Source organism: Geobacter sulfurreducens PCA (genome assembly GCF_000007985.2).
Taxonomy (GTDB): Bacteria; Desulfobacterota; Desulfuromonadia; order Geobacterales; family Geobacteraceae; genus Geobacter; species Geobacter sulfurreducens.
The window spans coordinates 1,230,001-1,460,686 of sequence record NC_002939.5 but is presented as its reverse complement, the minus strand read 5'-3'; the positions used below and the strand labels follow the sequence as shown (position 1 = coordinate 1,460,686).

The 230,686-nt window shown below is 61.4% G+C and carries 187 protein-coding genes, 1 pseudogene and 1 riboswitch (2 of these 189 running past the window's edge); of the genes and pseudogenes, 45 read left to right on the top strand and 143 right to left on the bottom strand.

Features of this window, described 5'->3' with window-relative positions; translation table 11 throughout:
• The 7 genes from GS_RS06630 to recG all read right to left on the bottom strand — a co-directional run.
• A protein-coding gene (locus tag GS_RS06630; protein WP_010941986.1) for an efflux RND transporter permease subunit crosses the window boundary here: on the bottom strand, positions 1-2,904 show its 5' portion. 234 nt of this gene lie to the left of the window's left edge; 2,904 of the gene's 3,138 nt are visible here — the first part of the coding sequence; it begins with the start codon at positions 2,902-2,904; its stop codon lies beyond the left edge, outside the window.
• Positions 2,905-2,914: 10 nt separating this feature from the next.
• On the bottom strand, positions 2,915-4,270 hold the full coding sequence (locus tag GS_RS06625) for an efflux RND transporter periplasmic adaptor subunit (protein WP_010941985.1): 1,356 nt from the start codon (positions 4,268-4,270) through the stop codon (positions 2,915-2,917).
• Between the two features lie 23 nt (positions 4,271-4,293).
• A complete protein-coding gene (locus GS_RS06620) occupies positions 4,294-5,574 on the bottom strand; it encodes a TolC family protein (protein ID WP_010941984.1) in 1,281 nt (426 codons plus the stop codon).
• 228 nt (positions 5,575-5,802) lie between these two features.
• Positions 5,803-6,747, bottom strand: a complete 945-nt coding sequence (gene gluQRS / locus GS_RS06615) for a tRNA glutamyl-Q(34) synthetase GluQRS (RefSeq protein ID WP_010941983.1) — start codon at positions 6,745-6,747, stop codon at positions 5,803-5,805.
• Positions 6,748-6,783: 36 nt separating this feature from the next.
• Positions 6,784-7,098 carry a pyrimidine/purine nucleoside phosphorylase gene (locus GS_RS06610; RefSeq protein ID WP_010941982.1) on the bottom strand — a complete coding sequence of 105 codons (315 nt, stop codon included), beginning with the start codon at positions 7,096-7,098 and terminating at the stop codon, positions 6,784-6,786.
• Positions 7,099-7,134: 36 nt separating this feature from the next.
• Positions 7,135-8,091 (bottom strand): homocysteine S-methyltransferase family protein, encoded by a 957-nt coding sequence (locus GS_RS06605; protein WP_010941981.1) that lies wholly within the window; start codon positions 8,089-8,091, stop codon positions 7,135-7,137.
• Between the two features lie 11 nt (positions 8,092-8,102).
• The gene (gene recG / locus GS_RS06600; protein WP_010941980.1) at positions 8,103-10,406 is read right to left on the bottom strand and encodes an ATP-dependent DNA helicase RecG; all 2,304 of its coding nucleotides are present in this window, start codon (positions 10,404-10,406) and stop codon (positions 8,103-8,105) included.
• A 355-nt stretch (positions 10,407-10,761) separates the two neighbouring features.
• Between recG and GS_RS06595 the strand changes: the two genes are divergently transcribed.
• Positions 10,762-11,085 carry an RNA recognition motif domain-containing protein gene (locus GS_RS06595; protein WP_010941979.1) on the top strand — a complete coding sequence of 108 codons (324 nt, stop codon included), beginning with the start codon at positions 10,762-10,764 and terminating at the stop codon, positions 11,083-11,085.
• 432 nt (positions 11,086-11,517) lie between these two features.
• Here the strand turns inward: GS_RS06595 and GS_RS06590 are convergent, their stop codons facing one another.
• The 7 genes from GS_RS06590 to GS_RS06560 form a co-directional block, all read right to left on the bottom strand.
• Complete coding sequence (locus tag GS_RS06590) at positions 11,518-11,961, bottom strand: VOC family protein (RefSeq protein ID WP_010941977.1); 444 nt, start codon at positions 11,959-11,961, stop codon at positions 11,518-11,520.
• A gap of 1 nt (position 11,962) precedes the next feature.
• Positions 11,963-12,691: a cytochrome c biogenesis CcdA family protein gene (locus GS_RS06585; protein WP_010941976.1), complete on the bottom strand. Its 729-nt coding sequence runs from the start codon at positions 12,689-12,691 to the stop codon at positions 11,963-11,965.
• Between the two features lie 25 nt (positions 12,692-12,716).
• Positions 12,717-13,223: a TlpA disulfide reductase family protein gene (locus tag GS_RS06580; RefSeq protein ID WP_010941975.1), complete on the bottom strand. Its 507-nt coding sequence runs from the start codon at positions 13,221-13,223 to the stop codon at positions 12,717-12,719.
• Entirely contained in the window at positions 13,220-14,602 is a 1,383-nt protein-coding gene (locus GS_RS06575; protein WP_164930426.1) for a sigma-54-dependent transcriptional regulator, read from the bottom strand. Before GS_RS06575 ends, GS_RS06580 begins: the two co-directional genes overlap by 4 nt.
• A 19-nt stretch (positions 14,603-14,621) precedes the next feature.
• The gene (locus GS_RS06570; protein ID WP_010941973.1) at positions 14,622-15,725 is read right to left on the bottom strand and encodes a two-component system sensor histidine kinase NtrB; all 1,104 of its coding nucleotides are present in this window, start codon (positions 15,723-15,725) and stop codon (positions 14,622-14,624) included.
• Between the two features lie 170 nt (positions 15,726-15,895).
• Entirely contained in the window at positions 15,896-16,156 is a 261-nt protein-coding gene (locus GS_RS06565; RefSeq protein WP_010941972.1) for a hypothetical protein, read from the bottom strand.
• A gap of 153 nt (positions 16,157-16,309) precedes the next feature.
• Entirely contained in the window at positions 16,310-17,278 is a 969-nt protein-coding gene (locus GS_RS06560) for a polyprenyl synthetase family protein (RefSeq protein WP_010941971.1), read from the bottom strand.
• A 186-nt stretch (positions 17,279-17,464) separates the two neighbouring features.
• Here GS_RS06560 and GS_RS06555 point away from each other — a divergent pair, with 186 nt between their 5' ends.
• The 7 genes from GS_RS06555 (at position 17,465) to GS_RS06525 (ending at position 24,893) form a co-directional block, all read left to right on the top strand.
• Positions 17,465-18,439 carry a response regulator gene (locus GS_RS06555; protein ID WP_010941970.1) on the top strand — a complete coding sequence of 325 codons (975 nt, stop codon included), beginning with the start codon at positions 17,465-17,467 and terminating at the stop codon, positions 18,437-18,439.
• Between the two features lie 113 nt (positions 18,440-18,552).
• A complete protein-coding gene (locus tag GS_RS06550; protein WP_010941969.1) occupies positions 18,553-20,070 on the top strand; it encodes a mercuric reductase in 1,518 nt (505 codons plus the stop codon).
• An 88-nt stretch (positions 20,071-20,158) separates the two neighbouring features.
• A complete protein-coding gene (locus GS_RS06545) occupies positions 20,159-20,839 on the top strand; it encodes a TVP38/TMEM64 family protein (protein ID WP_010941968.1) in 681 nt (226 codons plus the stop codon).
• Positions 20,839-21,171, top strand: a complete 333-nt coding sequence (locus tag GS_RS06540; RefSeq protein WP_010941967.1) for an arsenosugar biosynthesis-associated peroxidase-like protein — start codon at positions 20,839-20,841, stop codon at positions 21,169-21,171. The genes GS_RS06545 and GS_RS06540 overlap by 1 nt, the downstream gene beginning before the upstream one ends.
• 11 nt (positions 21,172-21,182) lie before the next feature.
• Positions 21,183-22,148, top strand: a complete 966-nt coding sequence (gene arsS / locus GS_RS06535; protein WP_164930425.1) for an arsenosugar biosynthesis radical SAM (seleno)protein ArsS — start codon at positions 21,183-21,185, stop codon at positions 22,146-22,148.
• Between the two features lie 58 nt (positions 22,149-22,206).
• Positions 22,207-23,796 (top strand): glucose-6-phosphate isomerase, encoded by a 1,590-nt coding sequence (locus tag GS_RS06530; RefSeq protein WP_010941965.1) that lies wholly within the window; start codon positions 22,207-22,209, stop codon positions 23,794-23,796.
• Complete coding sequence (locus tag GS_RS06525) at positions 23,793-24,893, top strand: FAD-dependent oxidoreductase (RefSeq protein WP_010941964.1); 1,101 nt, start codon at positions 23,793-23,795, stop codon at positions 24,891-24,893. The genes GS_RS06530 and GS_RS06525 overlap by 4 nt, the downstream gene beginning before the upstream one ends.
• A gap of 40 nt (positions 24,894-24,933) precedes the next feature.
• On the opposite strand, the gene GS_RS06520 is transcribed toward GS_RS06525, so the two are convergent.
• The 4 genes from GS_RS06520 to GS_RS06505 all read right to left on the bottom strand — a co-directional run bounded on the left by GS_RS06520 (position 24,934) and on the right by GS_RS06505 (position 28,865).
• Positions 24,934-26,163: a hypothetical protein gene (locus GS_RS06520; RefSeq protein WP_010941963.1), complete on the bottom strand. Its 1,230-nt coding sequence runs from the start codon at positions 26,161-26,163 to the stop codon at positions 24,934-24,936.
• A gap of 280 nt (positions 26,164-26,443) precedes the next feature.
• Positions 26,444-26,662 (bottom strand): DUF1450 domain-containing protein, encoded by a 219-nt coding sequence (locus tag GS_RS06515; RefSeq protein ID WP_010941962.1) that lies wholly within the window; start codon positions 26,660-26,662, stop codon positions 26,444-26,446.
• Between the two features lie 83 nt (positions 26,663-26,745).
• On the bottom strand, positions 26,746-27,267 hold the full coding sequence (locus GS_RS06510) for a ferritin (protein WP_010941961.1): 522 nt from the start codon (positions 27,265-27,267) through the stop codon (positions 26,746-26,748).
• Between the two features lie 71 nt (positions 27,268-27,338).
• The gene (locus tag GS_RS06505; protein ID WP_010941960.1) at positions 27,339-28,865 is read right to left on the bottom strand and encodes a phosphotransferase; all 1,527 of its coding nucleotides are present in this window, start codon (positions 28,863-28,865) and stop codon (positions 27,339-27,341) included.
• Positions 28,866-29,193: 328 nt separating this feature from the next.
• Between GS_RS06505 and gdhA the strand changes: the two genes are divergently transcribed.
• Positions 29,194-30,546 carry an NADP-specific glutamate dehydrogenase gene (gdhA, locus tag GS_RS06500; protein ID WP_010941959.1) on the top strand — a complete coding sequence of 451 codons (1,353 nt, stop codon included), beginning with the start codon at positions 29,194-29,196 and terminating at the stop codon, positions 30,544-30,546.
• A 169-nt stretch (positions 30,547-30,715) separates the two neighbouring features.
• Here the strand turns inward: gdhA and GS_RS06495 are convergent, their stop codons facing one another.
• The 35 genes from GS_RS06495 to pyrR form a co-directional block, all read right to left on the bottom strand.
• Positions 30,716-32,416, bottom strand: coding sequence for a methyl-accepting chemotaxis protein (locus GS_RS06495; protein ID WP_010941958.1), 1,701 nt, complete (start codon positions 32,414-32,416; stop codon positions 30,716-30,718).
• Positions 32,417-32,652: 236 nt separating this feature from the next.
• Positions 32,653-34,137, bottom strand: a complete 1,485-nt coding sequence (locus tag GS_RS06490; protein ID WP_010941957.1) for a methyl-accepting chemotaxis protein — start codon at positions 34,135-34,137, stop codon at positions 32,653-32,655.
• Between the two features lie 356 nt (positions 34,138-34,493).
• Positions 34,494-37,022 carry a c-type heme family protein gene (locus GS_RS06485; RefSeq protein ID WP_235044992.1) on the bottom strand — a complete coding sequence of 843 codons (2,529 nt, stop codon included), beginning with the start codon at positions 37,020-37,022 and terminating at the stop codon, positions 34,494-34,496.
• Positions 37,023-37,316: 294 nt separating this feature from the next.
• On the bottom strand, positions 37,317-37,811 hold the full coding sequence (locus GS_RS06480; RefSeq protein ID WP_010941955.1) for a chemotaxis protein CheW: 495 nt from the start codon (positions 37,809-37,811) through the stop codon (positions 37,317-37,319).
• A 9-nt stretch (positions 37,812-37,820) separates the two neighbouring features.
• The gene (locus GS_RS06475) at positions 37,821-39,512 is read right to left on the bottom strand and encodes a methyl-accepting chemotaxis protein (RefSeq protein ID WP_010941954.1); all 1,692 of its coding nucleotides are present in this window, start codon (positions 39,510-39,512) and stop codon (positions 37,821-37,823) included.
• A gap of 419 nt (positions 39,513-39,931) precedes the next feature.
• Entirely contained in the window at positions 39,932-40,426 is a 495-nt protein-coding gene (locus GS_RS06470) for a chemotaxis protein CheW (protein WP_010941953.1), read from the bottom strand.
• Between the two features lie 9 nt (positions 40,427-40,435).
• Entirely contained in the window at positions 40,436-42,142 is a 1,707-nt protein-coding gene (locus GS_RS06465; RefSeq protein WP_010941952.1) for a methyl-accepting chemotaxis protein, read from the bottom strand.
• A gap of 473 nt (positions 42,143-42,615) precedes the next feature.
• Complete coding sequence (locus GS_RS06460) at positions 42,616-43,701, bottom strand: IS5-like element ISGsu2 family transposase (RefSeq protein ID WP_010941225.1); 1,086 nt, start codon at positions 43,699-43,701, stop codon at positions 42,616-42,618.
• 62 nt (positions 43,702-43,763) lie between these two features.
• Complete coding sequence (locus tag GS_RS06455; protein ID WP_010941951.1) at positions 43,764-45,944, bottom strand: ATP-binding protein; 2,181 nt, start codon at positions 45,942-45,944, stop codon at positions 43,764-43,766.
• 4 nt (positions 45,945-45,948) lie between these two features.
• Positions 45,949-46,668, bottom strand: a complete 720-nt coding sequence (locus GS_RS06450; RefSeq protein WP_010941950.1) for a substrate-binding periplasmic protein — start codon at positions 46,666-46,668, stop codon at positions 45,949-45,951.
• 202 nt (positions 46,669-46,870) lie between these two features.
• Positions 46,871-49,759: a methyl-accepting chemotaxis protein gene (locus GS_RS06445; RefSeq protein ID WP_010941949.1), complete on the bottom strand. Its 2,889-nt coding sequence runs from the start codon at positions 49,757-49,759 to the stop codon at positions 46,871-46,873.
• A gap of 293 nt (positions 49,760-50,052) precedes the next feature.
• The gene (locus tag GS_RS06440) at positions 50,053-50,703 is read right to left on the bottom strand and encodes a response regulator (protein ID WP_010941948.1); all 651 of its coding nucleotides are present in this window, start codon (positions 50,701-50,703) and stop codon (positions 50,053-50,055) included.
• 255 nt (positions 50,704-50,958) lie between these two features.
• Entirely contained in the window at positions 50,959-52,131 is a 1,173-nt protein-coding gene (locus GS_RS06435; RefSeq protein WP_235044991.1) for a PAS domain-containing sensor histidine kinase, read from the bottom strand.
• Between the two features lie 5 nt (positions 52,132-52,136).
• A complete protein-coding gene (locus GS_RS06430) occupies positions 52,137-52,508 on the bottom strand; it encodes a response regulator (RefSeq protein WP_010941946.1) in 372 nt (123 codons plus the stop codon).
• A gap of 217 nt (positions 52,509-52,725) precedes the next feature.
• Positions 52,726-54,831: a chemotaxis protein CheA gene (locus GS_RS06425; RefSeq protein WP_010941945.1), complete on the bottom strand. Its 2,106-nt coding sequence runs from the start codon at positions 54,829-54,831 to the stop codon at positions 52,726-52,728.
• A complete protein-coding gene (locus GS_RS06420) occupies positions 54,831-55,196 on the bottom strand; it encodes a response regulator (RefSeq protein ID WP_010941944.1) in 366 nt (121 codons plus the stop codon). Before GS_RS06420 ends, GS_RS06425 begins: the two co-directional genes overlap by 1 nt.
• Positions 55,196-55,558: an STAS domain-containing protein gene (locus GS_RS06415; protein ID WP_010941943.1), complete on the bottom strand. Its 363-nt coding sequence runs from the start codon at positions 55,556-55,558 to the stop codon at positions 55,196-55,198. Before GS_RS06415 ends, GS_RS06420 begins: the two co-directional genes overlap by 1 nt.
• Positions 55,559-55,574: 16 nt before the next feature.
• On the bottom strand, positions 55,575-57,431 hold the full coding sequence (locus GS_RS06410) for a methyl-accepting chemotaxis protein (RefSeq protein WP_235044990.1): 1,857 nt from the start codon (positions 57,429-57,431) through the stop codon (positions 55,575-55,577).
• 157 nt (positions 57,432-57,588) lie between these two features.
• Positions 57,589-57,984: a response regulator gene (locus tag GS_RS06405; RefSeq protein ID WP_010941941.1), complete on the bottom strand. Its 396-nt coding sequence runs from the start codon at positions 57,982-57,984 to the stop codon at positions 57,589-57,591.
• A gap of 36 nt (positions 57,985-58,020) precedes the next feature.
• On the bottom strand, positions 58,021-60,339 hold the full coding sequence (locus GS_RS06400; protein WP_010941940.1) for a PAS domain-containing protein: 2,319 nt from the start codon (positions 60,337-60,339) through the stop codon (positions 58,021-58,023).
• A gap of 199 nt (positions 60,340-60,538) precedes the next feature.
• A complete protein-coding gene (locus GS_RS06395) occupies positions 60,539-61,006 on the bottom strand; it encodes a cytochrome P460 family protein (RefSeq protein ID WP_010941939.1) in 468 nt (155 codons plus the stop codon).
• Between the two features lie 48 nt (positions 61,007-61,054).
• Complete coding sequence (locus GS_RS06390) at positions 61,055-61,561, bottom strand: nitrous oxide reductase accessory protein NosL (RefSeq protein ID WP_010941938.1); 507 nt, start codon at positions 61,559-61,561, stop codon at positions 61,055-61,057.
• A 186-nt stretch (positions 61,562-61,747) separates the two neighbouring features.
• Positions 61,748-63,340 carry an alginate export family protein gene (locus GS_RS06385; RefSeq protein ID WP_010941937.1) on the bottom strand — a complete coding sequence of 531 codons (1,593 nt, stop codon included), beginning with the start codon at positions 63,338-63,340 and terminating at the stop codon, positions 61,748-61,750.
• A gap of 23 nt (positions 63,341-63,363) precedes the next feature.
• Positions 63,364-64,113: an energy-coupling factor ABC transporter ATP-binding protein gene (locus GS_RS06380; RefSeq protein ID WP_010941936.1), complete on the bottom strand. Its 750-nt coding sequence runs from the start codon at positions 64,111-64,113 to the stop codon at positions 63,364-63,366.
• Positions 64,110-64,922, bottom strand: a complete 813-nt coding sequence (cbiQ, locus tag GS_RS06375; RefSeq protein ID WP_010941935.1) for a cobalt ECF transporter T component CbiQ — start codon at positions 64,920-64,922, stop codon at positions 64,110-64,112. The genes GS_RS06380 and cbiQ overlap by 4 nt, the downstream gene beginning before the upstream one ends.
• Positions 64,923-64,949: 27 nt before the next feature.
• Positions 64,950-65,981, bottom strand: a complete 1,032-nt coding sequence (locus tag GS_RS06370) for an energy-coupling factor ABC transporter permease (RefSeq protein WP_010941934.1) — start codon at positions 65,979-65,981, stop codon at positions 64,950-64,952.
• 182 nt (positions 65,982-66,163) lie between these two features.
• Positions 66,164-66,361: a DUF1858 domain-containing protein gene (locus GS_RS06365; protein WP_010941933.1), complete on the bottom strand. Its 198-nt coding sequence runs from the start codon at positions 66,359-66,361 to the stop codon at positions 66,164-66,166.
• A gap of 72 nt (positions 66,362-66,433) precedes the next feature.
• Positions 66,434-66,910 (bottom strand): transcription elongation factor GreA, encoded by a 477-nt coding sequence (greA, locus tag GS_RS06360; RefSeq protein WP_010941932.1) that lies wholly within the window; start codon positions 66,908-66,910, stop codon positions 66,434-66,436.
• Positions 66,911-66,995: 85 nt separating this feature from the next.
• Entirely contained in the window at positions 66,996-70,241 is a 3,246-nt protein-coding gene (carB, locus tag GS_RS06355; protein WP_010941931.1) for a carbamoyl-phosphate synthase large subunit, read from the bottom strand.
• A gap of 40 nt (positions 70,242-70,281) precedes the next feature.
• Positions 70,282-70,611: a DMT family protein gene (locus GS_RS06350; RefSeq protein WP_010941930.1), complete on the bottom strand. Its 330-nt coding sequence runs from the start codon at positions 70,609-70,611 to the stop codon at positions 70,282-70,284.
• Between the two features lies 1 nt (position 70,612).
• Positions 70,613-71,515, bottom strand: coding sequence for a radical SAM protein (locus GS_RS06345; protein ID WP_193360266.1), 903 nt, complete (start codon positions 71,513-71,515; stop codon positions 70,613-70,615).
• Between the two features lie 59 nt (positions 71,516-71,574).
• Entirely contained in the window at positions 71,575-72,699 is a 1,125-nt protein-coding gene (carA, locus tag GS_RS06340; protein WP_010941928.1) for a glutamine-hydrolyzing carbamoyl-phosphate synthase small subunit, read from the bottom strand.
• 90 nt (positions 72,700-72,789) lie between these two features.
• Complete coding sequence (locus tag GS_RS06335) at positions 72,790-74,067, bottom strand: dihydroorotase (protein ID WP_010941927.1); 1,278 nt, start codon at positions 74,065-74,067, stop codon at positions 72,790-72,792.
• Between the two features lie 51 nt (positions 74,068-74,118).
• The gene (locus GS_RS06330) at positions 74,119-75,054 is read right to left on the bottom strand and encodes an aspartate carbamoyltransferase catalytic subunit (RefSeq protein WP_010941926.1); all 936 of its coding nucleotides are present in this window, start codon (positions 75,052-75,054) and stop codon (positions 74,119-74,121) included.
• Positions 75,055-75,119: 65 nt separating this feature from the next.
• Entirely contained in the window at positions 75,120-75,653 is a 534-nt protein-coding gene (pyrR, locus tag GS_RS06325) for a bifunctional pyr operon transcriptional regulator/uracil phosphoribosyltransferase PyrR (protein WP_010941925.1), read from the bottom strand.
• 591 nt (positions 75,654-76,244) lie between these two features.
• On the opposite strand from pyrR, the gene GS_RS06320 reads away from it, so the two are divergent.
• Both GS_RS06320 and GS_RS06315 read left to right on the top strand, forming a co-directional pair.
• Positions 76,245-79,670 carry a carboxypeptidase regulatory-like domain-containing protein gene (locus GS_RS06320; RefSeq protein WP_010941924.1) on the top strand — a complete coding sequence of 1,142 codons (3,426 nt, stop codon included), beginning with the start codon at positions 76,245-76,247 and terminating at the stop codon, positions 79,668-79,670.
• A 156-nt stretch (positions 79,671-79,826) separates the two neighbouring features.
• Entirely contained in the window at positions 79,827-80,834 is a 1,008-nt protein-coding gene (locus tag GS_RS06315; RefSeq protein WP_010941923.1) for a LysR family transcriptional regulator, read from the top strand.
• Here the strand turns inward: GS_RS06315 and lepB are convergent.
• Genes lepB through GS_RS17700 form a run of 3 tightly spaced genes read right to left on the bottom strand, consistent with a single transcriptional unit; the run spans position 80,827 to position 83,444 of the window.
• Positions 80,827-81,495, bottom strand: coding sequence for a signal peptidase I (gene lepB, locus GS_RS06310; RefSeq protein ID WP_010941922.1), 669 nt, complete (start codon positions 81,493-81,495; stop codon positions 80,827-80,829). The genes GS_RS06315 and lepB overlap by 8 nt on opposite strands.
• A 24-nt stretch (positions 81,496-81,519) precedes the next feature.
• Complete coding sequence (gene lepA / locus GS_RS06305) at positions 81,520-83,322, bottom strand: translation elongation factor 4 (RefSeq protein WP_010941921.1); 1,803 nt, start codon at positions 83,320-83,322, stop codon at positions 81,520-81,522.
• Complete coding sequence (locus GS_RS17700; protein ID WP_268741944.1) at positions 83,319-83,444, bottom strand: hypothetical protein; 126 nt, start codon at positions 83,442-83,444, stop codon at positions 83,319-83,321. Before GS_RS17700 ends, lepA begins: the two co-directional genes overlap by 4 nt.
• A gap of 83 nt (positions 83,445-83,527) precedes the next feature.
• On the opposite strand from GS_RS17700, the gene GS_RS06300 reads away from it, so the two are divergent.
• The 3 genes from GS_RS06300 to yhbY all read left to right on the top strand — a co-directional run bounded on the left by GS_RS06300 (position 83,528) and on the right by yhbY (position 85,568).
• Entirely contained in the window at positions 83,528-84,865 is a 1,338-nt protein-coding gene (locus GS_RS06300) for an ATP-binding protein (protein WP_010941920.1), read from the top strand.
• 12 nt (positions 84,866-84,877) lie between these two features.
• Positions 84,878-85,192, top strand: coding sequence for an Hpt domain-containing protein (locus GS_RS06295; RefSeq protein WP_010941919.1), 315 nt, complete (start codon positions 84,878-84,880; stop codon positions 85,190-85,192).
• Positions 85,193-85,271: 79 nt separating this feature from the next.
• Positions 85,272-85,568 carry a ribosome assembly RNA-binding protein YhbY gene (gene yhbY, locus GS_RS06290; RefSeq protein ID WP_010941918.1) on the top strand — a complete coding sequence of 99 codons (297 nt, stop codon included), beginning with the start codon at positions 85,272-85,274 and terminating at the stop codon, positions 85,566-85,568.
• A gap of 72 nt (positions 85,569-85,640) precedes the next feature.
• Here the strand turns inward: yhbY and GS_RS06285 are convergent, their stop codons facing one another.
• The 14 genes from GS_RS06285 to GS_RS06220 form a co-directional block, all read right to left on the bottom strand.
• Positions 85,641-86,636 (bottom strand): hypothetical protein, encoded by a 996-nt coding sequence (locus GS_RS06285; RefSeq protein WP_010941917.1) that lies wholly within the window; start codon positions 86,634-86,636, stop codon positions 85,641-85,643.
• Entirely contained in the window at positions 86,633-87,316 is a 684-nt protein-coding gene (locus GS_RS06280) for an ABC transporter ATP-binding protein (RefSeq protein ID WP_010941916.1), read from the bottom strand. The genes GS_RS06285 and GS_RS06280 overlap by 4 nt, the downstream gene beginning before the upstream one ends.
• A gap of 1 nt (position 87,317) precedes the next feature.
• On the bottom strand, positions 87,318-88,451 hold the full coding sequence (locus GS_RS06275; RefSeq protein ID WP_010941915.1) for an ABC transporter permease: 1,134 nt from the start codon (positions 88,449-88,451) through the stop codon (positions 87,318-87,320).
• The gene (locus GS_RS06270; RefSeq protein WP_010941914.1) at positions 88,438-88,743 is read right to left on the bottom strand and encodes a hypothetical protein; all 306 of its coding nucleotides are present in this window, start codon (positions 88,741-88,743) and stop codon (positions 88,438-88,440) included. Before GS_RS06270 ends, GS_RS06275 begins: the two co-directional genes overlap by 14 nt.
• Before the next feature lie 5 nt (positions 88,744-88,748).
• Positions 88,749-89,231 carry a nitrous oxide reductase accessory protein NosL gene (locus GS_RS06265; protein ID WP_010941913.1) on the bottom strand — a complete coding sequence of 161 codons (483 nt, stop codon included), beginning with the start codon at positions 89,229-89,231 and terminating at the stop codon, positions 88,749-88,751.
• Between the two features lie 90 nt (positions 89,232-89,321).
• Entirely contained in the window at positions 89,322-90,938 is a 1,617-nt protein-coding gene (locus tag GS_RS06260) for a cytochrome c/ABC transporter substrate-binding protein (protein ID WP_235044989.1), read from the bottom strand.
• A gap of 5 nt (positions 90,939-90,943) precedes the next feature.
• Positions 90,944-91,567, bottom strand: coding sequence for an SCO family protein (locus tag GS_RS06255; RefSeq protein ID WP_235044988.1), 624 nt, complete (start codon positions 91,565-91,567; stop codon positions 90,944-90,946).
• 17 nt (positions 91,568-91,584) lie between these two features.
• Complete coding sequence (locus tag GS_RS06250) at positions 91,585-92,169, bottom strand: SCO family protein (RefSeq protein ID WP_010941910.1); 585 nt, start codon at positions 92,167-92,169, stop codon at positions 91,585-91,587.
• A gap of 20 nt (positions 92,170-92,189) precedes the next feature.
• The gene (locus GS_RS06245) at positions 92,190-93,533 is read right to left on the bottom strand and encodes a hypothetical protein (RefSeq protein ID WP_010941909.1); all 1,344 of its coding nucleotides are present in this window, start codon (positions 93,531-93,533) and stop codon (positions 92,190-92,192) included.
• 3 nt (positions 93,534-93,536) lie between these two features.
• Entirely contained in the window at positions 93,537-95,576 is a 2,040-nt protein-coding gene (locus GS_RS06240) for a YncE family protein (RefSeq protein ID WP_010941908.1), read from the bottom strand.
• Positions 95,577-95,614: 38 nt separating this feature from the next.
• Complete coding sequence (locus GS_RS06235; RefSeq protein WP_010941907.1) at positions 95,615-100,573, bottom strand: multicopper oxidase; 4,959 nt, start codon at positions 100,571-100,573, stop codon at positions 95,615-95,617.
• 26 nt (positions 100,574-100,599) lie between these two features.
• Positions 100,600-106,848: a choice-of-anchor D domain-containing protein gene (locus GS_RS06230; RefSeq protein WP_010941906.1), complete on the bottom strand. Its 6,249-nt coding sequence runs from the start codon at positions 106,846-106,848 to the stop codon at positions 100,600-100,602.
• A 375-nt stretch (positions 106,849-107,223) separates the two neighbouring features.
• Entirely contained in the window at positions 107,224-108,633 is a 1,410-nt protein-coding gene (locus tag GS_RS06225) for a sigma-54-dependent transcriptional regulator (protein ID WP_010941905.1), read from the bottom strand.
• A 27-nt stretch (positions 108,634-108,660) separates the two neighbouring features.
• Positions 108,661-110,235: an ATP-binding protein gene (locus GS_RS06220; RefSeq protein ID WP_010941904.1), complete on the bottom strand. Its 1,575-nt coding sequence runs from the start codon at positions 110,233-110,235 to the stop codon at positions 108,661-108,663.
• 185 nt (positions 110,236-110,420) lie between these two features.
• Here GS_RS06220 and GS_RS06215 point away from each other — a divergent pair, with 185 nt between their 5' ends.
• On the top strand, positions 110,421-110,759 hold the full coding sequence (locus GS_RS06215) for a transposase family protein (protein ID WP_041914004.1): 339 nt from the start codon (positions 110,421-110,423) through the stop codon (positions 110,757-110,759).
• A 199-nt stretch (positions 110,760-110,958) separates the two neighbouring features.
• Here GS_RS06215 and GS_RS06210 read toward each other — a convergent pair whose 3' ends face one another.
• Positions 110,959-111,525, bottom strand: coding sequence for a hypothetical protein (locus GS_RS06210; protein ID WP_010941903.1), 567 nt, complete (start codon positions 111,523-111,525; stop codon positions 110,959-110,961).
• Positions 111,526-111,615: 90 nt separating this feature from the next.
• Positions 111,616-111,691: riboswitch (cyclic di-GMP riboswitch) on the bottom strand.
• Positions 111,692-111,775: 84 nt separating this feature from the next.
• Positions 111,776-112,933: a deoxyguanosinetriphosphate triphosphohydrolase gene (locus tag GS_RS06205; protein WP_010941902.1), complete on the bottom strand. Its 1,158-nt coding sequence runs from the start codon at positions 112,931-112,933 to the stop codon at positions 111,776-111,778.
• Positions 112,934-113,090: 157 nt separating this feature from the next.
• On the opposite strand from GS_RS06205, the gene GS_RS06200 reads away from it, so the two are divergent.
• From GS_RS06200 to GS_RS06150, 11 genes are all read left to right on the top strand, one after another.
• The gene (locus GS_RS06200; protein WP_010941901.1) at positions 113,091-114,185 is read left to right on the top strand and encodes a class II fructose-bisphosphate aldolase; all 1,095 of its coding nucleotides are present in this window, start codon (positions 113,091-113,093) and stop codon (positions 114,183-114,185) included.
• Complete coding sequence (gene rsmD / locus GS_RS06195) at positions 114,173-114,736, top strand: 16S rRNA (guanine(966)-N(2))-methyltransferase RsmD (protein ID WP_010941900.1); 564 nt, start codon at positions 114,173-114,175, stop codon at positions 114,734-114,736. The genes GS_RS06200 and rsmD overlap by 13 nt, the downstream gene beginning before the upstream one ends.
• Positions 114,737-114,742: 6 nt before the next feature.
• Entirely contained in the window at positions 114,743-115,237 is a 495-nt protein-coding gene (gene coaD / locus GS_RS06190; RefSeq protein ID WP_010941899.1) for a pantetheine-phosphate adenylyltransferase, read from the top strand.
• A 41-nt stretch (positions 115,238-115,278) separates the two neighbouring features.
• Positions 115,279-116,478 (top strand): pyridoxal phosphate-dependent aminotransferase, encoded by a 1,200-nt coding sequence (locus GS_RS06185; protein ID WP_010941898.1) that lies wholly within the window; start codon positions 115,279-115,281, stop codon positions 116,476-116,478.
• Positions 116,479-116,645: 167 nt separating this feature from the next.
• Positions 116,646-116,849: a DUF1858 domain-containing protein gene (locus GS_RS06180; protein ID WP_010941897.1), complete on the top strand. Its 204-nt coding sequence runs from the start codon at positions 116,646-116,648 to the stop codon at positions 116,847-116,849.
• Positions 116,846-117,844 carry a PilZ-like domain-containing protein gene (locus GS_RS06175; protein ID WP_010941896.1) on the top strand — a complete coding sequence of 333 codons (999 nt, stop codon included), beginning with the start codon at positions 116,846-116,848 and terminating at the stop codon, positions 117,842-117,844. Before GS_RS06180 ends, GS_RS06175 begins: the two co-directional genes overlap by 4 nt.
• A gap of 308 nt (positions 117,845-118,152) precedes the next feature.
• Positions 118,153-119,682 (top strand): glutamate synthase-related protein, encoded by a 1,530-nt coding sequence (locus tag GS_RS06170; protein ID WP_010941895.1) that lies wholly within the window; start codon positions 118,153-118,155, stop codon positions 119,680-119,682.
• A 4-nt stretch (positions 119,683-119,686) separates the two neighbouring features.
• Positions 119,687-120,136 (top strand): 4Fe-4S dicluster domain-containing protein, encoded by a 450-nt coding sequence (locus tag GS_RS06165; RefSeq protein ID WP_010941894.1) that lies wholly within the window; start codon positions 119,687-119,689, stop codon positions 120,134-120,136.
• Positions 120,133-121,443: an NAD(P)/FAD-dependent oxidoreductase gene (locus GS_RS06160; RefSeq protein WP_010941893.1), complete on the top strand. Its 1,311-nt coding sequence runs from the start codon at positions 120,133-120,135 to the stop codon at positions 121,441-121,443. Before GS_RS06165 ends, GS_RS06160 begins: the two co-directional genes overlap by 4 nt.
• 47 nt (positions 121,444-121,490) lie before the next feature.
• Positions 121,491-122,615 (top strand): class II glutamine amidotransferase, encoded by a 1,125-nt coding sequence (locus GS_RS06155; RefSeq protein ID WP_010941892.1) that lies wholly within the window; start codon positions 121,491-121,493, stop codon positions 122,613-122,615.
• A 65-nt stretch (positions 122,616-122,680) separates the two neighbouring features.
• Positions 122,681-123,427: a hypothetical protein gene (locus GS_RS06150; RefSeq protein WP_010941891.1), complete on the top strand. Its 747-nt coding sequence runs from the start codon at positions 122,681-122,683 to the stop codon at positions 123,425-123,427.
• 81 nt (positions 123,428-123,508) lie between these two features.
• Here the strand turns inward: GS_RS06150 and sppA are convergent, their stop codons facing one another.
• Positions 123,509-124,390 carry a signal peptide peptidase SppA gene (gene sppA, locus GS_RS06145; RefSeq protein ID WP_010941890.1) on the bottom strand — a complete coding sequence of 294 codons (882 nt, stop codon included), beginning with the start codon at positions 124,388-124,390 and terminating at the stop codon, positions 123,509-123,511.
• Between the two features lie 129 nt (positions 124,391-124,519).
• Between sppA and GS_RS06140 the strand changes: the two genes are divergently transcribed.
• Positions 124,520-125,005: a metallophosphoesterase family protein gene (locus GS_RS06140; protein ID WP_235044987.1), complete on the top strand. Its 486-nt coding sequence runs from the start codon at positions 124,520-124,522 to the stop codon at positions 125,003-125,005.
• A gap of 10 nt (positions 125,006-125,015) precedes the next feature.
• Here the strand turns inward: GS_RS06140 and GS_RS06135 are convergent, their stop codons facing one another.
• From GS_RS06135 to GS_RS06090, 10 genes are all read right to left on the bottom strand, one after another.
• A complete protein-coding gene (locus tag GS_RS06135) occupies positions 125,016-125,408 on the bottom strand; it encodes a hypothetical protein (RefSeq protein WP_010941888.1) in 393 nt (130 codons plus the stop codon).
• A gap of 16 nt (positions 125,409-125,424) precedes the next feature.
• Positions 125,425-125,820: a response regulator gene (locus GS_RS06130; RefSeq protein ID WP_010941887.1), complete on the bottom strand. Its 396-nt coding sequence runs from the start codon at positions 125,818-125,820 to the stop codon at positions 125,425-125,427.
• A 33-nt stretch (positions 125,821-125,853) separates the two neighbouring features.
• Complete coding sequence (locus tag GS_RS06125; protein WP_010941886.1) at positions 125,854-126,816, bottom strand: ABC transporter substrate-binding protein; 963 nt, start codon at positions 126,814-126,816, stop codon at positions 125,854-125,856.
• Positions 126,817-126,837: 21 nt separating this feature from the next.
• Positions 126,838-128,949, bottom strand: coding sequence for an outer membrane channel lipoprotein (locus tag GS_RS06120; protein ID WP_010941885.1), 2,112 nt, complete (start codon positions 128,947-128,949; stop codon positions 126,838-126,840).
• Between the two features lie 31 nt (positions 128,950-128,980).
• Positions 128,981-129,994, bottom strand: coding sequence for a DmsE family decaheme c-type cytochrome (locus GS_RS06115; RefSeq protein WP_010941884.1), 1,014 nt, complete (start codon positions 129,992-129,994; stop codon positions 128,981-128,983).
• 42 nt (positions 129,995-130,036) lie between these two features.
• Positions 130,037-130,897 (bottom strand): ABC transporter ATP-binding protein, encoded by an 861-nt coding sequence (locus GS_RS06110; protein WP_041914047.1) that lies wholly within the window; start codon positions 130,895-130,897, stop codon positions 130,037-130,039.
• A gap of 109 nt (positions 130,898-131,006) precedes the next feature.
• On the bottom strand, positions 131,007-131,453 hold the full coding sequence (locus tag GS_RS06105; RefSeq protein WP_010941882.1) for a hypothetical protein: 447 nt from the start codon (positions 131,451-131,453) through the stop codon (positions 131,007-131,009).
• Between the two features lie 141 nt (positions 131,454-131,594).
• A complete protein-coding gene (locus GS_RS06100; protein WP_010941881.1) occupies positions 131,595-132,554 on the bottom strand; it encodes a hypothetical protein in 960 nt (319 codons plus the stop codon).
• The gene (locus tag GS_RS06095) at positions 132,551-133,420 is read right to left on the bottom strand and encodes a hypothetical protein (RefSeq protein ID WP_010941880.1); all 870 of its coding nucleotides are present in this window, start codon (positions 133,418-133,420) and stop codon (positions 132,551-132,553) included. The genes GS_RS06100 and GS_RS06095 overlap by 4 nt, the downstream gene beginning before the upstream one ends.
• Positions 133,398-134,555: an acetoin utilization protein AcuC gene (locus GS_RS06090; protein WP_010941879.1), complete on the bottom strand. Its 1,158-nt coding sequence runs from the start codon at positions 134,553-134,555 to the stop codon at positions 133,398-133,400. Before GS_RS06090 ends, GS_RS06095 begins: the two co-directional genes overlap by 23 nt.
• Before the next feature lie 296 nt (positions 134,556-134,851).
• Between GS_RS06090 and GS_RS06085 the strand changes: the two genes are divergently transcribed.
• Together GS_RS06085 and GS_RS06080 are read left to right on the top strand one after the other, a co-directional pair.
• Positions 134,852-136,072, top strand: coding sequence for an ammonium transporter (locus tag GS_RS06085; RefSeq protein ID WP_010941878.1), 1,221 nt, complete (start codon positions 134,852-134,854; stop codon positions 136,070-136,072).
• Positions 136,073-136,343: 271 nt separating this feature from the next.
• Positions 136,344-137,177 carry a response regulator gene (locus GS_RS06080; protein ID WP_010941877.1) on the top strand — a complete coding sequence of 278 codons (834 nt, stop codon included), beginning with the start codon at positions 136,344-136,346 and terminating at the stop codon, positions 137,175-137,177.
• A gap of 112 nt (positions 137,178-137,289) precedes the next feature.
• On the opposite strand, the gene gltX is transcribed toward GS_RS06080, so the two are convergent.
• From gltX to GS_RS06055, 6 genes are all read right to left on the bottom strand, one after another.
• A complete protein-coding gene (gene gltX, locus GS_RS06075) occupies positions 137,290-138,690 on the bottom strand; it encodes a glutamate--tRNA ligase (RefSeq protein WP_010941876.1) in 1,401 nt (466 codons plus the stop codon).
• Positions 138,691-138,700: 10 nt separating this feature from the next.
• Positions 138,701-138,880: a DNA gyrase inhibitor YacG gene (locus GS_RS06070; protein ID WP_010941875.1), complete on the bottom strand. Its 180-nt coding sequence runs from the start codon at positions 138,878-138,880 to the stop codon at positions 138,701-138,703.
• Positions 138,881-139,009: 129 nt separating this feature from the next.
• Positions 139,010-139,177 carry a hypothetical protein gene (locus tag GS_RS17410; RefSeq protein WP_010941874.1) on the bottom strand — a complete coding sequence of 56 codons (168 nt, stop codon included), beginning with the start codon at positions 139,175-139,177 and terminating at the stop codon, positions 139,010-139,012.
• Positions 139,178-139,236: 59 nt separating this feature from the next.
• A complete protein-coding gene (gene cydC, locus GS_RS06065) occupies positions 139,237-140,883 on the bottom strand; it encodes a thiol reductant ABC exporter subunit CydC (RefSeq protein WP_010941873.1) in 1,647 nt (548 codons plus the stop codon).
• The gene (gene cydD / locus GS_RS06060) at positions 140,880-142,601 is read right to left on the bottom strand and encodes a thiol reductant ABC exporter subunit CydD (RefSeq protein WP_010941872.1); all 1,722 of its coding nucleotides are present in this window, start codon (positions 142,599-142,601) and stop codon (positions 140,880-140,882) included. Before cydD ends, cydC begins: the two co-directional genes overlap by 4 nt.
• Before the next feature lie 14 nt (positions 142,602-142,615).
• On the bottom strand, positions 142,616-143,617 hold the full coding sequence (locus GS_RS06055; protein WP_010941871.1) for a methyltransferase: 1,002 nt from the start codon (positions 143,615-143,617) through the stop codon (positions 142,616-142,618).
• 307 nt (positions 143,618-143,924) lie between these two features.
• Between GS_RS06055 and GS_RS06050 the strand changes: the two genes are divergently transcribed.
• Both GS_RS06050 and GS_RS06045 read left to right on the top strand, forming a co-directional pair.
• A complete protein-coding gene (locus GS_RS06050) occupies positions 143,925-145,241 on the top strand; it encodes a DUF3300 domain-containing protein (protein ID WP_010941870.1) in 1,317 nt (438 codons plus the stop codon).
• Between the two features lie 63 nt (positions 145,242-145,304).
• Positions 145,305-146,282: a DUF2950 domain-containing protein gene (locus GS_RS06045; protein WP_010941869.1), complete on the top strand. Its 978-nt coding sequence runs from the start codon at positions 145,305-145,307 to the stop codon at positions 146,280-146,282.
• Between the two features lie 93 nt (positions 146,283-146,375).
• Here GS_RS06045 and GS_RS06040 read toward each other — a convergent pair whose 3' ends face one another.
• Together GS_RS06040 and GS_RS06035 are read right to left on the bottom strand one after the other, a co-directional pair.
• Positions 146,376-146,711: a YajD family HNH nuclease gene (locus GS_RS06040; protein WP_010941868.1), complete on the bottom strand. Its 336-nt coding sequence runs from the start codon at positions 146,709-146,711 to the stop codon at positions 146,376-146,378.
• Position 146,712: 1 nt separating this feature from the next.
• The gene (locus GS_RS06035) at positions 146,713-147,624 is read right to left on the bottom strand and encodes an MBL fold metallo-hydrolase (RefSeq protein ID WP_010941867.1); all 912 of its coding nucleotides are present in this window, start codon (positions 147,622-147,624) and stop codon (positions 146,713-146,715) included.
• A 119-nt stretch (positions 147,625-147,743) separates the two neighbouring features.
• Between GS_RS06035 and GS_RS06030 the strand changes: the two genes are divergently transcribed.
• A complete protein-coding gene (locus GS_RS06030) occupies positions 147,744-148,475 on the top strand; it encodes a DUF4197 domain-containing protein (RefSeq protein ID WP_010941866.1) in 732 nt (243 codons plus the stop codon).
• A gap of 19 nt (positions 148,476-148,494) precedes the next feature.
• Here the strand turns inward: GS_RS06030 and GS_RS06025 are convergent, their stop codons facing one another.
• The 11 genes from GS_RS06025 to serA form a co-directional block, all read right to left on the bottom strand.
• A complete protein-coding gene (locus GS_RS06025) occupies positions 148,495-149,139 on the bottom strand; it encodes a trimeric intracellular cation channel family protein (protein ID WP_010941865.1) in 645 nt (214 codons plus the stop codon).
• A 15-nt stretch (positions 149,140-149,154) separates the two neighbouring features.
• Positions 149,155-149,442 carry an iron-sulfur cluster biosynthesis family protein gene (locus GS_RS06020; protein ID WP_010941864.1) on the bottom strand — a complete coding sequence of 96 codons (288 nt, stop codon included), beginning with the start codon at positions 149,440-149,442 and terminating at the stop codon, positions 149,155-149,157.
• Position 149,443: 1 nt separating this feature from the next.
• Entirely contained in the window at positions 149,444-150,040 is a 597-nt protein-coding gene (locus tag GS_RS06015) for an HD domain-containing protein (protein WP_010941863.1), read from the bottom strand.
• A complete protein-coding gene (locus GS_RS06010; RefSeq protein WP_010941862.1) occupies positions 150,037-150,510 on the bottom strand; it encodes a flavodoxin family protein in 474 nt (157 codons plus the stop codon). The genes GS_RS06015 and GS_RS06010 overlap by 4 nt, the downstream gene beginning before the upstream one ends.
• Entirely contained in the window at positions 150,507-152,561 is a 2,055-nt protein-coding gene (locus GS_RS06005; RefSeq protein WP_010941861.1) for a monovalent cation:proton antiporter family protein, read from the bottom strand. Before GS_RS06005 ends, GS_RS06010 begins: the two co-directional genes overlap by 4 nt.
• Positions 152,562-152,711: 150 nt before the next feature.
• Entirely contained in the window at positions 152,712-154,172 is a 1,461-nt protein-coding gene (locus GS_RS06000) for a potassium/proton antiporter (protein ID WP_010941860.1), read from the bottom strand.
• Positions 154,173-154,232: 60 nt separating this feature from the next.
• Positions 154,233-155,306, bottom strand: coding sequence for a mannose-1-phosphate guanylyltransferase (locus tag GS_RS05995; RefSeq protein ID WP_010941859.1), 1,074 nt, complete (start codon positions 155,304-155,306; stop codon positions 154,233-154,235).
• 104 nt (positions 155,307-155,410) lie between these two features.
• Positions 155,411-155,896: a transcription elongation factor GreB gene (greB, locus tag GS_RS05990; RefSeq protein WP_010941858.1), complete on the bottom strand. Its 486-nt coding sequence runs from the start codon at positions 155,894-155,896 to the stop codon at positions 155,411-155,413.
• 5 nt (positions 155,897-155,901) lie between these two features.
• On the bottom strand, positions 155,902-157,110 hold the full coding sequence (rpsA, locus tag GS_RS05985; RefSeq protein ID WP_010941857.1) for a 30S ribosomal protein S1: 1,209 nt from the start codon (positions 157,108-157,110) through the stop codon (positions 155,902-155,904).
• An 89-nt stretch (positions 157,111-157,199) separates the two neighbouring features.
• Positions 157,200-157,763 (bottom strand): thermonuclease family protein, encoded by a 564-nt coding sequence (locus GS_RS05980; RefSeq protein ID WP_010941856.1) that lies wholly within the window; start codon positions 157,761-157,763, stop codon positions 157,200-157,202.
• An 80-nt stretch (positions 157,764-157,843) separates the two neighbouring features.
• Entirely contained in the window at positions 157,844-159,472 is a 1,629-nt protein-coding gene (gene serA, locus GS_RS05975) for a phosphoglycerate dehydrogenase (RefSeq protein WP_010941855.1), read from the bottom strand.
• A gap of 175 nt (positions 159,473-159,647) precedes the next feature.
• On the opposite strand from serA, the gene GS_RS05970 reads away from it, so the two are divergent.
• Positions 159,648-160,142 carry a tRNA (cytidine(34)-2'-O)-methyltransferase gene (locus tag GS_RS05970; RefSeq protein WP_010941854.1) on the top strand — a complete coding sequence of 165 codons (495 nt, stop codon included), beginning with the start codon at positions 159,648-159,650 and terminating at the stop codon, positions 160,140-160,142.
• Between the two features lie 5 nt (positions 160,143-160,147).
• The gene (locus GS_RS05965) at positions 160,148-160,531 is read left to right on the top strand and encodes an HsmA family protein (RefSeq protein WP_010941853.1); all 384 of its coding nucleotides are present in this window, start codon (positions 160,148-160,150) and stop codon (positions 160,529-160,531) included.
• On the opposite strand, the gene GS_RS05960 is transcribed toward GS_RS05965, so the two are convergent.
• From GS_RS05960 to GS_RS05945, 4 genes are all read right to left on the bottom strand, one after another.
• Complete coding sequence (locus GS_RS05960; protein ID WP_235044986.1) at positions 160,528-161,337, bottom strand: HD domain-containing protein; 810 nt, start codon at positions 161,335-161,337, stop codon at positions 160,528-160,530. The genes GS_RS05965 and GS_RS05960 overlap by 4 nt on opposite strands.
• Positions 161,327-161,947 carry a LysE family translocator gene (locus tag GS_RS05955; RefSeq protein WP_010941851.1) on the bottom strand — a complete coding sequence of 207 codons (621 nt, stop codon included), beginning with the start codon at positions 161,945-161,947 and terminating at the stop codon, positions 161,327-161,329. Before GS_RS05955 ends, GS_RS05960 begins: the two co-directional genes overlap by 11 nt.
• A 71-nt stretch (positions 161,948-162,018) precedes the next feature.
• A complete protein-coding gene (locus GS_RS05950) occupies positions 162,019-163,305 on the bottom strand; it encodes a class II fructose-bisphosphate aldolase (RefSeq protein WP_010941850.1) in 1,287 nt (428 codons plus the stop codon).
• A gap of 112 nt (positions 163,306-163,417) precedes the next feature.
• Entirely contained in the window at positions 163,418-163,792 is a 375-nt protein-coding gene (locus GS_RS05945; RefSeq protein WP_010941849.1) for a PilZ domain-containing protein, read from the bottom strand.
• A gap of 275 nt (positions 163,793-164,067) precedes the next feature.
• Between GS_RS05945 and mnmH the strand changes: the two genes are divergently transcribed.
• Together mnmH and GS_RS05935 are read left to right on the top strand one after the other, a co-directional pair.
• Positions 164,068-165,102: a tRNA 2-selenouridine(34) synthase MnmH gene (gene mnmH / locus GS_RS05940; RefSeq protein WP_010941848.1), complete on the top strand. Its 1,035-nt coding sequence runs from the start codon at positions 164,068-164,070 to the stop codon at positions 165,100-165,102.
• Positions 165,103-165,106: 4 nt separating this feature from the next.
• Positions 165,107-166,057 carry a zinc metalloprotease HtpX gene (locus GS_RS05935; RefSeq protein WP_010941847.1) on the top strand — a complete coding sequence of 317 codons (951 nt, stop codon included), beginning with the start codon at positions 165,107-165,109 and terminating at the stop codon, positions 166,055-166,057.
• 14 nt (positions 166,058-166,071) lie between these two features.
• Here the strand turns inward: GS_RS05935 and GS_RS05930 are convergent.
• Positions 166,072-166,910, bottom strand: a pseudogene (locus GS_RS05930) (rhomboid family intramembrane serine protease).
• A 588-nt stretch (positions 166,911-167,498) separates the two neighbouring features.
• Here GS_RS05930 and GS_RS05925 point away from each other — a divergent pair.
• Entirely contained in the window at positions 167,499-167,987 is a 489-nt protein-coding gene (locus GS_RS05925; protein ID WP_010941845.1) for an adenosine-specific kinase, read from the top strand.
• Between the two features lie 410 nt (positions 167,988-168,397).
• Here GS_RS05925 and GS_RS05920 read toward each other — a convergent pair whose 3' ends face one another.
• From GS_RS05920 to malQ, 3 genes are all read right to left on the bottom strand, one after another.
• Positions 168,398-169,060, bottom strand: a complete 663-nt coding sequence (locus GS_RS05920; protein ID WP_275450051.1) for an ACP phosphodiesterase — start codon at positions 169,058-169,060, stop codon at positions 168,398-168,400.
• A gap of 6 nt (positions 169,061-169,066) precedes the next feature.
• Complete coding sequence (locus GS_RS05915) at positions 169,067-170,353, bottom strand: O-acetylhomoserine aminocarboxypropyltransferase/cysteine synthase family protein (protein ID WP_010941843.1); 1,287 nt, start codon at positions 170,351-170,353, stop codon at positions 169,067-169,069.
• A 127-nt stretch (positions 170,354-170,480) separates the two neighbouring features.
• Complete coding sequence (gene malQ / locus GS_RS05910) at positions 170,481-171,962, bottom strand: 4-alpha-glucanotransferase (RefSeq protein ID WP_010941842.1); 1,482 nt, start codon at positions 171,960-171,962, stop codon at positions 170,481-170,483.
• Positions 171,963-172,079: 117 nt separating this feature from the next.
• Here malQ and GS_RS17405 point away from each other — a divergent pair, with 117 nt between their 5' ends.
• Entirely contained in the window at positions 172,080-172,244 is a 165-nt protein-coding gene (locus tag GS_RS17405) for a hypothetical protein (protein ID WP_010941841.1), read from the top strand.
• A 4-nt stretch (positions 172,245-172,248) separates the two neighbouring features.
• On the opposite strand, the gene ftsH is transcribed toward GS_RS17405, so the two are convergent.
• The 5 genes from ftsH to GS_RS05885 form a co-directional block, all read right to left on the bottom strand.
• Positions 172,249-174,102 carry an ATP-dependent zinc metalloprotease FtsH gene (gene ftsH / locus GS_RS05905; RefSeq protein WP_010941840.1) on the bottom strand — a complete coding sequence of 618 codons (1,854 nt, stop codon included), beginning with the start codon at positions 174,100-174,102 and terminating at the stop codon, positions 172,249-172,251.
• Between the two features lie 166 nt (positions 174,103-174,268).
• Positions 174,269-175,186: a CRISPR system precrRNA processing endoribonuclease RAMP protein Cas6 gene (gene cas6, locus GS_RS05900; RefSeq protein WP_010941839.1), complete on the bottom strand. Its 918-nt coding sequence runs from the start codon at positions 175,184-175,186 to the stop codon at positions 174,269-174,271.
• Between the two features lie 304 nt (positions 175,187-175,490).
• Positions 175,491-176,252: a succinate dehydrogenase/fumarate reductase iron-sulfur subunit gene (locus GS_RS05895; protein ID WP_010941838.1), complete on the bottom strand. Its 762-nt coding sequence runs from the start codon at positions 176,250-176,252 to the stop codon at positions 175,491-175,493.
• The gene (locus GS_RS05890) at positions 176,252-178,165 is read right to left on the bottom strand and encodes a fumarate reductase/succinate dehydrogenase flavoprotein subunit (RefSeq protein ID WP_010941837.1); all 1,914 of its coding nucleotides are present in this window, start codon (positions 178,163-178,165) and stop codon (positions 176,252-176,254) included. Before GS_RS05890 ends, GS_RS05895 begins: the two co-directional genes overlap by 1 nt.
• A 10-nt stretch (positions 178,166-178,175) precedes the next feature.
• Entirely contained in the window at positions 178,176-178,838 is a 663-nt protein-coding gene (locus GS_RS05885) for a succinate dehydrogenase cytochrome b subunit (protein WP_010941836.1), read from the bottom strand.
• Positions 178,839-179,371: 533 nt separating this feature from the next.
• Here GS_RS05885 and tgt point away from each other — a divergent pair.
• Positions 179,372-180,478 carry a tRNA guanosine(34) transglycosylase Tgt gene (tgt, locus tag GS_RS05880; RefSeq protein ID WP_010941835.1) on the top strand — a complete coding sequence of 369 codons (1,107 nt, stop codon included), beginning with the start codon at positions 179,372-179,374 and terminating at the stop codon, positions 180,476-180,478.
• Positions 180,479-180,546: 68 nt separating this feature from the next.
• The gene (gene mazG / locus GS_RS05875) at positions 180,547-181,338 is read left to right on the top strand and encodes a nucleoside triphosphate pyrophosphohydrolase (RefSeq protein ID WP_010941834.1); all 792 of its coding nucleotides are present in this window, start codon (positions 180,547-180,549) and stop codon (positions 181,336-181,338) included.
• Between the two features lie 283 nt (positions 181,339-181,621).
• On the opposite strand, the gene GS_RS05870 is transcribed toward mazG, so the two are convergent.
• The 3 genes from GS_RS05870 to GS_RS05860 all read right to left on the bottom strand — a co-directional run bounded on the left by GS_RS05870 (position 181,622) and on the right by GS_RS05860 (position 185,932).
• Positions 181,622-182,029, bottom strand: coding sequence for a methylated-DNA--[protein]-cysteine S-methyltransferase (locus GS_RS05870; protein WP_235044984.1), 408 nt, complete (start codon positions 182,027-182,029; stop codon positions 181,622-181,624).
• A gap of 130 nt (positions 182,030-182,159) precedes the next feature.
• Complete coding sequence (murJ, locus tag GS_RS05865) at positions 182,160-183,725, bottom strand: murein biosynthesis integral membrane protein MurJ (protein ID WP_010941832.1); 1,566 nt, start codon at positions 183,723-183,725, stop codon at positions 182,160-182,162.
• 74 nt (positions 183,726-183,799) lie between these two features.
• Positions 183,800-185,932, bottom strand: a complete 2,133-nt coding sequence (locus GS_RS05860; protein ID WP_010941831.1) for a thioredoxin domain-containing protein — start codon at positions 185,930-185,932, stop codon at positions 183,800-183,802.
• Between the two features lie 172 nt (positions 185,933-186,104).
• On the opposite strand from GS_RS05860, the gene GS_RS05855 reads away from it, so the two are divergent.
• Positions 186,105-186,743 carry a DUF3047 domain-containing protein gene (locus GS_RS05855; protein ID WP_010941830.1) on the top strand — a complete coding sequence of 213 codons (639 nt, stop codon included), beginning with the start codon at positions 186,105-186,107 and terminating at the stop codon, positions 186,741-186,743.
• Positions 186,744-186,759: 16 nt separating this feature from the next.
• Here GS_RS05855 and GS_RS05850 read toward each other — a convergent pair whose 3' ends face one another.
• From GS_RS05850 to GS_RS05840, 3 genes are all read right to left on the bottom strand, one after another.
• Positions 186,760-187,377 (bottom strand): CAP domain-containing protein, encoded by a 618-nt coding sequence (locus GS_RS05850; protein WP_010941829.1) that lies wholly within the window; start codon positions 187,375-187,377, stop codon positions 186,760-186,762.
• Positions 187,378-187,512: 135 nt separating this feature from the next.
• The gene (locus tag GS_RS05845; RefSeq protein ID WP_010941828.1) at positions 187,513-187,863 is read right to left on the bottom strand and encodes a YtxH domain-containing protein; all 351 of its coding nucleotides are present in this window, start codon (positions 187,861-187,863) and stop codon (positions 187,513-187,515) included.
• An 83-nt stretch (positions 187,864-187,946) separates the two neighbouring features.
• Positions 187,947-188,747 (bottom strand): tetratricopeptide repeat protein, encoded by an 801-nt coding sequence (locus tag GS_RS05840; protein ID WP_010941827.1) that lies wholly within the window; start codon positions 188,745-188,747, stop codon positions 187,947-187,949.
• 166 nt (positions 188,748-188,913) lie between these two features.
• Between GS_RS05840 and ptsP the strand changes: the two genes are divergently transcribed.
• Positions 188,914-191,259 (top strand): phosphoenolpyruvate--protein phosphotransferase, encoded by a 2,346-nt coding sequence (ptsP, locus tag GS_RS05835; RefSeq protein ID WP_010941826.1) that lies wholly within the window; start codon positions 188,914-188,916, stop codon positions 191,257-191,259.
• A gap of 9 nt (positions 191,260-191,268) precedes the next feature.
• Here ptsP and GS_RS05830 read toward each other — a convergent pair whose 3' ends face one another.
• The 9 genes from GS_RS05830 to asnS all read right to left on the bottom strand — a co-directional run bounded on the left by GS_RS05830 (position 191,269) and on the right by asnS (position 199,042).
• The gene (locus tag GS_RS05830) at positions 191,269-192,432 is read right to left on the bottom strand and encodes an ABC transporter permease (RefSeq protein ID WP_010941825.1); all 1,164 of its coding nucleotides are present in this window, start codon (positions 192,430-192,432) and stop codon (positions 191,269-191,271) included.
• Positions 192,432-193,589, bottom strand: a complete 1,158-nt coding sequence (locus tag GS_RS05825; RefSeq protein ID WP_010941824.1) for an ABC transporter permease — start codon at positions 193,587-193,589, stop codon at positions 192,432-192,434. Before GS_RS05825 ends, GS_RS05830 begins: the two co-directional genes overlap by 1 nt.
• 3 nt (positions 193,590-193,592) lie before the next feature.
• Complete coding sequence (locus GS_RS05820) at positions 193,593-194,288, bottom strand: ABC transporter ATP-binding protein (protein ID WP_010941823.1); 696 nt, start codon at positions 194,286-194,288, stop codon at positions 193,593-193,595.
• A complete protein-coding gene (locus tag GS_RS05815; RefSeq protein ID WP_010941822.1) occupies positions 194,289-195,503 on the bottom strand; it encodes an efflux RND transporter periplasmic adaptor subunit in 1,215 nt (404 codons plus the stop codon).
• A gap of 78 nt (positions 195,504-195,581) precedes the next feature.
• Entirely contained in the window at positions 195,582-195,995 is a 414-nt protein-coding gene (locus GS_RS05810; RefSeq protein WP_010941821.1) for a hypothetical protein, read from the bottom strand.
• Between the two features lie 11 nt (positions 195,996-196,006).
• Positions 196,007-196,510 (bottom strand): type 1 glutamine amidotransferase domain-containing protein, encoded by a 504-nt coding sequence (locus tag GS_RS05805; protein WP_010941820.1) that lies wholly within the window; start codon positions 196,508-196,510, stop codon positions 196,007-196,009.
• Positions 196,511-196,615: 105 nt separating this feature from the next.
• Positions 196,616-197,194 (bottom strand): superoxide dismutase, encoded by a 579-nt coding sequence (locus GS_RS05800; RefSeq protein WP_010941819.1) that lies wholly within the window; start codon positions 197,192-197,194, stop codon positions 196,616-196,618.
• 146 nt (positions 197,195-197,340) lie between these two features.
• Positions 197,341-197,622, bottom strand: a complete 282-nt coding sequence (locus GS_RS05795) for a DUF503 domain-containing protein (RefSeq protein WP_010941818.1) — start codon at positions 197,620-197,622, stop codon at positions 197,341-197,343.
• 34 nt (positions 197,623-197,656) lie between these two features.
• Positions 197,657-199,042 carry an asparagine--tRNA ligase gene (gene asnS, locus GS_RS05790; RefSeq protein WP_010941817.1) on the bottom strand — a complete coding sequence of 462 codons (1,386 nt, stop codon included), beginning with the start codon at positions 199,040-199,042 and terminating at the stop codon, positions 197,657-197,659.
• Between the two features lie 92 nt (positions 199,043-199,134).
• Here asnS and GS_RS05785 point away from each other — a divergent pair, with 92 nt between their 5' ends.
• From GS_RS05785 to GS_RS05775, 3 genes are all read left to right on the top strand, one after another.
• On the top strand, positions 199,135-199,506 hold the full coding sequence (locus GS_RS05785; protein ID WP_010941816.1) for a glutaredoxin domain-containing protein: 372 nt from the start codon (positions 199,135-199,137) through the stop codon (positions 199,504-199,506).
• A 211-nt stretch (positions 199,507-199,717) separates the two neighbouring features.
• Positions 199,718-213,859, top strand: coding sequence for a leukotoxin LktA family filamentous adhesin (locus GS_RS05780; protein WP_010941815.1), 14,142 nt, complete (start codon positions 199,718-199,720; stop codon positions 213,857-213,859).
• A gap of 8 nt (positions 213,860-213,867) precedes the next feature.
• The gene (locus tag GS_RS05775; protein ID WP_010941814.1) at positions 213,868-215,544 is read left to right on the top strand and encodes a ShlB/FhaC/HecB family hemolysin secretion/activation protein; all 1,677 of its coding nucleotides are present in this window, start codon (positions 213,868-213,870) and stop codon (positions 215,542-215,544) included.
• A 77-nt stretch (positions 215,545-215,621) separates the two neighbouring features.
• Here the strand turns inward: GS_RS05775 and GS_RS05770 are convergent, their stop codons facing one another.
• The 13 genes from GS_RS05770 to GS_RS05710 all read right to left on the bottom strand — a co-directional run.
• On the bottom strand, positions 215,622-216,002 hold the full coding sequence (locus tag GS_RS05770; RefSeq protein WP_010941813.1) for an EamA family transporter: 381 nt from the start codon (positions 216,000-216,002) through the stop codon (positions 215,622-215,624).
• Positions 215,995-216,861 (bottom strand): hopanoid biosynthesis-associated protein HpnK, encoded by an 867-nt coding sequence (hpnK, locus tag GS_RS05765; RefSeq protein WP_010941812.1) that lies wholly within the window; start codon positions 216,859-216,861, stop codon positions 215,995-215,997. Before hpnK ends, GS_RS05770 begins: the two co-directional genes overlap by 8 nt.
• A 10-nt stretch (positions 216,862-216,871) precedes the next feature.
• Positions 216,872-218,299 carry a hopanoid biosynthesis associated radical SAM protein HpnJ gene (gene hpnJ, locus GS_RS05760; protein WP_010941811.1) on the bottom strand — a complete coding sequence of 476 codons (1,428 nt, stop codon included), beginning with the start codon at positions 218,297-218,299 and terminating at the stop codon, positions 216,872-216,874.
• A 109-nt stretch (positions 218,300-218,408) separates the two neighbouring features.
• Positions 218,409-219,644, bottom strand: coding sequence for an EAL and HDOD domain-containing protein (locus tag GS_RS05755; protein WP_010941810.1), 1,236 nt, complete (start codon positions 219,642-219,644; stop codon positions 218,409-218,411).
• A gap of 72 nt (positions 219,645-219,716) precedes the next feature.
• The gene (locus GS_RS05750) at positions 219,717-221,702 is read right to left on the bottom strand and encodes an ATP-binding protein (RefSeq protein ID WP_235044983.1); all 1,986 of its coding nucleotides are present in this window, start codon (positions 221,700-221,702) and stop codon (positions 219,717-219,719) included.
• A complete protein-coding gene (locus GS_RS05745) occupies positions 221,692-222,777 on the bottom strand; it encodes an NrtA/SsuA/CpmA family ABC transporter substrate-binding protein (RefSeq protein WP_235044982.1) in 1,086 nt (361 codons plus the stop codon). Before GS_RS05745 ends, GS_RS05750 begins: the two co-directional genes overlap by 11 nt.
• A 9-nt stretch (positions 222,778-222,786) precedes the next feature.
• A complete protein-coding gene (locus GS_RS05740) occupies positions 222,787-223,848 on the bottom strand; it encodes an ABC transporter substrate-binding protein (RefSeq protein ID WP_010941807.1) in 1,062 nt (353 codons plus the stop codon).
• Positions 223,849-223,999: 151 nt separating this feature from the next.
• The gene (locus GS_RS05735; protein ID WP_010941806.1) at positions 224,000-225,064 is read right to left on the bottom strand and encodes a protein-glutamate methylesterase/protein-glutamine glutaminase; all 1,065 of its coding nucleotides are present in this window, start codon (positions 225,062-225,064) and stop codon (positions 224,000-224,002) included.
• 28 nt (positions 225,065-225,092) lie between these two features.
• Positions 225,093-225,575, bottom strand: a complete 483-nt coding sequence (locus GS_RS05730; protein ID WP_010941805.1) for a chemotaxis protein CheD — start codon at positions 225,573-225,575, stop codon at positions 225,093-225,095.
• A complete protein-coding gene (locus GS_RS05725; protein ID WP_010941804.1) occupies positions 225,572-226,435 on the bottom strand; it encodes a CheR family methyltransferase in 864 nt (287 codons plus the stop codon). Before GS_RS05725 ends, GS_RS05730 begins: the two co-directional genes overlap by 4 nt.
• A 33-nt stretch (positions 226,436-226,468) precedes the next feature.
• Entirely contained in the window at positions 226,469-226,963 is a 495-nt protein-coding gene (locus tag GS_RS05720) for a chemotaxis protein CheW (RefSeq protein ID WP_010941803.1), read from the bottom strand.
• 138 nt (positions 226,964-227,101) lie between these two features.
• Positions 227,102-228,691 carry a methyl-accepting chemotaxis protein gene (locus GS_RS05715; protein WP_010941802.1) on the bottom strand — a complete coding sequence of 530 codons (1,590 nt, stop codon included), beginning with the start codon at positions 228,689-228,691 and terminating at the stop codon, positions 227,102-227,104.
• 85 nt (positions 228,692-228,776) lie between these two features.
• On the bottom strand, positions 228,777-230,686 hold the 3' portion of the coding sequence (locus tag GS_RS05710) for a methyl-accepting chemotaxis protein (protein WP_010941801.1). 274 nt of this gene lie beyond the right edge of the window; only the last 1,910 of its 2,184 coding nucleotides appear in the window; its start codon lies off the right edge, out of view — the gene reads right to left on this strand; it ends in the stop codon at positions 228,777-228,779.

Genomic DNA, 230,686 nt, shown 5'->3' with positions numbered 1-230,686 from the left:
CACCGCCCCCTCGTAGGTGGCGTCGTAGATGTCCTGCTCTGTCACCGGACCGGCCATGAGTTTTTTGTCCAGGGCCTCGTGCAGATAAATGACCATCACCACTCCGGTTTCCACGGCCACGCCGTAGAGGGCGATGAAGCCGACCCAGACCGCCACCGACATGTTATACCCGAGCGCGGCCACCAGGTAGACCCCGCCCACCAGGGCGAAGGGAACCGAGAGCATCACCATGCTCGCCTCCAGGGCCGAGTGGAAGGTGAAGTAGAGCAGGATGAAGATGATCACGATTCCGGCCGGGATCAGGACCTGGAGCCGCGCCTTGGCCCGCACCTGGTTCTCCCACTGCCCCGACCAGGACACATAGTAGCCCGGCGGCAGCTTCAGCTGCTTCTCGACCACGGCCTGGGCATCCTTCATGAAGCTCCCCATGTCGCGGCCCCGGACGTTGAGGAAGACGATGGAGCGGAGCAGTCCCCCCTCGCTGGCGATCTCCGGCGCGCCGGTGGAGACCTTGAGCTTGGTTACCTGGGACAGGGGCACTTGGGCACCGCCCATGCCGGAAACGAGGATGCGCTGAATGGCCGGGATGCTGTCCCGGTAGTCGCGCAGGTAGCGGAGCCGAATCGGGAAGCGGTTGCGGCCGTCAACGGCGGTGGTGAGCGTCTCGCCTCCCAGGGCCGTGGCGATCACCTCCTGCACGTCGGCTACCTTGACTCCATAGCGGGCCGCCGCCTCGCGGTCGATATCAATGTCCAGGTAGTTGCCGCCGGTGACCCGCTCGGCCACCACGTCCGCCGCGCCGTTGACCCCCTTGAGAATTCCTTCCGCCTGCACCGCCAGATCGCGCAGGACGTTCAGGTCGTTGCCGAAGATCTTGAGCCCCAGGTCGGTCCGCACCCCGGTGGAGAGCATGTTGATCCGGTTGATGATCGGCTGGGTCCAGCCGTTGCGCACCCCGATCTGCTGCAGCCTGGCGTCCAGCTCGCTGACGATGTCGTTCTTGGTGATGCCGGGCCGCCATGTATCCTTGGGCTTAAGGATGATGATCGACTCGAACATGGAGACCGGCGCCGGGTCGGTGGAGGTTTCGGCCCGCCCCACCTTGCCGAGCACCAGCTCCACCTCGGGGTGGCTCTTGATGACGGCATCCTGGACCTGGATGATCCGCTTGGCCTCCGTGATGGAGACGTTGGGGAGGGTCACCGGCATGTAGAGGAGCGACCCCTCATCCAGGGGCGGCATGAACTCGGAGCCCAGCTTCATGTAGAGGGGCACGGCAACGAGCAGAGCCACCATGTTCAGGGCGATGACCGTCTTTTTCCACTTCAGGCACCACCTGATCACCGGCCCGTAGAGCCGGATGAAGAAGCGGGAAACCGGGTTGGCGCTCTCCAGCGGCATCTTGCCCCGCATGAAGAAATACATGAGAACCGGCACCAGGGTGATGGCGATCAGGGCCGAGCCCACCATGGAGAAGGTCTTGGTGAAGGCCAGGGGATGGAAGAGTTTCCCCTCCTGTCCCTCCAGGAGAAAGACCGGCACGAAGGAGAGGACGATGATGGCCAGGGAGAAGAAGATGGCCCGTCCCACCTGTTTGGCGCTGGCGATGATCACCTCAAGCCGCCGCGCCTTCCGCTCCTCCTCGGGCAGTTCGGACAGGTGGCGGTAGCAGTTCTCCACCATGATGACCCCGGCGTCCACCAGCACGCCGATGGCGATGGCGATCCCTCCCAGGGACATGATGTTGGAGCTGACTCCCATGAGCTTCATGGTGATGAAGGCGATGAGCACCGCGATGGGCAGGGTCAGGACGATCACCAGGGCGCTCTGGAAATGGAGCAGGAACACGAGCACCACCAGGGAGACGACAATGGATTCTTCGGTCAGGGCCCGCTTGAGGGTATGGATCGCCCGCTCGATCAGGTCGGAGCGGTCGTAGGCGGTCTTGATCTTCACCCCCGGCGGCAGCCCCTTCTCCAGGGCGGTGATCTTCTCCTTCACCCGATCGATGACGTCCTTGGCGTTCTCGCCGTAGCGCATGACCACGATCCCGCCGACGACCTCGCCCTCGCCGTTCAGGTCCAGGAGTCCACGGCGGATGGCGCCCCCCATCTGGACGGTGCCGAGGTTCTTAACGTAGACCGGGGTGCCGCGCATGTCGGCGGTGACCACGATGTTTTCGATGTCCGCGGGCGACTTGACGTAGCCCCGGCCCCGGATCAGGTACTCGGCATCGGCCTGTTCCAGCAGGCGGCCTCCCACGTCGTTGTTGGCCGCCTTGATCGCCTCCATCACGTCGGAGACCTTGATGTTATAGGCAAAGAGCTTGTGGGGGTCCAGGTCGACTTGGTATTCGCGGACAAAGCCGCCGATGGAGGCCACCTCGGCCACGCCGGGCACGGTGTTGAGCTGGTAGCGGACGAACCAGTCCTGCAGGGTCCGGAGCTGTTCCAGGTCGTACCCCTTCCCTTCCAAGGTGTACCAGAAGACGTGCCCCACGCCGGTGCCGTCGGGGCCCAGCGTCGGCACCACGCCGGCGGGCAGGAGCGAGGCCGCGTAGTTCAGCCGCTCCAGCACCCGGGTCCGGGCCCAGTAGATGTCTGCCTTGTCGTCGAAGATCACGTAGATCATCGAAAAGCCGAAGGCCGACGACGCCCGCACCGCCTTTACCCGGGGAAGGCCCTGGAGGTTCACCGCCAGGGGATAGGTCACCTGGTCCTCCACCACCTGGGGGGAGCGGCCGGGAAAGTCGGTGAAAACGATCACCTGGTTGTCGGAGAGGTCGGGGATCGCATCCACCGGCGTCTTGTAGACGGCCCAGATCCCCCAGCCGATGACCAGGGCAAAAAGCATGAGGATGATGACCCGGTTGCGGGCCGAATATTCGATGATTTTCTCGATCATGACGGCTCCATCACATCTTCATGTCATCCATGCCCATGTCGTTCTTCTTGGCGGGAGGCGCGGCCGGGGCCGGTTTCACCCCTTCCTTTTCCATGCCGGGCATCCCTTCGTGGCCCGTGCCGGAGCCGCCCCGCAACTGCGATTCCGAGTCGATGAGGTACGCGCCGGAGGAGGCGATCACTTCGCCCGCCGTCAGCCCCGAGAGTACCTGCACCTCGTCGCCGACCCTCGCCCCCACCTTCACGTCGCGGGGCTGGAAGGTCCCCTCCTTCACCTGCACCCAGACCACCTGCCGGGTTCCGGTATCCATCACCGCCGCAGCGGGGACGACAACGGCCGAGCCCAGGGGCATCTTGATGGCGGCGTTGACGAACATGTCGGGCTTCAGCTTCAGCCCAGGGTTGGAGAGCTCGATCCGGGCCTTGATGGTCCGAGTCTTGGGATCGAGGAACGGATAGACCAGGGAGATGCGCCCCGCAAAGGTCTTGCCCGGCCACGAGGCAGAAGTCACCTCGACCCGCTGCCCCACCTTGACGAAGGAGACGTCGCTCTCGTAGATCTCGGCCTCGACCCAGACCGTGGAGAGGTCGGCGATGGTGAAGAGGGGATCGCCCATGTTCACGTACTGCCCTTCGATGGCGATCTTTTCGATCACCACGCCGGAGAGGGGGGTATAGACGGGGAGCTTGATGTTGGGCTGTCCCGCCTTTTCCAGACCGGCGATCTGCTGTTCCTTCACTCCCATGAGCAGGAGCCGCTGCCGAGCGGAAGCCACGAGCCCCTCTCCCCCCTGGGAGATGGAGGCGATGGGAGAGTCCTTGAGCCGGTCGCGGCTCTTGAGGGCCAGGAGATACTCTTGCTGGGCCGAGACCAGGTCGGGCGAATAGAGTTCCGCCACCGGCCGTCCCCTGGAGACGAAGTCGCCGACCGCGTTGACGTTGAGCCGATCGATCCGCCCCGCCACCCAGGCGGTTACCTTGGCCTGGCGCCGCTGGTCGTAGGCCACGATCCCCGTGGCGGTGATCTCCTTCTGGAGGCTTTTGGCCGTCACGGGCTGGGTCGCCACGTTGGCCATCACCATCTGGGTGGTGGGGATGGCTACCTGGGCGAGCTTCTCCAGTTCCTTGGCGTCGGCGCCGGCTCCGGCGACCTTCTTCACCAGGTCCATGCCGCAGATAGGACATGATCCGGGCTTGTCCTTGATGATGAAGGGGTGCATGGGGCAGGTGTACTCGACCTTGGCCTCGGCGGCGTGGTCGTGGCCGTCCCCTTTGGGGGCTTCGGCCCCCTGCTTCTGGCAGCCAGCAGCGACCAGGGCCAGCAGAAGCGCCACCAGCGGCAGCATGATCCTTCTCGTGAACAACATGGCATATCCCTCGCGATGGCGGCTCACTCCAGTTCCCTCCCCACCAGCGCCTCCAGCTGGGCCCGGCGCATGCCGTGCTCGGCCAGGGCCTCGTAGTACTGGCGTTCGTAATTGAAGACCGTAACCCGGGCGTCCAGCAGGGAGAGGAAATCGACCTTCCCCACCCGGTAGCCGATGGTGGCCGATTCCAGCGACTGCTCGGCCTGGGGGATAATCCCCGTGCGGTAGAGCTGCGCCAGTTTTTCGCTGCGTTCCAGCCGGGCCAGGCTGTCGGCGATGCCCAAGGCAATGGCATTGTTCAGGGTGTTCAGCTCGGCCCGGGCCATGTCCGTCTCGGCCACGGACTCCCGGGCCATGGCGCGGCGGCGCTCCCGCTGCACCGGCAGATTGAAGGTGAGCCCCACCGAGTACATGTCGTACCCCCGCTCATCCATGGAGGGGTCCCGCTGCATGTACTCAAGGGAGAGGGTCACGTCCGGGAATGATTCCAGGCCGGCCAGCCGGTGCCCTGCCGCCCCCTTTTCCAACTGGGCCCGCACGCTCCTGAACTGGGGACGGTTCTCCTCGGCCAGGGCACGCAACTCGGCGGCTGAGAGGGAAATGGGGCGGATCTCCAGGTCCGGCACGCGCCCCACCGGGGTCTCGGCCGGCCTGAAGAGGAGGGTGTTGAGGGTGGCCTGGAGGCTCGTGCGCTGCTGCGCGAGGGCGATCTGCATGTCGAGCATCCGGGAACGCTCCACCTGTCCCTTGAACACGTCCTGCTGGGCCCCCTGCCCCACCGAGTAACGGGTTTCGGCCAGGGTGACGAAGTCGTCCATCACCCGGATGTTGCGTTCCACGATATCCAGCTCCCGATCAACCAGGTAGAGCTGGTACCAGGTCTCCTTGACCATGCGGGCCAGCTCCAGCTTGCGCTCCTCCACCTGCCACCTGAGGGCCTCGGCCTCCCGGTCGGCGATCTCGGTCTTCAGGGCGCGCTTGCCCCAGAAGGGAAGCTCCTGGGAGATGCCGATCACCCGCTGGCTCATGGGGTCCCGCCGGCTGTCCAGGGGATCGCGCAGGAGAAAGTTCTGGAGCTTGAACATGAGCATGGGGTCGGCCAGGGCGCCGGCCTGGGCCACGCGGTTGCGGAACATCTCCCACCGGGCCTCGGAAGCCTTGAGCTCCGGGTTGACGGCAAGGGCGCGGCTCACCAGGGAGTTCAGATCCTCCCCGGCCGGAGCATCTCCGGACCGGGCCGGGCCGGCAAGGAGCAGGACGCAAACCGCCGATGCGAGAAGGGTCCTCAGGATGCAAGTGATCATTTCAGTCTCCGGTACCTCTGGATAGGGTCTCAGATCGGCATTACACAGGCCGTGCCATGCCGTAACCGGTTGAAAGTCCGTGCGGCGCATCGTAGCTGACCGCCGGGCGGTGAAGAATATTCCACAGCAGCGGAGAATATTCTGCGAAAAGTATAGACCCGTAACGAGCTTGCGCAATGACGGGCCAATGGATTCCGGCATGACATCAAGGGATGGAAACGGCGGGTTTCAGGGGGAAGCGTGAAAGGGGGCGGCCGCGGTCGGAATTGCCGACGGCTCGAAATTGCCGGCGGCCCAGCGGAGTACGCGGGCACCGGATGCCCCGGCCAGTTCCGCGGGCGGGGACTGCCCCAGGAAGCGAAGGGCGGCCAGCAGAAGCATGCCCCCTTCCCGCGTCAGATCACGGCCGGCGGCCAGGGACAGGGCGTTGTCCCGCTTGGAGAGCTTGCCGCCGCCGGGGCCTGTCACCAGCGGCACGTGGGCATAGACGGGGGTGTCGAAGCCGAGTAGCCGCTGGAGCACGATCTGCCGGGGGGTAGAGGAAAGGAGGTCGGCGCCGCGCACCACCTGGGTCACCCCCTGGGCCTCGTCATCCACCACCACGGCCAGCTGGTAGGCGAAGAGACCGTCTGCCCGCTTGATCACGAAGTCGCCGCACATCGCAGGGAGGTCGTGGTGCTGCGGTCCCATGACCAGATCCGTGAACTCCACCGGCTCCGCCGGCACCCGCACGCGAAAGGAGCGGGGTTCCTTGCCCGGCGGGAGTCCCCGGCGGCAAAGATTTGGATAGGGGATCTCGCCATCCCCGTCGTGGGGGGCGGTGGCTGCCCGGGCGATCTCGGCCCGGGAGCAGCCGCAGGGGTAGGCGTGCCCTGCCGCCAGGAGCCGTTGGAGGGCGGCCCCGTAGGCGTCGGCGCGGCGGCTCTGCCGCATGATGTCGCCATCCCAGTCAAACCCCAGGCACTCCAGGGTCCGCAGGATGTCATCCGCCATCCCCGGCACCACCCGGGGGGTATCCAGGTCCTCCATGCGGACGAGCCAGAGCCCCCCCTGGCGCCGGGCCATGGCGTAGCTCGCCACCGCCGCCACGAGGGAGCCCACGTGGAGCGGCCCCGTGGGGGACGGGGCGAAGCGGCCGATAACCGGCGGCTGGGGGGTGGAAGGGACGCACATGGGCGGTCTGCCGGAGCGGTTCGAGACGATGCCGGCCTAGCCGAGGAACGAGCAGCAGTAATCGGTAAGGGACAGCACCTTCATGGTAAAGGATGAATTGGCCGGCACATCGAAGGACTCACCCCCGCCGACGCGGTTCCACGCATCGCTGCCCGGCAGCTTGAGATCCAGCTCGCCGGAAAGGATCTCCATGATCTCGGGCGCGCCGGTGGTGAAGGTGTACTCGCCCGGCTGCATGATGCCGAGGGTCTTCTTCGTGCCGTCGGGGAACACGACGGTGCGGCTCACGACGCCGCCGTCGAAGTAGACGTTGGCCTCGCGGATGATGGTTACGTTGGTGAATTCGGACATGGTGTTCCTCCTCTGTGTGATAAGTGGTCGTACTGATCAGCGGACGGGAGAGCCGGAGAGCTCAGCCGCCAGACATTCGATGTGCCGGCCGTCGGTGCCGCAGCAGCCGCCCAGCACCTTCATCCCCAGGTCCCGGTGAAGGGCGGCCACGGTGCGGCCGAAGGTCCCGGGGGACTCCTCCACCAGTTCGGCCGCATTGTCCAGTTCCTCGGGTGAGAGGGCCGCGGTATTGGCCAGCAGCCCCACCACCCGTTGGCGCACCAGGGGCGACGAGTTGGCCTCGTGCAGGAGCGCGCTCCGGAAAAACGAGGCATGGGTGCAGTTCACCAGATAGGCCACGGGCCGGGGGCTCACGGCGGCATCCAGGGCCGCCACCGCCTCCCGCAGCGGCGTGCCGTCCAGGAGCGTCCCCCCGGGCCGCACCACAAAGCTCACCACGTGGGGCATGCCGGTGGCCGCCATGGCCCGGGCCAGCCCCACGGCCTCGCCCAGGGCGGGTAGCGTGGCGGCCAGGAGGAAATCCACTCCGGCGGCGGCCAGGGCATCGGCCTGCCAGGAGTGAAACTCGCGGGCTTCATCCTCCGACAGGGCCTCGGCTGGCCGGTAGGCATCTCCCCGGCAGCTCATGAGGCCGCAGATGAGAACCTTCCGGCCGTAGGCGCCGTAGCTCCGCCGAAGCTCGTCCAGAAACCGGAAATTGTCGCCGTTCACGTCACTGCCGGCCAGTCCGGCCGCCTCGATCCGCTCCCGGCTGGCCCGCCAGGTGGGGGTGGACAGGAGCAGCGGCAGATCGTGACGCGCCCCGATGTCCAGGTACTCGCGACAGATGGTTGCCAAGGCGGCGCGGCCGGCGGGGGCGTACACGAGGGCCGAATTCACCAGCCAGGGGTCCAGGTCCACTCCGGCCCGGCGCAGGCGCTCGATAACCGCCCCTTCGCCGAGGATCACGGGGGACTCCGCCAGAAACGCGGAAAACGATACATAGTCAGTCATGGTCTCGCTCCTCAGGCCACCCCGGCCAGTTCCAGCCGGCCGCCCCAGCGCCGCGCCAGCTCCTCCCGGAGCGGTTCGTGGCCGGGGGCCCGCAACTCAGGGTCCCGCTCCGCCAGATCGAAAGCCTCGGCCCGGGCCTCTTCCAGGATGCGGCCGTCCCGCAGGATGTTGGCCACGCGAAAATCGGGGATGCCCGCCTGGCGGGTGCCGAGGAAATCGCCCGGCCCCCTGATCTCCAGATCAGCCTCGGCGATCCTGAAGCCGTCGGTGGTCGATTCCATCACCCGCAGCCGCTTGACCCCGTCATCGGACAACCGGTCCGACGCCATGAGGATGCAGCGGGACGTGGCACTGCCGCGCCCCACCCTCCCCCGCAGCTGGTGGAGCTGGGAAAGGCCGAACCGCTCCGCGTGCTCGATCACCATCACCGTGGCGTTGGGCACGTCAATCCCCACCTCGATGACCGTGGTGGAAACCAGGATGTCGATCTCCCGTCCCTTGAAGGAGCGCATCACCGCCTCCTTCTCCTCGGGCTTCATCCGGCCGTGGAGAACACCGAGGCGCAGATCCGGGAACACGTCATTGGCCAGGTGTTCGGCCATCTGGGTGGCCGCCTTGAGCTCGCTCTTCTCCGACTCCTCCACCAGGGGGTAGATGACGTAGGCCTGGTGCCCCGCGGCCACTTCGTCGCGGATGATGCCGTAGACCTGCCGGCGGCGGGAATCGGTGCAGATCTTCGTCTCCACCGGGGTGCGGCCCGGCGGGAGCTCGTCGATGACCGACAGGGACAGGTCGCCGAACACGGTCATGGCCAGGGTGCGCGGGATCGGGGTGGCGGTCATCACGAGGATGTCCGGGTTTTCCCCCTTCTTGCGCAGGAGCCCCCGCTGGAGCACGCCGAAACGGTGCTGCTCGTCCACGATGCCGAGCCCCAGCCGGTGGAACTCCACCTTGTCCTGGATCACTGCGTGGGTGCCGATCACGATCTGCACCTCGCCCCGCGCCACCCGCTCCAGGGCTCCGGCCTTGGCCTTTCCCTTCAGGGACGACGTGAGGAGCGCCACGGTCACCCCCAACTGCTCGCACCAGCGGTGGATGTTCAGGTAGTGCTGCTCGGCCAGGATCTCGGTGGGAGCCATGATGGCCACCTGGTAGCCGTTCTCCACCGCCACCAGCGCCGCCAGGAGCGCCACCAGGGTCTTGCCGCAGCCCACGTCCCCCTGCACCAGCCGGTGCATGGGGTGGGGCGCCATCATGTCGGCCTTGATCTCGGCCAGGACCCGGCGCTGGGCCTCTGTCAGGGCAAAGGGAAGCAGCTTCAGGAGCGGCTTGGTGTATGTGTGGTTCACGGAAAACGCGATTCCCGGTTCCAGGGTCACTCCCCGCCGCTTGAGCGCCAGCCCCAGCTCCAGGAAGAAGAATTCGTCGAAAACCAGGGTCCGGTGGGCCGGGTCCCGCCCCTCCTCCAGGGCACGCGGATCGGCGTCGGCAGCCGGGAAATGGACCGCTCCCAGGGCCTCGGCCAGGGGCAGCAGCGCCCGCTCACGGATCACCCGGGCCGGCAGGGCGCTCTCCACGCAGGGGGCGAAGCGGTCCACCACCTCCTTCATGACCTTGCGCAGCGCCTTCTGGTTCAGCCCCTCGGTGAGCGGATAGACCGGCACCAGCCGGCCGAATCCCACCGGGTCCCGCGCCATGGCCGCCTCCACCGTCTCCCCCTCGGCCAGCCAGTCAACGTCCGGATGATGTACCTCACGCTGGAGACCGTACTGGGTCACCTGGCCGGTGAAGATTCCCCGCCGGCCCGGCTGCCAGGCCTTGCGCATGAAGGCCGCATGGTAGTTGAACCACTTGAAGGACATGACACCGCTCGCATCCCGCGCCATCACCTCGAAGAAGCGGCGCCCCCCCTTGGTGGTCACCACGTCGGCCGACACCACCTCCCCTGCAAACACGCAGGTCTCACCGGGGCGGAGCCGGTTCATGGGCACCACTTGGCGGCGGTCCTCGTAGCGGTTCGGGAGCAGGTAGAGCGCATCCTCCACGGTGACGATCCCCTTCCGCGCCAGGATCTCGGCCATCTTCGGCCCCACCCCCTTGATGAACTGCATGGGGGTCTCAAGGTTCTTGCGCGCAATGGCCTGCCGGAGGCTCACCTCAACCGATGGCTCCCGGGCCGCGGACCGGGTCAGCACCAGGCGCCCCTCTGCGTCCGCCTCCACCGCCACCCGGTCGCCGGGCGCAAGTCCGAGGGGTCCCAGCAGATCGGCGGGGATCAGGAGCGAACCGTCTTCAGACCTCTTCATCACGGGCATGGGGGAGTCCTTCACAATGGCTGCGGGGAGCGGAGTGACGTTCCCGCTCCGGAATTCATCATGAGGCCGTGTGGGCATCGATTTCACTGACATACTGCCATCACCATGCGCCGCCCGCAAGGGGATACTTGCGGCCGGCAATCACGCCCCCCTTGATTCGCCGACACCACCCTGTCACTCTTCCATTCGCGACTGGAGAAGGAAACCTTGTGCCCGGGGAGAGTATGTGTTAATAACCTTCCACCCCCTGACTTCCACCTGCAGGCTGTTGAAAAGCTATTGTGGGGCGGCAGCTTCAGCCTGCGGAGCGGCCATGCAGGATCAGGCACTCCAATGACACACGAAAGGGTTGACCATGGCCAAAGAGCTCTATGTGGGGCATATGTCGTACGAGGCAACGGAGGACGATCTGCGGCGGCTGTTTTCGGTGGCCGGCACGGTGACATCGGTCCACATCATCACCGATCCCGAAACGGGCAGGTCCAAGGGGTGCGGTTACGTGAGGATGCTCACCGAGGAGGAGGCGAAAGAGGCGATCGAGACCCTTGACGGGGCACTGCTCAGGAACCGGGTGATCACCGTGAGCGTGGCGCGCCCCCAGAAGCAGGCCACCCGTCCCGCTCCTCGCCGCGGGAAGCCCGGACCGGGCGGCAGACCGGGGAAAAAACGGCCGTCGTAATCCTGCATTATCAACATTTCCACCGCCGGTCACCTACTGGGACTGGGTACTCTCGCGGAGAAAACAGTCCCGCAAAAAACAGGGTGCCAGTGCGGCAGGAAGTCGGCGCAATGGGCTGTTCAGTCGAATCGGGGAACGAAGGCGACGCTTGGATTTTTTCCGGAGGGAGAGTACCCGGCCCCCTTTACACCAGCAGAAACCAGATGTGACAACGTGAAAACAAAAACCTCTATTCAATAATCCGACTATCTGATAGGATTGTTAAAGGAGGTGCAACGATGCAAGAACTACTGTATATGCTTGGTTTTTTGGCGTTCTGGATCGTACTCAACAAATTCATCCTGCCCCGGCTCGGGGTACCGACCTGAATGGCGGACACCTGTTCTCCCGGCGGGAAGAACGAGAAGAAGGACAACAAAGGGGCGTGAGTGATCACGCCCCTTTATTTTTCCGCACGCTGTTGGCCCTGCGCGACCGGTGCGGCTCCTCCACCACCAGCAGGTAACCGTCCGGGTCGAAGCACCAGAACTGTTTGACGCCGTAAGGCTTTTCCTCCAGGGGATAGACCACGTCGAGCCCCTCCTCCACCACCGCGTCGAAGATATCCTCTATCCCCTGCACCTGCACATGGATCGTCATCCCCACGCCCTTGGGGTACTCCTCCAGGCGCTCGCCCAGGAAAGGGTGGGCCTGGACCACGGCAGACTCATCCACGAAGATGATCTCCCAGTCGCCGCTGCGCAACTCCAGGTGCTCGGGCGCGCCCCGCGCGGTGAGCGCGCGGTTCACGTCCAGTTCGAGGATTCCCACGTAAAAGGCTTCGGTGGCGTCCAGGTCGGCCACCGCCAGTTGGATTGAGACGGAGGCTCCGGCCACCCTACATTCCCCCGAACCACTTCATGGTGTAGCGGGAAAGGACGCTCAGGTAATTGGTGAAAATCATCACGCCGACGACAACAAGGAAAAGCCCGGTGACGATCTCCAGGATGCGGATATGCTTCTTGAAGCGGTTGAAGAAGGTCAGGAACTGGTGCATGGCCAGGGACGACAGGAAGAACGGAATGGCCAGCCCCATGGAATAGGTGAACAGGAGAAGGATCCCCTTGGTCACGGTCTCTTCGGTGGCGGCCACCATGAGGATGGAAGCCAGGATCGGTCCGATGCAGGGGGTCCAGCCGGCGGCAAAGGCGAGCCCCACCAGGAAGCTGCCCAGGTACCCGGCCGGTTTGCGGTGGACCTGGAGCCGCTTTTCCCCCAGCAGGAGATGGATGGGCACGAGGCCCGATACGTGAATGCCGAAGATCACGATCAGCGCGCCGCCAACCTTGCGGATGACGTTCATGTGCTCATGGAGGAATCCGCCGATGAAGGTCGCCGAGGCGCCGAGGAGCACGAAGACAAAGGTGAAGCCGGCGATGAAGAGAAGCGAGTGGACAATGGTCTGCTGCCGCACCTTGTGGGTCGGGTGCTCGGACTGGATGTCGGCGAAGGAGAGGCCGGTGATGTAGGTTATGAAGGACGGAATAAGCGGCAGCACGCAGGGGGACAGGAAGGACAGGAGTCCCGCCACGAATGCGCCCACAAAGGTTATGTTGGTTGATTCCATGAATACCTCGACTTGGCGGGGTGCCCTACTTGGCCAGGGCGCCGTTGAGATAGGCGATCACGTCGGGGTGGTCCCACTGCACGCCCCCCACGACCTTCTTGAGTATAACCCCATTTTTATCCACCACAAACGTCTCCGGCACGCCGGTGACGCCGTAGAGTTTACTGGCTTGCTTGTCGGTGTCCATCAGCGTGGGCAGATTAAAGCCCGTCTTGCGGAAGAAATCCTCCACCGCCACCGGCCCGCCGTCGTCGATGGAGATGCAGAGCATCTTGAACGGCTTGCCGGCCATGGCTGCCTCAAGCCGCATCATGGAGGGGATCTCCTCCCGGCAGGGGGGGCACCAGGTGGCCCAGAAGTTGACGAGAACCACCTGCCCCTTCAGGTCGGACAGCTTCACAACCTCACCCTTGAGGGTGTTGAGGGTGAAGTCGGGGGCGGGGTTTCCCTGCACGGCGGGCTTCTGCTCCTTGGAGCAGCCCAGGAGCGCCAGCAGGATCAACAGAGGCAGAAGGCGGACAAATTTTCTCATTTTTTTCTCTCCGGTGCAGTGATCTGATACTTCTCCATCCTGTAGATGAGTGTATGGCGCGGAATGCGAAGAAAGCGCGCCGCCGAACTCTGATTCCAGTTGTTCCGTTCCAGGGCTTCCACCACGATTTCCCGCTCCAGTTGCTCAAGGGAGTATCCCTCGTCGGGTAGGCTGATAACGGGACATTCCGTCGACGGTGCGCGGCGGCTGCGTACCTTGTCGGGAAGGTCCGCCGGGGTGATAGTGTCGCTGCAGCGCATGATGAGGAGCCGCTCCACGGTATTTTCCAACTCCCGGACGTTGCCCGGCCAGCCATAGTCAGCCATGACCTCCAGGGTCTCCGGGGCAAAGGCTACCCGATCGCCGCCGTGCCGCGCAGCAAAGTGGCGCACCAGCAGGGGGATGTCTTCTTTCCGCTCCCGCAGCGGCGGCAGGTGAATCGGTATGACCGAGAGGCGGTAGTAGAGGTCCTCGCGGAAGCGGCCCTCCTCGATGGCCTGCTCCAGATCGGCGTTGGTGGCGGCCACCACCCGGACGTCCAGCTTCCGGACCTCGGTGCCCCCCACCTGCTGAACCTCCTTTTCCTGGAGCGCCCGCAGGAGCTTCGACTGGAGTTCAACGGGCAACTCGCCCACTTCGTCGAGGAAGAGGGTCCCTCCCTCGGCCTGCTGGAATTTTCCCGCCTTGTCGCGCACAGCGCCGGTGAAGGAACCCTTGACGTGGCCGAACAGCTCGCTCTCAAGCAAATCGCGGGGGATGGCCGCGCAGTTGACCGCCACGAAGGGGGCTGCTCTCCGTGAGCTGCGGGTGTGCACGGCACGGGCCACCAGTTCCTTGCCGGTGCCGGATTCGCCGGTGATGAGGACCGTAGCGTCCGTGTCGGCCACCCGGTCCACGACCCGGAAGACCTCCTCCATCCGGCGGGAGATGCCCACGATACTCCGGTAATCCTCCCGCTCCGTGAGAGCCTCCCGCAGGCGGCGGTTTTCCCGGGAAAGCCCGAGCATCTCCAGGGCCTTTTTCACCGTCAGCTTCAAGGCATCACGGTTGAAGGGCTTGGTGATGTAGTCGTAGGCCCCGGCTTTCATGGCGTCGACCGCCGTCTCCACGGCACCAAAGGCGGTGATCACGATGACCGCCGTGTCGGGCGAACGTCCCTTGATTTCCTGCAGGAGCCGGAATCCCCCCATGCCGGGCATTTTCAGGTCGGTGACCACCAGGGCCGGCGAACGCTCATCGAACAGGCGCAGCCCCTCCTCGCCGCTGCCCGCCGTGATCACGTCGTACCCCTCCTCCTGGAGGTTGTATTCGAGTACCCGGCGCAGCGATACGTCATCGTCGACGATCAGCACCCGGGCAGGTTGCCGCTCTTCAGCCATCACTCCCCCATCTCCCCGATCACACCGGCAGCCACACCCTGAAAGTGGTTCCCCTGCCGGGCTCACTCTCCAGGCCGATGGTGCCGCCGTGGGCCTCCACGATCCGCTGGGTAATGACGAGTCCCAGGCCGGTTCCTCCCTCCTTGGTGGTGAAAAACGGAGTAAAGATCTTTTCCCGCTGAGCCGGATCGATCCCACGCCCCGTGTCCGACACCGTGATCTCGACGCCGGCGGGCATATCGCCGCTGGCTCCGCGCATTGCCAGACGCACGGCCACGCGACCGCCCTCGCCGGTCGCCTGGAGCGCATTGAGGATCAAGTTGAGAAAGGCTTGGCGCAGCCGCTCCCGGTCCCCGGCCACCGTCGGCGCTTCTCCCGCCTCAAGACTGAGTCCGATCCCCCGGGCGGTAGCCTCGCTCTCCTGGAGCGTCACGAGTTCACGCAGCTCGGCCGCCAGGTCACATCGTTTTTTCTCCCCATCCAGCGGCCGCGCCAGGCGCAGGAAATCCTCGACCACCCGGTTGAGCCGGTCGGTTTCCTTGATGAGGATCTCCAGGAACTCGAACTTGCGGTCGCCGGGGCTGAAGTCGTCGCGCAGGATCTCCGCCGTGCCCCGGATGGAGCCCAGCGGGTTTCGGATCTCGTGGGCCAGCATGGCCGACATCTCCCCCAGTGCCGACAGGCGTTCGGCCCGGCGCAACTGCTCCTCGATGCCGATGATGAGGTCGGCCTGCCCCCTGAGGGTGCGGTAGGAATCCTCTAAACGCCGGGCGGCGCGCTCCAACTCGTTCCTCCGCTCCTCTTCCTTCTGGCTCAGGTAGCCGGTGATGCCTCCCACCACGTTGTAGAGGAGAATTTCAAGAAACTTCTCCAGCTCCAGCGACGGCCGCGCCCCCCACTGGAACAGGACGTGGGGCACGTAGAGGATACTGACGACGACTGCCGTGCCGAGTCCTCCCCTGAGCCCAAACCAGAAGGCGGCCAGGATGATCGGAAGATAGTAGAGTCTCTGGAACAGATCATGGAGAGCGGGCAGGTGAAGGGGGGTCAGATAGTGGAACAGGCTGATCCCGATAATGAACACTGCCAGCAATGAAATCCGCGCCGAACCGGGCAGTCTCATGGCATTCCCGTGAAAGCGAAAATTTCCCATCCTGCATGCGGAATGGAAACTATGTAGTTCATGACCGGAGATAATGCAAGGACAAAAGGGTAAAACTACATGAATGGACGGACTGCTCCCCGGAACCGCGCGACCCGGCGGGGCGCACGATCAGTGGAAAGGGAGGGCCGTTAATGGGAGAACTTGAGCAGCAGCCCGCTTGAGCGGCGGAATTCGTCCAGGATGGCCCGCGAACCGACGGCGAGAGGGAGAACTCCTTCCTGCCGGGTAAGGGCCTCCTCATGGGTTTCGCCGTCGTTGATGATGATGTCGCCGTTCTTCAGGTGGGTTACGGCGAAGCAGTGACCATCTTCGCGCCGATAGACGTGAATCGCGTAGGTGGTGCCGTTGATCTTCACTTCCGATTGCATAACAAGAGTGACGTCTTCCATCTCACATCTCCCTGCGCCGACAAGGGCGCCGTGCACTGACTACCACACCGGAGAGTGAGCAATATGCGGGCCAATCCGTGAGCAACGGAAATGACTGGCAAAAAACAACGGCAAATCGGAATGATGCGTTATTTGACCAAAGTGTACGGTTATTTAGCGCTTGCGATTCACCACATAATCGGCAAGTTCAATCAGTGCGGCTTTTTCCTGTGAATCAACAAATGCGCCAAGGTGGGCCTTGCAGCGGGCGATATACTCGTTGGCAACGGAGACGGTGTACTCGATGCCGCCATACTTGTGGACGAGGGTGAACACCGATTCGAAGTCACCCGGCTCCAGGATTTCCTTTTCCACTACGGCGGCGATGGTTTCGCGCTCTTCGTCGGAGCACTTCATGAGGGTATGGATAAGAGGGAGCGTGATTTTCCCCTCCTCGAGATCGTGGCCGATTTCCTTGCCGAATTGCTCTTCGCTGGCCGTGTAGTCGAGGGTGTCGTCCATGAGCTGGAAGGCTATGCCCAGGTCCATGCCGAAGTCGCGCAGTGCCTCCTGCTGCTCGGCCGACGACGTGCCCAGGATGGCACCGGCCTCGCAGGCGGCTGAAAGGAGCACGGCGGTCTTGCTCTTGACCACCTCGATGTAGCGCTCCTGGGTCATCTCCAGATCACTGGTGCAGAGGAGCTGCAGGACCTCTCCCTCGGCGATGATCGTCGTGGCACCGGATATGACCTTGAGAATCCGCAGATCCCCGGCCTCTACCATGAGAGAAAAGGACTTGGAAAAGAGAAAGTCGCCCACCAGTACCGAGGCCTCATTGCCCCAGACCTCGTTGGCGGAGGCGTTGCCGCGGCGCAACGTGGCGTTGTCGACCACGTCGTCGTGGAGCAGGGTTGCGGTGTGGATGAATTCGATGACGCTGGCGAGGGGAACGTGGCGATCGCCCTGGTAGCCGCACAGCTTAGCCGAAAGGAGCAACAGCATGGGACGAATTCTCTTGCCGCCGCTGGCAAGGACATACTCTCCCACCTTGCGGATCAGATAGACATCTGATTCCAGGTCCTTTCTGAACTGTAATTCGACGTTTTTCAGGTCATCCCCGACCAGGGAAAGAGCAGCGTGCATCAGGCAACCTCGGGTAAATTTTCGCCAATACTAGGTAATTACGCCTTTTTTGTCAAAGCATTTCTCTCCGTTCTTCTTGCGGATAGCGTAAACCAGTCGAATCGTGACCCCTTTCTGATTGATTTTTGTATCATCCTGAACTACCATTTGAAATTCAAGGTACAGTACGGGATGAGGAGGTGTACAATGGGACACGCCACCGAAATTCAAGTCCTCGTTGTGGACGAATCGGCCCCTTCCCGTGCGTTCATCGCATCGACCCTTGAAAATGGCGGATATATCGTCACATCGGTCGCCTCCGGCGAGGAGGCCGTCCACGAGGTCAACGCCGCCCCCTTCGACATCCTGGTGACCGACATCAATCTTCCCGGGATGAGCGGTCTCAATCTCCTCAAACTCCTGAAAGACTCATTCCCCGACCTGGAAGTGGTGATCGTCACGAGCAACGCCTCCAGCTTCACCGCCATCAAGGCCCTTCGCCTGGGGGCCTACGATTTCATCATCAAACCCGTGGACGACCCCGCCATCCTGACCAACATCGTGGGCCGCGCCGTCGAGAAACAGTCCCTCACCCGTGAGAACCGGCGGCTCATGGACGACATGAAACTGAAGAACCGGGAACTCCATGATGCACTCCACCTGATGAAATCTGCCAACCGCCTCTGCACGGCCATCTCGGCCTCTCTGGACGCGGGCGAGATCCTGAAGCGGCTGGTGGAAGGGGCCGTGGAGGAAGTAAAGGCGAAAAAGGGATACCTTCTGCTCCTGGACCGTGATGGTAGTTCCTTCTCCATGAAAGTCAGCGTGGGTGTGAGCCGCACCCTCGCCAAGGGATTCAGGCTCCGCCACGACCAAGGGATAGCCGGGCTCGTTGCCACCAACAACAAGCCCCTGCGCATCGACGAGGAAGTGCCGCCCCCCCTCACCCACCGGATGCTGGAGGAAGACCCCAACGGCGAACTCTTCACAACTCCCGGCATCGTAACGGTGCCGCTCCAGTTCAAGGGGCGGGTGGCGGGCGTGGTAACCCTTTCGGGCAGGGCCGACGGCAGGGCTTTCACTGATGCGGAAATCGAATTCCTCACCACCCTGGCGAACCACTCGGCCATCGCCCTTGACACGGCAGGTGCCTTCTACAAGCTCAGGAAGGGCACCTCCTGACCCTTTGCCGCCTCCCCGCCCGTTGCATCACCGCTGCCATCCAGTACAATCCTTTATAACCCCGACGCCCCTGTGATATTCCCTCTCCCCCGCCGTATCCGCGGAGGAACGCCGTGTCAGACAATTTCGCTTCCCCGCACGACCGGGACCTTGACGAGCGGGTGCGCCCGCCCGGCTGGATCAACCCGTCTCCGGCTCCGCGCTATGACCTGGTGGTCGTTGGTGCCGGCACGGCCGGACTCGTCTGCGCGGCAGGCGCAGCAGGGCTCGGTGCGCGTGTCGCGCTGGTGGAGCGCCACCGGCTGGGGGGCGACTGTCTCAACTACGGCTGCGTCCCATCCAAGGCCCTCATCCGCGCCGCGCGGGCCGCTCACGATGCCGGGAACGGCGCCCCCTTCGGCGTGACGGGGTGCCACGGGACCGGCGTCGACGGTGCGGCCGTCATGGAGCGGATGCGCCGCCTGCGGGCGGAAATCGGCCGTCACGACGCGGCAGTGCGCTTTCGTGACCTGGGGGTCCACGTCTTCTTCGGCCAGGGTAGCTTCATCAGCCGGAACGCCCTGGAGGTGGACGGACGGCGCCTGAATTTCGTTCATGCCGCCGTCTGCACCGGTGCCCGGGCCGCAGCCCCTCCGGTCCCGGGGCTGGCGGAAGCGGGGTACCTCACCAACGAGACGATTTTTTCCCTCGCAACGCTTCCGGCGCGACTGGCCGTCATCGGCGGCGGCCCCATCGGCTGCGAGCTGGCCCAGGCCGCGGCACGGCTCGGCAGCAGCGTGACGGTGATCGAGGCCGCCCCGGAGATCCTGCCGCGGGAGGACACCGACGCCGCGGCCCTGGTGCGGCACGCCCTGGAGCGGGACAGGGTATCGTTCCTGACGGCGGCAGCTGTCGTCGGGGTGGAACGGCGGAGCGGAGCCCGGACGCTCATCGTCCGGCAGGGGGATCAATCCCATGAGGTGACGGCTGACGAGATCCTGGTGGGGGCCGGGCGAACGCCGAACATCGAAGGGCTGGGACTGGAGCGGGCGGGCATTGTCGCCGATCCGCTCCGAGGGGTCAGGGTCAACGACCGGCTCCGGACCGACAATCCGCGAGTCTACGCCGCCGGCGACATCTGCTCCCCCTACCGATTCACCCACGCCGCAGACGCCATGGCGCGCATCGTCGTCGCCAACGCCCTCTTCGGCGCCCGGCAGCGGTTCTCTACCCAGATCATTCCCTGGTGCACCTACACCGACCCGGAGGTTGCCCACGTGGGCCTCTACGAACGGGAGGCCGGGGAGCGCGGTCTTGCCGTGGACACCCTGACCGTCCCCCTGACCGAGGTCGACCGGGCTCTGCTTGACGGGGAAGACGAGGGTTTCGCCCGGGTGCACCTGAAGCGGGGCACCGACCGGATCGTCGGCGCCACCATCGTGGCCCGCCACGCCGGCGAGATGCTGAACGAGCTGACCCTGGCCATGTCCGCCGGATTGGGCCTTTCCGCCATCGGCCGCAGCATCCACCCCTACCCCACTCAGGCCGAAGCGATCAAGAAGCTGGCCGATGCCTGGAACCGGACCCGCCTCACCCCCGGGGTGAAGCGGCTGATGGGGATCATGCTGACCCTGCGCCGGCTGTGGCGCTAGCCATGAACTACGTGCGAATCATGGAAAATATGAATATATTCCTATAGCCGATTGCCTCCGCTCCCGGCCTGGTATATAACCATCGTTCATGAACGCACAACGAATTATCGTCATCTCCTTCTGTGTCGCACTGGTCGCCCTGTTCTTCATCCTGGACCTGGGACGGCTGCTGACCTTTGCCTCGCTCAAAGCCAATCATGGGGCACTGCTGGCCTTTTACGGGGAACACCGCACCCTGACGGTTGCCGTTTTCCTGGCGATCTACATCATCCAGACCGCCCTGTCGCTGCCGGGGGCCACGATCCTTTCCCTTGCCGCCGGCGCCCTGTTCGGGGCCGTGGCAGGGACTGCCTGGGCGGTGACCGGCGCCACCATCGGGGCGACGCTGGCCTTCCTGCTTACCCGTTACCTCTTTCACGATGCGGTCCAGCGTCGCTTCGGCCCCAGGCTGGAGGGGATCAACCGGGAACTGGAAAAGGCCGGACTCAACTATCTGCTCTTTCTGCGGCTCGTCCCCCTGTTTCCCTTCTTCCTGATCAACCTGGGGGCGGGTCTGACGCGGCTTCCCCTGCGCACTTTCGTGCTCGGGACCTTCGTGGGGATCATCCCGGGCGGTTTCGTCTACGTCAATGCCGGCGCCAGTCTGGCCGCCATCGCGAGCCCCGCGGACATCGCCTCGCCGCGGGTGATCGGTTCCTTTGCCCTGCTGGGGCTCTTTTCGCTGGTGCCGGTTCTGTACAAGAAAATTACCGCTCAAAGGAGAACCTGATGGACTCGTACTATGTACCCGACGATCTGGCGAAGTTCGGCGACATCGGCAAGGATGCGCCGGACTTGGCCAAGAAGTTCTTTGATTACTACGGCGCAGTGTTCGCCGAGGGAGAGCTGACCGAGCGGGAAAAGACCCTCATCGCCCTGGCCGTTGCCCACGCGGTCCAGTGCCCCTACTGCATCGACGCCTATACCCGGGCCTGCCTGGAGAAGGGATCGAATCTGGGCGAGATGACCGAAGCGGTCCACGTGGCCAACGCCATCAGGGGCGGCGCGGCCCTGGTCCACGGGGTGCAGATGCGTAAAATCGCCGAGAAGCTGTCGCTGTAGCCGACCGGACCATGACGGAATCCCTTGCGCAATCCTCCCCCTGCATCGAGGCGTTCTCCCGCGCCCTGGAGCGGTGCGGGCTGGAGCTTCGCCGGGATCGGACCACCACCCTCCAGGTAAACGTGGGGTTCCTGTGCGACCTGGCCTGCCGCCATTGCCACCTGGAGGCGGGACCATCCCGGACCGAGATCATGACGCCGGAAACCATGGAGGAGGTCATCGCCTACGCCTCCCGATGCCGGTTTCAGGCCATCGACATCACCGGCGGCGCTCCGGAGCTCGTCCCCGGCATCGAGCGGCTGGTGACCGGGCTGGCGCCGCTGACGCCCCGGCTTATCATCCGGACGAACCTCTCGGCGTTCCTGAACCCCGGCGTGGCGCACCTGCCCGAGCTGCTCAGGTCTGCGGGCGCCGCCATTGTTGCATCGTTCCCCTCGGCCAACGTCGGCCAGGCCGAGGCCCAGCGCGGCCACGGCATCATGGAGAGGAGCATCACGGCCCTGAAACTCCTGAACGATCTCGGCTACGGCCGCGACGGGAGCGGCCTGGAACTGGACCTGGTGGCCAATCCGACCGGCGCGTTCCTTCCCCCCTCCCAGTGCGAGGCAGAACAGAAGCTCCGCCGGGACCTGGAACGCAAGTACGGGGTGGTCTTCTCGCACCTCTACACCTTTGCCAACGTCCCTTTGGGGCGCTTCCGCCGCTGGCTGGAGGACTCGGGCAACCTGGAGGGATATCTGCAGCGGCTGGCCGGAAACTTCAATCCGGCCACGGTGCCCGGCCTCATGTGCCGCGCTCTGGTCTCCGTGGCCTGGGACGGACATCTCTACGACTGCGACTTCAACCTGGCCGCCGGCCGGGGGCTCGGGGGAGAGCGGCGTCACGTGGCCGACATGGCCTGCCTCCCCCCGGAAGGAACCCTGATCCCCACTGACGATTACTGTTATGCCTGCACCGCCGGTTCCGGTTTCACCTGAGGCGGCGCCATCGGAGCCCCGGAGGGGCCCGGAACACCATGAAGACCGGAGGAGTCCAATGAACGCCCATGAACTGTGGCAACGCTACCAGACCTATCTTCTTTTCGACGCGGACACGGGACTCATCCTTGATGTCAGCAGAATGGCCTTCAGCGATGATTTCTTCGCCTCCATGGAGCCGGCCATGCAGCGCGCCTTCGACGCCATGGAACGGCTGGAGGCGGGTGAGATCGCAAATCCGGACGAAAACCGGATGGTGGGGCACTATTGGCTCAGAAGTCCCGAACTGGCCCCCGACCCCGCTATCGCCGCCGCCATCAGGGAGACTGTTGATCGTGTAACGGCCTTTGCCGCTGATGTCCATAACGGGGTGGTGACGGCGCCCCGAGCCCGCCTCTTCCGCAACGTCCTGGTGATCGGCATCGGCGGCTCAGCCTTGGGGCCACAGTTCGTGGCAGATGCCCTGGGCGGCCACGGCGACCGGATGCGGCCCTTCTTCTTCGACAACACCGACCCTGACGGCATGGACCGGGTACTTGAGACCCTCGGAGCGGATGGGCTGGCGGAAACCCTTGCCATCGTCATCTCCAAGAGCGGCGGCACCAAGGAAACGAGGAACGGCATGCTTGAGGCGGAGGCGGCCTACCGGCGTGCCGGGCTCGACTTTTCCCGTCATGCCGTGGCAGTCACCGGCGCCGGCAGCGAGCTGGACCGGACCGCCGAGGCCGGCGGCTGGCTGTGCCGCTTCCCCATGTGGGACTGGGTCGGCGGCCGCACCTCGGAGACCTCGGCCGTGGGACTCCTGCCGGCCGCGCTCCAGGGAATCCCCATCAGAGACTTCCTCGATGGCGCCCGGACCTGCGACACACTGACTCGCCGGCGCGAGACGCTCCGCAATCCGGCGGCCCTCCTGGCCCTCATGTGGCATCACGCCACCCGGGGCAGCGGCTCCCGCGACATGGTGGTGCTCCCCTACAAGGATCGCCTGCTCCTCTTCTCCCGCTACCTCCAGCAACTCATCATGGAATCCATCGGCAAGGAGCTGGATCTGGACGGCACCGTGGTGAACCAGGGGCTCACGGTCTACGGCAACAAGGGCTCCACGGATCAGCACGCCTACGTGCAGCAGTTGCGTGAGGGGACCAACAACTTCTTCGTCGCTTTCATCGAGGTGCTGAAGGATCGCGAGGGGGCCTCCCTGGCGGTTGAGCCGGGCTTCACCAGCGGCGACTACCTGTCCGGCTTCCTTCAGGGGACCCGCACCGCCCTGAGCGAAAAGGGACGCGAGTCACTCACCATCACCATTCCCGCCATAACCCCACGCACGGTGGGTGTCCTGGTGGCCCTCTTCGAGCGGGCCGTGGGGCTCTATGCCTCCCTGGTCAACATCAACGCCTACCACCAGCCCGGCGTGGAGGCGGGGAAAAAGGCGGCAGGCGGCGTCCTGGCCCTCACGGGCGAGGCACTGGCATTCCTGCGACGGGAAGGGGGCACCCTTTCCGCCACGGAGATCGCCGCGGCACTGGGCAGGCCGGAAGAGGCGGAAACGATATTCAGAAGCCTCCTGCACGCCGCCGCCAACCCGGACCACGGTGTCGTCATGGAAGCGGCATCCCCTCTTACCCGGAGCCGCTTTTCCGCCCGATGAACGGCCGCGCCGCCCGGCACCTGATACTGGTAGGCGGAGGGCATGCCCATCTCCATACCCTCCGGCGCCTCCGGGAGCTTACCGGAGCGGGCATCGCCGTCACCCTCGTCACCCCGGCCCGCCATCACTACTATTCGGGCATGGGGCCGGGAATGCTCGGGGGGCTCTACACGGAAGAGCAGGTTCGCATCGACGTGCAGCGGCTGGCGGAATCGGGCGGCGGGCGGTGCGTGATCGGCGAGGCAGCGGGGCTCGATCCGGACTGCAGGCTGCTCCGGCTCACCGACGGCAGAGAGCTGGCCTACGATGCCCTCTCCCTTAACGCCGGATCGATAGTGGCCGGGCTGGTCCCCGCCCTGCCCGGCGTCTACCCGGTCAAACCCATCGCCAATCTGGCCCGGGCAGTGGAACGGCTGCGGGAAGCGGGCTGCACCGCGCCTCCCCGACTTCTGGTGGTGGGCGGCGGCGCGGCCGGTGTGGAGATTGCCGGCAACGGCCGCCGGCTGCTGGGCGATCGGGGCAGCGTCACCATTGCCAGTGCCGGCCCCCTGCTCGCACCCTTCCCTCCCCTGACCCGTGAGTTGGTCCGCGCCTCCTTCGACCGGCGCGGAATCCGAATGATCGAAGACGCTCCCGTTTCCGGCTGGACAGACGGTACGGCCATCCTTGCCGACGGCCGCCGGATCCCATTCGACGTCGCCCTGATTTCCACCGGCGTGAAACCGCCTCTCCTCCTCGAAAGCCTGGGGCTTCCCCTGGCCCCGGACGGCTCCCTGAGCGTCAACCGCTTCCTCCAGTCGACGGGCTCGGCGTCAGTATTCGGCGGCGGCGACTGCATCGCCTTCGAAGGTGCTCCCCTGGCGCGGGTGGGGGTCTATGCGGTCCGCCAGGGACCGCTTCTCCACGCCAACCTCCGGGCGTACCTTGGCGGGTGCCCCCTTGCCCCCTTCAAGCCTCAGAAGCGCTTTCTCCAGATACTGAACCTGGGTGACGGCACCGGAGTGCTGGTCCGGGGAAAGATCGTCCGGCACGGCACGCTCCCCTGGCTCCTCAAAGACCTGATCGATCGCCGGTTCGTGCGGAGCTTTCAAAAGTAAAAGGATGCTGGACGGAATGTGTGAAGGGGGCTGAGTCTCGTCAGAAACCCTGGGTTGCCAGAAACTGCTGGAATGAGGCAAGATCGAAGGAGGTATCGGGCTTGAGCGGGAAGCCGGTGTTCGGCTCCCGGTCCGCCATGCCGATGGAAAGCACAAAGATGTCCGACTGCCCCGGCGCCAGGAGGCGGGGCCCCCACTGGAGGACGATGACCCGGTTCTGCGGATGGGAGAGGGGCACCCGGGCGGAAACATTGGCAAAGGTGCCGATCCTGTTGGAGAAGTAGACCGTATCCGGCGTGACGGGGCCCTGCCACTCGATGAAATTGGCCAAACCGTTGCGGTCATGCGTCTCGCCGGCCGCTTCGTTGCCATAGTCCACATAGCCGGCCCAACTGTGGCGTTTCAGGTCGAGGGACCCCTCATAGGGAACGAGGCCGTCGACAACCCAGCCCACGTTACCCTCGGCAGATCCGTAGTTCCCCACCCATGGTTCGTCGCCATAGACATAGAAGTAACCCGTGGGCTGCGTGCCGATGTTGGTCATCCGGATCACGAGGGTCACATAGCGGGTACCGGCCCTGAAGATCATGAAACGGTCCATGGACACCGGTACGCCGTCAAGCTCGAACCAGTGGCTGCTGCCGAGAACGAGCCGCCGGGGCGTCGATTCCAAAACGCGGCTCCCCCGGTATTTCCAGGCTGAAGGTGGCATCACCGCGGCCGGATTGCTCCACGGCGAGATGGCCTCGTTGACGTTGCACCAGATGTGATGCCAGGACGCGCCGTCGAAAAACGCCATCCCGGTTTCGTTCATGCTCTGCCGGCGGTCCCTTTCCAGGTCGAAGGGCAGTCCGCCTCCCACGAACAGCCCCCGGCTCTCCTTCCCACCGCTGTCCAGATACCTGCTGAGACAGGTAAGATACTCCGTGCCGTCGGCGGCAAAGCTCCGGACGAACCCGCTCCCGTCACGGCGGAACCACTCGTATTCAAGACGCGGCCCCCCGGTGGCGTGGCTCACATTGCCATTGAGAAAACGGAACACTGGCTCGGCCGGCAGGGCGAGGAGAAGAGCGTTCTCGTCGCCGAGCAGCAGGTCATCCTTTACCAGGTAATGGCCGTCCACCCCCCTGAGGATGTAAATTCCCTGCCAGTGCCCATAATAGCGGAACCGCAGCGACGTGACGGCAGCAAACACCACCACAAGCAGGGCTGCAAGGGTGAACAGCCGACGTTTCGGCCACCTGAACAAGGGAATTTGTGGGATCGCCATGCGTCATCCTGCCGGAAATAACTGCCGGCAACCGAACCTCGCGACCGGTCGGGCGCCATGGTTCATTTACCGCAGTATCCGCCATACGATAGTGTCATATGACAGACTCACTTTCGGTTAGGATAACGCTAACATTAAACGTTATGCTACATAAGAAATTTTAATTATTATGTATACATAATCACAAATTATTGATTTTGCACATTTTTAAAATTGACCGTCAAAATCTGACGTACAAAGGCAGGAATTAGAGGGGAAGAAAATGCGTGACCCGCTTCCGCTATTTGCCCATCTCCTTCACGATCTTGCCATAGAGGTCTTCGGAGTCAATGCCGCAGATCGTTTTTCCGTCCACAAGGGCAAAAGGGGTCTTGTGGCAGGGACCGCACTTGCCGACGCAGTCCTTGATCCTCACATCGAGCTTGGGGAACTGTTCATGCAGTCGCTTGACCACTTTGTTCTTCCCCTTGTTGTGCTCGCAGAAGCGTATTTTCATCATGCCGTCCTTTCACACGCCGACTGCGGCGGAGGCAGGAAGAACCGCCTCCCCGCAGCCGGTCTCGTACACCGCTCAGCAAGACATCACGGCGCTTGGCCGTCGACTGGGGGGGCGGTGAACACCCGCACACCCAGTTCGTTGTCGATCATCAGCAGGCCGTAACCGTTGTCTCCCACCAGCTTCAGCTTACCGATGATCTCCCGGTCGTTTTCCTCCTCCTCGATCTGCTCGGTCACGAACCACTGGAGGAAAATCTGGGTGGCATGATCCTTCTGCCGGACCGCCAGCTCGGTCAGATCGTTGATGCACCGGGTGATGTACATCTCGTGTTCGAGGGTCTTCTCGAACATTTGCAGCAGGGAGGCGAACTCGGCCGGCGGTGCGTCTATGGGACCGAGCGTCACGTGCTCGCCCTGGCTGTTGATGTACTGATAGAACTTCATGAAATGAAGCATCTCCTCCTGGTACTGGACCATGAACCAGGTGGCGGCCCCCTTGAGCCCCATGGAGTTGGCATAGGACGACATGGAGAGGTACAGTTGGGCCGAATAGAGTTCGATATTCAAGTGCTTGTTGAGGGCTGCGGCCATCTCGGTGTTCAGCATGGATGATGTTCCTCCTTGAGTGTGGTGAGTTGGGATCAGTATATCGGAAAACGAACGAAAGGCCAGGCAGTTCAGCCGGCAGGGCCGGTTGAGAGATTGCTGATGGAACGCTCGGCCTCCACGATCACCCGCCACAGGTCTTCGCTGTCCCCCAGCCCCACTTTCACCAGGTAGGCAGCGATGCTCATGTTGGTCCGGGCGCGGAACAGTTCGACCTGACGGAGAAAATCCGGCTCCACCTGATCGGAATCGCGCAGATAGGCTTCCAGGAACAGTTCCTCGGGATAGGCGTTCACTATTTCCCCATAGTGATAGAACTGGTTCCGGAACTGGGCCAGGAAGCACCCCACGTCAAAGGCGCGGGGAAGCACGTAGGAGCTTTCGAAGTCTATTGCCGCCACGAACAGGGTTGAACGGTTCTCCATGACATCCTGGCCCACGAACACGTTTTTCGGATGGAAATCGCCATGGCCCTGCACCATGTACGCACTCCCCTCCGCCACCACCCGCCGCTCCTCTGCCGCCACCGCAGCGAGAATCTCTTGCACCTTGCGGGTGTGCCTGTGCCCGATGGCGGTGAACCGCTCCAGGTATCGGGCCAGACGCTCGTCTTCCCGGACCAGAAATTCATCGCGCGGCGTGATCCTGAGGCGGCAGCCATGAAGTCGGGCCAGCCAGCCGGCAGCCAGTGACAGGTATGCTCTCCCGTCCTCCGGTTCGGCCGTCAGGAGCTTGTCGAAGAGCGATTTTCCGCGCAGGCCCTGTTCGATGAGCGTCATGGAGGCTTCGTCCTCATCGATGGGGCGGGGTACCCTGAACTTCCCCTCATCGAAGCCGTGGCCGACGATCTCCCCCATGATGCGAAATGCCCGCTCGGCGGACCGCCACTTATGCCGGGTGCCGATCTCCTTGATGATGAGCCGTTCGCGCACCTCGTCGGCCCCCTTGGTACCGATGGTCACCTCGATGACCTGGCTGTTGGCGCCCGAGCGGGGAATCTCCTTCAGGAACGGCCGACACCTGCCGTGCCTGATCTCGGCTGCCAGGTCGGCGATGGTCTTGACGGCATGGTCGAACTGGGTCGGATAGAGCCCTGCGTAGTTTTCACCATGGGTATCTGTGCCCGCGATGGCAGTGAACCGGTCGCGATGCCAGTCCTGGAGCCCCTGACTGTTCTCCCGCACCGTGTGGTTGGAGTTGAAGATCTCCACACCGTCCAGCAGCGGATGGCAAAGCTGCTCCGGCGTGGGGCGCTTCCCCCTGCGGTAGGGATGGGCCCAGACAAGGGCGGCAGCCGGGTAGCGCCGCCGGATTTCAGCCAGCGGAGTCCCCCGCTCGATCGTCGCATCCGCCCCGAAGACGAGCACATCGCCGAGTTCCGGCGTGGTTACTTCCTGGCCGGCAAGGATGACGAAATGGTCGGGTACCTCCGCCCGGCGCCGGACATCGGCCAGTTCAGAGGCTTCCCAGAGGTGATGGTGATCCGTAAGAACGATCCCCTGCAGGTTCTTCGCCGCCACCTGCCGCACTAGGTTCACGGCCGCAACGCCGCTGCAGGAGGAGTATTCGGAGGTATGACAATGCATCTCGATCAGCACGGTGAATCCTCCCATCATCGTGGTCTCAGGACAAGGATACCAGACCCCCTCCCGACAACAACCGGTCCGTCCAATCCGGGCCCGCCCGTTTTACAGGCAACCTACACAACCGTGTACATTTTATAATCACTAAACCCACCTCACCGCGCGCCTCCAGCACGCCTCCCCCATAAAATTTGCCGATAAATCAGGCAATTGCCCACCTCAACATCACGCCATGCACAGTTTTGGTGCAGTACGTGCATAAAATGCAGGCAATCTACTCAGAGAGACAGGACGCAATCTGTTCACACAGTTGACTGTCTACATTTTAATCAGGGGAGGAATCATGTCACCGCATCAAGTCGACGAGAAACTTCAGGGCATCTATCAGGACGTTCTCAAGCGCAACCCGGGCGAAGTGGAATTCCACCAGGCAGTGGCCGAGGTGCTCGAATCCCTCGGCCCCGTCGTCACCAAGCACCCCGAATACCTGGAGCGCAAGATCATCGAGCGGATCTGCGAACCCGAACGCCAGATCATCTTCCGGGTACCCTGGCAGGACGACAAAGGCCAAGTCCACATCAACCGCGGCTTCCGCGTGGAGTTCAACTCGGCCCTCGGTCCCTACAAGGGCGGCCTCCGCTTCCATCCGTCGGTCTACCTGGGCATTATCAAGTTCCTGGGCTTCGAGCAGATCTTCAAGAACTCCCTCACCGGCATGCCCATCGGCGGCGGCAAGGGGGGTTCCGACTTCGACCCCAAAGGAAGGTCCGATGATGAGATCATGCGTTTCTGCCAGAGCTTCATCACCGAGCTCTACCGCCACCTGGGCGAGCACACCGACGTTCCCGCCGGCGACATCGGCGTGGGCGGCCGCGAGATCGGCTACATGTTCGGCCAGTACAAGCGGATCACCAACCGGTGGGAAGCGGGCGTGCTGACCGGCAAGGGGCTCAAGTGGGGCGGCTCCCTCGTGCGTACCGAGGCCACCGGCTACGGCGCAACCTTCTTCATCAACGAGGCCCTCAAGGTCCGCAAGGATTCCTTTGACGGCAAGATCTGCACCGTGTCCGGTTCCGGCAACGTGGCCATCTACACCATCGAGAAGATTCACCAACTGGGCGGCAAGTGCGTGGCCTGCTCCGACTCCAACGGCGTCATTTTCCACGAAAAAGGTCTCGACCTGGACCTCATCAAGCAGCTGAAGGAAGTGGAGCGTCGCCGCATTGAGGACTACGCCTCCTATCACAAGGATGCCAAGTACATCGCGGGCGGCAACATCTGGGACATCCCCTGCCAGGTAGCCATGCCGTCGGCAACCCAGAACGAGATCAACGGCAAGGATGCCAAGACCCTGGTGAAGAACGGCTGCATCGCCGTGGGCGAAGGCGCCAACATGCCCACCACCCCCGAAGGGGTCAAGGTATTTCTCGACGCCAAGATTGCCTACGGCCCCGGCAAGGCTGCCAACGCAGGCGGCGTCGCAACGTCGGCCCTGGAAATGCAGCAGAACGCCCAGCGCGATTCCTGGTCGTTCGAAGACACCGAGAAGAAGCTTGAGAACATCATGAAGGGCATCCACCGTCTCTGCCACGAGACCGCCGAGGAATACGGCGCCACCGGCAACTACGTGCTCGGCGCCAACATCGCCGGCTTCACCAAGGTTGCCGATGCCATGGTGGCCCACGGCCTCGTCTAACAGCCTGGAAGCAACCAGGCAGCCCCATGCAAAAAGCCCGGTCCGGAGATGATCTCCGGGCCGGGCTTTTTCGTTCAGACGGCTGGCGCCCACGGTCCATGGCGATTAGTCAAGGTAAACATGGCTGCTCAATGACGCAGATGCCCCACAACGGTTTTGCAGCAGCCTGCTAGAACTTTTCGAACTGGTCATCCAGGTAGTCGCCGTCCATCTTCAGGTCCACGCCCTTGCCGGCTACAGCCTTTCGCGGCGCGACAGGCTCCGTCCGGCGTTCGTTGCCGTGGCCCAGGCGCAACGCAGCGGGCTTCTTCGCCACCGCGGCCGGACGCACGGCCGGAGATCTCCCGGCAGCCCGCCCCTGCTCGTCGGTTTTGAAAAATGTGATGGTCGACTGGAGATGCTCCGCCTGCCCGGCCAGCTCTTCGCTGGTGGACGCCATCTCTTCGCTGGCGCTGGCGTTCTGCTGGATCACTTGGTCAAGCTGCTGGATCGCCTTGTTGATCTGCTCCGCTCCCGAGTCCTGCTCCTTGCACGCGGCACTGATCTCCTGCACCAGTTCCGCGGTACGCTGGATATCCGGCACCATCCGCGCCAGCATCTCGCCGGCCTCTTCCGCTACCTGAACGCTGGAGGCAGACAGTTCGCTGATCTCGCCCGCTGCCTTCTGGCTCCGTTCGGCAAGCTTTCTGACCTCGGCCGCTACCACTGCGAACCCTTTGCCGTGCTCACCGGCACGCGCCGCTTCGATGGCTGCGTTCAACGCCAGCAGGTTCGTCTGACGGGCTATCTCCTCGATGATCGAGATCTTGGAGGCGATTTCCTTCATGGCACTCACCGTGCCGGCAACAGCCTTGCCACCCTCGCGGGCATCAGTGGCGCTCTTCAGGGCGATCTTCTCAGTCTGAGAGGCGTTGTCCGCGTTCTGCCGGATATTGGCCGCCATCTGCTCCATGGAGCTGGAGGCCTCTTCGGCCGCGGCTGCCTGCTCGGTGGCTCCCTGACTCATGACCTCGGAGCTGGAGGAGAGCTCCTGGCTGCCGGCAGCAACGTTATCGGCCGAGTTCTTCACATCGGTTACAATGTCACGGAGCTTGGCAACCATGTCGTTGAGGGCCGCCACCAACTGCCCCACCTCGTCCTTCCGATCAATGTCGAGGGTGCTCCGCAGGTCGCCGTCAGCTATCTTCAGGGCGAATTCAACCCCCTTCAGGACCGGAATGCTGATGGAACGGGAGATGAGCAGTGCCAGAACAACGCCGATTACCAGGGCGGCAATGCTCAGGGCGATCACGGCGGTCTTGGTGCTGTTGGCGTTGGCGATCATCTGTTCATCGGAGAGGATATTCTTGCGGGATGTCTCATTTAGCCCGGCCAGGTGCTTCTGCACCAGCTGCAGGTTCGGCTGGGTCTGACTCGCGAAGATGATCTCCGCGTCCTTGCGGCCCTGCTCACCCTGCTCTTTGTTGTAGGCCTTCTTGATGAGCCCTGCCGACTCGTGGAGCTTGCGGTGGGGTTCCTCGATGGCAGCCAGTTCGTCCTTCAGCGCGGGAAGCATGGCCTCGGCCTGCTTGCGTCCCTCGCCGTAGTACCACTCGCCGAACTTGCACTTGGTGTGATCCACCTGAACGGTGAGCTCCCTGACCTTGCCATCCAGCAGGAACGTGCTGACGTTCTTGGCCCAGTTGAGGTGATCCACCTCCCGTTGGAGGAGCTCGGCCCGCAGTTTGTTCCCTTCGCTTACCTCGTGGCCGTCCCTGACAACCTTTGACAGGCCGTTCACCGCCCAGACGCCGATGACCGCCAGCAACACAAGGACACTACCGATGCCCGCAAGCACCTTGAGACTCAGCTTCAGGTTCTTCCAGCTCATTGACACCTCTCCTTCCAGTTACTCAGGGTTTTCCCGGACTCATCTCCGAAAAACCTTATTTCACTCCAACTATTGCGTGTATCGGTTTACCCAGTAAAACCTTGAGGAGTTTTTTTAAAACAAAGGCCCACCAACTAAAACAATTGGTCTAACAACACGACAAACTGACACTTACAGATAATAAAAAAACCGCGGCACTCGCCGCGGTTTATCACCTCACCTATCAGGGGAATTTCTCAGATGTTAAAAAAGGCTATGGTTGCCTGGAGCTGTTCGGCCTGACTCGCCAGTTCTTCGCTGGTGGACGCCATTTCCTCGCTGGTGGAGGCGTTCTGCTGGATCACGTTGTCCAGTTGCTGGATGGCCCTGTTAATCTGGTCCGCGCCGGAATCCTGCTCCTTGCACGCCGCGCTGATCTCCTGCACCAGTTCTGCGGTCCGCTGAATATCGGGAATCATGCGGGCAAGCATCTCTCCAGCCTTCTCCGCGATTCGCACGCTGGATGCGGACAACTCACCGATCTCTCCCGCAGCTTTCTGACTCCGTTCGGCCAGCTTGCGCACCTCGGAGGCCACCACCGCGAACCCCTTGCCGTGCTCGCCGGCCCGGGCCGCCTCGATGGCCGCGTTCAGGGCCAGCAGATTCGTCTGGCGGGCGATCTCTTCAATGATCGCGATCTTGCCGGCGATAACCTTCATGGCCGATACGGTCTCGGCAACCGCCTCCCCTCCCTCGCGGGCATCCGCGGCGCTCTTGCCGGCAATTTTCTCGGTCTGGACCGCATTATCGGCAGTGTGTCTGATAGAACCGCTCATCTCCTCCATGTTGCCGGACGCCTGCTCTGCCGCTGCCGCCTGCTCGGTGGCCCCCTCGCTCATCTCCTCGGCGCTTACGGACAGCTCGCGGGCACCGGCGGCCACGTTGTCCGAAGCAGACTTGACACTGGTGACTACCTCCCTGAGCTTGCTCACCATATTGCCCATGGCGGCAAGCAGGCGACCGATCTCATCCGTCCCCTTTGCTTCAACGGCAACGGAAAGATCGCCCGTGGCCAGCCGGTCTACGGTGGCAACTGCGTCGCGCAGCGGGCGCACGAGCCGTCCCGACACGAACCCGGCCACAAGACACGCCAGCAGAACCGTGCCCACTGCGCTGCCGACGATGATCAGCTTGAGGCGATCGTAAGATTCGAAGAACTCACTTTTCTTTACGCCGACGTACAGCACGCCGATGATCGCACCGCTCGCATCCCGGAGCGGATCATAGGACGTAAAGTAGGGAACGCCGAGAATATTCGCTTCGCCGCGGTAAGGTTTCCCTTGCTTGAAAATTGTATCATAGGCGGGCCCCTGGAGCTTTGTGCCGATGGCGCGGCTGCCGTCCTCCTTCTTGACGTTGGTGGAAACCCGCAGGTCGCCCATGAAGATGGTTGCCGTCCCGCCGCAAAGATCCTTCACCTTGTCGGGAATCTCAAAGTTGTCGTTTACCACGTACTCGCCGACCATGAGCCTGCCATTGTCGATCCGGGCGTTGGCTCCCTTCTGACGGAGCAGTTCCCAGAGAGTCTTGAGCCGCGTTTCCTGGGAAACCGTGGCAACCCTCATCAGATCGGCCTTGAACCGCGCAAGGCAAATGGCTGTGATCACCGTTGCCGTCAGAACAACGATTATCGCGGTCATGGCAATGAGCTTCCACCGGATAGTCATGTTGCGCAATCCCATGCATACCTCCCGAACATTCACAATGTGCTAGAGATATCTTTCGACGGCCCGCCACCCATCTTTAACGATGATTTAACGGCCATGCCGAACCAACAGCAGTTTTATAACCGCGTATACCATACCTGGGAATAAACTGCCGGGAGCACGCGCCGCAACTGCCCCGGCATCATTACATCTTCCTGCCTATGCCCCACACGTTTCCCGATGCTGCCGCAGAGATGAACAGGTGCCCGCTATCAGGAATTTCCTGATATCAGCGAACGAGCCTCAGAATCCATGAAACTCCGTTGCCCGAAAAGACAAATGGCTCTCCGGCCGTGCCGGAGTGCCATCACGAGCAGCGGGCTCGGCACATTTCAATGCCACGAGCGCGCGTGATCGGACGCGGGGATAATCGCGGCCTGCGCACGGGTGACTTCTCCTCTCAATCGGCTGAGACGGCGGGAGGCAGCGGCACCGTCGCTCGACCGTACCGCCGCCTCCACCTTGGCGGCGCAGCTGGCAACGAGAGGTGCCCCTACCGTTGCCGCAGCTCCCTTGAGGGTGTGAGCAGCAGCGGCGGCGCCGGCATAGTCGCCGGCAGCGAGGCATTCGTCGATCCGGTCGCACAGTTTGAACGCTGACTGGGCAAACGTGGACAAGAGTTCTTCCACTGCGTGGTCAAGACCGGCTTCGGTGAACTGTCTCCGCTGAAACTCCAGATCGAACGGGAAGAAGCGCGCAGGATCGCCTGACGGTGGAGTCGTTCCGACGGGCGGATGCATCTGCTCACCCTCGGCACATAAAAGGATCATCCTGCGAAGCTCTTCCCGCAGCAGAGGTTTGGTAAGATAGCCGGTCACGTCCGCTTCCAGGCACCGCTCACGGTCGGCCGCCAGAGCATGGGCCGTGAGGAAGACGATGGGCGTCGACCGCGCCCGCTCACCGGCCTCTCCCCGGCGAATCGCCCAGGTGGCCTCGATGCCGTCCATTTCGGGCATCGAAATATCCATGAACACCAGTTCGAAATCCCGGTCACGGAGGACGTCGATGGCCTCCCGGCCGTTGGTGACGGCGGTCACCCGCTGGTTGAGGGCCGTGAGGAGCCCGACGGCCACGGTCCGGTTCAAATCATTGTCCTCAACCAGGAGAACCTCAAGGGACGGCAGCTCCCTGTCCTGCTCCTGGTTTTCGGCGGCGCAGTCGTGGAACTGCGGGCCATCAGCCGGCTCCAGGGGGAGACACACGCTGAACGTGGCGCCACTGCCCGGTTCGCTCTCCACGGCGATCGTTCCTCCCATCAATTCCACGAGCCCCTTCGTAATGGCGAGACCGAGGCCGGTTCCGCCGTAGATGCGAGTAGTCGAGGAATCAGCCTGGCGGAACATCTCGAAGATACTCTCCTGCTTGGCCTTATCGATCCCGATGCCGGTATCGCTGACGGTGAAGACCAGTCCGGCACCGGCGGGAGCCTGGTCTGCGACCATGGTGACCACGCCGCCCGTCGGCGTAAACTTGAGGGCATTGGACAGAAGATTGGTCAGTATCTGACGGAGGCGAGCCGGATCGCACCAGACGAACCGGGGCGTCCCCTCGCCCACGCTGACACTGAGGCTGATCTGCTTGCGCGTTGCCTGCACGGCGAACAGGCGCCGGAGCGATTCGACAAAGGAGCGCAGCTCGACCGCCTCTGGAAACAGCTCCAGGCGCCGGGCCTCCACCCGCGACAAGTCAAGGATATCGTTGATGATGATCAGCAACGACTCGGCGGCAGTGGTCGAGTCATCCAACAGGCGGCGTTGCTCCTGAGTAAGCGGAGTGTCGACCAGGAGCTGGTTGATGCCGATGATGGCATTCATGGGAGTGCGGATCTCATGGCTCATGGTTGCCAGGAAATCACTCTTAGCGCGGCTCGCCTCTTCGGCATCCTTGCGCGCCAGGATCAGCTCTGCGGTCTTTTCCTCGACCTTTTCCTCCAGATTGTGGATGAAGGTATGGAGCTCGGTCGACATCACATTGAATGATGCGGCGAGTTCGTTCATTTCGCGGCCGTGATCGAGGGGAAGCTGCTCTCCGAGATAGCGGCGGTCGTGGGCAATCCGACGGGCCCCCTCGGTGACAACGGCCAGGGGTTTCAGGACGAGACGCTCGAAAATCCGGTTCTGGACGGCGAAAAGAGCGGCAATGATACCGAAGAGCAGCGCCGACAGCTTAAGGGAAAAGCTGTTGGCCTCGGCATAGGTCGAAGCCAGGGGGATGCGGATTGAGACAGCCGACACAAGCTCATGTTCGTGACGGCCAAAACTCCGCTCGGCTCCATAGTTGTGGACAAGTCCGGCGGGGGCCTTCTCCGGGCTGCTATGGCAGAGCAGGCACGGCTTTTCCATGGTTTCACCCCGGACCATGGAAACGAAAAACGGTTTGCCGTCGATCTTCCGCACGCCATTGAACGAGGTCACCGCCGCGTCACGGCCGGCCCGCTCCAGGAACGCACGCTCGAAGGAGTCGGCCTCGTTCAGGGGACTCCGGGCGTTGATGGCGCACTCCTTATAGTAATACCCCTTGCCGTGTCGGGTCTGAAATATCTTGTCGATCTCCCGGACCGCATAGGTAGAGGACATCCAGGCCGGATCGAAGTACTCCTTGTCGCGTAGCGGTTTCGTCAGAGCGAGAAGTCGTGGCTTGAGCTGCTGATTGAAGTACGTATGGATAGCAAGGTAGCGCGCAAGGATTCGTTCGGCATCCCTGCCGGCATCAATGAGTGCAAGCTGTTTCTGGGCCACATTGACTACCAGGACAATCGCAAGGGATGCCACACAAAGCAGCAGCAGGTTTATCCTCAGAAGTCTGTTTTTGAGCGATTGGGCATGCTTCTTGGGGGTCATCTCGATACGTTTCTCTTTCACCTGAACCCTGAGATACCCCCATTGAACACCATACAAGCCGGAAATGAGAGCGGTGTTTCCGAAGGGATGTATTTAATAATATCGGTAAAAATGGAACGTTCTTTACCGGGAATTTCCCGATCAGTCCCCCACTACGCCATGGCGACGGCCGGCCAGCAGACAAGTGTCCCCCTTCAGTCCCCCCCAGGGGGAGGGAACAGCCGGAACGTGCTCAGAAGACACCATGGACAACACAAAAAAGCGCCCCGAACAACCGGGGCGCAATGCAGCCGTGTAACCAATCACTTCAGCAGGCTATGCCGCCGTCTGCTCCAATGTCGTCAGCCCGGCCAAGTCATCACCGCCGAAGACCCGGTCGATGTCCAGGATCATCAGAAAGGCATCGCCGCGCTTCCCCATTCCCTTCAGGAACGAGGTGTCCAACTTCGTCCCGATCCGGGGCGCAGGCTCGATGTTCACTCCCTCCAGCTCGAACACCTCCTGCACTGAGTCCGCAAGCATCCCCAGCACCAGTGTCTCAGCTCCCGTCTCTACCTCAACCACGATGATGCACGTGTTGATGCTGCGCTCCGTTTCAGGCATCCCGAATTTCTGCCGCAAGTCGATCACCGGAACCACGCTCCCCCGCAGGTTGATCACACCGCGCATGAATTCGGGAGTCTGCGGGACCTTGGTGATGCTGCTCCATTCCAATATCTCACGGACCTTGGCCACGTCCACCCCAAAGACTTCCCCGGCAAGAGTGAAGGTCAGGTACTGCCGCGTTTCCGTTGCGTCTGCGTGTGCCATCGCTCCCTCCTAGAATTTCTCGAACTGGTCGTCAAGGTGATCGCTGTCCAGGTTCAGGTTTACCCCGCCGCCCACCGCCACTTTCCGCGACGTCGCGGGTTCGGCGTGGTAGCCGTTGGACGTGCCGTGACCCAGATGAGGGATCGCTGCCTTTTTCTTGGCAACGGGACGATGGACCGCGCTCCGGCTTGACGCGCCACGATCATCGGTCCGGAAGAATGAAATGGTGGCCTGCAGCTGTTCGGCCTGACTGGCCAGCTCTTCGCTGGTGGACGCCATCTCTTCGCTGGCGCTGGCGTTCTGCTGGATCACCTGGTCAAGCTGCTGGATAGCTTTGTTGATCTGCTCCGCTCCCGTGTCCTGCTCCTTGCACGCGGCGCTGATCTCCTGCACCAGTTCCGCGGTACGCTGGATGTCCGGCACGATTCGCGTCAGCATCTCGCCGGCTTCTTCCGCTACCTGAACGCTGGAGGCAGACAGCTCGCTGATCTCGCCCGCTGCCTTCTGGCTCCGTTCGGCAAGCTTTCTGACCTCGGCCGCTACCACCGCGAACCCTTTGCCGTGCTCACCGGCACGCGCCGCTTCGATGGCTGCGTTCAACGCCAGCAGGTTCGTCTGACGGGCTATCTCCTCGATGATCGAGATCTTGGAGGCGATTTCCTTCATGGCACTCACCGTGCCGGCAACAGCCTTGCCACCCTCGCGGGCATCCGTGGCGCTCTTCAGGGCGATCTTCTCGGTCTGGGTGGCGTTGTCAGCGTTCTGCCGGATGTTGGAGCTCATCTGCTCCATGGAGCTGGAGGCCTCTTCGGCCGCGGCCGCCTGCTCGGTGGCTCCCTGGCTCATCTCCTCGGAGCTGGAGGAGAGCTCCTGGCTGCCGGCGGCAACGTTGTCCGCCGCGCTCTTCACGTCAGCTACCACGCCCTTCAGCTTCTCTACCATGTTGTGCATCGCCGCAAGCAGCTGACCCGTCTCGTCCTTGCTCGTCGCTTCGATCGTTACGGTCAGGTTCCCCTCTGCCAGTTCATTGGATACCGATACGGCTTTGTCGAGGGGACGCGTAATGCTCCTGGTCGCAAACAGGCTGATAAGAATGCCGATGATCGCTGCGCAGAAAGCAACACCGAGTGCAACGGCCCGGGAGGTGCCGTAGGCTTTCAGCGCTTCAGCGTAGCGCAGCTCCATCCGCTCTTCCTGATACTTCACGATATTCTTGAATGCCGTCACGATCTTTTGCGATAGGGGGGCGCCTTCCTTGTTGTAAACTATCAGAGCCTGATCGGTTTTCCCGGCAAGACTCAGCTCGATGATGTCGTTATTGGCCTTTTTGGCATTATCAATAGCGGATTTGGCACCGGCGATCAATTGTTTGCCCTGATCCGTCTGCTCCAGTTGTTCAAGCCTCTCCAGGGCAGAGCGGTAATCGCTCCGCAATTTTTCAATTTCCTGTTTGATTGCAGGCCGCTCATTCACGTCCTTGAGCATTATTTCATTGATCTTGCCCATCAAATCGCCAACGACCATAGAGACTTCATTGGCATTCTTGATCTTCCCATAGTTGACCTTGAGAATGCGATCCAGCTTTGAGTTAATCTCCTTCATACCATTGATGCCGACCACGGTAACGACACCCAGTAGGACGAGCAAAACACCAAATCCAATACCAAGCCGTACGCCAATTTTGAGATCACCGATACGCATACCATCCTCCTTGGATAAGTGAAGCAACATATTGCACTTCTACCGCTGTCGACCTGAAAACGATTTGATATATACCGTTGTCAGACCATTTTCCAATAACCATTCTATTCGTCACACGTAGTGCCTGCCCAACCGACCCCGGCTTTAACCACCATAAAATTTGCCGCCTATTTTTTACCACCATTATATCTATCGGGATCACCACTACCCGGCACATCAGGAAATCCCTGACACCTCAAGTCGTATACCCTTACAGACTTAATTATTACCCCCTCACCCACTGACGATATAGTTTAACAAGCAGCTTGTAAGGCCATCAGCCATCAACCGACTGAACAACGCTCAGACAGCTATTTAAAAAAAACGGCGCCCCGTTCGTTCGGAGCGCCGTTGGGCAGTGCCCTTGTCTTTCTCTGTTTCTACGCTGCCCGCTCCCCTGCCGCGGCCAGCCCGGCCAGATCATCGCCGCCGAATACCCGGTCGATGTCCAGGATCATCAGAAAGGCATCGCCGCGCTTCCCCATTCCCTTCAGGAACGAGGTGTCCAACTTCGTCCCGATCCGGGGCGCAGGCTCGATGTTCACTCCCTCCAGCTCGAACACCTCCTGCACTGAGTCCGCAAGCATCCCCAGCACCAGTGTCTCAGCTCCCGTCTCTACCTCAACCACGATGATGCACGTGTTGATGCTGCGCTCCGTTTCAGGCATCCCGAATTTCTGCCGCAAGTCGATCACCGGAACCACGCTCCCCCGCAGGTTGATCACACCGCGCATGAATTCGGGAGTCTGCGGGACCTTGGTGATGCTGCTCCATTCCAATATCTCACGGACCTTGGCCACGTCCACCCCAAAGACTTCCCCGGCAAGAGTGAAGGTCAGGTACTGCCGCGTTTCCGTTGTGTCTGCGTGTGCCATCGCTCCCTCCTAGAATTTCTCGAACTGGTCGTCAAGGTGATCGCTGTCCAGGTTCAGGTCTACCCCGCCGCCCACCGCCACTTTCCGCGACGTCGCGGGTTCGGCGTGGTAGCCGTTGGACGTGCCGTGACCCAGATGAGGGATCGCTGCCTTTTTCTTGGCCGCGAACTGGCGCACTGCTGCCGCTTTGCGCACCAAACCCACCTGTTCGCCGGTTTTGAAGAAGGCGATTGTTTCCTGCAGCTGTTCGGCCTGGCTGGCCAGCTCTTCGCTGGTGGACGCCATCTCTTCGCTGGCGCTGGCGTTCTGCTGGATCACCTGGTCAAGCTGCTGGATAGCTTTGTTGATCTGCTCCGCTCCCGTGTCCTGCTCCTTGCACGCGGCGCTGATCTCCTGCACCAATTCCGCGGTACGCTGGATGTCCGGCACGATCCGCGTCAGCATCTCGCCGGCTTCTTCCGCTACCTGAACGCTGGAGGCAGACAGCTCGCTGATCTCGCCCGCCGCCTTCTGGCTCCGCTCGGCAAGCTTTCTGACCTCGGCCGCTACCACCGCGAACCCTTTGCCGTGCTCACCGGCACGCGCCGCTTCGATGGCTGCGTTCAACGCCAGCAGGTTCGTCTGGCGGGCTATCTCTTCGATGATCGAGATCTTGGAGGCGATTTCCTTCATGGCCACGACGGTTTCTGCCACGGCCGTGCCGCCCTGCTTGGCATCGGCGGCGCTCTTCAGGGCGATCTTCTCGGTCTGGGTGGCGTTGTCAGCGTTCTGCCGGATGTTGGAGCTCATCTGCTCCATGGAGCTGGAGGCCTCTTCGGCCGCGGCCGCCTGCTCGGTGGCTCCCTGGCTCATCTCCTCGGAGCTGGAGGAGAGCTCCTGGCTGCCAGCGGCAACGTTGTCTGCCGCGCTCTTCACGTCAGCTACCACGCCCTTCAGCTTCTCTACCATGTTGTGCATCGCCGCAAGCAGCTGACCCGTCTCGTCCTTGCTCGTCGCTTCGATCGTTACGGTCAGGTCTCCTTCCGACAGGCGGTTCGAAACGTCCACGGCCGATCTGAGCGGGCGGCTGATGATGCGGGAAAGGAATATGCCGAGTCCGACCGCCAGGGCAACACCGAGCACGAGGATGATGCCCGTCATCGCCACCGCAGCCTTGGCGGCGGCGGTATTGGCGTCGGATTTCTTCTTGGCCAGATCAATTTTCAGGTCAGCGAGTTTCTGAATCGAGTCGTCCACGGACCGGGCGATCCCGGCCACGGAGTCACTCCTCATATAGGCCACTGCCTGGTCATTCTTCCCATCCATGGCCAGGGCCACAATCTTGTCAAGATGAGGGGCAAACTTAGCCAACTCTGCCTTTATATCTGCGTAGGCTTTCTTAGTCTCTTCCGACTTCAGAGACTTTTCTATTTCGGGCAAATTGTCATCTATTGTCTTTTGCAACTCTTTAATTCTGTTGGAAAACTTTACCTTGCCTTCATTAGTCTGTTCCAGTGCTATCTCACGATAGTTGACCCTGATCCTCTGAAAAGCCACAGCTGTAGTCAGGATAGGTCCCATTGGCTTTGCATTTAGCTCATACATCTCTGTATCGGCTTTTTCTATCTGCATTATTTTTGTTATCCCAATAGCTCCTATAACACAAGCTATCAGGGTAACAAGAGCAAAACCAACTATCAGCTTAGATGCAATTTTTAAATTGTGGAACCACGTCATATTATCCTCCTTTGCTTGGCGTAACTTATCAGCACATGAACTTTGCCTGCTCTGTGTATACCTATCGGGAAAACCGTTTACAGGAATATAGGGAAATCCCTGACAACCTGCCTCCCAATTCCCTACATCGGTTCATTACGGTCTTTTTATCTACACCAGATAAATGGTAAGCATGACGAGAGGGGCGCGGAAGATGAAGAGGCTCAGTAATGAGGACCGCAGATATGAATGGGGGATTATGTGAGAGGAAAGGCTGTCAGGTGCCGGCGAGCATGGCCTTGCCTATGTGCTCTCTCAGGGCGTCCAGGGCAAAGGGCTTCCTAACAGGCTGTTGAAAATCGGCCCCATTTGACTTGCTGAACTTTGCAGTTCGTTTTTTTTTGAATCAGTTTTGTTGCTCAGAACCTTTGTTTCTCGTTCTTTTTGCTCTTTATCAACCTCATATACTGCTGATGTAGCCTGGTTTTCCCCTCTCAGGTGACACCGAGACCCAGGTTTTTCATCCGAACCAGGTTGTAGGCCGCAGCGTGCAGATCAAGTTGCATGGCGATCTTCTCGATTCCCCGGTACATCGTCTTGCGTAAGCTGCCCACGGTCTTCATCCAGCCAAAGCCTTCTTCGATTCGTTTCCTGATCTTCTGGCTGATGGTGTAGTTCGGATGCTTGGTGGTTCTGCCGTCGATGGCCGATTTCCTGTTGGAGGTGTTCTGGGCCACGTGTGGCGTTATCTTTAGCCTACGCAGCTCTTTGACGAATGATTCTGTGTCGTAGCCTTTGTCGCAGCCAAGAGTGATCCGTCGGGTCGTCCTTGGCAATTGCTGCACCATGGCCTTTGCTGCGTCGCGCTCACCGCAACCGGTTGCCGTTGTCACCTTGGTCCTGATGATGAGGCCACTACGATTCTCCATCAGGGTATGTCCCTGGTAGCAGAGCTTGGCTTCCTTGTTCTTCCCCTTGCGGTAGAGCCGGGCATCAGGGTCAGTGGTGGAACCATGGGTTTCGTTGGTAAGTTTCTGTCCCTTGAAATCCACGGTATCGTTTCTGCCGCCACCACCGGCTGAAGGAGGTCCATCCTTGGGCTTGAAGCTCTTGATGGAAGCCCAGGCTTCGATGAGAGTTCCGTCAACGGTGAAGTGTTCGCGGGACAACAGTCGCTTACGCTCTGCCTGGGCCAGAACCCGGGAAAGAAACTCGGCGGCAACTTCGGAGCCAATCAATCGGTCACTGTTCTTGGTAAAGCTGGAATGATCCCAGACTTTCTCGTCCAAGCCCATGCCGAGGAACCAGCGGAACAGGAAGTTGTAATGGATCTGCTCTACCAACTGCCGGTTGCTGCGGATGGAGTAGAGGATCATCAGCAGTTGGGCTTTCAAGAGCTTCTCCGGTGGGATTGAGGAGCGGCCGGTTGTGGCGTACATGCTGTCAAAGAGCTTGTCCATCCCTGCCAGGGCTTCGTCGGCCATTTTACGGATGGCCCGCAAGGGGTGGTCCTTCGGGACAAAGGATTCAGGTGTCACATAGGTAAAGAGAGCTTCTGTGTTGCTGTCAAAGCCGCGCATAACTTTCCTCAATAATTGTAGAGCGTTATGCGCGACAATGTACCACAAATAGGCTGTTTTCTCTATTTCAATTTCAACAGCCTGCTAAGGAGACGCGCATCGGCGTCGACCGCGCCTCGCCCTTCTACGACGTCCGCCGGGTAGCCGGACATATAGAGAACTTTGGCCGCTTTCTGGTGGGACAGGATAGACCGGACCATCTCCCGGCCGTTCATGGACGGCATGATGACATCGGTGAGGATCAAATCGACGACTATGCCGGGCTGCTGACAGAGGTGGATTGCCTCGTCGGGATCGGATGCGGTTATGACGGTATGACCGAGCCGCCGCAACATCAGTGCGGTGATATCCCGCACGGCGTCGTCGTCATCCACCAGAAGCGTGGTCCTGGCGGGGAGAGTTTCGTCGACCTCGCCGAGCCGGCGAACATCGTGCGACTCACCCACAAAGCGCGGCAAATAGATGGAAAAGACCGATCCCCCGCCGGGCTCGCTCTCAACGCTGATGGCACCGCCGTTCTGACGCACAATCCCGTAAACCGTGGCGAGTCCGAGGCCGGTTCCTTTTCCCATTTCCTTAGTCGTGTAAAATGGCTCGAAGATATGTTCCATCACCTCGGGGTCCATGCCGCAACCCGTATCACTTACCGTCATCAGAACGTATTCTCCAGGCGACGCGCCTTGCAGATGCCTGACCGTTGCCCTGTCAAGCACGACATTCGAGGTCGCGATGGTGACACTGCCGGTGCCCGCTATGGCGTCGCGGGCGTTCATCACCAGGTTCATGAGGAGTTGATCGGCCTGGGTCGGATCGATCCGCACCGGCCACAGATCTGCGCCGGCCACATGGCTGAGGGTTATGTCCTCTCCGATCAGACGGGTCAGGGATTTGCTGCTCTGGGAGATGAGCCGGTTCAGATCGACCCTGACGGGATTAACCCGCTCACTACGGGTAAACGCCAGCAGTTGGCGGGTGATGTCGCGGGAATGCTCAGCCGCCCTGATGATCTGATCGAGCTGTTCGGGGGCCTCCTTGCTCTGGAAGCCGGTGAGCTTGAGCACGTGGGCGTAGCCGAGAATCACCGTGAGCTTGTTGTTGTAGTCGTGGGCGATACCCCCGGCAAGCCGGCCAACTGCCTCCATCTTGTGGGCCTGGCCCAGCCGCTGCAGCATCTCCCGCCGCTCCGCCTCGGCTTGGCGCCGTTCGGTCACATCAATACCGAGGGCCACGGCGGCCATCACTGCGCCGTGTTCGTCCTCAAGAGGGGCGAACTGGATCCACAGCACCCGTTCCCGGTACTCGATTTCCTCGCTCAGGGTTCCCCCGGCAAGCGCCAGGCGATAACAGCCCACCAGCCGGTCGGCAAGCGGCTCTCCGAACAGGTCGCCCGGCATGCGCCCCAACGCCTCCTGACCGCTCAGGCCGAGGGACTCAACGAGGCTCCCCTCGAACATAATATAGCGACCATCAGTGTCCACCACCCACACTCCGCCGTTCGGTATCCTGCGGGCAATTGCCCGCAGCAACGCCTCGCTCTCGCGCACCGCCTGGAGCATCCCCTGCTGCTGCTGATAGGCAACGGCCAGGGATTCCCGCATCCTGTTGAACGCCTCCACCAGCGCGTCGATCTCGTCCCCGTACCGGTGCTTGTCCAACTGGAGCGGCTGCTGCACCCGGGCGAAACCGAAGGAGGTGAAGTAGTCCGCAGCAGCAGCCAGATGGCGGGTTACCTGGCGCTCGAAAAGCATGAAGGTGAACAGCATCACGATGGTAATGGTCAGGGTCTGGAACAGCAGGGTTACGGCCGCGGTGGACAGGGCATCGCGCATGATGGCCTGGCGGTCGATCTCCAGGTAGAGGGACCCCAGGGACACCTGACGTCCGTTGTAGGTCGCAGTGAGATCTATTCTGCGGACATCGCCGAACAGTTCGCTTCTGGTGCCGGATTCTACGACGACCCCGCCCTGATCGACCACGGCCACGTAGCTGATGAAAGGATAGTGGTGTATTCCGTCGATCTGGGCCGCGATCTGTTGGCGGTCGAGGCTCCAGAGAGCGGCGGTTATGGCATCCAGGTGGGTCTTTTTCAGAAGCTCAACGGACTCGTTAAGGGAAACCTTACTGCGGTAGTATTCGACGACCGTGAAAACAGCCGAAAACACGACACTGAGGGCCAGGGCCAGCAGAAGGGTCTGGCGGAACAATCGTTTACCGACAGTATGTGGAAGAGTTGCTGTCGACATCGAGTCAGTCTGCGGTTCCGAGGGCCGAAATCATGATCCGCCTGATCGACCCGTCCCGCTTCATCTGGCTGAGAGCGCCGGCCAGGATCGGGACGAGTGCCGCGTGCTTTCTGTTGAGATAGAGATACATGGTGCGCCGGGCAAGGGGTGGAGTAAGCGGACGCACTCCCCGTTCCCGGCTATGTTTGAGGTACGCCTCTCCCCTGCGCCGGTCGAAGATGGCGATGTCAATCCTGCCATTGGCGAGCAGGTCGAACAACGCCTCGTCATCCTTCACCTTGGTCAGAGACTTGACCTTTGCGACGTTTTCCTCAAGAAGCTTCCAACCGGTAATGAAACCCACCGAATAGGGGCCAAGGCTCTCCCACCCCTTGAGCTTGATAGCCGGGTCTCTGGCAAAGGCTGTGAACTCATTCTCACAGATGGATTCCGGAACCATAACCAGATTGGGATACATTTTCTCGATCCCGGAAATGCGGAGATATTCGCCGTCCACGATCCCCAGATTCGCATTGACCAGTGAGCGCTCCGAGGGAGCTGCCACAATTTTAACCGTCACCCCGGTCCGCCGGAATGCCTCCAGGACAATCCGGTCGGCGAGCCCGCTGCCGTCCGGGGTCGAGTAGGGGGGAGCATCGGACGTGCTCAGTTCAAGCGTTGCGCCGTGGACGTTCCCGATGAATGCCGCCAGGACCATCAGCAAGGCAAGGATACGACGATACATCAAAAACTACTCCTGACAGTGGGAATGCCTCTGCAAAGCAGAGGGTAATGCCGAACCCCAGAAACCCGACCTGCAACATCAATGGCAAAAGACTCCATCCGCCGAACAGCTTAAACCGGCGGATGGAGTCATGACATATGAACGTCCCCTTCCCTGTTCGAAGCCGGACCCACCGGCAGGGAACGTTCCGATTGCAGAGGGTCTAGAACGTTTCGAACTCGGAATCCAGGTGATCTCCCCCTTCAAGATTGAGGTTGAGTCCTGCATGTGCCACCTTCTTGGCCGGAGCCTGATTTGCCTTGTGGTACCCGTTGGCCGGCGCGTGGGCAAGGGCCGGCTTTTTCGCCGCAGGCTTTGCAGCCGCAATCGCACTGGAGGACTGCGCCGAGCTATCGACCCGGAAGAAGGAAATGATCGACTGGAGCTGTTCCGATTGGGCAGACAGTTCTTCTGCCGTGGATGCCATTTCTTCGGCTGCGCTGGCATTCTGCTGGATCACCTGGTCCAGTTGCTGGATGGCCCGGTTGATCTGCTCGGCGCCTGTGTCCTGTTCCTTGCTGGCTGCACTGATCTCCTGGACCAGTTCCGCGGTTTTCTGAATGTCGGGCACGATTCGACCCAGCATCTCGCCGGCCTTCTCCGCCACCTCCACGCTGGAGGCCGACAGGTCACTGATCTCGCCGGCAGCCTTCTGGCTCCGCTCGGCAAGCTTTCTGACCTCGGCCGCCACCACCGCGAATCCCTTGCCGTGCTCGCCGGCGCGGGCCGCCTCGATGGCCGCGTTCAGTGCCAGGAGATTCGTCTGGCGAGCAATCTCCTCGATGATCGATATCTTCGAGGCGATATCCTTCATGGCGGTGACGGTTTCGGCCACCGCCTTGCCGCCGTCGCGGGCGTCCTGGGCGCTCTTGATGGCGATCCGCTCCGTCTGGGAGGCGTTATCGGCATTCTGCCTGATATTGGAAGACATTTCCTCCATGCTTGACGACGCCTCTTCCGCGGCAGCCGCCTGCTCGGTGGCCCCCTGGCTCATCTGCTCGGAGCCGGAACTCATTTCGCGACTTCCCGCGGCCACGTTGTTGGCGGCGCTCTTCACCTCGGCCACGACCTCGGAGAGCTTCTTTACCATTGCGGAAAGGGCCTGCATCAACTCATCCTTGGCCGAGCGCTCCCTGAGCTCCACCATCAGGTTGCCGCCGGCAACCTCTTTCGCGGCCGCAACGATGCCGTTGGTGGCATCGATGAGCGTATTCAGGTTCTGTTTGATGATGTTGTACTGGCCCCGGTATTCCTTGGTGATAAGGGGCGGCATATCGCCCTTGCTGATCCGGTCCACGTAATCGGCGGTAACCATCAGCGGTTCGACGATATTGGTGATGGTATCGTTGACACCCCGGGCAAGCTGGTTCCAGCCTCCCACGAAGAGGTCCGCGTTGGCTCGCTTGTCCAGTTGGCCGTCGGCAGCGGCCGTGATCAGGATTCCCAGTTGCTCTTCGAAGGACTTGAGATTGGTCCGTACGCCCTCGATCGTCTCGTTGATAAATGCCTTTTTGCCGGGGAACTTTTCGAGGTCGGCATTGAAGTTCCCTTTGCCGAACTCGGCCACGCAGGCCATCGCCTTCTTCTTGACGCTGATGTGACCGCCCACCATGTTGTTCACACCCTTGGCCATGACCTGGAAGGCCCCCTGGTACTGGTCTTCCGGCATTTTAACGTCGATGTCACCCAGGTCGTGCTGTTGGGACATGTGTCCCATGTCGGCGATGAAGTTCTTGATATTGCTCCGTACTGCCTCGATCGTGTCGTTGATAAAAGCCTTTTTGCCGGGAAACTTTTCCAGTTCGGCGTCGAAATTCCCTTTGCCGAACTCGGCCACGCAGGCCATCGCTTTTTTCTTGACGCTGATGTGACCGTTCACCATGTCGTTCACGCCCTTGGCCATGATCCGGTAAGCGCCCTGGTAATTGTCAGCGGGCATAACCACGTCGATGTCGCCCAGATCGTGCATTTTCGACATCTCGTTCATGTCGCTCAGCAGGCCGTTGAGCGCGTCGATACACCGGTTGAGGTTGTTTTTCACCTCATTGAAATCTCCGTTGTAGGTATCGGTAATCCGGGGCGGAATGTCGCCCCTGGAGATGCGATCCACGTAGTCGGCGGCCACATTGAGTGGGGTGATGACCGCATCAAGGGTATCGTTGACGCCGGAGACGATCTTGCGGAAATCGCCCTGGTGCTTAGCCGCATCGGCCCGGGTCGCGAGACGCCCCTCGACCGCGGCCCGCGAGAGCATGTCGGCGTCCGCAATCAGCGCCCTGATTGCTTCCACCATCTTCTGCATCTCAACCTGCAGCAGGCCGGTTTCGTCACGCGCCGTCACGTCCAGGGTCACGTCGGTGTCGCCGGAGGCGATCCTGCCCGCAGCGGCCATGCAGGCGCCGATGGGTCTGGTGATGGAGCGGGTCACGAGCCAGGCGCAGGCACATGCGAGAAGGGCCGACAGCACGAGAAGCGCTACGATGATGTTTCTGGAGGAAACGAAGGTCTGCTCAGCCTCCTTGCCGGATACCGCCAGGAGCTTGGCCTGATACTGTGTCAACCCGTCAACGGCATCGAAGTAGCTTCGCTGCCTTTCGCGGTAGCTGCCGAAGAGCATCTTCTGGGCAGCAGACTTGTTGCCGGCCCTGATATACTCAACCAGCTTCAGCAGATCCTCCCGGTATGCGGCGCGGGAGGCCTCCACCGCCTTCAGTTTGGCCTTCCCCTCCTCGCTGGTGATGCTCTTGGACAGTTCATCCATCGACTTGCTGACGCTCACCGAAGCTTCGTTGATTCGCGCAATCTCCTTCTGAACCTCTGCTGGATCATCCAGAAGGATTGCGTTGCGCAATGCCCGCGCCACCACGTTGATCTGGCTACTGATTCCGAAGGTTGTCTCCGCTTTGGGCCAGCGATCCTTGACAACCATGTCAAGGTCTGTGTTCAGGGTAGCCATTCTATTGATGGAGATGCCGCCGAGGATCACCATCAACACAACCACTAATCCGAACCCGAGCCCCAACCGCAAACCGATCCGCATGTTCTGTAGCATACCAGTTCCTCCGCAAGTCGCCGTAGCTGATGAGCGGGAGCCGTGTCGGCACAATCCCGTCGGCTGCAGCCGGATCTTTACACCGCATGGATTACGAATCGGTATACACAGCCTGGTGCACTATCAGGATTATCCTGACAACAACCGGCGAATTACCTGAAACGCGTATTTGGCGGGAGAACTGCAGATGAGGTGAAATAGAAAGGAACGGAGGAATTGTCGCCGGCGCGGCAATGGCGTAGCCTGCAGCTGACCGGCTCGGAGCGTCGTTGACGGGACAGGAAGACCAGCGTTCAGTCGAGGGTGGTGAGTCCCTCGCGGATGGCGAACTTGGTCAGGTCGGCGATACTGTTGGTCTTGAGCTTGCGCATGATCTGCATACGCTGGGACTCCACGGTCTTGACGCTGACATCGAGGGCAAAGGCCACTTCCTTGGTATTCTTGCCCTCGGCAATGAGCTGAAGCACTTCCCGTTCGCGGGGGGTGAGGCGAATCGAGGAAGCGGACTCGGGCCGGCCCCGTCGACCGAGATAGTCCTTGATCACGACGCCGGTAATGCGGGGACTGAGGTAAAACCGGTCGGCAACCACTTCGTGGATGGCATTGACCAGTTCGTCAAAAGCGCAGTCTTTGAGGAGAAACCCTTGGGCGCCCGCAGAAAGCGCCTCTTCGATGAAGCGACGATCCGAATGCATGGAAAGGGCGAGAACCCTGACCGAGGGATAATCTGCGGCTATGCGCCTTGTCGCATCAATGCCGTTCATCTCCGGCATGGTGAGATCCATGAGGACTATGTCCGGGTCGAGATCCTTCACGCACTGGGTGGCGGCCCGGCCGTTATCGGCCTCACCGACCACCTGGATATCCTTTTCCATCGAAAGAAGCGACTTGAGCCCCTCGCGCATGATCTTATGGTCGTCAACAATTACAACCCGTATCCCCACTCGGCAACCTCGCTCCCTCAGAACCTGTCCACAACCAACGGTTTTCGTCCCATACCCCGACTCAAAGCCGTTCCCGGCCGACAAACAGTGCCATTCGACGCGGACTGCAACGCCTTCGGCGGTAACCGATCAGGCCACATGCACGTGAATCCGGCCACAATCTGCAGAACCATCGGCTGTGGACCGATTCCCTTCCCCAACGTATGTATACTGCAATGTATCGGTTTGTTACAATAACGTTTTTGGGTGTAATTATCAATGGGTGTCACGTGCAAGGTCAAGAGGTGCGACGACGGTGACCATAGTCCCGGCCCCGGGGGACGACTCTATCGCCAGTGAGCCGCCCAGGCGTTCGATCCGTTGGCGGATATTGAAAAGACCGAACCCTCCGCCCGCCTTATCCCTGGACTTGTGGGCTGCCTTTGCCACGTCGAATCCACGGCCGTCATCCCTGACCGTTATGCGGACGGACTCCCCCAGGCCGCGGATGTCTATCTGCACCGTGTCGGGGGATGCATGCTTCGCCGCATTAATGAGCACCTCACGCACCACCTGGAAGAGAGTAACCTTGATCTCCTCCCTCAGGGGTTTGAGTGTGCCATCGTCACTGAAATTGACGCGAAACCGGTGGTTATCCTGAAAATTTTCCCCCAGCCATTCAAGGGCGGCTTCAAGCCCCACCTCATAGAGAATCGGCGGGCTGATCTGAAATATGAGGGAGCGGACCTCCTGGATCGACTGGTCCAGGAGCCCGGTGAGTTCTCCCCATTGGGTCAGACCATCCTCCGCCACATGCTCCCTGAGCGAATGGGCTCGAATCTTGGCAAAGGCCAGGGTCTGGCCGATGAGATCGTGCAGGTCGGTGGAAAGCCGGCGACGCTCGCGCTCCTCGGCCAACGACAGCTCCGCGGCCAAGTTTCTGAATTCTTCCTGGTAGCTGAGCAGTGCATTTTCAGCCTTGGTGCGCTCGGTGATATCGTCGCCGATGCTCATGGTGCCGATGATGCCCCCCGAGCTGTCGCGGATTACCGTATTGGTCCATGAGATGAATAGCCGCCTGCCGCCGCAGGTGACGATGTCATTCTGGACGTGGACCGGGATGTTTCCCGTATCGAGAGACGAGTAGAATATCCGCTTGACTGTCTTCTGGTCGGGAGGAACGAAGCGCTCGAACCAGTTGACCCCGATCACTTCCCGGCGCTCCCACCCCACAAGCTGGAGAAAATAGTCGTTGCAGAAGACCAGGTTACCGTGCGTATCCAACTGAATTGCCAGGAGTTTGATATGTTCGAACGTTTCCCGGAACAGTCGCTCCGCCTCGATGCGCCGGGCAACCTCACGCTTGAGCTGTTGCCAGCGGCGCAGGTAGAGAAGAGCAAAGGCCAGGGCAAGGATAGTTGTGCCGAACACTGAAACGTCCTTGATCATGTGACTCAGGAAGAAATGAGCTCGTTCACCAGATTGAGCAGCGCATCACGGGTGAAGGGCTTGTGAAGAATCCGGTCGGCGCCGAGTGTTCTGGCAAGCCTAAGGGGTAGATCAGGTTGCATCTGGGGAGAACCGCCCGACATGGCGATGATTTTCGCGTCCGGAAAATCGCGACGCAACTCCATGATGGTTTCCACGCCTTCTTTTTCGGGCATGATAATGTCGGTAATCACCACGGCTGCCGGTGCCCGTCTCATGGCAGCAAGCCCGGTTACGCCGTTGTCGGCCATTTCCACGGCGAAACCTGCTCCGGAAATAAATCTGCCCACGAGGGTTCGAACTTGTTCGTCGTCATCAATGACCAGAATATGTTTCATGGAATGGCGCGGACTCCGGTGGAAGGAATGGATATACCTGTCACTGCCAATTAAACCCTAATATTGTCCGTTTCACAACCCATTCCCTTGGGGTCGGTGCAAATTTCCTGTCCCCCAGTGCCCGTCCCTACCCTGCTGCCCCACGCAGGAAAAAAATGCCGCGTTTTACCGCGGCATTGCCGTTAACAGTGCATTGCAGGCGCCGGCAGAGCACATTCTACCGGGCGACCTGTTCCCGTTCCACCTCGCGCACCAGATGGGGGACATCCAGGATGAGAGCCACGGAGCCGTCACCGAGGATAGTTGCGCCCGAAAGCCCCTTCACATCCTTGTACATCTTGCCCAGCGACTTTATGACGGTCTGGTGTTCGCCGATCACATCGTCGACAACGAAGCCGATCCGGCTCCCCTGGATGGAAGTGATCACGATCTGCTCGATTTCCGGAGGTTCCCCCTGGATGCGGAAGCGTTCGCGCAAGGGGACATAGGGGATTATCTGGTCACGGACATTCGCCAGGTTGCGGCCATGGGCGTTGGCCACGTCCTCGCGGGTAAGCTCGATGCACTCCTCCACGATGGACAGCGGCATAACGAAGCAGTCGGTACCGATCTTGACCAGCAGGCTTTCGATGATCGCCAGGGTCAGCGGAAGTTTGATGGTGATGGTGCTCCCCTTCCCCCGTTCACTGGCGATATCGATGGTGCCGCGCAGGGCATCGATGGCCTTCTTCACCACGTCCATGCCGACGCCGCGCCCCGAAACGCTGGTGACTTTCTTGGCCGTGGAGAAGCCGGGCGCGAAGATCAGGTTGTAGATCTCCTTGTCCGTCAGCTCGGCACTGGCTGTAATGAGGCCGCGCTCGACACCCTTGGCCCGGATTGCCTCCTTGTCGAGGCCGGCTCCATCGTCGGTGATAGTGATGAGCACGCTGTCTCCCGAGTGAACCGCGGCAAGATGCACGGTCCCCTGGCGGGGTTTGCCGGCGGCCTCGCGGGCCTCGGGCATCTCAATGCCGTGGTCGATGGAGTTGCGGATCAGGTGGACCAAGGGGTCGTTCAGTTTTTCGATGACCGTCTTGTCCAGCTCGGTTTCGGCGCCGGTGGTGGTCAGCTCGATATCCTTGCCCAGTTCCACCGACAGGTCGCGGACCAGCCGCTTGAACTTGCTGAAGGTTGTACCGATTGGGAGCATCCGGATGTTGAGGGCTGTGTCGCGCAGTTCGTTGGTAAGGCGCTCCACTTCTTCGGCGATGGTAACGAGGAGGGCATCGTCGCGGCCGGCGGCGGTCTGCGAGAGCCGGGCCTGCACCGTAACGAGCTCACCCACGAGATTTACGAGTATGTCGAGCTTCTCGGCCGGCACCCGGATACTGGAAGCGCTTTCCTGGGCCTGGCGTTCCTTGCGGACCTCCTTCACGTGCTGCTGCTCGATAAGGGCCGACTCGACCTTTTCGGGTTGCAGGATGCCCTGCTCCACCAGCAGTTCGCCGAAACGCTTCTGGCGGGCGAGGATCGCTTCCATGTCCTGCCGTGTCAGGTCCCCGCGCTCGGCCAGGATGATGCCGAGTTTCTTGTAGTCGGAATCGGTGTCGAGGACGCCCCCGTCGTCGATGGTGTCGATCTTCAGTTCGCAATCATCCTCGATGAAGATGAACACGTCGCGGATGGCATCGACCCCTCGCCTGCTGGTCAGAATCACGTCCCAATACACGTAGCAGAGCTCGGGATTGCACTCTTCCAGTGTCGGCACGCGCTCCATCTGGGCTACGACCCGGCAGGCACCGAGCTGACGCAGCTCGGCCAGCAGAAGGAGCGGGTTGGTGCCGTTGACGGTTATTTCCGGGGTGGGAATGAACCGGATGCGGTAGGTCACCGCCGCATCCCCCTTTCCCTCGGTGTCGAGCGGGGCGTGAACCGATTCCATGGGCAGGGGATCTCTCACCTCGGGAGCGGGGACCAGTGCCCGCAGACCGGCTATCACCTCTTCTGCCTCGCGCCCCTCCACGGGGTCGCCTCCCTCCGAGGCATCAAGCATTCCCTTGATGAGGTCCCGGGCCCTGAGAGTCAGGTTCACCAGTTCCCGGGTCACCGTCATCTGGCCGTTGCGGACCTTGTCGAAGACCGTCTCCACTTCGTGGGTGAACGTGGCGATGTCCTCGAAGCCGAACATGGCACCGGACCCTTTAATGGTGTGCATGGCGCGAAACACGCGGCCGATGAGGTCCAAGTCCTCCGGGTTCTCTTCCAGTTCCAGAAGCGAGCTCTCCAGTTCGGCGAGCAGCTCGTAGGCCTCTTCCCTGTAAGCCTGCCGATGGGCGTCCATTAGCCGAGCACCTTCTTGACCACCGCCACCAGCTGCTCAGGCTTGAAGGGTTTGACGATCCAGCCGGTGGCACCGGCGGCCTTGCCTTCCTGCTTTCGGCTTTCCTGGGATTCGGTGGTGAGCATGACGATGGGAGTGAACCGGTAGGTGGGGTTGGCCCTCACCCCCTTGATAAGCCCGATACCGTCCAGGTTCGGCATATTGAGGTCGGTGATCACCATGTCGACCCTGGTGCCGGCGAGCTTGGCAAGGGCATCCTTGCCGTCGACAGCCTCCACCACGTCATAGCCGTTCTGTTTGAGGGTGAAACTCACCATCTGGCGTACGCTGGCGGAATCGTCAACCGTCATGATAGTTTTTGCCATTACTCATCTCCTCCAATCCAAATACAGTTCTTGCCGACATCGCGCGAACAGCCCACATGCCGCTCGAATCCGGCGAGGCCGACCGATTCCGCGAAAACGGGGTTATCCCTTCCCGTGAGGAAAAACCCCTTTTGTCTCGTACAGGCGGCGCGATGGGCCGAGCAGAGCAGTTGCAGGCCGGTAATATCGACGGCACTCACGCCGCTCACGTCTACCTCCACCGAGCCGGCCTGATCCAGGGCTTCAAGCAGGGCACCTCTGAATTCTCCGGCAAAGGGTATGGTCAGGTCACCCCCGACACCGAGGACGTACCGCTCACCCGAATCCCCTCCGTGCTTTCGTTCAATCGTCAGTCCGCTCATGATATCTCCTAACTGGCTAGAACAGTTCCACGTTATCGCCGAGGCCGTCGCCCGGGGACGCGGTCGCCCCTGTCGCGACCGCCGGGGTTCCGCCTCCGACCACCCGGTGATGGACGGTGCGCTCACTGTGCATGGTATACCGCTGGGCCAAGTCCAGCAGCTTGCCGCCGTTGCCTCGCCGGGTCGCAGCGGGAACCGCCCGGCGCATATCGCGCAGCGTTTCCTCGAGCGCCGTCGCCACCTCGTCGAGCAGGGCACCGGCGGTATTGTGAACCGAAAGACCGCTGGTGGCCGCCTCGATGTCGGTCGAAAGGCTTCCCACCGCACTGTCCATATCCGCAAGCAGTCCGAGCAACCGGCTGTTGATTGACTCAACCGAGTCGAGCAGCCGCTTGAGCTCGACCAGAAGGCGTTCGATCTCGTCGGTTCCGGAGCTCACGTCGGCATCCACTTCCATGACGAGGCGGCCGGTAACCTCGGTGACCTCGCGCAGGGTTACCGAAACGTCTCCAGTTCGGGTGCGGGCATCCACCGACAAATGCTGGATCGACTCGGCAAGAACCCCGAGGGCTGCGCCACCGTCGCCGGTATTAGCCGCTTTCACCTGCGAGTTGAGGGCTATCAGCTCGATCTCGGTCCCAATCTCTTCAATGTCGGTCACAAAGGCCGAAATGTCATTCACCGAACTGACCACCAGCGTCATGGCCGAAGCCGTATCGCGCTTGGCGCGCACATTATCGGTGAGAACCCGGCTGACGCTGGCCATTTCATCTTCCATCCTGGCGAAGAACGAATGTCCCGTCTGGTCGGCGCTGCCGGTAATGCCGCGGGTTTCCTCGGACATGCGCGTTTCTTTAGCCACGATGTCGCGCAGGTTGAGAATGATCCTCTCCACCGCCGACACGAGCTCATCCCGCGAGTGGAGGAGCTGTGCCAGTTGGAGGTCGCAGACCTCGGCCGCCTCGGCCACATCTCCCTGGGGATTGTCGCCGGGGTTGTCCAGATGGCGAACGACATCTTCCAGCGCTTCTTTGACATGCTCGATCTGCTGACGGGTGATGTCGTGAAACTGGAGGGACGTGACCACTTCGCCAATACTGTCGGCAATCTCGGCCGACAGGGTGGCCACATTGTTGGCCACATCGGAACAGCGGGCATGGAGCGTGCTAAGCGCACCCAGGTTCTCTCCGGTTTCGGAGATGATCCGGCGGACATCCTCGCGCTGGCTCGCCTCGATGCGGGAGATGCTTTCAAGGGTGTCGGTGATGACCCGGCCGAGCGAGTCCTTTTCTCCGAGAATCCTTGTCGACTTTTCCTTGATGGAAACCGACAGCCGCTCAACATCCTCGGCGAGGGTATTGAATCCTGCAGCCCCTTCGCCGAGCCGTGCGCTTTCAATCTTGACGGCGGTGCTGAGCATGTGGAGGTTCTTGATGATCTTCCTGAATCCTTCCAGAGGGGTGTCAACCCGGTCGATCAGTTCGAGTACCGACCTGAGCGTCTGGGTCAGTTGCTCGGTCTGGCTGTCGGCCTGGCCAAGATAGGCGGCAATTCGGTCGAGAATTGCGGAAAGCGACTTCATGTCGCTGCCGAACTCGTCACCGAGGACGTTCTCGGCCACGCCGCGGGTCATTCGCTCGATATCGCCCGCGCGGCTGTAAAACTCGTGGAGCCTCGCGCCTACGGCAAGAAACTCTTCTTCGGTCGAGCCGGTGACCTGCTGCAGCCGATCGCCAGCATCCGCAAGGCACGACTTCCAGACCTGTAACTCCCGCAACAGGCTGTCGTCCGCAACAGCCGACGGCGCTCCTCCCGGCGGACATCCCGCCTCTGCCCCATCCTGCCTGAACCTGCGAAACAAGTCGAAAGCCACTGTATCAAGCCTCTCTGGCCCCTCCATCAACCGGGACCCCTAAGCCAGCGTTTTAACTAACTGTTTATCGTATCGACAAATTCGCGGATTACTTTAATCAAATCAATGCGGGTTTGAATCAGGAAATTCCTGATATGCAGCAAGCCGGACAGGAGGCTCAGAGCAGACCGTGGCTCCTGATCTCTTTCATCAGCCGTTGTTTGGTGATCGGCTTGACCAGGTACGAGGTGGCTCCGCCGCGATAGAATGCTTCCACCACGTTCTTCGGGTCGTCCAGGGCAGTGGTCATAATGACCTTGACTTCCTGGGCTCCATTCAGCCCCATCCCCCGCTCGATCTCGCGGATCTGCTCCAGTGCCTCGTGGCCGTCCATATTGGGCATCATGATATCCATGCAGACGAGGTCATAGGGGCGGTGCTCATCAAGGGCCAGCCGGAACGCCTGAACCGCCTCCTCCCCGTCGGTGGCGATATCGCACTCGCCGAGCGAGGTGAGAAGCTCCTTCATGATTTTGCGCGAGATGAAATCGTCCTCAACAATAAGCGTCTTCATCGACATCTCCTTTCCACATCAGTTCATTAACCCGTCTCACGCCTCCGGCGGACCGCATGCGCCCGCCGTTGTCGGAAGCAGTTCAGCCACAACACCGAGCAGCTCGTCCGCCCGTTCCCAATCTCCCCGCCGCGAGGCGAGCTGCAGTCGAAATATTTCGTCAACGAGCCTGGTCCTGCCGAGATGGGAGGCTGCCCGCTTCAGCATGCGCGTGCAGCGCTCCACCGCATCCTCGTCCCGATCCCCCACGGACGCACCCAGTTCGTCCATCAGTTCACCGAACGTCCCTGCCGGCGGAGTCGCGCCGGCAGCATCCGGCCTGTTCTCCGCAGACAGTGCGGACGGCTTGCTCTCACGGCAGCAATGCCGGCTGATGACCCGCCTTAATTCACTGAAGTTAACCGGCTTGGCCAGGTAGTCGTCGGCTCCCGCCTCAAGGCAGAGTTCCCGGTCGCCTGCCAGGGCGCGGGCCGTCAGGGCAATGATCGGAAGCCGTGCCCCACCGGCCGCTTCGCCCGCACGGATGGCCCTCATGGCTTCAAAACCGTCCATCACCGGCATTTGAACATCCATCAACACGAGATCAAAAGCTTCCCGGCCGATCGCGGCCAGGGCCTCGACGCCGTCTCCGGCAAAGGTAACCCTGTGGCCGTCGCTTTCAAGCAGCAGAGAAACAACTTTGCGACTGACCGCGCTATCATCGACCAGAAGCACCGACAGGGGCCGGACCGCAACAGATTTTTCCGCTACCGCCCAGCCGGTTGCAGGCGGCGGGGAGGCGATGTCATCCGGCGCACCACGCAGACGGACCCGGAATGAAAAGGTACTCCCCATGCCGGGTTCGCTCGCAACGGAAATCACCCCGTCCATGGCCTCCACCAGGCGGCGGACGATGGCGAGGCCCAGGCCGGTTCCCCCGTGGATGCGGGTGGTGGAGCCGTCGGCCTGAACAAACGGATCGAAGATCGTGTCGAACTTTTCCGGAGAAATGCCGGCACCGGTATCGCCGACGGAGCAGGAAACGTCAATCCGGCAGTCGTCGACGGCGGCGGCTCCCAACTGAACGGTAATTGCCCCCTGTTCGGTGAACTTCACGGCATTGCCCACCAGGTTTGCCACGATTTGCGAGAAGCGAACCGGATCACCCACCACCGTCTCCGGCACGTGAGGCGGCACATCGGCCGCAACCATAACCCCCTTGCGCGCAGCAACAGCCCTGAACGGTTTGACGGCCCGTTCGACAGCCTCCCGGATGGCGAAGGGGACCGCTTCGAGTACCAGCTGGTGTGATTCGATCTTCGAGTAGTCGAGGACCATGTTTATCACCGCCAGCATGCTTTCCGCCGACTCGCGGGCAATCTCGGCGTACTCACGCTGCCTGGGGTCCAGGTCGGTTTCCCTCAGGAGCTCCAGCGTACCGATCACGCCGTTCATGGGAGTCCGGATCTCGTGGCTCATGTTAGCCAGAAAATCGATCTTGGCCCGGGAAGAGTCAACGGCGGCGGCATGGGCGGCCCTCAGTTCGCCCTCCATCTTCGAACGGTCGGTGATGTCGATCGATATACCACCGACATCGACCACTCCCCCGGCGGCGTCCCTGAGGGGAAACTTGATAGTGTGAAACACTCGCACGCCCGCACCGAAATCGAGGAATTCATCTTGGACGGCGGTGGCATTTGATTCGACGACGCGGCGATTGATTTCAGAGAACTGGTCACACATTGCAGCCGGGAATAGTTCATTCAGGCGACGACCGACGGCTGCGTTGCGAGGGATGCCCGTCTCGCGCTCCCAGGCATTGTTGGCAAGCCGGAGCGTTCCGTCCACGGATGTAATGTAGATCGGCAGCGGAGCCTCATCGAGTATCGTATCGAGGAATTCGCTGGTGGACCGCAGAGACTCCTCCATCCGCTTCCGTTCGGAGACATCCCGCGCAATCCCGAGAATCTTGCCGTCCGGCAGCAGGTGCGCCGAAAGCTCCACCGTCAGCTGATCTCCGTTGCGGGTCCAGACGGTCCGCTCTTCCCGCAGGGGCTCACCGCCGACTATTCGCGCCAGCGATGCCGCGGCCCACCCGGAATCGACTCCCCTGCTGAGCACGCCCCAATCCAGAGCAAGGAATTCATCCCTGGTGTAGCCGATTGCGGAACAGATGGCGGGATTGACGTCAAGATAGTGTCCCTCAGCATCCATGATGAAGATGCCGTCAATCGCGTGCTCGAATAATGCTCGATAGCCGGACCCGTAGCGAAGGTCCGCCGTGATTCGGGGCAGCAGTCGGCAAAGCAGCGTGTACGGTGCTCCCAGCACCGATGCAGCGCACTTTTTCAGATAAGTTACCAGACTGCCGACCATTAGTGCTCTCCGAAAGCCGGGATGGTGCTCAGAGCGTTTTTATAGACTGCTACGTCAGCTTATCGTCCCCCGCTCCGAATAGTTGAGAGTTTTCTGAAAAAATGTCCGGAGTCCGTCCCTTCCCTGTCAACGACAATCCACGTAAAAAAGAAAACGCCGCGGATTTCCGCGGCGTTGGTTCATCTCATGCCGTGAGGTGCTATCTGAAATCAGTGTACCGGGATATGACCAGGTCACGACTCCCGGCCTCCTTGAGATGACACTCGTAGCAATTCTTGACCGTGTCCACGCCGGAGGGTTTCCCTTCCGCCGTAAAACCTGCAAAGAGCCAGCCGCCGGTTGCAGTCTGTTTCTTGTCCTTGGTCATGAGGACGATCATGCTCCGCCTCCCTTTGGTCGGCTTGCCCCCCACATCCTTGATAGTGTGCTGGACCACCACGAACCGGCTTCCCTCGGAATAGGGACCGCCCTTCCGATAGGCCGCCATGGCCTTTTTGTCCACGTAAATGTTGTGAATGCCGTAAAACAGAGAACTCTTGTCGGCTATCACCTTTTCCTTGCTCATGTCCCACTTCTCGTAACCCTTCGGCAACGACGCGCCGGCGGCGTGCACCGTTGCCGCGGCCGCAACCGACAGGAGGGCGATCGCCCATGCAATGCCTTTCATCAATTCCTCCGGTTCAGATAGTGCGGGAAGACCCCGCGGATTTTTCCTTTATAGCTCGTCCGTTGCCGCCTTGAGCGCCTCGGCAAAGGTGGCGGGCGTGCCGCCGTGCCGGGCAAAGAATGCCTCTGCGGCATCCTTGTCGGCAAAAGCCCACTTGGGTGTCTTTGTCATAACTCCGCGCCGGTCGCCGCCGATGACCCAATGGGCTTTTTCGGCGTCAATCAGCGTACCGTTCGTGAAATCGCCAACCTGAAACGACGCGACAGGCTTATTCTTCTTGGTCTTCAGATCCAGTGCGACACAACGGATGCTACAGGTGGCCACCTTTTCACCGTCCTGGTAGACGATCAGCATCCTGCTGTGGGCGAACTTCACCCGGTCCATGCCGCAGTGGACGCAATCGGGATACTCCACGGCATCGGCCGGTGCGGCGACCGGCGACTCCGCGGCTCCGTCGTGCCCGTGATGGGCATGTCCGGCAACCGCTGGCTGCCCGGACGCAAGAAAAACCCCCGCAACAACAAGCATGGCAGCTGTGAAATATCTCATTTTCATACAGTTATCCCTTTCTCGTGCGTTCAATATGGGCTTGGTAACTAGCGACAAGCCCTCAAGAAAGATTGCTGACGGCGACCGGCAGTGCCATCAAGCATACGTACAATACAGGGTAAACTTCAAGAAATATTACGCCGTTCCCCGCGCTCTCCGTTAGCGCCGCGTTCCGACGGCAAGGCAGCCCCATCACTTGCCGAGTGCCTTCTTCGGTTTGGTGTGTGACAGATCGAACTGGAACATGAGATAGCCGTAGTGGATATCGTCGTTGCTCCCCGATGCGTCGCTGAAAAATCTGCCGGTGAAGAACCTGTCGTAGCCTGCAATGATCGACAGCGCGTCAGAAATTGCATACGTCAAGGTGAAATCAGTTTCCAGGCCGATCCGGCGACTGAGTCCGTCGGGTACGTAGTTGGCCAGAAAATAGCGCCCGGTGGCTGTCAGGCTCAGATCCCTGGTCAGATCGACTCCCCAGCCGAGTGTGTAAATCTGGAGTCCGCTGGCGTGATAATCGCCAACATCCAGCCCCGACAGATCCCCGACAACGTTCATATCACCAGTGAGAGACGAGTCGGTGGCCTGATTCAGAAATTCCTTCCTGCCGCTCACACCGAGGGCCGCATCACGACTGCCCGATCCATAGGCGGCGCCGGCAAAGAAATGGTTGCCGATCCCTCCGAGGTCAGTGTCAATCATGATATCGGCGTGACCACCCCAGGCTCTGATGCTTTCGTTGGCGTCAACACCGTTGAACAGGCGTCCCGTTTGCCAGACCGGTTCTACTTCGCAGCTGACGGGACCGAACTTTGCCGTGGCCCTGACGCCGAAGGAATTCCGATGTTCCCCGTCATGACGTTCTGCGGAGCCGCTATCGCGAAATCCATAGAATTCCAGACCGGTACCGTCGCTGATGTTCCATGTGGCATAGCCGCCGGCGAGGCCTCCCTCTGTGCCGTCTGACCAGGGAGAGGCATACCAGCCGCCGAAGATGTCGACCGTCAGCGGAGCCAGAGGTGTTATCCGCAAACGCACGGCATCATAGACGAGTCCCTTGTAGAACGAATCGCTCCCGAGCATGAAGGAGCTGCCGTAGACAAGCTCCTGACGGCCGGCCTTGAGGGAATTCCCGTCCCGGAGGGGGCAGAGGATCTCGGCAAAGCCCTGGTAGAGAGAAATCTTGCCGTAATCCTGGCTCCCCCCGCTGAAGCCGTACCCCTGCCCCTCGGCGTGGAGATCGAGCCATGCCACCGGATGCCAGAAAAGATACGGTTTGACGCGATAGAGGAAACGTCCTTCAGCGTGTCCGGGGGCCTGGCTGAAGTCAGGGAGCCGGAAAGAGCCGGCACCTTCTCCTCTGACGAACCCATTCACGCCAACCCGGTATTCATAATCGTACAGATCAGGCTTGGCGAGCATGGCTTCGACTTCATCCCGCAGCGTGTGGTAACCGTGCCGGCTCTCCAGCTCGGCGTCGAGCTCTTCCCTGAGACGGAGAATCAAGGCGCGTTCTTCGGGCTCAAGTGCTTCCTTTCCCTCTGACCGACACTTCGCGAGCACCTTTTCGAGGACACCGAAAAGGCAGTCGGCAGCCTCACTCCTGAGACACGGCCGCCCGTCAACGGCCATGTCGCCCGGAAGCGCTCGGCCGGAGTCGTACTTGCGGGTCAACTCCGCAATCTGGCGGCAGGTGCCTGGCTCCGTTCTCGCGTCATCGGCCCCCATTGCCCATGACGCAGAACAAAGGGCAAAAGCAGCTGCAATGCCAATCACTATCCTTTTCATGTAATCCTCCCGTGGTTACCAGATCAACGGCCGCATACCGGACATCCCTGCATCGACAGGGGACGCTCCAACCGGCAGGTGGCCAGCAATTCATCGTTGCCGAAGATATCGCGGGTGGGACCATCAGCCGCCACCCTCCCCTCGCGCAGGACAATGGTCCGCTCGCAGAGTTCCATAACCATGTCCAGATCGTGGGACGTTATAATTTTCGTGTGTTTGAAATCCCTCAGAAGTCCCATGATCTGGCGGCGGGCATAGGGATCGAGACCGGTGGTGGGCTCGTCGAGCACCAGAATATCGGGACTCATGGACAGCACCGTTGCAATGGCAACGCGCCGTTTCTCGCCTCCCGACAAGCGGTAGGGGGGTTTATTGTGAAGATGTGCGACACCGACCTGTTCCAAGGCATCCGCGACCCGACGCTCGACTTCCGCCGGCGGCAGCCCCAAATTGAGGGGACCGAAGGCGACATCGTCAAAGACCGTCGGCATGAAGAGCTGGTCATCGGGATCCTGGAAGACCATGCCGACAGTCCGGCGCACCTCGGGAAGCGTCGTGCGGACCACAGGCGTATCGCCTATGCGCACATCTCCCCGGGTGGGGGCGAGATACCCGTTCAGGTGAAGCAGCAGAGTGGATTTCCCTGCCCCGTTCGCCCCTACCACCGCCACCGATTCACCATGATGAATCCGGAAGGTTATGCCGCGCAGGGCTTCCGTACCGTCGGGGTAGCAATGGCAGAGGTCGCGGACCTCGACAATGTGGTGGCTCATGGATATCCCCCCGTTACCAGCCCCCCCAGCAGGTGGGGAATGTTTACCAGCCTGAACAGCACGAAAAGCGCACACCAGCCGGCTGTGAAGATCCAATCGGCGCGGCCTGGACGGATCTCGCGCCGCACGTGGAATTGCCCGTTGAAGCCCCGCGAGAGCATGGCCATGTGAATCCGTTCGGCCCGGTCCCAGGTGCGCAGAAGCAGGCTGCCCACCAGGGCGGAGTAGGCCTTCAGCCCCCTCCCCCGACCGGAAAAGGTGCGCAGCTCCCGTGCCCGGACCATCCGTCCCCCCTCGTCTGCCAGAACGAAGAGATAGCGATAGAGGAACAGCAGCTGGACCACGAACGGCCGGGGAACCCCGAACCGCTCCAGGGCCATGCAGATGCCCGAAAACCCGGTGACAGCCACGAGTACGACTGCGGCACCAACCGTGAGGAGTGACCGGACGATAATGGACAGAAATGAAATCCATCCCCCGGATATAACCAGGGGGCCGAGGGCGAGCAGGGGTTGCCGATCCAGCAGGGGGTTGAACAATCCCACCACCACGGCAAAGGGGAGGACCAGCAGCAGTTTCCGGAGGATGACCGTTGCCGGCAGGCCGGCTGAGGCAGCCAGGGCCACCGGAAACACCGCAAAGGGGACAAGGGCCGCCAACTCATAGCGCCCCAGGGAAACGACCGCAACTATGAACGCGAAGGTGACGAACACCTTTGCCCGGGGATCGAGCCGGTGGACGGCCGAGTTTCCGCCAGCGAGAAGATCAAGCCGGTTCAGCTCACGGAGTGCCGATTCAATGGGAGCCATGGAGGGCAGCGATCAGGACGGAACCGCTTACGAAGACGCCCGGTGGCGCAGGATCAGGCCAATGAGGAACGCGACGCCCAGCGTCAGCGCCCCCCCTACAACCCCTGACACCGAAGTACCGAGCCTGCCGCTGCCGGCTGAGGCGGCAGCATGGGAGACATCATGAACTGCGGGGGCGGGAAAGGAATAGTCGGGCAGGAACGCAACCTTCTCCTGGATCGAGGCTGCCGTGCCATGGAAACCATCGCGGGGTGCTGCGAGCTCATCGGAACCGGTCACCCGGCTGATGGCCCATTCGAGCCCGTCAGGATTCTCCGATGCGAACCAGGAGACGATACCGCCAGTGAGCAGTGCCATTACCCCCAGGGTCAGCAGTACCCCCCGGAGGCCGGAAGCGGAGCCCCGTTCCGGAAAGAACGTGGGCAAACCGGTGATCTCGGGGTGAACACGGCTCACGAAACCGATCACCGCCGCGGTGACGAGCCCCTCCACCGCGCCGATGGCAAGATGGATCGGTTGCATGAGAAGCACAAAGGAGGTGAAGGGAAGCGCCGAAATGCCGGAAGCAACCGTCTCGAGCACCACAGCAAAGGCGCCGAGCTGCAGGCCGGTGACCGCTGCGGCCAGCGATGCCGCCGTGACTCGCCCCTGGCCCGAGCCGGGAGGCGCAATCACGCGGTAGATGAAGGGATAGGCAATGAACGCGGGAAAGAAGCCGAGATTGAAAATATTGCATCCGAGCGCCAACAGCCCGCCATCCGCAAAGAACAGGGCTTGGACCACCAGCACCGATGCAATGGTCAGAAACGCGGCATGGGGTCCCAGCAGCACAGCCAGCAGCAATGCCCCCCCAAGGTGCCCGCTGGATCCGGTTCCCGGAATGGTGAAGTTGATCATCTGCGCTGCAAATACGAATGCGCCGAGGACACCCATGAGCGGCACCTTCCGCTCATCGAGCTCCTGCCGCACCCTGCGGCAACTCCAGGCAACGGTACCGGCCGTGGCCGCCCACAGGACTCCCCCGACCGCCGGTGAAATAAGCGCATCCGCCATGTGCATGCTGTTCTCTCTTTCCGGCGCCACCCGCGTGTCACCAATCAAGCATATAGTAACACGCTACAAATAACCGACACAGAATGGTATGTCAACAGCATTATGTCGTATACATGTCCCGAGAGCTCTAACTACAAAAAAAAGGGGAGCCCGATCCGGGCTCCCCTTGTTACTGAAAGAACTGCTCCTCAGGCGAGGGCGTTCAGATCCCTGAGAATATCTTCCACATTGAGACCGTGGGCATTTGCACCTTGTTCGAGGGATTCGTTCTGAGCCCCCATGCAGCCGATGCAGCCAAGGTTGTAGGAGCGAAGAACGCCGGCCACTCCCGGGTGGGTCTGAAGGGCTTGAGCAAAAGTCATGTCTTTCGTGAACTTCTGAGTCATATCGGATCCTCTTTCAAAGTTGTTGCGGGAAAATCCCCGCAGGCTGCATGTATGCGGTTAAAGGTCCGCGCTTCAGACGTACTTGATGTCGATGATTTCGTATTCCTTGAGCCCGGATGGCACCTTGATCTTGACGCTGTCGTCGAGCTTATGGCCGATGAGGGCCTTGCCCACCGGCGAAGTGCAGGAGATCTTGCCGAGTTTGATATCGGCCTCTTCTTCGCCGACGATCTTGTAGGTGACCTCTTCTTCGGTTGCAGTGTCGTAGAGGGTAACGGTGGCGCCGAACACCACCTTGTCCGGTTTCATCCCCGTCAGGTCCACCACATAGGCCCGGGCAAGCTTACCCTGGAGTTCCAGAATGCGCCCTTCGATGAAGGCCTGGCGGTTTTTGGCCGCATCGTACTCGGCGTTCTCCGACAGGTCGCCGTGGCCCCGGGCCTCGGCGATGTCCTGGATCACTCGGGGTCGCTCCTCGCGGATCAGGCGCTTGAGCTCTTCCTGGAGAGCCTCGTAGCTTTCCTTGGTCATCGGTATGGTGTGAGACATGTACTCCGAACTCCTCTGCGTATCAAAATGACGAGGCAGCCCTGCGGGCCGCCTCGGGATGAATGAACTATGCTACATCTGCGCGTCAGCCGAGGTACTCCTGAAGGGGTTTCACGTCAAGCTCTCCCTCCAGCATGGCGACGATTCCACCTGCGGCCGCGTTTGCCCCGGCAACGGTTGTGAAGTAGGCCACATTGTGCATAAGGGCCTCGCGCCGGATGGAGAAAGAATCGGCCACGGCCTGGGCTCCCTGGGTGGTGTTGAGCACCATGCAGATTTCGCCGTTCTTGATGGCGTCAACCACGTGAGGGCGACCTTCGAGCACTTTATTGATCACCTCCACCTCAACCCCCTTCTCCTTCAGGTAGGCTGCGGTACCGCGGGTGGCAACCAGTCTAAAACCGGCATTATAGAGTTTTTTCGCTGATTCGACAATATGTTTCTTGTCGGCATCGTGGAGGCTGATGAAAACCTTTCCGGACCGGGGAAGCCTCACGTTGGCGCCGAGCTGAGCCTTGGCAAAGGCGGTGGCGAAGTCTGGGCCGATCCCCATGACCTCGCCGGTGGACTTCATCTCCGGCCCGAGCAGGGTATCGACTCCCGGAAACTTCACGAAGGGGAAGACTGCTTCCTTCACTGACATGTGTTTCGGCACGATGTCGCCGGAAACCCCCAGATCCTTCAGGCTTCTGCCCGCCATGACCCGGGCGGCGATCTTGGCCAGGGGGCGGCCCGTGGCCTTGGATACGAAGGGGGCGGTCCGGGATGCGCGCGGGTTAACCTCCAGAATGTAGATGGTTCCGTCTTTGATGGCGTACTGGACGTTCATGAGTCCCTTGACGTTCAGCTCCAGGGCCATGACGGTGGTCTGACGCCTGATCTCCTCCACCAAGGCCTGGGAGATGGAATGGGGCGGCAGGCAGCAGGCTGAGTCCCCCGAGTGGATACCCGCCTCCTCAATGTGTTCCATGATCCCGCCGATCACCACATCGGTGCCGTCGCAGAGGGCGTCCACATCGATCTCGATGGCCTTGTCCAGGAACTTGTCGATGAGGATCGGATGCTCCGGCGATGCCTGGACCGCGGTGGTCATGTAGCGGCGCAGGTTTTCCACGTCATAGACGATTTCCATGGCCCGTCCGCCAAGGACGTAAGAGGGACGCACCACCACCGGGTAACCGATCCGGTTGGCCACCTCTTCCGCTTCCTCAAAGGAACGGGCCGTGCCGTTCTCGGGCTGGAGCAGGTTCAACTTGTGGAGCATCTCCTGGAAGCGCTCCCGGTCCTCGGCCCGGTCGATGGCATCCGGCGAGGTGCCGATGATGGGGACCCCGGCCTTCTCCAGAGCCACGGCCAGCTTGAGCGGGGTCTGGCCGCCGAACTGGACGATGACTCCCTCGGGCTTCTCCAGCTCGACGATGGAGAGAACATCCTCATAGGTGAGGGGTTCGAAGTAGAGGCGGTCGGAGGTGTCGTAGTCGGTGGAAACCGTCTCCGGGTTGCAGTTGACCATGATAGTCTCGTAGCCGTCCTCAGCCAGTGCGAAGACCCCGTGGACGCAGCAGTAGTCGAACTCGATCCCCTGGCCGATCCGGTTGGGTCCGCCGCCGAGAATCATGATCTTTTTCCGGTCGGTCACCTCCGCCTCGCACTCATCCTCATAGGTGGAGTAGAGATACGGGGTGTAGGCCACGAACTCGGCCGCACAGGTATCGACCCTTTTGAACACGGGCTTGATGCCGAGGGAAAGCCGCAACTGGCGAATCTCCTCATCGCTCTTCCCCCAGAAGCGACCGAGCATCCGGTCGGAGAAGCCATACTGCTTGGCCTCGCGCACAATGGCCCGCAGATCGTCAGGGGCTGCGGCGGTCACATCAACCTTTCTCAGCTCCTCCTCTTTCTCAATGATCTGCTTGATATTGTGGAGGAACCACGGATCAATGGCGGTGAGCTGGAAGACCTCCTCAATGCTCATGCCGCACCGGAAGGCGTCCCCCAGGTACCAGAGCCGTTCCCAGTTGGGCACCCGGAGCTTGTCCTGGAGCTGCTGCTGCTCATTGGGGGCCAGGGCCCGACGGGTATCGCCGTTGGTGAAGATGCGCGACTCAAAGCCGGCCGAGCCGATTTCCAGGGAGCGGAGCGCCTTCTGGAATGACTCCTTGAAGGTTCGACCGATGGCCATGACCTCGCCCACCGACTTCATCTGGGTGGTCAACGTCGCATCCGCTGCCGGGAACTTCTCAAAGGTAAAACGCGGAATCTTGGTCACCACGTAGTCGATGGTGGGCTCGAAGCAGGCCGGGGTCTCGCGGGTGATGTCGTTGCGGATCTCATCCAGAGTGTAACCCACAGCCAGCTTGGCCGCGATCTTGGCGATCGGGAAGCCGGTGGCCTTGGAGGCCAGGGCCGAGGAGCGGGAAACCCGCGGGTTCATCTCAATGACTACCAACCGGCCGTTGCGGGGGTTGATGCCGAACTGGATGTTGGAGCCACCGGTGTCGACGCCGATTTCCCGGATGATCTTGAGGGCCGCGTCGCGGAGGATCTGGTACTCCTTGTCAGTGAGGGTCTGGGCCGGGGCAACGGTGATGGAATCGCCCGTGTGGACCCCCATGGGATCGAAGTTCTCGATGGAGCAGATGATAACCACGTTGTCGGCCGTGTCGCGCATCACCTCAAGCTCGTACTCTTTCCAGCCGATGACCGACTCCTCCACCAGGATCTCGTCGGTGGGAGAGGCGTCGATGCCCGCCATGGCCATCTTCTCGTACTCTTCCATGTTGTAGGCGATGCCGCCGCCGGTGCCGCCCAGGGTGAAAGAGGGGCGGATGATGGCGGGGAAACCGACGGTCTTGACCACCGTCATGGCCTCGCTGTAGTTGTGGGCCAGGCCCGAGCGGGGCACCGAAAGGCCGATCTTCTCCATGGCCTCCTTGAAGAGGGTCCGGTCCTCGGCCTTTTTGATGGCCGGAAGTTTGGCGCCGATCAGTTCCACGCCGAATTTTTCCAGGGTGCCGTTCTCGGCCACGGCCACGGCGGTGTTCAGGGCCGTCTGACCGCCAAGGGTCGGTAGCACCGCATCGGGACGTTCCTTCTCGATGATCTTGGCCAGCACCTCCGGGGTCACCGGCTCCACGTAGGTCCGGTCCGCGAAATCGGGGTCGGTCATGATGGTGGCCGGGTTGCTGTTGAGCAGCACCACCTCGAATCCCTCCTCCTTCAGCGCCTTGCACGCCTGGGTGCCGGAGTAGTCGAACTCGCACGCCTGGCCGATGACGATGGGGCCGGCGCCGATGATGAGGATCTTTTTGATGTCGGTACGTTTAGGCATTGCAACTCCTTGTTGTCTGTATCGTCGTTATCGAATGGATCTAAGCGCGAAAGATGAAGAATACCGCTCCGGCCAGACAGCATCCGGCCCAGAGATAGTCCAGCTTCAGGGGCTGGCCCATGTAGTAGACTGCAAAGGGGACGAAGACCGCAAGCGTAATGACCTCCTGCATGATCTTGAGCTGTCCCAGACTGAAGGTACCGTAGCCCATCCTGTTGGCCGGCACCTGGATCAGGTACTCGAAAAAGGCGATGCCCCAGCTCACGACCACGGCGATGTACCAGGGCGCCGCTTTAAGGTTCTTCAGGTGCGCATACCAGGCAAAGGTCATGAATACGTTGGACAGCGCCAGCAAAATGATCGTTCTCATGCTAATCCTGCACCCAGCCGTTTTCCAGCCCGGCCTCTTCCAGAGCTTCCACCGCCTCGTCGTATTCCTCATCGGTGATCTTGCGGTGTATTCCCGGCATCTCCGCGGCCCGGTGGGCCGGGAAGAACTGATTCATCAGGGCGATGTGGGTCTCGGCACCCAAGTTTTCGGCAATCCAGCGGAGCGTCTCGCCACTGCCGGCTGCCCCTTCAGGTAGAACGAGGTGGCGGATGATGAGCCCCCGTATCGCAATCCCGGCGTCGTCCAGCTCCAGGTGACCCACCTGGCGAAACATCTCGGCAACCGCCAATCGATTGGCCTCCCGATAACCGGGAGCCGAAGAGAACCGGACCGCCGGTTCTTCCGCCGCATACTTCATGTCCGGCAGATAGACGTCAACGATACCGTCCAGAAGGCGAAGGGCGTCCACCTTCTCGTAGCCACTGGAATTCCAGACGATCGGAAGCCGGAATCCGCGGGGAATCGCCAGCCAGAGCGCCGCCAGGATCTGCGGCAGGAAGTGGGTCGGCGTGACGAAGTTGATGTTGTGTACCCCGCGCTTCTGCAGCCCAAGCATCCGATCAGCCAGATCCGGCGTGGTCAGGTCGGTCCCGTTACCCTGCTGGCTGATGGGAAAGTTCTGGCAGAACCGGCAGTGGAGGCTGCACCAGGAGAGGAAGATCGTCCCCGATCCTTTTGTCCCGGAGATGGGGGGCTCTTCGCCGTGGTGGACATTGGCCGACGCGATCCGGGGCCGCCACCCTGCCCGGCATGAACCGGTCTCCCCGGCCAGCCGGTTCACCCCACAGTCAAGGGGGCAGAGGTCGCAGGAGCGGAGCCGGGCATAGGCCTCCCTGACCCGCTGCAATAATTCGCCTGATTGATAAAGATCGATATACCGCATGGTTCCGTAGGGGCGATCCTTATGATCGCCCTCGCTCGTGGGCGAAACCAGCTCCACCCCTATGCCTTTTCCTTCTCCATCAACTCCACGAAGCGCCCGAACAGGTAGTGGGAATCGTGGGGGCCGGGCGATGCCTCGGGGTGGTGCTGGACCGAAAAGATCGGGAGGTCTTTGTGCTTCATCCCTTCAACGGTCTGGTCGTTCAGGTTCTCGTGGGCCAGCTCGCAGGCGTGGCCGAGCGAGACGATATCCACCGAGAAGCCGTGGTTCTGGGCAGTGATCTCCACCCTGCGGGTGTCCAGGTCCATGACCGGGAGGTTGGAGCCGTGGTTGCCGAACTTGAGCTTCATGGTCTGCCCCCCCAGGGCCAGGCCCAGGAGCTGGTGACCGAGGCAGATGCCGAAGATGGGCTTCTTGCCCACGAACTTCCTGATGTTCTCGATGACGGCGGTCATGGGCTCCGGGTCACCGGGGCCGTTGCTGAGGAAAATGCCGTCCGGGTTCATGGCCAGGGCCTCGTCGGCCGGGAAGGTTGCGGGCACCACGGTCACGTCGCAGCCGGCCGACACGAGGCAGCGGAGGATGTTGTACTTGATGCCGAAATCGTAGGCCACCACCTTGTACTTCAGCTCGTCAGGTGTTGCGGCGGTGTACCCGGCCTCCAGGTCCCAGAGCTTCTCGGTCCAGTGGTAGGGCTTGTCGCAGGAGACGCCGGTCGCCAGGTCGAGGCCGGCCATGCTCGGCACGGCACGGGCCTTTTTCACCAGGCTTTCGTGGTCCGAATCCACGGTGGAGATGACACCGTTCTGGGCTCCCTTGTCCCGCAGGTGCCGGGTAAGGGCCCGGGTATCGAGCCCCTGTATGCCGACCACGCCGTTCTCCTTGAGATAGGCGTCGAGGCTCATGGTGGCACGCCAGTTGGAGTAGCAATCGTGGTATTCCTTGACGATGAAGCCCGACAGGTAGAGCTGCTTGCTCTCGATGTCCTCCGGGTTGATGCCGGTGTTGCCGATCTGGGTATAGGTCATGGTGACCATTTGCCCACGGTAGGAAGGATCGGTCAGGACCTCCTGGTAGCCGGTCATGGCGGTGTTGAAGACCACCTCGCCGACGGCCTCGCCGGTGGCACCGAATGATTTCCCTTCAAAGACGCGCCCATCGGCGAGCGCTAGGACTGCTTTCATGAACATGCTCCTGTGTATTGTGCGTAAGGGCGCTGCTTGCCGCGCCCGGTTCCGCTCTTCAACGGGCGCGGCAAGCGGCGCGCCCGGATTTCATCCTCTGCTGTGGACCACCGTGCCGCCGACGATGGTGTATGCCGCGGCACCTTTCATCTCCCAGCCGAGGAAGGGTGAGTTCTTGGACTTGCTGGCGAGCGCACCGGCCTCCACCGTCCAGACGGCCGCCGGATCAATAACCGTGATGTCGGCAACCGCGCCTTGCCGGAGCGTGCCCCGGTCAATGCCGAGAATCGCGGCCGGGTTGCACGCCATCTTCTCAACCAGTGCCGGCAGGGTCAACACTCCCTCCTCCACCAGCTTCAGCGACAGCGGCAGGGAGGTTTCCAGGCCGATGATGCCGTTCAAAGCCACGTTGAACTCCACGTCCTTCTCATCCAGATGGTGGGGGGCGTGGTCGGTGGCGATGGCGTCGATGGTGCCGTCCTTCAGGGCCTCTTTGACCGCGGCCAGATCATCGGCCGTACGGAGCGGCGGATTCATCTTGGCATTGGTGTTGTAGCCGCGCACTGCATCGTCGGTGAGGCTGAAGTAGTGGGGCGCCGTCTCGCAGGTAACCTTCACGCCGCGGGCCTTGGCGTTACGGATGATCCGCAATGACCCCATTGTGGAGACGTGGGCGATGTGGAGCGGCGAGTTGGTGAACTCGGCCAGGTACACGTCACGGGCGGTGGCAGCGTCCTCGGCGGCCCAGGGTATTCCCTTGAGCCCCAGCTCCGTGGAGACGAAGCCCTCGTTCATGACCCCCTCGCCCACCAGGGAGAGATCCTCGGCATGGGAGATGACCATGATTCCCATTCCCTTGGCGTACTCCAGGGCCCGGCGCATGAGCTCGGAACTGGTCACGGGCCGGCCGTCGTCGGAAACCGCCACGCAGCCTGCTTCCTTCAGGTCCCCCATCTCGGCCAGGGCATCCCCCTTGCTCCCCTGAGTAATGGACCCCACGGGGAAGACGTTGACGAGCCCCTCGGCCTTGGCCTTGGCGACGATGTAGCTGGTCACGGCCTTGTTGTCGTTCACCGGCTTGGTGTTGGGCATGCAGGCCACCGACGTGAAGCCGCCGGCCGCAGCCGCCCTGGTGCCTGTTACGATATCTTCCTTGTACTCGAGCCCCGGGTCCCGCAGGTGCACATGCATATCAATGAGGCCCGGCGTGACGATCAGGCCGGCGGCGTCCACGACCCCGGCCCCGGCCGGAGCCGCGAGTCCCTTGCCGAGTTCCTTGATTGCGCCATTCTCCACGAGGATATCCAGAACTTCGTCAATTCCCTGGGACGGGTCAATCACCCTCCCACCTTTTATCAGCAGGTTCATATCATCACCCCTCACGAATCTCGGTTGGTTAAAGTATCCCGAACAGCCGGCTCACTCGGTGGCCAGCTCACCGCCGCTCACGTGGTACAACATCGCCATCCTCACGGCCACGCCGTTCTCGACCTGGGTGAGAATCGCGGACTGGTCGCTGTCCGCCACGTAGGAGGAAAGCTCCACCCCCCGGTTGATGGGGCCCGGGTGCATGACCATGGCGCCGGGCTTGGCCAACTTCAGGTTCTGGGGATTGAGGCCGTAGTAGCGGGCATACTCACGCAGGGTCGGCAACAGGGTCTTGCCCTGGCGCTCAAGCTGGATGCGGAGCATCATCACCACATCGACCCCCTCGATGGCCTCACGCATGTCGCGGCAGACGGTCACGTTGCCGAGGCGCTCGATGCCCGGGGGCATCATGGTCGGTGGGCCGGCGAGACGGACATGCGCCCCCATTTTAGTGAGGCCGAAGATGTCGGAGCGGGCCACGCGGCTGTGGGTGATGTCACCCACGATGGCCACCGTGAGCCCTTCGATCGTTCCGAACTTCTGGCGCATGGTCAGCATGTCCAGAAGCCCCTGGGAGGGGTGCTCATGGGCGCCGTCGCCGGCATTGATCACCGAGCAGGAGACCCGCTGGGCCAGATAGTGGTGAGCGCCCGAAGCGGCGTGGCGCATGACGATGATGTCGGGCTTCATGGCCAGGATGTTTCGGGCCGTATCGGAAAGGGTCTCCCCCTTGGTCACGGAACTGGTGGAGGCCGAGATGTTGATCGTATCGGCGGAAAGGCGCTTGGCCGCAATCTCGAAGGAGGTCCGGGTCCGGGTGGATGCCTCGTAGAAGACGTTCACCACGGTCTTGCCGCGCAGGGTCGGCACCTTCTTGATGTCGCGGGAGTTGATCTCCTTCATGTTGTCGGCCGTGTCGAGGAGGAGCTGAATTTCCTCCCGGGTCAGATCCTGCAACCCGATGATATCCTTATGCTTGAACCCCATCGTTCCCCCCGTTTGCCCGCGTCGCGGGCAGGTAATGGTAGTTGTTCGCTGCGTCTCGTCCCTGTTCACTTCTCCAGCACAACATCAGTGGGCCGGTTGGCTGCATCGAACAGGACCGCGATCTTCTCCTTGAGACTGGTGGGTACGTTGCGGCCCACGAAGTCGGCCCGGATCGGCAGTTCACGGTGCCCGCGGTCCACGAGGACGGCCAGTTGGATGCAGGCGGGGCGACCGTGGTCCATGATGGCGTCCATGGCGGCACGAATGGTGCGGCCGGTAAAGAGGACGTCGTCGACCAGAACCACCCTCTTGGTTTCGAGGGAGAAGGGAATGTCGGTCTTGCCAACCGGCAGATGGGGAGCATGCCCCTTGAAATCGTCACGATAGAGGGTGATATCCACCTCTCCCACCGGCACGGTAGCACCCTCGATCTCTTCGAGCCGCGCGACGATCTCCCGCGCCAGATGGACACCGCCGGTCCTGATGCCAACCAGCACCAGGCCGTCGACCCCCTTGTTACGTTCCAGGATTTCGTGGGCGATGCGGGTCAGCGCCCGTTTCACCCCAGCCGTGTCAAGAATCACCGTTCCGTCTGCCACCGTGCTCCCCCTTTCGCCGGTTCACCGGCCGCGTGCATCCCACAAAAAAAGCCCTCCCGCGGACTATAGGCGGAAAGGCTCGTGGAGTAGTGACCATAATGCGACACTATCTTCATCACCTTTGCTAACCTCACGGGGCTAAATTAAAAGGGACGAGAAAAATTTCAACGAATTTATCACTGACCCCACCGGGAGTCAAGATCGTTTTGCCTCATGAAATCAGAATTTCCCCATGCGCGCAGCGTATCTGCTCCCGCCCCGCATACTGCCCCCCGAAAGACCCTCTGCGGACAAGTCTGCTTGCTCTCCATTAGAGCTCCTTATGCCCCTTCGCAGGATGCCGACGGCATCATCCCCCTGATCTCACTGGCTAATCGGGACCATCACCACAGCATTCTCACTAAATTTAATTAAAATTTTTCATTTGATTTTTTAAATATTCAACCATTACACTGCAGGGGACACGGAAGAGTGTCAGCGACAACCATCGCGGGTTGCTCCAGAGGATAAATCGGGCCGTTATCCAAGGGAAGGGGGAAAGAAAAGGCACGGAGCAGACGGCACAACCCGCCCATGCAACAAGGAGGCACAATGAAAAATACAGATCGATCGATTATCACATTCAGCTTTATTGCCCTGCTGCTCCTGCTGGCAGCAGCCGTCTGCAACGCAGCGGACGGGACGCTTACGGGCAAGGTCGCCAACTCGGCCTCGACGGCAGCCATCGCGGGAGCCACGGTTTCGGCAACCGGGACGGTGGGCACCCGTTCGGCGGTCACCGACTCCTCGGGGGGCTATCGCCTGGCTCTGCCCGGCGGGACCTATGCCGTCACCTGTACCGCCCAAGGATTCAAGGCATTCTCCAAGACCGGCATCACCATTACGGAGGGCAGGTCGACCACCCTCAACATCGCTCTTGCCCCCCTTGCAGGAGCCGCCGTTGAAAATCTGGGGGCCATGCCCCGGAACCTGGTTGAACGGACCGCTTCGAGCATAACTCTCACGGCCTCGGTCAGTGGTACGCCGACCAGCTATTCCTGGACGCAGGTCAAGGGTCCCAGAGTCCCCCTGTCACCGGCATCGGCCCGCTCGGCAACGGCGGATGTGAGCAGTCTGAACGTGGCGGTGGACACCGAGCTCGTCTTCCGTTTGACCGTGAGCGGCGAAAACGGCGTCCCAGCCAGCCGCGACGTGTCGGCCTTCATCGAGCCGGCCGACATGGAACCGGTCCTGGGCCCCGATGTCCAAGTCGGCGGCTCCACTACCGCCGTACAGAAGTATGCGGTCAACGGGGTCGAATGGAGTCTGTTCAACATTGGCAACAAGCTCTGCGCCACCCCCATCGGCATGACCAAGGGGCCTGTTTACTCCATCCACCTGCCGGGCTTCGTCAACGATATCGACATCGTTGCCCACAACGGCCTCACCTACGCCCTCATCTCCGCCGGCAGTGAAGGAATCATAGTGGTAGACGTAACCGACCCGTCCGCCATGACCAGAACCGCCACGGCACGCATCAACTACTACCGGGGCGGCCTCAGCTTTACTGAAGGAGGGGGCTCCATCCTGACCGGCCAGGAAGTCTCGGGGGTCAAGGGGGCGGTAGCGGCGCTGGTCACCGACGGCGTCACCCTCTACATCGCCGACAACGATTTCGGCATCCACCGCACGGCCCTGACGAACCTGCTGGCTTCCGGCGGACCGGTACTGGAGCCCGACGGGACTCTTCTCATTGATCACGAGGTCTTCACCCTCCAGTATGCGGGGGAGAACCCCTGGGGCCGCCCCGTGGACCTAAAGCTCCACGGAGGCAAACTATTCGCCCTTCTCAAGGAACTGGGGCTCGGCATCTTCGACCCGGTGACCCTCGAGCAGGTGGGCCGCTATAACCTGTACACCGATACCATGATGAAGGAAGACTGGTTCGCGGATATGGACGTACGGCAGACGGTTGCCAAAGATCCGGCCACGGGCGAGCCCTTCGTCGACTCGTTCACCGGCATGCCCGACTTCCGGCAGACCAGCTTCGAGATTCTTCAGGTCATGAAAAAAGACGTTGCCGCTTCTACCCCATGGGCCGACTTCGACCGCTACGGCAAGTTCTACTACAAGGCCCAGGGCGTCGATTTCGCAACATTCAACGGCCGGACCATCGCCTACATCGCTTACTCCCTTGGTGGACTCGTCGCCGTTGACATCACCGGCTTCGAAACCGCGACCCCAGCCACATTCCTGAACGGCCGCTACCTGGGCTACATCCCGGCAGTGCCGGCCAACGGCCCCAAAGAGCCCACAGGCACCAGATCCCGGAGCATTCTCCCTTACTACGGGGCCGGTATGCTGAAGGAGTCGGGGATTGTGGACGTGAAGATCCGCGGCACCCGTGCCTACCTGACGGACCACTTCGCGGGGCTCATGATCATCGACGGCGCCGACATTCCCGATCAGCACTGGAAGCAGGCAGGCGGTCCGTTCAACAACGACACCAACGGCATCCCCGGCGATCACTGGCCCGACACGGAGTTTGTCACCTCCTTCGACATGTCCCCCTATGACCCGCTGGACAACGAGTCGATGCCCAAGTGGATGTACCAGGCCCCCTGCCTGCTGGTAACCGCCGAGATCAACGGCCACGGCAACCGGCTTCTGCTCATGGACACCATGGCCACTGATGCGGCGGGGAACATCGACCTGCTGGAGTGCGCCGGTGCCGGTGGTTTCAACTTCATCGACCTGATCAACCTCCGGGCTCCCGCCATGTCAGACCGATATGCCATTCCGGTTTATATCCCAACCACCGACGAAATCGGAGCCAAAGCCGACAGCACGGCGGGGCAGACCATCTCCATCGGCCACTCGGCCGGCATCAGCGCATCTGACCGCTACGTCTACGTGGCCGACGGCCCCCACGGAGTCTCCGCCTGGCGGATCACCGACGATGCGGGCTACCCCACCGACGACATCCACCTGGTGGCCAACACCCTGGCTGACGAGTATCCCGAGGTCGTTAACGGTGTGAAGATCTACCCGGCCTCCCACGCCTCCAACGTGGTCTTTGATCCGGTCAACCACGTTGCCTGGTCCGGCAGCTCCAGCCTCGGGCTCCGCCGGGTGAAAGTAGCCGGCGTGGAGGCTGATCTCGGACGGGTGGGTGCACCGCTCCTGTTGCCGCTCTCCCTCTCCGACTGCTTCGAGCACAATGCCGAGTGGGGAACGGTCAAACCGGTTCAGTACCAGGATCACGCCTACGATGTGGAACTGCGCGGCAACTATGCCTTCACGGCCGACGGTTCCAACGGTATCACTGTGTATGACGTCACCAAGGACCCTTCCACTGCCGCCAGCGGCTTCCTGGTGGCCAACATCGGCGCCGGCAAGGAGCGTCCGCCTCTGGGCACTGCCTCGGGCATCGCCCTCTGGACCGACTCAGCAACGGGGAAATCTTACGCCTTCGTGGCCGCTGGGCCGAGGGGCGTAGGTGTCGTGGACATAACTGACGTGAAGAACATGAGCCTTGTTAAAGTCTTCGAGCCCATCAAGCTGGAGGACGGAAAAGTCGGTGCCGCCGATGGCCAGGCGGTGGACGTAAAGGTGGCGGGAAGCCACGCCTTCTTCTCCTACGACAGCTTCGGCGTGGTCTGTTACCGGATCGCCGACCTGATTGCGCCGTTGCCGTCGGGCATATCACCCACGGATGTCTGGAAAAAGAGCCAGACCGGCAGGCTTGTCTATGATTATCGTCCCGTAGCCGCGAGCCGCTTCAAGCTCCAGCTCGTACCTGGCTATGAGGACTGGGCCGGCGGCGCCGTTAAGATGACCTTTACCCAGGTAAGCGGAAAGCTGATATTCTACGTGGCATTCGCCGAGGCCGGACTTCTCAAGATCGATTGGACCGACCCGACAGCGCCGGTGCTCAAGGACGTAGCACCCACGGTGAACGAGTGTACCGACGTGACCATCGCTAACGGCCGGCTTTTCGCGGCCGACGGTTCAGGCGGCCTGGTGTTCTTCAAGTAAGTTGCCTCACCTGCCAGGGATGGGACTTTCCGGTCCCATCCCTTTTTCATCACTCTTCCCCTCCCACCCCTCACCTGAGATCATTCAGCGTCAACAACCACTTTCGGCACGCATTTTGTAAAAAAATTTAATAAATTTATTTCAAGGTTAATACCTATGGAAACTGTCTACTTCAAGACCCTGCTTGCGGTAGTGGAGACGGGGAGTTTTTCGCGGGCGGCCGAACGGTTATGCATTACCCAGTCGGCGGTATCCCAGCGAATCAAGCTTCTGGAAGGAAGGTATGGCTACACGCTGATTGACCGGGCGGGGAACTTTCTGGTGCCGACCGCTGCAGGAGAACTGGTCATCCAGAAGGCCCGGGTAATCATCGAGCATGAGCTGGCACTCCTGGGAGCTCTCAAACTGTTGCCCGCCAAAACGGTCATTTCCTTCTGCTGCTCTCCCTGCTTCGGCACCGTCTTCCTCCCTGCGCTCGTGCGTGATTTTGTTCTCAGAAATTCAGAACAGATCGATTTTAGGTGTGTTCTCGGCTCCAGCCAGGGAGCGGTCAGGGGATTGCGCGACACGGATTTCAATATCATCGTGATCGAGCACTGCACCCCGCTGGATCTTTCGCCATACGACGTAATTTCCCTGCCAAATGACGAGATCATTTTTGTCAGCAACCCGGCAACAGGACTCGACGTGCCGGAGCCTGACCTGTCACAGTTGCTTAACCTGCCAGTAATCATGAGAAAGGAGGGATGCAGCGGCACCGAACAGCTAGCCGCCAACCTGGCCCGGTTCGGCAAGGTGCTTGAGGATTTCAGGTCGGTCACCGGTCTCGACGACCCACGTCTCATCGTGCAGACGGTCAAGACTGAGCCGTATCTGGCATTCGTACCCAAGAGTCTTGTTCTCAAGGAACTGGCAGAGGGAAGCCTGCGGGCGCACACGGTCAAGGGATTCAGCCATGCCCGCTTCCGCTCGCTCGTCACTGCCCCTAAGCGCTACAGCGACCCCTGCCGGAGCAACTTCATCAAGGCTGTCATGGAGACAGTCTGCCATATCTCCGCGGTGTCCATGCCCGGTGACGGCCCCGGCAGCCGATGGCATAAAAAAAGGCCCTCCGGCAGGAGGGCCCCTCTGAACAGTGCCGTCACGAACAACGCGGCTATTTGATGATGTCGCCGATGCTTCCCCAGCGTACGCGGAACTTTTCCCGGTCCCAGGACCAGTACTTGATGAAGGCAAGTCCCTTGATCTGGCTGTTCTTGACGAAGCCCCAGAACCGGCTATCGTAGGAACGGTCCCGGTTGTCGCCCATTACGAAATAGCTGTTCTCCGGCACCGTGACTGGTCCGAAATTGTCGCGGGGATTCTGGGCCGCGGGGATTACGTCCTTTTCCTTGTGGACCTCCTGGGGAACCGAGAACGGCTTGCCGTTGATGAAGACTTGCTTCTGCACCACTTGAATCGTATCGCCCGGCAGACCGATTACCCGCTTGATGAAATCCTTGCTGGGGTCTTCGGGGTATTCGAAGACGATCACGTCACCCCGCTTCGGGTCGCGGATCTTCAGGTAGCGGCCGTCCACAAAGGGGATCTTGGTGCCGTAGATGAATTTGCTGACGAGGATATGATCGCCGATGGCAAGCGTGTCCTCCATGGAGCCGGAGGGAATCTTGAATGCCTGTACCACGAAAGTCCGGATAATGAGGGCCAAAATGACGGCGATAATGATCGACTCGGCGTATTCCCGGACAATGTGCTTTTTCTTGACCGGCTCGGCAGCCTGCTCCGACGGGGTTGACTGGCCGTACTGGGTTTCCTTGTAGTCCATTGATGTTCCTTTCGGAAAGGGTAACTACTTCTCTTCCACCTTGAGGATGGCGAGAAATGCTTCCTGGGGGAGTTCGACGTTCCCCACGTTTTTCATCCGCTTCTTTCCTTCCTTCTGCTTTTCCAAAAGCTTGCGCTTGCGGGTGATGTCGCCGCCGTAGCACTTGGCGAGTACATCCTTGCGCAGGGCCTTCACCGTCTCGCGGGCGATGACCTTGGCGCCGATGGCCGCCTGAATGACCACCTCGAACATCTGACGCGGGATCAGCTCCTTCATCTTGGAGACCAGGTCACGGCCCCGGTAGTAGGCCTTGTCCCGGTGGATGATGAGGGAGAGCGCGTCAACGGCCTCGCCGTTGATGAGGATGTTCATCCGCACCAGGTCGCTGCGGCGGTAGTTCAGATGCTCGTAATCCAGGGAGGCGTACCCCTTGGTGATTGATTTCAACCGGTCGTAAAAGTCGAGGACCACCTCGTTGAGGGGGAGTTCATAGATGATCATCACCCGCGTGGGGGTGAGGTACTTGATCTCGCGCTGGACGCCGCGCTTCTCCTCGCACAGGGAGAGGATGCCCCCCACGAACTCGTTGGGCGTGTGGATGGAGGCGAGGATGAAGGGCTCCTCGATGTAGTCGATTTCCTGGAGCGGCGGCAACTGGTTGGCGCTCTCGATGGTGATCACGTCCCCTTTGATCCGGTGGACCTTGTACACAACCGTGGGGGCGGTGGTGATCAGGTCGAGATTGAACTCCCGCTCCAGGCGCTCCTGGATGATCTCCATGTGGAGCAGACCCAGGAAGCCGCAGCGGAAACCGAAACCGAGGGCCAGCGATGTCTCCGGCTCGAACGAGAAGGAGGAGTCGTTCAGCTTGAGCTTGGCCAGGGCATCGCGCAGTTGCTCGTACTGGGCGGTGTCGATGGGATAGAGCCCCGAGAAGACCATGGGCTTCACTTCCTTGAAACCGCCGAGAGGCGTTACACAGGGCTTGAGGGCGTGGGTGACGGTATCGCCGATCTTGGCGTCAGCCACATCCTTGATGCCGGCAATGAGGAAACCGACCTCCCCCGCCGCCAGCTGGGGCACTTCGCGCATCACCGGGGCGAAGACACCGACCTTCAGGGCTTCGTAACTACGGCCGGTGGAGACCAGCTGGATCTTGTCCCCCTTCTTCACGGTGCCGTCGATGACCCGGACGAGGATGATCACGCCTTGGTACTGGTCGTACCACGAATCGAAAAGCAGGGCCTTGAGCGGAGCGGCCGGATCTCCTTCCGGAGGAGGAATCTTCTTGACGATCTCCTCCAGGATCTCCCGAGTGCCGATCCCCTCCTTGGCACTGGCCATAACCGCGTCGTGGGCATCGAGACCGATGATTTCCTCGATCTCGTGCTTCACCCGCTCCGGCTCGGCCGCGGGCAGGTCGATCTTGTTGAGGACCGGAAAGACTTCCAGATTGTTGTCGATGGCGAGATAGACGTTGGCAAGGGTCTGGGCTTCAACCCCCTGGGAGGCGTCCACCACCAGCAGGGCACCTTCGCAGGCGGCCAGGGACCGGGAAACCTCGTAGGTGAAGTCCACGTGGCCCGGCGTGTCGATGAGGTTCAGGATGTAGTCGTTACCGTCGTCAGCCCGGTAGGTAAGCCGTACCGTCTGGGCCTTGATGGTGATACCCCTCTCCCGTTCCAGGTCCATCTTGTCCAGGAACTGGTCCTGCATCTCCCGTTCCGTGAGGGCGCCGGTATACTCCAGCAGCCGATCCGCAAGGGTGGATTTGCCGTGGTCAATGTGGGCGATAATCGAAAAATTCCTGATGGTATCAATCTTCATAAACACCTGTCTCTTCTGAGTGTAACCGATGAAGGATAATGGATAACCAGCTCTGTTGTAAAGGCATTTTCTCCACGGCCGGTATACGGCACATCTGCATCAGCAATATCGAACTTTTCCATTTACCGCACCCCGAAAATTTTGATATAAATTTAATGTAATTTTATCAAAGTAACGTCTGTTAACGGAACCAGATACAATCCCCATGATGCTTCAACGCTCTTCCGGCCAGCACCAGACCAACGACAACGGCTCCGACAGTCGACACGGCTTCGTATCGTCAACGGACCTGAACCGGATCAGAGATCTCGAATGCCGGCTGGCAGACCTTCTGGGCGAGAATGAACGGCTCCGGGCCGTGGAGCAGGAACTCCGTACCGCAGCAACAGCGGCTGAGGCGGCCACCACAGCGAAGAGCGAACTTCTGGCCCACGTCAGCCACGAGATCCGATCGCAGCTCCAATTGATTTCCGGAGCCGTCGATCTCTTCCGCCAGACCCGCCTCGATGAAATCCAGCGCCACTACCTGGAGGGATTCCAGCACGCCAATGAGCTCCTTCTCTGTCTCGTGAACGACATTCTGGACACGTCACGCCTGGAAGCCGGCCATTTGCGCCTGGAAAGCCTTCCCTTCGACCTGGCCGGCCTTGTTGCAGCCACGGGAACCCAGCTTCTCTGGCAGGCACAGCGCAAGGGACTGGAGCTCTCGTGGCAGGTGTCGCCGGATGTCCCATCGCGCCTTTTGGGCGATCAGGCGCGGGTCCAGCAGGTGATCGTCAATCTTGCCGGGAATGCAATAAAATTCACCCGGGAGGGGGCGGTAACGATCCGCGTCGAGAGGGTCCCCGACCCGCTGACGGCTTCATCGCTGGCAATGATACGCTTCGTCATTGAAGACACGGGTATCGGTATCCCGGTCGACAGACTGGGCGGAATATTCGAACGCTATGACCGGGGATCGCCCGAAACTTCCAAGCTCTTCGGCGGAACCGGCCTCGGGCTTGCCATCGCCAAAGGGCTTATCGAAGCCATGGACGGCGACATCACCGTGGAGAGTTACGAAGGCAGGGGAAGCCGCTTCATTGTGACGATCCCGTTCTGTCTCACCATTACCGGCGACCGGCAGGCACCCGCCGACGGCCAGGAGAAGGAATCGGAATCCGTCGCTCCGCTACGGGTGCTGGTGGCCGAGGATGCGGAGGACATCCGGCTGCTGATCGCCGCCTTCCTTCGCGGCGCATCCCACCAAGTATGCAGTGCCGGCAACGGCCAAGAGGCGCTGGACATGTTCATGGCCGAAGACTTCGACCTGGTGCTGATGGATATCCAGATGCCGGTGATGGACGGCTACACCGCTACCCGGGCTCTGCGAGAGTGGGAACGGCAACGGGGGCGCACGCCGGTGCCGGTGGTGGCACTCACCGCATGCGCTGAAAAGAGCGATTCCCTGAAAACCATTGAAGCGGGATGCACGAGCCATCTCTCGAAACCGATCAGAAAGGACACCCTGCTGCGCACGGTGGCAGAACTGGCGCGGCAGTAACAGGGAGACCGCATGGCAGGACGACCCCCCAGGACATACCGGGTCAAGGTTGACCCCGAACTCATCGACATCGTGCCGGTGTTCATTGAGCGACGCCGGCAAGACGTGGCATCGCTCCATGACGCACTCGCGCATGGGGATTCGTCCCTCATCCGGAAGATAGCCCACAACATCAAGGGAGCGGGGAGCTCGTTCGGCTTCGATGCCGTGAGCGCCATCGGCGAACTGATCGAACTCGCGGCGGCCCAAGGCCGTTGGCCGGCAGTCGCGTACTTCATCAACCTGCTCGCCCGCTATCTGGAGACGGTGGAGCCGGTCTGCGAGTGACGGGGCATGGGGCCGGTTGTGCCGCGCCCCTTTTCGTGCTATACCATCTGCATTCACCCAACGAAAAGGATCCGTACGCATGCTAACCGGCAAACAGAAACGACACCTCCGGGGCCTGGGACATTCCCTTGCTCCGGTCATCACCATCGGCAAGGGCGAGATCAGCGAGGCCCTTGTCAAAGAGACCGATGAGGCTCTCGAGCACCATGAACTGATCAAGGTCAAGATCCTGGAAAGCTGCCTCCTGGACCGTCACGAAGCTGCCGAAGAACTGGCCTCGGCCTGCGGCGCCGAGGTGGCCCAGGTCCTCGGCCGAACCTTCCTGCTGTTCCGCAGGGCGCAGGAACCGAAACTGGAACTCCCCAAAGCGAAATAGCGCCTGTGTCCCGCCATGCACGAAAAAGCCCGGAGCGATCCGGGCTTTTTTCATTGCCTGAAGGTCTGTCCGCTACACGAGCCGTAACTCGGAAACCATCACCTGCCAGGCCGCGATCCCTCCGAACAGCCCGTAGCAGACCATGGCGAAAAGGACCAGACGGCGCTGGAGCATAGGAAGCGACGATGCCAGGCTCGCCACCCGCCTGAAGGGCTGGAGCCCTCCCATACCCACCCCCGCCACCCCACCGCCAAGCAGGGTCGCGTAGAGGAGATAGCCCACATGCCCGTATTCGCGGTGCAGCATGCAGAAGGGGCAGTGGTGGGTGGGAAGGGCATAGATGTAGACCGGGATCGCCGAGAGCAGCCCCACCACGCCGACGGCGAAGGTTGCGGCGGATAACGCGGCAAACAGGTACCCCATCCTTCCCAGCCACAGGTAGATCCCCCCGCAGATCAGGGTGAGCGTTAAGACTCCTCCCAACGTGGCGAGCGCCGGAACATCCCCCAGGGTAGTCAGGGTTGGAACCATGCCGCTCGACTCCCCGCCGAACAGGCTCCCGCAGCATGACGTGATCACCCGGGGCTGCAAGGAGAGAAAATACCCCCCCTGCAGTCCCGTCTCGGCCAGCAGCAGCGGCGTTATCACCAGCAGCAGCGAGTATTTGATCCGGATGAGGGGATAATCATATCCCTGGTTGTCCGCATGATTGAGGATGAGCCAGAAACCGGCCAGCAGAAAAGTGGTTATTTTAAGGACCAGCGTAGGGTACCCGAAACGATTCAGGTTGAGGGTCCCTGCCGCGCACATGGCTCCGGGAAAGAGCGCGCTCAGGCTGTCGGCCACGTGAATGAAGAGAAACAGGGACAGGAGCTGGAACACGCAGCAGCAGGTCATGATTGTGGCAAGAAGGTAGGTACGGCGCTCGAACGAAAGCTGCCGTTCGCTGCCGCTGGCAAGGTCCCAGTGGCGCAGGATCTTAACCGCGAAGAACGCCGTCGCCACGAGCATGCCGCTGGTCAGGAGCGAACCGACGAACAGGGCGATGACGGCCGGGTGAAGGATCACGGGGCCGCCCCGTCGGCCAGCCTGCCGTCGCGGATGGCCACAATCCGGTCGACCAGCCCCGCGTCGATCACCAGCGGATCGTGGCTCGCCATGATGATGGTCTTCCCCTCATCCTTGAGGCGGGTCATATGATCCAGGAATTCGCCGGAGAGCTTCGTGTCCAGGTGCGCCGTGGGCTCGTCCGCGATGATCACGGGCGGATCGTTGATCAGGGCCCGGGCGATGGCGGCCCGCTGCATCTCCCCCCCCGAGAGGAGTTCCACCCTGGTCGCGGCTCTGCCGGCAAGGCCGTACACCTCCAGGGTGGACATGGCCCTCGCCTTGAGCAGCCCATGGCGCTCTCCCATGGGGTAGGCGGGGATCATGACGTTTTCCAGCAGGCTGATGCCGCGGATCAGGTTGAACTGCTGGAAGATAAACCCGAAGGTACGGCGCCTGATATCGCTCAGGAACCGCTCGGGCAGACTGGTGATCTCGCGATCGAACAGGACGATCCGGCCGGTCGTAGGGCGCGCCATCCCGCCAAGGATACTGAGCAGGGTGGTTTTACCCGAGCCGCTGGGCCCTTTCAGGACCGTCACGCGGCAGGGAGCAATATCGACGGTAATGCCCCGGAGCGCCGCGTATTCGTTGGCTTTGCCGCTGTTGAAGATCTTGCTCACATCGTGCAGGGATATCACGCTACCCTCTCATGACCGAATCGGGATCCACGGTGGCCGCCCGCCATGCGGGAACGATGGTCGCCACGGTATAGGGGACCACCACAAGAAAGAAAAGCACTGCCAGCTGCCCGAAGTCGACGTGCGGAACCAGCCGGAACGACGGATAGAGCACCGACCACCCCTTGAGTACCGGCCCGAACAGGGCGGCCGAGGTGAAGAAGACGTGCCCGTAGGCCAGGGTTCCCCCCACGAGAAATGCCGTGAGCGAGATGATTGCCCCTTCGCCGAATTTCATTACCAGCACGTCGCCGGTATCCCATCCAACCGCCTTGAGAATGCCGATCTCCTTTCGTTCCTCGGCGGACAGGCCGGTGGCCTTGTCCCAGGCGAAAATAAAAAAGGAGAGGAGCGCGCCACAGAGAACGGCCAGCATGATCCCGCTGCGCCAGTTGAAGACCGCGTCGTAGGTGCGCAGGATCTCGTCCCGGGAAATGGGACGGGTATCGGGGAGGAGTTTTACGATCTTGCCGGCGATGGTGGGGACTTCCACTGGATTGGCGACCTCCACCACGAGGTCGGTTGCCATGCCCTGCGGCACGCCGAAGAGTGTACGGAAATCGTCCGTCCCCATGAGCACCAGGTCCGCTGAAACCATCTCCGTAGAAGGCGGCAGCACCTCGGCCACCGTAAAGGTCACCAGGGTTCCCGTGTGATCGTAGAAGGGCATGATATTGTCTTTCGCCGCCATGCTGCTGCGGGTCAGACCGTTCCCCACCGCTACGCTTCCCGGCTCCCAGGTGAACTGCTCCGGGACCATCAGGGTATAGTTGGCGCCGAAGAGCGGATCGTAGTAGTACCCCCACAACCGCGCACGCACCGAGCGAACCCCTCGGATCTCCCTGATTTTCTCGCTATAGTCAACCGGAATCAGGTCGTGCCGGCCCGCCATGATCCGCTGGACCACCAGTTCAGGGGCATCGGCCAGGACCGCCGCCGCCTCACGGCGCAGGGCCTGGGTGTAGAGCATGAGCGACGCCAGGAGAAACACCACCAGGGTGTAGACGAAGAGCAGGGCGCTGTTCTTGCCCTTGCGCCGCAGCAATGAAGACAGGGTGAAATCGATGATGCTCCGGTATTTTTCAATGCCGGCCATAGGTCCTCACGTGGGGAGGCGGCGCCATGAGGGAGCCGGAGGGAAAATGTTCGAACGAAAGCGGGTAATCCTGGAACGGACTGTGGAGGTCTGCCATGGACGGATGCCGGGTATAACGTGCATCAGTGAACAGCGCCAGGTCAGTGAGGGAGAGGCGCTTCACCATGGCACGCTGCTCGGCGAGACGGGATTCCCTGCCGCCGACGATAAAGGCGTGGACGACAATGGCAATCAGCACCAGCAGCTCCGCCGCGACAAAGGCGATGAAGACCGTGGACTTGCGCACCGTCACGGCGGTCAGTCCAGGCCTGCGATGAGGGCGGCGTTCACATCCCGGAACCGGACGATCCGCGTCCCCCGGTGATCCTTCTTGAACTCCTCAGCATCGGCCGGGCGGGCGAATGGAATCAGTTCGTGCCCCATGGGCCCGAGCACGTCGCTACCGATCACGTAATGGGCGCTCATGCCGTCAATGGGGCTGAGCCCGTAATAATCGGTCACCAGGATTGAGGCGATCTGTCCGGCGGACTTGCCGGGGGCATATTTTTTCAGATTGAGGTAATAGGTGAACATGTCCTTGGCACCGTCGAACACGGCGTAGGAACCGTCGCGATAGGTGATCCGGGCTGCAAATGAAGGAAACTTGGCCACGAACATGCCGCAGACCGGACATTTATCGCGGGGGGCAATCTGCAGCTTGGTGGCTGTTCCCGCCCCAGAGGCCGGGACCGCACCGACTGTCAGCACCAAGGCAAGCAGCATCGTCAGAAAGGTATTCATGCCGGGACTCCTCGGGAAAAAATCCAATCATTACAATACAGGGGAGGCATGCGAAGAACAAGCCCCATTTTTTAATAACCGCTCACCACGCTACTCCAGGTCGATCCATCCCTGCGGTATAATAAACTTCTCCGTGCCCGCCTGGAGCGGATCCACCACCACTACGTGGGTACCCAACGTGCCGATACGGTGGTTTCTAGTATAGGTAATGGTCTGGGCAAGACCCGTGTCATACTCGAACACCTTTTCCAAGGTTTCCACGAACCGTTCCCTGCTGAGGTCCCGCCCTGCGCGCCGCAGCCCTTCCAGAAAAAGTTTGGCCCCGGTAAAAGCCGTCAACTGGACGGTTGGGTTGCCCACAACCACTCTCTGCCGCCCCATGACAGCGTTGAATTCTGCCAGGCCCCATTCTTTCCGGTCCTCAGGCAGGGAGGGAAACGCCAGCCAGACCTTTCCGCTGAATGCCGCCGGCACCTGGGTAATCCCTTTACCCAACAGGAAGCCCGGCATGAAAAACGACGGAATGTAGGCGCGCGCTTCGGCCTCCCGGAAAAAGGAGTCAGACTCCCCTTCCCCGCCCAGGAAAAACACCACCTCAACCTGCTCCGCTTGCAGCCGGCTCACGGTAGCCGCCGCGTCGAACAGGCCGGGAGCATGGGAAATCCTGACAACCCGCTGCCCTCCGCCGGCCCGGCAGGCATCATCGATGGATACCGCCACCTCTTCGATCTCTTCCCGCGCGGGGTAGACGATGGCGATCCGGGAATCCCCGGCGCCACGCTTCTTGATGGCGAACGAAACCAGGCCGAGCGACTGTTCCCGCACCCCCCCGTGCAGGTGGAACCGGTAGCGGTGCAGCAGCTGATCATCCGTATGGACAGGCGCGAAGGGGGCGATGAGGGGAACATGAAATTCTTCCGCCAGGGTTTCCAGTTCGCGCTCCTGACCGGGAGTCAAGGTATTGAGCAGGGCGAACACCTGCTGTTCCTCCACCAGGCGACGGAACACCGACTTCAGATCCTGGCCGGAGGCAATCGTGGCGACGACCAGCTCGGGGTTTCTGCCATACACTCCGCCCCGCTCCTTCACATCGGCGAACGAGGCGCGCACCGTGGCGGTGAGAGCTTCGCCGAGAGCAGCCGTGGCTCCTTCAGCGGGAATGATCGTGCCGACTCGCACGGTAGTGGCGCTGACACCCGGATCGGGGTGGATGCCCAGCCGTTTCATGTAGGCGATGAGGTCATCCAGGTCCTGCTCGGAGATCTCGTAAACCGGCATGGCCGGATCACCCAGCACCCCGCCGGGGTAGAGGCCGTCACGCATGTAGCTCTTCAGGCTCTCTTCGTTGAACGCCCCGTGGACCTGGCCGTCGGGGTGGACGTGGCCGTAGCTTTTCATAAGGTGCTGCCAAGTGACATTGGAAGGGATGACGCCGCTTTCGGTACGGCCGAGTCCGTCGAAGCCGTGACAACTGGTGCATGTGGCCGATTCGCCGGGCACCTCCAGGTAGTCCTTGCCGAAATAGGCAATGATCGGCGCCCCCGACGGGCTCGTACCGTCGAAGTAAATCTGCCGCCCCCGCTCCTCGGCCGGAGTGAGCCCGGGCGAAGCCCACGACTGCTGCAGGGGAGCCAGTGCTCCGGCCGCAAAAGCCAGGAGCAGCAGCGCCAGTGAGGTCAGGCATGATCTCGCCGTCCGTACCGTCATGCCGATCATCGCTTCACCTGTTTTTCGTCGGCCAGTTGGATCAGGTGCTCCGCCAGGGTTCGCGCCGAGGTCTCCGGTTTATTCTTGATCCAGTGGCCGGTCCTGAGGTTCCCGAGGAGAAAGAACGTCTCGTGCTCTTCGGGATTCTCCTTGTAGTTGCCCAGTTTGTAGTTCACCCAGTCCAGGTTCACCTTGGAACCGGTCAGAAAGGTCCAGCCCGGGCGGGGAGCAAACGCCCGGGCATAGGCGCGGGTATGCTCGAGGGTGTCGCGGGCCGGGTCCACGCTGATCGACACCAGAAAGATATCTTTGCCGAGGCGATCGCCCAGCAGCGGCTGCAGGTCCGAGAGAACCTTGGTCTGGAGCGTGGCCACGGTCTTGCAATTGGTATAGAAAAAGTGAATCAGAACAACCCTGTCCTTAAGGATGTCCGTATAGAAGCGGACGACCTTGCCTTCGTGGGTTGTCAGCTTGAGGTCGGTAAAATAGGCGCGGGCCGCTTCATCGGTCCTGCGGTCGAGAGCGGTTCCCTGCGGCGACTGGGGCGCGGCCGCGGCGGTACATGGCAGTAATGTTGCCGCAAGCAACAGGCAAAGCGCAATGACAGGTGCTGACAACGTGATTCTCACGTGGTTCTCCCGGCGGTTCAATGGTGACGCGCCTTCTGCAGTTCAGTGAGGGACGAAAGAATCTTGTCGGCCGACGGGAAACCGTAAAACCGTTGCCAGGCCCCGGTCTTGCCATCCCCGACGATAATGGAGGGGGGGTGGTTGTAAATGTCCGGACTGTACATGTCGAGGCCCACGAGCACCTTGTCCATGTTCACCTTGCTGCCGGTCAGGAATGTCCAGCCGGGACGGGCGCCGAGTTTCAGGGAATAGGCCTTGAGCCGCTTCGGGATGTCGTTGACCGGGTCGATACTCATGGTGATCAGGTGGAAATCCTTTCCCATCCGGGCACCGAGCTTTTTCTGGAGCGTCACGAAGATCGAGTCGAGGATGGGGCAGATGGTGGTACAGGTGGTGTAGGTGAACGTAATGGCCACCAGCCGGTCGCCGATGACATCGCTCTGGAAGCGCCGGGACTTTCCATCCTGGTCGAGCAATTCCAGATCATGAAGCTTCACCGTGGCCGAGGCGAACGTGGCCGGTGCCGCCACGGCGGACAGGGGCTGACTCAGCCAGACACAGGAAACGAGAATGAGAAGGATACGCCAGCTATTCGTTTTCATATGCAGCACCCTGTAAGCGACTAGTTGTCAGACCGCGTGGGCGACTGGGCAGGGGTACCTGCCGCCTGCCGTCCCCGGGCGATGAAATTGGCCGTAAAAAGGTAATCGTCGCGATAATCCCTTGTCCCGTCCCCATTAAGATCGAAACGCGGTTTCCCTTCCCGCGCCCGCTCCTTGAGGAACAGGGCGAAACCGGCTTCGTCCAGGGCAGGTGCGCCCCCCGGCAGGCGAGTCAGCGCCGGAGCCACGACCAGGGGATACTGGATCAGGCCCTCGCCGAAATAGGTGACGAACACGGCGTCCAGGGTGTCGGCGTCGGGCAGCACCCGGACCGTCCATGTCCCCTCTCCGTCCTGCTCCCACGAGAGGGTCTTTGCGCTGGTGACGGCAAAGACCGGCGTCCCCTCGAAGCTCCGGGGCAGTTCAACCCTCAGGGTCACGACGGTACGACCGTCGGAGATGGCAACCTGTGGCTGTTGCGTCACCTTTTGGCCCGCCGGCGGGGTGAAGAGCGCCACCAGCGCGGCGGCGGTTTCGCCCCTGACCTCACTGAAGCGGTCCAGCACCCGTCCATAGACAATAGTCTGGGCCGGGACGGCGCGTGCCTGGTCGGCCGTGGCCCGCGTCGCGGCCTGCTCAGCCGGTTGAGACGCCATGTCGGGAACAGCCGGGGTCGCCGCCGGAGACGGGGAACCCGGCGGGGCCGCTGCCGGTTTCGCCTCTCCCGGTGAAGAATCGGCAAAGGTTACGGTGGCATCTGCGCCTCCCCGGCCGGCATACCGGTCTCCGGGCGTGTTCCGCGACCCGGATCCGCCGCTCGCAACAGGTGAAGGCGTCATATCGCCGGCGGCCGTATCGAGAGGCGACGGGGAGCCGGTGCCCCCGGAGATCTTGTCCGTGATGGAGCCGGGGCCGACAGATGGTTTGGGCTGGGCATTGACGACCCCGACCGGCAGGGCGTGGGACACCCCCTTGGTAGTGATGAGGCGGGCATGGGCCGACAGGAGCCGGCCCGGGGTCTCGCCGATCGGCTGGAACCGCAGCACCGCAATCCGGCCGCCGGCGGTGATGGCCCGGGAGCGTTTGAGGATCACGCGGAGCTCGCCCGGAATGGCCGTGTTGGTGATGAACGACACATCGGAGGGGAGCGCGGCTCCCCGATCGATCCGGGGGGCATCGAAGTTCAGGGTATCGTAGCCGACCTCCAGATCCACCACCGCAATATCATCGAGCGCGGCGACATCGATGCCGTAAATCCCCTCCCCCGTCGCCTTGATGGTGATGCCGGCAGCCGGGGCGGATTCCAGCCAGCAGACGAGAACCAGTCCGATGATCAACAGGTGTGCGGCAATCCTCGATCCCATGATCTAATCCTTTTTCTGGCCGGCAGGAACGTCGGAACCCGCCTCAGCCGGTGTTTCCACGGCATGGATCATCATGCCGGCAAGCTGATAGAGCTTCACCTTCAGGGAAGGAATCGCGAAATTGAATGAATAGATTCCCACTTTGCGTGCCGTGAACGTGACCTCGTAGATGCCGTTGCCGACGGGGCGGGACACCAGTTGCTGACGCCAGGCCCCGGTCGGCACCAGGGAGGTCACCACGATCAGATCGCGCAGGTCGGCCACGGGCTCGTGCGTCACCGGATCGGTCACCCTGAACCTGACCACGGACTCACGACCGGCCTCCACCCGCAGGGCTGAGCCGACGAATTCCACCATAACCGGCCGCTCCGTTTTCAGGCGCTGCAGCGCCGGATTAGCGTCGGCCGAGAACTCGAAGCACTGGACGATCCGGGGCGAATCGAGCAGCACGGCCACGTCGTAGGTCCCCGCCAGGGGAATCTTGACCCGGGAACTGAACACGCCGGGAACGTTCTGGCGCAACTGCCGGTTGATGACGTTGACGGCCCGGGGGAGCCGACCATAGGTCTTGAAGCTCCCCATGGGAACCCCCATCCCCTCCATGTAATAGACCACCGCGCCGTCGCTCGGGCTCGCGATAAGGACGGAATTTCCCTCAGGCGTCACCACGATGGGGTCCGCCGTGGGGGGAAGAAGGGGCGAATCGGCGGGGGGCCTGGAGCCGCCGGACACGACGAGGGGGGTCAGAATGGCGGCCTTGCCGAGGGCGGCAAGGGGGATCAGCGTCACGTCGGCCGTGCCGAGGGACCGGATATAGGCAAACTCCGTACTGAAACTGACATGCTCCGGCCGCCCCGCCACCACGGTCGAATGGAGCAGTTCGTTGCCGGCCGCGTCGAAGACCAGGATCTGGCCGTTTTTGCCGTTCACGGTGAAGTACCAGCGGTCTCCCGGCGCAAACCGCACCTCGCGGAAACCGGGCTCGAAGGTCTTCCGGCTAATAATCTCGTGGCTCAGCCCATCCACGACCAGGAGGTTGCCGTCTCCCTCGCACACCACGTGCGCGCACTTGCTCAGGGCGGAGTAGGCAACGCTGACAGGGCCGTCGCCCAGCCGCAAGGTCTTCACCGGCGCGAGGCTCTGGATGTCGATGATGGTGAGGGTGCCGCTCTGCTGGTTCGTGACAAAGGCATAGCGGCTGTCGTCGGCAAAGGCGATCTCGTGGTGGCCGGCGCCGGTTTGGATGAAAGCCGCCTGCGTTCCCGAAAAGGGATCGATAACGGTGACGCCGCTCCGGGCTGGGTCGCTGGAATCATTGCCCACCCACAGGTAGCGCGAATCGGGTTGAAAGGCCATGCGCACCGGCATGGCGCCGGCTGGGATGTTCCGCACGACCGCAAGGCTGTCCGTGTCGATTTCGGCAACCTCGCCCGCCTTTGGCATGGTCACATAGAGCCGTTTGCCGTCGAAGCTGAAGACCCAATCCTCGCCCGGCCGCTTGAGGAGGATCATGGCATAGAGCTGCGAATAGCCGGCAACCCCGATGATGGGGTCGATCACGGAAATGGAGGCGTCGTTGTTGAGGGTAAGGACGAAATAGCTGTTGAGGTCGATGTCGGGCCTGAAGGAAAGGGTCCCCTGGAGATAGGTGCGGACCTTGTCGGAGCACGCCATCTGCTTTTCACGGAAATCGCCGGTGCCCTTGCGCAGGTCGATCCAGACCCGCGGCTGCATGACCGTTACCGGGTGGCCTGTGGCGGCATCGGTCATCTTCAGGCTGACATCCGCATAGGCCCCTTCCACCACTGCCGCCGAAAAACCGTCCTCGGCATGGGTCGGTTTCACCAGGAGCTCAAGGCTGATGCCCTGGCGCACGGCCTTCTTTCCGCTCCCGACCGTGACCGGTGCCGGGGCAGAGGCGGCGACGGTCGCTGCCCGGGCCGCTGAAACGGCTCCGCCGGCCACGACCGCGAAAAGGACGTACAGGACGGCTGTCGCAGCCGCCCTGCACCCGAGAAACCACGTATCAATCAAAGCTGACATTCAAGCTGCTCCACGACCGGATGCGTTACCATCGCTGACTACTGTACCCTCATGATACCCCACAACCCGTTCAGGAAGTGGATGGGCAGCATATCGCGGTAGAGGTAGTCCCCCTTGGCCTGGAAGGCACCGCCGGCACCGTGGTCCAGGAGGAAATCCCAGTGGGACGCGGGTCCCACCACATCCTGGCTGCCGCGCCAGAACGATTTCGGGTTGAGCCCGAGCCTGGTGGAGTTGTTGGTATGGGGCTCGCGCTGCCACACATGCCCGTAGAGGGCGAAGGTATGGTGACGGTTGTGACCGGCCGGCTGCACCAGGCGCACGCGGGTCTCATCGCCTGCATTTACGGTGAAGACCGGCGTCTCCGGATCGCCTCCCGTCGTGCTGTTGTGGAGTACGTTCGCGAAATTGATGGCCTGGTTCTGGAACGGAAGATTCAAGGGGCTGAACCCGAGCCGGAACCAGAGCGGCTCGGTCCTGTAGTTGAATGCCTTCATGCCCGTGTCGAGGGCGTCCTCCATGCCGGTAACGAAGGGCACGGGGGTATTGTCGCCGAAACGCAGCGCGACGTCGTCCTGGATGACCAGCACCTGCTCACGGAACGTGGTGCCGTTGGCCCTGATCACGGTGGCCGAGGCCCGGGACGGCCGCTGACCGGCGGAAACGCTCGGGTGGGGAGTCGGATAGTCCTCGATCCAGCTGGAGCCGAGCGGCTCGATGATGAGCGCACCCAGAGCGCCCCGGGAGGCATGCTTGATCAGGTCGGTTGAAATGAGACTGCTGGCGCCGAACTCGATAGGAGTTGCAACGCGCATGTTGTTGACCACCTTCACGTCTCCGGCATACCAGCGGTACTGTCTCACCCCGCCAGGCGGCACGGTCTGATCCTGATTGTTGCCGACCACGGTGCCGTCGCTCCGGGTGACATCGTACTCCACCAGCTGCGGGTGGAGCCCCACGATACTGGAGGTCCGCACTTCGTTGAAGTTGAAGAACTCCACGATCGGATGCAACGCACTGTAGCCGGGACTTTCGGTCAGCACGGCCGGCAGGCTGTTGCGCAAGGTCACGTCGATGCACTCGCCCGCGGCAGCCCGGAGAACAAGCGGTTCAACAGGGACACCCGCCTTCAGGGTGCCGTCCGGGTTGAGATCCCCTGTCCTCACATAGAGAACGGCGTCGGGGTCCTGAAGGGGGCCGATCCCCTGGGGTCCGATGCGGGAGTTGTAGACCAGCGAGCCGCCGGGCAGAGCAGTGCGGGCCGCCACGGCTGTGACGTCGTAGGAGCGGACCAACGCGCTCGTGGGGCAGGGACCGCTAAACGAGGCATCGTTGGCGGCCGTGAAGGGAACCGTGCCGATGGGGTTGTTGGGCAGCGGCAGCAGATTCGGCTGCCGGACGGCGTAGGAGCGCATAAGTCCCCAAATGCCGCTCCAGTAACCGTCGCTGGAGGCGTTAAGCGTGTAAAGGTAGTCCGCGGTCTGCCCCACCTGGAGCCGGTCGGGAATCACGGGCATCCGCAGTTGGAACTGCTCGGAAATGCCCAACTGTTGGGAGTTGCGGAACCCGGAGTTGGGCGACCCGTAGGATTGGAGCCACTTGACGCCGTGAATGGACGCGGTGTGCGACTCCTCGTCGGCGCCCGCCTGAATCCGCACGTTGACCCGGTCGTTGTCGTAGACCTGGAAGAGCGGTGTGAACGGGTCACCCGGCAGCACGTTGGGGGTGAGCGGCGGATAGAACGCGGGCTGCTGGTTCAGCAGGGGGTTGGCGCGCTGTACCCGCGACGACAGGGCATAGGCCAGATCGCCGGCAAGCCCCGGAGCCTGGACGTTGGTGCCGGGCAGGCGCACGCGCTCCGCCACGGGCTCGTTGCGGTAGTTGACCAGGAACGTTCCCGGATCCTCGGCGGAAATGGCCTCGGGGCAGGGAGGCAGGGTCCCGTTGGGGCAGATCTGGGGCTTGCGGAACAGGAACGGCAGGCCGATCTCTTCCATGCCCGGCGGCTTGATCGCCTTGGCCGGGTTGACGCACGGAACCGTATGACAGGCGCCGTCCTCGTAGGCGAGCGTGAAGTCCGCCACATGGACCATGAACTCCCGGTAGCTCTCCGCGGGATTAGTGGTAATGATGTCAGCCCGCCAGCTGGTCGGCCCGCCGTCGAAGCGCCCGCCCATGAACTGGCCGGTCTGGGGATCACGCCAGCGGGACCCCTGGGGCTCGGTGAGCAGGCTGGCGTAGAGGCCGGTCTGCTGATGCGTGGACGGACCAAAGTGATCGTGGGTGAAGACGTTGCCCAGGGTCCGGTCCTCGCCCCGGTTGTTGCGGATGTTGTCGATGTACCAACGCTGGACCGTGGTCCGGGCACCGGTGATGTCGCGGCCGTTGAAGGTCGAGCCGAAATAGGGATGGGGCTTGGCGGCAAGGGCAACCTTCGTCACTCCGTCGGGTTGGATCAGTCCACCGGTCAGGTTGAAGGCATGGATCCGCTCACGCACCTCGTCGGGGCTCATGGTGCCGTCCTCGTAGTTGAAGCCGTTGGCGGAGCCGTCGGATGCGGTGACATCGAACTTCACCAAGTGGATGTGCTGGCCGATGACATCGGTCGGGGTCTTGACCTGGTAGTCATCCTGCTCGTACACGCTCGGGACCAGGTTGGTATGGTAGAAGTTCACGCAGTCGTTGGAGTTGGCCCTGATGAAAAACGGCTCCGGCGGCCGGGTGCCGTCCACCGTCGCCTGGGCGTCGCCCCAGAGGGTGATGATGCGCGATTGGGGGAAGTGGTGACCGACCTTGTTCATCTTCAGGTCGAACTGGATAACGGCGCCCTTGTAGGTCCTTGGCACGCCGACAGCCCCGCCCTTATCGCCGCGGCACGGGTCATTGTAGGGCGCGCCGGGAACCGGCGGCAGCCCGTTGGTCACGAACTGGCCAGGAGAGCCGTTGGGCAGGAACGTCGGATGGAATTCCCGCGCGTGGAAATCCATGGCGGCCCGTTCCGAACGGGAACCGCTTTCGGGGACCTGCTCAGCCTCCGCCGCCACGAGCACCTTGTCGAAGCTCAGGGTGGTTTCCTCGTGATGGGTAATAGCCGGGTCGAGCGTTGACGGATTCAGGGGGTTGTTGGTACCCCGGACAATGTGCCGGGGAAGCCCGCCATCGTCGATCAGGTCGAGGGGAGGCGTAGCCGGGCGGTGCCCCGCCTTCATCCCGAGGCTGAAGGGATAGCCGGCGTTCTTGTCGGGCTCGTCGTAGGTCACCTGCCCGCCGGGATAGCCGGGAACCTGGGCAATACGCACCTTGCCGGGGATGGGCGCCATGGGCAGGGTCGGGATGGGAACGACCGCGGGAATCGGGGTCCCCGCCGCGATCTCGCCGTCCGGAAGGGCGCGGGCAGTGGCGATCGGCAGCCCGTTGGCATCGAGCTGGGTCCCGGCCTCGAACACGTCATGCAGGCGGTACAGCGCCCACATCCCTTGGGCAAAGTGGGGGTAAAAGTGGCAGTGGAAGATGGTGTCGCCCACGATCTTGTTCCGGTTGCCCGAGTTGTAGGCGATCTCGTAGGTGTAGGAGCCACCCGGGCCGATGCCCTGGGCGTCAAGGTAGTTGCTGCCGTCGTCGTCCGGGCTGAAGAGCCACTGCTGGGCGTGGAGGTGAAAGACGTGGAATTCCTTGCCGAAGTGCAGGTTGCGGATCTTGGCCCGGTCGTTGATATAGGCGTGGAAGACATTGGACGGATCATCGGGATAGAGAGCCTTGGTGGCCTTGGGTCCCACGATCAGGTTACCGTTAACGTCCGTGGTGTTGGCGGGCACATCCACCAGCAGGGCCGGATCGCTCACCGCCCACGAGGAGAGGAAAAATTCCTCGAACTTGCACTCGGCGCAGTCCCAGGTGGGACCGACCCCGGAGCGGTTGGCCACGACCTCGGTACCGACGGCGGCCGAACCGTAGTTGATCATGAAGCCATCCTTGACGCCGCCGAGGGTGAACTTGAACTGGGGATCGATGAAGATCGGGAACGGCTGCACGGTCTCCACCTCGTCGTGGAACATGACCGTGAACTCCCGGAATGCCCGGTCGCGATCGGGATAAGTCGGGTTGCGCTGGTAGGTGCCGGCGGGAAAATCGCCGCCGTTGGGTCCGGTGATGATGGCATTGACCTCGTTATGAACGATCTTGTTGGTCACCGGGTCGAGGATGCGCAGGATCGGCTGCCCGGCGTAGCGGTGTCCGACGGGGTAGACCGCGTCGTAATCGATGATCGGATGCCCGCTGGGGGTAAGCCCAGTAGTGGCCATGAGCAGTTCCGCATTCGTGGTCTGGTTGCGGTACCAGACGGCCCCCTTCTTCTGTACGTTGAGTGCGCCGAACAGGCCGAAGGAGGTCTGGCCCTGGATCCCCTCGCCGCTCACGTTGTCGGCGATGCTGTTGATGTGGTACCCACCCTCGTGCTCTCCCCGAACGAGATACACTTTGGTCTCGCCGGGAGCCGCGTAGCCGGACACCGGGTTGTTACCGACATTGACACCTGAGGAGACCATGTCGGCGAAGGATACCCCCATGATCGCCATGCCCACGTGACGGGTGGCCGGCTGACCGGCGAATTCGCCGGCCGCATCGGGCGGGAGAACAAGGGGTGTGGGAGCGAGCAGGTTCTGGAAGCTGATCCGGAGGCAATCGCCCTCGTTCACCCGGAGGACGAGGGGACGCGGTCGCTTGTCGTCGCGCAGCCGCACATTGCCCGGGGTGAGAATTCCCCCCTCTGCTTCGGTCAGGCCGTTCGCCGCATTTACCACATCCTGACGCAGGGCGAAGATCATGGAGATGGGGTTGAAGGCCCCAAGCCGGTTATGGACGATCTGCTGGTCGATGGCGACCACGTCGGCCTGGATGGTGTTGGCGCAGACCTCGGCCAGCGACACCGTCGGCGCCAGCAGGAGCATCATTTGAGCAAGGAAACCGGCAATCCGGCCGGGCTTGATCCGTGTGCGCATGGGTTGCTCTCCTCTTGCCTCGAAACTCATTTGATCACCATATCGGATACGGTCAGGGAGCCATTGGTCACGGTGACCGGCCCCGTGACCGTGGTCATGCCCACAATGCCCGAGAAGCCGGCGCCATATCCCCCCCTGAAGGTGAGCGTGATCCCCCTGTTTAACGTCAAACCGTTGTCGGCGGTCTGGACTGCCTGGGCATCGATGGTCGCGGCCGTATTGACCGGCGTCGCGGCAACCGCCTGGCCGATGGTCGAAAAGACGTTGTTGCCGGACTGGAGCGTCAGCCTGACCGGCGGCACCCCGGTGAAGGTGGCGCTGATCGTCTGGTCGGCATTGACGGCGGTGAAGGTGTGACTCGTGACGGCCCCCACCGACAGTCCGTTGACCAGTACGCCGAAAACGCTGTAGCCCGGTGCCGGGGTGATGGTGAACGCCTGGTTCGCACCGGGATTCACCAGGACCTGGCCCGCCGGCGATATGCTGCCGTTGGCGCCGGCCGTGGCGGTGATGATGAACTTCCGGGTGAAGGTGGCCGTCACGTTCCGGGCCTGGGACATGGTCAGGGTGCAGGGGGTGGTTGTGCCGCTGCACGCCCCGGCCCCGGCGCCGGACCAGCCCTCGAAGATGGAGCCGACGGCAGGAGTCGCGGTCAGGGTCACTGCCGTATCGACCACGAACAGCGCCGAACTGTTCGCTCCGGCGGCGCTGTTCGTAATGCTGATTCCCGCCGGACTGCTGGCGATGCTGCCGGTGCCGTTGCCGGCGTTGGTCACCGTCAGGAGGTAACGGGGAATGGCCGTTCCGCTCACGGGCACCTCGATATCGTTGCTGTCCGGATCGTTGGACGGGATCTTCAGTTCGGCGGACTTGACGCCTGCCCCGGTCGGCGCGAAGGTGACGACAACGGTGCAGCTGCCGGTGGCCGGAATGACGGCCTGAGAGCAGAAATCCTCGCTGACGGTGAACTCACCTGCGTCCGAGCCGTCGAAGCCAAGAGCGCCGATGGTCAGATCATTGATCCCCAGGTTGCTGATGGTGATGACCTGGCCCGCGGACAGGGTACCCTCGGGGGTGATGTCGAATGTCAGGCTGGTGGGGTCTACGCCGATGATCGGCGGATTGTCGAGCAAGCGGTTGGACTGCAGGATCGTCCCGTCGCTCCCCACCGCGATGTAGCTGCCGTTGCCGGCTGCCACGCCGTAGAGGCTGCTGTTGATGTATTCCGCGCCAATATTGATGGTCCAGCTGGCACCGTCGGGCGAAGTGAGGATGTGGTTGTCGTTGCCCACCGCCACGAACGAGCCGTAGGCGTAGGTGATCCCCTCCATCCTGACCAGCAGGGTATCGTCTACCGGCAGGGACCTCATGCTCCAGGTGGCACCGTTATCAGTGGAGGTAAACACCTCGCTGGTGATACCGATAGCCGCATAGGTGTTGGACGTGTTGTTGAATGCAATCCCGTTCAGCTCGGCAAAATTGATGGTGCCGCTGGTGACCTCGGTCCAGTTCTGTCCGTTATCGATCGACCTCAGGACCGTCCCGAAGTCGCCCACCGCTACTAACGCCGGCGTGGTGCCGTTGGTCCCGGCGATCACGCTGCGCAGGTTTCCGGCCGTGCTGGTGATCTTCCTGATCGTGTTCCAGGTGATACCGTTGGTGGAGACCAGAATCAGGGCGCCCTCATCGGCCACGTCGCCGGTGGCGTTGTAGTCGCTGACCGCCACGAATCTGCCGTTGGCGAAGGTGACGGCATTGAGATTGAGGAAGGTGCCGGAGTTCCTGGGGGTCCAGGTGATGCCGTTGGTGGAGGTCAGGATGATGGCCTGACGGCTGGCGTTCTGGTCCAGGTCGTAGCCGCTGGCGCCAACGGCTACGAATACGCCGTTGCCGTATGCGATGCCGCGGATGTTGTGGCCCGGACTGAGGTAGCGCCTGGTCCAGGTAAGGCCCGTGTTGGTGGAGGTAAGGACCGTGGGCGCGGAAATCGGTGGATGCAGCGTGGTGCCGGGGTCTCCGTCGCCCACGGCAACAAAGGTGCCGTTGCCCCAGGCAATGGAACGCAGGGGGTAACGGGTGATGGTGGTGAACAGATTCGTCCAGTCAATCGTGTCGGACGACGCGAGCAAGTTACCTTCGCTGCCGGCGACAATGACCGTGGGCACGAAGGGAGTGACTCCCCTGTTGAGTCCCACCATGGCCGCCTGGAGCATCGGACCGGCTCCACCGGCCGCAAGGCCGGAGGTACGGAACGTCCAGGTGGTGCCGGCATCTTCCGAGGTGAGAATTTCGCCGTCGGTTCCAACCACCGTAAAGACCTGAAGCAGGTTGCCCGCGAAGAGCGGGTCGGAGATGGTGCCGAAGCCGACCCCTTTCAGCTCGGCCACCGACATCAGCGGCCGGTTCACCCAGTTGGATCCATCGGTCGAGGTGACGATCTGGCCGAAGTCTCCCGCGGCAACGAACGTTCCGGCGCCGAAGGCCACGCCGTTGAGATTGGTGGGACGCGTCACCGGGTCGGAAGGCAGCGCGGTCCAGCTGCCGCCATTGTCCTCGGAGATGACCACGTGCCCTTCCATGCCCACGGCAACGAACCTGCCGCCGCCGTAGGCCACGTCGAACAGATTCAGGGTGCCGTTGAACGGCTGATCAAGGAAGCGCGACGTCCAGGTCACGCCGTCCGGCGAGGTCAGGATGGCGGTTCGCGGTTCATAGGGGAAATTGGGGTTGTTTTCCGTAACACCGACCGCGGCGAAGACCGTCCCGCTGTGGGCGACTCCCCTGAGGCTGGCCGTCACCCCCGAGCTCTGGACCGTCCAGGTGGCCCCGTCGTCGGTGGAGAGCAGGATCCTGCCGTAGCTGCCCACGGCCACGAAGGTATGGTTGCCGCCATAGGCAACGCTGTTGAGGTTGACCGAGCCGAAAGTCCGCACGGTCCAGTTGACACTGTCGGTGGAGGTGAGGATGGTGCCGAATTCGCCCACTGCCACGTAGGTGCCGTTGCCGTCCGTGGCAATGCGACTGATGGCCTGTCCCTGGGGCTTCGGATTCTGCCAGCTCCACTCATGGAGTTCGCGGGGGACGAATGTTGCTGAAATGCTCGAACCGTTGGCGCGCACCGAAAAGAACGTGAAGGACGAGACCGGGCCCAGCGCCCGGGGGACCGGATTGAAGATGCCGGTACCGTTGCCGTTCACATCCAGTTGCTCAACCATCTCGATGACGTTCACGCCGGCAATGGCATAGCCCGGGTTCGGCGTGATCGTGAACTTCTGGCTTCCACCCAGCGGCAGGCTGACGGTGCCGGTGGGGCTGATGATCCCCCCGGGTCCCGAGGAAGCGCTGATCGTCACGGATGCGGCGAACAGGGCGATGATGGACTGGTCCTGCTGGACATTGACAAAGGTGTACGAGCCGATGGGTCCCCGGGAAACGCCGTTCACGATCACGTCCACGATGGCGTAGCCGCTGGCGGCCGTGATCGTATAGGTGGCCCCTCCCCCGGCGGCGACCGCCTGTACTCCCGCCGGTGAGATGGTGCCGCTGCCGACCGGCGAGGCAGGATCAACGGAAGCCGTAATGAAGAACGGATTCGCAGCCGTCCCGGTCGCACCGACAGAGACCAGCGGAGTAACCGGATCATTGGAAGTAATGGTGAGCGTGGCGCTTTTCACCCCCACGGGGAGCGCCGGGACAAACGTTACGGTAATTTCGCAGAAGCCGGCGGGCGGCAGATTGTTACAGGCGGCCGGATTGACGGTGAATGCGGCATTGTTGCTGGCGATAGCTGCCGACAGCGGCGCCGAGCCCAGGTTGGTGATGGTGAGGGTACGGGTCGGCGACGGCGGGATGCCGATGGGGGCCGGGCCGAACGCCAGACTGGCGGGCGACACGGAGATACGGGGCTCCAGGAGCGCGGTGGGGATATCGGCCTCGGTGGTGGTACCGTTGCCCAGCTGCCCCGAGGTGTTCTGCCCCCACGTCCACAGCGTACCGTTGCTCTTCAGGGCAGCGGAATGGCTCCCGCCCGCCGTAGCGACAAGCCAGTCATCGGCCGCAGACACGGGATTCGACGTGAGAATCCGGGCCGGAACGGTGTGGGGCTGGGGATTGAGCGGATCGGCATCGCCGGGATGGGGGCCCGTGCCGAGTTGGCCGCTGGTATTGTTCCCCCAGGCCCAGAGGGTGCCGTCAGACCGGCCGGCAAGGGAGTGGGAGGTGCCTGCCGCAAGGGAGACGTAGGGAACGCCCTCAGCATTAATAACCTGAACCGGCGTAAAAGTGGCTGTAGTTACGCCATTGCCCAACTGCCCGACACTGTTGGCTCCCCAGGCCCAGAGGGTTCCGTCCGCCTGCAGGGAGAGGCCGTGATCCTGACCGGCGGCGATGGCAACCCAGCTGCTGTTGAAGGCGGTCGAGGGGGGGCTCGCCACCGCGAGCTGGGCCGGCACGTTGCGCTGGGTGGCCGGGGTCAGCATCGCCGGATCGGTCCCCAGCTGAAGAAGGCTGTTATCGCCCCAGGTCCAGATGGTGCCATCGGCCTGGAGGGCCAGCGAGAACACTCCGCCGGCCGCCACGGCCACCCAGTTCCGGTCGAAATTGCCGGGATTGCCGGTAACGATCTGAACCGGCGTGGTCCTGTTGGAGGTGCCGGTGCCGTCGCCCAATTGCCCGAAGGTGTTGTCGCCCCAAGACCAGAGCGTTCCGTCGGCCTTGAGTCCGAGGGAGTGAGCTCCTCCACCCGCTACGGCGGTCCAGTCATTGCCGGCCGAGGCGGGATTGGTCACCGTAATCTGCTGCGGCGTCGACGCGGCAACCGTGGAACCGATACCGAGCTGGCCGCTGCTGTTGTCGCCCCAGGCCCAGAGTGTTCCGTCGGCTCTGACGGCAACGGAGTGGGCCGTGCCCGTGGCGGTGGTCCGCCAGTTCCCGGCACCGCCCACAACCGGCACGGGGATGGCTGAGGGGGTTGTGGTGCCGTCACCCAACTGGCCGCTCGCGTTGCCGCCCCAGGCCCATAGGGTTCCGTTGGAGCGAAGGCCCAGCGAAAATGCCCCGCCCGGCTCCACGCCGAGCCAGGCAGATGCCCCGGCGGAGAGGACCGTGGGTGCAGTAACCGCCCCGAAGGTGCCGTTGCCCAGTTGGCCGGCACCGTTGCCGCCCCAGCCGAACACGGTGCCGTTGGCCAGGACGGAGAAGGAAACGCCAGTGCCGGCGGCTATGGCGACGTTATTGACAAGTGTGACCGGAGCGACGATCAGGGTCGGGGTGCTTCTGTTGGCAACCGTACCGTCGCCCACCGCGCCCTGGGCATTGTTGCCCCATGCCGAGACCGTGCCGTTGCGATGAAGGGCGACGGTATGGAGCGCCCCAGCGGCGATGGCGACCCAGTCGCTCCCCGTTCCGACACGGGTGGGGGTCGTCACATTGGCGCCCGGCAGGGCAACGCCGTTGCCCAGTTCGCCGAACAGGTTCTGCCCCCAGCTCCACAGCGACCCGTCGGCTTTGAGGGCAACGGAATGCATCTCACCAGCCGAAATTGCGGTCCAGTCCCGATCCGTACCGATCTTGAGAGGAGTTGGATTCGGCAGGATTCCCGTCCCCCCGGTTCCCAGCTGCCCCGTCAGGTTGGCCCCCCAGGCCCAGAGCGTGCCGTCGGCCTGGAGCGCGAGGGCATGCTCGCCACCGGCTGCCACTGCCACATATCTGCCGTTGCTGAGGGGATCTGCCACTACCTGCACGGGTTGAGGCCGGCTCACCGTGGTGCCGTCTCCAAGCTCACCGAAGAGGTTGTTCCCCCAGGACCAGAGGGTACCGTCCCCCTTGAGGCCGAAGGAGGTCAACTCGCCGGCCGATACGGCCACCCAGTCATTACCGGTGCCGATGCGGATGGGGGAAAATTTGTTCGTTGCCAACTGCCCGTTGACGAGCGGCTGTCCCAGTTGGCCGAACAGGTTCGACCCCCAAGCCCAGAGCGAACCGTCGGCCTTGATGCCCAGCGAGTGGGTGGTCCCGGCAGCCACGGTCTTCCATGTGCCGGGCACCTGCACCGGTGACGTCCGGTTTATGCCCGTACCGTCGCCCAATTGTCCAAACTGGTTGGAGCCGGCCGCCCAGAGGGTCCCGTCCGAACGGAGGGTCAGCACATGGTTCCCGCCGGCCGCCACGTGCGGCACGGCGCTCCATCCAGCGGCCGGAGCACCAAGGGTGGCCAGGATAAATGCCGCCGCAAGTAGCGCCTTGAACCATCCACCCCATAGTGTAGTAACATTCATCCGGACAACCTCCTGCCCAACGTGGCTTGCGGATCAATTCCCGGCTGACAACGGGAACAGCCCTTGTGATTACAGAATTGGTGCCCACCCTCAATCAAAAACAATGCCAGACGACACAATATCGCAACAATTTGATATCACTACACTTATTGTGAGGTATGGAGTTTGATGAGTTACTGAAGGGGTGTCACGGCAATGATCGGATTCAAGCCGGACAAGAGTCTACAGGAAAGAATTACTCCCAGATTCAAAGCAGTTAAGAGAGGGGTGTAACAATTCGTTACACGGTGAATCGAGGTGGCAGGCCATTGCGGCCCAGCCCCGCAAGCACGACGGTCATGCAGGGCGGTTGATGGGATAGGGGACGGCGGCGGGTTACCCTTTTTTCGCCTGAAGGCGCTTGTTAAGCGTCTGGCGGGTGATGCCGAGCATGGTTGCGGCGATTCCCTGATTTCCTCTGGCCCGCTTCATGGCCTCAGCCATCAGGTAATCTTCCACCTCTCTCACCGTGGGGAAACGGCCGAAAATGGCGGACAGGGGATCATCGGAAGATGTGACGGCGGTCTGTGGGATGAGCTGGACGGCATCGCCGCCGATGATGTTCCTGAAACTGTCGAGGGAAAGGACCCCAGAACCGTGCCTGGCCACGGCGTCATGGATAAGTGCCTGCAGCTCCCTGACGTTTCCCGGGAAGGAATAGACCGAGAGCAGCGTCAGGAGTTCGGGAGGAGGTGTCGGCTTTTTCCGGCCCAGAGAGGCGGCTGCCTCTCCCAGAAAATAATCGATCAGCAGCGGCAGGTCCTCCAGACGCTCCCGCAGGGGCGGAATCTGGACCTGGTGGGCGCAGAGCCGGTAATAGAGGTCGTTGCGGAACGCCTCTTTCTCGATCTGCTTCTTGAGATCCCGGTTGGTGGCGCAGACTATCCGTGCTTCGCTCTTGCGCGCCATGTCGGACCCCACCGGATAGTATTCCTTTTCCTGCAACAGCCGCAACAGCTTGATCTGGGAAGCCTCGTTCAGGTCTCCGATCTCGTCGAGGAAGAGCGTGCCGCCGGCCGCCCTCGCGATGAGGCCGTCACGGGCCTGGTCGGCACCGGTGAACGCCCCCTTCTTGTGCCCGAACAGGGTGTCCGAGAACATGACATCGTCGAGCCCGGCCACATTCACTGCCACGAACTCACCCCTGACGCCGCTCAGTTCGTGCACCGCCCGGGCAAACAGCTCCTTGCCCACTCCGGTTTCGCCCGTAACCAGAATCGGCTGGCGGGAACGGGAGACCACCTCCAGGTACTGGAACACCGCACGCATCTTCTTGCTGTCGGTGACGATGGACGCGAAGGCCTCGGGATGGTCGAGCCGGTCGTCCAGAAGGCATTCTTTCAGGGAATTCAGCTCGCGACTCATGGCTCCCATCTCCAGCGCCTTGGTCACGCTGGCGATCAGGCGCCCCGATTCCACCGGCTTCACCAGGTAGTCAAAGGCCCCTGACTTCATGCAGGTGACGGCGGTCTCGGTTTCATCGACGGCGGTCATGACGATGGCCGGAATGTGGGGAAAACGCTCCACTATCAGGGGGAGAAGCTCGGTCCCCGACAGGTGGGGCATAAACAGGTCGAGTACCACTGCCGCCACGCCTCCCTGCTCCAGCAGGGGCATCAGCTGCCTGCTGTCCTGCAGCGTCACCACGTTGCCGAAGCCGTTGCCGAGCAGAATCAGACGCGATGCCTTGAGTATGTTTTCCTCGTCATCCACCAGCACGATGGTCTGCGCCGTCTCAGTTGTCATGTAACACCTCCCCCGACGTGTACGATATCATGCCACCCCCTGATTGCTCGCGGCAGGCAGGTGTACGGTAAAGATAGTTCCTTCGCCCGGCACTGACGTGAACTCCAGGTCCCCCCCATGATCCCGGACGATCGAATGGCAGATGGCGAGCCCCAGCCCCGTGCCGCCGCTGTCGAGGCGCGTCGTAAAAAACGGCTCCAGAATGCTGTCGGAGATCTCGATCGGAATGCCGCTGCCCTGGTCCGCAACCCTGATCACTACCCCCCCGTCGTTCCCGTCGCGGGTGGTCGAAACCGTTACGCCCCGCTCCTCGGTGGGCAACGCCTGGATTGCATTCATGATCAGGTTGATGATGACCTGTTCGAGCTGCTGGAGGCTCCCCCGGACAAGCGGGAGATCTTCGGCGAGTTCCAGCCGGAAATGCCGCGTATGCTTGCGGATCTGGTGGTTCAGCATGGTCGCCGCCATGGTTATGGCCCGGTTCACGTCCACGTTTCCCGCGATTGAGCAAGCCTCGTTGCGCGCAAAATCCTTGAGATTGTTGACGATATCGCGAATCCTGCGCGCACCGTCGTGGACCCCTGCAATCAGTTCGGGGAAGGCCTCCCGCATCTCCGAAAAAGGGATGCCGCCAATGGTAAAGTCACCATGTTCGTCGTAATAGTCGCGCAGGATCGGATAGATGTCGTTCCAGGAACGGCGCAGTATCTCCGAGTTGACCATGATGTAGTTGTTCGGGTTGTTGATCTCGTGGGCGATGCTGGCCACGAGCACCCCCAGGGAGGTCATCTTGTTGGTATGAATGAGCCTTGCCTGGATCAGCCGGCTTTCCTTCTCGAGGCGAATCCGCTTCGAAATGTCGCGGATAGTGCAGTAAACCATGTCAACCTGCTGGATCGTAACCATTTTGCCCCGCACCGAAACGATGACTTCCGAGCCGTCCTTGCGGGTGTGGGTCATGGTGTCGATCCGGATCGAGTCTCCCATCCTGACCTGGCCGATGGCCCGGCAGAACGTATCGAGATCACTGGGGCCCATCAACGACTCGAGCCCAAGCTCGAAGAACTCCTTTTTGGAAAAGCCGTAGAGTCTCTCCGCAACCGGATTCACGTCGATGATGCGACACCCGCCGGGGCGAAAGAGGATAATGGCATCCTCGGTCTGTTCGAACAGTTGACGGAAACGCTCCTCGCTCCTGAGAAGCGCCTCTTCGGTCCGTTTCCGCTCGACGATTTCACGCTCCAGCTCCTCGATTGCCTCGGTCAGTCGGGCAGTCCGGTCCTCCACCAGCGATTCCAGGTTGGACTGATACCTCCTTAGGCGGGTCTCGGCCTCTTCTCGCTGGGCGATCTGGGCGGCCATCGGTTTGAAGATGAATCGGTGGAGAAACGGGGCGATGAGCAGAAGCAGCATCAGCGAATCGGTAAACAGGTCGACAACGGGTGCCCTGCCCGGGAAACGCAGGACATGCACCATCACGACCATAACAACGGCTTCGGCCACGAAGATAATGCCGCCCAGGGCGATGGTGATCCTGACCGGTGACTCGTAGAAACGTATTTTTCGCGCCGCGCGCCGTGCGGCCCGCTCGGGATTGGTCATGACAACTCACTGCTCCGATATTTGACAGGGCTCAGGGACTCCCATCCTGCAGCCGGCCTGCCCTAACCTGCGAATCCAGCAGAAAACATGCCATCAGGAATTCCATGGCACATTTTGTGTAAATGCCCATAAACAGCACTAAACGAGTTCAAACTCTCCCGGATCAGGGTCGAGGGATACCATCCATGACCGAAGCAGCACTCATCGCGGCAACATTAGGCCTCACGGCCCCATGGGAAATCAAGGCCATAACCTTTGCCGACACCGAACGGCGCATGGATATCACCATTGATTTCTATCATGGGGGAACATTCCGCTGTCCCCGCTGCGGAGCCCACGCCCATGTTTCGGAGTCGGTCCAGGAAATCTGGCACCGGGAAAATTTCTTTCATTATACAGCCTATCTTCACGTACGCGTACCGCGACTTGCCTGTGAAAAGGAATGCGGCACCAGCAATGCGGTGCTACCCTGGGCACAGCGCAATTCCCTTTTCACCCTGATCCCCCTCGTGTTAGGCGTCTGAACAGGTGTAACATATTTTTCGCCTGTCGCATTTTTTGCGGCTGACGCAAAAAGGGGCCGCATCAGCGGCCCCTTTTCTGTAGACGTTACCTGCCATGGTATTCCGGCTCATGCCGCGCCGCCGTGTCCCGGCGGCGCAACTGGGCAGAACGGCCCGGGAGCCGGAACGGTTGCGGTCCCGAACGCTGCACGTGAGGCCACTAGTCGTCGTGCCCCCGCCCCCGGCCCTTGCCGCCGTGATCCCTGCGACCGTCCTTGTCTCTCCTGCGCTCTTCCTTCCAGCGCTCGTGGTCCATCTTGCGCTCCCGCTTCGATTCCTTGCCGGGCCGGAAATGCCTGCCCCGGTAATGGTCACGTTCCACCTCGTAGACGCGGTACTCTCCGTCGCGGTGGTAGCGGATTCGATCCAGTTTGTGCTTGCGCAGGCCGGGAGGAAGGTTCTTGTACTTGACGACACCCCAGGGACCGTTGTAGTGGCTCGACCGGTACCACACATCGCCTGACCAGAGATAGTAGCTGCCGGAGAGATAGAACAGATCATAGGGAACACCCACGGCCACGTAAAACCCGAGGGAGCGGGGCACGAGAAAGACCGGCGGCTCGGCGATGGCCACGGGCGGGCCGGGAACGACCACCGGCGGCGGGGCCGGGACCACCACCTGGGGTCGGTTGCCGACATTGATGTTGACGTCGAAACCGACATCGGATGCGGCGAAGCAGGGTACGGCCGTCAAGGCCAGGGACAACGCGAGGACTGCTCTCTTCATGACGATCTCCTTTCGGAACAGAGGGGTCTTGCCGTCCCGACCGGCAGCACGCAGGCACAAAAAAACGGGACGGAAACATCGTATCGACATTTCGGCATCCCGGCTGTCTCAGAGAGACCCGTGGGCTTTCCGCCCCACCCTCGCGGGTGGTTTAGTCTTATCGTCTATCGAACTGCTTTTATCTATCTTCTATGCACCAGAAGGTGCGCTCCCGTCAAGCGTCGTGTCTCCGCATCCACATCCGGCACGCTCAGACGCGCTCGTAAGGCTCGAACAAACGCTTGAACTCATCAAGGGCGAAGCGGTCGGTCATGCCGGCGATGTAGTCGCAGACCACGCGCTCGCGTCCCAGCGTATCCATCTTCTGCTGGTACTTGCGGGGGAGCAGCGTCGGGTGCTTCACGTAACTCTCGAACAGCTGCGTCAGATAGCGCTCCGCCTTGACCCGCATCCGCTCCACCTTGTGGTGCCGGTACAGGTTTGTGAACAGGAACCGCTTAAGGGAACGGTTCCGCTCCTCCATGGCGGACGAGAAGGTCACCAGGGGGCGGTTGACCCGCCGCACGTCGTCAAGGGTGGAGACGCCGTAAGCACGCAGATTCGCCTCGGTGGCAGTAATCAGGTCCCTGATGAGGAGACCGATCAGCGCGCTTATGGTCTGGAACTTCTTCCGCTCCCGATCCAGGCCGGGATGGGCGGTATCGATCCTCTCCCAAACCTCACGCCAGAGGTCAACCCCGTTGAGTTGCTCAATCGTAATGTAACCCGACTTGAGACCGTCGTCGATATCGTGATTGTTGTAGGCTATCTCATCGGCGAAGTTGATGATCTGAGCTTCGATGGTCGGCACCACGCCGGGCAGGAATCCCTCGATCAGACCGGTCGGCCGGTCGTAGGGCGATGAATGCTTGATGATCCCTTCCAGCACTTCCCAGGAAAGGTTGAGCCCGTTGAAGCCGGGGTACCGCTCCTCCAACTGGTCCACCACCCTGAACGACTGAAGATTGTGCTCGAAGCCGCCGAAGCCTTCCATCAGACGGTTCAGCACCTCCTCGCCCGTGTGCCCGAAGGGGGTGTGTCCCAGGTCGTGGGCCAGGGCCAGAGCCTCGGTCAGTTCCTCGTTCAGGGCGAGTCGACGGGCAATGGCCTTGCCGATCTGGGCCACCTCCAGGGAGTGGGTCAACCGGGTGCGGTAGTAGTCCCCCTCATGGTTCACGAAGACCTGAGTTTTGTACTCCAGCCTCCTGAACGCCGCACAGTGGATGATCCTGTCCCGGTCCCGCTCGAAGGCGGGGCGGTCGTCCCGGAACTCTTCCGGGTGCATCCGCCCCCGCGAACGGCAACTGCGAGCCGCATAGCCGGCCAGATCAGCCCGCTCCAGGGATCGCATCCCCTCTTCTTCGACCATATGGACACCTCCCGTTTGAACGAAAAAACTCTAATGGGGCGTACCATGGGTGTCAACAACAAAAACATCCCTTGACTAGACATTACGCATCATGTTAAATTTTTAAGCCTTTTTTAAGATTTTACATGTGTATACACAAGCCGTTACCCGGATAGATATGAATACTCCTCTTCTTGACCTCGTGCCGGATCATATCCGCAAAAAACTCGGCAACCGGTCGTCCGTATGCCTGCTCAACGGTCGCGATATTTTCAGGGCTCTGAGAAATGAACACACGATCCTCATGGCCTGCAACACACGCATCAAACATGTGATCCCCGGCATCATGCAGGCTGCGGAAGAGCTGGATGCCGTGGTAGCCTTCGAGCTTACGCGCACCGAGGGTGGCGTCGACGGCGGTTACACGGGCCAGACGCCGGCGGTTTTCTTCGAGACCGTGGTGGACTATGCCGAACGGTGTGGCTTTACCAAACCCTTCATCATCCACGGCGACCATACCACCGTCCAGAACACCGGATCGCAGGAACTGGAAGAAGCCCGCGCCCTCATGGCCGCCCAACTGGAAGCGGGCTACACCTCCTTTGCCGTTGATGCCTCGTTCAATCCCTTGCCGGACAACATCCGCATCACCGTCGACCTGTGCCGTGCCGTTATGGAGCGGGGGTACGGCCTGGAGGTGGAACTTGGCGAGGTGACCCCCGTCGGCACCGAGTCGAATCTGACCACTGCGAGCGAAACGGCGGAATTCCTTTCTGCCCTGGCGGAACAGGGCGTCTACCCCCAACTCCTCGCCATCGACAACGGCTCCAAGCGGGGAAACTACCTGGACGGCCAGATTGTACGGATTGACCTCAAGCGAACCAGCGAAATCCACCAGACGGCCTTGCGCTTTGGCCTGGACGGATTGGTGCAGCACGGCATCACCGGTACCCCCCTCAAGCTCGTGGGAAAGCTGGCCGACTACGGCATCAGAAAAGGAAATATCGGCACCCTCTGGCAGAACGTGGCCCATGCCGGGCTTCCCCTGGACCTGATGGACGCCATGCGGCGCTGGGCCAAGGAAAACGGTCGGGACATCAAGTTCGCGACCCGGATCTTCAAAGCTGACATCGACGCCATTCCCGAGGCGAACGCCCGGCTCATCCACGACATGGCCTACCGGGAGGCCAAGGAATTCCTGCTGGCCTTCCACGCCAGGGGTAGCGCCTCGCGCATCGCCCCCCTCATCGGACAGGACCAGTGCGGGTCGTAGGCGGAAGCGCCCGGGGCCGTCGCCTGGCCGCACCCCGCGGCAACCGGGTACGCCCCACGGCCGACCGGATCAAGGAGGCTCTCTTCAACATTCTTCATTCAGGAATGGAGGGCTTCGAAGAGGTACGCGTTCTGGACCTGTTCGCCGGGACCGGGAACCTGGGAATTGAAGCATTGAGCCGCGGTTGCAGCGAAGCGGTGTTCGTGGACAGTCACCGGGAATCGGTGGCCGTGATCCGGCGCAACCTTGATGAACTCGGCTTCGGCGACCGGGCCCGCATCATCGCCAGGGATGCCCTGACCGCCATTGATTACCTTGAGCGGGAGGGAGCCTCCTTCCGGCTCGTGATGCTCGACCCGCCCTACCGGCTCGGCTTGGCTGACAAGGTCCTGGGGCGCCTGGCAGGGTCGCCCCTGATCGCAGAAGAGACGATCATCGTCGTCGAGTCCGCCGTGGACGAGGTACTACCCGACCTCATGGAACCGCTCCACTTGGTTGACCGGCGGATCTACGGCGATACCGCCCTCTCATTCTTCCGGAAAAGGAACTGAACGCCCATGCCGACCAAGATTGCCGTCTACCCCGGCTCATTCGACCCGATCACCTACGGTCACCTGGACATCATCGACCGCGCACTCAGGATATTCGACCAAGTCATCGTTGCGGTGGCCCGCAACTCGGCCAAATCGGCCCTGTTCACCACCGACGAGCGGGTCGACATGATCCAGCGGGTGCTGGCCGACAACGTCAGGGCCAGGGTTGACACTTTCGACGGCCTTCTGATAGATTACGTCCTCTCCCAGAAGGCAACGGTCATTATCCGGGGCCTGCGGGCCATTTCCGACTTCGAGTACGAGTTCCAGATCGCCCAGATGAACCGAAGCATCTCCCAGGATGTGGAGACCCTCTTCATGATGACCTCGGTTCCCTACGGCTATCTTTCCTCCTCCATCGTGAAGGAGGTGAGCTCCCTGAACGGCCCCATCGACGGACTGGTGCCGCCGCTGGTCCGCCAGGCGCTCAGGGACAAATTCGCAGGACCAGATCGTTAGTGTCCCATTCGGACATTTCCATCACCCCCAAGGAGGGTACAATGAAACTTGCAGACCGCGTCAACAAGATCCAGCCTTCCCCCACCCTGTCCATCGATGCCAAGGCAAAGGCACTGAAGGCTCAGGGCATCGACGTTGTCGGCTTCGGTGCCGGCGAGCCCGATTTCGACACCCCGGCCAACATCAAGGAAGCCGGCAAGAAAGCCATCGACGCAGGTTTCACCAAATACATGCCGGTGGGCGGCGCCGATGATCTGAAAGATGCCATCATCGCCAAAATGAAGCGCGATCACGGGCTGGAGTACACCCGCGACGAGATTTCCGTCGCCTGCGGCGCCAAGCACACCCTCTACAACATCTCCCAGGCCCTGATCCAGGAGGGAGACGAAGTCATCATCCCTGGTCCCTACTGGGTCTCCTACCCGGACCAGATCGTGCTGGCCGGCGGCACGCCGGTGTTCATCATGACCGACGAGTCCACCGGGTTCAAGATCACGGCCGAGCAGCTGGAAAAAGCCATCACCCCCCGGACCGTCTACGTGATCCTCAACTCCCCCTGCAACCCGACCGGCTCCACCTACACCAAGGATGAGCTGAAGGCGCTGGCCGCGGTGCTGCTCAAGCACCCCCACGTCTATGTGGTTTCCGACGACATCTACGAGAAGCTCCTCTATGACGGGCTCGAGTTCTGCAATATCCCCATGGCCTGCCCGGAGCTCAAGGACCGTACCATCATCGTAAACGGCGTCTCCAAAGCTTACTCCATGACCGGCTGGCGGATCGGCTACGCCTGCGGCCCCAAGGCGCTCATGGCCGCCATGACCAAGATGCAGTCCCAGTCCACCTCCAATGCCACCTCCATCGCCCAGAAGGCCTCCGTAGAGGCACTGAACGGACCCCAGGAGCCCGTGGCCGAGATGGTCAAGGAATTCGAAAAACGCCGCACCTACATCGTCGACCGGCTCAATGCCATTCCGGGGGTCACCTGCTTCAAGTCCACCGGTGCCTTCTATGCCTTCCCCAACTTCTCCGGCGTGTACGGCAAGACCACCCCGGCCGGCAAGAAGATTGAGAATTCTTCCGACTTTGCCGCTTATCTGCTTGAAGACGCCAAAGTGGCGTTGGTTCCCGGCATCGCATTCGGGGACGACCGCTACGCCCGCCTCTCCTACGCCACAAGCCTGGAGACCATCAAGAAGGGACTCGATCGGATCGAGGAAGCGATAGGCAATCTCAAGTAAGGATTCACACCGGTGTTGCGTCGGAGCGCAACCCTGCTATTGTTGGAAAAAAGGCGAGGATGACAGCTCCATCCTCGCCTTTTTTATTGTACGAACGTGAAGCGGGCTAAAGAGATTCCCCCCCGGTGCCGATGAGTACCGGGAGGACAGGTGACAAGGGAGGCGTGATGATTACCAAAGACATGATCATTGGGGACATCATCAGGAAACATCCCCGGACGCTTACGGTGTTCGTCAAGTATGGACTCGACTGCAATGAATGCCAGATTGCAGACTACGAGGAACTGGAGCATGGAGCGGGGGTCCACAAGGTCAATATCGAGCAGCTGCTCAGCGAGTTGAACGAGCACATCGGCTCCGGCACGGAATGAGCGACGAACTATTCAACTACTATAAATACTTCGACCTCGACCAGCGGATCGAAGTACGTTTTCCTCGCGCCCAGAACGTCTCGTTCAGGGAATGGGGCGTCGTAACCCTTTTTGATGGGGACTTGCTGGTACTGCAGCTCTCCCGGGACAGCCTGCCCGAGAACGTAAGTGCCCGCACCGGCACCATCCTCGATCTCAGGCTCGGCAAGGGAGGCTACGGCTATTGCTGCCGCGCCATCATCGTCGAAGAGCACGGCGATGCCCGGCTGACCGTACGGCTAATCGGCGAAGTCATTCCCGACGAATTGCGGGAATACTATCGCATCGATGCCTATATTCCGCTCCGCTACTCCGTCCCCCGCGGTCTCTCCGACCATGAAATCCGACAGCGATGGCGGGCTCGCCGCTACCCCCCCCCAACAACGGTGGAAGCACAGGGCGCATCTCTCACTACCCCTCCCCAGGAACCGCCACGGGAGGAAGAATTGTCTCAACCGCCGCCCCTGGCGGCAAACATCAGCGGATCAGGCATCAGGATCAGGATCACCGAGGAACTCTCCGTGGATACGCTGGTGGATATGGAGTTGTTCCTCTCCCAGGACAAACTCCGCGTAGTGCCGGTCGTCTGCCAGGTGGTCCATGTGGCTGCGCTGCGGCACAAGGCGGGGGAGCCCCCCCTGTTCAGCACGGCGCTCCGCTTTCTCTGCATCGATGAACGGGACCGGGACATGGTGGTGGGATTCGTTTCGGCCGCCCAGCTGGAGCATCTGCGCATCATGCGCGGAGGGAACGTGAGCGTTACCGAACTGGAGTACGCCGAATACTCACGCCACAGACGCCTCCGCCGTATCATCGTGGGCATCATCGTCGTCACGCTCATCATCGTTGCCGTGGTTGTCCTGATCATCTCGCGCATCAACGGCAAAAAAGGCGAGATTGAGCAGACATACGAGCGGGAAATCAAAAAATACCGCCACATTGTCCCCTGGCGATAGCGCTTCATCCGGACCGGCATGAGTCACGACAATGCCGGCACACGCTAAGTACACCACCAACTCACCAGCTTACCTTTACTACACCGCCACACCACACTTCCTGAACATCGTCCAATCATCCACACAACAGCCCACCCCAGACGGCTGACCAACCCCATATTATCCGCAATTAAATCAACAACATAACAACACACCCCCCTCGCACCCCCCCTCGCACCAAAAACAGGCACAGCCTTTGCTAAAGACCAGAACACCATCAACGTGTGTACTCTGACAACGTACGCGACCCGAAGCCAGGAGGTCCCAAGGTGCTCTATAAATCCGTAACCGAGTCGTTCAACGAGTTCATTGTCGACCGCAGCGACGCAAAATGCATCCGCTGCAAGGTCTGTATCCGCCAGTGCGCCTACGAGGTCCATTCTTACGCCGAGGCCATCGACACCCTCACCGAGGATCACACACTCTGCATCGGGTGCCGCCGCTGTTCGGCCCTCTGTCCCACTGGTGCCATCACGATCCGCTCCAATGAAGAGGTCTTCAAGCGGAACGAGTCCTGGTCCAACGGCCACATCCGCAACCTTTACGCTCAGGCCGACACCGGCGGCATTCTCCTGGCCGCCATGGGCAACCCCGCCAAGTACCCCATTTACTGGGACCACCTGCTGCTGGACGCCTCCCAGGTCACCAACCCGTCCATCGACCCTCTCAGGGAACCCATGGAACTGCGGACCTACCTGGGCAAGAAGCCCCACTCCATTGAGATCGTCCGCGATGAGCAAACCGGCAAGCCGAAGCTCGCCACGAAGCTGACGCCACAGATTAGGATGGAATACCCCTTCATCTTCTCGGCCATGAGCTACGGCGCCTTGAATCTTAACGCCCACAGGGCCATGGCCATGGCTGCCAGCGAGTTGGGCACCCTCTACAACACCGGCGAGGGGGGGCTTCACAAAGACCTCTACCGGTACGGCGCCAATGTCATGGTCCAGGTGGCCTCGGGCCGCTTCGGCGTAAGCGAGCAGTATCTCAACGCCGGCGTCGCCATCGAGATCAAGGTTGGCCAAGGCGCCAAGCCGGGCATCGGCGGCCATTTGCCCGGGGAGAAGGTCAACGACCAGATTTCCGAGACCCGGATGATCCCGGTGGGTTCCGACGCCATCTCGCCGGCGCCCCACCACGACATCTACTCCATTGAGGATCTCCGCCAGCTCATCTTCGCCCTCAAGGAGGCGACCAACTACGAGAAACCGGTGTCGGTCAAGATTGCGGCGGTCCACCACGTGGCGGCCATTGCCTCCGGCGTTGCCCGGGCCGGGGCCGACATCATCACCATTGACGGCTTCAGGGGGGGGACCGGCGCGGCTCCCCAGGTCATCCGCGACAACGTGGGACTTCCCATGGAACTAGCCCTGGCATCGGTGGACGCCCGGCTGCGCGACGAAGGGATCCGCAACCAGGTTGCCATCGTGGTGGGGGGCGGCGTCCGTTCCTCCGGCGACGCCATCAAGGCCATCGCTCTCGGCGCCGATGCCATCAACCTGGGCACCTCGACCCTGCTGGCCCTGGGCTGCACCCTGTGCCAGCGCTGTTACACCGGCAAATGCCCCTGGGGCATCACAACCAACAACCCCTACCTGGCCAAGCGGCTCAATCCCGAGCTGGGGGCCGAGCGGCTGGTGAACCTGGTCCACGCCTGGGGCCACGAAATGAAGGAAATCCTCGGCGGCATGGGCCTCAACGCCCTGGAATCCCTCCGTGGCAACCGCTACAAGCTGCGGGCCGTGGGCCTGGGCGAAAAAGACATGAACATTCTCGGCGTCATGCCGGCTGGAGAATAGCCCCATGAAACGTATCTACATGATTGAAGACGCCTGCATCGGCTGTCACCTGTGTGAGGTCGGCTGCATCACCGAACATTCGGCATCCAAGGATCCCGTGCGAGCCTACCTGCACGAGCCCGAACGCCCCATTGCCCGCTGCACCGTGGAGGAGATCGACGGCGGCATCGTCTCCTTCTCCACCACCTGCCGCCATTGCGACGAGCCCGACTGTCTGCGGGCCTGCATCTCCGGTGCCATCCAGAAGAACGACCAGGGCGTGGTCCGGATCGACACCGAGCAGTGCGTGGGCTGCTGGTCCTGCGTCATGGCCTGCCCCTACGGTGCCATCCAGCGGAACCTGAAGAAAAAGAAGGCGAACAAGTGCGACCTCTGCCCGGACCGCATGTCTCCGGCCTGCGTCGACGCCTGCCCCAATCGGGCGCTTGTCTACAAGGAGGGGAGCCAGAAATGAACTACGTGATCATCGGCAACTCGGTGGCTGCCGTAGGAGCCATCCGGGGCATCAGGAGCATCGACCAACAGGGGAATATAACCGTCATCTCCCGCGAGCGCCACAACGCCTATGGCCGCCCACTCATCTCCTACCTCCTGGGAGGGCTTGTCTCGGAAAAGCGGATGGCGTACCTCCCCGAGGACTTTTACGAAAAGAACCGCGTCAACCTGCTGCTCAACTCGGAAGTGACGGGTATCGACACCGCCGCCCGCCAAGTGCGGATCGCCGGCGGGGACACCATCGGCTATGACCGGCTCCTGGTCGCCACCGGCGGCGACCCCTTCATCCCCCCCATCGAGGGAATGGCCGACAAGGACCGGATCTTCACCTTCACCACCTGGGACGACGCGGCCAAGCTCAAGGGAATAGCGTCCGACATCGGCCGTGTGGTGGTTATCGGAGGCGGCCTCATCGGCCTCAAGGCCGCCGAAGGGCTCCACCTGATCGGCAAGCAGATTACCATCGTGGAACTGGCCGACCGGATTCTCTCCGCCGCCTTCGACCGCCCTGCCGGGCGCGTGGTAGCCAAGAAGATGAAGGCCAACGGCATCGACGTCATCACTGAAGATACGGTCGTCCGGATCGAGGGGGAAGGGGCCGAGATTACCGGCGTAACGCTCCGCTCCGGCGATTTTATCCCCTGCGATACGATTATCGTGGCCATCGGGGTGCGCCCCGCCTGCGGCTTCCTCAAGGGAAGCGGGGTTGAGGTGAACCGCGGCATCGTGGTCGACGACCGGATGGAGACTTCGGTCGAAGGCATTTATGCCGCGGGCGACGTGGCTGAAGCCAAGGACTTCTTCTCCGGCGTCAAGAACCCCATGCCCATCTGGCCCGATGCGTACATCCAGGGCGACATCGCCGGGGTGAGCATGGCCGGCGGCACCAAGGCCTACGAAGGGGGCCTGGCCATGAACTCCATCGAGCTCTTCAAGGTATCGACCATTTCCATGGGGATCACCAATCCGGCGGAACCCAAAGAGTACGAAATCCTCACCTACCAGGACCTGGAAAACTACCAGTACCGCAAGATCGTCATCAAGGACGGGCTGCTGGCGGGTGCGGTCCTCGTGGGTGCAGTGGACCGGGCCGGAATTTTCTCGGGACTCATCCGGGAGAAGATCGCCGTTGTCCCCTTCAAGGACCAGTTGCTCGCGCCTGACTTCGGCTTTGCCAACCTGCCGAAGGATATCCGGACCGCCCTTTTCGCACCGGCCGGCAAGGTGACGGAAACCGGCAGACCGGCCGTGGCGGTGGGGCACTGAAGGACCGGCAGCTCACACGATTCGACGACCAGACCGAGGTTCGAACAATGATACAGACAACGCGGAAACCGACGCATAACTTCCAGAAGGACATCTCCAACTGCGGCCTGACCGGCTTCATATCCACGGCGGGAAACCTCGTGGAGGGAAGCGTGATCATCAAGTCGATCTCCCTGATGCACGACCGGGGCAACGGCCTCGGCGGGGGATTCGCCGCCTACGGCATCTACCCGGACTTCAAGGAGTTCTTCGCCTTCCATCTCATGTACGAGAACGGCATGGCCTTGCAGCTGACCGAGGAATACCTGGAGCGCCACTTCTTTGTGGAGCACTACGAGGAGATTCCCACCCGCCGCACCCCGGCCATAGTCCATCCTCCCCTGTTCAAGCGCTACTTCGTGAAGCCCTTGGAGACGCCTGAATACCGCGAGGCCATCGACTACCAGAACATGACCGACGAAGACGTGGTCGTGCGCCACGTAATGGCGATCAACAACGAAATCGAAGGCGCCTTTGTGGTTTCCTCGGGCAAGAACATGGGGGCATTCAAGGGCGTCGGCTACCCCGAAGAGATCGCCGACTTCTTCCGCCTCGAAGAGTACACGGGGTATATATGGACCGCCCATAACCGGTTCCCGACCAACACCCCGGGCTGGTGGGGCGGCGCCCACCCCTTCACGCTGCTCGACTGGTCCATCGTCCATAACGGCGAAATCTCGTCCTACGGCATCAACAAGCGCTACCTGGAGATGTATGGATACGTCTGCACCATGCTGACCGACACCGAGGTCGTCGCCTACACCCTCGACCTTCTGATCCGCAAGCACGGCCTGACACCCGAACTTGCAAGCCTTGCCATGGCCGCCCCCTTCTGGGACATGATCGACGGGCTTCCCGACGACGAGCGCCAGCTTCTCACCGCCATCCGCCAGGTTTACGGCAGCGCGCTTCTCAATGGCCCCTTTGCCATCCTCTTCGCCAGCAACGAAGGGCTCATCGGCCTCAATGACCGGGTCAAGCTGCGGCCGCTGGTCTGCGCCACCAAGGACGACTTCGTGTACATGGCATCCGAAGAGGCTGCAATCCGTGAGATCTGCCCGGCACCAGACAAGGTATGGTCACCCCGCGGCGGTGAACCGGTGATCGTCAAGATGCAGCCGGGCGTCATCTAAACCATCGGGACCAGGAACCGGATATCCATTGCTCCGAGCCTGCCCCTTCAGGAGAGGTTTGTATTATGAACATTAACGCACAGGGTCTTTACTACCGGGATCTGAACCAGAAAGTACGCGAGGCGGTGGCGGCCGGAGCATCGGAGATCGTGCTCGACAACGTGAACGGGCAGTATTTCATCGGCGACGGGATCAACAAGCCGGTAAAAATCATCATCAACGGCGTTCCCGGCAACGACCTGGCAGCGTTCATGAACGGCGCCACCGTGGTTGTCAACGACAACGGCCAGGACAACATCGGCAACACCATGAATGCGGGCAAAGTCATCGTGCACGGCCACGCGGGCGACGTCCTGGGCTACGGCATGCGCGGCGGACGGGTCCACATCCGCAAAGACGTGGGCTACCGGGTAGGCATCCACATGAAATCCTACAACGAGAACAAGCCCGTGCTCATTGCCGGTGGCAAGGCGGGTGACTTCTTCGGCGAGTACATGGCAGGCGGGGTACTGGTACTGCTCGGCATGTTCACGGATGACCCGGAAAAGCCGAAACACGGCTTCCGGTTCGGCACCGGCATGCACGGCGGAACGATCTTCGTGCGGGGCGGCGTGGACGAGTCGAAGCTCTCCGGCGAGGTCGGGGTCTTTGAACTGACCGATGGCGACCGTGCCGAACTGGAGCGCTACCTGAAGGACTACTGTGCGGACTTCGGCATCGACTTCAGCGAAGTGATGGCGGAAGAGTTCGTGAAAGTCCTGCCCAAGAGCAGACGCCCCTACGGCAACCTCTACTGCCCCATGCCGCGCTGACGCAGCAATTCACCCGGAAACGAAAAAGGGACGTCGCCCGATGGCGGCATCCCTTTTTTTATGAAATCAGAGAGAGACGACTCACTCCAGTTCGTAGCTGAAGCTGAGTCCCTCCTCCTTGCGCACCGACCCGCGTACCGCCTCGGCCACTTCGCCGAAGAGCATGTCCCGCAGCAGCTTGCGTTTTTTCGGGGGGATGATCAGGGTCGGCTCTCCCTCGATTCCAGCCAGACGCCCTGCCTCCATTACGGCATCGTGCAGCGTGCCGAGCCGGTCCACGAGCTTGAGACGAAGGGCCTGCTCACCGGTGTAGACCCTGCCGTCGGCAAGCCGGCGCACCTCCTCGACCGGCAGCTGTCTTCCCTCCGCCACAGCACGTACGAACTGATCGTGAAGGTTGTCGATGACCCCCTGAAGAACGGCCCGCTCCTCCTCGGTGAGCTTCCGCACGGGAGAGCCGGAATCCTTGAACTTGCCGCTCTTGAGGGTAAATGCCTTGAGGCCCACCTTGTCCATGAGCCCTTCGATATTCGAGAGCTTCATGAGTACGCCAATGCTGCCGGTGATGGTCCCCGGATTGGCATAGATCACGGCAGCGGGCACGGCGACGTGGTAGCCGCCCGAGGCCGCCACGCTCCCCATGGAAACAACAACCTTCTTGGTGGCGGCCAACCGCTTGACCGCGGCGTATATCTCCTGGGACGGGCCAATGACCCCGCCCGGCGACTCGACCCTCAGCACTACTGCCTTGACGCTGCTCTTCTTGCGAAGGTCGTCGAGCTGTTTGACGGTTTCCTGGGAATCGATGATGGGCCCCTTCACCTCCGCATAGCCAATCCCGTCGCCGATGGTTGCGGCCGTCATATCTCCCATGAGAATCCGCGCCATCTGCACCGAAAAGGTAAAGAGGATGATCAATGCAACCAGGGTTACCCCGGCGATAAGAACATGTTTCCTGGTCATGAATGGTCCGTCGGGCCAGCACCGAGCCGGAGAAACTGGCGTCGGTTGCCGGGATCACTGCGTAAGCGCTTCACCATGGGCGCGTGTTCCCACTATTCCTGTTGAGGCATTCAGCGGCGCTCTGCTAGAATGAATACTATGAAAATCGTGGTCCTCTCCGATACCCACGGCAATCAGCGCCTGGCACTGAGTATCCTCGACCTGCACGAAGATGCCGGCCACGTCGTTCATCTGGGCGACGAACTTCAGGATGCCGACTTCCTTGAGGATGCCACGGGAAAAACCATCATCAAAGTCCAAGGCAACTGCGACTGCTCCCCCGCCCACCCCCGCGAGGTGTCGCTGGAACTGGCCGGCCGGCGCTTTCTTCTGACCCATGGAGACATCTACCACGTCAAGTCGGGCCTTGAACGGCTCCGGGAACGGGCCGCCGCCGTTGACGCGGCAGTGGTCCTCTTCGGACATACCCACGTTGCCTGCATCGAAACAACCGACGGCATCCTCTACGTCAATCCGGGCTGCCTGAAGCGGGGAGCCGGCAACCTTACCTATGCCGTTGTAACCCTTACCGACGGCTCCATCACGGCGGAAATCCTCCCTGCCGTGCTTCCCTGAAAGGGCTGAATCAGCAGCCGCAGCCGCAGTTGTGGCAGACCTTGCGGTTATGGTCCTCGGGAGGGACGGTTTCCGGGGCAAAAGCTATGCGCGTCACGGCGCGCCTGATATCGTCCAGCAGGTCGAGATTCGGGCTCTGACCGATGACGTGGCCAATACACACGTTGGCGAAACCGTCGGTCGGCGACGAAATCCGGATCGAGTTGAGCAGGTCGCCGTAACTGTTGATGTCGATGGTGAAACCGTCGTTGACTGCCTGCTTGAGGATAACCCCGCTGCGGGAGAGATCGTCGGCCAGCGTGCCGAAAAAACGTTGCGACTCGGCCCCCTGCAAATCGACCTTCCAGTTGTCCCGCACGTGGTTCTGCCGATAGAAAGTAACCGTTATCTCCTTGCCAGCCATCCCATGGCCTCCTTCGTTACCCGCATACCGCTTCCGACGTCTTGCGCTGCAGTGACCCCAATACCATGTCGAGCACTGCTTTCTGGCCGGCCTCATACTTGTTCATGACCGCCAGGCAGGTTCCCAGGGGAAAGTGCTGGTGCAGATAGTCCACATCACGACTCGACAGGACGATGATCCTGTTACGGTCCATGCCCACCTGGCAGGCATAGCGAACCACCTTTTCCCCATCCATGACAGGCATCTCGTAATCCACGAGGAGGAGATCCACATCTCCCTTCCTGATGAGTCCGAGGGCCCGGACGGGGTCCGAGCAGGTATGCACGCGCAGCGCGGGAAAGCACTGACGAATGTACTTTTTCAGAAACTGCGAAAACGATCTGTCATCATCAACGATCAGGATATTTCCCATCAACTACCTCAAAGGGAGTGCCGCGGCCGCTCCCTACTTGATCACTCGTGTGGCGGCGCTCAATGCTTTGAATGGTACATGGAGATCCAGCGTTCTGGCAACTCCCATGTTGAGCACCAGGTCAACCTTACGTGGTGTGTAGACGGGTAACTCTCCCGGTTTTCGGCCGGAAAGGATCTTGGATGCGTAATCCGCCGCCAGTTGCCCCTGCTCGGTCGGGCTGATCTCGAGGGAAACCAGCGCCCCCCGCTCGGAAGAGCCGGGCGTAAGTGAGATGACCGCCACACGTGCGTCGGTAGCCTTCCTGACGATGCGGTCGAAACCTCTGCCGATCACCGAACTCTCGGAGACGAAGAGGCAGTCAGCGCGGCCGAGCAGATAGGTAAGCGCCGTATCGAGCCCCGCAGCGGACGATACATTCGCCTCGACAACCGCGAACCCCTGCTGGGCCGCCACGCGCTTGACCTCCTTGAGCTGAAGGATTGAGCCGGCTTCCCGGGTATTGTAGAGGACGCCCAGAGTCCTGATGGGCCGGATATCGCCCATGGCCTTGATGAGCGTTGCTACGGGGACCTTGGAGCTGACTCCGCAGAGGCTTCCCCCCGCCTGGGACATGCTGCGCGAGATGCCGGTTTCGACCGGCCCGTAGACGTCCACGAACACAACGGGAATACCGCTGGTTTCCTGCTTTGCGGCAAGGGTGACGGGAGCACCGAACGTCACGAGCAGGTCGGGCTTGATGGCATCGAATTTCCGCACACTGTTCGCCCAGGAGATGGGGTCAGGGTTGGGCGTCTGCGTCACCACCTCCACGGCCCCCTCCTCATACCCTTTCGCCGCCAGAGCCTTGAGGAACGAACGGTACGCATCACGGTAACGCTCCATATCGCTGGTGAGCACGGCAGCCACCAGCTTGCCCGCCGCAGACGCCGACGACGCGCCGCAGCAGAGGCAGAGCATGCACGTGAGTGCTATGAAGAGTTTTTTGAGCGCCATTACTCGGTTCCGGTCATCCCGCTACCACTTCGCCCTCACAAGGGCGGTTACCTGATGCACGTTCCCTTCGTACAGGGAAGACAGCTTATTGTCGTAATCCCGATAGGAATAATCGAGGCCGCAGGAAACCAGTCGCGAGAGATGGTAGTTGACCCGCGCGGAGAGCGAGTTCTCGATGGTCTTCGCTTGCGACACGTCCCTGATCAGAAAGGTTGATATCCCGTCGGCCGTGGTATCTTCGGGTTTGAAATCGGAAAGCGAACGCACCTGCTGGAGTGCCAGTGAAAGATCGACCAACTCCGTGAACCGATAGGATGCGTTCAACGATATAATCTGCGCCTCGGATGTGTACTTGGTCCCTGCGTAGCCTCCGAGGAGAAAGCGGGACAGGAGGATTGCCTGATCGGAGTGGTCCCGGAGATATCCGGCACTGACGCTCACCATGAGGGCCTCAAGGGGAGCGAACCAGACACTCGCCGCGCCGTGAACCGAACGGCGGTCGCGAGGCAGTGTCAAGGTTCCATGCAACGGCGGATCGTCGAAGGTGGTGACGTCCTGCGTGATGTGGTCATTGTTTTCACGGACGATCTTGTAGCTGGCGGTGACTCCCCACCGCCCGGCCATGGTATAGGAGGCCAGGATGTTCCCCTCATGGCGGTTTTCAGCCTCGGTGCCGTACGACGGACTGTCGGTGGCCGTGTAGGCGTACAGCGCCCGCAGGCGCATCCCCTTGAACGGGCGATACAGCAGGGTCATTGTGCCGCGGTTTGAGGATGTGGTATCGGGCAGACGCCAGCGGTCAACGTCCGTGCCGGTGTTCGAGCGTTGCTGGAAGTCACCCCGATACTCGCCATTGAAGGTCAGGATGGTGTTCGGACGGAGGGAAAAGTTGACCGAGATCACATCGCGCCGCGTATCCATGCCCGAGCGAACACTCACAACCGGGTTCGACAGCGAGGGCACCTGGACGACGGACGGCGCATCCCGGTCGATCTCCTGGTGCCGGTACTTAGTCGAAAACGAAAACCACTGGCAAGGGGTATAGACGAAATCTCCGGCCACATTCTGCAGTGTATTGGAGGTCTGGTCGGCTCCGGCCACGGTCGTGAGCGACGACTGGTTATCCCTTTTCCCGTATGAATAGGAGGCGGATCCGATGATCCCCCCCGTAAGCGATGTATAGAGCTTGGCGGTATGGGAGTAGTAACGGCTCTCCGGTGTCGTGTTGTGTTGGAGAAGCCCGGCGCTGCGGAGCAGGTCGCCGTTTTCGTCATAGCGGGGCGCAAACTGGAAGCCGGGCGGCGCGATGCCGTCGTCCAGCTGCCTGATCAGGAAGGTGTAGAGGATATTGACCGGTCCCAGATGGGCGTCAAAGCCGATGGTTCCCTCCTGGGTGTGGTTCTTGACGGGACGGCTCTGAAACAGGAGCCTGTTGCGCCGGTCCTGGTTGTTCGCGTCCAGGTCGGCCGGGTTGGGCGACTCGTCGAAGCCGTAATCGGAAAAGCGAAGCTGAGAGTAGCCGTCGCGTACCAGCATCCAGTGGCCGATATTGAGGTGAATGGGGTAGTCGTGGAACTTATAGCGGAAATTGATGCTGTCCTGCCGCACGTACATGCCGTACTCGTCAGTCGGGTTCAGGTCGGCCGCAATGGGAACGTGTGGCGCTTCGTGGTCAAGGTTGTGATAGAGCGCCTCAGTTCGGAGATTCAGCCGATAATACCCCTTGTAGTCAAACAGCAGTGACGCGTTGTAGTCCTTGGTATTGAGGTATTCGCCCTCAACAACCAGCTTGAGATCCCTGCCCACGGAACCGACGGTGAACCGCCCCGCCCCGCTCGACCGGAGACGATCGTATTCAGCGGCCCGGCTCCCATCACGGCTGACATCGACAAACCGGTAGCCGGCGGAAAGATCGACAATTTGCCGCGTGCGGACGTTAACCTCCTCAAGGGGTACTTCGACGTACTCACCTTCTTCCGTGACACTCTCCTGCGGAACAACGGACACATAGGAGAGATCCTCCGGCTCTGCCGCCGCAACAAGCTCCTCGCATCCGGCACCGGCCGGAATTGCCGCCGCAAGCAACACAAATGCCAGCGCCAGCTTTGCTCTTAGCCTCATGAGTTCCTTCACGGGTCGACTCCTTGGCACAGTTGTCGGCAACTCACTGCAGGAACCAGGCACGCCCTTCGGCGGAAGGCATATCGGTTCCGTGAATCTGTGAATGGCAGTCGGTACAGCGGTTGGCGAAAAGCCGCCTGTTCTGGGACGCAGTCGCCGGGTCCGCGTCGAGGGTGTAGAAATGGCCCGAATGGCACTGGAGGCACAGGAACGGCATCGCCGCGTTCAGGAGGTGGTTGCTGACCGAGCCGTGGGGAGTGTGGCAGGTGGAGCAGTTCTCGGTCACGTCGCCATGCTCGAAGGCAAAGGGGCCCTGTTTGTCCATGTGGCAGCGGGTACACATCTCCTTGACCGTGTTGCCCCGCAGAAGGTGCTCCTGGGTGGAACCATGGGGCTCATGACAGTCGGTGCACGCCATTTTCCTCTCCCGGAGCGGATGGTGTGAAAAGAGCTGGGCTTCGGCCTTCACCTGGGGATGGCAGCTGTAGCACATCTCCGCCATCTCCTCCCGGCTCACCTTCTGCTGGGAGCCCTGGTGAAGCTTGTGGCAGTCGAAGCAGCCGACGTCGTTCAAGGCATGAACACCGGTGTTCCAGTGGGCAAGACTCGGCGTTGATGCGGCGGTATGACATTTGAGGCAGATGAGCGATTGAGCGGGGGTATGCAGATTTTTGATGTCGAGGAGCTTGCCGGTGTCGCACTTGACTTTGTGTTCGTCGTTGTACGCCACATCTTCCCCGACCTTCTCGATGGCCAGGCTTCCCGGCCCGTGGCATGATTCGCAGTTAACCAGGGGGAGGCCTGTTTCGGGGCGGATCTGCTCGCCGTGGACGCTATGGCGGAAATCGTCGGTTATCTTTTCATGCTTGTGGCAACGGGCCACACAGTTGTCGGTCCCCACGTACTCCGCATCGAGACGCCCAACGATCATCCGTTCATACTCCCTGACCGGCAGGAGCGGACGGTCCTGCTTGAGCGCCGCGCAGCCCGCGAGAAGCGAGACGCCGACGACCAGTGAGACACTCAGTGCAACAAACGCTTTTCCGTATCCTCTCATGGATCTTCCCCTGTGGGCAGAACACCTGACGCGGTCACGCGGTCATTCGCCCTTGATCCCCTTGGTGGTCGTGTAGATGAACCCCCTCACAATCGGGTTTTGACTTGCCTTGATCTCCGTTGGGGTGCCGACATCGACGATCCGCCCGTCGTGCATCATGGCGATGCGGTCCGAGACATAGAGGGCGAAGTTCAGGTCGTGAGTCACGATTATGGTGGTGTTCTTCGTCGTCTCCTTGAGCTTCAGGATGGTATTCGCCAGTTCGTCGGTGGTCACGGGATCCAACTCCGCCGTCGGTTCGTCATACAGTATGAGATCGGGGTTCATGGCCAGGGACCGGGCAATGGCAACCCGCTTCTTCATGCCCCCCGACAGTTCCGACGTCTTGAGCTGCTCGGTATTCTCCAAGCCCACCATGGCCAGCTTCTCGCGGATGATCTCCCGGATGCGATGTTCCTTGCAGATCCGCTTCTCGCGCAGCCAGAGCCCCACGTTCTCGCCCACGGTCAGGGAGTTGAACAAAGCCGACGACTGGAACACCATGCTGTAGCGGTAGTCGCTCGGCGTATCCTTCCCCGCGTTGACGAAGACCGGATGGCCGTCGATGAAGATCTCTCCGCTGTCGGGACGATCCAGCTTGACGATATGACGCAGGAGAACGCTCTTGCCGGTTCCCGACGGTCCGATGATGCAGAAGGTCTCGCCCGCATTGATGGCCAGATTGACATCCTTCAGGACATGCTTTTCGCCGAAATACTTGTTGAGATTCTCGATCCTGATGGAAACCCCGCGGGTATCGGTCAGGTCAACCCGACAGTCGCACCCCTCCTTGTGGAAAAAGGAAGGGGCAAGACCGTGCATCAGTTTATGAAAGAGCCCTTCGCCATCGTGTGCCGAATCCATCTGGGAAACAAAAACCACGGTACTATTCCTCGCGCGATAGTGGCCGCCAATGATACCAGAGGCGCGGTCACGCCTCAACAGTGGTGTTCAGGGCCGCTTCGCGCTCACATTAAAAAAGATAGTGGCGCCGGTTGGTGAAAAACGCGCGGTGCCGGTAGATATACTGCGTCAACAGCAGGATGGCCAACGCGCTGGCGATGTTGTTGACCACCAGGGCTTCCTTGTCGATCGGCTCTCCAATGATCCGTTCCAGTTCGGCGGTGGTAATCATGTTCAGGTTGATGATGGTGTTCACCACCTCGAAGAGGTTGTAGCCGATCAGGCAATACCAAGTCAGCAGCTGTCTCTTGTAGATACCCAGAAAAAGATAGAGACAGATGAGGCTGTCGACGAACACGATTGCCTTGGCCGCCGTTCCCACATATATCCGCCCCAGAAAGGGGAAGGGATTACCGTAACTGGTGGCCGTAACGATAAAGAAAAAGAGATAGAGCCCGGTCAGCAACACGAGGCCGAGGGGGCGCGAGTCCATTTCCAGTTCCTGATCTTCGGTCATTTGGCGGCCTTTCCGAGGTGATCCGACTGAATCGCTTCAGCGCTTCGGGCGGCGCATGTCGCTAATGGCGACACAGGCGAAAATCGTGGCCATGACCAGCGCAATGAAGATCCAGTCTGCAATACTGAAGCCAAACATATCCTACTCCTCCCCTGTGACCTTCCTGAGGCAGGCAAGCGACTCCTCGTGGGCCGGATCCAGCTGAAGCGCGGCGCGGAACGACTCTTCGGCATAACGCGGCATGTCCAGCTGCACGAAGCTCTTGCCGATGACGCAATGGATGTCGGCAATGGGAAACTCGGCGCAGAAAATCCCGTCCATGAGCACGTCCTGGAGAATGGCAACGGCTTCCTCGTAGTCGCCGGTGTGAAAACAGGTAAATGCTGCTCCGATGGCTTCCAGGTAATCCACCGGGGCAATAAGGGGGAGCCGTCCCTCGCTGATCCGGGCAAGACGTACCCTGAAACGCTCCGCTTCATCGGCATCGGCCAGATCAAGGGTATCGAGCCAGCAGGAGGCCGCCTCTTCGTATTTCCCCAGCAGGTAGCAGACCTCCCCCAGCAGGCGGAGCGCTCTGCCGTCTTCCGGCGTCAGTTCCAGGGCGCGCCGCAGGAAGTGCTCGGCCCGATAGATGCTGACCGTGGACATGTGGAGCGCCGAAAGCCGCAGCCCCCGGTCGAGATAGGCACGGCCGATCTCCAGAGGGAGTCCCGCGTTGTCCGGTTCGAGAAGGGAGAGGACCTTGAGGCTGACGATCTTCCGGTCGATGTAAGGAACCTCCACATCCTTGCTGTCGAGCATGATAGCGTGGCTGGCCAGCTCCGCCAGGTAGTGAGGGTAGGCGTCCCGCAGCAGCGTCGCATAGGCCGCACAGTGGATGCAGTCCGGGTTGGTCCGCAGGGTTTGGTAGACTCCCCTTCCGACCGCATCATAGGAAGGCTCTCCGTCGAGGGAGGCGTAATCCTCCTCCAGAAGGGGGACCGGCAGCCCGCCGTAGGGAATCTCGGCCGCGCCGTCCTTGAAGACGAGCACCGCGTCGTGGGGTGGGTAATAGTAGGTGACTCCCTTGATGGGGGTCAGGTCCTGCACCTGCGCACTCATATTCGTACTCCTCCTCGTGTTTCGCCAACAAGGTCGCTCTCGCGGTCAGGAAAGGTATCGACTCCCGCATGGATACCGACCATTTTGTAGATGCGCACGTCGTCCCACTGCTCGTCCATGATGCCGTCGTGGATGGCCCAGCTGCGCCCCCGCACCGTCCGTTCGGCACCGGGCAGCCGGAATGGCGTCGAGCCGTCGAGCCGTTGGTGGAGAATCCCGCCAGGCCTGAATTCCCGATCGATCTCCACCATGAGCCGTTTCCCCGTGACATAGTCAAAACCGTACTTTTCGTAGCGGATGGCGTTATCGTAGGTCAGGGGCTCCGCCGCAATCATCTCCATACCGAGGGCGTCCACAAAGCGCTCAAATCGCGGAAAGAACTCGCCGAACAGGTTGAGGCCGCGGCGCGTCTGATTCGGGAACAGCCCCGCCGCCATGGCGCGGATCTCTTCGGGGACGTTCCGCCCCTGAGAGGCGAAGTAATTGGACCGCCCTTCGGCATCCCTGTCCACATCGAAACGCGGGGCACATGGGTCGGCGATGATGCAAAAGGCCAGCTCAATCTGACGGTAGGGGGTATCGGCCAACTCCAGAAAGAAGACCGTGTCCCGGTCGTCTGGCCGGGCCCTCACCTCGATCCGCACCAGGCCGATTCCCTCCGGCGCGATAATCCGTACCCTGCCGAGCCCGTCGGCTCCACGCAGGGTTTCGTGCGATATTCCAAGCAGTTCAAACAGCCGGGGTGGAATCAGTCCGGCGTAAACCCGGTCGCGCTCCGCCGGGGCGAGACCATTGACCTCGCGCAGGGTATGGAGTTCGCGGCCCGAGGCCGACACCAGCGGCTCATTCCCCGGAAGTCTCGCCATAGGAACCGATGATCACCGGAAAAATCGTCTTCCGGATGACAGCTATGCTTCGCTCCACCGCGTCCAGTGCCTGGTTGCGGTCGTCCTCCTGGGCCCAGTGCATGGCATCGAGGAGCATCCTGTTGGGATAGCCGAGCCGGCCGATGATCGACACAAACGAATCCGGCAGTCGGGGCGGCAGTTCGACCCCGTTCATCACCCCCCAGGCAAGGGTCCAGGCCCTGGCCACATTGACCAGGTTGTATCCGCCCCCTCCCACGGCAACCCAGGGGATGCCGAGCGCCTTGAGCTTGCGCAGGATATAGGTGTAGCTATGAGTCGTCACCTCAAGCCGCGTGAGAGGATCGGTACGGAAGGTGTCGGCGCCCAGTTGAGTCACGAGGACGTCGGGATTATAGGCGGCGAGAAGCGGAAACGCCACTTCGTCGAAGGCCTTCATGAAAAGCGCATCGTCGGCGTGGGCCACCAGCGGGATATTGACCGAATACCCCGTGCCCGCGCCGGTGCCGGTTTCCCCCTCGAAACCGGTGCCGGGAAAGAAGTACATGCCGCTCTCGTGAATCGAAATGGTCAGGACCCGGTCCGTATCGTAAAACGCTTCCTGCACTCCGTCGCCGTGGTGGGCATCGATATCGAGGTACGCCACCCGCAGGCCCTTTTCCAGGAGCAGGTTGATGGCCACGACCGCGTCGTTCAGATAGGAGAATCCCGATGCCTTGGCCCGATGGGCGTGATGCCACCCCCCCGCAAGATTGAAGGCGATGTCATAGCCCTCCTCGGCAACCAGCCGGGCCGCCTCGATGGTCCCTCCGGCACCCAGCCGTGCCCAGTCGTAGAGCCCCCGGAAAACCGGGTTGTCCAGATCGCCGAGACCGTACCGGAAATCGGCGCGGGCATCGTCCGACTCGCTGAATTCCCTGAGACGATCGAGATAGTCGGGCGCGTGAAAGGTAAGCAGTGCCTCTTCCGCAGCTCGGGGGCAGTCGAGGATTTTGACGTTCGGAAGCTCCATGAGGCCATAGGCGCGCATGAGCTCAAAGGCGAGAATGAAACGCTGGATCTTGAACGGGTGATCGTCGCCGTAGCTGAACCGGGCGAAATCGTTCGAGTATATGAGGGCTGTTCTGGCTGGCAATAGAATTCCCGTAACAGAAAGACGCAAATAGCCTCAATTTCTTTTAACCACGCGAATTTACAATGTAGACATCCCCCCGTCAACCCCTATTTTCCCCGGCGGTCGATGCGGATGACGGAACAGGCGCCTCTTTTTAAGGCAGCCCTGCCGAAGGTTTGGTCAGAGCGAACATCCCGCAGGGCGCCGGGATACCACCTTTTACTGAAATTTCACAGCATTATCGATTTGGCAGAGAGGTTGCTATCGAGGGCAAAGACCCAACGAAGGGCATGACCACATACCAATGGAGGTAATCAATGGACTCTCTGTCAATGGTGACAGGTCTCAGGAACAGTGCCGACGTGCTGTTTCTCATGCTGGGTGCGGTCATGGTCTTTGCCATGCACGCAGGCTTCGCATTCCTGGAAGTGGGCACCGTCCGCAAGAAAAACCAGGTCAATGCCTTTGTAAAGATCCTCACCGACTGGTCCGTTTCAACCGTGGCCTATTTTCTGGTGGGATTCCCCATTTCCTACGGAATATCCTTTCTCGTACCTGCCGGCGACCTTCTTGGCACCACCCAGGGATACGACCTAGTCCGCTACTTTTTCCTGCTCTGTTTCGCAGCATGCATCCCGGCGATCATCTCGGGCGGAATCGCGGAGCGGGCCAAGTTCTGGCCCCAGGTTTTGGCGGGTGCCATCTTTGCCGGCGTCTCCTACCCCCTGTTCGAATCCCTGATCTGGGGCCAGAACGCCTCGCTGCTCCAAGGCTTTTTCAAAAGCGTGGGCGGAGCTGAATTCCACGACTTCGCCGGTTCGGTTGTCGTCCACTCCGTCGGAGGCTGGCTGGCTCTGCCGGCCGTGCTGGTACTGGGTCCCCGCATGGGGCGCTACGTGCGCGGCAAGTCGCATCCCATCCCCATCAGCAACATACCGTTCCTGGCGCTCGGCTCCTGGATTCTCGCCGTGGGGTGGTTCGGCTTCAATGTCATGAGCGCGGGGCATGTGGAAAAAATCTCGGGGCTGGTGGCGGTCAACTCGCTCCTGGCAATGGTCGGCGGCGTACTCGCAGCCATTGTTGCCGGGCGGAATGACCCCGGCTTCGTTCACAACGGCGCCTTGGCCGGCCTCATCGCCATCTGTGCTGGCAGCGACATCATGCACCCCCTTGCAGCCTTCGCCACCGGTGCCGTTGCCTCCGTCATCTTCGTCTACGGCTTCCAGTACGAGCAGGAACGGCTCAAGATCGACGACGTACTTGGTGTCTGGCCCCTCCACGGTGTCATCGGCACCTGGGGCGGCATTGCTGCGGGGATATTCGGTCAGCCGCTGTTCGGAGGCATGGGTGGCGTCTCCTTCGTTTCCCAATTCCTGGGAAGCCTCGCGGCCGTGGTCTTCGCACTTGTTAACGGTTTCCTGGTCTATGGCATTCTCTCCCGCACCGTGGGCATCCGGCTAACCGATGAACAGGAGTTTGCCGGCGCCGACCTTTCGATCCACCAGATTGGCGCCTATCCCGAAGACCATGTGCGCTAACCTCACCTGACATACCGAACAAAAGGCCCTACCGGGGCCTTTTGTTTTACAGCCATCACCCCCCGAATTTTTGACAACATTTCTAAAGTATTCTCTTTACAGACCGATATAGTAACTATGTGATACAGTCGCTACAGAGCGAATGCACGTGCCCGACCGAGAAGCCAAACAGCAATTAGTGTGATATCAAGCGGTTGGTATACGGTACAAAGTGTGTCATAGTAGTGATCGGACCGCTTGATCACTATCAGGGAAGCAACGGAGAGCATACATGTCGGACAAGAAGCAGTTGGGCGATCTTCTCGTGGAGGCTGGGATCATCACGATGAAGACCCTTGAGCGGGCCCTCGAACGCCAGAAGGGGAGCGGCAAACGCCTCGGCCAGGTTCTGGAAGAGATGGGGGTCATTAACGGCGACGAATTGATCGATGCTCTTTCAAAACAGTTTGCCTTCAAGACGGTGAGAGGATTCGCGGACTATGCGTTCCCCCCCGAGCTGCTCGCTCTTGTGCCCCAGGACATCGCGGTGCAGAAGCAGGTGTTTCCCATCAAGCAGAAGGACAACATGCTGGCGCTCGCCGTCAATGACCCCTTCGACGTAGAAACAATCGATTTTTTGGCCAAAAAGAACGGGGTACAGATCATCCCGGTCCTGGCCACCCGCCAGGACCTGCTGGCTGCGATCGAAAAGCACTACCTGCACGGTAAAGCCAAGGATTCCCAGCGTCAGAAGATCCTGGTGGTTGAGGATACGCCACCGGTGGCCACGATCATCCAGGTGGCCCTGCACAAGGAAGGATTCGATGTCCTGTTGGCCGGCGACGGCGTGGAAGGGCTCAAAACCGCCGTGGTGGAAAAGCCCGACCTGATCATCTGCGACTCGGTCATGCCCCGCATGGATGGATTCAGCCTCATGCGGGCGGTACGGTCAAACCCCACGATCGCAGACACCCCCATGATCCTCCTGACCTCCAAGGCCACCGGCGAGGACGAGCAGCGGGCTCTGGAGGCCGGCTTCATTGATTTCATCGCCAAGCCGGTTCAGCCCATCCGGATCGTAACACGCGTGCGGCGGGCCTTCGACCTCCTGAAACGGTTCAAATAACACCACATCCACTGCACCGGCGGGTCGCCGGGGCAGCAGAACATTTCGACAAAAAAGGGGCGGCACGAATCCGATCGTGCCGCCCCTTTTGCAGTGCGCGAAATGGTTCGGTCTACTGCTCCAGATATGCCACGGCCCGGCGCAGCCGCCGCAGCGTCTCGTCCTTGCCGAGAGCCTCTACAACCTCGTAGATACCGGGTGAAGCGGTGCCGCCGCACAGAGAAACGCGCACGGCCGGTCCCAGTTGCCCGAATTTGATCCCCTTTTCCGCAATGAACTCCTTGAATGCGGCCTCGAGCCCCGAATGGCTGAAATCGGCACACGCGTCGAGTTTCTCCGCGAGCGAGGCAAGCAGAGGAAGCGTCCCCGGCACCAGATGCTTGGCGGCTGCCTCCTCGTCATAGCTGATTTCGCTCCGATAGTAGAACAGGGCACCGTCGGCCATCTCAACGAGAGTCCGCGACCGCTCCTGAAGAGTCTTGACCACTTGAGGGAGGCTCGGTCCGGTCGAGGGGTCGACACCCCGCTCCCGGAGAAACGGCACCAGAAGCTCCGCGAGTCGCTCGGGCGAGCTCTCTTTGATGTAGTGATGGTTGAGCCAGAGGAGCTTGTCCGGATTGAACACCCCTGCAGACTTGCCCACCGCTTCAATCGTGAACTTCTCGACAAGGTCCTGCCGGCTGAATATCTCTTCGTCCCCGTGGCTCCAGCCGAGCCGCACCAGGTAATTGACCATCGCTTCGGGCAGAAACCCCATGTCGCGGTAAGCCATGACGCTCGTGGCGCCATGCCGTTTGGAAAGCCGGGTCTTGTCGGCGCCGAGGATCATCGGCACGTGGGCAAAACGGGGCACCGGGTAGCCCAGGGCCTCGTAGAGCAGAATCTGGCGGGGAGTGTTGTTGATATGATCGTCACCGCGGATGACGGTGGTGATCCCCATGGTTGCATCGTCGATAACCACCACGAAGTTATAGGTGGGGGTTCCGTCGGTGCGCTGTATGATCAGGTCGTCCAGCTCCTCGTTGTTAAAGGCGATCCGGCCTTTGATCAGATCGTCGAAGGCTGTCACCCCTTCGTGGGGGGCCCTGAAGCGGACCACAAAGGGCCTGTCGGCGTCCTGAGTGACAAGATCGCGGCAGGTACCGTCATACTTGGGCTTGCGCCCCTCCTTCATGGCCTGTTCGCGCCGCGCCTCCAACTCCTCGGGCGTGCAGTAGCAGCGGTACGCCTTTCCCTCGGCCAGGAGCCGTTCCACGAACTCCCGGTAGACGGGAAAGCGCTCGGATTGATAGAAAGGCCCCTCATCCCAGTCGAGGCCGAGCCATTCCATCCCCTGGAGGATGGCATCAACCGATTCCTGGGTGGAACGGGCAACATCGGTATCCTCGATGCGCAGGATGAATGTACCGCCCTGCTTGCGGGCCAGCAGCCAATTGAAAAGTGCGGTACGCGCTCCCCCCACGTGGAGATAGCCCGTGGGGCTCGGCGCGAAGCGCAAACGTACGTCGGACATGAAGTGCTCCTTACTCTCGGTCGTTTTCGTCGTTGTCGGAAGGGGCTTCGGGACCGGCGATGCGATACTCCTCGTCGGCCCAGGCGGCCAGATCAACGGTCTTGCAGCGTGCCGAGCAGAACGGCCGGTGGGGATTCCCCTCCCAGACGGTTTCGGCTCGACAGCGGGGGCATGTCAGCGTGGTAATCATCGGCATCTCGCGGTGAAACAAAAACCCCCAGGAGCAGGCGCATCCCGGGGACGTGCGGTATCGGTCGGTCAGATCCCAAGCACGGAATACTACCGCCATCTCGCGTTTCCAGTCAATGTCAAAGTGGGATCAACGAAAGAACTGAAAGCCCCGCCGGTGGAGTTCGCCCACCATGGCGTCGGGAACGACCCAGTACATGTTGTCGGGGCCCAGAACGATGGAGACCGGCTGATCCATGGCAAACGAATGGACCTGGGCCACTGAAAGAAAGGAGAAACGGTAGACTGGCTCTTCCACGTAGATTGGCTCCCTGGACGATCATGCATCAGTACTTTATCTGATTCATCGGCATAACCTCAGGGAACTTTAACAAAATAGTGCACCTGTTCAGCCATGTCACCACAAGCTGGACGGTGGGAAATGATCAGCACGGTCTTCCCCTCGGTCCGATTCGCCAGCGCTGCAATCACCCGTTGTTCGGTGGCGAAGTCGAGCCCCTCGGTGGGCTCGTCCAGCAGAAAAACCGGTGCATCCTTCAACAGGGCCCGGGCCAGGGCGATCCGGCGGGCCTCTCCTCCCGACACGGCACTCCCCCCCTCACCCACCGGGGTATCCAGACCCAGGGGCAATCCGTCGACCCACTCGGCAAGGGCAGCATCCCGGACAGCCCGACGCACCTGCTCCTCTTCGGCCGCCGGGTTGCCCAGAAGGATATTCTCTCTGATGGTGCCGTTGAAGAGGTGGGGCTGTTGGGGAACCACAGCGATCAGCCCGCGAATAGCCTCCCCTCCCAGGTCACGGAGTTCGATGCCCCCCAGGGTGACGCTTCCCCCGTAATCGCGGAAGCGAAGGAGGATGTCGGCCACGGTACTCTTGCCCGAGCCGCTGGGGCCCATGAGCGCTACCCGTCCCCCGGCGGGCACGGTCAGGTTAACGTCCCGGAGTACCGGCAGAGAGGGGTCATGGGAGAACGAGACGTTGCGGAAGACGATCTCCGTGGTGGCCGGGAGAGGCACCGGCGTAGCGGGTTCCGGCACCGGCGGCGGTGAATCGGCCAGTTCGAGAATTCTTCGCGCCGACTCCCGGGCGGCTGGCAGGTGCTGGAGCGCAGCGGGCATTCCGCCGGCAGCCTCGAAGGCAGCCGCGGCAAAGAGTAGCAGCATCACCAGCAGCGGTCCGCCGAGTTCCCCGGCGGCAACCTGAAAGGATGCAATCGCAAGGACTGCGGCCACCCCGACCCCGCCGCAGACAATCCCACCCGCCAGGGTGACGCCTCCTCCTGCCGCCAGACGCTCCTGCTCCGCCACCAGCCGTCGCGAAAGATCATCAACCAGCGACGCCTGACGCTCGACCGCCCCCAGCAGGATCAGCTCCTCGCCGCCCTGAAGCCCTTCGGTCACGGCTTCCCGCAGGCTGCCGGCCAGTTCGGCGGAACGGCGGCCGGGCTGCTCCGCCAATCGGCGCGCCACCAGGGGCAGGCCCACCCCGGCGGCCAGCAGTGCGAGAAAAAGAACTCCGGCGGCAGAGGTGCTCCAGAGGGCAACAAAAGCCGTTGCAGCCAGGATAGCCCCCCCACCGGCGGCGAGAGGGAGCATGATCCGCAGATAGAGACTTTCCAGGGCATCCACGTCCGACCGGAGCCTCCCGGCCACGTCTCCCCCGCCCAACCGCTCCAGCGTTGCCGGCGCCAGGGGCTCAAGCCGCCGGAAGAGCCAGACGCGCAGGAGGGCAAGGACCCGGAAGCCGGCCTCGTGGGTCACCAGGCGCTCCAGGTAGCGCCCCACGGTCCGCAGGATGGCGAGCCCGCGGATGGCGGCCGAGGGGAAAAAGTAGTTGAAGGCGGCGCCCGTGGTGCCGGCAACGGCCATGGAGGCGATGAACCAGCCGGAAACTGCCATGAGAAGGGCGTTGGCAGCGATAACGGCCACGGCGAGGAGCATGCCGGCCGCCATCCATGACCACTGTCCGCGGGCCACGGCGAGGATACGGAAGAGCTCTCTCATGCCGGGCCCTCCTGTGCCAGGAACGCTTCGGCCCCCATGATTCCTTCGATGGTGCCTCCCGCGAGCACTGCCACCCGCCCGGCCCGGCGGATGGTCTCCTCGCGGTGGGAAATCACCAGTACCGTCCTTCCCGCGGCGATCCGGTCCAGGGCATCGCCCACCAGGCGTTCGTTTTCGGGGTCGAGACCGGCGGTCGGCTCATCCAGGACCACGAGTGTCGCCCGGCGCACAAACGCCCGCGCCAGGGCCAGCCGCCGCAGCTCGCCCCCGGACAGCCCCGCTCCTCGATCGCCCAGCAAGGTTTCAAGCCCTTGGGGCAGCCGTTGGATGAAAGGCGTTGCCGTCGCCGCATCAAGGGCGGCACGGATATCGTCATCGGAGGCATCCGGCCGGCCGAGCAGAAGGTTCTCCCGAATGGTCGCCCTGAAGAAAAAGGGACGTTGGGGCACCCAGGCAATGGTCGACCGCCAGGCGTCCGGCTGTACGAGGCCCAGGTCGATCCCGTTGACCGTAATCCTCCCCTGCACCGGCCGGGCCAACCCCACCAGAAGCCGAACCAGCGTCGTCTTGCCTGCGCCGCTCCTTCCCGCAAGCGCCGTGATGCTGCCGGCCGGCAGTTCCAGGTCGATCCCCTCGACCCCGCCCCGTTCGCCGCCATAGCGGAAGCTGACCCCTTCGAACCGGATGGCCGGCGCTCCCGGCGGGATGGGCAGCCCGTCCATCCCGCCATGGGGCAAGGGAAGGGACATGAGGGGGGTGAGCCGCTCGGCGGCGGCCACCCCCTGCATCCGGGCATGGTAGGAGAGCCCCAGCGTCCGGAGCGGCAGGTAGAATTCCGGCGCCAGGAGCAGCACGAAGAGGCCATCGACGAGCCCCAGGCTCCCGGACAGAAGCCGAAAGCCCACCACTACGGCCACCACCGCTGTGCCGACGGTGGCGAAAAACTCCAGGGTAAAGGCCGAAAGGAAGGCAATCCGGAGCACCGCCATGGTCGCCTGGCGATACTCCTCAGAAACCCGCGCCACGGCCTCGGCCTCGCGCTTGACCGCTCCGAACAGCTTCAGGTCCGGCAGACCCTGCACCAGGTCGAGGAGGTGTCCCGCCAGCCGGGAAAGCCGGCCCCACTGGCGCCGGTTGAGGCTTTCGGATCCCCGGCCGATGAGGACCATGAACAGGGGAATGAACGGGGCGGAAAAAAGAAGGACGAGGCCGGCGCGCCACTCGGCCGGGACCACGACGAACAGGACCGCCGCCGGCAGGAGCGCCGCCAGGGCCAGATGGGGCAGAAAGCGGGCCACGTAGGGTTCGAGCCCTTCCACGCCCGCCGTCACCGCTTCCACCAGAGGGCCGGTCTCCTCCCCTGCCCTGCCGGCCGGTCCCAGGGCCAGGAGCCGCCGGTAGAGAGCGCTGCGCACCCGTTCCTTGAGGCGCGCCGCAGCCGCGGCGGAGCGCCGTTCGGACACAAGGGCCAGCACGCCCCGTCCGAGGGCCACGGCGGCAACGGCAGTCGCGAGAGGGAGCACCGACTCTCCTCCGGCTCCACCGATAACCACCCGATGGCAGGCCGACGCCAGGAGCCGGGCCTGGAGGATGACCAGCAGCCCGGCCGCAAAGGCACAACCTATCGCAACCAGGAGAGGTCCCCGCACCTGCCGGGCCTCGCCCATGAGCCACTGCTCGGGCCGTTGCCCGGTATGCTCAGGCGTGCCGTTGTTCATGAAGGGATGACACCTCAGGCAACGGTCCCGGCAATGACGCCAGCGCCGTTGGGGATATCCAGGGGAATGCGTCGCAGGTCGCGCACGCCGGCTGCCGCCATCATGGCCTTCAGCTCACCTTCGGTATAGGCCTGCCCCCGCGCTGTCCCCACCAGCATGTTCAGTGAAAAGAGGGCCGGAAAGAGCGGACCGTCCTTGGCATCGTTCAGGATAAACTCCTGCACCATGATGATGCCTCCCGGTTCGAGGGCTGTCACCGCCTTTTCAATAACGACGGCGCACCCTTCGGGCCCCTCGGAATGAAGAATCTGGGAGAGCCAGGCCACATCGTACCTCCCCGGGATTTCCCCGGAGAGAAAATTCCCCTCCTCGAAGGAAACCCGATCTGCCAGACCGAAGCGGGCTATGGTCCGCTCGGCAAAGGGGCGGGTGGTGGGAAGGTCGTAGACCACGGCCCGAAGCCCGGGGTTGTGGAGACAGAACTGGATGGCCCAGGTGCCGGGGCCGCCCCCCAGGTCCAGGAGCCGTTGCCGTCCTGAAAGATCGATCCGGGGCACCACCCGCGGAGCCGACAGCATGGCCAGGTTGAACATGCCCATCAGGAAGCTCTCCCGCGCTGATTCGTCGCTGCCGTGGGACGAGCTTTGCCGAACCGGCCCGCCGCTGCGCACCGCATCGTCCAGACGCGCCCACCCGGCCACCAGGTGATGGTGATGCCTGATGATATGGCCCAGGTAATCGGGCGAATCCTGCGAGAGAAAGCGACAGGCGGCGGGCGCTGCCCCGTAGCGGTCTGCCCGCTTGTGCACAAGCTCCATGGCGGTCAGGGCATCAAGGAGCATGGCGAGAGCCCGGCCGTCGGCGCCCAACCGTTCCGCAAGTTCCTCGGCAGAGAGATCACCACCGGCAAGAGGAGTAAAGACATCGAGACTCACTGCGGCGTGGAGCGCGCCGATGTTCCAGTAGCCACTCGAAAGTTGCAAGAGTTCTGCCGGTGTCCAGTTTTTCGGTTCCATGCGTGCCTCCGGTCGACAGCTGTCTCCCGCGGCCGAGAATGGCTCAACCACGGGATAATGACAATGAACATACCCGCGTCACTGAAATATGCAAGATCCTTTATTCCGATTTCGGCGTGCGTGCGGCGGATAAGCTGCCGGACCGCACCCCATGCCGCCGCTGGAGGCCCGTGCGCACGCGGCTGTCCAAATGGCCGGGCAAGGGATGCGCAGTAAGAAATTGCCGTTATACTTTAGGAGATTCAATCGAAGCTTGGCAGCCTTCCGACCGGGTCGTGACGAACCGGAAGGTATCAGAGGAGATCGTATGAAATCGATAATCACGAGAGCGCTGCGGTTGGCCTGCATCATCATCGTCATGCTCATGATACCGGCCGGCCTGCTTGCGCAGGACGAAGAGAGCGCACCCGAGCAGGCAACTACATTCAGCAAAGAGGAATTGACCCAGATGCTTGCGCCGATTGCCCTCTACCCCGACTCATTGACGGCCCAGATCCTGATGGCTTCCACCTATCCGCTTGAAGTGGTGGATGCGGAGCGATGGCGGCGGCAAAACATGGGCCTTAAGGGTGAAGAGTTGGATAAAGCCCTCCAGGAAAAGTCTTGGGACCCCAGCGTCAAGTCGCTCTGCCATTTCCCGGATATCCTTTTCGCCATGAGCGAGAAGCTCGACCAGACGAGGAAGCTGGGCGATGCCTTCCTGAGTCAGGAGGACGATGTTACGGCCACCATTCAGGAACTGAGGCGAAAGGCTGACGAACAGGGAAATCTCAAAACAACCGCCGAGCAGAAGGTCATCCACGAGAAGGAAATCATCCGGATCGAACCGGCCGACCCGACCGTCGTCTATGTGCCGGTCTACAATCCGTTGTACGTGTACGGCCCCTGGTGGTATCCCGCCTACCCGCCCTACTACTGGTACTATCCGCCGGGATTCGCCATCACGGGCGGCTATATCGGTTTCGGTCCGCGGGTTTTTATTGGTTTCGACCTCTTTGCCTGGGCCTGGTTCGACTGGCCCGTTCACCGCGTCTATGTGAACATCGGCAAGACGAGAAGGTTTCATCAGCACTACTATCGACGGGATGTGGGCAGCCACGTCTGGCAGCACAACCCCGTTCACCGGCGGGGCGTGGCCTATCGGGACAGGAAAACGAGTGATTTCTACGGCAAGCGGCCGCCCCGGATGGCACCGGTCAGGCCGGAAACGCGCGGCTACCCCGGCAAATTCCCGGGCAGGCCGGAGAGCAGGCAGCAGCAGCCGGCTCGTGAGCGACGTGACGTGCCGGGCGCGCCGCAGACGGGGAAGGGCCCCGGCCAGGTCCCGCGGCGGGACAGCACGGTCGCGCCACAGGCGCAACCACCCCAGCGCGAGCAGGTGCAGAAACCGGCAAGACGCGATACCCCCTTCCAGGGCGTGGGCGAAGGATCGTTTGAGCGCCGGGCCATCAAACGCGGCGAGTCCAGCATCCGGAGCGTCACACCGGCGCCCCAGGGGGGCGGCAGAGGGGGCTGGAGCGGCCAGCGGGCACCATCCGGCGGCGGCAGAGGGGGCGGCGAAATGAGAATGCCGGGAGGCGGTGGTGGCGGTGGCCGCGGTGGGGGCAAGAAGGAATTCAGGTAGCGCCAGCCACTGCCGGGCGTTTCGTTCCCCCGAGAGCACCACTGGGCGCAGAGGAGAAGACACATGAAACAGTTCGCATACCACCAAGGCGCACGCGGCCGGCTGGCCCTGGCGGCCGTTATCGCAGCCGTTGCCATGTTCCTGTCGCTGATAGCCTCACCCTCGACGGCTGCAACCGTTCGGCAAAAAACCTTTGCCTCCCCCGACGAGGCGGTCAAGGCCCTTGTTGCTGCCGTAACAGCGCATGACGAGAAGGAGTTGCTGCAGATCCTGGGCCCCGGCAGTAAGGAGTTGGTCTCTTCGGGCGACGAGGTGGCGGACAAGACGGATCGGGAACGTTTCCTCAATTCGTTTGAACAGGCGAATCGGCTTGAGCGGAAATCGGCAACCACGGCCGTCGTGCACGTTGGCCCCGATCAGTGGACCATGCCAATTCCCATTGTCAAGAAAGGCTCCCGCTGGATCTTCGACGTGAGGAAAGGAAAGAGCGAAATTCTGAAACGGAGGATCGGCCGGAACGAGTTGCACGTCATCGATGTGCTCGACGCGTACGTGGATGCCCAACTGGAGTATGCGAGCAAGGATTGCCGCGGCGGAGGCAAGGTCGAGTTCGCCCAGCGGCTTTTCAGCACGGAAGGAAACCGTGACGGTCTCTACTGGGAAGCGAAGGAGGGTGAGTTGCAGAGCCCCCTCGGCCCATTGGTGGCCCAGGCGGCAAAGGAAGGGTATGCGCCGGAGCGTAACCTCTCCCCCTTCCACGGCTACTACTTCAAGATACTCAAGGGCCAGGGAAAGCATGCCGTCGGTGGCGCGTACCACTACGTGATCAAGGACAAGATGCTTCTTGGTTTTGCTCTGGTTGCCTATCCCGCCGAATACGGCAACTCGGGGGTGATGACCTTTATCGTGAATCAGGCGGGCAAGGTGTACGAAAAGAATCTCGGCAAGGACACGCGGCGCAGGGCCGAGTCTATGGAGCTGTTCGATCCCGATCCCACCTGGAAGCCGGTCAAGACCGAGCAGACGCCTGCGCGAAAATAGCCGCCTCGACGATTCTTACCCTTTTACCCCTTCGAACAGTAAAGGCCCCGGGAAACCAGGGCCTTTTTACTTCCTGACGTGGCAGTCGCCCGCTCACTTTTTGCTGCGGTCGTCCAGGTAGTCCCCCAGTACGCCGCGGCTGTGCTCGTCGTCGTGGCACCAGACGCAGAGGTTCTCCCAGTTGCTGCCATCGGGGGGATTGTTGTGGTGGTTGCCGTCCCGGTGGTGCACCGTGAGCAAGTGCAGGTTGTTGAGCTCAAACTCCCGGCCGCACTTTGCGCAGATCCAGCCGTGGATCTTCAGCGACTGCTCCCGGTAGCTGCCGGGGCCGGACTGTTCCGCGCGCATGCGCCGCACCATTTCATCGAGCTCGGCATCGCTGCGCACGGGGGGCTTGCCGGGTCTGCGGGGCCGGAATGACTGCCCCATCTCACGCCTCCCGTTGATCGGCGGCGGTACCCCAGAGCAGCCTGCCCCCGTCGAAGATCATGGCGAGCCGCCCCTCTTCGGACAGGAAGGCGAGGATGGAGCGGATGGTGTTTCCCACGAGCACGTACTGGTTCGGGTCGAGAACGATGCCATACTCCCCGCAGACGCGTTCCAGCACGGTTTCGAAGGAGGCCGGCGCATCCGTGCAGCAGGACTCCACAAAGGAAACGGTCTGTCGCACGCGCTGCTCGTTGGCTTCTATCAGCGGGAGAATCTCCGGGGACGGCGCGCCGTGGCTCGGAACGTAGATGGCAGCCTCCAGTTCCCGGAGCCGCTGGAGCGACGCAAGGTGCTCCCGGATGTCGTAGAGGTAGAATATGGGATACTTGGCGAGGATTGTCTCCGGAAACAGGCTGTCGGCGGCGAAGAGGACGCCGTCCGGGGTACGGATGCCGATCATGCCGAAAAAGTGGCCGGCCAGCGGGACCGCCTCCAGCCCCGTGTCAAGGATAGGGCCGATGGCCTCGATGATGTCGGTGACCGTGGACGGCTTGGCCATGAGGAACTTGTTGCGTAGCGCCTTCACGGGATAGCCGCCGTAAAGAAAAGACGGCTCGAGGATGGGGTTGGCGATGAAGGCCGCCTCCGGGACCGTGGCGGCGACGCGGCAGCCGGTCTTTTTCTGGAGAAAGGCATTGCCGCCGATATGGTCGGCATTGGAGTGGGTGTTGACGATGAGGTCAAGGGTCCACCCCTGGCCGTTCAGGAGCTTCAGGATCTGACGTCCCGCCTCCTCGTCATTGCCGCTGTCGATGAGCACGGCCCGTCCGTTGCGCACATACACGCCGATGGCGGCCGGTGCGGGGATGAGCCAGGTATTGCCTGCCAAGTGTCGAAGGGTGAGAGAAGCCATAGCTCTACCTCGCTGAAGGGAAGTGGGACGGAGGGTGCGCCCCGTCTTGCATAATCGGCAAAACCAATCATACTTCACGTGGATGGGGAGGCACACTCGGAACGGAAAAGGAGGCACCCATGAAACGTCTGCTGCTGTTCGCCTGCCTGGCAACGCTCGTGACCGCCGGCGAATGCCGGGCCGGTTTTCTCGATGAACTGACGCAACGGGCCGCGCCGCTGCTGCAGGGTTCAGCCCTCGACGACGCCACGGTGGTCAAGGGCCTGAAGGAGGCACTGGCCACGGGCACGGAACGGGCAGTGAACGCCGTGGCAAAGCCCGACGGCTATTTCGGCAACCAGTTGGTCAAGATCCTCCTGCCGGAAAAGATCCGCACGGCAGCCGACGTCCTCGGCACCCTCGGGTACCGCAAGCAGGTGGACGAATTCGTCCTGAGCATGAACCGGGCGGCCGAGAAGGCAGCGCCAAAGGCCGCAGGGCTCTTCGGCGATGCGGTTCGGCAGATGACCTTTGACGATGCCAAGAAGATCCTCAACGGCGGAGACCGGGCAGCCACCACGTTCCTGGAAGGGAAGACCCGTTCCAAGCTGTTCGAAGAGTTCAAGCCGGTCATAGCCAAGAGCATGTCCGAGGTGGGAACCACCCGGGCGTACCAGGAGATGATCGGCAAGTACGAGGCCCTTCCCCTGGCGGCCCTGGCGGGCGGGACATCCCTTGACCTGGACACCTATGTGACCGACAAGGCCCTCGACGGCCTCTTCACCATGCTGGGCCAAGAGGAGAAAAAAATCCGGACCAACCCCGCGGCCCGCACCACGGAACTGCTGAAGACCGTGTTCGGCTCCAAGTAGGGGGGGCGGATGCCCCGTTTTACTCTTTGCCGTCCCCTGTGCCGCCGTCCCCCGGCGCAGGGGCGAGCCCCTTTATCCGCGGGAGGGAAAGACCGAAGCGCATGGCGAGCAGACGCAGAACCAGGGTGACCGCCAGACAGGTGAAGAGCTGGACCTGCTCTGGCGCGCCGGCGGCCCGGGCCGCCACGAAGCATGCGCCACCGAGGATGGCGGCGCTGGCATAGAAGTCGGTGCGGAGCACGGCGGGAATCTCCATCACCAGGATGTCCCGCACCACGCCGCCGCCGGTGGCGGTCATGGCCGCCATCATGACGATGCCGAAGCCACCGAGCCCACCCGCGGCCCCCTTCTGGGCACCGATGGCGGCAAAGACGCCCAGGCCAACGGCATCGGCCACCATGACCCAGTCCCAGATCGGGGCAAGCCGACCAGCGGCCAGGAAGACCAGAAGCCCGCCGGCCACGCAGATGGCCAGATAGGATTCATTGCGAAAGACCATGGGCGGCGTGGTCCCCAGGAGCAGATCGCGGATCATGCCGCCCCCCACCCCGGTGGCAACCGCCAGCACAAGAACTCCAAGAAGGTCCAACTCGTATTTGATCGCCCTGAATGCCCCTGACAGGGCGAAAACGAACGTCCCGAAGACGTCCAGCGCAGTAATCATGATCCGGTTCCACCCTCAGCAGCAGACATCGCCCGATTCCCGTCTGAAAACGAGTCCCTCTCCCTGCTCATTGGTAATGTAGTCAAGTATCTGGTCGTCCAGGAGGGAGCGGAAATTGCTGGTCACCGCCACCTCGATGCCATTCAGAACCATCCGCGCGTCGTTATCAGCCGGTTCATCCAGAACCAGTCCCAAGCGGGGACCGCCTCAACCAAACCCCTCAAAGACAACACGCAGAATCTTTCCGGGGTGCTCCCCCACAATCGGCGCGAGAACCGCTTTTGCCGCATCAGTGATCGTCATGTCATGCTCTCCTTTCGTCGTTGAGCAGATCCGCTATCTGCTCGATCTTATCGCCCTTGTCGCTACCCCCATGGGAGCCGTCCGCGTCGGCGCGGCAGACCTCCAGCAACAACGGCAACAGAGGATGCTCCAGGAAACGGCGCTGGTTACGGGTGAGTCGCACGTCCGGCGTCAGGTTCCAGGAGAAATGGAAGGTATGGTGCCTGACCAGCCAGACCACGTCCGCGGCCAGTTCCGGGAGTCCCAACCGCTCCATGACTGCCGGCACCATGGCTGCGCCGCGCTCGGCATGACCCCAGGCGCGCCAGCGTCCGCTGATGAACTCGGTGGTCTCCGCCTTGCCGATATCGTGCAGGAGCACCCCCCAGAAGACCCGCGAATCAGCCCCGCCGTCTACGGCCGACAGAGCAAGCATCGTATGGACGAAAGCGTCGCCCTCGGCGTGATAGACCTCGGGCTGGGGTACGCCCCGCAGCCGCGCGACCTCCGGGAGGCGCCGGTCGAAGCTTCCGTCGGCAAGCCAGCGGTCGACGAGCTCACGGCAGTGACGGGCGGTCTCCGGGACCGTCTCGCCCCCCTGTGCAGTTCCGTTGCTCATCGGACGCGGTTCACCAGCTCGGCGAAGGTTGTTGCGAGAACGTTCACCTCATTGGCGATCCGTTCGTCGGGGGCCCCCACGGCCACGGGGCCGTAATGCCCGGCCGAGGTGAGCCCCTGGACGATACAGCCGTGAATCAGGAATGCCTTGAGGATATCAAGGACCACCGTGTCGCCCCCGCCGCCAATCATCCCTTCCGAAGTGAACGCGGCAGCGGCCCTGCCGTCGAGCTTCCTGAAGTACTTGACGCTCTCGTCGATGAACTTTTTCACTGGCCAGGCCATGGTGCCGAAGTAGTTGGGAGAGCCGACGATGAAGCCGTCATAGGAGGGAAGCGTGTCGATATCGACCTCCTCGACCTTTATCAACTCAACGGCCAGATCTCTGGTCACGAGGCTGTCGGCGATCATACGGGCCATTTTTTCGGTATTGCCGCTACGCGAGTAATAGGTCACGAGTACTTTTTTCACTGGTCTCTCCTGTTGCTGGTGTCGTGTCGGCTGCTATCCGCCGGGGGCGGCGCAACGGGCCCGCCCTCCACCGCCGGTGCCTCGAAAAGCCGCGAGGCTGCGGCGAGTTGCTCCGGCGTGCCAAGCAGCAATACGATGTCCCCCTCCTGCAGGACCCAGACCGGGTCGGGATTGGGCGTCACCTCGTCCCCCCGCTTGATCACCAGGAGCGTGGCGCCCGACCTGGTTCGCAGGGTCCCTTGCCGCAGGCTTTCACCCTCGATGGGGGCTCCCTTCTTCACGCGGAAGGTAGCGATCTCCGCGCCGGATAGGTACCCGGCGATCCCTACGGCGTGGCTGTGACGGCGACTCATGGTGCGGAACATGTCGTAGGAACCCCGCCGAATTTCTCCCACGCACTGATCGATCTGGTCCTGGGGGATGAGGAAGTTGCGCAGAACCCGGGAGAATATCTCGATGGACGTCTCGAACTCCTCAGGCACAACCTCGTTGGCGCCCAGCTTGTACAGGGGCTCCATCTCGGCAATGTAGCGGGTCCGGACGATGATGTGGATGGTGGGGCTCATCTGCCGCGCCAGGGCCACGACCCGGCGGCTGGCGGCCGCATCGGAAATGGCGATGACGATGCTGCGCGCGCGCTCCACGGCTGAGTGGGTGAGAACCTCGGGCCGGGTGGCGTCGCCGAACATGATGCGGGTTCCCTTGCTCTTCTCCGTGGAGACCGTGAAGGGATTGGTTTCGATCACCACATGGGGGATTTTCTGGACCTTCAGCACCCGGGAAAGATTCCTGCCGTTGACGCCGTAGCCGACCACGATTACATGATCCGTCAGGGAAAGCTTCTTCTCTTTCCCCCGAAGCACGCCCCGGCCCCGGGTCAAGGGTGTCGGCAAAACCCCCACCAGATAACTCGCCACCGGCGCACCCACCTTGAGGCAAAGCGGAGTGAGAGCCATGGTGGCTACCGATGCAGCCAGAAATACCTGGTACATATCCTTGGAGAGGAGACCGTACTGCATGCCGGTCTGGGAAAGAATGAAGGAGAATTCGCCGATCTGGGCCAGGGCCAGCGCGGTGACGATGCCGACCCGGGCCGGGATGCCGAGGGCCATGGCCGCTCCGCCCGTGACCAGAAACTTCACCACCAGGATAGTCAGAACGAGGGAGGCCACCAGGACCGGCTGCCGAACCAGGACGGACAGATCGAGCAGCATGCCCACGGAGATGAAGAACAGGCTCATGAAGGCATCGCGGAACGGGATGATATCACCCAGGGCCTGGTGACTGTACTCCGATTCGGAGATGGCTAGGCCGGCGATGAATGCCCCCAGGGCCAGCGACAGTCCTACCTGGGCCGTGAGCCAGGCCGTACCGAAGCCGATAAAGATAATGGTGAGGATAAAGAGTTCGCGGCTGCGGCTCTTGACTACCTGTTCGAAAATCCAGGGGACCAGGAACCGGGAGCCGAAATGGGCCACCACTACCACGGCCACCGCCTTGAGAGATACCAGGAGTATCCCCGTCCAACCGTTGCCCGCCCCGGCAAGAAACGGGGTGAAGAGCATGAGGGGGACCACGCAGAGGTCCTGAAAAATCAGGATGCCGAGCGCCACCTTACCGTGGGGGGCGTCCATCTCCCCCTTGTCCATGAGCAGCTTCATGAGGATGGCGGTACTGGAGAGGGCCACCAGGAAGCCGAAGAAGGTGGCCTGGGAGGGCGGTATGCCGAAGGCGAACGCCAAGGCCGCCACGATGGCGATGGTTACCCCTACCTGCATCCCCCCGCCCCAGAAGACGAGGTGCTTGATCCGCATCAGCTCCTTGAGCGAGAATTCGATGCCGATGGTAAAAAGCAGGAGCACCACCCCGATTTCGGCCATCTGCTCCACCTGGTGGGTATTCTTGATGAGCCCCAGAGCAGAGGGGCCGGCCAGGATGCCGGTGGCGAGAAAACCGATAATCGAGGGGAACATGAGCCGGCGCAGGAGCACCACCGTAAAGACCGCCAGCCCGAAAAGTATTTCCATGTCACGCAGTATCTGAAATTCCACAAAAGCCTCTGTTGAACATTGAAGCGTGCCATTTTGCACAGGAAGCTAGGCCGTCTGGATGATGGAGCCCGGCGGTCAGGGCGCCGTTTCGGTTTCTTTCGCTCTCAACGAATCGCGGAATGGCAACGAATCAAGCGCCTCGACCGGGGGTCACGACGGCGTCTCGAACATGGCTCGTATCTCGTCGATACGCTCGCGGTCGGCCAGGAGGTGCACCGTGTCCCCCGCCTCAATGAGTGTTCCGCCACCGGGGACAACGAACTCCCCTCGTCTCTGGATCAGGACGATAAGCGATCCCGCCGGGAGGTGGAGATCGACGATCTGGCGATTCACGGCTAACGAAACGGGCGAAATCTCAATTTCGACCAACTCTCCTTTACCCTCGTCGGACGCCTCGAACTCGAAAGGACGCCGGCGTTTGGCGAGCATTGGTGCATCCAGGCCAAGCCAGCGGGCGGCCAGGGGGATCGTGGACCCCTGGAGAAGCGCCGAGGAACAGACAATAAAAAAGACAACGTTGAAGATCATCTCCGCCTTGCCAACACCGGCCATCAGCGGAAAAGTGGCAAGCACGATCGGGACCGCTCCGCGCAAGCCGACCCACGAGATCATCGTCTTTTCCCGAACGGTCATGGGGGTAAAGAGAAGCGTCGCAAAAACGCTGACGGGCCGGGCCACCAGCATGAGAAACGCAGCCGTACACAGCCCCACGAGTGTCACAGGAACGAGATGAGAGGGAAAAACCTGCAGGCCGAGAATCAGAAACATGGTAATCTGCATCAGCCAGGCAAGACCGTCGTGGAACCGGACCAAGCTCTTTTTCTGCACAAAGGAGCTGTTCCCCATGACCAGCCCCGCAGCGTAGACCGCAAGAAAGCCGTTTCCTTTCAGCAGGACGGTGCCGCTGTAAATCAGAAGCACCAGGGTCAGGGTGAGCACCGAGTAGAGACCTTCGTACTCCAGGCGAAGCCGGTTGATCAGAAGAACTCCCCCCTTGCCCAGGAGATAACCCGCAGCCCCGCCGACCACCATTTGCCACAGGACCAGCAGGGGGAGATGGTAGAGCTTGGCTCCGGGATCCACAAGCAGGGAAATAATGGCAACGGTCAGGAAGACCGCCATGGGATCGTTGCTGCCCGACTCCAGTTCGAGAAGCGGTTTCAGCTCACCGCTGAGACTCACGTTGCGAGAACGGAGCACCGAAAACACAGCAGCAGCATCGGTGGAGGAGACAATGGCCCCCACCAGCAGCCCCTCGAGCAACGAAAAGTCAAGGACCGCATGAACAAACCAGCCGACCAGCAATGCCGTAACGAACACTCCCAGGGTAGAGAGGATCAATGCCCGGCCCAGCACCGGCCGGACTGATCGCCAGTTGGTGTCGAGTCCTCCGGCAAAAAGGATATAGGCCAGAGCAACAATGCCAAGTGACTGGACGAGGACCGGATTGTCGAACTGAAAGCCGCCCGGTCCGTCGGAACCGGCCAGCATCCCCACCAGGAGGAAGAGAAGAAGTGCCGGAACTCCCAGGCGGCTCGATACCTTGCTGGCGAGGATGCTCACCAGCAACAGAAGGGAAACACCTAAAAGTAGATATTCGAATGGGGTCATTGGCAACGAAATCCCCGCGTGGAAGGTGCGATATCACGACTGGCCACGGGCCCGTCACAATCAGAGATACTGCTTCAGCCCGCGACGCTCCAGTTCTTCCACTATCTTCCTGACATCCTGGGCCCCATCCCTGGCGCAGACCATCAGGGCATCGGGGGTGTCGACGACAACCAGGTCTCTGACGCCCACCAGTGCCACGAGTTTTTCACCGCGCACCACACAGCCAGCCGAGTCAACACTGATGACGGTCTCGCCGGCGAGGCGGACGGTACCGTCGCCGTCGGGGGCAATCAAGCCGGGCAGCGCGCTCCAGCTGCCCACATCGCTCCAGCCGAAGGAGGCGGGTAGCACCAGCACGTTGTCAGCCTTCTCCATGACGCCGTAGTCGATGGACTGGCCGGAAACCATGGCGTAGACGGCCTCAATCTGGGGAGCGAGGTCGGCCGGTTCCCAGATGTCGGCATCGAAGGCAATGCCGGCAAAGGCGCGGGCCAGATCGGGCATGTGGTTGGCGATCCGGTCGAGGATCACGTCGGCGCGCCACATGAACATGCCGCTGTTCCAGTAGAACCCGCCGGCGGCCAGGTACTGGGCCGCAGTGGCCGCATCGGGTTTTTCCACGAAACGTTTGACCGGGTATGGACCGTCTCCCCGCAGGTGCCGGTCGGCCTCGATATAGCCGTAGCCGGTTTCGGGCCGGTCCGGAAGGATGCCGAAGGTGACCAGCCAGCCGTTCATGGCCGGCTCGCGCCCCCGCTGGAGAGCGGCACAGAAGGCATCCTCGTCGGCAATGTAGTGGTCGGCCGGCAGCACCGCCATGACCGCTTCCGGATCGTGGCGGGCGATGAGGGTGGCGGCCAGAGAAATGGCCGGCGCCGTATTGCGCCCCATGGGCTCCTCGATCACATCGATGCGTATTCCTCTCAGGTACTCCAGCTGGCGCCGGGTTTCGTCCGCCTGCAGATGGTTGGTGACCACCAGGATACGCTTGGGATTGAGGGGGATTACCCGCTCCACGGTCCGTTGCAGCATGGACTTCCCGCCAAAGACCGACATGAGCTGTTTGGGGTGGGCCTTGCGCGACAGGGGCCAGAAACGGGTGCCGGAGCCGCCGGCGAGGATGACGACGTACATGGGGAGCCCTCCGGGAGATTCAAGCTGACGACGAAGACGCAGGAATGAGGTGAAGCCGGGGTTAGCCGGGCCCTTCATCCCTGCGTCTGACGGGGAAAAACCTGTTAATCCAGCGGCTGGTAGCCGACTTCGAGTACGGTGAAGACCGCTTCGCCAGCCGGACGGCGGACGTGAACCTCGTCTCCCTCTCGGCGACCGAGCAGTGACTTGCCCATGGGGGAGTCGAGACTGATGTGCCCTTTGGCGGCATCGGTCTCGTCCGGGCCGACAACCCGGTAGACGACCTCGTCGCCCTCCTCGTTTTCGAGCCGCACCCAGGCACCGAAAAAAACCTTGTCGGTAGCAGGGGGCGGAGCGTCAACAACCGTGAGGGCATCGAGCCGCTGAGTAAGGAAGCGGATGCGGCGGTCGATCTCCCGCAGCCGCTTCTTACCGTAAATGTACTCGGCGTTTTCAGATCGATCACCCTCGGCGGCCGCATCGGCAACACCTTGGGTGACCCGGGGGCGCTCCTCCTTCCAGAGCCAGGTCAGCTCGGTCCGGAGTTTTTTCGCCCCCTCGGGAGTGATGTAGTTGGAATGACCTGCCATCCGACCTACTTCTTGTCGTCGAGCTGGGCCTTGAGAATGTCGCCGAACGTTCCCATGGAATCCTTGGTCTGCGCCGCGCCCTTACCGCGGAATTCGGCAATGCTCCGCTCCTCTTCCTCTGCCGCTCGCTTGGTGGCGGCCAGCGCAAGGGAAAGACGGCGGCTCTCGCGGTCTACACCCTCGACCGTTACCTCAACGGCGTCACCCTCCTTGAGCACCTCCCGGGGATGGGCTATCCGCTTGCCGGCACCGAGCTTGGAGATGTGGATGAGTCCGTCGATGCCCGGGGCAAGAGTTACAAAAGCGCCGAACGGAGCGAGCCGCGCCACGGTTCCCGTGTGGTAGGACCCTTCCGGGAAGCGCTCGGCAATCCCCTCCCAGGGGTCGGCCTGAACATCGCGGAGGCTGAGAGATATCTTGTTGTTCTCCCAGTCGATCCGCTTCACCAGGGCGGTCACCTGCTCACCCACGGACAGGACGTCGCCGATCTCCTTCACCCGGCTCCAACCGGCCTCGGAAATGGGAATGAGCCCCTCAACACCGCCGATGTCGACGAACGCGCCGAAAGGCATGAGACGGGTCACGGTGCCGGTTAGGGTCGTGCCCTCCTTGAGAGTATCCTTCAACGCCTCGCGCTTCTGCCGCTCTTCCTCCTCAAGGATCGCGCGGTGGGAAAGGACGATGTTGCGTCCGCGCTCGGCGAATTCCACCACCTTGAACAGGAGCTGGCGTCCCACGAATTCGGCCGGATTGGCCGCCCGGCGGAGCGAAATCTGCGAATAGGGGCAGAAAGCGCGGACGGTACCGCCGACCTTGATCTCGAAGCCCCCCTTGATCTCCTTCTCGACGTTCCCCTCCACGGGGATGCCGGCACGATAGGCGTCCTCCAGGGCGGACAGGCCCGCCTGCCCCGTGCCGACCTTGGTGGTGAAGCGCATCTCGTTCCGCTCAACCTTCACGAACCAGACCGGGATGGTGTCCCCTTCGGCGACCGTCAGATTGCCGTCCTTGTCCAGGAGCTCCTTGCGCTCCATGACCCCTTCACCCTTGCTGCCGATATCGAGGAAGACCCACTCGGCGCCGATCTTGAGCACCCGTGCGTCCACCTTTGAGCCTGGCCGCAGCCGCTCGGTCCTGCGATTGCTCTTTTCGAAGAGCTCGGCGAAGCTCTCCTCCTCGGCCGGCTCGTTTACGTTGTTTTCGTTGTCGATCATCGTTGTCTCCGTTGCGAAAAAGTTTCGGCTGTTTCGGCAAGTTGGGGCCGGTACAGCCGCACCAAGAGAAAGTAGTCGAAAGGGAGTGATTAGTCAAGCTTCTGGAGCCTCTGTCGCTTGCGAAACTCCCATGGCGGCACGGGGTTGTGATCCTGCCAGAGCCCGAGCCGTTGCCGGCGCGCGTCCTCTTCGGCCTCGCGGTACTCGGACACGTGGGGCCTCCGCAGGTACTGGACATAGGCCCAGGCATAACCCCGACGCACCATCTCCAGATTCACGTTCACCCCATCCACCTCGATAGTCCCCACCTGGCGATTATAGGTCGTGTCGCCGGTCAGGAGAACCTTCACCTCCTTGCCGAGCACGAGAGAGCTCAGCTCGTCGGCCGCTTCCTGTCCGTACGGCTGCCCCTGTTTCCGTTTTTTCGGAGTTTCGGGCGTATCAATGCCGTAGAGTCTGCAGGGGTAAGGCTTGCCGCCCCCTGCCGGGGCGATGACCACCGTGTCGCCGTCCTTCACCGTGATAACCCGGTCCCCGGCGGGGGGGACGGAGGATTTCAGCGGTCCTGGAGACCGCTCGGGGGTAAGCAGGTAGAGCGCCAGGATGAGCCCCATAAGCAGGAGCGTCACCCCGAGCCAGAGCGTGTTCTTCATTCGTCAGCCTCCTGCGCAAAGGGGCCGGCCCCCCAAAGGAAGACCGGCCCCCGCACATCAAACAAGGGAATGTCCGCGGATCAGGCGGTGCAGCCGCAGCTCCGGCTGCACCGGGCACCCGGCATGTGAATGGCCTTGATGAAGGTGGCGTCGGTTGCGGCGCGCACCTCCTCAAGCACTTGGGGAGGTACAGCCGAATCAAGGGAAAGGATGACCATGGCTTCCCCTTTCTTTTCGCTGCGTCCCAGGTTCATGGAGGCAATATTGATCTCATGTTGTCCCATGATTGTGCCGATCTTGCCGATCATACCCGGCCGGTCGGCGTAGTGGAGCAGCAGCATGTGCTCCTCGGGCGCAAAGTCCATGGAGTAGTCGCGCAGCCGTACGATGCGGGGCAGCCCCTCGAAAAGGGTGCCCGAGATGGTGCGGCGCTTGCCCCCCTCTCCTTCCACCACGATCGTGATGAGGTTGGAGAAGGCGTCGGCATGAGTCGTCTTGGACTCCTCCACCACAATGCCCATCCCTTCGGCGATGAGAGAAGCGTTCACCATGTTCACGTCCTGGTCGACCATCCGGTTAAGGATCGACGCCAGGCCGCAGACGGTAAGCGGGGTGCAGTCGTAGTGGGCGATGGAGCCCGAGAAGCCGAAGACGATCTTCGAGATATTGGCGTCCAGCAACTGAATGCCGAATTCGCACAGGGTGTTCATGAGGTTGAGGAACGGCCGCATCTGGTCCATGAGTGCCAAGTCGAAGCGCGGAATGTTCACGGCGTTCTCCAGGGGCTGGTCGTCCAGGTAGTTGAGAATCTCGCGGGATACGTCCACAGCCACGTTCACCTGGGCCTCAAAGGTATTTGCCCCCAGATGCGGCGTCACCACGACCCTCTCGTGGCCGATGAGCTTCTTCAGATACTCGCTCTTGGGGGGCTCCTCGCTGAACACGTCCACAGCGGCTCCGGCCACCTTGCCCGACTCCAGATACTTCAGCAGGGCCGCCTCTTCGATGATGCCGCCCCGGGCGGCGTTCACGATGATGACGCCGTCCTTCATCATAGCCAGCTCACGCTCGCCGATCATGTTGCGAGTCTCGTCGGTGAGAGGGGTGTGGACGGTGATGATGTCGCAGTTCTTGTAAATCTCGTCGTGGGAGACCAGCTTGACCCCCAGGTCATGGGCCCGCTTCACGGCGATGTAGGGATCGCAGGCGAGCACGTCGCACTCGAAGGCCTTGAGCCGCGTGGCTACCCGGCCGCCGACCTTGCCGAGGCCGATGACGCCGGCCGTCTTACCCTTGAGCTCGTAGCCGGTGAACGGAGCCCGCTTCCACTCGCCGCTCTTCAGGCTGCCGTTGGCGCGGGTCACGTTGCGGCAGAAGGAGAGCAGCAGCGCCATGGCATGCTCGGCCGCGCTGTTGGTATTGCCGAAAGGAGCGTTCACCACGATGACGCCGCGGGAACTTGCGTAGTCAACGTCAACGTTGTCGATGCCCACGCCCGCCCGGGCCACGAGCCTCAGCTTTTTCCCCGCGTCCAGAAGCTCCCGATTCACGGTGGTGCCGCTGCGGGTGATGATGACGTCGTAATCGCCGATTATTGCGAGGAGTTCCTCCTTCTTGAGGCCGAGCTTCACATCGAGCTCAACACGCGGATCCTGGGCAAGAAGTGCCAATCCTTCTTGAGCCACCTCGTCAGTAACGATGATTTTCATTGATGATCCCCTGTGGTGTGGAATGGTAATGAGTAGCCGGTATAACCCGATGGCAAGAAAGTGCTTTGCGAGGCTGCGGAGAAGCGCTAATAATAGACCCCCCGATTGAAAATTGCAAGACCGGCGAACCCTCCTGCCGGTATACGAGGGGGGAGCGTTCCCGCGGGAAGGACCCATGACTGGACACCAGCCCTTTCACATTGTGCTCGTGGAGCCGGAAATCCCACCCAACACCGGCAACATTGCCCGCCTTTGCGGGGCCACCGGCACCGTACTCCACCTGGTCGGAAAACTTGGCTTTTCTACCGATGACCGGTACCTGAAGAGAGCCGGCCTCGACTACTGGAGCGAGGTGGATATCCGCTACTGGGAGAGCCTCGACCAACTGCGGCAGGCCTGGCCCGACGCGCGCTTCTTCTATACGAGCAAGAAGGCGGCGCGCTGTTACGTGGATGCCGGCTTTCGCGAGGGCGACTTCATCGTCTTCGGCAAGGAAACCGTTGGACTGCCCGAAGACCTGCTCCGGGCCAACGAGGAGCACTGCGTGAGGATACCGATCTTCGGCAAGGTGCGGAGCCTCAACCTCTCAACCGCCGCGGGGATCGTCCTGTACGAAGCCCTGCGCCAGACCGGACGCCTTGCCGACCGGGCGGGTGAAAACGGAGAGTGATGTCGATGATCAAGGCCGGAATCACGTTCATGGTGCTGGCTCTCGTCTTCTACACCTACGCGGTCTTCAGCGGCAGGAAAGAGGGACTCCACGCCAAGCATCTGCTGGTCTTCGGCGCGGGGCTGCTGTTCGACTACCTGGGAACCCATCAGATGAGCCTCTACGCCAGGACCTTCGGCAAGGCCCCCGAATGGCACAACCTTACCGGCATCCTGTCCCTTGCGGGTATGGCCTTTCACTTTTTACTGGCTCTCGCGGCGGCGTTCGCCCGCAAGACCGAGCGGATCAACCACACCTTTCACCGGGTGAGTCTCACCATCTACACCCTCTGGTGCATCGCCTTCGCCAGCGGAGCCATCGCCGGAATGCTGAAGGCGGCTAAACACTAGCCCGACCGCGCCAGATACTCCCGCACGAACGCCACGACCCGGGCTGCGTCCTCTCCCGGAGGCAGGGTCGCCGCCATCTGTTCCACGTAGTTTCGCTCCACCACCAGCCGCCGCGACACAGCGAAATTCAGGTCGAATACCCATGAAAGTTGAAGGAGCTTGAAGTCGCTCAGGGTCTTCAGGGTCGCCAGGTTGACCAGTTCTCCCCGCATGACCGTTTCCACCACCCCGGGGGTACAGACCGGCAGATCCGGAAACCCCAGCCCCACTGCCGAAGCCTGTTCCTCCGGGGGCAGACCGTAGAATTCGAGGAACACCCGCCAGATATCCAGTTTATCCGCGTCGCGCACCAGGTGCAGCAGCCGGCGGGCCGGGCCGTCAATGGCATCGGGAATCCGGAACACGTTGTGGAGCGCCACGCCGCCGAGGATCATCCGCCGCTCCTCCGGCGCCAGGCCGTCGAGCACTCCCTCCCCCGTCAGCACGCGGACGCCGAGGGTCCCATGGTTTTCCGACTCGCTGTCCCTGAAGGTGCCATAGCAACGGTACTGTTCGAACCGCCCCACATCGTGCAGCAGGGCAACCACCCCGGCCAGGCGCCGTTCACCCGGATCGAGCCCCAGGTCAAGCGTCAGGATATCCATGAAGGCGCAGACCTGCTCCGTGTGCTCCTCTTTCAGGCGGATGTTTCGGTTGTCTTCTTCGCGTGAGGTGTAAAAGGAGCGGCAGTAGCCGAGGAACCACTTTTTGAGGGAAGCAAGCCCCTCCTCGTCCAAGGTGGTTATGATGAAGGGGTCAGCGGACATCGGGCAATGCCACGCGGATGCCGAGGCCGATGAAGGTAACGCCGGCCAGGGCCTGGAGCCGTCCGGCAACGGCAGGCCGACGTCGGAGCCAGTCCCCGATGAGCCCCGCAAAAAGGGCCACGGAGCCAAAGATGATGATGGTGACGACCATGAAGATGATGCCGAGCCCCATGAGCTGAAAGCCTGGAGTGGCCGACGCGGGGGACACGAACTGGGGCAGGAACGCGAGAAAAAAGAGGGTTACCTTGGGATTGAGGATGTTTGCCACGATGCTCTGGCGGTAGATGACCCCCAAGGCGTCGAAGCCGGCCGGCTCGCCCACCAGGGATGCCCCCCGGTTCCGCAGCGCCCCGATGCCGATGTAGACCAGATAACAGGCCCCGGCAAGCTTGATCAGGGTGAATGCCACGTCGGAGGACCGAATGAGGGCCGACACCCCCACTGCCGCCAGGGTCGTGTGGAAGATACAGCCGGTGCTGAAACCGGCCGCGGCAGCCAAGCCGGCCATCCGCCCCTGGCTTACTCCCCGGGTGAGAACCTGGATGATATCGGGCCCCGGCGCAACGGTGACGAGGACAACGGAAACAAGGAACACACTGAGATTTGTCATGGTCTGCTCCGGAGCAGCAACGGAAAAAGGGGGGGCTTTTGCCCCCCCTTCACGCCGCTGGCTGCGGGATACTAATCGTCGAAATTTCCTTCAGCGCCCTTGTCACCCACAATTGATTTCGCCCGCTCGATGATCCGGGCTTCGGTCCAGAGGGCCGGATCATCTATACGGCTTCCCTTTGCCCCCACGTCGTAGGAACCGGCCGAGAGAATCGCCTCTATGGCGTAAGGTGCCGTGTCCCGGGCATTGAGCACCTCGGTCATCATCTTGTAGGCGAACTCTTCCACCCCCTTGGCCATCCGCTCGCGGATCTCCCTAGGCTGCGCCAGCAGTTTGTTCTCAAAGGGAAGGTTCAGGTTCTTGTAGTCCCCCTTCTTCCAACCTTTGCCTTCGGCATGGGCCACCATCTCGGCCCACAGCTCGTCGCTCATGCCGGCATCGGACTTCTTGATGAAATTGCCGTCGGCATCAAGTTGAGCATTGCCGTAATCGTTCACCTCAAGCCCCCAGGAGATCATCTGGAGCGCGGTGGCCACGTTGGCCTTGGTGGTGGCAGTTTCATTGGCGATGGCGCGGAGGCGCTCGGAGCTGTTGCCCGAGGTGCCGTGCTGGGCACCGTTGACCCGGTAGGGCTCCAAAGCCTTATGGATCTCGGCGGTGAGCCCGACCTGGATACCGGCGTCCGACGCCTCCAGACCGTGGGTGGTGCCGTTGTTCAAGGCGATCCAGTCGGGGAAGATGCCGTGGGCATTGAGCCCCTGGATAAGGAATTTCGCCTCATCCACGGTGGAAAGGCCTGTGTTCCCCTTGATTTCACCCACCTCGGTCTCAAGGCCGGCCCAGGACGGGATGAACGGATTGATGGCCAGGTTGGCCAGCAGGTTCTGGTCGTCTGGCAGGTGAGAGGCGTCGATGGCGATGGAGGTGATCCCCGCCTCGAACATGGTCGGGATCTCCACCTTGGCGGCGTTCAGATCCTTGTCGTTCTTGATGCCGTAGTGGTCGGCATGGATAGCCACCGGCACAGTGATCCCCAGCTCGTTGCAGAGGGCGTCGACGATGCGGGCCATGTTCCAGTAATTAACGGCACAGTAGGCCTTCTGCCCCCCCTCCGACTTGGCGATTTCGATGATGAGCGGGCAGTTGGCCCGCTGGGCGGCCATCAGTGCTCCGCGAATGACGAAGTAGTTGCGGCCGTTGGCGGCCATGGCAATGGCTTTCCCCTTTGCAAGCATGGCCCGGTCCACAACCTTGCCGCTCACGATGAGGGCCTTGGAGTTGGGGAAAAGAGCCCGGATGTTGGGGGGACGGCCGACCTGCAGGGCCTTCTCGAAATCGGCGGAGTACTGAGCTGTCATAGCACCTCCCTGTTTAGTGGCATTCAAACATATTTATTATAAATAAAACAACATGTTATTAGCATGACCGGTGGGTAAAATCAAGGAACGATTGCCCCGGCGGCAACGATACTCATTTCCGGCCGATCCGGTCTTCCACGTAATCGGCGAACTCGTCCATGACCCGAGTCGGTTCTGGCGTGTTGTACTCCACGATGTTACGCAGATGAATGAATGAATCGACCTCGATGCGCGAAAAACGAAGGGCAACGCCGTTCGCGTCAGCGCGCACCACCTCGCCGGCCAGCTCCACATTCAGGGATGGCTCTCCCTCGGACAGGGAGATGACGACTTCCACCTCTTCTCCGATGGCCGGTTTCTCCCCACCGGTTTTCACGAACATGCCGTTCAGGCTCAGGTCGGCCACTTCGCCGGTAAACGAGCTTTCACCGTGGGTGACCATTGCGGAAATAGCAAAGGGAACGCGTGTGAATCGCCTTTTATCCATCTTGAACACCTCCCGGATCAGTGCCGCCGCCTCCCTGTGCGAACCGGGCCTCCTGCCGCGCAATCACTGGGGATGATTAACGTTCCGCGCCCATTTGTCAACAGCATTTTGCCCTGCTCAAACCATCAGCTCCACTTGATAGAACGACTCGCGGCGCCCTTTCACAAGCAGAATGGAGCGATTGCACCTCCGACCATCCCGCACGCGGTGGCGCACCATCCTTGCATTTGGCCCTGCTCCCCCCGTATAATGCTCTGGTTTGCAAGGAGAATGATGTGATCAAAACCACCCCGTTCCATGAATCGTTGCTCGACACCCACTTGGTGGTGGATGTCCGGACTCCCCTCGAATACGAGGAGGATCACCTCCCCGGTGCCATCAATGTCCCGCTCCTCACCAACGAGGAACGGGTGGAGATCGGCACCATCTACAAGCAGACCGGCCCCCTGGAGGCGCGCCGCCGGGGGCTGCACCTGACCGCTCACCGCTTTCCTGCCATGGTGGGGGAGATTGCCCGGGCCGCGGCAGGCCGCCCCATTCTCGTCTACTGCTGGCGCGGGGGGCTCAGGAGCAAGACCGTCGTGTCGATCCTCGACCTGGCAGGGTTCGACGCGGTCCAGCTCCAGGGAGGCCACAAGGCCTTCCGCCACCTGGTTCTGTCATCATTCGACCCCTTCACCCCCCCCGCGCCGCTGGTTGTCCTCCATGGCATGACCGGCGTGGGCAAGACGACGTTCCTCCTGCAGCTGGCACGGGCCGGTCATGCCGTGGTCGACCTCGAGGGACTCGCCCGCCACCGGGGATCGGCCTTCGGCGAACTGGGACTTCGTCAGGACATCTCCCAGAAGCGGTTCGAAACTCTCCTCTGGGATGCCTTCCGCCGATTGCCTGCCGGCTGCCCCATCCTGCTGGAGGGAGAAAGCAGGCGCATCGGCAGGCTCACTCTGCCGGGCAACCTCTACGACGTCATGCGGGGTAGTGTGAAGCTTTGGTGCGAGGCGTCGGTGGCCACCCGGGTGGCCCGCCTCACGGAAGAGTACGGCCGCCCCGAATACCGGGACGGCATGGCCGGCGCCCTGGAGCGGATCAGAAAAAAACTCGGCGGCGACAACTACGAAGCGATCAAAGGCCATCTGGACCGATGGGAAATGGAACCGTTCATGGAGGGCCTGATCCGGCATTACTATGACAAGCTCTACTACAAGACCCGCGACTGGGTGGAGGATGCCGTCATTTCCCTGGAGGATTTTTCCTCAGGAGAGCGGGAGCTGAACACGTTCCTCGCCTCGCGCAGACAGGCCGCGGTGTAGAGCCATGCTGGCCCAGAGGTTGCGCAACCTCATCCAGTCCATGGTGCTCGTCACGGGCATGGTGGGGCTTCTTCTCACCCTCGGCTGGCTCTTTGCCGGCATCTATGGCATGGCATGGGCACTACTGGTCGGAATCATCCCGCTGGTGGTGAGTCTGAGGGTCCTTCCCGCTCTCATCCTCAGGATGTACAAGGCAAAGGCCCTCTCCGTCGCCGAAGCCCCCCAACTTCACGCTATCGTTAACCAGCTTGCCCGCCGCGCCGGCCTGGCGGAGCCCCCCCGCATCCACTATATTCCCAGTTCCGCCCCCCTGGTCTTCTCAATCGGCAGCGGCAAGGGAGCCTCAGTGGCCGTAACCGACGGCCTGCTGCGGCTTCTGACCGTCCGGGAGCTTGTCGGCGTTCTGGGACACGAGGTCAGTCACATCGGCAACAGCGACACCTGGGTCATGAGCTTCGCCGACGTGGTGACCCGCGTGACCCGCCTCATCTCGCTACTGGGACAGGTACTGATCATCCTCAACCTTCCCCTGCTGATCCTGGGGGAGTGGTCTCTGCCGTGGATCCCGCTGATGCTCATGCTCTTTGCCCCCACCATCAGCGCCCTGCTCCAGCTTTCTCTCTCGCGGACCCGCGAGTTCGAGGCGGACCTCTCCGGCTCAAAGCTCACCAGTGACCCGGCGGGGCTCGCCTCGGCCCTGGCCAAGCTGGAGGAGTATCAGCAGAGAGTCCTGAAAAAAAGCCGGCTACCGGGCGTGAAGGGAATCGAGCCGTCCCTGCTCAGGACTCATCCCGTAACCGATGAACGAATCAAAAGGCTGAAAGATATTGAGCGGGAGATGTACCCGGACGAGAGCATGCTGGTCTGCCCCGAAGACGGCGGGCCGTGCGCCCCACCCCACATCGCGGAAGTGAGCCGCGTGCCGCGTCGCCACCTGAGCGGCCTGTGGCACTGAGTCCGGAATCAGTCTCACCCTCTGAAGGTGTAGTAGACGCTCAGAAAACCGAGTAGAAGCGATACGGCCGTGGCCAGGGCGCAGGCACCTGCCAGGAAGGTGTGAAAGAGATTGTCGCTGCGCCGCTCGCGATAGCCGAGAATGAAGGCCATGATGATCCCCCCCAGGATCCCCCCCCCGTGCCCCCAGTTGTCGATCCCCGGCACGATCAGCCCGAACAGGAAGAGACCGACCACCCATCCCCAGACCTCCTTGAAAACCGCCTGGCCGTAGAGCCCCCCCCTGCTCTTGCCGTAGTAGAGAAGCGAACCGATCAGTGCACAGATGGCGCACGATGCGCCGATGGTGTAACCGGTGCCGGCCAGATAGGAAACTACATAGCCGGCCACCCCGCCGAGGGTATAGATGGAAAACATTCGCCAGGTACCGTATTCGCGCGCCACCAGCGGAGCAATCTGCCGCAGGGCCATCATGTTGAAGAAGATGTGCAGCAGGCCGCCGTGGAGGTAGTTAGCCGACAGGAGCGTCCAGAACCGGCCGAACCGGTCGATGGGGACCACGCCGGTGGCCCCCAGGAGCAGCAGGCTGTTGCGCCCCGGCGACAGGGCCGAAAAGAGCCCACCCTGGCCAGGCGGACGGTTGTCGACCAGCAGCGATGCCACATACATGACGACATTGACGGCCAGAATGATGGTGATGACCCTGTCCGCATCGCCGGCGCTCCGGGTGAAGGGGTTGTTTTTCAGCCACGAACCGGGCGGGAGGTGCCGCAGTAGGGGCAGGACGGCTCATCGCGGTTGATGAGGCGGCGACAGTTGGGGCAGAGTATCGAGCGGCGCTCGGCAGTTGCCATTCATGGACCTCACTCTGGGATGGGAGCAGCAGGGGAGCAGCGCGGGTACCGGGGCCAACGCCCAAGGGGTACGAGCACGTCAGAATCGTACCGTGAAACGCCCCGATGCGCAAGGTTCGCCTGCCAAAGCCCCATCCAGGGCCAGTGCACCATGGCATGCAAATGGCCGCCGGGCGAGGCTCCACGGGCACAGCGTCTTTGACGGCTCGGGTCGATGGGTGTATTGTTGAAATGAAAGAAGATGTTCTTTGACAGATTCGGTGCCGCACGGACGACGCTGCAGATGCTGTCGCGATGCCATCCGCCAGGAGCGTGGCAACCTCTTGAAAAAGGCGAACCGGATCGTCCGCCCGTCCCCGTGGTCCCGCAAGGAGCACGTGGGCGCAGCCCGTGAACGTACGACCGACGGATTGGGATAAAGTGCCCTGATGCGGCACCGGACAAAAAAGGAAGCCCGGCCTGTGAGCCGGGCTTTTGTGTGTGGTGACTTCCCGTGAACGTTCCGGTGGATGCATTGACATCATCGCAGGCTTTTTTATAGTTGTTACTAATCGTACCCCCAGCAACTCGCGATACCGGGAGGCCATCATGAACCTGGAAATACACACCATCAAAGTCGATATTCCCCAAGACTGCAACGTTATCCTGGGGCAGACCCACTTCATCAAGACAGCCGAGGATCTGTACGAAGTCGTTGCCACCACCGTTCCCCAAGCCCGGTTCGGCATCGCCTTCACCGAGGCCTCGGGGCCGTGCCTGATCCGCACCGAGGGGAACGACGAAGAGTTGATCCGGGTCTGCGTCAGAAACCTGCAGGCCATTGGAGCCGGCCATGTCTTTTGCGTCCTGCTGAAGGAGGCCTACCCGATCAACATCCTGAACCAGATCAAGAACTGCCCCGAAGTCTGCCGGATCTTCTGTGCTACCGCCAACCCCCTCCAGGTCATCGTGGCGTCCACCTCCCAGGGGTGGGGAGTGCTGGGGGTCATCGACGGACATCCACCCAAGGGAGTGGAAACGGACGACGACCGGCAGCACCGCAGGGACTTCCTGAGGGCTATCGGCTATAAGCGTTGATGCATACTGCATGCATCACGCACCCCGCACACAAAGGGGACATGCGCTCGATGAGCGAATGTCCCCTTTGGTTTCGCGACTCCCGGAACTCGGCCGGCCCTTCTTATTTGCGCCGTGAGTTACGGTAGATGAGATACATCGTCGAGAATACCGCCAAGTCAACTCCTGCTAGGTAGAGGAAAAGGAGCCATTTCACGGGTCCACCGCCTCCCCTCGGCCATCACTTCCGCTCCCCCTCGCGGGAATGCCTCCCTGCCTAAATCGTTCCCGCGTCGCATTTCGCCTTCGCCCGGCGCTTATCGGTCAAACCCAACCCCGTCTGCAACAGATCCCGACACGATGTGCAGAACAATCAGGTGAATATAATAATAGTATAGTCCCTTCACCGACAGGGAACAATGGGGCAAGAGTCACTCGCGACGGGCGATAAAGTCGACCACAAATGTGGTAAGGGCCGGGTGGAACTGCAGAAAATCCCCCCTGAGCTCCCGGTAGCATCGAAGCAGCTCCCCTTCGCCCAAGGCAAGGGGATTCGGCCGGCCGACACGCGCCGACATCCGGCGAAGCACCCGACCGATCCCGGCAGATTCGGCGTAAGAGGGAAGCCATTCATCGAACATGGGGGGAAGCAGCTGAACCAGTCGCTCGGGCATGAGGGAAGCAAACCCAATGGCAATTGCACGGGCACGCGTGATGAAGGATTGGAGCGGCTCGGCGCGGTAGCGTTCCCATTCCGAAGCGAGAAAATGGTCGTAATAGACATCCACCAGCACCCCCCGGTAATGACCGAAGGATGGAGCAAGTCGCCGCTTGCTCCGGGTAAATGACTCATGCCCGTTGGCAAAGGAGTCGATGGCCCGGTGGAGCTCCAGCCCCAGCGTGAGCCGTGGAGGATAGCGGCCCGCCAGGGGCCCCTTGACGAAATCACCCATAAGGTTGCCGGCCATGATCTCCGGATCGTCCCCGGAGAATGCCAAGTGGGCAAGGATGTTCACGGAGCCCCGTCCACAGGGGGAAAAGCCGGCGGCACCCCAGGGGCGGCCCGAAGGCAGTCCCGGGGCGAAGTTGCGCACGTGGGCTCAGGATTGGGAGGCATGCAGGGCCTGGTCGATGTCGGCAATGATGTCGGCCACATCCTCGATGCCGACGGAAAGGCGGATGAAATCCGGCGTTACCCCGGCCGAGAGACGCTCTTCATCGGTGAGCTGCTCGTGCGTGGTGGATGCCGGGTGGATGACGAGGGACTTGGCGTCGCCGATGTTGGCAAGATGCGACAGGAGCTTCACGCTGTCGATGAACTTCTTGCCCGCCTCGAGCCCTCCCTTGACTCCGAAGCCGATGATGGCACCGGCGCCCTTGGGGAGGTACTTGCCGGCATTGTCGTGGTCCCGGTGGCTGGGCAGGCCCGGATAGTTGACCCAGGTGACCAGTGGATGCCGCTCCAGCCACTCGGCAACAGTACGCGCGTTGTCAACGTGGCGTGCCATGCGCACCGGCAAGGTCTCCAGCCCCTGGAGGAAGAGGAATGCGTTGAACGGCGCGAGGCAGGCCCCCATATCGCGCAGGAGCGTGATCCGCATCTTGAGGATGTAGGAGAGGTTCCCCAGGGCCTCCCAGTAGCGCAAACCATGGTAGGAGGGATCCGGTTCCGTGAACTCGGGGAACCGGCCGTTGTTCCAGGGAAAACGTCCGCTGTCTACCACCGCCCCCCCGATGCTCGTACCGTGGCCACCGATGAATTTGGTGAGGGAATAGACGGCGATGTCGGCCCCATGGTCAAAAGGCCTGAACAGGTACGGAGTGGTAACGGTGTTGTCCACTATGAACGGGATTCCCGCCTCATGGGCGATCCGGGCAATGGACTCGAAGTCGTCCACATTGTTTTTCGGGTTCCCTACCGATTCGGTGTAGACCAGGCGAGTGTTTTCATCCATGGCCCGACGGACGTTTTCAGGGTCAGAAGTGTCGACGAACCGGACCGATATCCCCAATCTTGGCAGAGTATAGTGGAAGAGGTTGTAGGTTCCGCCATAGAGATAGCTGGTGGAGACGATATTCTGCCCGGCGCCGGCGATGTTAAGCACCGCATACGTGATTGCCGCCTGCCCCGAGGCGAGAGCAAGCGCGCCCACTCCGCCGTCAAGTTCCGCCAGGCGCTTTTCCAGTACATCGCAGGTCGGATTCATGATCCGCGTGTAGATATTGCCGAACTCCCGGAGACCAAAGAGATTGGCCGCGTGTTCGGAGCTGCGGAACGCATAGGAAGAGGTCTGGTAAATGGGAACCGCACGCGACAGCGTCGTGGGATCCGGATCCTGGCCGGCGTGGAGTGCGAGGGTATCGAAGCCTTTTTGGATGTCGGACATGATGGAACTCTCCTCTCGTATGTGATGCTACCCTACAACAAAAGTACAGTTACCCGTCATCACATAATACATATACTATACCATACATGTCAACAAAAGAACCCTGCCTACCAATATATTTGCTTGGCTATTTTCTCCCAAAAAGCACGGTTAATTCGAGAAGCTTTTTTGCGTGCTTAGCAGTAAGCATACCCTCACTATAACGCCACGACCAGTTCCCGCGCGGTGTTCCGGGGAGATTCATCCGGCTTGACCCATCAAGTCCCATGACATCCTGAAGCGGGAAAATCGCCATATCGGCCACCGAGGCCATGCCGAGACGGATCAGCTCCCAATGGACCTCCTTACCCGTGGTGTCGGTATAGGCCAGAACTTCTCGTCGCTCCCGGGGGGAAAGGCTTTGAAACCAGCCCTGGGTGGTATCATTGTCGTGGGTGCCGGTGTAGACCACGCAGTCACGGGTGAAGTTGTGGGGCAGGTAGGGATTGCCCGGGCCGGAATCAAAGGCGAACTGGAGGATCTTCATGCCGGGGAAACGGTACCGGTCGCGCAGTTCCTCCACGGCCGGGGTAATGACTCCCAGGTCCTCGGCAATGATCGGCAGTGACCCCACCGCCCCGATAACGGCATCAAAGAGTGCCGTCCCCGGAGCGGGGACCCATTGGCCGTTCACCGCCGTCTTTTCTTTGGCCGGAACCTCCCAGCACGCCTCGAACCCTCGGAAGTGATCGACCCTGACCACATCATGGAGCGCGAACGAACCGCGGAACCGCTCGATCCACCAGCGAAATCCATCGGCGGCCATGGCATCCCAGTCATAGAGAGGGTTCCCCCATCGCTGGCCTGTCTTGCTGAAATAGTCCGGCGGGACCCCGGCTACCACGGTGGGCTTGCCCTTGTCGTCGAGCTTGAAAAGGCCCGGATTCGTCCAGACATCGGTTGAATCGAAAGCCACAAAGATGGGGATATCGCCGACAACCGCAATCCCCTTGCTGTTGGCATATTCCCTGACATGTCGCCACTGACGGGAAAACTGCCACTGGATATACTTGTGTTCGCCAATGGCCACGCCCAGCCGAACCGAATACTTTTCGAGCGCGGCCGACTCCCGGCGGGCAATCTCCTTGGGCCAGGTATTCCAGCTTTTGCCGCCGAAATGCTCCTTGAGAGCCATGAACAGCGCAGCGTCGTGAAGCCAGGGGGTAGTATCGCAAAAGTGCCAGAACTCCTGTTTACGATCCGTGTCACCGTGGGCGTGGAACCGGGCCGCAGCGGTCCGGAGCGCGCGTGACTTGAACGCATCCACAGCCGGAAAGTCCACATGATCGGCAGACACCTCCGCCACAGCCTCCTCGGGCTCCAGGTCCCCCTCATCCACGAGGGTCGCCAGGTCGATCAGCAGGGGGTTGCCAGCAAAAGCCGAATAGCAGGAATAGGGGGAATTGCCGTAGGCTGCGGGCCCCAGCGGAAGAACCTGCCAGAGGCTCTGCCCCGCCTCTTCGAGGAAATCGATGAAATGGCGGCACTCTTTCCCGAGCGATCCGATCCCCCCCGGACCCGGCAGGGAAGTCGGATGGAGCAGGATGCCGCTGCGACGTTTCTGTCTCATGAAGTCCTCACTTTCGGTAAAATCCATTTACAAATCCGGGGAGAAGACGGTATACAGAAAACAAACGGCCGGCGTCATGCCGGCCGGAAACTGCGCCACGGAAGGAACCGGCCCATCATGGAAACAATCAAGACAGCTCTCTTCGAAACCCTCGTCGACAGCGCCGTCAAAAACGATGACGGCACCTACACGTTCTCGCTTGAAGGCAAGAGCTACATCATCAACGATCCTCTCGAGATATCAAAGATAGCCCAGGACCACGGCTACATCATAATCTACTGATCCGTCACGGCACAGAGGCCAGGACCTCGTCGATGCGTTTGCCGTCCAGGGTCTCCTCTTCCATGAGAGCATCCACCAGCGCATCGAGCTTGCCGCGGTTGTTGGCAATGACGTTATCGGCCTTCTGCTCCGCTTCTTTAATGATGGCGGCGATTTCCTGATCGATGAGCCACGCCATCTGCTCGGAGAAGGTTTTTTCCTCGGCCAGCTTTCGTCCGAGAAAAGGATGCTCCTCTCCACGGCTGAAGGTCATGGCGCCGATCTTGTCGCTCATGCCCCACTGGCAGACCATCTTCTCCGCCAGATCGTTGACCATTTTGAGATCATTCTGGGCCCCGGTGGAGAGATCGCCGAACACGGCCCGCTCCGCCTGCCGGCCGCCAAGTGCCACGGACAGCCGGTTCATGAGATACGACTTCGGGTAGTGGTAGCGATCATCTTCGGGTAGTTGCTGAGTTACCCCAAGAGCCTGCCCCCGCGGAATGATGGTCACCTTGTGGACCGGGTCGGTTCCGGGCAGGAGCTTGGCCACGATCGTATGGCCTGCCTCGTGATAGGCGGTAATCCGCTTCTCCTGCTCCGTGATGAACATCTTCCGCTCTCCCCCCATGAGAACCTTGTCCTTGGCCCGCTCCATATGCTCCATGGTAACGGTCGCGGCGTTCTCCCGAGCCGCCAGGATGGCCGCCTCGTTGACGAGGTTTTCCAGATCGGCACCGGCCATGCCGGGCGTTCCCCGGGCAATGACGGCCAGATCCACATCCTTGTCGAGGGGAATCTTGCGGGTGTGAACATGAAGTATTTTCTCCCGATCCCGCCAGTCGGGACGGTCGATGACCACGTGCCGGTCGAACCTCCCGGGGCGAAGGAGCGCCGGATCAAGGACGTCGGGCCGGTTAGTGGCTGCCATGACGATCACCTCGTCATGGGAGTCGAATCCATCCATTTCGGAGAGAAGCTGATTCAGGGTCTGCTCCCGCTCGTCGTGCCCCCCGCCGAGCCCGGCGCCACGGCTGCGCCCCACCGCATCCAGCTCGTCGATGAAGATGATGCTCGGAGCCGACTTCTTGGCCGTGGCAAAGAGATCACGCACCCGTCCGGCGCCGACGCCGACGAACATCTCGATAAACTGGGACGCTGAGATGCTCAGAAAGGTAACGTCCGCCTCACCCGCCACTGCCCGGGCCAGGAGGGTCTTTCCCGTGCCCGGTGGCCCGACCAGGAGCACTCCCTTGGGCACTTTGCCGCCGATTCGCTGGAACTTTTTAGGATCACGCAAATAATCGACGATCTCTTTCAGTTCCATCTTCGGGTTCTCCATGCCGGCCACGTCGTCGAAGGTTACCTTGACCTTGGCGCTGGGAGTGTACATCTTGGCACCTGACTTGGAGAAATTTCCCATGACCGACGTGGGTCCCTGCCCCCGCATTCCCCGCATGGCCAGCCACCAGACGCCGATGATCAAAATCCACGGCAGTACATAGAGAAGCCCGCTGACAATCGGCGACGTCTCCGTCGTCACTGCGGTCACCTCGACATTTTTTGCCTGGAGGTCCGCCATGAGAGAAGGATCGTCGATGGCTGGCTTTACCGTAGAAAACTTGGCCGTCTCGCGGGCCACGGTCTTGTCGCCCGCAGGCTGGTCAACGGTTATCTTATTGCGAAAATCGCCGGCGATGGTGGTGCCCTTGATCGTTATACGCTTGATGTTACCGGCCGCCAGTTCGGCCCGGAACCGGCTGTAGGATACGACCGCGCCACCATCGACGGATTGGCGGGCAACATAGGTGTAAATCAGATTGAATATCACCAGCAGACCAAGCATCCAGAGTATCGGTTTCCAGACCGATTGCCCCATTCATCCACCTCCTGATCATGCGCTGTCCGGCTCTCGTAGGGCGAGAGCGCGCCAACGTCTGTTAATTCGTACCATACACGGCCTGTAATGCAAGATCAGCCGACTTCTCCGTACATCAGGCTGTAGAACGGGGCGCAACGCAGCAAATGGTCTCTACCGCAGCTTTTCAACAGCCGTGCAGATGGAAATGCCCCATGCCGAAGGGAGCCCCTTTCCCCACGCCAAGATACTCTCCCACCAGCAGATAGGGGATAAACTCCTCCACGTCGCTCACCGCAACGATAGCCTGACCGGCAAGCCCTCCATAGCGCCCGCGCCGGTCCGCCTCCCGCCAGTCGATCCATCGCATGGCCTGACTGGCGGGTTTCACATCGGCGCTCAGTTGCGCAAGCCATCTGAAGTCATCATTGATCTCACGGTCGCAATAGGCAGACGCAAGGGCCGATACCCGTCTCATGAGCGCCCGGGCAAATACGGAAAAAGAAAAGCTCCGCAACGGAGCACCATCCTGGATGATCCTCAGGGGGGTATTGAAGGAAAGCGCCAGGGTTTCTCCCAGGATGCGGCTTTCCACAAGTCCGGCCCCCGAGAGGATTGTGGGTTCCGCGCCTGCGCTTGTGTCCTCTCCAACCAGACAGGGGCTCCGTTCGCCGAAATACCCTGCAGACTCCACCCGCACAAGTTCGGCTATGTCACCGTTGAGGCCGAGACCCTCCAGCATCCCGACAAAAGACTTCACGAAAAGGGGGGCATGGTTAATTGCCGTCCCCACGAGGGTAAGCCCGACCTCGAACTCCGATTGATCTGCCAGAACCGGAAACGAAAAGGCAAAGGGAACCGGCGGCTTTTGATGACGCTTGACCGCGGTCGGATCGTTGCCGAGCGGTTGGAGAAACGCGCTACCATAGGCGCAACTTCCTTCCCGGCAGCGGGGGCACCCTTCACCGCCGCAACCAGAAAGACGCAGGAGCGACTCCTGAAAGTTTTCACGACACCGGTACAGGGCGTACGGATCACGTACGCTCCCCCGGATCACCCCGGAGAGCAAGAGCCTCACAAAGGTTATGTCAATGGCAGCGCCCATCTCCGCTCCTACAGCAGACCCATGTGCCGTGTGGTCAGTACTGCCAGCAATTCCGGCCCTTGTGGCCACCGCTGGCGTTGTGACGCCTGCAGACTGGCTGACGGCCCCTCATCGCAGCGCCTTTGTGCCGTACATAATTCTACGGAATTCCTTCGCAAGACTATACGCATAGGACACGGTACAATCCCGGGTACTCCGTCGGTCCGGCACCACCGTACCCTGCGGTGTACAAAAAATAGGGGCGGATTGTCAATCCGCCCCTTCCATTCATCTGTAGCAGTGTACGAAAACCACTGTGCGTCCGCTATTTGCAGAGAGACTTGAGGTACTCCCTGTTCAGCGTAGCGATGAACTTCACGTTGATCCCCTTGGGACACGCAGCCTGGCACTCGTAGTGGTTGGTACAGTTACCGAAACCGCACTCCTGCAAGGTCTCGGTCATTGCCTTGACACGACGGGTGGCTTCGGCTTTGCCCTGCGGCAGGACCGCAAGCTGCGACACCTTGGCAGAGGTGAACAGCATAGCCGACCCGTTGGGGCAGCCTGCCACGCAAGCACCACAGCCGATGCACTCGGCAGCGTCCATGGCGTAATCGGCATCGTCCTTCGGGATGAGAAGGGCATTGCCGTCGGCAACTCCGCCGGTATGGGCCGATGTGTAGCCGCCTGCTTGGATAATGGTGTCGAGGGCTCCCCGGTCAACGACCAGATCCTTGATGATCGGGAATGCGCGGGCACGCCACGGCTCGATGTAGATGGCATCGCCATTCTTGAACATCCGCATGTGGAGCTGACAAACCGTTGTCCGGTCCATGCCGCCATGTGGAATGCCGTTGATTACCTGGGAGCACATGCCGCAGATACCCTCACGGCAGTCGTGATCGAAGGCGATGGGGTCCTTCCCCTGCTTGATGAGTTCCTCGTTGACGTCGTCGAGCATTTCGAGGAACGACTGGTCGGGACTGACGTCTTTCGCCTCGTAGACCTCGAATTTCCCCGGGTCCTTCGGTCCCTTCTGGCGCCAGACATGAAGGGTAAGAGTCATATTCTTGTCGTGATGGCTCATTATTTGTAGCTCCTTATAGCAAGGTGGACGTTTTCAAACTTCAGCGGCTCCTTGTGAAGCTCGGGCTCTTTGCCGACACCCTTGAACTCCCAGGCGGCGGCATAGCAGTAGTTCTCGTCGTCCCGCTTGGCCTCGCCGTCGGGCATCTGGTGCTCGACCCGGAAGTGCCCGCCGCAGGACTCGTTGCGATGGAGGGCATCCAGCGTCATGAGCTCGGCAAACTCCAGGAAGTCGGCTACGCGGCCAGCGTTCTCAAGCTGCTGGTTGAACTCAGCACCGGAGCCGCTAACCTTCACGTTCTTCCAGAACTCCTCACGGATCTGCGGGATTACCTTGAGTGCCTCCTTGCAGCTCTCCTCGCTCCGGGCCATACCGACGTTGTTCCACATGATCTTGCCCAGTTCGCGGTGGAACTCGGTGACCGTCTTCTTGCCGTTGATCGACACGAACTTCTTGAGGTCGTTATTAACATCCTCAACCGATTTCTTGCACTCCGGATGATCCGCCTTGACTTTGCCCGGGGTAATACGGGCAAGGTAGTCGGCGATAGTGTAGGGGATGACGAAGTAGCCGTCGGCAAGCCCCTGCATGAGTGCGCTGGCGCCGAGACGGTTCGCTCCATGCACCGAGAAGTTGGCTTCACCCAGAACGAAGAGGCCCGGCACGTTGCTCATGCAGTTGTAATCGACCCAGAGACCGCCCATGGAGTAGTGCGGAGCCGGATAGATCCGCATCGGAACCTTATAGGCGTTCTCGTCGGTGATCTTCTCATACATTTCGAAGAGGTTGCCGTAACGCTCACGGATGGTGCTCTCACCAAGGCGCTGAATGGAGGAGGCGAAGTCAAGATAGACGCCACGTCCGCCCGGTCCGACGCCACGGTTGTCGTCGCACTGTTCCTTGGCGGCGCGGGACGCGATGTCACGGGGAGCAAGGTTTCCGAAGGAGGGGTACTTCCGCTCCAGGTAGTAGTCGCGGTCCTCGTCGGGAATCTGGCCCGGTGCACGGTTGTCCCCCTGCTTCTTGGGCACCCAGCAGCGGCCGTCGTTACGGAGCGACTCGGACATGAGGGTGAGCTTGGATTGCTTGTCACCATGCTGCGGAATGCAGGTCGGGTGAATCTGGGTGTAACAGGGGTTGGCGAAGAAGGCGCCTTTCTTGTGGGCCTTCCAGGCTGCGGTAACGCTGCACCCCATTGCGTTGGTGGAGAGGTAGAAGACGTTTACGTAGCCGCCGGTGCAAAGAACAACCGCATCGCCCACATGGGTGCGGATCTCGCCGGTGACCAGATCGCGAATCGTGATCCCTTTGGCCTCGCCGTCTACAACAACAAGATCAAGCATTTCGGTGCGAGGGAACATCTTGACGGTACCGGCCTTGATCTGGCGAGCAAGAGCGGAATAGGCGCCCAGCAGCAGCTGTTGCCCCGTCTGCCCCCGGGCATAGAAGGTACGGGAAACCTGGGCGCCGCCAAAGGAGCGGTTGTCCAGGTAGCCGGCATAGTCACGGGCAAAGGGTACACCCTGAGCTACGCACTGATCGATGATATTATTGGACACCTGAGCGAGGCGCCAGACATCGGCTTCACGGGCGCGGAAGTCGCCGCCCTTGATGGTGTCATAGAAGAGACGGTAGATGCTGTCGCCGTCGTTCGGGTAGTTCTTGGCTGCGTTGATACCGCCCTGGGCGGCAATGGAGTGCGCGCGCCGCGGGCTGTCCTGATAACAGAACGCCTCAACGTTGTAACCGAGTTCACCCAGCGATGCAGCGGCTGCACCACCGGCAAGACCGGTTCCGACGACGAGAATCTTGTACTTGCGCTTGTTGGCGGGGTTGACCAGCTTCATGTCGAAGCGGTGCTTGTCCCACGTTTTCTCAATTGGCCCTGTCGGACATTTTCCGTCGAGTATCACTATGAACCCCCTAACCTTTCAGAATGCCGGTGACGATGACGAACGGGATGGTCGCATAGCCGAGGAGCAGAACCACGGCGGCAATCATGCCGATTTTGCTGAACACCGGAAGTGACTTGTCGTTGTTCCACCCCATGGTCTGGAAGAAGCTCTGGATTCCGTGGGAGAGGTGGAGAAACAGAACCACCATGGCCGCGATGTAAATGAACGCGATAATGCCGTGGGAGAAGCTGTTGGTCACCATACCGAAGACATCGAAACGGCCCAGGCTGTCTACGCCGAGCTTGATGTCGGGGGTAGCGCGGATGGTGAAGTGGAGGAGGTGATAAATAATGAAGGACAGCAAAAGGAGGCCTGTGTACAGCATGCTCAGGCTCCCCATGGTGGCCTTCTTGTAATTCTTGACCGCATAGGTGTCGGGGTTGGCGGCGCGGTTCTCAAGGCTCAGCTGGATACCGAACAGAATATGGATACCTGCCGCAACCAGCATGACGAGACGGAAGGCCCAGACTAGGGGCGGAAGGGCGTGCAGGTGCTCCGCGTAGGCATTGATGCCTCCGGGGATGAAGATGGATGAGTTGCCAAGCATGTGGACGATGACGAACAGAACCATGAACTGGCCGGTAATCGCCATCAGAACTTTTCTTCCCACAGAACTCGTGAACAGTTGCATAATGATTTCCCTTTGCGCGTAGATAGTTGTTCTTTGGGTTCAGACCACGTACCGCCGCCCGACACACATCGGGACCGCGGCGACCTCACGGGAAAACTCAGACATTCCGGGCGGCGCCCGCCATTCCTTACAATTGTCCATAGATCCCTCCCCTGCAAGGATTTAGTGAAGCCTGACTCCGGAAGATGCTATTCAGATTAATATTTTTTCATCTCAATACTGTATACTGTATACTAAACGTCGTTTTAGGAAAAAGCAATAAAAAAGTATCGTCGGAAAGAGCGTGAAGCCAGTTTCCGTCTGCTTTCGGGGGTGGCGGTGGCAGAACGCGGCCTGCAGCACAAAAGAGGGACAGAAAGGCGGCCGCCGGGCAAATCGGCTCGCGTGCCCGTGAGTCGGGGCACGGCCCCGTTGCATTTTGATGGCCGTTCTGATACAACCAAAGGCCGAACATCACGGAAAAGCAGCAACTTAGGCGTACAAAAAGCCCATATTCTCGCGCAATTGTAATACAACCTCCTCGAAAAGGCAACATGAAATTCAAATTAATTAAAAAAGACACCAAGACATCTGCGCGGCGAGGATCACTCACGACCCCTCACGGCACCATCGAAACCCCCATCTTCATGCCCGTCGGCACCCACGCGGCCATGAAAGCGATGACGCCCTCCCAGGTCAAAGAGACGGGAGCCCAGATCATCCTTTCCAACACGTACCATCTCCACCTGCGCCCCGGCGAGGACCTTATTGCCAAGGCCGGGGGCCTGCACCGGTTCATGGGATGGGACGGACCGATTCTGACCGATTCGGGCGGTTTTCAGGTCTTCTCGTTGCCCAACAAGAAGATTACCGACGAGGGGGTCTTCTTCCGCCACGAAGTGAGCGGCGAGGAAGTGTTCCTCGACCCGGCCCGGGCCACGGCGATCCAGGAAGCGCTTGGCGCCGACATCATCATGGCTTTTGACGAGTGCATCCCCTACCCCTGCGACAAAAAGTACGCGGCGGCATCGACCCGCAAGACCATCAGGTGGGCGGAGGCGTGCAAGAAAGCCCACACACGCAAGGACCAGGCACTGTTCGGCATCGTTCAGGGGAGCGTATTCGAGGACCTGCGTGCCCAGTGCGCCAGGGAACTGGTCCAGCTCGACTTCCCCGGCTACGCAGTGGGAGGCGTGTCGGTGGGCGAAGGTCTTGAACTGCTGAAAAAGGTAGTTGAGTACACGGCCCCGTTCCTCCCGGAGAACAAGCCCCGCTACCTCATGGGGGTGGGACTGCCGGAGGATATCCTGGAGAGCGTGGAGCGGGGGATGGACATGTTCGACTGCGTGATACCGACCCGCTATGCCCGGAGCGCTACCCTCTTCACCAACAGGGGGAAAATCCGCCTGACCCATCGTAACTACCGGCGCGACTTCTACCCCGTCGACCCCAACTGCACTTGCTATACCTGCCGGAACTTCACCCGGGCGTATCTCCACCACCTCTTCAACGCCAACGAGATACTCTCCGCAACCCTGGCGAGCATCCACAACGTGCACTTCTATCTGAACATGATGGCGGAGATACGCGCTGCCATTGAAGAGGAGCGCTTTGCCGAGTATAAGCGGAACTTCCTGGAGAGCTACCTGAAGGGTAAATAGGAAAGATTAAAGCGAACACATGCCAGGGCATCCGAACGGGTGCTCTTTTGCCTGGAGGAACGGACACCATGACGGACGAACAGGCCGGCTTCGGCAGAATCATGGAGATCATGCGGCGGTTGCGCGGACCGGGAGGATGCCCGTGGGACGCCGAGCAAACCCATGAGTCGCTCAAACGTTATCTGCTTGAAGAGGCCTATGAGGTCATCGAAGCCATCGATGCCGAATCACCTGAAATGCTCCGGGAGGAATTGGGCGACCTTCTGCTCCAACCGGTCTTCCACGCGGTCGTGGCAGAGGAGCGGGGAGCGTTCGCCATGGCGGACGTACTGGAAACGCTGGCGGAGAAACTCGTGTCGCGCCATCCCCACGTCTTTGGCGACCAAGTGGTCCGCACCAGCGACGAGCAGATAGAAAACTGGGAGCGGATCAAGCAGAAGGAAAAGGCTCAGGAACGCCGCTCGGCCCTGGCCGGCGTCCCGGCACACCTGCCGGCACTCATGCGGGCACAGAAAGTCACCGAGAAGGCGTCGAGGGTCGGCTTCGACTGGGCTCGCGTCGACGAAGTGCATGCCAAGGTGATGGAGGAACTTGCGGAGTTCGAAGAGGCCATGGCCGCGGGGAACCAGCAGCGCATGGAGGCCGAGTTGGGCGATCTCCTGTTCGCCATTGTCAATCTTGGCCGGTTTCTCGCCCTAAACCCCGAAGAGGCGCTTCGCAAGACCATTGAGCGTTTTGCCCGCCGTTTTTCCCACATCGAAGAAACGCTTGGCGGCCGCGGGGTTGCGCTCAAGGATGCATCACTTGCTGAGATGGAAGCCCTGTGGGAAGAGGCAAAAGCGCAGGAACCAGGGGTTTGAGCAGCGCAACAGTCGGGAATTGGCACGTTTTTCACAATCGTAACCAATTTTCCACAAAAAATGTGGATAACCTGTTGATAACGATGTGAACAAGGTGCTAAACGGATACTGGTACGAAAGGTTTTTCACCTTCTGCACATTTTTTACTCACAACATAACCAATTGATTTAAAATAATAATTTCCGTTAGCCTTGAACTTCCGGCAGTTATCACTCAACCGTTCAACCCTGGCTTCACAAAAACGGAGATTCTATCGAGAGACTGTGCATAACTGCCCGATTTTTCACTCTCCGGCCCCGGTGCTTGCTTCCAGCTCTAGAAGCCAACGCTTGGAGTCGATCCCGCCGGCCCCTGAATAGCCGGTAAGGGCTCCCCCAACGCCCACGACCCGATGACAGGGAACGATAATGGGAAGGGGATTGGCGGCCATGGCCGAGCCAACCCCCCGGGCAGCGCCGGGGCTGCCTGCGGCGACGGCTACCTGGCCATAGGTCATGACCTGCCCCCTCCCTATGCCGCGTACGATCTCGTACACCTTTTTCCGAAACGGCGTGACGTGCTCCTCGTCGAGAGGAACCGTGAACTCAACCGCCTCACCTGCAAAGTACGCAACAAGCTGGCGAGCCGCTTCGCGACTGAGAGAATTTTCGCCTGCCTGGCGGGGGTAGCGGCTGCGAACGGTCGCGACCATATCCTCCCGCGTGGCGACCCTGAAGGGAGGAACACCTCCCTGAGTCCCCCGCTGCCCGCCACCACGGCACCGACCCCCACCGCCGTCTCGAAAAAGGACACATACACCTCGTCGCGCGCCGCTGTTCCCGTCATCGAGCAAACCTCCTTCTGAGTTGTGCCGCCAGCTCGCGCGTCTCTTCGCTGCGGAGCAACGCGGCGGCTGCAAGAAACAACACGATGCCCACGCCCACGGCGCCGAGCAGAACTCCCCCCTTAAGCATCTTTTCCCCTGGCAGTGACCAATCGATGAGCGCCACCATCCAACGGACCGCCAGCGCCATGGGCAGGGATGCCGCGAGAACCTTCATGCCTGAACGGACCAAAGCCCTCCCGCCGAACGGACCGATCTTCCGCCGCAGGAGGACCAGAAGGAGCCCCATGTTGGCAAGGGCGGACAGGGAGGACGCCAGGGCCAATCCGCCATGGGCGAGAGGTTTCATGAGGATGAGGCTGGCAACGGCGTTCATGATGAAGGCGACGAAGGCGACCATGACCGGCGTCCTCGTATCCTTGAGAGCGTAAAACGCGGGCACCAGAACCCGCACCAAGGCCACGAGCGAAAGTCCAATGGCGTAGTAGAACAGGGCTATTCCCGCATTGGCGGCTTGGGCGTAGTCGAACTCCCCCCCCATGAAGAGGAGGCTGAAAATGGGGGTAGCGCAGACCATAAGGCCCACCGTGGCCGGAATGGTAACGAACAGGGTGAGCCGCAGGCCGAAGACGAGAGACTCCCGGAAGGCATCCATGTCGCCGGCCGCCGCCTGCCGGCTCAGTGACGGCAGAACCGCCTGGGCCACGGAAACGGTGAAGATCCCCTGAGGGAACTCGAACAGTCGCTGGGCGTAGTAGAGGTACGAGACGCTTCCCTCGGGAAGGAGCGAAGCAAGAATATTGCCCACAGTGATGTTCAGGTAGTAGACCCCAACCCCGAAAACCGACGGCCCCATGAGAAGGGCGATGCGCCGTACCGCGGGATGGTGGAGATCGAAACGGACGCGAAGCGGGAATCCCTTGCGGTAGAGCACCGGCACCTGAAGGAGGAGCTGAAGGACCCCACCCATAAGGACCCCCACGGCCAAGGCAGTGATCGGCACCGCGAACCGGTCTCGAAGCAGCCAGGCACAGAGAATCATGGAAACGTTCAGAAACACGGTGGAGATGGCCGGGGTGAAAAAGTGGCGAACCGTATTGAGTATCCCCATGCAGAGCGCCAGCAGGCTTATGAAGAAAATATACGGGAACATGAGCCGGTTGAGAAAGACCGTGAGCCCGAACTTGGTCGGGTCGGCCCTGAAACCGGGAAACATGACCGAGACGATGCCGGGAGCGAGCAGGACCCCCGCCAGGGTCACGCCCGCCATGACAATGGTGAGAAGCGTGAAGCACACGTTGGCGAGCTCGCGCGCCTCCTCGGGGCTTCGCTGGGAGTGCCACTCGGAGAAGGTCGGCACGAATGCCGACGTAAGGGCACCCTCGGCGAAAAACCGGCGCAGCATATTGGGAATCTGGAAGGCAGCGAAGAAGGCGTCGGTCTGGAGGCCGGCGCCAAAAAAACGGGAGACGGCCATGTCGCGCACCATCCCCATGATGCGGGAGACGATGGTTGCCAGGCCGAGGACGCCGGCAGCCCGGGCTATCTGCTTCTTTTCAGACATGGGCTCCCCTGGAGAATGTGATCAGGGGAGGTATGTACCACAGTCGCCGGGTATTTGGGAGCTTTTTCAGTGACTCACCCCGGTCGGACCGGCCGGATTATGTGCCTGGCCAGGATTTCCTCCAGCCCTTCGGGCGCCGTGACCGGCGGCAGACAGACCCTGCCCGCGCAGACGCGGGCGATGCTCCCGCCTCCCCCCCCCTCCCGCGCCGGCGCATTCTCTTCCCGTTCCATCAGGACCAGTCCGGGAATCAGGCGGCCACCGAGGATACAGAGCAACTCCCGCACGGCATGCGGCCTGGTCGCCGCGGCGATCACAACCTCGAACGGGTCGGCCAGGAGTTCGCCCAGGGCGCAGAGGAGATGGATGTGTGCTGCAGGCTGTCGGGCTGCCCCGGCCAGAAACGCCCGGATGATGCCGCGCCCTGCCTCCTCGAATACGCCGTCGCCGGTTATCCTGCCGAGGCGGATCAGAACCGATGCGGCCATGGCGTTGCCCGAAGGGATGGCGCCGTCCAGCGCGCCCTTGCCCCGCACGAGGATCGTTTCCGCATCGCTCCCCGTATCAAAGAGCCCTCCCCCGCTGTCACCGAAAAGCCGGAGCATGTCGTGGGCCAGCGAACGGGCCAGGGCCAGATGCCGGGGGTCGAGAGTGGCTTCGTGCAGCTCAAGGAGGCCGCGAATGAAAAATGCATAGTCCTCCAGGAAACCGGGACCGCTCGCCTCGCCCCGATGACAGCTGCGCACCAGCCGCCCCGCCGGCGTACGGAGATCAATGCACACACGCCGCACTGCCCGTTCGGCGCCCTCCAGCAGGAGCTCATCGCCGCAGATCAGGAACGTGCGGGCCAGGGCCGCAATCATGAGTCCGTTCCAGCCGGTGATGATCTTCTCGTCGCGGAAGGGGCGTGGCCGCCGCTCCCGCGCCTCCAGAAGCAGAATGTGCCACTGGGCAATCTTTTCCTGCAGGCGAAGGGGGTCAACTCCCTCGTCCCGGGCGAAGGCATCGGGAGCAAGGGGAAGGTGGAGCACGTTCGCACCCTCGAAATTTCCCCACGCGGTAACAGCATAGAGGCGGCAGAATAATTCGCCGTCGGCCACCCCGAGGATATCCCGCACCTGGGCAGGAGTCCAGAGGTAACAGGCCCCCTCCCGCCCCTCAGAATCGGCATCCAGAGCCGAGTAGAAGCCCCCGGCCGGCGCGGAAAGTTCCCGCAGGACAAAGCCGCAGGTTTCCTTTGCCAGTTCCCTGAAGACACTGTTCCCCGTAACCTGTGCGGCCTCGACCAGCGCAAGGGTGCAGAGGGCCTGATCGTAGAGCATTTTTTCGAAATGCGGCACGAGCCAGCGGCCATCCACGGTGTAGCGATGGAAGCCGCCGCCCAGGTGGTCCCAGATGCCTCCTTGCGCCATGGCGGTGAGGGTATCCGTGGCCATGGCCACGGCCTCGCCGTCGCCGTATCGCTGGCCGTAGCGCAGAAGAAAGGAGAGGTTCATGGCCATGGGAAATTTGGGCGCTCCGCCGAAGCCGCCGAACTCTTTGTCATAGATATCCGCCAGCTGCTGCCGTGCGCCGTGGAGCGGCGCCTCATCCTCGGCGGCGGCTGGACGGACGGAGTTGAACCGCGACAGGGCATCCATGATGGCGGAACAATTCTGCCTGACCACGTCCCGCCGCTGTCGCCAGACCTCGGCAATCTTTTCCAGGAGATCGATCAGCCCCGGCATGCCGCCCCGGGAGCGCCGGGGAATATAGGTGGCTGCAAAAAAAGGTTGCCGGTCGGGGGTCATGATGATGGTGAGAGGCCAGCCGCCGCTGCCGTTCATCATCTGCGCGACGCGCATAAAGGTATCGTCTATGTCGGGGCGCTCTTCCCGGTCAACCTTCACCGGCACGTACTCCCGGTTCAGGACCGCGGCCACCTCGTCATCGTCGAAGGACTCGGCGGCCATGACGTGGCACCAGTGGCAGGTGGCGTAGCCGATGGAAAGGAAAACCGGACGATCCTCCGCCCGTGCCCGCGCAAAGGCATCCTCTCCCCAGGGATACCACTCCACCGGGTTGTCGGCGTGCTGGAGGAGATAGGGGCTCGTGGCAAAGATGAGCCGGTTGAAGTGTGGACCGCCGTCAGGCGGGAGCGTCCGCCGGTCCGCCGAAAAGATGCGCTCGATCCGTTGTTCATCGTGGTGCCGCGCTTCATTGCCCATGGGTTTTCGCTCCCCTTCCGGTCACATGCCGGCGTGAAGGTCATGTCGCCTGTCCAGTGACAAGTCTATCAGACCGGAGGGAACGGCAACCGCTGGCGGTGGGTTTATGTCATCGACGAATCTTCCGTCCCCATGCCCGACCTGCTACACTAGGTGTCACGGGAGGAACGCCATGGGAAGAATCGTCGTTATAGCCCTGTTGCTGGCCCTGTCCGGCACTGCGGCCGCCATGACGGTGGGCCGCTTCAGTGCCGGAGACCTGTCGGGGTGGGAAGAGCAGACCTTCAGTGGGAAGCGGAAGACCGTCTACTCGCTGGTGAAGGACGGGGAACGGACTGTTCTGAAGGCGGAGAGCCGGGGCTCAGCGTCAGGACTGATCAGAACGATGAGTTTCGACCCCAAAACGCAACCCTGGCTGCGCTGGTCGTGGAAGGTCGCCGGCACGCTGACAAAAGGGAACGAGGGAGTCAAGGAGGGAGACGACTACGCGGCGCGGGTCTACGTAATTTTCCCCGGCACCTTCTTCTGGCAAACGCGGGCGATCAACTACATCTGGGCAAACCGGCTTCCGAAGGGTGCCTCGATTCCAAACGCCTTCGCCCCGAAGAACGTAATGATGGTGGCGGTGGAAAGCGGCGCCGCCGGCGCGGGGAGATGGCTTTCAGAAGAGAGGAACGTCTACGAAGACTACGTGAGGCTCTTCGGCGAGGAGCCACCGAGGGCTGAGGGTGTGGCGCTCATGACCGATTCCGACAACACCGGCGGGGAGGCGGCTGCCTGGTACGGGGATATCGTGCTGGCGGAGAAATAATCCCCCTCTGTAGAGGTCAATCCGAAAATCCCCCCGCAAAGTCGATGACACAGACCGTACCGAAGACAGGGTGTGGTCCGCAGGCGACTCCCGCTACTGCGAAGGCCGGATCAAAGATGTTCTTCCGATGTCCCCGACCCGGCACACCGTCGTCGACGATGAGCTGGATCACGACGGCGCGGGCGTTGTCGGGGCCGTAGCCGATATTCTCGCCAATGGTCTTCTTCCACGTACCTTGACGCTCGATCCGGGCGCGCATCCCGCCCTGCCCCTCCCCGTGGCCCGTTTCCCCATTCCTGCCCTGGACGCCCACATGTGCCGCCGCGGCCCGGGCGAGTCCATCGGACCAGGCCAGGGGGGAAATGGGCCTCTGGCGAAGGAGAAAGCGTATCGCCTCGTCCACCGCCGCAGTCCCCTCGTGGGTGACGATCCGGGTCCGGGAGCAGGGAACGGTGTAGTTCCTCCCCCTGAAGCGCGAGCGGAACTCCCGCAGGTGCTCCGCGTATCCCTGAGGATCGGTGCGGGCGGCATTCATCTGTGCCAGAACGTCCCGGGCACGTTCCGCCGTGACTGGAGATGGCGTGAGAACAAGCGCCAGGGCGAGTGCCGCGCAAAAGGCGATGAATCGAGTCATGGTGAAATCCCAGGGGTATTCATCACGTGAACACATTCACAAAAAAGAATAGGGCCGTGAATGGCCCTATTCTTTTTGATTCTCTTTTTTGCCCGATCGAGGACACTACATTTCTTACGGTCCATCTCAGCCTTGCTACCCGAGCATCTTTGCCAGCCGGGTCCGCTCCTTCTCCAGGCGATCCTTGCCATCCTCAAACGCCTTGAGCAGGTCTTTCTTCACGTCCTGGGTAATGTCCTTACCCCGTTCCAGAATCTCCTGGGTCCGGTCATTAAGGGAATCAACCACGTCCGAAACCTTGTCGGTGAAATCTTCCACCATCTCCTCGGCCTCGTTCTTGGCGCGCCGAACGTACTTCTTGATATCCCGCCGGGTCTTCTTGCCCGATTGGGGAGCAAAGAGAAGCGCCGCTCCCGCACCGAGGATACCTCCCGCAATGAGCATCAGCGACCCGACTATCAGGGTATTGTTCTTTTCTTCCGACATGACCTGATCCCTCCTTTCGTTCATCCATCTTTACTTCAATGGTACCGCACATTGCGGCGATTCAAAGGAGGGAGGGCAAAAAATCAGGGTTTGCCGGCCACCTCGGCGCGCAGCCCCTCCAGCACGGCCTTGACCTCGTCCACGGTCTCTCGGGCCTGGGGCGATTTTTCCTTTTGCAGATAGAGCTCCAGATACCTGATGGCGTCCTTCACCCTCTCGTCATCCATATAGAGGCTGCCGAGGGTGAGGTAGGACATGGTGAAGTCGGGATCGAGCCGGACCGCCTCAAGGCACTCCTTCTCGGCCTCCTCGGTCTCGCCGAGATCGTAGTAGAGTTCACCGAGGTTGAAGTGGGCCGCCGCATCGGTAGGGTCGAGCTCGATGCCCTTGCGGAAGGCGTCTATGGCCTTTTCCCGCTCGCCGAGCCCGTACCAGGCGTCACCCAGGCCGTTGTAGGCGAAGACATTGGCCGGATCGATCTCCAGGGCCTTCTCGAAAGCCTCGATCGCCTTGCTGGTCTCCTCCAGGGAGTTGTAGACGAGGCCGATGTTGACATAGCCGTCGGCATTGCGGGGGTCGAGTTCCACGGCACGCCGGTAGGCGGCCAGGGCGGCCTCGTGCTCAGCCAGCTCCAGACAGATGTCGCCGAGGGCGATCTGGCCGTCCACGTCTCCCGGGGCCAGGGCGAGCCCCTTCTCGTACTGCTGTCGGGCCTCTGCGAGCTTGCCCTCTTCCACGAGGGCTTCTCCCAGGTAGAAGTAGCCTTCGGGGTCATCGGGAGCCCTCTCCACGCAGGTTCTGAACATCGCTTCGGCGGCGGTGAAATCGCCCCCTTCGGCGAGGCTTATGCCTTTTGCCAACAGTTCATTGTTCGTTTCGGTCATGCTCTCACCCCCGGATAGCGTCATACGTCGGGGCACACTATAACAGAAAGAATCGAACGTTGCCACCTTTCAGCCCGTTATCGGGTTCCGAGGTGTTAAACGTGCTTTCCTTCGGGCTGTTCATGGAATATAATGAGCGGACTTTACGTCGAGGGCACCACACACCATGGCCGACGAACGACTCGAAGCGACCGGACTGCGCATTCTGGAGGACATAAGCGCCCTCATCCTCCACTCCCACGATCTCCAGGAAACTCTGGACAACATCGTTCAACTGGTCGCCAAGCGGATCGGCACCGATGTCTGCTCCATCTACCTACTGGAGCAGGATGGCGAAACCCTGCGACTGGCTGCGACCCGCGGACTCTCCAAGAGCTCCGTGGGGCGGATCACCATGAAGATATCCGAGGGGCTCTCGGGGCTCGTGGTGCAGCAGAAGGGGATCGTCGCCACCGACAATGCCCCCCTCCACCCCCGCTACAAGTATTTTCCCGAGACCAAGGAGGAGCGCTTCAACTCGTTCCTCGGCATGCCGCTGCTCCATCGGGGGAACCCCATAGGCGTCATCGTCATCCAGACCAGGGAGCAGCGGACCTTCCGCCAGGAAGAGGTCAGCACACTCTCCACCATTGCCTACCAGATCACGAGCATCGTCATCAACGCCAAGTTGCTGGACTCCATCCGCCGCAACGAAGAAGAGCGGGACCGCCTGGAGCGGGAGCTGGAAAAACTCAAATCCATTGGCGCGCCCCCGGGCAAGACGCGAAAGGCTCGCGGCAAGGAGCGCCGTTCGCTGCACCTGATGGGGACTCCCGTTTCTTCGGGTTTCTCCGTGGGCAAGGTAGCAGTCATCGACCATTCGGTGGCCGACGGCATGGAAGTGGCGACGGTGCGCCCCACCAACGAGGAGCGCCACCGCTTTCTCATGGCCCTGGAAAAAGCACGGATCGAAACCATCTATATGGAGAAGCGGGTGGCCGAGACCCTCTCCAAAGAGGATGCCGCCATCTTCCACACCCACCTGATGATCCTGGAGGACCGGGGGTTCATCGCCCGGGTCATGGATTTCATCGAGCAGGATTATGGCGCGGTGCGGTCGGTGAACGAGGCGGTTGCCCACTACGTGAACGCCTTTTCCCAGATGGAAGACCCCTACCTCCGGGAGCGCTCCGCCGACATGGAGGACATCCGCCGCCGGATCATCTCGTGCCTGGACGGCTCGTGCAAGCCCGTTCCCAAGCTCCGGGAACGGCGCATCATCGTGGCCCGGGAAATTCTCCCCTCCGACATGGCCACCCTCGACCACGACAAGATTCTCGGCATTGTGACAGAAAAAGGTGACGTGAACTCCCATGCGGCGATCATGGCCAAGTCCCTCGGCATCCCGGCGGTGGTGGGGGTGGGCGGAGCGCTGCAGAACCTCGGGCTCAAGGACGAGGTTATCGTGGACGGCAGCTCGGGGCATATCTACATCAACCCCAGCGCCAAGATCAAAGAGGAGTATGCGCGGCTGGAGGCCGACTTCAGCGTCAGGATGCGCGAGCTGGAAGAACTGCGGGACGTGCCCGCAGTGACCCTGGACGGCGAACAGGTGTGGTTGCGGGCCAACATCGGCCTGCTGAGCGACATCAGGATCGCACAGGCCAACGGCGCCGAAGGCGTCGGACTCTACCGGACCGAGTTCCCCTACATGACCCGCTCGGCCTTTCCTTCCCGGGACGCCCTGTTCAGCCTGTACCGGCGCGTCCTGGAGGGGTTCTCGCCCAACCCGGTTACCATCCGGACCCTGGACATCGGTGGCGACAAGACCCTCCCTTACTTCCCCATGCCCCACGAAGACAATCCGTTCATGGGATGGCGTTCCATCCGCGTGTCGCTGGAGCGGGAGGATATCTTCCGGGTGCAGTTGGCTGGGATCCTGCTGGCGTCTGCCCACGGGAAGATCAAGCTCATGTTCCCCATGGTGTCGAGTATCGGCGAAATCTGGCAGATCAAGAAAATCATGAACGAGGTACGCGGCGAGCTTACCCGCGAGGGGTTGCCCTTCGACCAGAACCTTGAACTGGGCATCATGGTGGAACTGCCGGCCGCGGTGCAGACGGCCCACATCCTGATCCGGGAGGTGGATTTCTTCAGCATCGGCACCAACGATCTGATCCAGTACACCATGGCGGCCGACCGTAACAATCCCAAGGTGAGCCGCTACTACGATCCCTACCAGCCGGCGGTGCTTCACTCCATCAAGCGCGTGGTCGACACGGCAACGGCTGCGGGCAAGCCGGTTTCCATCTGCGGCGAAATGGCGGCCGACCCCATCAATGCGGTGCTCCTCTTCGGTATGGGCATCAGGGAATTCAGCCTCTCGGCCCCCTCCATCCCGGTGGTGAAACAGACCATCCGTGCCCTTTCCAGCACCATGGCCGAAGAAGTGGCGCGGGAAGTACTGGCCCTGGAAAGCTCCGGCGCAGTAAGGGCCTATCTGCTCGACGCACGGGCGCGGCTCGGCCTCTGAACTCCCCCTTCAGTTCGCCCGCAGGGCGTCCACGATATTCATCCGCGCTGCCCGGAACGCCGGAAGCAGCCCCCCCACGAACCCCATGACCAGGGAAAACACCAGCGACGCCCCGATGATGCGTGGGGTAAGGGTAAAGCTGAACGCCAGCTCCGAAAAAGTCTGCCAGTTCATGGTTGAGATGGTCACCAGCTGCATGAACGAGGCGAAAAAGACCCCCACCACCCCTCCCAGCAACCCCAGAAACAGCGATTCCAGGATAAACGCCCCCAGAATGCTTCGCCGCTGGAAACCGAGTGCGCGCAACGTACCGATCTCGGTGATCCGGTTGGCCACGGCGGCATACATGGTGATCATGGCACCGATGACCGCGCCCAGGGAAAAAATCACCGTCAGTGTAACGCCCAGGATGTTCAGGAACGTGGCCATGGCTTCCGATTGGTCGGCATAGAAGCGGATCTCGCGCTTTGCCTCCACGGTGAGGCGCGGGTCCGCCTCCAGCCTGGCCTTGACGCGACCGAACTCGGCGGCATCCCTGAGTTTGAAGATGACCGACGAGTAGACCGGACGCCGGAAGGCCTGCATCAGCTGATCAACGTCCCCCCATATCTCCGAAGAAAACCCCGTGTTGCCGGCATCGAAGATACCCACCACGGTCCAGTCCCGCATGCCGAAGCGCAGGGTTTCGCCGATCCCTCCCCCCTGGAACCGCTTGGCGATGCTCGCCCCGGCGATAATCTCCGCCGAGCCGGGCCGGGGCATCCGCCCCTCCCGAAGCTTCACCTGGGGTCTCAGCAGAAGCGATGGCGCGCCGATGCCACGGATCACCACGTTGGACGGCTTTCCCGTTCCCCGCTTCGGCAGGCTGATGAGGACAACCAACTCCTTGGCCACCAACCGTTGTCCTTCCGCCATCGCCACCTCGGGCTGGGTCTCCACGATGGCCGCCTGGGATCGGTCCACCCCGCTCTGCACCTCTGTCTGGGCGGACTTGCGGATCACCACCACGTTGTCCCACGAGCCGGTGTCCACCAGGGTCTTGCGCAGGCCCTCGGAGAGCATAAGAGTCGCCGCGAACACGAAGACCACCAGCGCCATGCCCGATGCCGTCAGCACGGTAGTGAGGCGCCGGGTCCAGAGATTGCGCAGGCTGTAAGAGTAAGGGATTCCCACTATCCGACTCTCCTGAGACCCTCGGCGATACGGATGGTCACCCCGCGCCAGGTGGGGAAGATGCCGGCCACCGCCCCCACGATGAAGGCTGCCGCCAGGTCCATGCAGATGGTGGACGGGGCCACGGTGAACACGGGAAAGAACTGGGACAGCTCGGTTTCGATCCAGCGGGCCGCGGGAAAAGTGAGGATTACCCCGGTCACTCCGCCCGCCATGGCGATGACGAGCGATTCGCCGAAGATCACTCCCGCGATGTGGAGCCCGCCGAAGCCGAGGGTCTTGAGGGTGGCGTACTCGGGAATCCGCTCCCGGGCCGTCATGGCCATGGTGTTTGCCGCCACGACCATGATGATGACGATTACCACGTAGGAGACGATCTGGATGGCGATGACGATGGCCTCGGTCATGGACACGAAGCTCATCTGGAATGCCCGTTCCGTCTCGGTCAGGGTCTCTGCCAGGGAATTCCTGAAGGTGGCATCCACGGCCAGGGAGACCTCCGCCGCCTGATCGGGCTTTTTCAGCTCGATGATGTAATACCCCGCCTGATCGGCCCGCCGGGGCACCGTTCGCCGCATGACCTCGTTCAGGTAATCCCAGTGGAAGAAAAACTGGGTTTCATCGGTGCTCTTTGCTGCCCCATGGTAGATGCCCCGGATGACAAACTCCCATTGCCCGGGGAAGATGGTCCCCCGGAGCATCACCTGATCCCCCACCTTCCAGCCGAAACGCTCGGCGGTCTTGGCTCCCACCATGGCCCCTTTCCGGTCCAGGAGGAATGACTTCAACTCCACGGGGTCGACCCGGTACTCCGGGTACATGGCCAGGAAACTGCGGGGCTCTACGGCAAAACTGGGGAAAAAATTCTTCTCTTCCTTGTAGATGCCGCCGAACCAGTTGCCCCAGGAAACGTCGCGAACCCCCGGCACTTGGCGGATCCGGTCTTTGTAGGAAATCGGGAGGGGGAAAACGAGGGAGATGGAGTTGCGCGTAATGAGACGGGAGGCCGAGGACGCCTCAACCCCCGCGTACCAGAGGTCCACCAGTGTCCGCAACAGGCCGAAGGCCACAATGGCGATGGCAACCCCCACGATGGTAAGCCCCGTCCGGAGCTTGTGGCGAAAGGCGTTGCGGATGAGGAGCTTGATGATGAACATCGGCTAGCCGGCCCCGTCGGTCAGTTCACCCTTCTCCAGGTGGAGGAGCCGGTGGGCCTGCTCTGCAGCCCGGGGATCGTGGGTAACCATGATGATGGTCTTGCCGAACCCTGACACCAGGCGTTCCATGAGGGCCAGCACCTCTCCTGCCGAAACCCGGTCCAGGTCACCGGTGGGTTCGTCAGCCACCAGAATATCCGGATCGGTCACCATGGCCCGGGCAACGGCCACGCGCTGCTGCTGTCCCCCCGAAAGCTGGGAGGGGTAGTGGTCCATCCGGTCGGAGAGCCCCACCAGCGAGAGTACGGTTTCCACATGCTCGCGCCGTTGCCGCCGGGAAAGCCCCGTCAGGAGCAGCGGCAACTCCACGTTTTCGAAGGCCGTCAATACCGGAATCAGGTTGTAGAATTGGAAGATGAACCCCACGTGCGCGGCTCGCCAGGAGGCCAGTGCGGCCTCGGAGAGGGTCGTGATCTCCACGCCGCCTATGGTGATGGTCCCCGCGTCGGCCTTGTCGATCCCTGCAACCAGGTTCAGGAGCGTGCTTTTACCCGAGCCGGACGGTCCCATGAGCGCCAGGAACTCCCCGGCGGCAATGTCCAGGGTAATGTCCTGGAGGACCGGGATCAGTTGCGCCCCCCGGCGGTAGGACTTGGAAAGATTGCGGATGGCGACGATGGGTTCCCGCGTTTCGCTCATCTACTTCTCCGCCGTTTTGACGCGGGTGCCGTCCTTGAGCTTGTCCAGGGGCTTGACGACGATCCTGTCCCCGGCCTTGGCGCCGGAGACAACCTCCACCATGTCTCCCTGGCGGGCGCCGAGGGTCACGGGCACGGCGGCCACCCGGTCTCCCTTCAGAACGAAAAGGACCTTGCGGCCGTCCCGATCGGCCACGGCGGCAGGATTCACGGCGGTCTTCGGCTTCTCTTCCCCCGCGGCCACCGGCCGCTCCAAAAATGCCACCTTGGCGCTCATCTCGGGGAGGATACGAGGGTCAAGTTTCTCAAAGCGGACCTTCACCAGAACTGTCGCCTTGGAGCGATCAGCCGTGGGGACGATCATGTGGACGAAGCCCCGGAAGCGCTCATCCGGCAAAGAGTCGAGCTGGATCTCGCACGGCTGTCCCTCCTTGACCTTGGCCAAGTTGGATTCAGAAACATCCGCTTCTACCTGGAGCGATGCCAAGTCTGCGATGCTGACCACGGCGGCCTTGGCGTCGGCAGCGGCGCCGATGGGGGTGACGATGTCGCCCACGTCCGCATTCTTGGTCAGGACCACGGCATCGAAGGGGGCGCGGATGAGGGAATACTCCAGGTTCACCTCCGCCCCTCGCAGGGCGGCCGAGGCGGCGCGGATTGATGACTCGGCGGCGGTCACTGCGGCCCGGGCCCGGAGGAAGCGGGCCTCTGCCGCGTCAAAATCGGCCTTTGCCACGATCCCCTCGCGCACGAGCTGCTTCTGCCGCTCATAGGCCTGGCTGGCATCGGTCAGCTCGGCCCGGGCCTGGTCCAGGCTCGCCCGGGCCGTGCCCAGGTTGGCGGCCGCCTGATCCCGGCCGGCAGCGGCATCGTCGCTCTCCAGCCGGGCCAGCACATCTCCTTTGCGGACCCTGCTCCCCTCCTCTACGCCGAGCCAGACCAGCCGGCCAGTGAGCTTCGCAGCAACGGCCGCCTTACGCTGGGCCACCACGTATCCGCTGGCGTTGAGCAGGGTAAAGGTCTGGGACGGGTACACCTGGGTCACCGTGCCGGTTTCAACGGTCACGGCCGGAGTGAGAACGCCGGTTGCGAACAGGACCAGCAGCAGCGCAAGGGCAACGGCCGCCCCGATCCAGTAGAGGGGCCTGCGCCGGGCAGCGGGGCGGAGTGCCGCCGCTTTGTCGATTTTCAGTTTCTGCAGATCCTCATGACCCATGGCATGGACTCCGAACGGAGAAAGTGGCGGCCGGATGCGGTGCCGGCGCATCGCAACACCATACCACCGGTCGGCAATCTACTCAACCACCTCGATGACCCCCTCCATCCCCTTTTCGCGATGGCTGGCGAAGAAAAGAAGCTTCTTGTCGCAGTACATGGGATAGACCCCCACCTTGGTGGGTGTGAAGCGGACCGCCTGTGCATCCTTCTTCAGATCGATGCGAAAATCCATGCCCGCCTCCGGCGCCTTCACGATCAGGTCATGGGGAACGACGCGGGAGTCGTTGGTTGCCGTGATCTCAACCGGCACATTCACCTTGACGATGATATGGTTGGGCCGGTAGTAGTACTCGCCCCCGACTATCCGCACCCGCTGCACGCCATCGTCTCCGATAGTGGCACGGAATTCCACCTTTTCACCCGCGCCGTTTCCCAGGGCAGGCACCACTCCCACGAATAAGACCATGACAATCAGCAGAAGCCGTTTCATGTCGCGCCCCCCTATCCCTTCAGCTTTTTCATTATCTCCCGCATGAAGGCCGGAAGATCCGCCGGCTCGCGGGAGGTGATCAGGTTGCCGTCCACCACCACTTCACTATCCTCGTAGAGGGCGCCCGCGCCGCGCAGCTCATCGGCCACCGAGCGGTAGCAGGTGGCGCGCCTGCCCGACAGGAGTCCGGCGCTGACCAGCGTCTGGGGACCGTGACAGATGGCGGCTACCGGCCTGACATGGGCAAAGAAACTCCGGCATATCTCCAGGGCCGCCGGCTCCCGCCTCACGGCAGCAGGTGCTTTTCCCCCCGGCAGAATGAGGATGGTGTAGTCGTCGGCAGCGACCTCGGCAAGCGCCAGGTCAGCTGTCACCGCATAGCCGTGCTTGCCCGTGATGGTGCCGCGGGCCGGGGCCGCGATCCGGACCGGAATCCCCTCTTCCAGCAGGCGGTAGTAGGGGATGAGAAGTTCAGAATCCTCGAACTGGTCGGCACTGATGATGAGTCCTTTCATGGCTGTCACCTCCTGTGGTCCCGCCGCGGCCGGTCGGCACGCTCCCGATTGCCGGAAGAAAAAAGGGGGCGCCGTAAGCGCCCCCTGTGTCCGATCTGAACTGGGTTATTTCAACCGTGCCTCGGCGGCCTTCCAGTCGATATTCTTGAAGAAGGCCTCGATGTAGTCGGGACGCTTGAGACCGTAATCGAGCATAAAGGCATGCTCGAAGACATCCATGATCAGGATGGGAGTGCAGCCGGCCGGATGAGCAACGTCGTGCTCGTTGACCCAGAAGTTAATGAGCTTGCCGGTGGCCGAATCCTGGTAGAGCACTGCCCAGCCGATACCCCGCATGGCGCCGGTGGCCCGGAAATCCTTCTCCCACGCCTCATAGCTGCCGAAGTCGGCAACAATTTTCGCGGCCAGCTTGCCGGCCTGGTCGATGGCACCGTTGCCGCCGAGATTCTCGAAATAGAACTCGTGGAGCCGCATGCCGTTGAACTCCCATCCCAGGCGCCGCTTCAGCTCCGCATACTCGGGAGTGGCAGTGGCACCGTCGGCGAGCATTTTGGCGAGGATGTCGAGCACCTTGTTCGTATTGGTCACATAACCCTGATAAAGGGTGAAATGGTTCTTCAGGAGAGCCTCGCTGAATCCCGCCATCCCGATCAGTTTCGAATAGTCTTTTGCTTCATAGGCCATGGTTGCTTCCTCCTTGACAGGTCTTGATTGGATCACATGCCAACGGGCACGGTCTCAACCTTACCATGAATCCAAAAAAGGTCAACCCAAAAAAGATAAAATCGGTCCTCTTTATCCGTTCTGTGCCGACGAGCCGTCCAGCGGGGTCAGCGCTCCTCGAACTCGGCCGCAACAATAGTAACGTCGGGGCGCTCCTCGGCGATCCGGTCCTCCAGGCGTTCAAGGAGATGCCGGCCGGGAGACCGGTCACCCGTGACCGTTGCGAAGGCGAGCACCGCCTCGTCCGGGACATCCTGGAGGTCCACCTCGGCGGCGGACACGTTGAAGTCCTGCCTCGCCCGGGCCAGGATGCTCTTGACGATCCCCCGCTTCCCCTTGAGGGAATGGCTCGGCAGGTGAAGGTGAAGACAGAGCGAGTGAACGAACATGGTGCGAGCTCCGGAACGTACTATGCTATGATTCTCAAAACTCCGCGTGGCGCGGGGTACGGGGGAACGGGATCACGTCGCGGATATTCTCCATGCCGGTCAGGTACATAATGAGACGCTCGAAACCGAGGCCGAAACCGGCGTGGGGAGTCGAGCCCCAGCGGCGGGAGTCCAGGTACCACCAGAGGCTCTCGGGAGCAATGCCGCCCTCGCGCATGCGGGATTCCAGAAGATCGTACCGCTCCTCCCGCTGGCTGCCACCGATGATCTCGCCCACCTTGGGGACCAGCAGATCCATGGCCGCCACGGTTCTGCCGTCGTCATTCCGGCGCATGTAGAAGGCCTTGATCTCCTGAGGATAGTTGACCACGAAGACCGGCCCGCCCACCACCTGCTCGGTCAGGTAACGCTCATGCTCGGTCTGGAGGTCGAGACCCCACTCGACCGGGTACTCGAAGGGGACCGCGGCCCGCTTCAGGTGCTCGATGGCCACGCCGTACTCCATCATGGCAAAGGATGAACCGGCCACCTGCTCTACCCGGGCGAGTAGCCCACGGTCCACGTGTTCGTTGAAAAAGGCCATGTCCTCGGCGCAGTTGTCCAGAACGTGGCGACACAGGTAACGGAAAAAATCCTCGGCCAGCGCGGCATCGTCCCTCAGGTCGGCAAAGGCCATTTCGGGCTCGATCATCCAGAATTCGGCGGCATGGCGGGGAGTGTTGGAATTTTCAGCCCTGAAGGTAGGCCCGAAGGTGTAAATATCGGAAAATGCCTGGGCAAAGAGTTCACCCTCAAGCTGGCCGCTGACGGTGAGCCCCGCCTGGGCCGCGAAGAAATCCTGGCTGAAATCGACCGCGCCGTCCGCCATGGGTGGGGCCGACGGATCGAGAGTGGTGACCCGGAACAGTTCGCCTGCCCCTTCGCAGTCGCTGGTGGTGATGATAGGGGTATGGACGTAGAGAAAGCCCCGTTCGGCAAAGAAACGGTGAACAGCCTGGGCCAGCGACGAGCGGACGCGGAACACCGCGCCGAAGGTGTTGGAGCGGGGACGCAAGTGGGCAATGGTCCGCAGGTACTCGAAGGTGTGGCGCTTCTTCTGCAGGGGATACTGTTCGTCGGCGCCTCCGACCACGACCACCTTCGTCGCGTGGAGTTCGACGGCCTGCCCCGCGGCCGGCGATTCGGCAACGATCCCCCGGACCGCCACGGCGGCGCCGGTGCCGATGCCCCGCAGCTCATGGTAGTTGGCGAGTCCCGGTTCGGCCACCACCTGGAGACTCGCCAGACACGATCCGTCATTCACCGCAAGAAAGGCAACCCCCTTGCCGACGCGACTCGTCCTGACCCACCCCTTGACGATCACTTCCGTACCGGCTGGTGTTCCGGCCAGTATCTCCCGTATCCGTATCCGCTCGTTCATGGCGTGTCCCCTACCCATTTGACTTGCCCTTCCCCTTCGGTATAGTCTGGAGGAACGACGAAGCCAATTGTACAGCAAAGGAGAAGAGATTCATGCGTAAAATATTCACTGCGGCATGCGTTCTGGCGATTGCGGCTCTGGCCGTGCCGGTTCTGGCTGCCGACGTATCTCCCACCCAGAGCAAGATCGACGCGTCCGCCAAAAAACAGACCTACCCGAAGGTGGTTCTCTACTCGGTGGCGTGGTGCCCCCACTGCAAGGAGGCCAAGGAGTACTTCACAACCAAAAACATTCCGTTCATCAACAAAGACGTGGAACTGGACGCCACGGCGATGGAAGAGCTGACGAAGAAATACAAGAGCCAGGGCGTGCCGGTGATCATCATCGGCAATGACAAGGTGCTCAAGGGGTTCAGTCCCGAAGCATTCGAAAAGGCGGTAAAAGAGGTCCAGTCCAAGAAATAGTACCGTTTGTCGGAGATATTCCGAAACCTAAAGGGAGCCGTTCGGCTCCCTTTTTCGTTGCACTTCTCATCGCCACCACCAGCTGGCCCGCAGTAACCCATTGACTCTTCGGACAATCAACGTATTATTAAAATGCATACATTCAAAATCTCATACCATTTCTACCCAGGACGGGTCATCTGCACCGGCACGGCGCAGTGGGAGGCTTTCCATGAACGGAAAACGAGCCAAAAGGACACTTGGCGCCTTTACCGGCAAACGCAGCACCTTCAGAAAACTGGTTTCTCTCAGCGCAGCACTGACCCTCTCTCTCCCGCCCCAGGCCTTCCCCGCCCAGATCGTTCCCGATGGCAGAACCGGCACCTCCCTCACCATCAGGGACAACGTCACTGACGTCACCACCTCCACCGTCCGTGGCGCCAATGCCTACAACTCTTTCCAGACCTTCGACGTCTACCGGGGTAACGTGGTCAACCTTCACGTACCGGACAGCGCCGTCAACCTCCTGAACCTGGTCCACGGCCAGGCAAGTACCATCGACGGCATCCTCAACGCTTACAAGGACGGCCGCATCGGCGGTAACGTCTTCTTCGCGAACCCCTACGGCTTTCTGGTCGGCGCGTCGGGAAGCGTCAACGTCGGCGCCCTGTCCGTCATGACGCCCACCACGTCATTCATGGAGAGCTTTTTCCTGGCCCCCGGTGTCCCCTCTGAAAGTGCCGCCGCCATGATGCTGAACGGCACAGTCCCCATAAACCCCGACGGGCTCATTTCGATCAGGGGGCAGATCAATGCCCTCGGCACTATTCGCCTCAGCGGCGGCAGCGTCGTCAACAGCGGAACGATCACTTCCACCGGCACCTACGGGACAGCAGCCGACACGGGTTCGCTCTTCAGAGCCATGGTCAACGCGGACGGACTTGAAAGCGGCAACAACATCGTCGCGCGCAACGGCGGCATTGAAATTGTGGCTGCTCAAAGCGTCGAGAACTATGGATCAATTTACAGCAAGGGCCAGTCGCTCCATCTCCAGGCCGGCACGGAACTGATCGTGGCGGATGGCGAAACGATCTCCACCCGGAAGATCGAGGGCGATCCCTCCGATGCCGCCGTGCACCTGTTGACCGATAATTCGAGCGGCAACTCGGGCAACCTGACCCTTGAGGCGCCAACCATCACCCTGGGCTCCGGCGCCCGGCTGCTGACTCATGCCAGCGGCGACTACCTTGCCGGCAACATCGAGCTCCTTGCCGGGCAAAACATCACTCTCAATAACGGCGCCCGTCTCCTGGCCGGCCATGCCAGCGACCCGGCCAAGGGAGGCGATGTGCTGCTCAAGGTATCCGCTATCAACGCCATCGGCGCATCACGCACCGCAGACGCCGGCATCAGGGCAGTGAACTCCGTCATTCGCGGCCGGAACGTGACCCTGTCGTCCATTGCGGACACATCCCTGATCGTGCATCTGCTGGAACAGAACCCGACCCTCTCGCTGGATGAGGCACAGGCCTATCTGAACAGCGAACTGGACGACCTGGTGTCCGACGGACCCGGCGGCGAGTACCTGGCAGTCACGACCAGCGCCACGGCCAAGACCGAGCTGTACGGCACAACTATCGAAGGGACCGGCGCGGTAACCATCGAGGCAAAGGCCGGCGCCCGGGCCGGGTTCAAAAAGAACGCCGTCGCCGAAGTGATCATCGACGACCTGCGGGACGCCGACCAGGCCACGGTTCTTGCGAAAAGCTACATCAGGGGCAATAAGGTCTCCATCACCAGCACCGCCGACACCTCGCTTACCTTCAACGTTCTTGGCAGTGTTCTGAAGCTGACCGACCAGAGTTGGTTGCCGGATCCGGTCACGGGCGAGCTCCAGCTTCTCAATGATCAACTCTTCGACTTCAGCGAAATACCCCTGGTATCCCTCTCAACTGCCACGGCGCACACAACTGTCGGCGGAGCCACCTTCATCAGTGCCGGGGACACGCTTACCATCAGCTCCGAGGGCATATCAGCGGCAAAACCCACCTTTTCCAGCCCCCTGCTCTTCTCGGCGGCATGGGGCGAATCCACCGTTGAAGCAAAAACCCTGGTGAATGGAACAACGGAACTGTCCGCCGCCAACAAAGCAACAGTCAAGGCGACCACCGACGTCGAGATTAATGTGACTGCCGACGTAAACTCTACCAACAAACCCGTTGATGCCGTATTCGTTCATGCGAAGAATACCGCCGTCACCACATCCCTGGTGGGAAACGATACCACCACCACAGCCGGGGCGGTTGAGGTGAACGCAGCAGCCACGGCGGACATCTCGGCCAATGCCCTGGCCAAAAACGCCGGGGGAAGCGGCGTGGGCATCGCCGTGGCGGTCAATGAGTCGACCACGACGACGACGGCAACCCTTGGCGGCAACGTTACCGCCGACGCCGGCAACGTCACGGTGAAAGCCACCACGGACATCACCAAAAATAACACCGGCGCCGACGCGGCGACGCTGGGCAACCCGAACACCATCTCGGCCAGAATTACCGACTTCCAGGCCGGGATCAAGCGAAACGTCACCAAAGGCATCATCGACGCCACCGGCCTGCTCAAGCCGGAAACCTCCGAGCGCATTACCGGCTTCATCTTCCCGGGCATCAAGGAAGGCACGTTCAACCTCTCGGGAGCGGTTACCTACAGCAAGTCCGTGAATACCACCACCGCGGCCATAGCCCCGGACGCCACGGTACAGGCTCAGGGAAACATCGACGTCACCGCCCGGATCGATGATCGTCCCAACGCCAGCGTCGGCTCCAAGGCCACCTCTACCGGCACTGCCATCGGCGGGGCGGCCGTTATCGCCGACTTCACCAACAATGCCAGCGCCAGCATCGGGACCGGCGCTTCGGTCGACGCCACGGGAAGCCTGCTGGTCGATGCCCAGACCGTCGTCCCTTACCCCTGGCAGATCGATTGGGACTCGCCAGTTACGATCCTGAATCATCTCCAGGACGGAATTCTCGACCTGCTGCTCACCTCCTACGCAATCAACTCGGCTGGCGGGAAGAGCGGCATGGGCCTGGCAGCGGCGGTCAGCGTCTTTAACCTGGAAAACAATGCCAACGCATGGATCGACGAAGGGGCTAGGATCAACACCGTTTTCGACAAAGACGCCATGACCCTGCCGAACCAGATCGTCACCGTGCACGCGAAAAACGACATCAGCACCGTCAACGCGGTGGGGCTGCTGTCGAAGAAATTTCTCGGCACCAGCGGCGGCAAGGCGGCAATCGGCGGCTCGGGCAATATTATCGACATCAGGGAAAACGCGACGGCAACCATCCGCGGCGATTCCGTGGTGAAATCCGAGTCTACCATCGATGTCAAGGCGGAGAACGTGAACCACCTGGTCACCGTGACCGAGGCCGGCGGTTCGTCGGACCAGGTGGGAGTTGAAGGGGCGGTTTCCATAAACACCATCACCGGCGGGGCAGTGGCGGCCATCGACGATGATGCCGATGTGGACGCCGGAGGCAATATCAGCGTTGAGGCCAAGGGAACTGCGAAGACCATTTCCGTGGCCGGCGGCGTGGTGGCCACCAAGGGCCAGGTCGGCATCGGCTTCGCCGTGTCGCTCAACACCATCGATACCGATGCTTCGGCTTACATCGGCAACTACGACCCGCTACAGCAGGATGATGTACCTGCCTTGGGCCAGGTCAGCACTGACGGCTCTCTGACGGTCAAGGCAACCTCCTCCAATGAGATCGGGGCCTATTCCGTGACTGGAGCCCTTGCCACCAACAGCACGGCCCAGACCGAAGTCCCCAAGGATGCTCAGGAAACGAAGGATGGCGCCGGCAGCGTGGCCGGTTCCAGCGGCAGCGGCAAAGGCACGTTCGGCATTGCCGTGTCGGGCGATGCGTCGGTAAACGACATCACGTCCGACACCCTGGCCTACATCAGCGACGGCGCCACGGTAAGCCAGGCCGGCAACGCCACCCTGAGCGCCACCAACACCCTGGCCGTCAACGCCCTAGCCGGCGCCGTAACGATCTCCACTCAGCAGGAAGGCAACGGTCTGGCAGGTTCCTACTCGCAGAACACCCTGGGCGGCACGACCGCCGCCTACCTGGATGACGCATCGCTTACCATCAGCGGAGACCTGGACATGGATGCCCAGGTGAACGGTGAGATCAATACCATCTCGGCCTCGGTCCAGGGCACAAAGGGGAAGGTGGGGGTTGCCGGTTCGGTGTCGGTCAATGAAATTACCAACACAACCCAGACATACCTGACCGGGAGTACGGTCCGAGGAGTCGAGGCTGTGGACCTGACCGCCCGGGACGACTCGATCATCAAATCCATCGCCGGCGCCGTGTCCTATGGCGGCAAGGCGGGAATCGGCCTCTCCTTCGCCTGGAACAGCCTGGACAACCTGACCCAGGCGTATGTGGATACATCCGCCCTGACCGCCACTGGGGACATCACCGTCTCGGCCACCACCAACAACGCCATCGACACCATCTCCGCCGCCCTCGGGGCCAGCACGGGGGACATGGCCGGCGAGGCCGCGGTGTCGGTCAACACCCTCAGCAACGAGACCCATGCCTGGATCTCCGGCCAGAACAACGGCAGCGGCGTCGAGTCAGTCGGCAGCATTTCCCTTGCCGCCGACGACCAGTCGCGGATATTTGCCATTGCCGGCGGGCTCGCCGCCACCTCCGGCAAGGCGGCCTTCGGCCTCTCCTTTGCCTGGAGCGATGTGAGCAACATTGTTGATGCCGGCATCCGGACCGGCGCAGACGTGGAATCTACCTCGGGTAACGTGGAGGTTGCGGCCGATTCCACCACTCGGGTGCAAGCCTTTGCCGTGGGAGGGAGCTTCGCAAGCAAGGTGGGCATCGGCGGATCAGTATCGGTGGCAGAAGGCACCAACAGCGTGACCGCCACCATTGACGGCACGTCCGGCGTAACCGCCGACGGCAACGTGCTGGTCACCGCTTCGGACGACGTGGATATCTTCAGCCTGGCGGGCAACGTGGCTGGCGCGGGCAGCGCGGCCATCGCCGTCGCCAACTCCACGCTCGTCACTCATAACCTCGTGGAAGCGACCCTTGGCGCCGGCGCCACGGTCAGTGCCCGCGGCAACGGCACTGCGGGCCGGATCTATACCGGCGACAAGGACGCCTCGGGGAACCGGACAAAAGAAGATGTAACCGGGCTGGCGGTTTCAGCCGCCTCCTTCGAAAATCTCCAGACCATCGCTGCCGGCGGAGCCGGCGGCGGCAAGGTGGGCATTGCGGGTTCGGCCACCGTCACCGTCCTGGACGAAAAAACTTACGCCACCGTCGGCCAAGGCGCACACGTGAACGATGCCGATGACGGCGATGCCGCCCAAAACGTCCTTATCCGGGCATCGGACAGGACCGGCCTGCTCGGCGTGGCCGGGGCGGTGGCTTTCGGCGGATCGGGTGGAGTCGGAGCTGGGGCCGACGTGGGGGTAATCACCAAGGACACCGAGGCAAGCATCGCCTCGTCCGCCCAGACGCCCACGACGGTCAAGGCAAAGGGGAACATCGTCGTCACGGCCGACAGCAGCGAAGATATCACCTCGGTGGCGGCCTCGCTCTCTGCCGGCGGGTCGGCCGGCATCGCAGGGTCGGCATCGGTCTATGATCTGGGGCTGAACACCGCCGCCACCATCGGCAACAGCGCCGTGGTGCGCGCCGATGGCAGTGTCGCAGTCAGCGCCCATGACGGCACCGAGATGGACATGATCGCCGGGAACGGGGCCTTTGGGGGGACCGCCGGCGTCGGCGCCTCGGCGGCGGTGCAGGTGATCACCAAGACCGTTATCGCCGCCATCGGCGAACAGGCCGATGTAACGGGACGTGGAACAGGGGATGGGGTCGTGGTTGCCGACGGCGGGTTTGCCGTGTCTTACGGAGCCGATTCCGGCGACGAGGGGGAAATCCGCGCACCCACCACCAATGGCTCCGGCAGCGACAGTGGTGCCCTGACCGGCCAGCGCTCCGCACCCCCCAGCACCAGGACGGTCAATGGAGTTGCGGTGACCGCCACGAATCAGGACGATATCGAATCGATCTCCGCAACCGGCTCCATCGCGGGGACAGCGGCAATCACCCTGGCCGGCAACGTCAACGCCATCACAACCACCACCTCAGCCACCATCGGCACGGGGGCCACGGTCAACCAGGATACCGCCGCAGCCGACGCCGGACAGTCGGTCCTCGTGGCCGCCGGAAACGACTACTACCATATGGGAGTGGCCGGATCGGGCTCCGGTGCCGGGGCGGTAGGCATCGGCGTCGGGGCCGATGTGACCGTGGCGAACCTGACCACCACGGCGGACATCGGCGAAGGCGCGCTGGTCAGTGCCGCAAAGGACGTGGAGGTAAGCGCCCTGGCAGGAGAAGAGGTGCTCTCCATCTCCGCCAGCCTTGGCGTGGCGGGTACGGTCGGCGTCTCCGGCTCCGTATCCGTCCTGTCCATCGACAACACCACGAGTGCCGGCACCGGGACGGACTCGATGGTGGACGCGGGCGGCAACGTGCGTATTGCGGCCCGGGACGACACCGAAACCGACATGATCGCCGGCACCGTTGCCATCGGCATCGGGGGCGCCGGAGTCGGCGGAGCAGTGGGAGTCACTTCGGTGAGCAAGGAAACGACGGCGACCGTGGGGAGCAATGCCACGGTGAACGCCCGCGGCAACGACACCGGCTCCATGACCGCCTATACCGGCGATGACAGTGATACAACCGGGCAAATCAGGGGACTTTCGGTGGAGGCGGCCTCTTCCGAGGATATTTTCTCTGTGGCGGCCGCAGGTGCCGGCGGATTCTACGCCGGCGTATCGGGTGCGGTTACGGTGCAGACCGTTGATTCCGCTACCCGCGCCTCCATCGGTACCAATGCTTCCGTCAACGAAGGGGTCACGGATGGTCACGATGAGCAGGATGTGAACGTGAGCGCCCGCAACAGCGCCAGAACCAACGTCATAACCGGCGCGCTGGGGGTCGGTGCGCTGGGAGCGGCCGGCGGCGTCGACGTGGGCGCCATCAGGAACGACACCAGCGCGTCCATCGCCGATGGTGCCCAGATCTACGCCAACCGGGACGTGGAGGTCAATGCCCTCGCAAAAACCGAAATCGATTCGGTCGTGGTGAGTGCTGCCGGCGGTCTGGGAGCAATCGCCGGAGGGGTTGCGGTCTATTCGGTGGGGACCGGCCTGGAACAGGAGGCCAAAGATCAGCTGAAATCCGATGGCGGCGACTTCGCCGACGTCAATAGCTATGCCGACGACCAGGCCTCGGACAACAGTATCGGCACACTGCTCACCGGCTCCGGAGACAGCCGCATCCGGTCCATCGCCGCCGATGCCCAAGCCAAGCGCTCGGACGTTGCCGTCACTGATCAGTTGAATAATCAGACCCCACGCGGCACTGCCGCCTTCATCGGCGGGGCTGCAGTGGAGGCCGGACGCCATGTGGACGTGTCTGCCAGGCGGACGGTGGATGCCGACATCCTCGCCGGCGCAGCCGCGGGGGGAGCTCTGGGCCTCGGGGCCGGTATCGGCATAGTCAATGTCAGCGGTTCTACCCAGGCGTACATCCTCGGTTCCGGCCGGGCCAATGCGGCAGGCAACATCCTGGTTTCGGCCAACACCGACGCCACGGGCACCGTGGACGCCTATGTGGGCACGGGCGGCATCGTCGCGGTCAACGCCGCGCTGGCGATCTACAACGACACGGCAAGCACCTCCGCTTACCTGGGCGACGGCGGGGTAATCGACAGGGCCGATCAGGTCGACATCAACGCCACCGGTCTGCATACCGTAACGGCCCACACCTTCGGCGTCAGTGCCGGCGCCGCTGCCGGCGGTCTCTCCCTGGCAAAGGCCCGTGTCGGCGGCACAATCGATGCCTCGGTGGGCGAGGATACCCGGATCGGCCAGGACAGCCGTAACACGGGCGATACCGTTGGCAGCCTGTCCGTGAGCGCCCAGACCATCACCAACGGCACGGCCCGTTCCGAAGCCGCTGCGGGCGGCATCTTGTCGGGCCAGGGTTCCATTGCCACGGCAGACATCGGCCCCACGGTAACTGCCGAGATCGGCAACCGGACCGCCGCCCGCGTCGACACCGACGTGGCGGCAATGGCAACCGCCACCGTCACGGGCACGGCAACGGCCAACGGGGCCAGCATTGGAGCCCTCGGCGTGGGGGTCTCCGAGGCAACGGCTCGGACCATGCCCGTGGTCAGGGCCACCATCGGCGACGAGACGGTCATTACTGCGGGACAGGATGTAACGGTAAGCGGCACGGCGACCACTACCGCCACGACCCACGCTACTGCGTCTGCCGGGGCGCTGATCGGCATAGCCGGCACCACTTCAACCGCGACCGGCCTGCCGCAGGTGAACACTGCCATCGGCAGCGGCAGCACCATTGAGGCGGACAGAGCCGTATCCGTCACCGCAACCACCACCAACAGCGCATCTTCCGATGCCAGCGGCTGGATCGGCGGATTGGCGGCCTTCGGCTCCAACACAGCCACGGCCGTCACCGCAGTGCCGCTCTACGACGCCCAGGGGCGTTTCATCTCCTGGTTTGGCTCAACGACAGGTGCTCTCATCGGCGGCAATACGGCCATAACCACCGACAGCGTTAACGTGGCCGCCACCTCGTCCAATGTCGCCCTGGCCGACTCCCGGGCCGGTGCCGGCGGCGGCATAGCAGGGGTCACGACCAGGGCCGAAACTATCCAGGTCAACACCACTACCGCTGCCATCGCCGACAGCAGCGATGACAATGCCCGAAAGATCCATGCAACGAATAGTATCGCCATTACGGCAGATGCTCTGACTACCCTCAACGCTTTTGCCGACAGCTCAACGGCCGGCCTCGTGGGGGTGAGCGGCGCCCGGACCGACAATGCCGCAACGTCCGTGGTGGAGGCGTCGGTGGGAACCAATAACGCCCTCGAAGCCGGGACGGACCTGGCTGTCCTGGCCCTGAATGAGATCGTAAAGTACAGCCCGCAACGCCCGGCCAACCTCACATCAGGGGCGGGCGGGGTATTCGGCGGCGCCGCCGGGCAGAGTTCCACCTCCCTGAGCACCTTCACCACTGCTACCCTGGCAGGCAATACCATCAGCGGGTCGGACCAGACGATCAGCGCCGGCGGCGACCTGACGGTGGCCGCTGAAAACGCCGTGCTGGCCACAGACATGGCACAACTTTCCGCTGGAGGGCTCATCGCCGTCGCCGACGTGCGATCGGCCATCACCAGCGACAACACCGCCACGGCCACAATCGGAGCCAATGCGAACGTGCACGCCGGCAACGACCTGAACGTTCTGGCCAAGACCAACGCCAACGTCCAAACCACCACCAACACCAGTACTTGGGGATTCGCCGCCGGCGGCGATGGGACCGCACTCAACACCGTTGTGGCGGACAACGACGTGGTGGTCGGGACGAATGCCGCGCTCAGTGCCGACAACGACATCGACCTCTTTGCCGGCCAGGGGCTCTCGGATCTCCAGAACAGTCTCATCTCCCGGGCAGACGCCCGTTCCTGGGTGTCGGGGGCCATCCCGGTCAGCGACGTGACGGGATGGGCCTACCTCTATGACTTCAACGACATCCTTATCGACACCGGCTCGAACCTGAAGGCGGGCCGAGACATCAATCTGGGCGCCTTCAGCGGCCTTGCCACCGTCGAGGGATATGCCAAGGCCAAAAAGAAATCATACCTCCTCTTCGGCATACCCATCACCATCTACAGCAACGGAAGCCGGCGGAGCTGGTTCTTCAACCACGAGGGTACCGACGTCAGCGGCCCGTCCGTCACCGTGAACGGCACCCTGGAAAGCGGACTGAACCGCCACAAGACCCTGGTGATCGGACCGGACGGGACGGTGGTCGGAGGTACCCTTACCTCGGCTGACTACGAGCAGACCACCATTAACCTGCGGGACAAGGTGCTGGACAAGAAGGCCAAACTCGACGCCAAGATTGCCGAGATCGACCCTTCCGGCACGTATCCCAACCTGCCGGAAGGTGACAAGATCTTGTACGACGCCCTCAAGACCGAGGTGCAGATCCTGGAGCAGAAACTGGCAGAGTGGGAGGGGAAGAGCAACGCGGAACTTACGGTTCCCCTGATCGCGGTCAAGGACCTCATGACCGGGTCGGGCGACATCAATATCACCACAACGACCCTCAAGGGGACCGGGACCCTGAAGGTGCCGGGGACCGACTTCATGATCAGGATCGACAACAACTCTCTGGCGCATCTGGAGTTGAACGACCTGGAAATCCCCAAATCTGCCAGCGGCAATGTCAATCTAAACGGCAAGGCCATCACGTCCCACAGTTATGGCGGAGAGACGCTGCAGATCGTTGCCGGACAGAATCTGGGCCGGCGGATCGAGATCTTCAACAACGCCTATCTGGATGACTTCCCCGGGGCCCTCACCCCGTCCGATATCGTGTTGAAGGGCGACATCATCAACTACGGCGGCCGGGTTTCCATCCGGAACAACAGCGGCAGCGTCGCCGTCGGCGGCAACATTATCGCCGACGACCTGGACATGGTCATGCAGGGCGGCTTTGTCCGCGAGTGGCAGCCGGGCCTCTACCAGCCGGGCCACCTGATTGCCGGCAACAACATCTATATCAGCGGCGAGATACTGGACATCAACGACACCATCCAGAGCGGCATTCCTTACCGCTACATCACTATTCCCGAGTTCGATCCCGAAACACTCGGTCCGGACATGGTCATCCCGACCATCGGCGACGAGTTGAGCGTGGCCAAGTGGGACCCGGTAAACCAGCGGATCGTCATCTACCGGGTGGACTTCGGCGGCGGAAAGGTGGAACTGTTCGGCAATATCGTCAGCACGACCGGCACGGGCGCCCTGAAGGTCATGGACGGCTACGGCGAAATTGTCATTGAGAACCTCTCGTCCAGGGACGTGGTGATCAACACCCTGGACGTGGGACCGCGGGTCGACGGCCAGATCAAGATCGTCGACACCGGCCGCAAGTACACTGACAACGGCATCTACGTGGGGGACAACAACCAGCTCCTCACCCTGATCACCGGCAACGGAGACGCCCTCAACGTGTCCCAGGGATATCAGCTCTGGGACGCGGCGACCAGAAAATTTATCTATACCGAACTGGACAGCCACAAGGCTGACAGCCGGTCTTCATCCTATGCACCCCATGCCGGCGCGCGCGTCGCTACGTTCAGCGACTGGACCATCACCGAAAAGGATGTGGCAGCAGCTTGGGACAACTGGTGGACTACCCGCTTCACCGCCGGTAACTTCTGGCTCCAGTTCGCACTGATGGTGGATGCGGGCATGAAGCAGGCCATTCTCGACCAGTTCGGCAAGAAAGCGGACAATCCCATCGGCATCGAATTCCTGGGCAATCTGGACGAAGGGAGGATCAGCATCTTCAACAGCGGCGCCGCCGGACCCTCCGACATCTACCTGAACGGCTCCATCAGGAACACAGTCGGCAACGTGAGCATCAGGAACGACCGGGGCGGAATCTACTCTCTCAACGATACCTATCTGGTCACCGGCAGGAATATCGCCCTCACAGCCACGGAGGGGAGCATCGGCACCTTGGACCAGGGGATCAGGACCGACACGGTTGGCGGGAGTCTCAGGGCCACTGCCGGCGGCCTGATCAATGTGGAAGAGGTGGAGGGAGACCTGGTGATCGACACCGTCACCACCACGGGGGATGTGCGTCTCGTATCGGCAGGCTCACTCAGGGACGGTTCCGGAACCTCACCGTCCATCACCGGCACCAACATCTCTCTCACTGCCACGGCGGGCGGCATCGGAACCGGGGACAACGCCCTCGTGGTCAACGCCGACGGCATCCTGACCGCGGAGTCGCTCCACAGCATCTACCTGACGGAAAAAGAGGGGAATGCGCACATCAACCGGATTGCGTCCCGGGAAGGAGACGTGGTGCTTACCGTGGACGGCGGCCTTGAGGATTACAACTTCAACGAGGGCCTCGATGACGACACGAAGGACAAGCTCCTGACAACTTGGGACGACCTGAAACTGACCGACGACACGAAAGTCCAGCAATCCATCGATCAGTACAAGGAGCAGAAGAAAAGCCAGTATCAGGCGGCACACCGCCTCTCCGACAACGGTACCCCCTTTGATCCGAGCGACGACCAGTATGACGCCACCTACGATCCGTCATGGCAATACACCCTGACCGCCACGGAACAGAGTGAATTCAACGAGGGCGTCTGGACCGCCGATGAACTGCTCAACGCCAAGAACCTGACCACCATCCCCGAACTGGGCAAGACCGAGGTTCTCATCGAAGAGGCGAACGTCTCGGGCCGCAACGTCACCATCGTGACAGGGGCCGGTGTCGGCAGCGTCCTTGCCGACGAGGTGATTTCCGCCGACGCCATCAGCAACGGCACGGTGACTCCCGACCAGCGGATCATGGTCGCCCGTGCCGAGAAGGACGATATCACCATCGACAATGGCAACCTGATCGTGCAACTGAAGAACGACGTGGATGTGCGGGCCTCCCAGAGCGTGACCATCCAGTCCCGCGACCATGTCTACCTGGGAGCTGAAACGGATGTGAACATCGACCGGGTCGACGCAGGAAACGGGGATATCCGCCTGAAGATCGTAGGCGGAATAATCAACGGCCGCACCGATGACGAGGCAAACCTGATCGGCAGGGATCTCATCCTCGAAGCCTCTGCGGGTGGGGTCGGCTCCGCAGCCAGACCGCTGGTCACCGACCTGTCACTGGGAGGTGTGCTGACCGCCCGGGCGAGGGACGGTATCTTCATCAGGGAAGCGGGCGGCGACATCTCGGCCGACAGCATCATCAGCCAGAACGGCGCAGTGGAACTGACCGTCGCCAACGGGTCGGCCGCCATCGGCCAAATCTCCGCACCCGGACATGTCCTGCTCGAAGTATCCGGCAACATCGTTAACGGTCGGGATGACAACGGGGTCAACATCATCGGCGACGACCTGATCATCGAGTCCTCGGCAGGGGGCGCCGGCACATCGGCGAACGCGCTGGTCACTGACCTGTCCGGCAACGGAGTCCTGACCGCCTGGGTCCGCGACGATCTCTTCCTGGAAGAACGGAACGGCGACCTCACCATCGATACTATCGCAAGCACAAACGGCGCAGTGGAACTGTCGGTCGCCGCCGGCTCGGCCATTGTCGGCGGGATCACCGCCCCGCGCCGAATCCGGATGACCGCATCCGCTAACATCGTCAACGGCCGTGACGACGGCCGGGAGAACCTGATCACCGACGACCTGAGCCTTGAAGCGGCCGGCGGCAGTGTCGGCTCCGCGGAGAAGTTCATTGTCTCCCGCCTGCGGCCGGCGGGCATACTGACCGGGCTGTCACAGGACAGCTTCTTCCTTGAAGAACAAGGCGGCGGACTCACCGTCGACAGCGTTGTCAGCCAGACCGGGTCGGTGCACCTTACGGTGCCCGACGGGTCCGTCGACGCCGATCATATCTCCGCGCCCGGCACGGTTTCGATCCGGGCGAACGGTCCGCTCCTCACGGTCCACCGTGTTGACCCGACAGTACTCGACGTGCGCAACACCTTCTCCGGCGGGACCATCGTGGTGGGCCAAGCCGACGTTGCCGAATCGGTCATGGCCCGGGGCGACACGGTGCTCTTGGGAGAAATCCATCACACGGGGAGCGGGACGCTTCACTTCGACGTGGACGGCGGCAGCAAGACAATGGCGGACATGGTCCGAATCGGGACCGATTCGAACACCGCCATCGACTTTGATCATCTCTCGTCCGACACCGCCGTAATAACCGCCGATGTGGACAATCTGAGCCTCTTCGATACCCGTATCGGCAATCGGGGCGATTTCAGCAACAGCCTGTATCACGTTATCGTCGGCAACCGGGACAAAAGGGTTCGGCCGTGCCACCTGCAACTCTATGCCACGGAGCCTTTCTCCCTGACGATGACTGCCGACAAACGCTTCACGACCACCGCATTCGCTGTCAACTATGATCCTCACTTCGTGGTCAACGGGTTCAGCACCGAGAACAGCGTGGTCGGCACGACCGAAAAGATGATCTGGACCGGCAAGCGGCAGAACCGCCTGTACTACGACCCCATGGAACCGGGATCCCGCCCATGGCAGCGGCACATGGCGCCCTCCGGACATGACGCGGTGGATATTCAGCCCGGAGCGGTAGGCATCGACGCAAGCGATTCCCTGCTGGAAGCCGATACGGTGAAGGTACTCACCGGCAATACTGGTGCAAACCGTTAGGGGATGACATGAAAACGACCACGATCTTTACCGCAGCACTGCTCGCCTGCCTGTCTGCCCCGGCTCACGCCCAGGACCTGCGGGGAAGCGAGGCCGGTGCCGTCATGAAACGCGAGTCCGACGTCCGGGACTACTACGAGCTGCAGCAGAGACTGAAGGAGTCGCGGGAGTCACGCCCGGAGGAGGCGGTTACCGACCGGACCGAGCCGGCGCCACAGCCTCCGGCCGACGGCGGCCAGCGGGTGTTCATCAGCCATATCGTCACCGATCCCTCGGAAATTCTCACGGAAGATGATCTGCGGCAGGTCGTCGCCCCACTGGAGGGAAAGGAGGTGAGTATCCGCGAGTTGCTGGCAATGGTGGACAGGATCAATGATCTCTATCGCCAGAAAGGATACCTGACCGCCCGCGCCGTGCTTCCTCCGCAAAAGGTTGAGAGGGGAACGGTCAGGATCAGGCTGGTGGAGGGACGCGTCGGCAGGATCTCGGTTGGGGGCAATCGCCATACCCGGGACTGGTTCGTTACGTCACGACTGCACCTTCGGGAGGGGGACCTGGTCCGGCTGGACACCCTCGAAAACGACCTCTTCCGTTTCAATGCCATCAACGACGTCAAGCTTCGGGCAGAGGTCAAGCCGGGCACAGCCACCGGCACCACCGACCTGATCCTCAGGACTCAGGAGCCCGACAACTACCGCGTGGTAGCTTTCGCCGACAATGGAGGAGGCAGGTACATCGGCCAGGAGCGGCTGGGGCTCACTCTGCAGGACCTGAGCCTGCTGGGGATTCGTGATCCCCTCACCGTCGGGGGGACCGTGGCGGACGGCACCCTCTCTGCTCATGCTTCATACAGCCTCCCCCTCACCCCGGTCGGTACCCGGCTCGGCGTCACCTACGACTACACCAGTATCTGGATTACTTCGGGGCCCTTCGAGTCACTTGACGTGGATGGGACCTCTTCCGACCTGGGACTCACTCTCAGTCAGCCCTTTGCACTCAGTCCAGCCCTGAGCGTCACCACTTTTGCCGGGTTCAACTGGAAAAAATCGACCACAGACTTCGGCGGCGACACCATCTTCGAAAACAGAACCAGGACCCTTACCCTGGGTGGTGACCTGCTTGCCATCGACGGCTACGGCACCTGGTTCACCCGGCACGTCCTTACCCAGGGATTCCACGACTTCGGCGGCGACCGGAGCTTTTTCAAATACAATGGAGATCTGGTCAGGACTTTCATTCTGCCTGACGATTTTTCGGCCCTGGTGCGGGCAAGCGGCCAGGTATCTGGCAATCACCTGCTCCCCTCTTCCGAACAATTTCAGCTCGGCGGCATAGCCACTGTCAGGGGGTTCTACGAGGGACTCCTCATCGGCGACGACGGCTACTTCGTCAGTGCGGAACTGACCCTTCCCCTCTTCCCGGCAGACGCATCCGTCTACGATGTCCGGCTTAGCCCCCTGCTCAGGGGAGCGATCTTCTTCGATCACGGCGGCGCCTTTCCGTACAAGGGAAGCGGCGAATCCATCGATCACAATGATTTTCTCTCCAGCGCCGGCTTCGGCTTCATCCTGAATCTGGCCAAGTATCTCACGGGACGGATCGACTTCGGCTTCCCCGTTGGTGAACGCGATCCCGATCCGGGGACTGTCAGGGTTCACTTCTCCCTCAGCTCCGAAATTCTCTGAGAAACGGAGACCGTCCTACAACGAAAAAGGGAGCCGCAGGGCTCCCTTTTTCGTTGCGTATGAAGCATTCTCTCCCATCAGGGGGTTCCGCTTTTCGTGATCAGCATGACTCCGACGCAGACCATAATCGTGCCGGTCCAGCGAAGAGGAGAAACGGTCTCGCCGAGAAACCACTGGGAAAGGAACGCCACGAGGACGTAATTGAGGGCCTGCATGGGGAGGGCAACGGACAGGTCTTCCCAGGAGAGGACCGCTAGCCAGAGGAAGAAGAAGATCGCCAGCATGGCGGTGCCGAAAATCAGCTTCGGCGAGGTAAGGGCCTGCCCGGCTACATTGAGGATACCCCGCAGGTTCATGGCCGACAGGTCACCGAGTTCCTTCATCCCCTTGGCGAGGAGGATGTCGCCGATGGTACCGGCCGACACAGCCATGAGCATAATGATTACTGTTTTAAACATAGGTCTTGACCTCTCCCCGGTAGTTGCCGAGCTCTATGCCGAGCTCCTTCAGACGCCCCTTGACCCGGGGGCTCATGAGAGCCGCCAGTTCCTCCTCGTGCCGGTAGTCCGGCATCCGGCGCGTAATCTCGGCGCAGGGGAGGCAGCCGGGATGAAAGTAGAGCTCCGTGGTTCCGTCTTCAAGGGTATCGAGCACCCGAAGCAGGTACTCCTCGGTCATTCGGCCCGAATTGAGGAGCCCCTTCACCTCCTGCGCATAGCCGATGCCCAGGTGGTCGAGAATGGGCCGGCACCGGCCGGCGAGCTTCGAGAAGATAAAGGCGTCCACCATCTTGCCGAACCTGCGTTCCCGATCCAGGGTAAGGTTTGCCCGCAGGTTTTCCCGACAGAGGCGGAAGGTGGTGATGCCGTGCTTGCGCATGAGCCCGCAAAGGAGGTCGAAGACCACCGGGTGCATATGGATGTTCAGGTGGCCGTCCACATGAGAGAGCGGCAGGCCGGTCTGGAGAAAACGGACGATCTGGGCCTCGATCTCACGATAGAGTTGCTTGCGGAACGAGCGGATGAAGAAATAGCGCATCCCCGTCTGGACCGGATCGTCGCTGAAAGCCCCCTTGCTGTCGCAGATGGAGGGGAAACCGCCGTGCTCCCCCACTGCCCGCCCTTGAACGAGGGTCAGGTGGAGCCCCACGTGGAGTCCCGGGTTGGCCTTTGCCAAATGGACCGCCTCGTGGAATGCGTCGCCCCCCACCATGAGCGAGGCCGAGGTGAGGATTCCCTCCTGCCATGCCTTGATGACGGCGCGGTTGACCCCGTCGGAGAGGCCGAAATCGTCTGCATTGATGATGACGCGTTTCATGGGGTCGGAATCAGCAGGAATGGCCCGCGGCCTTGCGTTTTTTCATGTATTCCAGATACTGTTTCCCTTCCTTTAGCCGCTTGCGACGCTCTTCGCCGTCGGTGATCATCTTCATGACCGTCCGGAGAATAAACTTGGGGCGGAAGTAGAACTTGTCGTAGAACTCCTCCACGGCATTGAAGATCTCCGCATTGGAGAGGTGGGGATAGTTGATGACGCACATCTGGTGGCCCGTATCGTCAATGTAGGCGTCGGAGGCGATCCATCCCTCCTGCCGGCACAGGTCCCAGAACTCGGTGCCCGGATAGGGCGAGGCCAGGGAGGCCTGAATGGAGTTGAGATCCAGGGCCTTGGCGAACTCGATGGTCTCCCTGATGGTGTCCCGCGTCTCACCGGGGAGCCCCATGATGAAGGCGCCGTGCACGGAGAGACCAAGCTTCTTGCAGTTCCTGGTGAACTCGATGGCCTGCTCCTTGGTGACCCCTTTCTTGATGTTCTTCAGGATCTGCTCGTTCCCCGTCTCGTAGCCGACGACCACGTGGCGCAGACCCGCCTCGCGCATGATCTTGAGGGTCTCGTAGTCGCAATTGGCCCGGGCGTTGATGGTCCACGAGATGCCCAGCGGCTTCAGTTTGGCCGCCACTTCCCGGGCATGGCGCCGGTCCGCGGTGAACGTATCGTCGTCAAAGGAGAGCTCACGCATCTCGGGGATGTTGTCGACGATCCATTTCACCTCTTCGTAGACGTTTTGGGGGCTGCGGGTCCGCATGGCGCGCCCGGAAAAGGTCTGGGGCCAGAGACAGTAGATACACTTGGACGGACAGCCGCGGCTGGAGTAGATGGATACGTAGGGGTTCTTGAAGTGGGGGATGACATACTCGGCAATCGGCAAATCCCGCTTGTAAACCGGTGCCACGAACGGTAGCGCGTCCAGGTCCTGAATTGGGGGACGGTCGGGGGTATGGTGGATGGCGCCGTTTTTCCAGAAGCTGATCCCGTCGACCTTTTCCCACTCGCGCCCTTCGCAGAGTTCTTTGGTGGTATAGTCGAACTCGCCGCGGCAGACGATATCTATGACCCCTTCCCCCTGCCGGAGCGACTCTTCCGGGAGGACCGTCACGTGGGGGCCGGTCAGGACAGTCACCGTAGCCGGCTTGCGCTCCTTGATCCGGTGGGCGGTTTCGATGTCCAGGGAAAGCGTGGGGGTGGAAGTATACATCACCACCATGTCATACTCAGCGGCAATGGCGAGACAGGCGTCCAGATCGAAGCGCTGCACCGGCGCGTCCACCACGCGGGATCCTTCGATCATACCGGCCGGAAAGCAGAGCCACGTGGGATACCAGAAGGAGGTTACCTCACGGGAGGCCTGGTAGCGGGCGCCAGCGCCGCCGTCGAAATCTTCGTAGGTTGGGGGGTTGAGAAACAGGGGCTTCATGGATGCTCCTCTGCGCGCGGGACTGACATATCCGCATGAATAAACTGGCAGAATAGAGCCATGCAGCGGCAAAGTCAAGGCTTATGGAATAACGTCCGGCTGGGCGTGGTCAGGCGACTTCGCCCAGTTGGGTTGCCCAGTTGCAGGCATCCATCTGGACAGGGGCGAGACGCTCCATGGAGAGCTGGAACTGCTCAAAGCTGGAAGCGATGTTCTCGAAATCGTCCTTTTCGATCTTCTCCACCAAGGTAAGGAGCTCTCCCAGTTCCCCGGTCCGGGAAAGCAGAGCTTCCCGCACGTCGTTATCCAGATTGAGAGGGGCAAGGACCTCGTCCATGGATACCTTGAGCAGGGCGTCGGCCAAGGACAGGATACCGGTCATGAAGGCGCGGTCGGGGTAGTCCCGATCCAGCCGGGCAGCGGGCTGCTCCGAGATGATGAGTTCCATGAGACGGGCACGGGTAGCAGCCATGACCAGCAGAGGGTTGTCCCCTCCCCCCTGGGCGTTGTTGGCGAAGAGCGCCATCATGGCCCAGCGCCGCAACTGGTGGTAGCCGAGCACCATGATCGCGTGGCGAAGCGAGGTGATCCTGTCCTTAAGGCCAACGGCGACGGAATTAACGAGTCGCAGGAGATTGAGGACCAGATTCGGGTTCTGCTTGAAGGTCTCCTCCAGTTCGCCCAGTTCAACCTCCGCCACCAACTGGTTGAAAAGCTTGACGATAGCCAGCCGCCCCACGTCGACACGGGTGCGGGTGAGCACCACCGGGCGGGCGAAATAGTAGCCCTGGAAATAGGTAAAGCCGAGGTCGGCGCATCGCTCGTACTGTTCCACCGTCTCCACCTTTTCGGCCAGGAGCTTGGTGTTCCACTTCCTCAGGGTTTCCACTTCCGAGGCAAGGTTTTCCATGCCGGTTCTGAACAGGTCAACCTTGATCACATCGACGAGATGGTAGAGTGGTTCATAAACCGGTTCGTAAATATGGTCGTCAAGGGCCAGGGAAAAACCCTTCTCTCGCAACTCGTGGCAACGGCTGATAACGGTTTCGGTAATCGGCACATGCTCCAGAAGCTCGATGACCACCTTTTCGGGAGGAAGAAGCTCCAGTGCCTCGCTCATGAGGACATCGGCGTTGACGTTGATAAACCCCTTGTGCTTGCCGAGAATCTCGCGGAAGCCGAAACTGGAGAGCGCATCGAAAATGACGCTGGCGCTGGCCTGGAGATAGTCGGTCACATTGGCATGGAGAGAGTCGGCTGACCGGAACAGAAGTTCGAAGCCGTAGAGCCGTTGCTCCCGATCAAGGATTGGTTGTCTGCCCAGAAAAAACTTTTCTTCCGCCATATGTTCACTCCACCATGTATACGCCGTGCTTGGGCCAAGCTTAACCCTTTATCGACGAAACATCAAGGCACCTTATGCCGTGCGCCCGTCTCCGCTCCACCCGGGTGCCGCTTCCCCACTCACTTCACTACCAATCGTAAAGGAAAAGGTCGCTCCCTTGCCGGGTTCCGACTCCGCCCATACCCGTCCCCCGTGACGTTGAATAATGTTGTGGACGATGGCGAGCCCCACGCCGGTCCCCTCAAACTCCTCGCTCTTGTGATAGCGCTGGAAGACGCCGAACAGTTTATCCGCGTAGGCATGATCAAAACCGACGCCATTGTCGGTCACCGAGTAGACCGTCTCGCCATCCACACTGCGGCTGGTCACCGCAATGTTCGCCGGTGAGCGCCCCCCGCTGAACTTAAGAGCATTACTCAGCAGATTGATTACCACTTGCCTCAACAGCTTGGGGTCGGCTTGGCACTGCGGCAGCGGCGCCACCTCGAACACAACGTTTCGCGGTTCTCCATCGGACATCAGCGACTCGAACACCTCTCTGAACAGCAGACCCATATCAACCGTTTCACGCTCGAGCGGCTGGCGCGAAAGACGCGAAAAGGCCAGCAGGTCGTCTATGAGCTGCCCCATGCGTCGGGCATTGTGAGACATGCGGACAAGGTACTTCCCGGCCTCTTCCGGCAACCGCTCCCGGAACTCTTCATTCAGGATCCCGCAAAACCCGTCGATGGCCCGCAATGGGGCGCGCAGGTCATGGGAAATGCTATAGGAAAACGACTCCATATCCTTGAGGGCTGCCTGCAGCTCTTCCGTCCTTGCAGCGACACGGCGCTCGAGATCTTCATTTATTGCCCTGATTTCCTCTGTCTGGACAAGAACCCTCGCGTCCAGTTCTTCATGCCAGGCCTGGAGTTGGTCAACCATGGCATTGAAGGTTCGGCCGAGGTCGGCCAGTTCGTCCGACCCAAGAACAGGTACCCGGGCCGACAGGTTGCCGCTTTCGATCTCCGCGCTCGTGCTCATGATCATTCGCAGCGGCCCCGTCAATGCCCGCGAAATAATCAGCGAGATAAGGCACACTATGAAGATGCCGAACAAGCTGAACCACAGAAACACCTGACGGTTTCTGTGGGCCGGGGCAAGGACTTCGGCTTTGTCCTTTTTGATGACGAGCCCCCAGGAACTGTCTGCCGACAGTGGTATGTGGCGGTAGGCGGCAAGAACCGGAACGTTCCGGTAATCGGTGTCGATAATGGTTCCCTCGCTCCCACCCTGGGCCAGTTGCAGGGCATTATCCCGAATCGTTGCCGGCACCGGCGAATCCGAGTCAGCGGCCATGCGCTGGATAAGACGGCCTGAAGCAGAATCGGCCAGGATCACCTCCCATGATTTGCCGAGCAGGGTCGCCATAGGGGTAGCGAGGATCGGCTTGAACACTGCGTCCGTGTTCAGCTCGATAACAAGGAGCGCCCGCGGCTCCCCGTGGTCGGACTGCTCGTAGCCAAGCTGGCGTACCACGTGAATGCGATCCTGAGTGCCGACAATTATGATGCTCTCATCAACTCCGGGACGGGCAGCAGTCTGAAGGTAAGAATAAGGAGTAACAGGGCCTGGGGGATGATTCCCCGCAGAGGCGATCGGAAGTCCGGTCACGGCATCAACGATGCTGATCGACTCATACTGGTACGTGTCGAGCAGGCTCGCCAGCCAGGTCGACACCGTTTTAGTCATCGCAGCAGAGGGGTTTGGGATATTGATGAGTGCCCTGACCACCGGATTGACCGCAACGATCCTGGCATCGCTCCGGCGCTCCTTGAGCCACGACTCGATCAGGATCTTTTTGGTGTCCGCAACCGTGCCGAGCGCCACGAACTCCTGGTCGATCATTTCCTCAATGCTCCCCTTGAACAGACCGTACGGAAGCCCATACAACTCTACCGACTGTACCGCCAGCAACACAACCGCGAACAGGGAACAGAAAATGAGGACCATTTTCCCGGCAATGCTTTTCCGCCAGGGGATGGAAGCGACTATGTCCCCTTGGAGATTACGGCGCATAGTCGAAGCGGGAGAGGTAATACTGTGTCGGCTTCTTCATCACATCCTCGACAATATCGTAGGTAAAACTGCCGATGAGAGCATCCTCAGCGGCGGCACGGGGCACCTTGCCGATTGACTTGAGGAACTCCTGCGCATCCAGAAGGAGGGATCGCTTACTGGTTAGAGAGCGGGACATTTTGGGCGAATAGCCGAGCTCTTCCAGATCGGCTCTGGCGCTTTTTGCATACTCCCGCTCGCCCACTTGGGGTTTGGCTCCGGTCAATGCCTCAGTTGCTGCGATGTTCCATCTGACCGCAGTAATGACATGGGACCGGTCAACTTTGAACCAGTGCATCGCCCGCACCAGCGCGGCAGCGACCTGCCTGGCAGCCTCGGGATGCTGAGCGGTGAACTCCCTTGTGGAAACAAGGAACGAGATGCTTTGCTGCCGGCCGATGGCGCCGTAGCGATCCGGGTTCCTGCCGATGGTAAGTGACGGGGTGGGTTCCCAGGCGGCAAACGCATCGACGTGGCCGTTCCGTAGCGCATCGGGCATCAGGTTTACATCAAGGGGAACAAGAGCCACATCGCGCTCCGAAAGGCCGGCGCTGGAGAGGACCTTCAGCAGGGCGAAGTGGCCGGTCGTCGCAAATGCGTTCCCGATCCGCTTTCCCTTCAAGTCTTTCGCCGACAGCCCGCGAGGGCCCACAACCATGGCGTAATTCCGTTTGAGCTGACCGATAATGGACAGGGGGACGACGTTGACCGCCTCGATAAGAGGCATATCGGCCATGGTTGCAAAGTGGGCATCCCCCTTCTGGAGCATGGGAATGACATCGCCCCCCTTGCCGGCGGCGACGAATCGGAGCGACATCCCCCTCCGGGCCAGTTCGCGTCGCAAGATGCGATCGTGCTGCATTGCCTGGACGATTATCCCCCCCGGCGAGGCCAGCGGCTGGTAAGCCACGGTAACTTCCGCCTGCGGGCCGCGGGAAAGCTCGGCCGCTGCGACAGGGCCGGTCGAGCAGAGGCAAAAGGCCGACATCACCAGCAGGAATACCAGGAGCAGCCCAGAGAGTCGTCGTGGATTCATGGCAGCCTTTCACATTGCATAATCGAAGCGGTACAAGGGATAGCGCTTCGGATTGGCAAGAACCTGCTGGATTAAATCACGGTTAAAGCTGCGCTGGACCGTTTCCCACGATGCCCCAACCGGAAGGCGTCCAACCAGCTTGAGGAATTCGAATTGTTTGGCAAGAATAGAGCCCGGGTTCTCCGCACCTTTGGGCAGCAGCGGGACGGAAGGGATATCGATCAGATCGTTACGGGTAATGCGTGCGATGTCCGCTTCGGTTAAAGACGGCTCTTTGCCGGCGAACTCCCTCATCGTCCGGATCGTCCAAAAACTGGCGCGGCTCAGGTTCTTCCGGTCCCGTTCCAGCCAGTGAATTGCCCGAACGAGCGACGCGGCTAGCTCGCGGGCAATGTCCGGATGGGTCGTGACGAGATTCTGGGCAAGAACGAAATAGGAATTGCTCTTCTGGCGGAAAAGAATGGCGAAACGGTCCGGATAGCGGGAAAGGGCCGCGGTCGGTATGGGTTCCCAGGCGGCGAACGCGTCGATCCCGCCTTGGGCCAGGGCCTGGGGCATGGCGTCCACATCCATGGGTACGATGGTAACGTCGTGCTCCGTTAACCGGGCCGTGGCAAGCGCCTGCATCAGCGCATAATGGGAGGTCGAACCGATCGCATTGCCGATCCGTTTGCCGCGCAGATCGCTGACCATGGTCCCTTTGCGACCCACCACAACGGAATAGCTCTGCTTCACGATCCCCACGATGTGGAGCTTGGACTGGTAGCACGCCTCAATGGTAGGAAGGTCGGAAAACATGACGCCGTCGATCTGCCCGGCCCTGAGAAGCGGAAGCGCATCGCTTCCTTTGGCAAGGGTCTGAAAACGAATCTCCGTATTGAGCCTGTGCAGAGCCTTTGCCAGCAGGCGGTCCCGCTTGATCACCTCTCCCAGCACCGCGACGGGCACCGCTTGCGGGAAGTAGGCGAATGACACGACCGTGGTATCGCCTGGGGAGCCGGCTACACGCTCCGTAGGCCAAGCCGAAGAACAGAGCAGAAAGAAGAGCATAACAACGGCAAACCACTGCATGATGGACCTCGCGCGTGTCGGTAAAGGAGTCACCTGCTATCTGGGCGAGTCGGAATCATTATCACATAATAATCTACCGACCGGCTTTGTCCAGAAATGCGTAGCTCTCCGACAGGAAACGCGCTCACACTATCTGCTCGTTACTCCCAATTCAACTACAGTGCCGGATAACGTCCGCAGCAATGGATTCCAAAGGCAGCACCTTGACCGTACCACCGCGTTTGATGGCTTCGTTGGGCATGCCGAACACCACGCAGCTCGCTTCGTCCTGGGCAATGGTCATGGCACCGGCATCCTTCATCTCGCGCATGCCGCTGGCGCCGTCGTCTCCCATGCCGGTCATAATGACTCCCACAGCGTTCTTGCCGGCATACCGGGCCGCCGAACGGAACAGAACATCCACCGAGGGGCGATGGCGGGAAACGAGTGGTCCGTCCTTTATCTCTACATAGTACCGGGCGCCGCTCCGCTTGAGGAGCATGTGCCGGTTGCCCGGGGCGATGAGGGCTCTGCCGCGGATCACCGAATCATTATCGGCGGCCTCCTTGACCGAGATGCGACAGATACCGTCGAGCCTCTGGGCAAAGGCCCGGGTGAACCCTTCGGGCATGTGCTGAACAATGACGATGGGCGGACAATCGGCGGGAAAAGACTCCAGGAAGACGCGCAATGCCTCGGTACCGCCAGTGGAGGCCCCCACCACCACAACTCTCTCCGTAGTCTGGATCATGGCGCGGGAGGCCGGCTTCTCAAGAATAACGTCGGCACTGAGCTTTGGGGCAACGGCGTGGGGACGGGCTGGTATCTTTCTCAGCCTCGCCTGGCTGGCAGCCTTGATAGCATCGCAGATCCTGACCCGGGACTCCTCGAGAAACTGCTTTGTGCCGAGTTTCGGTTTCTGGATGATCTCCACCGCCCCGTACTCAAGGGCTTTCATGGCCGTTTCAGAGCCATTCTCGGTCAGCGTGGAGCACATGACCACTGGAATCGGATGCTGGCTCATTATCTTCTGGAGGAAGGTGATGCCGTCCATGCGCGGCATCTCCACATCCAGGGTAATGACGTCCGGCACGTCGCTCTTCATCCGCTCCGCTGCGATAAAGGGATCCGCAGCCGTGGCCATTACCTCGATCTGAGGATCCGAGGCGAGAATATCCGCCATGGTCTGACGCACCACTGCTGAATCATCAACAATCAGTACTTTGATTTTCTTCATGAATCCGCCCACCCCGGCCTTTTTCGGCTCAACTGTCCGCCTCGGTGCGGTTCAACCGTTTGAGCAGCACCTCACCCGTATGGGTATAGAAGAAGAGCTTGCGGCCCCGGGTTCCTCCCACATCTGCCGCAGCAACCTCAAGTCCTTCGGCCGCAAGTACCTGTCGGGCAATGTCCACGTTGCGGCTGCCGACACCCGGCCGGCTTGCGGTCGCCCCCAGCATATCCGAACCGCCGAACAATTTCACTTGGAGCTGGCGCGGGGTTATTCCGCGTGACATGAACATCTCCAGCATTCGGATGATAGACGAGTCAACGTACCGAAAGACATCATCCCGCGGTCCGTCAGGCAACAGCGCATGACAGATGGCCGCCGTACGGGAGAATACATCGAACATCGTGACCGAAACACAGGACCCCAGCACGGTAGTTACCACAGTCGGCTTCGTGGCGAAATGGAACTCTCCCGGCTTCAGGTAGACATGGGGCAGCTTGGGATGCCGGGCGGTCATAGCGGTTTCCGGTACACGGTGGATGCCATCTGCACAAAGGGGACATCCAGCCCCGAAAGGGTCTCGGAATGCCCCATGAACAGATAGCCGCCCGGGATCAGCTGGCGGTAGAACTTGTTAAGCAGCCGCTCCTGCGTCGCCTTGTCGAAATAGATGACCACATTGCGGCAGAAAATGATGTCCATCGGCTCCCGCATACCGAAGTCGCCGTCCATGAAATTGAGGCGCCGGAACGTGATGCGATGGCGGAGCTGGGGTACGACCCGTACCAGTCCCTTCTGCTCTCCTTTCCCACGGAGCAGGTATTTGCGACGCAGCGACATGGGAACCGGATCGATCCGCTCTTCGTCATACACGGCGAGTCTGGCCTTGTCGAGAACGGTGGTACAGATATCGGTGGCGAGGATCGAAAAGGAAATATTCTGCTGCTCACTGAACTCCGAGAGAACCATCGCGAGAGTATAGGGCTCTTCGCCGCTGGAACAGCCGGCGCTCCAGATGGAAAGCGGCTTGCGCAGGCCGGCGCCGGTTCGCTCCATGAGTTCGGGCAGGGCTTGGGAGACCAGATAGTCGAAATGGGCAGGTTCGCGAAAAAAATCCGTCTTGTTGGTGGTTACGACATCGATCAGATGGACGAGCTCTGTCTCGGTACCGGTGCGGCTAAACAGATACTCCGAGTAGTCCTTGAACGAGCTGATCCCCAGCTTGCGCAACCGCTTCTGGAGCCGGGCCTCCAGCATAGTCTTTTTGACCGGCGGCATCTTAATGCCGCAGGTGTCATAGATAAACTCGCTGAATCGGGCAAACTCCCGGTCGGTCATAGCCGCCGTGGTAATCCTGTCAGTTGCAGCGCTGAACATCCCCCCTCCATCCATGATCCGGAAACCCGGTTTTTAGGCCGCTTCGCCCGACACCGAACCGGCAGTTGCAAGTTCGTCGCTGGTGAAAGTCCGATCGATATCAAGGATCATGATGAACTGTCCATCGTGTTTTCCCATACCGAGGATGAAATCGGTATTGAGCTTGGTTCCGATCCGGGGGGCAGGCTCGACCTGCCCCGGCTCCATTTCGAAAACTTCCTGCACTGAGTCGGCCAGGGCGCCGAGGACGAGCGTCTCGTGCTCATGGGCCACTTCAACAACGATGATGCAGGTATCGACGGTCGGCGCAGTCTCGGACATGCCGAATTTGAGCCTCAGGTCAACAACCGGCACCACGCTTCCCCGCAGGTTGATCACACCGCGCATGAACTGAGGAGTCTGCGGTACCTTGGTAATGGAGGTAAGCTCAAGGATCTCCCGAACCTTTGCCACGTCAACGGCAAACACCTCATCGTCAAGCTTGAAGGTAAGATACTGCCTGGTTTCGGTGATTGTAGTAACGCTCATGGTAACCCTCCGTAACGCATGGATGGCACAAGCTCCCTGGGCGGGAACAGCAGATATGCTCTCCCGACGAAAGAGTCTCGGGCCGGTGGATATCGCTTGGTTGTGATATCGGCGAATAATCGGAAATCTTTAGGCTTCTCAGGAAATTCCCGATAGTTCGCTACGGGATTCCTGATACCGGTTAGTCTCACCCAGTCGAAAGAAACTGACGGCATCAAGCAGCATGTCCGCCTGAGATGACAATTCCTGCGCCGTCGACGCCATCTGCTCGGAAGCCGAAGCATTCTGCTGAATCACGGCATCTAGCTGACGTATGGCCCGATTGATCTGGCCAACGCCGGTTTCCTGCTCGTGGCAGGCGGAGCTGATTCCCTGGACAAGCTCAGCCGTCTGGCGGATATCGGGAATAATGGCGCCGAACAGGGTGCCTGCCCGCTCAGCCACCTCGACGCTCGTTACCGAAAGCCGGCCGATCTCGGCCGCGGCCGACTGGCTCCGCTCCGCCAGTTTACGGACTTCACCGGCAACCACGGCAAACCCCTTCCCGTGGTCACCGGCCCGTGCCGCCTCAATGGCGGCGTTGAGCGCCAGCAGATTGGTTTGACGAGCTATCTCCTCAATCACCATGATCTTTCTGGAGATCTCCTTCATCAACGCCACGGTTTCCGTCACCGTTTCCCCCCCCGCGGCAGCATCGATGGAACTCCGGTTGGCAACATCTGCCGTTGTTTGGGCGTTCTGGACATTCGCCCGGATGGCGGAGCTTATCTGTTCCATGCTCGACGACGCATCTTCCGCAGCGGCAGCCTGCTCTGTGGCGGCCTCGGACAACTGGCAGGCGGTTCCCGACAGCTGGGATGCAGCTCCGGCCACAGCCTCGCTATCTCTGCATATCGACGTCACAACGTCCCGGAACCGCCCAACCATGGCATTGATTCCCACGGCCAACCGGCCAAGATCGTCTCGCGCACCAACGGGAGCATCCACGTTCAGGTTGCCGGTGGCAAGAGATTCGACCGCAGCGAGAATACGCGCGAGAGGCTTGGTAATGGAACGGGCAATGACAATCCCGAAAAAAAGCCCCAGTGTAACAGCTGCCACGATCAGTGCCGGTAGAACCCGTGAAAGCCGGGCATACTGCAGGCCGTTCGCATCTACGGTCTGCAAGGCCTGCTGGCGATCAAACTCCACCAGATCGGTTACCGCATCGGAAGCCCCGAAAAAGAGGGGCAGAATATCCTCTCGGGCATAGGAGGCCGCCGCTGACCGCACAGTGACATCTCCCGTCTCAAGGGCTCGCTTTTGCAGGTCAATAAGCCGCACTACTGCTTCGCGATACAGTGCAAACTCTTGCGCGAAGACCCCCAGGAGCCTGCGCTGCTCCGCGTCGGGCTCGTGACGTTCAAGTGCCTCTATGCCACCAGCAATGGTTTTGAGCCGTTGTTCGGCATCGTGTATGGCACGGCTCGCGGCATTTCCATTTTCGAGAAAATAGCGATCAAGGTCGTGGCGCAAGTAGAGCAAATCGTTCTTGAGCCCGGACACCAGAAGCACACGCCGCAATGCAAGCCCGTCGCGGTTGATGCCGGTGCTCAACACTCCCATGCCCCACAACCCGGCCGCCCCCACCAAAATGAGCCAGACGGTGAAGCAGGCCACATACAGCATCAATTTGGCATTGACGGAGAGATCGAGATAACGCTGCCAGAGGCTGAGCACTCTCGGCATCGGATAGCTCCTCCTTGTCTCTCATAATGAGTGCCGGTCACGAAAGCGACTCGCTGAGCCGCCAACACATGCCTACGTCAATCACTCAGAATTTTTCGAACTCGTTGTCCAGATGATCGTGGCCTGCCATATCCAGGGCAAAGCCGCCGGTAACAGAAGCACTCGTTCGGCCATAACCGTTGGCCGTGCCGTGAGGAGCCGCAGGGAGCCTGATGCTCGCCTTGGCGTTCGGTCGAGACGGCTTTGGCGCAATCTTACGTTTCATCTCTCCACCAATACTGAAGAAAGCGACCGTGTCCTGAAGCTGCTCGGCCTGCGACGAAAGCTCCTCAGCCGTGGACGACATTTCCTCCGCCGCCGAGGCATTCTGCTGGATCACCTGATCAAGCTGCTGGATGGCCTTGTTGATCTGCTCGGCACCCGTATCCTGTTCACGGCAGGCGGCGCTGATCTCCTGCACCAGTTCAGAGGTTCGCTGAATATCGGGCACGATGGTGGCAAGCAATTCGCCTGCCCTGACTGCAACCTCTACGCTCGAAGAAGAGAGCTCACTGATTTCGCCCGCTGCTTTCTGGCTTCTCTCAGCAAGCTTGCGTACCTCACTCGCCACCACGGCGAATCCTTTCCCGTGTTCGCCGGCACGCGCCGCCTCGATCGCCGCATTGAGCGCCAGCAGGTTAGTCTGCCGTGCAATCTCTTCAATGATGGAAATCTTCGATGCGATCTCCTTCATGGCTGACACGGTATTGCCGACCGCCTTCCCTCCCTCGATGGCGTCCGCCGCAGACTTGATGGCAATCCTCTCGGTCTGCGCCGCATTATCCGCATTCTGGCGGATATTGGACGACATCTGTTCCATGCTCGACGAGGCCTCCTCTGCCGAAGCAGCCTGCTCGGTGGCCCCCTGGCTCATCTCCTCGGACGTGGACGACAGTTGTTGACTGCCTGACGTGACGTTGTCGGCAGCTATCATGATATCCGCCACCACATCGCGCAGCTTGGTCACCATAGACGCAAGTGCCTTCATCAACTCGTCCCGCTCAGACCGCTCTTTAACCTCAACTGTCAGATTGCCGGCAGAGAGCTCTTGGGCGAGGGCGGTAATTGAATTCATAGCATCGATGAGACTGTTGAGATTGATCTTGATTTCGTTGAAATCTCCTTTGTATTCCGCCGTTATCTTCTCCGGTATATCACCGCGGCTGATACGATTAAGCGCCGTAGCAGTAACCTGTATCGGCTGCACAAAAGCGTCCACCAACTGGTTGATACCGGTCAGAAGCTCCCCCCAACCTCCACTGAAGGTTCGCGCATTGCCGCGCACGCTTAACCTGCCGTCACGAACCGCACCGATAAGTTCATCTGTTTCCTGACGCAGCCCTTTGAGCGTCTCAAGCATGCCGTGGAGGTTTCGGGCAAGAACGTCACGATCTGAACGGACAACAACCTCGACTGCCAGATCTCCTTCTGCCACACGCTCTGCCGTTGTAGCCAGAGACCGCAGGGAATCAATCATGTTCTTCATGGACTTCAGCAGTTGCCCCGCCTCATCCTCGCGGTCAGCAACAATCTCAATGGTCAAATCTCCCTCTGCAAGGCGATTGCTGGCTTCCATGGCGCGGACGAGCGGAAGCGTAATGCTCCGGGTAATGAAAAACGCGACGGCCACGCCTATCAAAACGGCTACAATCCCGAATCCGATTAGGACCATGGTCACCTTACCGACTGCGGCAACATTGTCGCGGCTATTGCCTAGAGCCTCATCCACCTGGCTCTTTTGAAGCTTCTCGACCTTTTCGATCAGTACCTCGTGGGCATTATCGAATTCTTTCATCAGAGGGTTACCCGCTCCAATTCCCTGCTCCATATAGACCTTGGCCATCTTGACGCCGCTGAGGTGAAAGGCGGTAAACGCAGCCTCCACATCATCCAACTCCTTCAATGCAACGGTGTCGTTCTCCTTGCGGAACATTTCACGAAACTTCGTTATTTCCC

What these genes read in the sequence shown, in the direction of transcription:
- GS_RS06625 (WP_010941985.1), bottom strand. Translation starts at nt 4,270, where the DNA reads ATGTTGTTCACGAGAAGGATCATGCTGCCGCTGGTGGCGCTTCTGCTG.
- GS_RS06620 (WP_010941984.1), bottom strand. Translation starts at nt 5,574, where the DNA reads ATGATCACTTGCATCCTGAGGACCCTTCTCGCATCGGCGGTTTGCGTC.
- gluQRS (WP_010941983.1), bottom strand. Translation starts at nt 6,747, where the DNA reads ATGTGCGTCCCTTCCACCCCCCAGCCGCCGGTTATCGGCCGCTTCGCC.
- GS_RS06610 (WP_010941982.1), bottom strand. Translation starts at nt 7,098, where the DNA reads ATGTCCGAATTCACCAACGTAACCATCATCCGCGAGGCCAACGTCTAC.
- GS_RS06605 (WP_010941981.1), bottom strand. Translation starts at nt 8,091, where the DNA reads ATGACTGACTATGTATCGTTTTCCGCGTTTCTGGCGGAGTCCCCCGTG.
- recG (WP_010941980.1), bottom strand. Translation starts at nt 10,406, where the DNA reads ATGCCCGTGATGAAGAGGTCTGAAGACGGTTCGCTCCTGATCCCCGCC.
- GS_RS06595 (WP_010941979.1), top strand. Translation starts at nt 10,762, where the DNA reads ATGGCCAAAGAGCTCTATGTGGGGCATATGTCGTACGAGGCAACGGAG.
- GS_RS06585 (WP_010941976.1), bottom strand. Translation starts at nt 12,691, where the DNA reads ATGGAATCAACCAACATAACCTTTGTGGGCGCATTCGTGGCGGGACTC.
- GS_RS06580 (WP_010941975.1), bottom strand. Translation starts at nt 13,223, where the DNA reads ATGAGAAAATTTGTCCGCCTTCTGCCTCTGTTGATCCTGCTGGCGCTC.
- GS_RS06575 (WP_164930426.1), bottom strand. Translation starts at nt 14,602, where the DNA reads ATGGCTGAAGAGCGGCAACCTGCCCGGGTGCTGATCGTCGACGATGAC.
- GS_RS06570 (WP_010941973.1), bottom strand. Translation starts at nt 15,725, where the DNA reads ATGAGACTGCCCGGTTCGGCGCGGATTTCATTGCTGGCAGTGTTCATT.
- GS_RS06565 (WP_010941972.1), bottom strand. Translation starts at nt 16,156, where the DNA reads ATGGAAGACGTCACTCTTGTTATGCAATCGGAAGTGAAGATCAACGGC.
- GS_RS06560 (WP_010941971.1), bottom strand. Translation starts at nt 17,278, where the DNA reads ATGCACGCTGCTCTTTCCCTGGTCGGGGATGACCTGAAAAACGTCGAA.
- GS_RS06555 (WP_010941970.1), top strand. Translation starts at nt 17,465, where the DNA reads ATGGGACACGCCACCGAAATTCAAGTCCTCGTTGTGGACGAATCGGCC.
- GS_RS06545 (WP_010941968.1), top strand. Translation starts at nt 20,159, where the DNA reads ATGAACGCACAACGAATTATCGTCATCTCCTTCTGTGTCGCACTGGTC.
- GS_RS06540 (WP_010941967.1), top strand. Translation starts at nt 20,839, where the DNA reads ATGGACTCGTACTATGTACCCGACGATCTGGCGAAGTTCGGCGACATC.
- arsS (WP_164930425.1), top strand. Translation starts at nt 21,183, where the DNA reads ATGACGGAATCCCTTGCGCAATCCTCCCCCTGCATCGAGGCGTTCTCC.
- GS_RS06530 (WP_010941965.1), top strand. Translation starts at nt 22,207, where the DNA reads ATGAACGCCCATGAACTGTGGCAACGCTACCAGACCTATCTTCTTTTC.
- GS_RS06525 (WP_010941964.1), top strand. Translation starts at nt 23,793, where the DNA reads ATGAACGGCCGCGCCGCCCGGCACCTGATACTGGTAGGCGGAGGGCAT.
- GS_RS06520 (WP_010941963.1), bottom strand. Translation starts at nt 26,163, where the DNA reads ATGGCGATCCCACAAATTCCCTTGTTCAGGTGGCCGAAACGTCGGCTG.
- GS_RS06515 (WP_010941962.1), bottom strand. Translation starts at nt 26,662, where the DNA reads ATGATGAAAATACGCTTCTGCGAGCACAACAAGGGGAAGAACAAAGTG.
- GS_RS06510 (WP_010941961.1), bottom strand. Translation starts at nt 27,267, where the DNA reads ATGCTGAACACCGAGATGGCCGCAGCCCTCAACAAGCACTTGAATATC.
- gdhA (WP_010941959.1), top strand. Translation starts at nt 29,194, where the DNA reads ATGTCACCGCATCAAGTCGACGAGAAACTTCAGGGCATCTATCAGGAC.
- GS_RS06495 (WP_010941958.1), bottom strand. Translation starts at nt 32,416, where the DNA reads ATGAGCTGGAAGAACCTGAAGCTGAGTCTCAAGGTGCTTGCGGGCATC.
- GS_RS06490 (WP_010941957.1), bottom strand. Translation starts at nt 34,137, where the DNA reads ATGGGATTGCGCAACATGACTATCCGGTGGAAGCTCATTGCCATGACC.
- GS_RS06480 (WP_010941955.1), bottom strand. Translation starts at nt 37,811, where the DNA reads ATGGCACACGCAGACGCAACGGAAACGCGGCAGTACCTGACCTTCACT.
- GS_RS06475 (WP_010941954.1), bottom strand. Translation starts at nt 39,512, where the DNA reads ATGCGTATCGGTGATCTCAAAATTGGCGTACGGCTTGGTATTGGATTT.
- GS_RS06470 (WP_010941953.1), bottom strand. Translation starts at nt 40,426, where the DNA reads ATGGCACACGCAGACACAACGGAAACGCGGCAGTACCTGACCTTCACT.
- GS_RS06465 (WP_010941952.1), bottom strand. Translation starts at nt 42,142, where the DNA reads ATGACGTGGTTCCACAATTTAAAAATTGCATCTAAGCTGATAGTTGGT.
- GS_RS06460 (WP_010941225.1), bottom strand. Translation starts at nt 43,701, where the DNA reads ATGCGCGGCTTTGACAGCAACACAGAAGCTCTCTTTACCTATGTGACA.
- GS_RS06455 (WP_010941951.1), bottom strand. Translation starts at nt 45,944, where the DNA reads ATGTCGACAGCAACTCTTCCACATACTGTCGGTAAACGATTGTTCCGC.
- GS_RS06450 (WP_010941950.1), bottom strand. Translation starts at nt 46,668, where the DNA reads ATGTATCGTCGTATCCTTGCCTTGCTGATGGTCCTGGCGGCATTCATC.
- GS_RS06445 (WP_010941949.1), bottom strand. Translation starts at nt 49,759, where the DNA reads ATGCTACAGAACATGCGGATCGGTTTGCGGTTGGGGCTCGGGTTCGGA.
- GS_RS06435 (WP_235044991.1), bottom strand. Translation starts at nt 52,131, where the DNA reads ATGATCAAGGACGTTTCAGTGTTCGGCACAACTATCCTTGCCCTGGCC.
- GS_RS06430 (WP_010941946.1), bottom strand. Translation starts at nt 52,508, where the DNA reads ATGAAACATATTCTGGTCATTGATGACGACGAACAAGTTCGAACCCTC.
- GS_RS06425 (WP_010941945.1), bottom strand. Translation starts at nt 54,831, where the DNA reads ATGGACGCCCATCGGCAGGCTTACAGGGAAGAGGCCTACGAGCTGCTC.
- GS_RS06420 (WP_010941944.1), bottom strand. Translation starts at nt 55,196, where the DNA reads ATGGCAAAAACTATCATGACGGTTGACGATTCCGCCAGCGTACGCCAG.
- GS_RS06415 (WP_010941943.1), bottom strand. Translation starts at nt 55,558, where the DNA reads ATGAGCGGACTGACGATTGAACGAAAGCACGGAGGGGATTCGGGTGAG.
- GS_RS06405 (WP_010941941.1), bottom strand. Translation starts at nt 57,984, where the DNA reads ATGAAGACGCTTATTGTTGAGGACGATTTCATCTCGCGCAAAATCATG.
- GS_RS06400 (WP_010941940.1), bottom strand. Translation starts at nt 60,339, where the DNA reads ATGGTCGGCAGTCTGGTAACTTATCTGAAAAAGTGCGCTGCATCGGTG.
- GS_RS06395 (WP_010941939.1), bottom strand. Translation starts at nt 61,006, where the DNA reads ATGAAAGGCATTGCATGGGCGATCGCCCTCCTGTCGGTTGCGGCCGCG.
- GS_RS06390 (WP_010941938.1), bottom strand. Translation starts at nt 61,561, where the DNA reads ATGAAAATGAGATATTTCACAGCTGCCATGCTTGTTGTTGCGGGGGTT.
- GS_RS06385 (WP_010941937.1), bottom strand. Translation starts at nt 63,340, where the DNA reads ATGAAAAGGATAGTGATTGGCATTGCAGCTGCTTTTGCCCTTTGTTCT.
- GS_RS06380 (WP_010941936.1), bottom strand. Translation starts at nt 64,113, where the DNA reads ATGAGCCACCACATTGTCGAGGTCCGCGACCTCTGCCATTGCTACCCC.
- cbiQ (WP_010941935.1), bottom strand. Translation starts at nt 64,922, where the DNA reads ATGGCTCCCATTGAATCGGCACTCCGTGAGCTGAACCGGCTTGATCTT.
- GS_RS06370 (WP_010941934.1), bottom strand. Translation starts at nt 65,981, where the DNA reads ATGCACATGGCGGATGCGCTTATTTCACCGGCGGTCGGGGGAGTCCTG.
- GS_RS06365 (WP_010941933.1), bottom strand. Translation starts at nt 66,361, where the DNA reads ATGACTCAGAAGTTCACGAAAGACATGACTTTTGCTCAAGCCCTTCAG.
- greA (WP_010941932.1), bottom strand. Translation starts at nt 66,910, where the DNA reads ATGTCTCACACCATACCGATGACCAAGGAAAGCTACGAGGCTCTCCAG.
- carB (WP_010941931.1), bottom strand. Translation starts at nt 70,241, where the DNA reads ATGCCTAAACGTACCGACATCAAAAAGATCCTCATCATCGGCGCCGGC.
- GS_RS06350 (WP_010941930.1), bottom strand. Translation starts at nt 70,611, where the DNA reads ATGAGAACGATCATTTTGCTGGCGCTGTCCAACGTATTCATGACCTTT.
- GS_RS06345 (WP_193360266.1), bottom strand. Translation starts at nt 71,515, where the DNA reads ATGCGGTATATCGATCTTTATCAATCAGGCGAATTATTGCAGCGGGTC.
- carA (WP_010941928.1), bottom strand. Translation starts at nt 72,699, where the DNA reads ATGAAAGCAGTCCTAGCGCTCGCCGATGGGCGCGTCTTTGAAGGGAAA.
- GS_RS06335 (WP_010941927.1), bottom strand. Translation starts at nt 74,067, where the DNA reads ATGAACCTGCTGATAAAAGGTGGGAGGGTGATTGACCCGTCCCAGGGA.
- GS_RS06330 (WP_010941926.1), bottom strand. Translation starts at nt 75,054, where the DNA reads ATGGGGTTCAAGCATAAGGATATCATCGGGTTGCAGGATCTGACCCGG.
- GS_RS06320 (WP_010941924.1), top strand. Translation starts at nt 76,245, where the DNA reads ATGAAAAATACAGATCGATCGATTATCACATTCAGCTTTATTGCCCTG.
- GS_RS06315 (WP_010941923.1), top strand. Translation starts at nt 79,827, where the DNA reads ATGGAAACTGTCTACTTCAAGACCCTGCTTGCGGTAGTGGAGACGGGG.
- lepB (WP_010941922.1), bottom strand. Translation starts at nt 81,495, where the DNA reads ATGGACTACAAGGAAACCCAGTACGGCCAGTCAACCCCGTCGGAGCAG.
- lepA (WP_010941921.1), bottom strand. Translation starts at nt 83,322, where the DNA reads ATGAAGATTGATACCATCAGGAATTTTTCGATTATCGCCCACATTGAC.
- GS_RS17700 (WP_268741944.1), bottom strand. Translation starts at nt 83,444, where the DNA reads ATGGAAAAGTTCGATATTGCTGATGCAGATGTGCCGTATACCGGCCGT.
- GS_RS06300 (WP_010941920.1), top strand. Translation starts at nt 83,528, where the DNA reads ATGATGCTTCAACGCTCTTCCGGCCAGCACCAGACCAACGACAACGGC.
- GS_RS06295 (WP_010941919.1), top strand. Translation starts at nt 84,878, where the DNA reads ATGGCAGGACGACCCCCCAGGACATACCGGGTCAAGGTTGACCCCGAA.
- yhbY (WP_010941918.1), top strand. Translation starts at nt 85,272, where the DNA reads ATGCTAACCGGCAAACAGAAACGACACCTCCGGGGCCTGGGACATTCC.
- GS_RS06275 (WP_010941915.1), bottom strand. Translation starts at nt 88,451, where the DNA reads ATGGCCGGCATTGAAAAATACCGGAGCATCATCGATTTCACCCTGTCT.
- GS_RS06265 (WP_010941913.1), bottom strand. Translation starts at nt 89,231, where the DNA reads ATGAATACCTTTCTGACGATGCTGCTTGCCTTGGTGCTGACAGTCGGT.
- GS_RS06260 (WP_235044989.1), bottom strand. Translation starts at nt 90,938, where the DNA reads ATGACGGTACGGACGGCGAGATCATGCCTGACCTCACTGGCGCTGCTG.
- GS_RS06250 (WP_010941910.1), bottom strand. Translation starts at nt 92,169, where the DNA reads ATGAAAACGAATAGCTGGCGTATCCTTCTCATTCTCGTTTCCTGTGTC.
- GS_RS06245 (WP_010941909.1), bottom strand. Translation starts at nt 93,533, where the DNA reads ATGGGATCGAGGATTGCCGCACACCTGTTGATCATCGGACTGGTTCTC.
- GS_RS06240 (WP_010941908.1), bottom strand. Translation starts at nt 95,576, where the DNA reads ATGTCAGCTTTGATTGATACGTGGTTTCTCGGGTGCAGGGCGGCTGCG.
- GS_RS06235 (WP_010941907.1), bottom strand. Translation starts at nt 100,573, where the DNA reads ATGCGCACACGGATCAAGCCCGGCCGGATTGCCGGTTTCCTTGCTCAA.
- GS_RS06230 (WP_010941906.1), bottom strand. Translation starts at nt 106,848, where the DNA reads ATGAATGTTACTACACTATGGGGTGGATGGTTCAAGGCGCTACTTGCG.
- GS_RS06225 (WP_010941905.1), bottom strand. Translation starts at nt 108,633, where the DNA reads ATGACAACTGAGACGGCGCAGACCATCGTGCTGGTGGATGACGAGGAA.
- GS_RS06220 (WP_010941904.1), bottom strand. Translation starts at nt 110,235, where the DNA reads ATGACCAATCCCGAGCGGGCCGCACGGCGCGCGGCGCGAAAAATACGT.
- GS_RS06215 (WP_041914004.1), top strand. Translation starts at nt 110,421, where the DNA reads ATGACCGAAGCAGCACTCATCGCGGCAACATTAGGCCTCACGGCCCCA.
- GS_RS06210 (WP_010941903.1), bottom strand. Translation starts at nt 111,525, where the DNA reads ATGAAGAGAGCAGTCCTCGCGTTGTCCCTGGCCTTGACGGCCGTACCC.
- GS_RS06205 (WP_010941902.1), bottom strand. Translation starts at nt 112,933, where the DNA reads ATGGTCGAAGAAGAGGGGATGCGATCCCTGGAGCGGGCTGATCTGGCC.
- GS_RS06200 (WP_010941901.1), top strand. Translation starts at nt 113,091, where the DNA reads ATGAATACTCCTCTTCTTGACCTCGTGCCGGATCATATCCGCAAAAAA.
- coaD (WP_010941899.1), top strand. Translation starts at nt 114,743, where the DNA reads ATGCCGACCAAGATTGCCGTCTACCCCGGCTCATTCGACCCGATCACC.
- GS_RS06185 (WP_010941898.1), top strand. Translation starts at nt 115,279, where the DNA reads ATGAAACTTGCAGACCGCGTCAACAAGATCCAGCCTTCCCCCACCCTG.
- GS_RS06180 (WP_010941897.1), top strand. Translation starts at nt 116,646, where the DNA reads ATGATTACCAAAGACATGATCATTGGGGACATCATCAGGAAACATCCC.
- GS_RS06175 (WP_010941896.1), top strand. Translation starts at nt 116,846, where the DNA reads ATGAGCGACGAACTATTCAACTACTATAAATACTTCGACCTCGACCAG.
- GS_RS06165 (WP_010941894.1), top strand. Translation starts at nt 119,687, where the DNA reads ATGAAACGTATCTACATGATTGAAGACGCCTGCATCGGCTGTCACCTG.
- GS_RS06160 (WP_010941893.1), top strand. Translation starts at nt 120,133, where the DNA reads ATGAACTACGTGATCATCGGCAACTCGGTGGCTGCCGTAGGAGCCATC.
- GS_RS06155 (WP_010941892.1), top strand. Translation starts at nt 121,491, where the DNA reads ATGATACAGACAACGCGGAAACCGACGCATAACTTCCAGAAGGACATC.
- GS_RS06150 (WP_010941891.1), top strand. Translation starts at nt 122,681, where the DNA reads ATGAACATTAACGCACAGGGTCTTTACTACCGGGATCTGAACCAGAAA.
- sppA (WP_010941890.1), bottom strand. Translation starts at nt 124,390, where the DNA reads ATGACCAGGAAACATGTTCTTATCGCCGGGGTAACCCTGGTTGCATTG.
- GS_RS06140 (WP_235044987.1), top strand. Translation starts at nt 124,520, where the DNA reads ATGAATACTATGAAAATCGTGGTCCTCTCCGATACCCACGGCAATCAG.
- GS_RS06135 (WP_010941888.1), bottom strand. Translation starts at nt 125,408, where the DNA reads ATGGCTGGCAAGGAGATAACGGTTACTTTCTATCGGCAGAACCACGTG.
- GS_RS06130 (WP_010941887.1), bottom strand. Translation starts at nt 125,820, where the DNA reads ATGGGAAATATCCTGATCGTTGATGATGACAGATCGTTTTCGCAGTTT.
- GS_RS06125 (WP_010941886.1), bottom strand. Translation starts at nt 126,816, where the DNA reads ATGGCGCTCAAAAAACTCTTCATAGCACTCACGTGCATGCTCTGCCTC.
- GS_RS06115 (WP_010941884.1), bottom strand. Translation starts at nt 129,994, where the DNA reads ATGAGAGGATACGGAAAAGCGTTTGTTGCACTGAGTGTCTCACTGGTC.
- GS_RS06110 (WP_041914047.1), bottom strand. Translation starts at nt 130,897, where the DNA reads ATGGATTCGGCACACGATGGCGAAGGGCTCTTTCATAAACTGATGCAC.
- GS_RS06105 (WP_010941882.1), bottom strand. Translation starts at nt 131,453, where the DNA reads ATGACCGAAGATCAGGAACTGGAAATGGACTCGCGCCCCCTCGGCCTC.
- GS_RS06100 (WP_010941881.1), bottom strand. Translation starts at nt 132,554, where the DNA reads ATGAGTGCGCAGGTGCAGGACCTGACCCCCATCAAGGGAGTCACCTAC.
- GS_RS06095 (WP_010941880.1), bottom strand. Translation starts at nt 133,420, where the DNA reads ATGGCGAGACTTCCGGGGAATGAGCCGCTGGTGTCGGCCTCGGGCCGC.
- GS_RS06085 (WP_010941878.1), top strand. Translation starts at nt 134,852, where the DNA reads ATGGACTCTCTGTCAATGGTGACAGGTCTCAGGAACAGTGCCGACGTG.
- GS_RS06080 (WP_010941877.1), top strand. Translation starts at nt 136,344, where the DNA reads ATGTCGGACAAGAAGCAGTTGGGCGATCTTCTCGTGGAGGCTGGGATC.
- gltX (WP_010941876.1), bottom strand. Translation starts at nt 138,690, where the DNA reads ATGTCCGACGTACGTTTGCGCTTCGCGCCGAGCCCCACGGGCTATCTC.
- GS_RS06070 (WP_010941875.1), bottom strand. Translation starts at nt 138,880, where the DNA reads ATGATTACCACGCTGACATGCCCCCGCTGTCGAGCCGAAACCGTCTGG.
- cydC (WP_010941873.1), bottom strand. Translation starts at nt 140,883, where the DNA reads ATGAGAGAGCTCTTCCGTATCCTCGCCGTGGCCCGCGGACAGTGGTCA.
- cydD (WP_010941872.1), bottom strand. Translation starts at nt 142,601, where the DNA reads ATGAACAACGGCACGCCTGAGCATACCGGGCAACGGCCCGAGCAGTGG.
- GS_RS06055 (WP_010941871.1), bottom strand. Translation starts at nt 143,617, where the DNA reads ATGGAACCGAAAAACTGGACACCGGCAGAACTCTTGCAACTTTCGAGT.
- GS_RS06050 (WP_010941870.1), top strand. Translation starts at nt 143,925, where the DNA reads ATGAAATCGATAATCACGAGAGCGCTGCGGTTGGCCTGCATCATCATC.
- GS_RS06045 (WP_010941869.1), top strand. Translation starts at nt 145,305, where the DNA reads ATGAAACAGTTCGCATACCACCAAGGCGCACGCGGCCGGCTGGCCCTG.
- GS_RS06040 (WP_010941868.1), bottom strand. Translation starts at nt 146,711, where the DNA reads ATGGGGCAGTCATTCCGGCCCCGCAGACCCGGCAAGCCCCCCGTGCGC.
- GS_RS06035 (WP_010941867.1), bottom strand. Translation starts at nt 147,624, where the DNA reads ATGGCTTCTCTCACCCTTCGACACTTGGCAGGCAATACCTGGCTCATC.
- GS_RS06030 (WP_010941866.1), top strand. Translation starts at nt 147,744, where the DNA reads ATGAAACGTCTGCTGCTGTTCGCCTGCCTGGCAACGCTCGTGACCGCC.
- GS_RS06025 (WP_010941865.1), bottom strand. Translation starts at nt 149,139, where the DNA reads ATGATTACTGCGCTGGACGTCTTCGGGACGTTCGTTTTCGCCCTGTCA.
- GS_RS06015 (WP_010941863.1), bottom strand. Translation starts at nt 150,040, where the DNA reads ATGAGCAACGGAACTGCACAGGGGGGCGAGACGGTCCCGGAGACCGCC.
- GS_RS06000 (WP_010941860.1), bottom strand. Translation starts at nt 154,172, where the DNA reads ATGACCCCATTCGAATATCTACTTTTAGGTGTTTCCCTTCTGTTGCTG.
- GS_RS05995 (WP_010941859.1), bottom strand. Translation starts at nt 155,306, where the DNA reads ATGTACGTCGTCATCCTCGCCGGCGGCTCCGGCACCCGTTTCTGGCCC.
- greB (WP_010941858.1), bottom strand. Translation starts at nt 155,896, where the DNA reads ATGGCAGGTCATTCCAACTACATCACTCCCGAGGGGGCGAAAAAACTC.
- rpsA (WP_010941857.1), bottom strand. Translation starts at nt 157,110, where the DNA reads ATGATCGACAACGAAAACAACGTAAACGAGCCGGCCGAGGAGGAGAGC.
- GS_RS05980 (WP_010941856.1), bottom strand. Translation starts at nt 157,763, where the DNA reads ATGAAGAACACGCTCTGGCTCGGGGTGACGCTCCTGCTTATGGGGCTC.
- serA (WP_010941855.1), bottom strand. Translation starts at nt 159,472, where the DNA reads ATGAAAATCATCGTTACTGACGAGGTGGCTCAAGAAGGATTGGCACTT.
- GS_RS05970 (WP_010941854.1), top strand. Translation starts at nt 159,648, where the DNA reads ATGACTGGACACCAGCCCTTTCACATTGTGCTCGTGGAGCCGGAAATC.
- GS_RS05965 (WP_010941853.1), top strand. Translation starts at nt 160,148, where the DNA reads ATGATCAAGGCCGGAATCACGTTCATGGTGCTGGCTCTCGTCTTCTAC.
- GS_RS05960 (WP_235044986.1), bottom strand. Translation starts at nt 161,337, where the DNA reads ATGTCCGCTGACCCCTTCATCATAACCACCTTGGACGAGGAGGGGCTT.
- GS_RS05955 (WP_010941851.1), bottom strand. Translation starts at nt 161,947, where the DNA reads ATGACAAATCTCAGTGTGTTCCTTGTTTCCGTTGTCCTCGTCACCGTT.
- GS_RS05950 (WP_010941850.1), bottom strand. Translation starts at nt 163,305, where the DNA reads ATGACAGCTCAGTACTCCGCCGATTTCGAGAAGGCCCTGCAGGTCGGC.
- GS_RS05945 (WP_010941849.1), bottom strand. Translation starts at nt 163,792, where the DNA reads ATGGATAAAAGGCGATTCACACGCGTTCCCTTTGCTATTTCCGCAATG.
- GS_RS05935 (WP_010941847.1), top strand. Translation starts at nt 165,107, where the DNA reads ATGCTGGCCCAGAGGTTGCGCAACCTCATCCAGTCCATGGTGCTCGTC.
- GS_RS05925 (WP_010941845.1), top strand. Translation starts at nt 167,499, where the DNA reads ATGAACCTGGAAATACACACCATCAAAGTCGATATTCCCCAAGACTGC.
- GS_RS05915 (WP_010941843.1), bottom strand. Translation starts at nt 170,353, where the DNA reads ATGTCCGACATCCAAAAAGGCTTCGATACCCTCGCACTCCACGCCGGC.
- malQ (WP_010941842.1), bottom strand. Translation starts at nt 171,962, where the DNA reads ATGAGACAGAAACGTCGCAGCGGCATCCTGCTCCATCCGACTTCCCTG.
- GS_RS17405 (WP_010941841.1), top strand. Translation starts at nt 172,080, where the DNA reads ATGGAAACAATCAAGACAGCTCTCTTCGAAACCCTCGTCGACAGCGCC.
- ftsH (WP_010941840.1), bottom strand. Translation starts at nt 174,102, where the DNA reads ATGGGGCAATCGGTCTGGAAACCGATACTCTGGATGCTTGGTCTGCTG.
- cas6 (WP_010941839.1), bottom strand. Translation starts at nt 175,186, where the DNA reads ATGGGCGCTGCCATTGACATAACCTTTGTGAGGCTCTTGCTCTCCGGG.
- GS_RS05895 (WP_010941838.1), bottom strand. Translation starts at nt 176,252, where the DNA reads ATGAGCCATCACGACAAGAATATGACTCTTACCCTTCATGTCTGGCGC.
- GS_RS05885 (WP_010941836.1), bottom strand. Translation starts at nt 178,838, where the DNA reads ATGCAACTGTTCACGAGTTCTGTGGGAAGAAAAGTTCTGATGGCGATT.
- tgt (WP_010941835.1), top strand. Translation starts at nt 179,372, where the DNA reads ATGAAATTCAAATTAATTAAAAAAGACACCAAGACATCTGCGCGGCGA.
- mazG (WP_010941834.1), top strand. Translation starts at nt 180,547, where the DNA reads ATGACGGACGAACAGGCCGGCTTCGGCAGAATCATGGAGATCATGCGG.
- GS_RS05870 (WP_235044984.1), bottom strand. Translation starts at nt 182,029, where the DNA reads ATGGTCGCGACCGTTCGCAGCCGCTACCCCCGCCAGGCAGGCGAAAAT.
- murJ (WP_010941832.1), bottom strand. Translation starts at nt 183,725, where the DNA reads ATGTCTGAAAAGAAGCAGATAGCCCGGGCTGCCGGCGTCCTCGGCCTG.
- GS_RS05860 (WP_010941831.1), bottom strand. Translation starts at nt 185,932, where the DNA reads ATGGGCAATGAAGCGCGGCACCACGATGAACAACGGATCGAGCGCATC.
- GS_RS05855 (WP_010941830.1), top strand. Translation starts at nt 186,105, where the DNA reads ATGGGAAGAATCGTCGTTATAGCCCTGTTGCTGGCCCTGTCCGGCACT.
- GS_RS05850 (WP_010941829.1), bottom strand. Translation starts at nt 187,377, where the DNA reads ATGACTCGATTCATCGCCTTTTGCGCGGCACTCGCCCTGGCGCTTGTT.
- GS_RS05845 (WP_010941828.1), bottom strand. Translation starts at nt 187,863, where the DNA reads ATGTCGGAAGAAAAGAACAATACCCTGATAGTCGGGTCGCTGATGCTC.
- GS_RS05840 (WP_010941827.1), bottom strand. Translation starts at nt 188,747, where the DNA reads ATGACCGAAACGAACAATGAACTGTTGGCAAAAGGCATAAGCCTCGCC.
- ptsP (WP_010941826.1), top strand. Translation starts at nt 188,914, where the DNA reads ATGGCCGACGAACGACTCGAAGCGACCGGACTGCGCATTCTGGAGGAC.
- GS_RS05825 (WP_010941824.1), bottom strand. Translation starts at nt 193,589, where the DNA reads ATGTTCATCATCAAGCTCCTCATCCGCAACGCCTTTCGCCACAAGCTC.
- GS_RS05820 (WP_010941823.1), bottom strand. Translation starts at nt 194,288, where the DNA reads ATGAGCGAAACGCGGGAACCCATCGTCGCCATCCGCAATCTTTCCAAG.
- GS_RS05815 (WP_010941822.1), bottom strand. Translation starts at nt 195,503, where the DNA reads ATGGGTCATGAGGATCTGCAGAAACTGAAAATCGACAAAGCGGCGGCA.
- GS_RS05810 (WP_010941821.1), bottom strand. Translation starts at nt 195,995, where the DNA reads ATGAAACGGCTTCTGCTGATTGTCATGGTCTTATTCGTGGGAGTGGTG.
- GS_RS05805 (WP_010941820.1), bottom strand. Translation starts at nt 196,510, where the DNA reads ATGAAAGGACTCATCATCAGTGCCGACCAGTTCGAGGATTCTGAACTT.
- GS_RS05800 (WP_010941819.1), bottom strand. Translation starts at nt 197,194, where the DNA reads ATGGCCTATGAAGCAAAAGACTATTCGAAACTGATCGGGATGGCGGGA.
- GS_RS05795 (WP_010941818.1), bottom strand. Translation starts at nt 197,622, where the DNA reads ATGTTCGTTCACTCGCTCTGTCTTCACCTTCACCTGCCGAGCCATTCC.
- asnS (WP_010941817.1), bottom strand. Translation starts at nt 199,042, where the DNA reads ATGAACGAGCGGATACGGATACGGGAGATACTGGCCGGAACACCAGCC.
- GS_RS05785 (WP_010941816.1), top strand. Translation starts at nt 199,135, where the DNA reads ATGCGTAAAATATTCACTGCGGCATGCGTTCTGGCGATTGCGGCTCTG.
- GS_RS05780 (WP_010941815.1), top strand. Translation starts at nt 199,718, where the DNA reads ATGAACGGAAAACGAGCCAAAAGGACACTTGGCGCCTTTACCGGCAAA.
- GS_RS05775 (WP_010941814.1), top strand. Translation starts at nt 213,868, where the DNA reads ATGAAAACGACCACGATCTTTACCGCAGCACTGCTCGCCTGCCTGTCT.
- GS_RS05770 (WP_010941813.1), bottom strand. Translation starts at nt 216,002, where the DNA reads ATGTTTAAAACAGTAATCATTATGCTCATGGCTGTGTCGGCCGGTACC.
- hpnK (WP_010941812.1), bottom strand. Translation starts at nt 216,861, where the DNA reads ATGAAACGCGTCATCATCAATGCAGACGATTTCGGCCTCTCCGACGGG.
- hpnJ (WP_010941811.1), bottom strand. Translation starts at nt 218,299, where the DNA reads ATGAAGCCCCTGTTTCTCAACCCCCCAACCTACGAAGATTTCGACGGC.
- GS_RS05755 (WP_010941810.1), bottom strand. Translation starts at nt 219,644, where the DNA reads ATGGCGGAAGAAAAGTTTTTTCTGGGCAGACAACCAATCCTTGATCGG.
- GS_RS05750 (WP_235044983.1), bottom strand. Translation starts at nt 221,702, where the DNA reads ATGCGCCGTAATCTCCAAGGGGACATAGTCGCTTCCATCCCCTGGCGG.
- GS_RS05745 (WP_235044982.1), bottom strand. Translation starts at nt 222,777, where the DNA reads ATGAATCCACGACGACTCTCTGGGCTGCTCCTGGTATTCCTGCTGGTG.
- GS_RS05740 (WP_010941807.1), bottom strand. Translation starts at nt 223,848, where the DNA reads ATGCAGTGGTTTGCCGTTGTTATGCTCTTCTTTCTGCTCTGTTCTTCG.
- GS_RS05735 (WP_010941806.1), bottom strand. Translation starts at nt 225,064, where the DNA reads ATGAAGAAAATCAAAGTACTGATTGTTGATGATTCAGCAGTGGTGCGT.
- GS_RS05730 (WP_010941805.1), bottom strand. Translation starts at nt 225,575, where the DNA reads ATGACCGCCCGGCATCCCAAGCTGCCCCATGTCTACCTGAAGCCGGGA.
- GS_RS05725 (WP_010941804.1), bottom strand. Translation starts at nt 226,435, where the DNA reads ATGTTCAGCGCTGCAACTGACAGGATTACCACGGCGGCTATGACCGAC.
- GS_RS05720 (WP_010941803.1), bottom strand. Translation starts at nt 226,963, where the DNA reads ATGAGCGTTACTACAATCACCGAAACCAGGCAGTATCTTACCTTCAAG.
- GS_RS05715 (WP_010941802.1), bottom strand. Translation starts at nt 228,691, where the DNA reads ATGCCGAGAGTGCTCAGCCTCTGGCAGCGTTATCTCGATCTCTCCGTC.